This is a genomic window from Rathayibacter oskolensis (assembly GCF_900177245.1).
Classification (GTDB): domain Bacteria; phylum Actinomycetota; class Actinomycetes; order Actinomycetales; family Microbacteriaceae; genus Rathayibacter; species Rathayibacter oskolensis.
In genome coordinates, this window is sequence record NZ_FXBM01000002.1 from 902,527 (window position 1) to 1,129,893 (window position 227,367).

Sequence of the window (227,367 nt, forward strand, 5' to 3'; positions counted from 1 at the left end):
TTCCCCGACGTCCCCCACGTCGCGGTCTTCGACACCGCGTTCCACCACACCATCCCTGCGGAGGCGTCCGCCTACGCGATCCCGGCGGAGCTCGCCGACAAGCACCGCATCCGGCGCTACGGATTCCACGGCACGTCGCACAAGTTCGTCTCGGAGTCGGCCGCGGCCTACCTCGGACGTCGCCGTTCCGACCTCAAGACGATCGTGCTCCACCTCGGCAACGGCGCCTCCGCCTGCGCCGTCGACGGGGGCGCCTCGGTCGAGACCTCGATGGGCATGACCCCCCTCGAGGGCCTGGTCATGGGCACGCGCTCGGGCGACCTCGACCCGGCGGTCGTCTTCCATCTCGCCCGCAAGGCCGGCCTCTCGATCGACGAGCTCGACACCGTCCTCAACCGCAGGAGCGGCCTCCTCGGGCTCTCGGGCCGCGGCGACATGCGCGACGTCCAGGAGGCGGCCCAGGCCGGCGACGAGAAGGCCCGCGCGGCCCTCGAGGTCTACTACCACCGCCTCCGCCACTACATCGGCGCCTACTACGCGCAGCTCGGCCGCGTCGACGCGATCGTCTTCACCGCGGGAGTCGGCGAGAACGTCCCCGCGGTCCGCGCAGGCGCCCTCCGCGGCCTCGAGGGCCTCGGCATCGAACTCGACCCGGAGCGCAACGCCGCCCCCGACCGCGGCGCCCGCCGCATCTCGACGGACGCCTCCCGCGTCGCCGTCCTCGTCATCCCCACCAACGAAGAGCTCGAGATCGCGCGGCAGTCCTTATCGGTCGTGTAGCGGCTGCGCCGCTACACGACCCGCGGTCGGCTTCCGGGGGTGGTGCGATTCGTGGAGCGGGGTGCGTCGGGCTGCCCGGAATCGCTGGCACGCGATTCCGGGTCGCGCCCTCTTCGAGGGGCGGCGATCCGGGGACGGGCGGGCGAGCGCTGCGGGCGAGCGCTGCGGGCGAGCGCTGCGCGCTCGGCCCTCTTGCGCGGGTGGCGAGCGCTGCGCGCTCGGCCCCTCCTGCGCGGGTAGGCGCTGCGCGCTCGGGCCCTGCTGGCGGGTAGGCGAGCGCTGCGCGCTCGGGCCCTCCTGCGCGGGTAGGGGACAGGGGAGGGGTCAGGCGGTGGGGGTCGACCGTGAAGCCGTCACTGTGGCTGGAGCCGAGCAGCCGGAAGCGGCGCGCGAGGCTCAGGGCGCGCTCGAGCGGCGTCGTGCCGTCGTGAGGAGGAGCGGCTTCGCGACGCCTTCGAGCCGCCCGGCGCTGCCAGGATCACCGCGTCGTGCGCTCGGTCGTCCCTCTCGTCCGTCGTGCGTCAATCGCGGGGTCCGCCCGCGGCGGAACCCGAGTCGGGTGTCGGAGGTCGCGGCTACTCTTAGCGGGTGGTAGCAGCCCTGTATCGCCGGTACCGGCCCGAGACGTTCGCCGAGATGATCGGCCAGTCGCAGGTGACCGATCCGCTCATGACGGCCCTGCGCACCAACCGCGTCAACCACGCCTACCTCTTCAGCGGTCCGCGCGGCTGCGGCAAGACCACGTCCGCGCGCATCCTGGCGCGCTGCCTGAACTGCGCGACCGGCCCGACCGACACTCCGTGCGGCGTCTGCGACAGCTGCGTCGAGCTCAGCCGCGACGGTCAGGGCTCGCTCGACGTCGTCGAGATCGACGCGGCGAGCCACAACGGAGTCGACGACGCGCGCGACCTCCGCGAGCGCGCCATCTTCGCGCCCGCCCGCGATCGCTTCAAGATCTTCATCCTCGACGAGGCCCACATGGTCACGCCGCAGGGGTTCAACGCGCTGCTCAAGATCGTCGAGGAGCCGCCGGAGCACGTGAAGTTCATCTTCGCGACGACCGAGCCCGACAAGGTCATCGGCACCATCCGCTCGCGCACCCACCACTACCCGTTCCGGCTCGTGCCCCCGGCTCAGATGCTCGACTACACGCAGGAGCTCTGCGAGCGCGAGGGCGTCGGCGTCGCGGCGGGCGTCCTGCCGCTCGTCGTGCGCGCCGGCGGCGGCTCCGTCCGCGACACCCTCTCCCTCCTCGACCAGCTGATGGCCGGATCCGAGAACGAGGCCATCGAGTACGAGCGCGCCGTCGCCCTGCTGGGGTACACCCACGGCGCCCTCCTCGACGAGGTCATCGACGCGCTCGCCGAGCACGACTCGGCCGAGGCGTTCGGCGCGGTCGACCGCGTCATCCAGACCGGTCAGGATCCCCGTCGCTTCGTCGAGGACCTCCTCGAGCGGCTGCGCGACCTCATCGTCGTCGCCGCCACCGGAGGCGCCGCCTCCGCGGTCCTGCGCGGCGTCTCCCAGGACGAGCTCGACCGGATGGCGGGCCAGTCGCGCGCCCTCGGCCTGGCCGAGCTGTCGCGCGTCGCCGACATCGTCAACGACGCGCTCACCGAGATGACGGGCGCGACCTCGCCCCGCCTCCACCTCGAGCTGATGATCGCGCGCACGCTCGTCCAGGCGTCCGGAGCGGTCGTCGCGCCTGCCCCGATCGCGTCCGCTCCGAGCCGGGAGGCATCGCGGCAGCAGACGCGGCCCGAGGCGCGGGCCCCCGAGCAGCCGGCGGAGTCCCGGGTGGCCCCCGCGCCCGCCCCGTCGCGAGCTCCCTCGCCCGCCTCGGCTCCGGAGCCGCCGGCCGCCGCACCGCGCTCCGGGACCCCGGCCGCGCCGACCGCCGCGGCCGAGCCCGCTTCGGCCGAGCCCGCTGAGGTCCCCGAGCCCGTCGAGAGCGCGCCGTCCGTCCCCGCCGCTCCGGCGATCGCGGCCGACGAGGCCGGCGGCGTCACCCTCCAACGGATGAAGGACAGCTGGCCCGAGATCCTCGAGGTCGTGCAGAAGGCGCGGATGACGGCGTGGCTCGTCGCCTACACCGCTCAGGTCCGCGCTCTGAAGGACGACGTCCTGACGCTCTCCTTCCCGAGCCAGAACGACGTCGACTCGTTCAAGATGCCGGGGACGGCCGGCCAGCCCGGCGTCAGCGAGTACCTCAGGCAGGCGATCCAGCAGGTGCTCGGTCTCCGGGTGAAGTACATCGCCCGGGTCGAGCCGTCGGCCGTGGCCCCCGAGGCCGAGCGCGCCGCGGTCGAGGCCGCGCCCTCCGCTCCCGCGTCCGAGGCGCCGCCGTCGCAGGAGGCGTCGACCGGCTCCGACGGCTGGACGACCGTCGCCATCCCGGCCGATCCGGTCGCCGCTCCCGATCCCGCCGACGCCGACTCCGCCGCTCCCGAGCCCGCCACCGCTCGCGAGCCCGCCCGCCCCACCGCGCCCGCCGCTCCGGCACCGGCCCCGGCCGACGCGGATGCACCGCCGTTCGACGAGGAGCCGCCCGAGGAGGACATGCCGCCGGTCGAGCCCGCGATGCCCGACTCCTGGGCGACCGTCGCGCCTCCCGGCGAGCCCGCAGCGGCCCCCGAGCCCGCTCGCCCCGCTGCGGCGCCCGCCCCCGAGCGCCGCCCGCCGGTCGAGCGCCCCGCCACCCGCACCACGCGCGCCGCCACCGCCGACGGGCGGCAGCGCTACGGGGAGGCCGTCGTGCGCGAGATCCTCGGCGCCCAGTTCATCGAGGAGCAGCCGCACGTCCCGCGCGGCCCCCGCGTGACCGGCGCATGACCCGCACCATCGATCCCTCCCGAGAGGAGGCCACCGCGTGTACGAAGGCATCGTCCAGGAGCTGATCGACGAACTCGGCCGACTCCCCGGAATCGGACCCAAGTCGGCCCAGCGCATCGCGTTCCACATCCTGCAGACCGAGACGTTCGACGTGACCCGGCTCGCCGAGATCCTCCTCGAGCTGCGCACCCGGGTGCACTTCTGCGACATCTGCGGCAACGTCGCCGAGGAGGCGACCTGCGGCATCTGCCGCGACCCCCGCCGCAGCCGCGCCGTCATCTGCGTGGTCGAGGAGGCGAAGGACGTGCCCGCCATCGAGCGCACCCGCGAGTTCCGCGGTCTCTACCACGTGCTCGGCGGTGCCATCAGCCCGATCGACGGCATCGGCCCCGACCAGCTCCGCATCCGCCAGCTCCTCCAGCGGCTCGCCGACGGGGAGGTGCAGGAGGTCATCATCGCGACCGACCCCAACCTCGAGGGCGAGGCGACCGCGACCTACCTCTCCCGGATGCTCAGCACGCTCGGCATCCGCATCACCCGCCTCGCCTCGGGCCTGCCCGTCGGAGGCGACCTGGAGTACGCCGACGAGATCACCCTCGGGCGCGCGTTCGAGGGCCGCCGGCTCGTCGAGAACTGACCGGAGGCGTCCCGACGCATGACCCGTCCCGCATGCGCCCGCCGGTAGACTCGTCCGTCGGGTCGCGACGGCCCCTCAGCCACTGACCCGGGAGTAGCGCGTGAGCCTGATCGTCCAGAAGTTCGGCGGATCCTCCGTCGCCGACGCGGAGAGCATCAAGCGGGTCGCGAAGCGCATCGTCGCGACGAAGCAGGCCGGCAACGACGTCGTGGTCGCCGTCTCTGCGATGGGCGACACGACCGACGACCTGCTCGAGCTCGCCCACCAGGTCACCCCCCTCCCCGCACCCCGCGAGCTCGACATGCTGCTCTCCTCGGGAGAGCGCATCTCGATGGCGCTGCTGGCGATGGCGATCAAGAGCATGGGCTACGAGGCGCGGTCGTTCACCGGCAGCCAGGCCGGCATGATCACCGACGCGCGGCACGGAGCCGCTCGCATCGTCGACATCACCCCGGTGCGCCTGCGCGAGGCGCTCGACGAGAACGCGGTCGTGATCGTCGCCGGGTTCCAGGGCTTCAACCGCGACACGAAGGACATCACCACCCTCGGGCGTGGCGGGTCCGACACGACCGCCGTCGCCCTGGCGGCGGGCCTCGGGGCCGACACCTGCGAGATCTACACCGACGTCGACGGCGTCTTCACCGCCGATCCCCGCGTGGTGAAGCGGGCGCGCAAGCTCGACCGCATCTCGAGCGAGGAGATGCTCGAGCTCGCGGCCGCGGGCGCGAAGGTCCTGCACATCCGGGCGGTCGAGTTCGCGAGGCGCCACGGTGTCACGCTCCACGTGCGCTCCTCCTTCAGCCCCAACGAGGGCACCATCGTCTACAACGCCGCCACCGACACGCACGAGAATGGACAGACCGTGGAAGAGCCGATCATCGCCGGAGTCGCCGCCGACCTGAACGAGGCCAAGATCACGGTCGTCGGCGTCCCCGACATCCCCGGCAAGGCGGCCCAGATCTTCACGATCGTCGCCAAGACCGGTTCGAACATCGACATGATCGTGCAGAACGTCTCGGCCGCGGCCACCGGGCGCACCGACATCTCGTTCACCCTCCCCAAGGCCGACGGCCAGACGGTCCTCATGGCGCTCAACGCCGAGAAGGAGGAGGTCGGCTTCGAGTCGCTGCAGTACGACGACCAGATCGCCAAGCTCGCGCTCGTCGGCGCCGGAATGCGCACCAACGCCGGAGTCTCGGCGAAGCTCTTCCGCTCGCTGTTCGAGGCGGGGATCAACATCGAGATGATCTCCACCAGCGAGATCCGCATCTCGGTCGTCACCCGCGCCGACACCGTCGACGAGGCGCTGCGCGTCGTGCACACGGCCTTCGGACTCGACGGCGACGACGACGCGGTCGTCTACGCCGGCACCGGCCGCTGAGAGACAGCCTCCCGCGCGATCCTGCCGATCGCCGGACGACCGACCGGGTGCCGCGAGCGGCCCCGGTACCTTCTCCTGTGAGAGCGGCCATCGCGCCGCACGGACGAAAGAGCAGAGCATGAGCAGCACCCCCCTCCACGTGGGCGTCGTCGGCGCGACCGGTCAGGTCGGCACGGTGATGCGCCGCCTCCTCGAGGAGCGCGAGTTCCCTCTCGCGTCGATCCGCTTCTTCGCCACCGCCCGCTCGGCCGGCACGACGCTGCCGTTCCGCGGCGAGGACGTCGTGGTCGAGGACGTCGAGACGGCCGATCCCTCAGGGCTGGACATCGCCCTGTTCTCTGCCGGGGCGACCGGTTCGCGCGCGCAGGCCCCGCGCTTCGCCGCCGCCGGCGTGACGGTCATCGACAACTCGAGCGCCTGGCGGATGGACCCGGAGGTCCCGCTGGTCGTCAGCGAGGTCAACCCGGAGGCGATCGACGAGGCCGTCAAGGGCATCATCGCCAACCCGAACTGCACCACGATGGCCGCCATGCCGGTCCTCAAGGTGCTCGACACCGAGGCCGGTCTCACGAGGCTCATCGTCAGCACCTATCAGGCCGTGTCGGGCAGCGGGCTCGCCGGAGCGAACGAGCTCGCGCAGCAGGTCGTCGCGGCCGTGGCCGACGAGCACCTCCTCGACCTCGTGCACGACGGCTCCGCGGTGACGTTCCCCGCTCCCGAGAAGTACGTCGCACCGATCGCCTTCGACGTGATCCCTTTCGCCGGCAACCTGGTCGAGGACGGCTCGAACGAGACCGACGAGGAGAAGAAGCTCCGCAACGAGAGCCGGAAGATCCTCGGTCTGCCCGAGCTCCTGGTGTCGGGCACCTGCGTACGCGTCCCCGTCTTCACCGGCCACTCGCTGTCGATCAACGCCGAGTTCGCCTCCGCTCTCAGCCCCGACCGCGCGCGGGAGCTGCTCGCCGATGCTCCCGGCGTGGTGCTCCGCGAGGTCCCGACGCCGCTCGAGGCGGCGGGGAGCGACCCCAGCTACGTCGGCCGGATCCGGGCCGACGAGGGAGCCCCGCGCGGCCGCGGTCTCGCCCTCTTCATCAGCAACGACAACCTCCGCAAGGGAGCCGCGCTGAACGCCGTGCAGATCGCCGAGCTCATCGCCGCGCGCGAGCCCGTCGCCTGACCGGCGGTGCGGGCACAGCCCGGGAAAAACCGCGAATTTGATGGGGGAGCGGCGCCCTGACCCGCATCCACGGGACGTCGCGACGGTAAACTCGACTCTCGTGAACTCCTCGGAACCGGTCGACGTCGCCCTCATCGGAGGCGGGATCATGAGCGCCACGCTCGGTGCCCTCCTCACCAAGCTCCAGCCCGATTGGACCATCGCGGCCTACGAGCGCCTCGGCGACGTCGCGCAGGAGTCGTCGAACCCGTGGAACAACGCGGGCACCGGTCACGCGGCACTGTGCGAGCTCAACTACATGCCGGAGGCGGCCGACGGCTCGGTCGATCCGGCCAAGGCGATCCAGATCAACGAGCAGTTCCAGATCTCGCGGCAGTTCTGGTCGAGCCTCGTCGAGGCGGGCGACATCCGCGAGCCCTCGAGCTTCATCAATCCGGCCCCGCACATGACGTTCGTGCACGGCGAGGCCAACGTCGAGTACCTGCGCAAGCGCTACGAGGCGCTGAAGGACCAGCCCCTCTTCGCCGGCATGGAGTTCACCCAGAGCATCAAGACCATCCACGAGTGGGCGCCGCTGCTCATGGAGCAGCGCCCCGCCGGCGGAGGCCCCTACGCGGCGACGCGCATCCCGGCCGGGACGGACGTCGACTTCGGCGCACTGACCCACCAGCTCTTCGACCACGTCGTGGCGCACGGGGGCACCCTCGACACCGGCCACGAGGTCACGAACGTGACGCGTCAGAAGGACGGCACCTGGCGTCTCGACCTGAAGCAGGTCGTCGGAGGCACGCCGAAGCGGATCACCGCGCGCTTCGTCTTCGTCGGCGCGGGCGGCGGTGCACTGCACCTCCTGCAGAAGTCGGGCATCCCCGAGATCAAGGGCTTCGGAGGCTTCCCCATCTCGGGGCAGTTCCTCCGCACCGACAACCCCGAGCTGGTGGCGAAGCACCAGGCGAAGGTCTACGGCAAGGCGGCCGTCGGTGCTCCTCCGATGTCGGTGCCCCACCTCGACACCCGCGTGGTCGACGGCCAGGCGTCCCTCCTCTTCGGCCCCTACGCGGGCTTCACGCCCAAGTTCCTCAAGCGCGGCTCGTGGCTCGACCTGCCGCTCTCGATCCGGCCGCACAACATCGGCCCGATGCTGGCCGTCGCCCGCGACAACCTCGATCTGATGAAGTACCTCCTCGGCGAGGTGCTGGCCGGCCGCTCGAAGAAGCTGAAGGCGCTCCGCGAGTTCCTGCCGACCGCCCGCTCCGAGGACTGGTACCTGATCACCGCGGGTCAGCGCGTGCAGGTGATGAAGAAGGACGAGAAGAAGGGCGGCGTCCTCCAGTTCGGCACCGAGGTCATCACCGGCGCCGACGGCTCCATCGCGGGTCTCCTCGGGGCCTCGCCCGGGGCGTCCACCGCCGTGCCGATCATGCTCGACATCGTCAAGCGCTGCTTCCCCGACCGGATGAAGGCCTGGGAGCCGCGGATCCGCTCACTCGTGCCGAGCTACGGCTCCACCCTCAACGACGCGCCGGACGTCGCGGAGCGGACGGTCAGCGCCACCTCGGAGGTCCTCGCGCTCAGCGCCTCCGTCTGAATCCCGCCCATCGGGAGGCGCTGCGTTCGAACGTATGTTCTAATGGCTCCATGCGGTGGAGTGGACAGGCGATCGGAGCGGACGACTCGGCCGCGCTCCCCGGGCTGGTGAAGCTGACCGATCTGGTCAGAACGGTCCGCACCCCCGAGTTCGACGGGATCACCTTCTACGAGGTGCTCGCCAAGTCGGCCCTCAACCGCGTGCACGGATCGTCGAAGATGCCGTTCGGGTGGACCATCAATCCGATGCGGGGCTGCACGCACGCCTGCACCTACTGCTTCGCGCGGCCGACGCACGAGTACCTCGAGTTCGACGGCGGCCGCGACTTCGACTCGCAGATCGTCGTCAAGGTCAACGTGGCCGAGGTCCTCAGCCGCGAGCTCGCCCGGCCGAGCTGGGGTCGCCATCCCGTCGCCCTCGGGACGAACACCGATCCCTACCAGCGGGCGGAGGGGCGCTACCGGCTCATGCCCAGCATCATCGCCGCTCTCGCCGCGTCCGGGACGCCGCTCTCGATCCTGACGAAGGGGTCCCTCCTCCGGCGCGATCTGCCGCTGCTGAGGGAGGCGGCCGAGCACGTCCCCGTCGACCTCGGGGTGTCGATCGCGGTCTACGACGAGGATCTGCAGCGGTCGGTCGAGCCCGGCGCACCGACCGCGGCGGCTCGGCTGGCCACGGTGACGGCCGCACGCGAGGCGGGCTTCGAGTGCTCGGTGTTCCTGATGCCGATCCTGCCGTTCCTCACCGACACTCGGGCCCACCTCGATGCGTCTCTGCGCGCCTGCCGGGAGGCGGGGGCGAGCACCGTCATGTACTCGGCCCTCTATCTCAAGCCCGGGGTCAAGGAGTGGTTCCTGCAGTGGCTCGCGCAGGAGCATCCCGAGCTCCTCGACCGCTACCGCTCCCTCTATCCCGGCCGTTCCGCGTACGCGCCGCTCGAGTACCGCCGGTGGCTGTCGGACCGGATCCGCCCGCTGATGCGCGATCACGGGCTCGCCCGGGGCGAGGAGGATCCCGCGACCGGATCGGTCCGGTCGTCCGCGCTGAACTCGCTCGGCACGCTCCGGACGCTGGGCGGCGAGAGGCGCGCGCTCGAGCAGGACGGACTCCTCGCCGGGGAGCTCGGACCTCAGGGGGCGGCGATGCTGCCGGGCGTCGGACAGCCCACGCTCTTCTGACGGCGCTCCCGGCGCCTCCGGCGCGGTTAGGATCGACGCATGGTCACCCGCTCCGGTGAGCCCTCGTCCGGCTCCTCCACTCGGAGCGACGATGAAGCGGTCCGACCGGTCCGCCTCGGGATCCTCGACGATCACGAGCTGCTGCTCGACAGCATGAGCAGCTGGATCGCGGCCAACGCGCCCGACTTCGAGCTGGTCGTCAGCGCCGGCACCTGGATGGAGCTCGTCACGAGCACCGTCTTCCCCACCCAGCTCGTGATCATGGACTTCGAGCTCCGCGAGCCGATCTCGATCGAGGCGCGGATCCGCACCTGCCGGGCCGCGGGCGCGACCGTCATCGTCCTCTCCGAGCGCGACGACGACGAGGTCCGCGAGCGCTGCCTCCGTGCCGGAGCGGCGCGTCACCTGACGAAGTCGCGCCCGATGCAGGACGTGATGGAGAGCGCGCGCTCGGCGATGGAGATGCGCTCGAACGCGGGGTCGGCCACGCAGTGGCGACCACTGCCGATCGGTGTCGCCGCCCAGCAGCGCCCGCGTCTGAGCGCGGGGGAGCTCGAGGCGCTGCGCCTCTACGTCTCCGGCTCGAGCACCCCCGAGGTGGCGGCCAAGATGAACGTGCAGTTCGAGACGGCGAAGACGTATCTGCGGCGCGTGCGCCAGAAGTACGCGAAGGTCGGTCGTCCCGCGAGTCGGCGTGCCGAGCTCATCCGTCGAGCCGCCGAGGACGGGTACCTCGAGTGACGACGGGTCGCGGCACCCGGCGGGGGACCCGCCGCCCGAGCCCTGAGGAGACCTGATGGCCAAGCTGTACTTCCGGTACGGAGCGATGAACAGCGGCAAGAGCACCTCGCTGCTCCAGGCCGCGCACAACTACGAGGAGCGCGGACACCGCGTCCTGCTCGCGAAGCCGGCGGTCGACACGAAGGGCGACGCGCTGATCGTGTCGCGGCTCGGCGTGACCCGTCCGGTGGACATCCTCTTCCACCCGGAGGAGGATCCGGTGGCGGTGTTCTCGGCGGCGCGAGCTCGGGTGCTCGCCGAATCGGCGCGCGACGTGAGCGCCCTGCTCGTCGACGAGGCGCAGTTCCTCCCGGAGGCGCACGTCGACGATCTCCTGCGCATCGCCATCCTCGAGAACGTGCCGGTCCTCGCCTACGGCATCCGGACCGACTTCAGGACGGCCGCTTTCCCCGGAAGCAGGCGGCTCCTCGAGATCGCCCACAGCCTGGAGGAGCTCAAGACGATCTGCCGATGCGGCCGCAAGGCGATCTTCAACGGCCGGGTCGTCGACGGCCGGTTCGTGTTCGACGGCGACCAGGTCGCCATCGACGGTGCGGAGGTGACCTACGAGTCCCTCTGCGGATCCTGCTACCTGCAGGAGAGCAGGGGACGCCTGCGAGGATGACTCCGTGAGGATTCGTCGACGTCGCGACACCCACCCGAAACGAGGATGTGGGTAGCCTTGCGGGCGTGACATCACCGGAGACGGAAGTACGCCTTTCGCAGCAGCAGGAGAGGTCCGCGCAACAGGAGAGGCAAGGGGGATCGATGACGGCGCAGGGGATCACGCCGAAGCGCCGAGCGTCGTGGGAGCAGGACTACCGCCGCCGACTCCTCGTCACCGACGTCGTCGCCATCCTCGTCTCCGTGTTCGGCACCCAGCTCGTCTGGTTCGACCTCGATCTCAACTCCGACGTCGGCTTCAACAACCCCGTCGACATCGCGATCAACTACACCTGGGTCTCGGTCGTGCTGTCGGCCGCCTGGCTCCTCGCCCTGCAGGTCTTCGACACCCGCGACCGCCGGATCGTCGGCACGGGCTACGTCGAGTACCGCCGCATCGTCGACGGCTCGATCTGGCTCTTCGGGATCGTCGCGATCATCGCCTACCTGCTGCAGATCCTCCTGGCGCGCGGCTACATCATCACCGCGTTCCCGGCGGGCATCCTCCTGATCTGCGTCGGCCGGCTCTGCTGGCGCTCGTGGCTCACCCGCCAGCGGAGGGACGGCCGCTTCGCGAGCCAGGTGGTCCTCCTCGGCTCGCGCGCGAGCGTGCTGCACACGGCGCGCGAGCTGCGGCGCGGCACCGAGGCCGGCTACAAGCTCGTCGGCGCGGTGTCCACATCGCCCGGTGGAGCCGACGGACTCCGCTCCGATGAGGAGCTGGCGGGCCTCGCCCTGCACGAGTTCACCGGGATCGACGGCGTCCGGGCCGTCATGGACGCGACCGGTGCCGACACCGTCGTCGTCACCAGCTCGGACGAGCTCGCGCCCCAGCGGATCCGCGAGCTGAGCTGGACCCTGGAGCCGGGCCGGGAGCACCTCGTCGTGGCTCCGAGCCTCACCGACATCGGCGGCCCCCGCATCCACACCCGGCCGGTGGCCGGCCTTCCGCTGATCCACGTCGAGACCCCCCCGCTTCGACGGGCGTCAGCGGTTCGCCAAGCGCCTGTTCGACATCGCGGCCTCCACGATGCTGATCATCCTGAGCGCGCCGGTCCTCGTCGTGGTCGCCGTGCTGGTGAAGGCGACCAGTCCCGGGCCGATCCTCTTCCGTCAGGAGCGCATCGGGCTGAACGGCGCGACCTTCGAGATGCTCAAGTTCCGCTCGATGGTCGTCGACGCGGAGGCGCGGCTCGCCGAACTCGCGGCGCAGCAGCGCGACGAGGGCAACACCATCCTCTTCAAGATGGCCAAGGATCCGCGGGTCACGAAGGTCGGCACGGTCCTGCGCCGCTTCAGCCTCGACGAGCTGCCCCAGTTCCTCAACGTCTTCCGCGGCGACATGTCGCTCATCGGTCCGCGGCCCCCGCTCGCGCGCGAGGTCGAGCAGTACGAGGAGCACGTCCACCGGCGCTTCCTGATGAAGCCGGGCATCACCGGGCTCTGGCAGGTGAGCGGCCGCTCGAACCTCTCCTGGGAGGACACGGTTCGACTCGACCTCTACTACGTCGAGAACTGGTCGATGACCGGCGACCTGATCATCCTCTTCAAGACGGCACGCGCCGTGCTGGCGCGGGACGGCGCGTATTGACCGGCGGGAACCACGTGTCCTCGCGCCGGAGCATGTCGATCTCCGTCCTCGACGTCCCGTTCCGGGTGGACTTCGGGCCGGGGCTGGACGACGAGGACGTGTCGCGGATCAGCACGAGCTGGGCGTCGTGCGCGGTCCCGCCCGACGCGGAGGCGCGCGTCGTCGTCGCTGACGTCGCCACGGGCGGTGCCGCCCGGGCGTCCTCCGGCCTCCGCGTGCTCTCCGGGTCGGTCGCTCACCTCGAGGAGGTGCTCACCTCCACTCTGACGGTCGAGGCGATCGGGGAGCGGCGGAACGACCTGCTCATGCTCCACGCCTGCGGGATGGCGGCCGACGACGGCCGGGTCCTCGCCTTCGTGGCCGCCTCCGGGACCGGCAAGACGACCATCGCCCGCGCGCTCGGCACCCGCTTCGGCTACGTCACCGACGAGACGGTCGGCGTCGCGCACGACGGGCGCGTGCTCCCCTATCCCAAGCCTCTCTCGGTGAAGCCGCTGACCGGCTCGGCTCCGAAGGCGCAGCTCGCCCCGATGTCGATCGGCCTGCGCCCCCTTCCGGACGCTCCGCTCACCCTCGCCGGAGTCGTCCTGCTCGACCGACGCGAGCACATCGCGCAGCCCTACCTCGAGGCGGTGGAGCCCGTCGAGGCGATCGACCTGCTCGTCCCGCAGACGTCCTACCTCTCGGCGAGGCCCCGGCCGATCTCCGGCCTCGTGGCGACGCTGCGCGGGCTCGGCGGCGTCTCGCGCCTCGTCTACTCGGAGTCGGCGGGAGTCGTCGACCTCGTCGAGAGCGCGTTCACCGCGGCGGGGGCCGGTGCGCCACCCGCCTGGGGCGAGGTCGTGGCGCTGGATCTCGATCCGACCGGCGCGGCGGCGGGGGAGGACGTCCTGCGCGCGCCCGCCGACGACGCGATCCTCCTCCCGGGAGGCGAGATCGTGGTGTTCTGCGAGAACCGCCTCGTGCGCCTGTCGGGCATCGGCCCCGTCATCTGGCGCCTCGTCGGACACGGGATCTCGACCGACGCCCTCATCGGGGCCGTCCTCGCCGAGGTCGGTCGGCCGCCGGCGGGGGTCGACCCTCGGGAGGCGGTCACCGCGGCACTCTCGGAGCTCGCGGGCCTCGGAGTGATCGCGAGGGCGCCTGCATCGTCGACCACCCCCGACGGGGTGCACGCGTGATGTGCCGGGAAACAGCCCCGATACACGCCTGTGCAACAATTCCAGAGCTATCCGTCTACGACGTCCGAGCACCGATCCGAACCAGTGAAGGAACCTGACACTGTGGAACTTAGAGACGTCCTCCGGCTTCTCCGCGATCACTGGCTGGCGATCGTCGCTGCGATCCTCCTCGGCACCCTCGTCGCCTTCGGCTGGTCCCTGACCCAGAAGCCGCGCTACGTCGCCGACTCGCAGGGGATCGTCTCGGTCGCCCTCGCGGACTCCGAGCAGAGCCAGGCCGTCTACCAGCAGCAGATCGCAACGACCGTCGCGAACTCTGCGCTGAAGACCTATCTTCCGATCGCCACGTCGCGCGACGTGGCTCAGATCGCCATCGAGAACCTCGGCCTCGACGTCAGCGCGTCGACCCTCATCGGGGCCATCACCGTGCAGGCCGAGACGGACGCACCCGTGATGAAGGTCACCGCGAGTGCGTCGACGGCCGAGGGCGCGCAGAAGCTCGCCGACGCGTGGGTGTCGGCGATCGCCACGCGCATCCAGCAGGTCAACGCCGAGACCGGGGTCGGCGACACCGTCAGCCTCTCCGTCGTCCAGGCAGCGTCCCTCCCGAGCTCACCCGCCTACCCGAACCTTCGACTCGTCCTCGCCGTCGGCGCGCTCGTCGGCCTGGTGCTCGGGCTGGTCTACGCCTTCGTGCGCAACACGCTCGACCGCCGCATCCGCACGGCCGAGATGGTCGAGCGCCTGTTCGACCTGCCCGTCGTCGGCACGCTGCCCGTCGACAAGCGGCTCAGCGAGACCAACCGCATCGTCCCCGAGGCGGACACCACCGACTACGTGAAGTCCGACGGCAAGCACGCGCTCGCCGAGGCGCTGCGCGAGCTGCGGACGAACCTGCAGTTCATGAACGTCGACAGCCCGCCGCGCATCATCGTCGTGACCAGCCCGCTGCCCTCCGACGGCAAGTCCACCGTGACCGCCAACCTCGCGGTGACGCTCGCCGCCTCCGGTCAGCGCACGGTCGTCGTCGACGGCGACCTCCGCAAGCCCACCGTGGCGAAGTCCTTCGGCCTCGTGCCGGGCGTCGGCCTCACCGATCTCCTCATCGGCAAGGCCGAGCTGCAGGACGTCCTCCAGCCGTGGGGTCCGTCGGGCAACCTCTGGATCCTCGGCGCGGGCTCGATCCCGCCGAACCCGAGCGAGCTGCTGGGCTCCAACGGGATGGACATCCTCCTGCACGAGATCGCCCGCGAGGCCATCGTGATCGTCGACGCGCCGCCGCTCCTGCCGGTCACCGACGGCGCGATCCTGACCGCCCGCACCGACGGCGCGCTCGTCGTCATCTCGGCGGGCAAGACGACCACGGACGAGCTGGCGAAGGCGATCCAGAACCTCGAGCGGGTCAGCGGCCACACCCTCGGGGTCATCCTCAACCGCGTTCCGCCGCGCGGTCAGGTCGGTCGCGGCTACGGCTACTACTACACGAGCTACTACGGCTCCGAGCGCTCGGGCGCTCGGCCGGAGCCGGCGGCCGAGCCGACTCCGAGCGCCGTGTGATCGGCGGACGATGACGTTCCTCGGAGACGACGGGTCGCGTCGCTCCCGTCGTGGTCGGCGACCGTCCGAGCCGGTCCTCCGCTCCGATGCTCCCGTGTTCTCGGTGCTGTGCGTGTGCACCGGGAACATCTGCCGGTCACCCCTGGCCGAGCAGCTGCTCCGTGCCTCGCTCGGCGACGCGGAGTCGCCCAGGGGCGGACCGCTGTTCGCGTTCCGCAGCGCCGGCGTCGAGACCCGCGACGGGTATCCGATGGACCCGACATCCGCCCGGTTCTCCGCCCAGTACGGAGGCGACCCGTCGGGGCACACGAGCGCCCGCCTGACAGAGGAGGCCGTCGGGGAGGCCGACGTCATGCTCACCATGACCCGTGACCACCTCGTCGACGCCGCTCGCCGGTTCCCGTCGATCCTGCTCCGCGGCTTCACCCTGCTCGAGTTCGCGCGCGTGCTGCCGTTCGTGATCGCGGAGGTTCCCGTCCCCGCCGTCGAGGATCCCGCAGCGCGCCTGCGTGCGGTCGTCCGGCTCGCAGCCGCCAACCGCGGCCGGGCACCCGGCGCGGAACGGGGCGACGACATCGACGACCCGATCGGCCGCAGCGAGGCCACTCACGCGAGAGTCGCGGAGGAGATCTCCACGGCCGTCTCCAGCGTGTCGCGGGATCTGAGAGCATTGGCGCGGCGATGAGGGCGCGCTCGGTTCGGAGCGATCACTCGCCCCTGCCACCTCCCCTTACCGTCGCGACACCCTCACGCCCACGATTCGGAGAAACCCTGTGAAGTTCGGAGAGACTGTGAAGTTCGGAGAGACACTGTGAAGCTTTCTGTCATCGGATGCGGCTACCTCGGAGCCGTCCACGCTGCCGCGATGGCCGAGCTCGGCCACGACGTGATCGGGATCGACGTGGACCAGGCGAAGATCGACGCGCTGGCCGCCGGTTCGGCCCCCTTCTTCGAGCCCGGCCTTCCCGAGCTGCTGTCCTCGGGCGTCGCCTCGGGACGCCTGCGGTTCTCGACCGACGCAGCCGACGCGGCCGATGCCGAGGTGCACTTCGTTGCGGTCGGAACACCTCAGAAGGCGGGCGAGAACGCCGCCGACATGCGCTTCGTCGATGCCGCGATCGACGGACTCCTGCCCTTCCTCACCGCCGACTCGCTCGTGGTCGGCAAGTCGACCGTCCCGGTCGGCACGGCGGCGCGGCTGGCCGAGAAGGTCGCCTCGACCGGTGCGACCCTCGCCTGGAACCCGGAGTTCCTCCGCGAGGGTTTCGCCGTGCAGGACACGATCAGCCCCGATCGCCTCGTCTACGGCGTGCCTGCCGGTGAGGCGGGGGAGTCCGCCAAGGCCACCCTCGACGCGGTGTACGCGACGGCCCTCGCCGCCGACACTCCGCTCGTCGTGACCGACTACGCGACCGCCGAGCTCGTCAAGGTCTCCGCCAACGCGTTCCTCGCGACCAAGATCTCGTTCATCAACGCGATCGCCGAGATCGCGGAGGTCACCGGAGCCGACGTCACGCAGCTCGCCGACGCGATCGGCTACGACGCGCGCATCGGCCGCCGCTTCCTCAACGCCGGCATCGGCTTCGGGGGCGGCTGCCTGCCGAAGGATATCCGCGCGTTCTCGGCTCGCGCCGACGAGCTCGGCGTCGGCGACTCGGTCGCCTTCCTCAAGGAGGTCGACGCGATCAACCTGCGCCGCCGCCAGCGCGTCATCGACCTCGTGGTCGAGGGGCTCGGCGGTTCGGTCTCGGGCAAGAAGATCGCGGTGCTCGGTCTGGCCTTCAAGCCGGAGTCGGACGACATCCGCGACTCCCCGTCGCTCGACGTCGCCGCGCGGTTCCACGATCTCGGCGCGAACGTCGTCGCGACCGATCCCGAGGCGATCGAGAACGCGAAGCGCAAGTACCCCGACATCTCCTACACCTCCGACGTCGACGAGGCGCTCAGCGGTGCCGATGCGGTCGTGGTCGTGACGGAGTGGAAGCAGTTCCGCTCGCTCGACCCGGCCGCGGCGGCCGCCGCGGTCTCGAACCGCTTCATCGTCGACGGACGCAACTGCCTCGATCCGGCCGCCTGGCGCGCCGCGGGCTGGGAGTACCGGGGCCTGGGGCGCTGAGCCCGGCCTGACGACCCGATCCCCGAGGGATCATGGTCGCGGTCGTTGAGGTCTCCGACGACGCCGGAGGTGCCGCGGAGCGGGATGTACGCGAGAGCGAGATCCCGCTCCGCCGCCCTCCGGCGTCGTCGTGCCGTCGAGCGGTACGGGGCCGGACGCCCATGAGGCCGGGTCGACTTCGGCGCGAGACCAGGCGGTCGAGATCCGCTGAACCCTCTCTCGACGTGCGTCGGCACGAAGGCGTCGGTCGGGTGCGGGAGCGGCCGCCGAGTGCGGCGTGGAGACCGAGCCGCCTGCTCGCGGCTCGAGTCGCCCGCAGGACTGCGCGCGCTGACGGTCGCTCCCGACGCGCCGCGAGGTCGGTCTCACAGCCTGAGGTGCGCGGCACCGGGAACGACGAAGCCCGGCCGGATCGATGATCCTGGCCGGGCTTCTCACCGGTCGGGGTAGCGGGATTCGAACCCACGACCTCCTCGTCCCGAACGAGGCGCGCTACCAAGCTGCGCCACACCCCGGTGGACTCACGACGGCGAACCGCTCACGAGCCTCGTCAATGATAGCCGATTTCCGGAGACCCGGCGGACACGACGGGGCGGCTGTCAGGCCACGGGCTCGAGGGTCAGGAGCGTCGCTTCGGGCCGGCAGGCGAAGCGGACGGGCGCGTAGATCGACGTTCCGAGGCCCGCCGAGACGTTGAGGTGGGCACTGCGCAGCCCGTTGTCCCAGGTCGAGAATCCCGAGACCTTGTCGCGGGGGATGTCGCAGTTGGTGACCAGGGCGCCGAAGCCGGGTACGCAGACCTGGCCGCCGTGCGTGTGGCCGGCGAGGATGAGCTCGGCGCCCCGGGCGACGAAGTCGTCGAGGATCCGCTGGTAGGGCGCGTGCGCGACTCCGATGCTCACACCGGGCGCCTCGTCCTCCGAGGCGCGGAGCTCGTCCACGGCCCCGGCGACCAGGTCGACGCGATCGAGCCCGATGTGCGGGTCGTCGACGCCGAAGAGCTCGATGCGGGTCCCTCGCACGGTGAGAGTGCCGGCGCGGTTGTTCAGGTCGGTCCAGCCCAGGTCGTCGGTGAAGTAGCCCGTCAGTGCGTCGGTGTCGAGGTCGGGTCGGTTCGGCTTCGGGTTCGTCGAGGGCCCGCGGAAGTAGCGCAGCGGGTTCTTCACCCGCGGGCCGAAGTAGTCGTTGGAGCCGTTGACGAACACGCCGGGGACGCCCGCGAAGGGCTCGAGCGCGCGGCGGATCCCGAGGACGCCGTCCCGGTGGCCGAGGTTGTCGCCCGTGTCGACGATGAGATCGGGTGAGAGTGCCGCGAGGGAGCGGATCCACTCCTGCTTCTTCGACTGCCACGGTGCCATGTGCAGGTCGGAGAGGTGGAGGATGCGCAGCGGCACCGAGTCGGCGGGCAGGACCGCGACGGACACGTGGCGGACCGTGAAGAGCGTCCGCTCGACGGCGATGCCCCAGACGGCGGCAGCGGTTCCCGCGGCCGCGACCGTCGCGAGGGCGGTGGTGAGGGGGCGGCTGCTGCGTCCGGTCATGTGTCCTTCTCTCGACGGGTCGGGTCGCGGGCGCGACCGGGATCATTCTGCACGACCGCGCCGGACGGCGGCTCCGGGGGTCAGCCGCCCGGTGGCGGGGTGGACGGTCCGGCGCTGATCTGCAGGGTGATCGCCGAGCCGCGCGAGATCCGCGAGCCGGCCGGCGGGTTGGTCTGCGCCACGGAGCCGGCCGGCCGGTCGGACGGGATGCGGTTCGGGTCGACCGTCACCGTGAAGCCGAGTCCGCGCAGCCGTTCCGCCGCGGCCGCGGGGCTCTGACCGGTGACCTCGGGCACCGCCTCCTGAGGCGCCTCGACGAGCGAGCGGTCCGGCGCCGGGAAGGCCGATCCTCCGTACTTCTCGTCGGCGACGCGCATGATGCGCGGCCAGATCTGGTGCCGGACCTGACCGGCGTTGACCCGCTTGAGGCTGAAGCCGCGCATCGAGGTGAAGCCGGTGACGTTGCCCACCCAGGTGGCGGTGGCGACCTCGGTGCTCGCGCCGACCATCCAGGTGTGCACGGCGTCGTCGGTCGTGCCGGTCTTGCCGATGTGCGGGATCCCGGTGCCCGGGTTGGACGGACGGCCCGTGCCTCCGGTCATGACCTGCTGCAGCGCGAAGTCGGCGGTGGCCGCGACCTGCTCGGACATGCCCTGCGTGCAGTCGGAGGTGGGCGGCGGGACGTCGGCGCCCGAGCGGTCGACGATGCGGTCGATCGCGATCGGCGTGCAGACCGTGCCCTTATTGGCGAACCCCGCGAAGGCGGTGGCCATCGTCAGCGGAGCGATCTCGTTCGTGCCGAGGATGGTCGGCGCGAACTTCTGCAGCTCGGTGCCGTCGGCGCGGTGCACGCCCATCGCCAGCGCGGTGTTGCGGATGCCGCAGAGGTCGAGCTGGTTCGCCATCGCGGCGAACGACGTGTTGATCGAGCCGGTCGTGGCCTGGAGGGCGGTGGTGACGCCTCCGTTGCCGCCCTCGTCGTTCTTGGGGTCCCACGACTCGCCGTAGTAGACGCCGTCGGGCTCGCAGCTGTCGCGGAAGGTCGTGTAGGCGCGGCGGGTGCCGTCCACGCTCTCGCCCAGCGCGCGCCCCTCCTGGAGCCACTCGGCGAGCGTGAAGACCTTATAGGTCGACCCGACCTGGAAGCCGGACGAGCCGCCGTAGCCGAAGTCGGTGCTGTAGTTGACGCTCGTGTAGTTCGCCCCCGCGATGTCGGGATCGTTCGAGTAGTCCTTGTTCTGCGTCATCGCGAGGATGCGGCCCGTGCCGACCTCGACCGAGACGCTCGAGCTGCCGATGTTCACCGTGGGCATCGACTTCGGGATCCAGTCGTTCGTCGCCGAGACGGCGGCCTGCTGCAGGTCGGTGTCGAGGGAGGTGTAGATCTGGTACCCGCCGCGCTTGAAGGTCGCGTCGCGCTCGTCCTGACTCGACCCGAAGGCGTCGTCGTTCTTGATCACCCAGGTGACGTAGTCGCAGAAGAACGCCGCGATGCCGGCCGTCTGGCAGCCGGTGCTCGGCTCCGTGATCACCGGCTGGACGGGAGTGGCCCCCGCCTCGGCGATCTGCTCCGGGGTCGCCTTCTGCTCGGCGTTCATGCGGGTCAGGATGTAGTTGCGGCGCTTCAGCGTCTCGGGGTAGCCCTCGACGGCGAGGTTCGCGGGGTCCTCCTGCCGGTCGAAGCGGAACTTCTCGGGGTTGTTGACGATCGCGACGAGGGCGGCCGACTGCGCGAGCGAGAGATCGCGCGCGCTGATGCCGAAGTAGTAGTTCGCGGCCGCCTCGATGCCGTAGACGGTCCCTCCGAAGAGCGCGATGTTGAGGTAGCCGAGGAGGATGTCGTTCTTCGGGTACTCCTTCTCGAGGCCGATCGCCAGCCGCATCTCGGCGACCTTGCGCTCCGGGGTCGTCTCGGTCGCCTCGCGGTAGGCGGCGTCGCGCTCGATGGGGTCGGAGAGCGCCTCCGCCTTCTGGATGAGCACGTTCTTGACGTACTGCTGAGTGATCGACGAGCCTCCCTGCACGTCCCCGCCCATCGCGGTCGTGGCGGCGGCGCGGACGGTGCCGAGCAGGTCGATGCCGCCGTGCTCGTAGAAGCGGGGATCCTCGGAGGCGACGACGGCGTCCTTGACGAACGGCGAGATGTCGTCCCAGCCCACCTCGACGCGGTTCTGCGCGTAGAAGGAGGCGAGCAGCACGTCCGCGCCCGCGGCGTCCTTCGCGTAGACGTTGCTCTTCTCGGCGAGGGTGCCGATCTCGAGGTACTCGGGGAGGTTGTCGAACATCTCGACCGTGTTGTTGGCGGCCATGCCCCCGAGGGCGATCGCCGGAGTGATCGACGCCGACACGAGGACCCCCGCGATGACGCTCATGGCAACGATCCCGACGAGTCCGCCGACCGCGCCCCCGACCGACTTGACGACCCTGGTCCCGCGCGCCCCCGACATAGAATCAGCGTAGTCGCCGCGCTCCGACCAGTCGCGGCGCACCATCCGCCGGCGCCGCCGACGCCCGGCGCGCCCCGCACTCGAGGAGAGCCATGTCCGTCCCCCGCTGGGAGTACGTCACCACCCCGCTGATGATCCACAACACGACGGCGATCCTCAACACCTGGGGTTCGGAGGGGTGGGAGCTCGTCCAGATCGTGACCGGCCCCGAGGGCGGTCTCGTCGCCTACCTCAAGCGCCCCGTCGCCGAGGCCGGCGCATGATCGCCGACCGTCTCTCCGAGCTGGGGATCGTCCTCCCCGCCGTCGCCGCCCCGGCCGGCGCGTACGTCCCGGCCGTGGTGAACGGCTCGCTGGTGTTCACGGCGGGCCAGATCCCGTTCGTCGACGGCGCGCTTCCCGCGACCGGCAAGGTCGGCTCGGGGGAGGGACTCGTGTCCCCCGAGGTCGCGAAGGACCTGGCGCGCACCTGCGCGCTCAACGCGCTCGCGGCGGTGGCCGACGTGCTCGGCTCGCTCGACCGCGTGACGAGGATCGTGAAGCTGACCGGCTTCGTCGCCTCCTCTGCAGGTTTCAACGGTCAGCCCGGAGTGGTCAACGGCGCGTCGGAGGTGCTCGGCGACATCTTCGGCGACGCGGGCCGACACGCGCGATCGGCCGTGGGAGTCGCCGAGCTGCCGCTCGACGCTCCCGTCGAGGTCGAGCTGATCGTCGCCTTCGAGTAGCGGTCCCTCTCGCGGCGGTGCCGGTCGGCGGCGCCTGTCGGTCAGCGCCTGTCAGTCGGCACCGACCGCGGAGGCGATGACCGTCATCACCTGCGTGTCCGCGAGGGTCGTGGTGTCTCCGACCGCGCGCCCCTCGGCGACGTCGCGCAGCAGCCGCCGCATGATCTTGCCCGAGCGGGTCTTCGGCAGCTCCTGGACGACGAAGATCCGCTTGGGCCGGGCGATGGCTCCGATGTGCTCGGCGACGTGGGCCTTCAGGGTCGCCTCGAGCTCGTCGTGGCCCTCGGCGAGAGCGTCGGCCTGGCTGGCCTTCGCGATCACGAAGGCGACCACCGCCTGACCCGTCGTCTCGTCCGCCGCCCCGACCACGGCCGCCTCGGCGACGACGGGGTGCGAGACGAGGGCCGACTCGATCTCGGCCGTCGAGAGCCGGTGGCCCGAGACGTTCATCACGTCGTCCACGCGGCCGAGCAGCCAGAGGTCGCCGTCGCGATCGCGTCGCGCCCCGTCGCCGGCGAAGTAGCGATCGCCGAACTTCGACCAGTAGGTCTCGACGTAGCGCTCCGGGTCGCCCCAGATGCCGCGCAGCATCGACGGCCACGGCTCCGTGACCACGAGGAGCCCGCCCGAGTCGGCCCCGACCGAGCGGCCCTTCTCGTCGACGACGTCGATCGAGACGCCCGGGACGGGGACCTGGGCCGAGCCCGGCTTCAGCGTGGTGACCCCGGGCAGCGGGGAGACCATGATCGCGCCGGTCTCGGTCTGCCACCAGGTGTCGACGATCGGGGTGCGACCCCCGCCGATGACGTCGCGGTACCAGATCCACGCCTCCGGGTTGATCGGCTCGCCGACCGAGCCGAGCAGGCGCAGGCTCGAGAGGTCGAAGCGCTGGGGGATCTGGCGCCCGAGCTTCATGAACGAGCGGATCGCGGTGGGCGCCGCGTAGAGGATGGTGACGCCGTACTTCTCGATGATCTCCCACCAGCGCCCCGTGTGCGGGGTGTCGGGGGTGCCCTCGTACATGACCTGGGTCGCGCCGTTGCTCAGCGGTCCGTAGACGACGTAGCTGTGGCCGGTGATCCAGCCGACATCGGCGGTCGACCAGTAGACGTCGCTCTCGGGGCGGAGGTCGAAGACGGTCCGATGCGTGTAGGAGACCTGCGTGAGGTAGCCGCCGCTGGTGTGCAGGATGCCCTTCGGCTTGCCGGTCGTCCCGCTGGTGTACAGGATGAACAGCGGCTGCTCGGCGGGGAACGCCCGCGCGACGTGGTCCGCGTCGACCGCGGTGATCTCCTCGTCCCACCAGAGATCGCGGCCCTCGCTCCACTGCACGGTGTTGCCCCCTCGGCGCACCACGAGCACGTGCTCGACGCTCGACTCGCCGCCGCCCAGGGCGAGGGCGGCGTCGACGGCGGGCTTGAGGGGGAAGACCGAGCCCTTGCGCCAGCCGCCGTCGGCGGTGATGACGAGCTTCGCCTCCGCGTCGTCGATGCGCGCGCGCAGGCTCTCGGCGCTGAAGCCGCCGAAGACCACGGAGTGGACCGCCCCGAGGCGCGCGACCGCGAGCATCGAGATCACCGCCTCCGGAATCATCGGGAGGTAGATCGCGACACGATCGCCGGAGCGGACGCCGAGGCTGGTCAGGAGGTTGGCGGCGCGCTTCACCTCGGCCGTGAGCTGGGCGTAGGTGAGGGTGCGGCTGTCGCCGGGCTCGCCCTCCCAGTGGATCGCGACGCGGTCGCCGTTGCCGGTGAGCACGTGGCGGTCGAGGCAGTTGTAGGCGACGTTGAGCTCGCCGTCGTCGAACCACTTCGCGAAGGGCGGGTCGTTCCAGTCGAGGGTGCGGGTGAAGGGGCGGTGCCAGTGCAGGAGCTCTCGGCTGCGCTCGGCCCAGAAGCCGAGGCGATCGGCGGCGGCCTCCTCGTAGAGGGCGGCGGAGGCGACGGCGTCGGCCGCGAAATCGGCCGGGGGCGGGAAGCGCCGCTTCTCGTGCAGGAGGTTGTCGATGGCCGACGATCCCGGGGTGCCGGCGTCGTCGAGGGGAGAGGACATCTGCGATTCGCTCCTTCGCGAGTGCACCGTTCGCCGACCGGCGCGGTCGGCCTCGCACCACCGTAGCGCCAGGGTCCGATGCTGAGCAGGCGCGGGCCGAAGCTGGCAGTAGGGCGGGGTTTCGACAAGAGTTGGCCCAGACGGCTGTTCGGGCTTGGCGAATCGGGCGGCGTCACGTACTCTTTCATACGGCCGAATGAAAGTTCGGTCTCAGCGGCGCATGTGATTCCCCCCAATCCCGCGCCGCCGAGGCGGCACCTGTTCCCCCCAATGGGTGCCGCCCCCTTCTCTTCTCCCGTCGATCCGCTCGAGTTCCGCCGCTCGCGATCGCCGCTCTCCCGCCTCCACAGGGCGCGGATCGAGCGTGTCTGCACCGATGCGGCCGCTGCGTGCGGGCAGGTGCCGGTCGCGGCCTACCGTTCCGGCATGGTCGCCGACTTCGTCCCCCGTGTTCCCGCCGCCTACCGCCGGGAGGGCCCGGCGCCCGGTCCCGCGGCGTCGCCCGGCCCGCCGATCCGGCCAGGGGCAGCGGCGCTGGGGCTGCTCGCGCCGTTCGCCGCCGACCCCGACGTCACGGATCTGTTCGTGAACGGCGGCTCCGGTCTGTGGATCGACAGGGGCGCCGGTGCCGTCCGCGAACCGACCTGGACCCTCGACGCCGCGGGGGCCCGCCGCCTGGCCGTCTCGCTCGTCGCGGCGGGAGGCAGGCACGTCGACGAGGCGAGTCCGTGCGTCGACGTCCGCCTGCGACACGGCGTGCGCGTCCACGTCGTCCTGCCTCCCGTCGCCACCGGAGGGACCCTGATCTCGATCCGCATCCCCCGCGCCGACGCGTGGAGCCTGGATGAGCTGCACGCGTCGGGCATGTTCGACGAGGCGGAGCGGCTGCTCCTGCGCGGGGCGGTCGACGCCCGGTGGAACCTCCTCGTCTCGGGAGCCGGCGGATCGGGGAAGACCACCCTCCTGGGTGCGCTCCTCGGCTTCGCGCCTCCCGAGGAGCGGATCATCGCGATCGAGGACGTGGGGGAGCTGCGACCGGCGCACCCGCATTTCGTGGCGCTCGAGGCGCGGCAGCCGAATCTGGAGGGTGCGGGCGGCGTGGGCCTCGACCGCCTGGTCCGCGAGGCCCTGCGGATGCGGCCGGATCGCCTCGTGCTCGGGGAGTGCCGCGGAGTCGAGCTGCGCGACCTCCTGTCGGCGTTGAACACCGGGCACGACGGCGGCGCGGGCACGCTCCACGCCAACTCGCTCGCCGACGTGCCGGCGCGGCTGGAAGCCCTCGGGGCGCTCGCCGGGATGGGACCCGAGGCGATCGCCCGGCAGACCGTGAGCGCGATCGACCTGGTGCTCCACCTCGAGCGGAGCGACGGGCGCAGGCGGCTGGCGGCCTGGGGCCGGTTCGACCTCGATGCGAGGGGGCGCCTCCGGATCGACGAGGGGGCGCTGCCCCGGCGTTCGAGGGCGGACCGGTGAGAAGGAGCGACGGACTCGACGAGGTGGCGGCGATCGTGCACCGCCTCGCTGTCCTCCTCGCCGCGGGAGTCGCGCCGGGATCGGCGTTCGCGCACCTCGCGTCCTCCGCGGTCTCGAGCGCTCCCGGGGCGGCCCGCCGCCGTCGCCTCCTCCGCGCGGTGGCCGTCGAGGCGGGGAACGGCGGAGACGTGACGGAGGCGCTCCTCCGCGGCGCGCCGGCCTCGCGCGGTCGTCGGGAGCGGGAGGGGCGACGACCCGACCGGGGCGAGGCGACCGCGTGGGCGGCGCTCGCTGCGGCGTGGCGCGTCGCCGCCGACTCCGGGGCGCCGGTGGCTGCCGCACTCGCCGAGCTCGCGGAGTCGATGCGCGAGCTGGCGCGCGCCCGGCGCGACATCGACGTGGCGCTCGCCGGCCCTGCGGCGACCGGACGAGTGGTCGGAGCCCTCCCGCTGGTGGCACTGGGCTTCGGGACGCTCCTGGGCTTCGATGTCGCGGGCGTGCTCGTCGGCACCGCGCCGGGTCTGGCCTGCCTCGTCGCCGGTGCCGCCCTGATGCTCGGAGCGCAGCTGTGGACGAGGCGCCTGGTCAGGGGAGCGGACCCGGGCGACCCGGCCCCCGGGCTGGCGCTCGACCTGCTGGCGGTCGCGCTCGCGGGCGGAGGGTCGATCCAGCGCTCGCGCGAGCAGGTGCTCGCGGCGCTGGGGGAGTGCGGGCTCGCCTCGGGTGAGCGGGCGCTCGACGCGGCCGAGCCGGTGCTGGAGCTGTCCAGTGCCGCGGGAGTGCCGGCCGGCCGCCTCCTGCGCAGCGAGGCTGCGCTGACCCGGGTGCGGGCGGCCGGCGGGGCGAGGGAGCGTGCCGCACGGCTGGGCGTGACGCTGATGCTGCCTCTCGGTGTCTGCGTGCTGCCCGCGTTCCTCCTGCTCGGGGTGGCTCCGATGGTGATCTCGGTGCTGCTCTCGACCTTCGACAGCGGGGCGTGAGGAGCGGTGGTCGTCCTCCACAGGACGGCCGGCCGGAGCCTCTGCACGGTTCCGCCGGCGGCCGCCGCGGGGCCCGCCGATCTCGGCGATCCTCGGGAGGAGGGGCGGACCAGGCGGGGCAGGGACGGAGCGGACTCGGATGGACGGCAGCGGGATGGACGGCAGTGGGATGGACGGCGGCGGGATGAGGGCCGGCGGGATGGAGGCCCTCGGGATGGACGGCGGCGGTGGCATCGGCGGCATGACGCGGCTCCGCGGGGCGGGGATGCTCGCGCGGCTCGGGGAGGAGGACGGGTCCGCGACGGCCGAGTACGCCATCGCGACCATGGCCGCGGTGGGCTTCGCCGGGCTCCTGGTGGTGATCCTCAAGGGCGACGAGGTGCGGGGCATCCTCACCGACCTGGTGACCCGCGCGCTCACGTCCGGCGGATGAGGGGCGAGGGTCGCCTCCCTCGGCGATCGACCGGGGAGGAGGGGTCGGCGACAGCCGAGTTCGCCGTGGCGCTCCCGGCCGTCGTCGTCGTCCTCGCACTCTGCCTCGGCTCGGTCGCGGCGACGGCTCAGTACGTGCGACTCGTCGACGCGGCCGCCGACGGCGCGAGATCGGCCGCGCGCGGGGACGATGCCGCGAGGCCGGTCGCCCGGGTCGATGCCGGCGCGTCGGTCGCGGTCGCGGAGGAGGGGGACCTCGTCTGCGTGAGCGTGGGTGCGAGCCTCCGGCCGCTGCCCGCGGTCGCTCTCCCGGTGACGATCCGCTCCTGCGCACTCGGGGGAGGAGGGTGATCGGGGTAGGCACGCGGGAGAGCGAGCGCGGCTCCGCCTCGATCGTCGCCGTCGGCGTCGTCGCCGGGACCGTGCTCGTGACGGCGGCTGTGCTCTCCGGGTGCGGTGCGGTCGTCGGCCACCAGAGGGCGGTCGCGGCGGCGGATGCGGCGGCGCTCGCCGCGGCCGACACCGCGTCGGGCCTGGTCTCCGGGGAGCCGTGCGCCGCCGCCTCCGGGATCGCCACCGCGGGCGGCGCCGAGCTGACCGAGTGCGCACTGGACGCCGGGATCGCGACCGTGGAGGTCGTGGTCGCCCTCGGGCCGCTGGCGCTCCCGGCGCGGTCGCGGGCCGGCCCGCCGCCCGGAGAGGGGACGACGGCGCCCGCGGATCAGTCCGAGCTGAGCCGCTGGTAGCGGTAGGCGGCGGCGGTCGGGAGCGCGCCCGACCCCTCGTCGTGCTCGAGAGCACCCGAGAGGAGGTAGATGTAGCGGGAGCCGGCGCGGGCTCCCGGGATCTCGAGACGCGCCGCGGGTGCCGACTCGCCGCCGTAGGGGCGCCGGAGGGTCTTGCCCTCGAGGGGGCCGTCGACGAGTTTCGCGGTGTAGGCCGAGGTGGTGGGGGACGAGGTGGTGTGCGTCATTGCCATGCTCCTCATCATGCGCCGATCCGCGGTCGGCGTCATCAGCAGAGTGTCCGCGGCGCGACCGACGCCCGGCTTTCGAGGGCGCCGTTCCGCTGCTCCGCATCCGGTCCCGACCCGTGCCGCGTCCGCTCCGACGGAGTGGGACGCCCGGCAGCGGTGTGTATGGTGTGCCTGTCGGGCGCCCGAAGCCGACGTGAACGGTGGACCGTTCCTCTCTGCGGTCGCCGCCCACCGCCTCCCCGAAGAAGGGGACCCGTCGGACCCACCTGTCCGTCCGACCGACAGCATCAATCGAGGAGAACTGTGTCCGGCACGAAGAAGCTGGTGATCGTCGAGTCGCCGGCGAAGGCCAAGACCATCGCCCAGTACCTGGGCGACGGGTACGAGGTGCTCGCCTCCGTCGGGCACATCCGCGACCTCATCGAGCCGAAGAACCTGCCGCCGGAGCTCAAGAAGGGGCCGCTGGGCAAGTTCTCGGTCGACGTCGACAACGGCTTCGAGCCCTACTACGTGGTCTCGGACCAGAAGAAGAAGACGGTCGCCGACTTGAAGCGGGCGCTGAAGAACGCCGATGAGCTCTACCTCGCGACGGATGAGGACCGCGAGGGCGAGGCCATCGCGTGGCACCTCCTCGACGAGCTCAAGCCCAAGGTTCCCGTGCACCGCATGGTCTTCCACGAGATCACCAAGGACGCGATCCAGAAGGCCCGCGAGAACACCCGCGACATCGACACCTCGCTCGTCGACGCCCAGGAGACCCGCCGCATCCTCGACCGTCTCTACGGCTACGAGATCTCACCCGTGCTCTGGCGCAAGGTCGGCCCCGGTCTGTCCGCCGGCCGCGTGCAGTCGGCCGCGACCCGGCTCGTCGTCGACCGCGAGCGCGAGCGCCTCGCCTTCGTCTCGGCGAGCTACTGGGACCTCGCGACGGTGCTCGCCCCCGAGTCCGACGCCGAAGCGGGCTTCGACGCCCGGCTGGCCAGGCTCGACGGCAAGCGCATCGGAAGCGGCCGCGACTTCGACGACCGCGGACAGCTGAAGGGCGACGTCACGGTCCTCGACGAGGCGGCCGCCGCCTCCCTCGCCGACGCGCTCCGCGACCCCGCGACCACCGTGCGCGTCTCGAATCTCGAGTCGAAGCCCTACTCGCGCCGCCCGGCCGCGCCGTTCACGACGTCGACGCTGCAGCAGGAGGCGGCGCGCAAGCTCCGCTTCTCGGCGCGGCAGACGATGAGCGTCGCGCAGTCGCTCTACGAGAACGGCTTCATCACCTATATGAGGACCGACTCGCCCAACCTCTCGCAGCAGGCGCTCAACGCCGCCCGGTCGCAGGCGACCGCGCTCTACGGCGCCGAGACCGTCCCCGAGAAGCCCCGCCTGTACTCGGGCAAGAACAAGAGCGCCCAGGAGGCGCACGAGGCCATCCGCCCCGCCGGCGAGACCTTCCGCACTCCGGATCAGCTGTCGGGCACGCTGCGCGGCAACGATCTGCGCCTCTACGAGCTCATCTGGAAGCGCACCGTCGCCTCGCAGATGGCCGACGCCAAGGGCTCCACGGCCACCGTCACCCTGGAGGCGAACCCCGCGGGGGACACGGCGCGGGTCGCCGAGTTCACCGCCTCCGGAACCGTCATCACCTTCCGCGGTTTCCTGCTCGCCTACGAGGAGGGCCGCGACGAGGAGCGCCACGGCGCCCGCGACGAGAAGGACGCGAAGCTCCCGGTGCTCGAGGTGGGCCAGAGCCTGGTCGTCGCCGAGGTCGAGGCGAAGGGCCACGAGACCTCGCCGCCCCCGCGCTACACGGAGGCGAGCCTCGTCAAGTCGCTCGAGGAGCTCGGTATCGGGCGCCCCTCCACCTACGCCTCGATCATCTCGACGATCGTCGACCGCGGGTACGTCACTCCCCGCGGCACCGCCCTCGTGCCCAACTGGATCGCCTTCTCGGTGGTGCGCCTGCTCGAGGACTTCTTCTCGGACCTCGTGGAGTACGACTTCACCGCCGAGATGGAGGGCGACCTCGACAAGATCGCCGGCGGCGAGGAGGACCGGGTCGACTGGCTCAACCGCTTCTACTTCGGCGGCGGGACCCACCCGGGGCTCCGGCACGTGGTCGACAACCTGGGTGAGATCGACGCGAAGAGCATCAACTCCATCCGGATCACCGACGACATCACCCTCCGCATCGGCAAGTACGGCCCCTACCTCGAGGTCGCGGAGGAGGAGGGGCAGGAGACGCCCCGCCGCGTCAACCTGCCGCTCGAGCTCGCCCCCGACGAGCTCACCCCGGCGAAGGCCCAGGAGCTCATCGACGCCCCTGTGCAGACCGACCGGGTGCTCGGCAGCAACCCGGACACGGGCAAGATCGTCGTCGTGAAGGACGGTCGCTTCGGACCGTACGTGACCGAGACCGACCCCGAGCCCGACACGGTCGCCGACCCTGCGACGGGCGAGGTCGTCGAACCCGACAAGGCCCCTGCTGCCAAGCGCGGCGCGAAGAAGCCCGCGGTCGTCAAGCCGCGCACCTCCTCGCTGTTCAAGTCGATGGATGTCGCCTCGATCGACCTCGCCACCGCACTCCGCCTGCTCGACCTGCCGCGCACGGTCGGCGAGGACCCGGAGTCGGGCGAGCCGATCACCGCACAGAACGGGCGCTACGGCCCCTACCTGAAGAAGGGGACCGACAGCCGCTCGCTCACGAGCGAGGACCAGATCTTCGAGGTCGACCTGGCGACCGCTCTCGAGGTGTTCGCGGAGCCCAAGTACGGCGCGCGCAAGGCGTCGAGCGCCCTCAAGGAGTTCGACGCCGATCCCGTCAGCGGCAAGCCGATCCGCATCCGCGACGGTCGCTTCGGCGCGTACGTGACCGACGGCGAGACAAACGTCACGATCCCCAAGGGTCAGACGATCGAGGAGGTCGACTTCGAGCAGGCCGTCCAGATGCTCGCCGACAAGCGCGCGAAGGGGCCGGCCAAGAAGGCTCCCGCCAAGCGCGCCCCGGCCGCGAAGAAGCCGGCCGCGGCGAAGGCGACGGCGACGAAGACGGCCGCTGCGAAGGCGACGGCGTCGAAGACGACCGCGGCCAAGGCGACCGCCGCGAAGACCACCGCCTCCCGCTCGACCGCTGCGAAGACGACGGCAGCCAAGACGACGGCCGCCAAGGCGACCGCCGCGAAGACCACCGGGACGACGACGGCACGCACGCCGGCCGCGAAGAAGCCCGCGGGGGCGCCGGGCGCGACGGAGTCGTGACCGGGCTCTTCGTCACCCTCGAGGGCGGGGACGGCGCGGGCAAGACCACGCAGGCCCTGCTGCTCGAGGAGTGGCTGGTCGAGCGCGGCCGCACCGTCGTGCGCACCCGCGAACCGGGTGGCACCGAGGTGGGCGTCCAGATCCGCGAGATCGTCCTGCACCACCGCGGAGAGGTCGACCCCCGGGCCGAGGCGCTCCTCTATGCCGCCGATCGGGCGCAGCACATCGGCACCCTCGTGCGTCCGGCGCTCGAGCGGGGCGAGGTGGTGATCCAGGACCGCTACATCGACTCGTCCGTCGCCTACCAGGGTGCCGGGCGGGTGCTCGACGGCCGAGAGGTGCGCTCGCTCTCGGAGTGGGCGACCCACGACCTCCGACCCGACCTGACCGTGCTGCTCGACCTCGACCCGGCCGCGGCCCGGGCGCGGCTCGACGCCGCGCGCACCCGCTTCGACCGGCTCGAGGCCGAGAAGGCGGAGTTCCACGAGCGCGTGCGCCAGGGCTTCCTCGCCATCGCCGAGTCCGACCCCGAGCGCTTCCTGGTCGTCGACGCGAGCCTCGCGATCGACGGCATCGCCGCCACGGTCCGTGACCGCGTCGAGCAGCTCCTCGGTCGGGACCGGGCTGTCGGTGCTCGCGACTAGCGTGGACTCGTGACCGTCTGGAGCCAGCTCGTGGGGCAGGAGCACGCCATCGGCGCCCTGCAGGACGCCTCGACCCCGCGCGACGACCGCGGCCGCGAGTCGACGGCGATGACCCACTCCTGGCTGATCACCGGGCCTCCCGGATCGGGGCGCTCCAACCTCGCCTACGCGTTCGCCTCCGCCCTGCTCTGCCGCCGCGGCGGCTGCGGCGAGTGCCCCGACTGCCTGCAGGTCGCCGCCCGCTCGCACCCCGACCTCGCCGTCCTCTCGACCGAGCGGGTCATCATCTCGATCGACGAGGTGCGCCGGCTCGTCGCGAGCTCGCAGTACTCGCCCTCGGTCTCGCGCTACCGCGTGATGGTCATCGAGGACGCCGACCGCATGAGCGAGCGCACCTCGAACGTGCTGCTCAAGGCTCTCGAGGAGCCGCCGGAGCGCACCGTGTGGATCCTCTGCGCACCGAGCGAGGCCGATCTGCTGCCGACCATCCGCTCCCGCGTCCGCTCGGTCCGCCTCCGGGTGCCGAGCGTCGACGACGTCGCGGGACTTCTCGAGCGCCGGGACGGAGTCGACGCCGTGACCGCGGAGCGCGCCGCGCGCCAGGCCCAGAGCCACATCGGCATGGCGCACCGGCTCGCGACCGACGAGAACGCGCGCGAACGCCGCGAGGAGACCCTCCGGATCGCCCTCCGGCTGCGCGGGGTGTCCGACGCCGTCCTCGGCGCGGCCCGACTCGTCGAGGTCGCCACCGAGGACGCGCGGGCGATCACGCTCGAGCGTGACGAGATCGAGCGCCAGCAGGCCCTGCGCTCCCTCGGCGTCGAGCCGGGCGGGACGGTCCCGGCCCAGCTGAGATCGCAGCTGCGCGCCCTCGAGGAGGACCAGAAGCGGCGCGCGACCCGGAGCCTCCGCGACGGCCTCGACCGCATCCTCGTCGACCTCCTCTCGCTCTATCGCGACGTGGTCCGCCTCCAGCTCGGCGCCCCGGGCGGGGTCATCAACGAGGAGGTGCGCGCCGAGATGACGGCGCTGGCCGAGGCGACGGCGCCCGAGCGGACCCTGGCGGTGCTCGACGCCGTCTCGACGGCGCGCGAGCGCATCGATGCGAACGTCTCGCCGGTGCTCGCACTCGAGGCGATGCTCGTCGTCGCCGCCCGCCGAGCGGTGGCCGCGTGACCCGCGCCCGGCGTTCGCTCGCCGTCGCAGCGGTGCTCGCCGCCTCCGCCCTGCTCACCTCGTGCTTCGCGCCGGGCGGCGCGTCGGCCGAGAGGACCTCCACCCCCGCGCCGCAGGCGGTCGACGCCGACCTCGAGCGCTACTACGGGCAGGTGCTGGTCTGGGACGACTGCGGCGACGGCGCCCAGTGCACCGACGCGTCGGTCCCGCTCGACTGGAGCGACCCGGCCGGTGAGACGGCGTCGATCGCCCTCCTGCGGCGCCCCGCCACGAGCGGATCGGCGCTCGGCTCGCTGCTCGTGAACCCCGGCGGCCCCGGCAGCTCCGGAGTCGCCTTCATCCGCGACAGCGCCGACTACGCCGTCGACGACGAGCTCGCCGCCGAGTACGACGTGGTCGGCTTCGACCCCCGCGGCGTCGGGGAGTCGACGGCAGTCTCGTGCCTCGACGACGCCGACCTCGACTCCTACCTCTACGACATCACCCCGGGCGAGCGCGGCGGAGACGAGTGGATCGACGCCCAGCGCACGAGCTCGGCCGCCTTCGCCGCCGCCTGCCAGGAGCGCAGCGGCGCTCTGCTGGGCGAGGTCGGCACGACGAACGCGGCGCGCGACCTCGACGTGCTCCGAGCGGCCCTCGGCGACGAGACCCTCCACTACCTCGGCTACTCCTACGGCACCTTCCTCGGCGCGACCTACGCCGGGCTCTTCCCCGAGCGGGTGGGGCGGCTCGTCCTCGACGGCGCGATCGACCCGGCCGCGTCCTCGCTCGACGTCGTCCGCGAGCAGGCCGAGGGGTTCGAGAGCGCCCTGCGGGCCTACCTCGAGGACTGCCTCGGCTCCTCCGACTGCCCCTTCACCGGCTCCGTCGAGAACGGGATGACGCAGGTGCGCGAGCTGCTCGACGAGGTCGACGCCTCGCCGATCCGCGCCGCCGACGGCCGCGAGCTCGGGTCGAGCACCCTCTTCACCGCGATCGTCTACCCGCTCTACGACGCCTCCGGCTGGAGCGCGCTCAGCGAGATGCTCACCGACGTCCGGCGGGGCGGAGCCGAGATCGCGTTCCAGTACGCCGACGCCTACAACGGCCGCGACGCCGACGGACGCTACTCCGACAACGCGACGGAGGCGTTCCTCGCGATCAACTGCGTCGACTACGCCTACGACGGCGACGTCGCGGCGATGCGGGCCGACGCGGCCGAGCTCGAGGAGGCGGCCCCCACCATCGGGCGCTACATGGCCTACGGCGACATCCTCTGCAGCGAGTGGCCGGCCGCCTTCGAGGGCTCCCGGGAACCCATCGCGGCGGAGGGCTCGGCCCCGATCCTCGTGGTCGGCACCACCAACGACCCGGCCACGCCGTACGTGTGGGCAGAGGCTCTCGCGGGCCAGCTCGCCGAGGGGCACCTCGTCACCTACACCGGCGAGGGCCACACCGCCTACAACAAGTCGAACTCGTGCGTGAACGACGCGGTGGACGCGTTCCTGCTCGAGGGAGTCGTTCCTGAGGAGGATCCGCAATGCTGACCGAGCAGGGGCGCCGCGCCGCGCAGCCGAACGTCGAGGGAGTGTCGCGCGAGCAGCCGGGACTGCGGGAGCGCAAGCGCCTCGCGACCCGGCGCGCGATCGAGATCGCCGTCCTCCGGCTCGCCAGCGAGCGCGGGCCCGACCGCGTGACGATCGAGGACGTCTCTCGACTCGCCGACGTGTCGACCCGCACCTTCTTCAACTACTTCGCCTCGAAGGAGGACGCCCTCGTCGGCGGCCTCCCCGTCATCACCGACGAGACCGCGGCCGCGTTCCTCGCCGGGGCCGGCCCCGTCCTCGACGAGCTGCAGGACGTCTTCGTCGCCGCGATGGAGGAGCCGCTCGAGGAGGACCGCGAGCTGCATCTGCTCCGTCGCGCCCTGTTCCGCGACCACCCGCAGCTCGTCGGACTCAAGATCGCGGGGATGCGGGAGTTCGAGCTCGCCGTCGAGGGGCTCGTCGCCGAGCGGCTCGGTCGCGACGAGCCGGACCCCGAGCGGGTGAGCAGCAGGGCGAGGATGCTGACCCTCCTGGGTCTCGCCGCCATGCGGCACGCCTGGGCGGGCTGGGTCGACCTCGACGGCCGCGAGGCGCTCCCCGGCCGCGTCGCCCGCTCCTTCGACGAGCTCCGCTCCGCCCTCGCCTGAGCCGGGTGGTGGGCTCTCCTGCCCGTGCACGCGGCCGGGCACGGGCAGGCTATGCTGTGTAATCGTGTCCGGGGGAAGCCCCGCGTGCACGCCGCCTTAGCTCAGTCGGCAGAGCGTCTCACTCGTAATGAGAAGGTCGTGGGTTCGATTCCCACAGGCGGCTCCGTTTCCCCCTCCTCCCGGTCCTCAGGACTGCGCGGATCGACGCGGTTACCCTGGTACGGATGACCGACACGCCTCCCCGCCGCCGGCCGTGGCCGCTGGTGGTCGCGGGCGTCCTCGCCGCCTCCCTGCTCGGTGCCGGCGCCTTCGGTGCGGGCGCCGCCATCGGGGCGGGCTCGGCGCCGACCGCATCGCCGGCCGCAGCGGTCGCGACGGCGCCGCCGCCCGTCGAGAGCACGCCCACGCCGACCCCCCGCCCGACCGGCGCCGACACCACCCGCGCGCTGCGCACCTGCTCCGTCGCGGCCGCCGCGGCCGACCCGAGGCTCGGGTCGATGCAGGCCCGGGTGGTCGACGCCGCCACCGGCGATGTGCTCTTCGACCGCGGCGGCTCGACGGCGTCGCGGACCGCCTCGGCGCTCAAGATCCTCACCGCAGCCTCGGCCCTCGCCGTCCTCGGACCGGACACCCGGATCGCGACCACGGTCGTCCGGGGCACCGACCCGGGGAGCATCGTGCTGGTCGGCGGGGGAGACCTCACGCTCAGCCGGCTCCCGAGCGGGCAGGAGTCGTTCTACGACGGCGCCGCCCACCTCGACGACCTCGCGGCGCAGGTCGAGCGGGCCTGGGCGGCGAGCCCCGAGACCGCGGGGACGCCGATCACGTCCGTCGTCCTCGACGCCTCGCTCTACTCCGGCGACACCTGGCAGCCGAGCTGGAACCGCAAGGAGCAGACCGACGGCTACATGCCCGAGATCACCGCCCTGCAGGTCGACGGCGACCGCGCCGACCCGACCTCCTCCACGTCGACCCGCGGCACCGACCCCGTCGGCCGCGCGGGCGACGCCTTCGCGACGGAGCTCTCGGGATCGCCGACCGTCTCGACCGGCACGGCTCCGGCGGGCGCCGCCGTGCTCGGGACGGTCGAGTCGGCGCCGGTGCGCACCCTCGTCCAGCAGATGCTGCTCGTCTCGGACAACGCGATCGCCGAGATGCTCGCGCGCCTCGTCGCGATCCGCACGGGCTCGGGCAGCACCTTCGCTGCGGAGCAGGCGGGCGTGCTGCAGGGTCTCGCGGGCTACGGAGTCGACACCGCGGGTATCGCGATCGCCGACGGCTCGGGGCTGAGCGACGACAACGCGGTCGCGCCCGCCTACTTCACCGCCCTGCTGCGCAAGATCCAGGCCCGGGAGGGCGAGCTCGGCATCGTCCTCGACGGGCTCCCCGTCTCGGGACGCACCGGGTCGCTCGCCTACGCCGACCGCTTCGCCGGCGACAACGCCGTGGCCGACGGGGCCGTGCTCGCCAAGACCGGGTGGATCGACACCGGCTACACCCTGGCCGGAGTCGTGAACGCGCAGGACGGGACGTCGCTGACCTTCGCCGTCTACGCGCTCGGAGACGTCACCGACTCCGCGAAGGCGGCGATCGACACGCTCGTCACGGGCTTCTACCGGTGCGGCGCCTCGCTCTCCGACTCGTGACGGCTCCGGCCGTCGCCCGCAGACCCCGACGGCTCCGGCCGTCGCCCGCAGACCCCGACCCGAGAGGACTCCGATGACCACCGCACTCCTGATCGTCGACGTGCAGAACGACTTCACCGAGGAGGGGGCCCTCGCCGTCGCGGGCGGCTCCCGCGTCGCGTCGGGAGTGAGCGCGCACCTGCTCGCGCACGGCGACCGCTACGACACCGTGCTCGCGTCGCGCGACTGGCACGACGGCGACGGCTCCGACAACGGCGGGCACTTCGCCGAGACTCCGGACTTCGTCGACACCTGGCCGGTGCACTGCGTCGCGGGCAGCCCCGGTGCCGAGTACCACCCGAGCCTCGATCCCGGTCTGGTCGACGTGCACATCCGCAAGGGCCAGGGGCGACCGTCCTACTCCGCGTTCGAGGGCACGACGACCGAGGGTGAGCCCGTGCCCGAGCTGCTGCGCCGTCTCGGAGTGACCCGGCTCGACGTCGTCGGCCTCGCGACGGACTACTGCGTGCGCGCGTCGGCGCTCGACGCGCGACGGATCGGCATCGAGGTGCACGTGCTCGAGGACCTGGTCGCGGGTGTCTCGACGGAGGCGAGCGCCGCCGCTCTGCGCGAGCTCGCCGAGGCCGGCGTGGCCGTCGAGCCCTCGGCCTGACCGCGAGAGCGTCGCCGTAGACTGAACGGCGGAATCCCCCGCCGTGCACGTCCTGTGCGTGGTGATCCGCAGAGAAAGAGCGATCCCGTGACCGGTTCCGTCGAGGCCTCCGAGGCCGCCCTGCTCTCCCGCGTCCCGGCGCAGCTGTTCATCGGAGGCGCGTGGGTCGACGCCTCGGGCGGCGGCACGATCGACGTCGAGGACCCCTCGACCGGTGCGGTGCTGCGCACGATCGCCGACGCGACGCCGGAGGACGGCCTCCGGGCGCTCGACGCCGCGGTCGCCGCGGGGGAGGGGTGGGCCGCGACGCCGCCCCGGACGCGCGGGGAGATCCTCCGGCGCGCGTTCGACCTGCTGCAGGAGCGCAGGCACGAGTTCGCCCTCCTGATGACCCTCGAGATGGGCAAGCCCGTCTCGGAGGCGCTCGGCGAAGTGGCCTACGGGGGCGAGTTCCTCCGCTGGTTCAGCGAGGAGGCGGTGCGCATCTCGGGCCGGTACGGGGTCAACCCGGAGGGCACGGGGCGGATGATCGTCTCGCAGCACCCTGTGGGTCCGTGCTACCTGATCACCCCGTGGAACTTCCCGCTCGCCATGGCGACCCGCAAGATCGCGCCCGCGCTCGCGGCCGGATGCACCGTCGTGGTGAAGCCCGCCGAGCTGACTCCGCTCACGACCCTCGCCCTCGCGGCGCTGCTCGCCGAGGCGGGCGTGCCCGACGGAGTCGTCAACGTCGTGACGACGTCGGCCGCCGGGCCGCTGTCGGAGCCGATCCTCGCCGATCCGCGCCTGCGCAAGGTCTCGTTCACGGGATCGACCCCGGTCGGCCGGACGCTGCTGCAGCAGGCGGCGGGGAACGTTCTGCGCACGTCGATGGAGCTGGGCGGCAACGCCCCCTTCGTGGTCTTCGAGGACGCGGACCTCGACAGGGCGGTCGACGGCGCCATGCTGGCGAAGTTCCGCAACATCGGACAGGCCTGCACGGCGGCGAACCGCTTCTTCGTGCACGAGTCGATCGCCGAGGAGTTCGCGGCGCGCGTCACCGAGCGCGTCCGCGCCCTGCGCGTGGGCCGCGGCACCGAGGAGGGGGTGTCGATCGGCCCCCTCATCGACGACCGGGCGGTGGCCAAGGCCGCGGCGCTCGTCGAGGACGCGGTCGAGCGGGGCGCCGCCGTCCGCGTGGGAGGTCACGGCATCGAGGGCGACGGGCACTTCTACGAGCCGACCGTGCTCTCGGGCGTCACCGGCGGCAGCGAGATCCTCCGGACCGAGATCTTCGGCCCGGTGCTGGCGATCGTGCCGTTCCGTGACGAGGACGAGGCCGTCGCCCTCGCGAACGACACCGAGTTCGGCCTCGTCTCGTACGTCTTCACCCGCGATCTCGCCCGGGGTCAGCGGATGATCGAGCGCCTGGCGACCGGGATGATGGGCCTGAACGTGGGGGTCGTCTCGAACGCCGCCGCACCGTTCGGAGGCGTGAAGCAGTCGGGTCTCGGTCGCGAGGGCGGGCCCGAGGGCATCCACGAGTACCTGAGCACCAAGTACACGCTCACGCCCGACCCCTTCGCCTGAGCCGGTGCGGCTGATCGAGGTCGGGTCGCTCGCGGACCCGCGGCTGCGCGACTACGCCCACGCGACCGACGTCGCACTCAAGAACGGCCGCGGCCCGCACGGGATCTACATCGCCGAGTCGGCGCTCGTCCTCCGGCGCGCGCTCGCGGCCGGGCACACCCCGCGCTCCGTCCTGGCGCTCGGCGGCTCGGTGGCCGAGGCCGCTGAGCTGGTCGGCGACGTCGACGTCCCGGTCTTCACCGGCCCCGCCGACCTGCTGGCGGAGCTGACCGGCTACACCCTGCACCGCGGCCTGATCGCGGCGATGGAGCGGCCGGCTCTGCCGGATCCGGCAGAGCTCCTGGCGGGGGCGCGGCGCGTCATCGTGCTCGAGGACGTCGTCGATCCCACGAACGTCGGAGCGATCTTCCGCTCGGTCGGCGCGATCGGCGCCGACGCCGTCCTGGTCACGCCGCGGTGCTCCGACCCGTTCTACCGGCGCGCCATCCGCGTCAGCATGGGCACCGTGCTGCAGGTCCCGTGGACCCGGGTGGGCGAGTGGGAGAGCACGGCGCGCCTGCTGCACGACGCGGGCTTCAGCATCGCCGCGATGGCCCTGACTCCGGAGGCGGTCCCGCTGCGCGACTTCGCGGTCACGGCTCCCGAGCGGGTCGCCCTCGTCCTCGGGACGGAGGGAGACGGACTGACGCCCGAGGCGCTCGCCGTGGCCGACGCGGCGGTGAAGATCCCGATGCGGCACGGCATCGACTCCCTGAACGTCGCGGCGGCCGCCGCCGTCGCCATGTGGGCGCTCGCCGCCCCCTCCTGACGCGGGGTCCCCCGAAGCGCGCCGGGACGCGTCGGGCGTCACGGCCTGCGATACGCTCGCTGCCAATCCTGTCCGGCACCGTCTTCGATGCGAGGTCCGCCATGCCCGATCGACCTCGGCGCCTCCCGATCCGGGCGATGCTCCCGCCCGTCGTCCTCGTCCTCGCGCTGGCGCTGGCGGCCTGCGCCGCACCCTCCGCCGAGGTGCCCGACGACGCGATCCTCCGCTCGGGATCCGGCGAGCCGACCGCGGCGACGTCCCCGCCCGCTACGGAGACGGACGGTGACAGCGACGAGATCACCCGACTCATCACCCTGTGCCTCGCGCGCTACGGGCTGAGCGAGCGGCCCCGGGCCGCGGACGACGCGGCGACGGCGGACGAGCGCATGGCCGCTCAGCAGCTGATCGACACCTACGACGAGACCCTCACGAACTGCTCGGCCGAGGCGCTCGGCAGGAGCACCCCGACCGCGACCCCCACTCCCTGACCGTGCTGATCAGGGGGGCGTCCGCGCTGGTGGCCGGGGGCGCCTCCGGCCTCGGCGCAGCCACGGTCGAGGCGCTCGTCGACGCCGGCGCTCGGGTCACGGTGCTCGATCTGCCGGCGGCGATCGAGCGGGCGACGCTCCCCGCCTCGGTGCGAGCCGTGGCCGGAGACGTGCTCGACTCCGACGCCGTCGCTCGCGCGGTCGAGGTGTCGGGCGAGCTGCGTATCGCCGTGGTCTGCGCCGGTGTCGCGACACCCGGCCGGCTGCTCGGCCGCGACGGGCCCCTCCCGCTCGACGAGTTCGAGCGGGTGCTGCGCATCAACACCGTCGGCACGCTCAACGTCCTGCGCCTCGCGGCCGCAGCCGTCGCCGAGCGCGAGCCCGTCGACGGCGAGCGAGGCGTGCTCGTCACGACGTCCTCCGTCGCGGCCTTCGAGGGGCAGATCGGGCAGGCCGCCTACGCCGCGTCGAAGGGGGCGGTCGCCGCGCTGACGCTGCCGCTGGCGCGCGAGCTCGCCGCGTCGCTCATCCGCGTCGTCTCGATCGCACCGGGCACGTTCGACACCCCGCTGCTGGCCGGGCTCCCGGAGCGGGCGCGTGAGGCGCTCGGCTCGGCGACGCCGCATCCGGCCCGGCTGGGGCGTCCCGCTGAGTTCGCGGCGCTGGTGCGCCACGTCGTCGAGAACCCGATGCTCAACGGCGAGGTCGTGCGCCTCGACGGCGCACTGCGGCTCCCTCCCCGCTGAGCGGGCGCCTCAGACCAGCAGCTGGTGCTTCGCGAGATCGCGGTAGAGCGGGGTCGACTCGACCAGCTCCGAGTGGGTGCCGACTCCGACGACTTCGCCCTTCTGCAGAACGACGATGCGGTCGGAGTCGACCACCGTCGACAGCCGGTGGGCGATCACGAGGAGGGTGCGGTTCTCGGCGACGGCGTCGATCGCCAGGCGGAGGCGCTGCTCGTTGAGGCCGTCGAGGCTCGAGGTCGACTCGTCCAGGAGCAGGATGGGCGGGGCGGCGAGCAGCGCACGGCCGATCGCCAGGCGCTGGCGCTCGCCTCCCGAGAGCATCACGCCGCTCTCGCCGACGGGGGCGTCGAGCCCGAGCGGATTGCGCTCGAGGACCTCGGTGAGGTTCACGGCCTCGAGCACGCGGAGGCAGTCGGCGTCGTCGGCGTCGGGTCGGCCGAGCACGAGGTTCTCGCGGATCGTGCCGGCGAGCACGGGCGCGTCCTGCTCGACGTATCCGATCTGCGCCCGCAGAGCGTCGCGGTCGATCGCGGTGATGTCGACGCCGCCGAGCCGGACGACTCCGGCCTCGGGGTCGTAGAAGCGCTCGATGAGCGCGAGGATCGTGCTCTTGCCGGCGCCGGAGGGGCCGACCAGGGCGGTGCGCTTGCCACGCGGGACGGTGAAGGACACCCCGCGCAGCACGGTGCGGTCGCGCTCGCCGTCGGCGGGGTCCTCCCCGTCGCTCGATCCTTCCGCCCTCGGGTCGTACGAGAAGACCACATCCTCGAACGAGATCGCGTCGTCGGCGACCCCCGCGCCGAGGCCGCCCGCCGAGCGGTCGCCGTCGCCCTCGATCGGCAGGTCGATGATCTCCTGGATCCGGCCGAGAGCGCCGAGCGCCGAGTTCACCGAGGTGATCGCACCGATGAAGTTGCCCAGCGGCATCACCATCATGAAGAGGAACAGGATGAACGTGACCAGCTGCGAGATGTCGATCGATCCGGAGGCGACGCGGTAGCCGCCGACTCCCAGGACGGCGAGGAACGCGACCTGCATGGCGATGCCGGCGACGGGGACGACGAGGGCCGAGACGTGGGCGACGCGGAGGCCGAGGCGGTACGCCTCCGTGGCGTGCTCGTCGACGACGGCGATCTCGCGCTCCGTCGCCCCGGCGGCGCGGATGGTGCGGACGGCGCTGATGGCGCGCTCGACGGCGGCGGCGAGATCGCCGACCTTCTCCTGCGCCTGGCGGCTCGCCGTGCGGATGCCGCGCCCGAGCGTGAGGGCGAGGCCGAGCGCGACGGCGACGACCACGACGATGATGACCAGGAGCACCCAGTCGATGACCGCCATCGCGATGATGGCGCCCACGAAGATCAGCGAACCGGCGATCGAGTCGACGAGACCCTGGGTGAGAACGGCGCGCAGGAGCGTCGAGTCGGAGCCGACCCGCGAGACGAGGTCGCCGGTGCGCCGGGCGTCGAACTCCCGGATCGGCAGGCGCAGCAGGCGCGCGACGATGCGGCGGCGGCTCGAGAGGACGATGCCCTCTCCGGTGCGCTGGAGGAGGTAGTGCGCGAATCCCGAGATGAGGCCCGAGGCGACGACGAGGGCGACGAGCGCCCAGACGAGCGGTCCGAGGTCGAGGCCGTCCTGGACCCGGGTGATGACCTGGCCGACGACGAGGGGCTGAGCGAGACTCGCGGCGGCGCCGAACAGACTGAGGACGACGACCACCGAGAGGATGCCGCGGTGCTCGAGCAGGTAGGGGACGAGCTGCGAGAAGGAGGCGCGGGGGCCGTCGTCCTTCGTGCGGCCGGGCCGCCTCCCGCCGCGACTGGGGGTGGTGGTGCTCATCGCTCGTCCGTCCTCGCTCATGCCCTGCCGTACTTCTTGTGGACCGCCTGCCGGCTGACGCCGAGGCACAGGGCGATCAGCTGCCACGAGGCGTTCGCGTTCCGCGCCCGGCGGACGGCGAGCGCCTCGGTGCGGTCGAGCTCGGCGCGGAGGCGGTGGATCGCCCGCAGCGCCGTGATCGGGTCGTCGGCTCCGGCGTCGCCCGCCAGTGTCGCGATCGTGCCGTCGTCCATTCTGCCTCCCCGTTGCTGCGAGCCGGCCGTCCGTGGGCGGGGGCTGCTGTCAATTCGTGTTGACATCACGGTAGGGGTGCGCGGCGCGGGTGTCAACTGAAGTTGACGGTCTGAGGAGGGTGACGGTGCGGTTCGCAGGAGATGCGCCCGTTCTCGTCGGCGTCGTGCGGCAGAACGGGCGGATCGGGGGTGGGCTCGTGCAGATCGTGCGGTGACCTGCGGATCGTGCGAACACCTGCAGATCGCACCGCCTCCTGCAGATCGCACCGCCCCTCAATCGCCCGCCCCCCGAGACGCCGCCGGCCCGCCGGGATCACCGACGGGCCGGGGCCGAGGAGCGAGCTCCTACGACACGTTGTCGTGGTACGACAGGTGCTTCGTCTCCTTCGAGAGCAGCAGCGCGATCAGCGTCAGCACGCCGGCGCCACTGAGGTAGAGACCCACCAGCACGGGGCTTCCGCCGGCCGACTGCCACAGCGCGACCGCGATGATCGGCGCGAGCGCCGCTCCGAGGATCGACGCCAGGTTGTAGGCCATCGCCGAGCCGGTGTAGCGGACGTTGGTCGGGAACAGCTCGGGGAGCACCGCGCCCATCGGCCCGAAGGTCAGTCCCATCAGCGTGAAGCCGAGGATGAGGACGGCCATGACGCCGACGAAGCCTCCGCCGAACAGCGGCACGAACAGGAGGCCGAAGACGATGATCGCGGTGGTGACGACGAGCAGCGTCTTCCGGCGGCCGTACCTCTCGGCGAGCGGACCCGAGACCAGCGTGAAGACCCCGAAGAACACGACGCCGACGATCAGCATGATCAGGAAGTCGTTCCGGGTGTAGCCGAGCCCCGGGGTGGGGCCGTCGGCCGGAGTGGTGCCGTAGGTGAGCGTGAACGTGGTCATCAGGTAGAAGAGCACGTAGGTCGCCAGCATGATGAAGGTGCCCAGGATGAGCGGGCGCCAGCTGGTCACGAACACGCGCGCGAGCGGCAGCTTGGCGACCTCGCCGCTGTCGACGACCTTCTGGAACGCGGGGGTCTCGACGAGCTTGAAGCGCACGTAGAGGCCGATGATCACGAGCACGGCGCTCGCGAGGAACGGCACGCGCCAGCCCCAGGCGGCGAAGGTCTCGTCGCTCATCGTGCTGGCGAGCACGAGGAAGAGCACGTTGGCGACGATGAAGCCGATGGGCGCGCCGAGCTGGGGGAAGGTGCCGTAGATGGCGCGCTTGTTCGCCGGGGCGTTCTCGGTCGCGAGCAGCGCGGCTCCGGACCACTCGCCGCCGAGGCCGAGGCCCTGGCAGAAGCGCATGACCACGAGCAGGAACGGCGCGAGGAACTCCCAGCCGGGGGTGAGCGCCGTCGGCAGGCAGCCGATCAGGAAGGTCGCGACGCCCATCGTGAGCAGCGAGGCGACGAGGGTGCCCTTGCGGCCGACGCGGTCGCCGAAGTGGCCGAAGATGATCGACCCGATCGGGCGCGCGATGAACGCGACCCCGAAGACTGCGAAGGAGGCGAGGAGGGCGACGGCGGGATCCTCGTTCACGAAGAAGAGGGTCGGGAAGACCAGGACGGCGGCCGTCGCGTAGGCGTAGAAGTCGTAGAACTCGATCGAGGTGCCGATGAGGCTCGCGAGGATCACGCGGCCGCGTGAGTTCTGCGGAGCGGAGGGAGCGTCGGCGGTGGCGGGTGCAGAGGACATGGAAGGCAGGGTGCTCCGTTAGGCAGGGGATCCCGGAGCTCCGCGGGCGGGGCGTCGATCGGGCGCCGCGAGCCGCGAGGGCGAGGGGAGGAAGAGTAGAGCCGCTCGTGACGACCCGACCACTTTACTCCGTGTTCTCCCAGCTTGCGCGGTCGACGGCCCTACGAAGGGGGGCCGTCCGAGATACCGACCCCCCGCGCTCGTCAGCCCCGCAGCTCGCGGAGGAGGATCGCGGTCGCGACCGCCGCCTCCGCCGCCTCGCGACCCTTGTCCTCCTTCGAGCCGGGCAGACCCGCCCTGTCGATGCCCTGCTGCTCGGTGTCGAGGGTCAGCACGCCGAAGCCGACGGGCTTGCCCGTCTGGATCGTGACGTTCGTGAGGCCCGAGGTCGCCGCATCCGACACGTACTCGAAGTGCGGGGTGCCGCCGCGGATGATCACGCCGAGGGCGACCACGGCGTCGGCGCCCGCCTCCAGTGCCGCTTTCGACGCGACCGGGAGCTCGAACGAGCCCGGCACGCGCACGAGCGTCCAGGAGGCGCCGGTCTCGTCGAGAGCGCGGCTCGCGCCCGCGATCAGCCCGTCGCTGATCTGCTCGTGCCAGGTGCCCGCGATGACGACGACGCGGAGTCCCGAGCCGTCGAGCGTGTGTGCAGTGGTGGGTGCGCCGCTACCGGCCATGATTCCTACTCCTTCGTGGTGGCGCCGGCGATCCCGGCGTCGAGGTGGATGATCGCGTCGAGCCCGTCGAGGTCGTGGCCCATCCGGTCGCGCTTGGTCTCGAGGTAGCCCTCGTTGAACGCGCCGACGCCGACGACGAGCGGCACGCGCTCGGAGACGGTGATGCCGCGGTCGGTGAGCTGGCGCACCTTCTCGGGGTTGTTGGTGAGCAGGCGCACGTCCGAGACGCCGAGATCCTCGAGGATCCCGACGGCCGCCCCGTAGTCGCGGGAGTCGGCGGGCAGACCGAGGGCGAGGTTGGCATCGAGCGTGTCGAGACCGTCGTCCTGCAGCCGGTAGGCGCGGAGCTTGTTGATCAGCCCGATGCCGCGGCCCTCGTGCCCGCGGAGGTAGACGACGACTCCGCCGTCGCGCTGGATCGTGTCGAGCGCCGCATCCAGCTGGGGGCCGCACTCGCAGCGGAGCGAGCCGAACGCCTCGCCGGTGAGGCACTCGGAGTGCACGCGGACGAGGGGCGGCCGCCCACCGCTCACCTGACCCGCGACGATCGCGACGTGGTCGGCCCCGGTCTGCCGGTCGCGGTAGGCGCGCACGCGGAACGGGCCGTGCGTGGTCGGCACGGTCGTCTCGACCTCGAAGCTGACCCGGGCGGTCTCGGGGACGGGGACGGCCGCCGGCAGCTCGGTGTCGCCGTGGAACTCCTGCAGGTAGGCGATCAGCGCGGCGACCGTGGTCACGGGGACGCCCTCGCGCTCGCCGAGGGCGATCAGGCCCGGGAGGCGCATCATCTCGCCGTCCTCGGCCACGATCTCGGAGATGGCGCCGACCGGGTACAGGCCCGCGAGCTTCATCAGATCGACGGCCGCCTCGGTATGCCCGTCGCGCTCGCGGACGCCGCCCTCGACCGCACGCAGCGGGAGGATGTGGCCGGGGCGGTGCAGCCGCGAGGGCGTCGCCTCCGGGTCGGCGAGCACCCGCAGCGTGTGCGCCCGGTCGGAGGCGCTGATGCCGGTCGAGAGGCGGTCGGCGGCATCGACCGAGAGCGTGTAGGCGGTGCCGCGCGGATCCTCGTTGTCGACGACCATCAGCGGCAGCTCGAGGCGGTCGGCGATCTCGTTCGTCATCGGGGCGCAGATGAAGCCGGAGGAGTTGCGCACCATCCAGGCGATCGTCTCCTGGCTCGCGAGCTGCGCCGAGACGATCACGTCGCCCTCGTTCTCGCGGCCCTCGTCGTCGGCGACGATGACCGGCCGGCCGGCGCGCAGCGCGTCGACGGCCTCGGGGATGCTGGAGAGAGTCATTTCCCACCTCCGGGAAGGGTGACGGCGCCCAGGGCGAGCATCCGCTCGACGTGTCGCGCCAGGATGTCGGTCTCGATGTTGACCCGCTCGCCGACGGCACGGGCGCCGAGGGTCGTGGCCGCGAGGGTCTCGGGGATCAGCGAGACCTCGAACCACTGCTCCGGCTCCGCGGCGGGGCTGATCGCCGAGACGGTCAGCGAGACCCCGTCGACCGCGATCGAGCCCTTGTCGGTGACGAGGGGTGCGGCCTCGGGGGGCAGGGAGAAGCGCAGCACGCGCCACGCGTCGCCCGGCGTGATCGACAGCAGGGTCGCGGTGCCGTCGATGTGGCCCTGCACGATGTGACCGCCCAGGCGGTCGCCGACCAGCGCGGCGCGCTCAAGGTTGACCGGGTCGCCCACCGCGACGCCGTCGAGCGTCGACATCCGGAGGGTCTGCGCCATCACATCGGCGGTGAAGCCGTCGGCCGACTGGTCGACGACGGTGAGGCACACGCCCGACACCGCGATGGAGTCGCCGTGGCGCGCCCCCTGCACGGCCAGCGGACTGCGCACCGTGAGCCGGATCGCGTCGGCGCCGTTCTCGATCGCCGTGACGACGCCGATCTCCTCGATGATTCCGGTGAACATCAGTCGGTCTCCCTCTGCAGGACGTGCGGGTCGTGGGCCGGGGAGCCCGGTCGTGCGGTGACGAGGATGTCGTCGCCGAGGATCTCGACGGAGCGGACGCGGAGGCGGTGCGCGCCTCCGATGCTCTCGACGCCGATGTCGCCGAGCGCCAGGCGGGGGCCCCCGACGAGCGCGGGGGCGAGGTAGACGAGGTACTCGTCGACCAGCCCCTCGGCGACGAAGGCCGAGGCGAGCGTCGGACCGCCCTCGACGTAGACGCGGCGCACGTCGGCGTCGTAGAGCCGGTCGAGGACCTCGCCGAGGTCGTGGGTGCGCTCGAGGATGGCGGTGCGCGGGTGCTCGAGGACCCGCGCGCCGTCGGGCACGGCGCGCGTGCCGACGACCACGGGCACCGGCTGGTCGGCGAGCAGTCCGCCTCCGTCGCCGCGGGCGGTGAGACTCGGGTCGTCGGCGAGCACGGTGCCGGTGCCGACGAGGATCGCGTCGGCCGCGGCCCGCTGCTCGTGGACCCGCAGGCGGGCGGCGGTGCCCGTGATCCAGCGGCTGCTGCCGTCGGCGGCGGCGGTGCGCCCGTCGAGGGTCGACGCCCACTTGAGCGTCACGTAGGGGCGGCGTCGGCGGACGGCGGTCAGCCAGTCGTGGAGGAACTCCTCCGCCTCCTCTTCGAGGACGCCCTCGACGACCTCGACGCCCGCCGCGCGCAGCGTGTCGGCGCCCCCGGAGGAGCGGCCGCCGGGGTCGACGACCGCGAAGACGACGCGGGAGATCCCCGCGTCGACCAGCGCGCGGCTGCACGGACCGGTGCGCCCGGTGTGGTTGCAGGGTTCGAGTGAGACGACCGCGGTGGCTCCGGAGGCGGCGCCCGGGGCGAGCGAGGACAGCGCGTCGACCTCCGCGTGGGCGGTGCCGGCTCCGCGGTGCCAGCCCTGGGCCAGCACGGTGCCGTCGGGCGCGAGGATCACGCAGCCCACGCGCGGATTGACTCCGCGGGCGGGTCCGCGCTCGGCGAGGGCGAGCGCGGTGCGCATCGCGTTCTCGAAGTCGATCGTCATTCCCGGTCTTCCGTTCGTCGCCGAACTCCGGGGTGCGGTCGACGATGCGCGGGCACCGTCGATCAGCGCCGCGCTCGCGCGCGACGCTCGTGCTGCCTCCCATCCGGACTTTCACCGTCGGTCCCGGAATTCCACCGGATCAACAGCCCTCCACCGAAGTGGACGGCCGCTCGCGGACTGTCACCGCCGGTTCGGACTCTCACCGACCCCGGAGCACGTACTTTCTCGTTCAGCCTACTCAACGCGGCTGTGTGCACCGTATTCCCGCGTCATCCTCCGGGCGAAGGTCCCGCCCTGCGCCGGCAGCGCGGCCGGCCGACGCGTGTCCCCGCGGGCCGTGGCGCGCCTCCGGCTACCCTCGGCCAGGTGGATGACGACAGGTACGGGCAGGACGTGCTCGCCGGCGACTGGCGGGCGAAGAACAGGGTCGAGGTGGCGGTCGTCGCGGCCGAGCGCGATCTCGTCGTCGAGGAGGTCGCCTCCGGATTCGTCGGCGCCGTCGTCGGCGTGGAGCTGCGGATGGTGAAGCTCGAGGACCGCTTCGGCAAGGTCCGCGTGTTCCCGCTCGGCCCGGGGTTCCTCATCGACGGCAAGCCGGTGTCGCTCAAGGCGCCGGGCCTCAAGCGCGACGCGAACCTCGGTCGCGCCCGCTCCGCCTCCGGCTCGTTCCACGTGGCCGACGCGAGGGCCCGCGTCGCCCTGCCCAGCCGCATCTACGTCGAGGGCCGCCACGACGCCGAGCTGGTCGAGAAGGTCTGGGGCCACGATCTGCGCGTCGAGGGCGTCGTCGTCGAGTACATCGAGGGAGTCGACAACCTCGACGAGCTCGTGCGCGCGTTCCGCCCCGGTCCCGGCCGCCGCATCGGCGTTCTCGTCGACCACCTCGTGCGCGGGTCGAAGGAGTCGCGGATCGCCGACACGGTCGCCGCCGGCCCGCACGGGTCGCACGTCCTCGTGGTCGGCCACCCCTACGTCGACATCTGGCAGGCGGTGAAGCCCGCCCGCGTCGGCCTTGAGCGCTGGCCCGAGATCCCGCGCTCGATCGAGTGGAAGCACGGCATCTGCCAGGCGCTCGGCTGGCCGCACGACGAGCAGGCCGACATCGCCCGCGCCTGGCAGCGGATCCTCGGGCAGGTGCGCACCTTCCAGGACCTCGAGCCGGCGCTGCTGGGCAGGGTGGAGCAGCTGATCGACTTCGTGACGGAACCCGCGTGAGCCGCCGGGCGGTGGTCGGCTTCGCGATCGACGCGGTGCTCGTGCTCGTGTTCGTCCTGATCGGCCGCCGGAACCACGACGAGGGCTCCGAGCTGCTCGGACTGCTCACGACCCTCTGGCCGTTCCTGGTCGGCCTCGTGCTCGGCTGGCTGCTCTCGCGGTCATGGCGGGCTCCCGACCGGATCGTCTCCTCCGGGCTCGTCGTCTGGGGAACGACGGTGGTCGCCGGGATGCTGCTGCGCATCGCCTCCGGTCAGGGCGTGCAGTGGAGCTTCGTGCTCGTCACCGCGATCGTGCTCGCGGTGCTCCTGCTCGGCCGCCGGGCGCTGACGCGGCTCGTCGGCCGTCGCTAGCGCGTCAGCCCACGACCCGCACGCCGAAGTGCTGCGCGAACAGCGGCAGCATCAGGCTCAGCTGCAGCTCGGTGAGCGCCGCGGCCCGCAGCCCGTCGAGCCCGCCCAGCACGTGCAGCTCGGCCCCGCGCAGGTCGAGGTCGTCGATGCGGGCGCCCGGCAGCTCGAGCGAGCGGAGGTCGCAGTCGACGAAGGCCACCCGCGCTCCGCTCGCGCCGCCGAGGTCGAGCTCGTCGATGGTGCAGCGCTCGAACAGCACGTCGCGCAGCGACGCCCCGCGCAGATTCACGTAGCCGAGCTTGCAGTCGGCGATCCGCACCTGCTCGACGGTGCTCTCGTAGAGCTCGGCCGAGCCCAGGCGTGAGGCGAGCAGCTCGGTCGAGCGCCATCGGCTCCGGGGTGCCGAGAGCCCGGGCACGTCGAGCCGCTCGAGCCGCGACTGAGACCAGGAGGCGGCGCGAAGCTGAGTGCGGTCGAGTGCCACGCCGTCGAGCACGCACTCGTCGAAGGAGGCCGCGGTCAGGTCGCTCCCCGAGAGATCGACCCCGGTGAAGCGCAGCCCCTCGGCGTGCTCGCGGGCGCCGGTGTCGCCGGCGTACCCCTCCGCGAGGTCGTCGAGGCGGAGCGGATCGAGTCGGGGAGCGGGGAGGTCGGCGCGCACGCGGGGAGCCTACGCGCACACGCGGGCCCGCGGCGATGGCACCATGTGGGCATGCCCCGACTCCTCGCCGTCTGCCGCGTCGACCGCCTGCTCCCGGATCCGGGATCGGTGGGCGTGACCGCCATCGACAAGAGAGCGGTCGAGGGGCCCGTCGTCGTCCGCGACCTCGGGCTCTACGCCGACGTGCAGGCCGATCGCGCGCACCACGGCGGCGAGGCGAAGGCGCTCTACGCCTACTCGGCGGAGGATGCGCGGTGGTGGGGCGAGCGGCTGGGCCGGGCGACGCCTCCGGGTTTCTTCGGCGAGAACCTGCGCACCGAGGGACTCGACCTCTCGAACGCCGTCGTCGGCGAGCGCTGGCGCATCGGCTCGCGCGTCGAGGTCGAGGTGACGATGCCCAGGACTCCGTGCGCCACCTTCCAGCGGCACCTCGGCGAGCCGCAGTGGGTGAAGCGGTTCGCCGAGGAGGGGCGCACCGGCGCCTACCTGCGGGTGCTGCACCGCGGCTCCGTCGAGGCCGGCGACGCGATCGAGCTGCTGTCGCGCCCGTCGCGCAGCGTGCCCCTGCGCCGCTGGTTCGTCGAGCGCCGCTCCGACGACGCGCAGACCCTCCTCGACGCCGAGGCCGCGGGCGAGCTGCACCTCGCCGACTCCCTCCGCCCGTACCTCGAGCGCGCCCTCGCCTGAGTCCGATCCGTCGTGGACGGTCGTCCAGGGACAGTCGGGAGGACCGTTCGCGACGGATCGCCCGGAGCCGCGCCGCTGTGGAGAGCTGCGTGGGCTGTGGAGAACGGTTCGCGAGGGTCCCGCTGCGGCACGGTGTCGGGATGCAGAAGCCGTCCGTCCTCCCCGCTGGGCTCAGCAGGCGTCCGTTCACCGTCGCGGAGGCGTCGGTCGAGGGTGTCGCACGTGGCAGGCTGCGCAGCAGCGACCTCCGTTCGCCGTTCCACGGAGTCCGGACCGCCGCTCTCGACCTGGGCCTCGAGGTCCGCGCCGAGGCGCTCCTCGTGGTCCTCGGGCCCGGCGCCGTGCTCAGCCACCTCACGGCGGCGAGGCTCTGGCCGCTCGATCTTCCCCGGGAGCTCCCGGGCGAGGAGCTGCACGTCAGTGTGCGAGCACCCGCCAGAGCTCCGCGGCGCCCGGGGGTCGCGGGGCACGCGATCACGGACCCTCGGGTGCGGCGCATCCTCCGGCACGGTCTGCCGATGACCGACGGGGCGTCGCTGTTCTGCCACCTGGCCGGCCTGCTCGAGCTCGACGATCTCGTCGCCGTGGGCGACGCGCTGGTGCGCACTCCAGTGCGCGGTGATCCGGCCGACCCGCGCCCCTGGGTGCCGCTCGCCGACCTGCACGCCCGGGTCGCGGGCTTCCGGGGGCGCGGGTCCGCTCGGGCTCAGGAGGCGGTCGTGCTGGTCCGAGACGGTGCCGAGTCCCCGCAGGAGACGCGGTTCAGGCTGGCGTCGGTCCGCGCTGGGCTGCCGGAGCCGCTCCTCCAGGTGCCGCTGTTCACCCCCGCGGGAGTGTTCGTCGGACGTCCGGACGGCTGGTATCCGGGGGAGAGGGTCTCCTGGGAGTACGAGGGCGACGGGCACCGCACGAGCAACCGCCGGTTCGCCCGCGACGTCGGGCGGTACGACGACTTCCTCGCCATCGGCGTTCACCCCGTCCGCATCGTCGCCGCCGAGTTCCTCCCGCACCCCGAGCGCTCCGTCGAGCGGCTCCGCCGGGCCCTCGCCGCCCGATCCGTCACGATCGGCTCCCTCACCTGACCCCAGGCGACCACCCGTGACGAGTCGACTCCGCGTGATGAGCGCCCCGCGGTGCGTTCGCCGATCGACTCGTCACGAACGGCTCCCCGGACCGACCCGAGGCAGCCATTCGTGACGAGTCGACGTCGCGCGCGGGGCGGGGAACCCCCTCCGACTCGGAGCGCATCGTCGAATCGCGTGCCAAGCGATTCGACGGAGCGAACGCAACACGCTCTGCGGGACTCGGCCACCTCGACGAGCCGACAGCGGGAGGGGCGGCGGGGACGCCCCTCCAAGGCACACTGTACGGATGACCCCGACGCTGCTCGAACGCATGCCGACGCCCGACGCCGACGGGCGCGTCGACGACGACGCGGTGTATCTGGCGTTCGTCGAGTGGGCGGAGGAGCGCGGGCTGCCGCTGTATCCGGCGCAGGACGAGGCGATGATCGAGATCGCCTCGGGTGCGAACCTGATCCTGTCCACTCCGACCGGCACCGGCAAGTCGCTGGTCGCGATCGGGGCTCATGCGGCCGCCCTCGCGAGCGGTAGGCGCAGCTACTACACCGCTCCGATCAAGGCGCTCGTGTCCGAGAAGTTCTTCGCTCTGGTCGACGTGTTCGGGGCGTCCAACGTCGGGATGGTGACGGGCGACTCCTCCGTCAACGCCGATGCGCCGATCATCTGCTGCACCGCCGAGATCCTCGCCAATCTCGCGCTTCGGCACGGCGAGGACACCGACGTCGATCAGGTCGTGATGGACGAGTTCCACTTCTACGCCGACCCGTCGCGCGGCTGGGCGTGGCAGGTGCCGCTGCTGACCCTCCCGCACGTGCAGTTCGTGCTGATGTCGGCGACGCTCGGCGATGTGACGGCGCTCGCCGCCGACCTCACGAGGCGCACGGGTCGCGAGACCGCGCGCGTCACCGGGGTGGAGCGGCCTGTGCCGCTGCACTACTTCTACGAGATCGCGCCGATCCACGACTCCATCGAGGAGCTGCTGGCGACCAGTCAGTCGCCCGTCTACGTCGTGCACTTCTCGCAGGCCGCGGCGCTCGAGCGCGCGCAGGCCCTCACGAGCGCGAACATCGCCAGCCGCGAGCACCGCGACCGCATCGCCGAGGTGATCGGCGGCTTCCGCTTCACGACCGCGTTCGGCAAGACCCTCTCGCGGCTGCTGCGGCTGGGCATCGGCGTGCACCACGCCGGGATGCTGCCGAAGTACCGGCGCCTGGTCGAGCAGCTCGCCCAGCAGGGCATGCTGCGCGTCATCTGCGGGACCGACACCCTGGGCGTCGGCATCAACGTCCCCATCCGCACGGTGCTGCTCACCGCGCTGACCAAGTACGACGGCACGCGGATGCGGCAGCTCTCGGCCCGCGAGTTCCACCAGATCGCGGGGCGCGCGGGTCGTGCGGGCTACGACACCGCGGGCACGGTCGTCGTGCAGGCGCCCGAGCACGAGTCCGAGAACCGGAAGGCGCTCGACAAGATGGGCGACGACCCCAAGAAGCGGCGCAAGTGGGTCGCGAAGCGGGCGCCGCAGGGCTTCATCAGCTGGGGCGAGCCGAGCTTCCGCAAGCTCGTCGACGCCGAGCCCGAGACCCTCACCTCGCACATGACGATCACCTCGGCGATGCTCCTGAACGTGATCGCCCGCGGCGGCGACGCCTACGCCAACGTCCACTCCCTGATCTTCGACAACCACGAGCCGTGGCGGAGGCAGCTCACGCTCGCGCGCCGCGCGCTCGGCATCTACCGCACGCTGCGCGAGGCGGGAGTGGTCGAGCAGACCGTCGGCGACGACGGGGTGGTGCGCATCCGCCTCACGGTCGATCTGCAGCCCAACTTCGCGCTCAACCAGCCCCTCTCGCCGTTCGCGCTCGCGGTCTTCGACGTGCTCGACCCGGAGTCGCCGACCTTCGCGCTCGACGTGATCTCGGTCCTCGAGGCGACGCTCGACGATCCGCGGCCGATCCTCGGCGCCCAGCAGTTCCAGGCCCGCGGCGAGGCGGTCGCGGCGATGAAGGCCGAGGGCATCGAGTACGAGGAGCGGATGGAGCTGCTCGAGGGCGTCACCCACCCCAAGCCGCTCGAGGAGCTGCTGGAGGCGACCTTCGCCACCTACACCGAGGTCCAGCCCTGGGTCCGCGACTTCGAGCTCTCGCCGAAGTCGGTCGTGCGCGACATGTACGAGCGGGCGATGTCGTTCGGCGAGTACACCGCGTTCTACAAGCTCTCCCGATCGGAGGGGCTCGTCCTGCGCTATCTCTCCGACGCGTTCCGCGCAGCCCGGCAGACGATCCCCGACGAGCTCAAGAACGAGGAGCTGCACGATCTGATCGAGTGGCTCGGCGAGCTCGTGCGGCAGGTCGACTCGTCACTGGTCGACGAGTGGGAGGAGCTGATCAACCCGTCGCTGCACGCGGCCGACCAGTCGATCGTCCCGCCGGCGCCCCGCCGCCTGACCGCCAACCACCGCGCCTTCCGCGTCCTGGTGCGCAACGAGATGTTCCGTCGGGTGACGCTCGCCGCGCTCGACGACCACGAGGCGCTCGGCGAGCTCGACGCCGCGGCCGGCTTCGACGCCGACGCTTGGGGCGCCGCGCTCGACGACTACTACGACGAGCACGACAGCATCGGCACCGGCTCCGACGCCCGGGGCCCGTCGATGCTCCTGGTGACCGAGGAGGCGACGCAGTGGCGCGTCCGTCAGATCCTCGACGACCCGGCGGGGGACCACGACTGGGGCATCTCCGCGGTCGTCGACCTGGCGGAGTCGGATGAGGCGGGTGCCGCGGTCGTCCGCGTGTCGGCGGTCGGCCGGCTCGACGGCGGGAGCTGACAGAGGGTCTCCTCCACCCGGGCGGATTCGGACGGCTCGGCACCAGCCCGCATACTGGCAGCGTGGTCGGGGGGATGAGCAGGACGGCCGAGGTGCCGCGCGAGAGGTTGGCCTGGGCCGACACGACGCGGGGACTCGGCGTCCTCGCGGTCGTGCTCTTCCACGTGCTGATCTGGAACTACGCCGCGCTCGTCGACGGAACCTCCGCGGTCGCCTCCGCCTGGGATCAGGTCGGCAGCTCACTGGGGCGCATCCGCATGCCGATCCTCTTCGCGCTCTCGGGGCTCCTCGCCCAGCGCGGGCTGCTGCTGGGCTGGCGGGCGGGCTCGGCCCGGCTCCGCCTGGTGTCGAACGCCTACCTCTACGTGGTGTGGGTCGTGATCTACGGAGTCGTCTTCGCGCTGCTCGCGCGACCGGACTTCCCGCACTCGATCGACACACCCGCGCAGTTCCTGCTGCAGTTCGTGTTCCCGACGACGACCCTGTGGTTCATCTTCGCCCTGGCTCTCTACCCGGTCGTGCTGGTCGCCCTCCGGGCGCTCCGCATACCGTGGTGGGGCATCCTGGCACTCGGGACAGCGGCCTGGTTCGTCGCCGCGGACCTCCGCGTCATCCTCTTCGGCGACGCGCTCCTGCAGAACTTCGTGTTCTTCGCCCTGGGAGTGCTGGGCGCGGAGCGGCTGCGCCGGTTCTCGATCCCGGGAGCGGCGACACTGCTCGGGCCGTTCGCCGTCTTCCTCCTCGCGGTCCTCGGCGGACGCCTCGTCGACGGACCCGCCGACGAGGTCTTCGGATTCGTGGCGAGCACGAGCGCCGTCCCGCTCGCCGTCGTCTGCGCGGCGGTCCTGTGCCGGTGGGAGCCGGCCGCTCGCCTCGGCTCCGCGATCGGGCGGCGGACGCTGCCGATCTACCTCCTGCAGGTGCCGCTGCTCGGGCTGTGGTCGCTCGTCGCGCACCCCGATGCCGCCTGGCTCGTCACCCTGCTGCGGAATCCGGTCGTCGAGCTCGCCTACCCGCCGCTCGTGACCGCGGCGATCGTCGCGGTGTCGCTCGGGATCCGAGCGCTGCTCGGTCGCCTCCCGGCCGACCCGCTGTTCACGGTTCCCGCGCCGCTCGTCTCGCTCGCCCGGCCGACGCGCCGGGGACGGCACGCCGACTGACGGTCAGCTCCAGATCGAGGCGAGGTACTCGTCGGTCGCCTCGGGGCTGAGCCCGTGCACGTCGTCCGCTCCCCACTCGAGGATGGAGGGGTCGATCGTCCACTCGCCCTCGGCGGGGGCCGCGACGCTCTCGTAGCCGACGGTGGAGTCGGTGACCTCCGCCCACGTCGAGGCACCCATGGCTCCGATGAAGACCGAGTCGACGGCCGAGCAGCCCTGATCGGCGCCCGGGCCGTTCGAGGCGGCGAAGTTGCCTCCCGTGTCCGCTCCGTCGGGGAGGGGGAACACCCGTCGCACCACTTCGCCGCCGACGACGAGGCAGTGCTCGTAGCGCACGTTAGGAGCGGATCCGATCTGGAAGGCCGTGTTCGTCGAGGCGAAGTCGATGCAGTCGACGTTCGTGAAGTCGCCGTAGTAGTTGTTCCCCTGCCCCGAGAACTGCACCGTGTCGGTGTGGGCGTTCGAGCCCTTCTCCTTGTAGCCGGGTGCCGTGTAGCAGGCGACTCGGCGCACGTAGCGCAGGCCGCCGTCGCCCTTGGTGGGGGTGCGCAGGCTCGAGACGTCCTCGTTGCGCAGCTGCGGCTGCGGCACGACGATCTCGACGAGTTCGACGTTCTCGGTGAACGCCACTCCGTCGGCGCCGTGCACGTTGTAGGCCGCGTCGGCCCTGATGCGAGCGAAGGCGGAGCCGGAGCAGCCGGAGGCGAGGAACCCGCCGGTGGTCACGATCCCCGCGAGAGTGACGCCGTAGACGCGCAGCACGCGCCAGGAGTTGGCCGTCGTCACCGTTCCGTAGCCGTCCCTCGGATAGACGAGGATCCGGTTCTCGCGATCCAGCGAGCCGATGTCCTGCATGACCGGCGTGGCGCTCGCGCCGGCGCCCGCGCCCGTCAGCTCGCCCGGGGCGACCAGGATCCTGATGGTGTCGGCGGCACCGGCCGTGGTCAGCGCGGTGGTGATGGCCTCGGAGATCGCGAGCCAGGAGCACTCGACCTCGATCTCGGTGTCGATGTCACCCGTGATCCAGGGCGTGCCGGAGGGCCAGTGCGTGCCGTTCGGGCCGAAGGACTGCTCCGGGGTGGGCACGCCGGGGAGGAGGTCGAGCTCCTGGGCGGGTGCGTCGGGGTCGCCGGGCACACCCGGCACGTCGGGAGCGAAGGTGCGGTAGGCGGCGTAGCCGGCCCCGCCGAGCGCGGCGACTCCGAGTCCGGCGCCGACGGCCCCGAGGATCACGGCACGGCGGCTCGGTCGCCGCGGCGGCAGCTCGTGGAAGTCCGTCGCGTCGAAGGGGTGCCGGGAGGAGTCGGGGTGGTGCGAGGAGTCGGCCAAGGGTGTCCAAACCGTCAGGGGGCGGTGCCGGAAGCGGCACGCCGCAGGTCCGGCGCGCCACGCTGTGCCGTGAGCGCGGCCGTCGGGCTGTCGGAGCGCTCCAGGGGACCCTAGCAGCCGCGTCCGACGCGATCCCGAGAGGGTGCTCCTCGCGGCTCGGAGGGGCCGGTCAGCGGCCGCGCTGCTCGCGTCGGCGCATCTGAGCCGCGATCTCGGCCTCGGTGATGTCCTTCTTCGCCGGGCTCCAGATCGAGGCCGCGCGGCCGGCGACTCCGATGCCGACGCCGATCATCGGCCAGATCGGCCAGAAGTAGCCGGGAGCGCCGGTCGCGAACCAGATGACGGTGGTGAGGGCGGACACGCCGACCCAGCCGCCGACCGCTCCCGCGAAGTCCCGGCGGCGCTTGAGCTCCTTGACGGCCTGGGCCCGCTCGACGTCCTCGGGGCGGGCCGGTGTGCTCGACGCCCCGGTGGCGGGCTGCACGTCCGACGGAGGCGGGGGATCGCGTCGTGCCGACGGGTCCGGGGACCCCCACTGCTCGCTCATCCGGCGACCTCCTGACGTGACGTGCCCAGCCTACGCAGCCGCGCCCTCCCGGTCACTCGGGATTGCGGACGTGGGTGCGGTCCATGATCGCCGTGGTGAGCGCCTCCACCGGCTCGCGGGGCGCCGTCGAGTTCTCGAAGAGCCGGAACTCGATGTCCTCGAGCTCGGGCAGCCCGAAGCGGTTGCTCACGGTGACGAGATCGCCGGGGATGAGCGATCGGGGGAACACGGCGATGCCGATCCCCGCGCGGACGGCCGCGAGCACGCCGTTGACCTCGCGCGTGTTGCAGGTGATGCGCCAGGTGCGCCCCGCGGCCTCGAGGGCGTCGATGGCGATCTGCCTCGAGACGCTCGGACCCCGGTAGGCGATCAGGGGCACGGTCTCGTGACGCTCGACGACCGTCTTCTCGTGGGCGACCCAGACCATGGTGTCGCGGCGGACGAGGCGCCCGTCGACGGCGCCCGGCGCGGTCTTCACGAAGATGAGGTCGAGGTGCCCGGCGTCGAGCTTGCGGCGCAGCGGGGCGCTCTGGTCGACGGTCAGCTCGAGCTTCACCTGCGGGTGCAGCTGACGGAAGTGGCGGAGGATGCGGGGCAGCTGGGTGATCGCCAGGTCGTCGGCGGCGCCGAACCTCAGCCGGCCCTTCATGGCGGCCCCGCTGAAGTAGTTCTCGGCCGCGGCGTGCGCGGCGAGGATCGTCCGCGCGAATCCCGCCATCGCCACTCCGTTGTCGGTCAGCTCGACCTCACGGGTGTCGCGCACGACGAGGATCCGCCCCGCCGCCTCCTCCAGTCGGCGCACGTGCTGGCTGACCGTCGGCTGGCTGACGCCGAGCTGCTGGGCGGCCCGGGTGAATCCACGGGTGTCGGCGACCGCCAGGAAGGTGCGCAGCAGTGCGGGGTCGTACACGCGGATCTCCGTTCGTCATTGCGGGAGGTGATGGGAGTTATTGAGCCGATTGGCTTCGCTTATGTGCAGGTCGAGCGTACCGTCGGAGGCATCGGATAGCCCAGCGCTCGACTCGCGGGGCGCCTCCCGGCGGTTCTCGCCGGACGACCGCAGTCAGGAACCCTCCCCGTGTCCAGCACGAAAGCCGCCGCACCCGCCGCCTCGACCGCCTCGATCGCCGAGGCCGCCCCGACCGCCCCGATCGCCGTCGTCGACGGCCCGCCCGCCTGGCGCAACACGTTCCAGGCGCTCGAGGTGCCCAACTTCCGGATCTACACCGGGGCGCACTTCATCGGCTCGACGGCGATGTGGATCCAGCGGATCGCGCAGGACTGGCTCGTCCTGGAGCTGACCGGCAGCGTCGTCGCGGTCGGCATCACGGTCGCGCTCCAGTTCGCGCCGCTGCTCGTGTTCGGCCTCTACGGGGGAGTGCTGGCCGATCGGTACCCCAAGCGGATCCTCCTCATCACCGCTCAGTCGACAGCGGCGGTGCTGAGCGCGGTGCTCGGGGTGCTGACCGTCTCGGGAGCGGTCGAACCCTGGCACATCTTCACGATCGCCTTCCTCCTCGGCTTCGTGACCGTCATCGACAACCCGACCCGCCAGGCGTTCGTCACCGAGGTCGTCGGCCCGGTGCATCTGCGCAACGCGATCAGCATCAACGCGACCGTCTTCCAGCTCGGAGCGCTCATCGGCCCGGCGATCAGCGGCGTGCTCATCCTCGCGGTCGGCTCCGGTCCGGCGTTCCTGATCAACGCGTCCGCCGCGCTGGTGGCGGTGACGGGGCTGGCGAGCATGAACGCCCGGGCCCTGCACACGGTGCCGCGGCTGCCTCGGGCACGAGGGCAGCTGCGTGAGGGCGTCGCCTACGTGCTCGGCAAGCCCGCGATCGCGTGGTCGCTGCTGCTCGTCGCGGTGGCGTCGACCTTCGCGTTCAACACGGCCGTGGTCTTCGCCGACTACGCCGCGAACGAGTTCGACGCGGGAGCCGGCGGCTACGGACTGTTCTCGTCGATGGCCGCGGTGGGAGCTGTCCTCGGCGCCGTCGCCTCGACCCGTCGGGTGCGGCTCCGGCTGCGCACGGTCGTCGGCGGGGCGGTCGTGTACGGGGCGTTCGAGATGCTCGCCGCGGCGATGCCCACGCAGGGGATGTTCGCCGTGTCGCTGATCGGAGTGGGACTGGGCAACCTGCTGTTCGTCACCGCCGCGAACGCGCTGATCCAGTCGTCCTCGAACGTCTCGGTGCGGGGCCGCGTGATGTCGATCTACGTCCTGGTGCTGCTGGGCTTCCAGACGATCGGCGCGCCGCTGATCGGCGGGCTGAGCGAGCTGCTCGGACCCCGGGCGACGCTCGCGACGATGGGCGGCGTGCTGGTCCTCGGCGCCGCGGTGGTCGCGCTGATCGTGGCGACAAGGGCGCGGATGGGACTGCAGTTCTCGCCGCGGGGAGTGCGGATCGTCGACCACCCCTGATCCAGCAGCCTCACGCGGGTTCCGGCTGGCAGTGGGGGCACCACCAGGTGCGGCGCCGCTCGGGGTCGTCGGCGACCTCGGCCCGGACGAGCACCGTCGTGCCGCAGCGTCGGCAGGGGCGACCGGCGCGCCCGACGACCCAGTGTCGCTCGCCCCGGCGGGTGTCGCCGGTCGTCGTCTGGAACATCCCGGGGACGGTGACGGAGGCGCGGAGGGCGCGGGAGGCCGTCGCCACCAGGGCGCGGACGTCGAGCGATCCGACCGGCCGCCACGGCCAGGCGCCGCGGAGGAAGCAGACCTCGTTCGCCCAGAGGTTGCCGAGGCCGGCCATGGTGCGCTGATCGAGGAGGGCGGCGATCACGGGGCGCTCGGGGGCGCGGGAGAACCGCAGGATCGCCTCCTCGGCGTCCCAGTCGGCGCGGAGGGGATCGGGGCCGAGGTGTCCGGTCACGGTCCGCTCGTCGCGGGTCGGCAGCAGGTCGACGACGGGCAGGTCGATGCCCCAGACGGTCGATCGGTCGTCGAGCCGCAGACGCACGCGGACGTCCTTCTGCACGTGCCGGGGCACGGAGCGGCCCGGTGCCGTCACGGTCCACGAGCCCTGCATCCGCAGGTGCGTGTGCAGGGTCAGGCCGCCGCTGAGCCGGGTCAGCAGGTGCTTGCCGTGGGTGTCGTGCTCGAGGATGCGCAGCCCGCCCAGCTCGGTGCCCGCTGCGTCACCGGAGCGGAGCTCGCCCTCCTCGATCGTCCGCCCGTCCGCCGCCCGCCTGAGGCGGGCGGCGAGACGGTGGACGCTGTCTCCCTCGGGCACGACTGCACTCTAGGTGCCGTCGCTGCGGGGGAGTCAGGAGCCGCGGAGGCCTCAGCGAGCGCTGTAGGCCTGCTCGTAGCTCTTCTCGGAGCCGTCCTTCGCGGTCACGTCGATCGTCGCCACTCCGGCCTTGATCGGCCGCAGGAGCGTGAGGAACGTCACCGAGAACGACTGGCCGGGCTTCACCGAGCTCTTCGTCCGCGTTCCGTAGGGCGTCGAGATCTCGATCGCGACCGCCTCCGGGCCGTTGTTGACGGCCGTCACGGTGAGCGACCGCAGGAGCCCGAGGCGCTTGGTCTGCGCGCTCGTCGCGACGTCGATGGTCGAGACGACCGTCTCGGGCAGGTCGATCCCGACGACGACCGGGTCGTGGTCGCTCGAGCGGAAGGCCGACGTGTCGTAGAAGATCGTCGCGTTGTAGTCGTAGCGGCTGTACTCGAGGGCCACCGACTCCCCGCTGTTGATGTTCCACGTGTCGACGCCGGTCACCGTCGCGTCGGCGGCGGGGGAGGCGAAGACGTGGTCGAGGGAGCCGACGGCGCCGTCGAACGAGTAGGAGTACTTCCCGTCCTTCGAGCCCTGGTCGATGAACCCGGCGTCGGTGATGACCTGCACCGGGTCCTCCTTCGAGTAGGCGTTGAAGTCGCCGAGGAGGTAGACGAGATCGGTCGCCTTCTCGGTCTCGAGCCGCTCGGCGAACGCGACGAGCGCGGTCGCCTGCGCGACGCGCGAGGCGTTGGACGCTCCCTGGCCGTCGCCCTGGTCGGCGTCGGCGCCCTCTCCCGAGCCCTTCGACTTGAAGTGGTTCACGATCGCCACGAACTCGCTCTCGGCGTCCCCGATGAGGCGGAACTCCTGGGCCAGCGGCTTGCGCGCGTTCGAGAATGCGGTCGACTCGGTGAGGATGACCGACTCGCCGACGGGCTCGATGACGGCCTTCTTGTAGATGAAGGCCGTGCGGATCACGTCCTCCTCGGCGATCGGCGGGAGCGCGGCGGGCGAGGGCACGTACGCCCACACCTCCGAGCCGGCCGCCGTGTTCAGTGCGGCGGTCAGCGTGGCGAGCGCCTCGTCGCGGGGCTTGCCGAACTTGGCCGAGTTCTCGATCTCCTCGAGCGAGACGACTCCGGCGCCGAGGGTGTTGATGGCGGTGACGATCTTCGCCTGCTGGCGCTCGAGGTCATCGGCGTTCGCCGCGCCGCGGGCGTCGCAGCCGCTGTTCACCGTGACGGGGTCGCCGTCGCGGTCGGTGTAGAAGGTGCAGCCGGTGATCGAGTCGCCGGTGGTCGAGAAGTAGTTGAGGACGTTGAAGGAGGCGATCGAGAGGTCGCCGCCGACGGACTCGGGCTGCGCCTCGCGCGTGTTCTCGAACGTGGCGGGCTGCACCGTGGCGGCGTTCTCGACCGTCAGCTGCGTCGTGGGCTGGAAGGCCCAGGCGTTGTTGCGGTAGTCGAGGACGACGGGGCGGGTGAAGCTCACCGGTGCGCCGACGCGGATGGGCTCGGACGTGGTCAGGTAGGGCAGCGGGATCGCCTTGTTCGCGGCGGACCCGAGGAAGTTGATCGAGGCTCCGTCGTCGAGCGTGACGGCGCGCGCGGCGTTGTCGGCGACCACGGCGGCCAGCTCGGGGGTGCCCGGGCGGGCGACCTCGGTCGGCGTCAGCAGCGGCGAGTCGCCCGCGGCGAGGCCGATCGAGCCGTAGCTGTTGAGGTCGTAGGTGTCGGTGACGGTGTAGTCGCCCTGGGGTGCGATCAGCATGCTCTCGAGGACCTCGCGCTCCGCGGTCGTGCGCGGCAGCGCGACGGTCGCGGGCGTCGGGGCGAGCGCGGGAGTGTCGAGTCGCACCACGGTCTCCGCCGAGGTCGGGGTGAGCTCGGTGAGCCCGTTGAACTCGCTGACCGCGCCGGTGATCCGCAGGTTGTCGCCCACGGCGACCGAGCCGACCGAGGCCGAGGAGTAGACGAAGACGGCGTCGGAGGCGGTCGGCGCCTGCGCGCCGCCGGTGCCGGCGGTCTGGATGACGTAGCCGTTGTAGCCGCCGGAGGGGTAGCGGGCGGTGACGACGCCGGTGGTCGTGACGGTCTGCCCGACGAGCGGTGACGCGTCTCCGGTGCCCTGGATCTCGGCGATCGACACGGTCGGCGCCTCGGTCGGCGGGGTCGTCGGAGTGGGGGTCGGCGTGGCAGTGGCCGTCGCGGTCGGCGTCGGAGTGGGCGTCGGGCCCTCGCCGGACGCCTCGGGCGTCATGTCGCCGAGCGCGAAGTCGGAGGCGTTGACGTCGGTGTCGCCCGTGGGGGAGTCGGCGCGCGCGATCGACTGCGTGAGGGTCGGGACGGTCGCCGCCGCCGACTCGAAGGTGTTCGAGCTGCCGTAGCCGAGGAGGTCGAGGACCGCGTCGGGCTGCTCGGCGGCTCCGGTGGGGGGCGCGACGAGGGTCGTCGTCCCCTCGACGAGGAAGAGCGTGCCGCCCGCCGCGGCGATGTTGAGGCCGTTCGCGGTCTGATCAGCCGCGGGGAGCGGAGCGCCGTTGGTGCCGTTGCTCGCGCCCTGGATCAGGAAGTGCCCGTCGGCCGGCACCGTGCCGGTGAGGGCGACGGTCGTCGTCGGGTTCGCCGTGCCGGTCGCGGAGCGGTACTGCAGCGAGAGGCCCGAGAGCGCGACGTCGGCGTCGGTCGGGTTGTAGAGCTCGACGAAGCGGTTCGCGTAGGTCGCCCCGGCGGAGCCTCCGCGCGCGAAGACCTCGCTGATGACGAGCTCGTCACCGCTCGGTGCGGCCGACACCGGCGCGGCGACGAGGGGAGCGGCGACGAGCGACAGACCGGCGAGGGCCGCCAGGCCGAGCCCGCGCCTCCGTCGACGCTCGGGCAGCACGGGGGCCTCTGGCATGGGTGGTCCTCTCGATCGCCGTTCCGGGGAACGGGTCCCTCCGCGGGGGAGGGTGGGGTGCAGGTGTCCCAGAAAGGGGCACAGATGGTCACGCTATGCAGTGCGGGTGCCCGCGCTGTGAACCCGACGTTTCATGAACGTAAACTCACCCACCGACATCGGCGCGGCCCGGCCCCTCCTTGCGGCCGACACCCGGGAAAGCGCGCCAGACTCGCAGGATGATCTCCTTCGAACTGGCCAGGGCCCTGCGGACCGCGGGTGTGCGCTGGTCCCCGGTCACCGGCGACCGCTTCCGGATCGAGCGCGAGGGGTTCGACGGCGATGTCTTCACGGTCAGCGACATGACCATCGAGGCGCACGAGTACGCCAGCGGCACCGTGCTGGGCTTCAACGGCACGACGGAGTGGGCGCTCGACTCGGTCTCGCTCGAGGACTCCCTCTGGCTGCCCCGGGAGGATCAGCTGCGCGAGCTGCTCCGGGGCACCTTCCGCTCCCTCCGCCGCCTCGACGGCGGTCGCTACGCGGTCGAGGTGGAGCTCGGCGGGCGGCCGCAGGTGTTCGAGGACGACGCCGCCGAGAACGCCTACGCCGAGGCGCTGCTCGCCCTGGTCAGCTCGGTGGCCGTCGACCTCGACGACGTCGACGAGATCGCCTGATCAGGAGGCCTTCTCGACCGACGCGTCCTCGGTCTTCTTCGCGGCCGGCTTCTTGGCCGCGGGCTTCTTCGCGGCCGGTTTCTTCGCCGGAGCCGCCTTCTTCTTCGGCGCCTCCTCCTTCTCGTCGTCCGACGTGGAGGCGGCCGCCGTCTTCTTCGAGGCCGGCTTCGCGGGCGCGGTGTCGGCCGCTCCCGCCTTCGCCCCGCGGCTGCGCTCGACCGAGCGCTTGAGCGCCTCCATCAGGTCGAGCACCTCGCCGCCGCCCTCCTCCTCCGGCCTCTCGCCGAAGGTCGCCGCCGTGTCGAGGGCGTCGCCCTGCTCGATCTTCGCGTCGATGAGGGTGCGCAGCTGCACCTGGTAGGCGTCGGTGAACTTCGCCGCGTCGAAGTCCTCGGAGTAGGAGTCGACGAGGTGGGAGGACATCTCGAGCTCGCGCGCGGCGATCCTCGTCGTGCCCTCGAGGGAGGGGAACTCGACCTCGCGGACCTCGTCGGCCCACAAGAGCGTCTGCAGCATCAGCAGCTTGCCGCGCACCCGCAGCGCCGCCAACCGGGTCTTCTGCCGCAGGGCGAACTCGACGATGGCGGTGCGGTCGGTCTCCTCGAGGGTGCGCCTCAGCAGCACGTAGGCCTTCGGGGAGGAGGAGTCGGGCTCGAGGATGTACGCGCGGTCGAACATGATCGGGTCGACCTGGTCGCTCGGCACGAACTGCACGACGTCGATCTCGCGGTCGCGTTCCTCCGGCAGCGCCTTCAGCTCGTCCTTCGAGAGCACGACGGTGCGCTCGCCGTCGTCGTAGGCCTTGTCGATGTGATCGAAGCCGACGACCTCGCCGCAGATCTCGCACTTGCGCTGGTAGCGGATCCGCCCGCCGTCGGCGTCGTGCACCTGATGCAGCGCAATGTCGTGGTCCTCGGTCGCGCTGTAGATCTTCACCGGCACGTTGACCAGGCCGAAGGTGATCGCGCCCTTCCAGATGGCTCGCATGCGCCCAGTGAACACCGTCGGCCGTCGCGGCGGGAACCCCTGGTGCTGCGGTCCGCCGTGTCGGCCGGACGCGGCGGAGTCGGAGGAGCGGTCGAGCGAACTCGACGTCCTCCCGGCGGACGGGTGTCGAATGGGTGACCATGAGCGATGAGACCCGGCCCGCCGACAGGCTCCGAGCGGCGCTGCGAGCCCCCGATGCGTCGTCGAGACTGCAGGCCGCGATGACCGCGGGGACACGGCCCGCCGACGAGTACGCCGCCGTGCTCGTCGAGCAGTGCGCCGTCGAGACCGATTTCGGGGTGCGCGAGATGCTCACCTGGGCCCTCACCCGGCACGACCCGGCGATCACCGTCGAGCTGCTCCTGCCGGAGCTCGAGTCGGAGTCGCCCCGGGCGCGCAGCCAGTCGCTGCACACGCTGTCGAAGGTGGGCGATCCGCGGGCGTGGCCGGCGATCACTCCGGCGCTGCTGCACGACGAGCACCCCGAGGTCGCCCACGCGGCCTGGCGCACCGCCGCGCGCCTCGCGCCGGAGAGCGAGCGCCCCGCGCTCGCCCGGCAGCTCGCCGAGCACCTCGGCGAGGGCGACCGGCCGGAGCAGCGGAGTCTCACCCGCGCGCTGCTGATGCTCGGTGATGCTGCCGCGCCTGCGCTCGAGGCCGCCGCGCAGTCCCCGGAGCAGGCCCGGCGATTCCACGCCCTCGCGACCCTCCGCCTCCTCGCCGACCCCGAGGAGGACGTCGAGGAGGCCTTCGCCCGCGCCCGAACGGATCCCGGAACGCAGTGAGGCGTCCCGCCCGGTCGAGACGTTCCGATCGGCCGGGACGCCCCGACGGGAGCGGGACGTCTCGCAGTCGCCGGCGTCCGCACGCGACGGAGCCGCCCGGCCGTCGAGAGGATCGACGACCGGGCGGCTCCGGTGGGGTGACGCGGGATCAGCCGCGGTCGTGAGCCTCCGCGTGACGGCGGCGGAAGACGGCGAGCAGGAGCCCGCCGACACCGCCGGCGATCAGCAGGCCGCCGATGCCGAGCGGGAGGCCGGCGTCGGCTCCCGTCGCGGCGAGGGTGGCCTTCGAGGGCTTCGTCGGGGCGGCGTGACCCGCTCCGGCCGTCGGGGTGCTGCTCGGGGTGGGCTCGGCGGTCGGCGCCGTCGTGGGCTCCGAGGTCGGAGTCGTGGTCGGCTCCGTGGTCGGGACCGCGGTGGGCTCGGCCGTCGGAGTCGCGGTGGGCTCGGCGGTCGGGGTCGGCTCCGGCGTCGTCGGGTTCTTCTCGGCGTCGATCGCGGAGGTGTCCTCTGCGAACGAGGCGGTCACGAACGCGATCGCCTTCGAAGTGATGCCGAGCGCCTCCTGGTTGATGTTGGCGATGTCGTCACCGGCCGAGTGGTAGTTCGGGTCGTGCGTGATGCCGACGGTGCCGCCGAACAGCGCGGCCTCCTCCTCGGTCTTCACATCGTCCGCGCCGGTGAAGAGGCCGGAGGAGGGGATGCCGACCGAGATGAAGCCGTCGTAGTCGCTGCGTCCGTCGAACGCCGTGTCGATCCACGGCTGGTCGATCGAGTCGAAGTAGTCGGTGAACGCCTTCTCGGTGGCGATCGAGCCCGCGGGGACCTCGACCGGCGCCTCGTAGGTGGACTCGTTCGCGTCGTACACCGAGATCACGTAGTTGGGCGACGCGACCATGTCGAAGTTCATGTAGGTCGCGATCTTGTCCGCCTCCTCCTGCGTGAGCGAGTCGACGTAGTTGTAGGAGCCGACCAGGCCGACCTCCTCGGCGCCCCACCAGGCGAACCGCACCGCATTGGTGGTCTCGCCCGCCTCGGCGAGCTGCACGGCCGTCTCGAGCAGGGTCGCCGATCCGGAGCCGTTGTCGTTGAGGCCGGGGCCCTCGGGCACGCCGTCGAGGTGCGCGCCCAGCATGACCACGTTGTCGTGGTCGCCGCCCGCGGTCTCGGTGATGATGTTGAAGGTCTCGACGACGGTCGTCGTCTGCTCGATGGTCAGGCTTGCCGACGAGGGGAGACCCGCCAGCAGCGTCTCACCCTCGGCCTGCGTGATGCCGACACCGGGGATCGCGGCCTCGTCCTGCGCACCGTAGGTGCCGTTCAGGGCGTCGCTCGGAGCGTTGTCGTAGATCAGGATCGCCGAGGCGCCGGCCGCACCGGCGGCGATCGACTTGTCGAGGAAGGGGCAGACGCCGCGGCTGACCAGGGCGACCTTGCCGGTCGCGTCGACTCCGGCCCAGGCGTCGGCCGTGCAGCCCAGCGGGTCGACCGGCGTGACGAGCTCGCCGGTGACACCGCCCTCGGGGGTCGACGGAGTGAACTCCATCGGGGTGCCGACGACGGCCGGGGTCGTCGTCAGCGAGAAGGCGTCGATCGTCTGCGTGGAGGTCGAGAACTCCTGGCGCTCGGTCGTGTAGCCGGCGGCGGCGAGGACGGCCTCGACGTACTGCCCGCTGAGCTCGTAGCCCTCGGTGCCGATCGCGCGGTTGCCGTCGTTGGCGTCGGCGATCGCCTGGAAGGCCTCCAGGTGGGTCATGATGCCGTCGACCGTCACGGTCTCGGCGAAGTCGACCGGCTCGACGGCGCTCGCCGTCGGGGCGAAGGCGAAGCCGGCGACGATGGCGCCGGCTCCGATCATCGCGCTCGAGCCGATCAGTGAGCGTCGGCGCCGAGCGCCTCCGGCTCCGTGGGTGGTGTTCGCCACAGGTGGTCCCTTTCGTCGATGACAGGGGCCGTCGGATCGACGACCAGCGCCGCGCCGAATCCTGGGACTCCGCAACGCCTTCGTCGAGGCTATTCACAGGGTGCGGGCGAGCACACCCCTTCGGGGCAGATTTCACGGGCCGGAAACACCGCGGGGTGCGGGCGGCCGTCGCCGGCCGTCAGAGCGTGGCCGGGCTCTCGGCCCACTCGCGGAGCATCGCCGTGGTCTCGCGAGGACGGTCGCGGTGCGGGCTGTGGCCGGCGCCGGCGACCACCGCGTAGCGCACGCGCGGGTTGGCGCGGAGCACGTCGGCGGCGAGGCTCGGCGGGAAGAAGGTGAAGATCGCCGGGTCTCCGGCCAGGACGAGCACCGGTGCCGTGAGCGCTGGGACGTCGGCGAGCAGATCCCACGGGTCGTTCTCGTCCAGGGTCGCGGCGACCGCGGCGGGATCCGCGGCGCGGGCGGCGAGCAGCTTCTCGGCGCGGTCGCGCTCGTCCCACGCCGGTGTGTCGGCGGCGAGGTCCGCGGCGGACACCGTGAGGGCGGCGAGCTCGCCCTCGCGCACCTCCGCCCGCACGCCCTCGCCGAGTCGGAGGACCGGGTCGAGCAGCACCAGGCGCTCGGTCCAGCCGGAGTCGCGCGCCGCCGCCCGCACGGCGATCGCACCGCCGAGGGAGTGCCCCACGACCAGCCCCCAGGCTCCCCGGCCCGGGCGCTGGGCGAGTGCGTCGTCGGCGTAGTCGTCGTGGCGCGAGGAGCCGCCCCGCGCTCCTGCGCCGTGCCCGCGGAGGTCGGGAGCCGTGACCGTCCAGCCCGCCGCGCGCAGCTCCTCGGCGAGCCGCCACCAGGTGCCGGAGGCGCCGCCGAGGCCGTGCAGGAGGAGTGCGTCGCGGTTCGTCATGCGGCCAGGCTAGGCGCAGCGCGACGGCTCGAGACGCGGCTTCCTGCGCACTCTGCTGGTCGAGCAGCCGCCGGATGAGGGGTATCGAGATCGATATCCCCACGTGGTCCGCGGAGCGTGCTCAGTCGAACCGCGGGTCGCGGCCGGTGCGCTCGCCGGTCGCCAGGGCGCCGATGCCCGCCAGATCCTCGTCGTCGAGCGCGAAGCCGAAGACGTCGAGGTTCTCGGCGATCCGCGCGGGTGTCACCGACTTCGGGATCACGACGACGCCGAGCTGCACGTGCCAGCGGAGGACGACCTGCGCGGGCGAGACGCCGTGCTTCGCCGCGATCCGCGCGAGCACGGGCTCCTCGAGCAGGCGACCGCGCGCCAGCGGCGACCACGCCTCGGTCACGATGCCGTGAGCGGCGTCGAAGGCGCGCAGCTCGTCCTGCGGGAGTCGCGGATGCAGCTCGACCTGATTGATCGCGGGGACGACGTCGGTCTCGCCGAGGAGGCGCTCGAGGTGCTCGACGGCGAAGTTCGACACCCCGATCGACCGGGCGCGACCCTCCTGCTTGATGCGCTCCAGCGCGCGGTAGGTGTCGACGTAGCGGTCGCGGGAGGGGATCGGCCAGTGCACGAGGTAGAGGTCGACGTAGTCGGCGCCGAGCAGCTCGAGGCTGCGGTCGAAGGCCGCGAGGGTCTCGTCGAAGCCGTGGTCGTCGTTCCAGACCTTGGTGGTCACGAAGACCTGCTCGCGCGGCACTCCGCTCGCCCGGATCCCCTCGCCGACTCCGCGCTCGTTGCCGTAGAGCGTGGCCGTGTCGACGTGCCGATAGCCCGCCTCCAGTGCGGTCGCGACGGTGCGGGCCGCTTCGGCGTCGCCGATCTTGTAGACGCCGAGTCCGAGCTGGGGGATCGCGCGGCCGTCGTTCAGGGGGATGAGGGGAGTGGTCATGCCCTCCATGCTTCCACGGGGCCTCAGAGGGTCCAGTCGAGCTCGCCGTGCGGCCCGACCCGCACCGTGTCCTCGATCAAGGCGGCGAGCCCGGCGACCCCGAAGAGGAGGCGGCGATCGGCCTGCGCCTCGGGGCTGCGGTCGGCGAAGCGCCGCACCGCGAAGAAGTCGTCGTGACCCGGCTGGAGGCCCTCGATCAGGCCGTGGTCCCCGAGCGCCCGCAGTCCCCTGCCGGGCCGCCGGCCGGTCCCGGTGCCGAGCCAGAGCGAGCCCGTCTCGAGCACCACCGCGGTGGTCGACACCGAGGCTCCTGCCCGCTCGCGGTGGGCGGTGAGCTGCCAGCCGTACCCGAGGTGGTGCACGTGCACGGGGTGCGGACCCCTCCACGCGTGCGAGGGGTCCTCCGGTCGGTAGTACACGGGGCTCGGCCGGAACGATCCCTCCCACAGCCCTGCCGCTAGCTCGGCGCACCAGTCGGGCGTCTCGGGATCGGACCACGGCACCAGGACGTGCGCCTCGGCCGCGGCGCGCTGGTGGACCCGGACGAGGTCCTCGGCGTCGTCGCGCAGTCCCATCGCCGTCCCCTCCGAGTGCCCCGTTGTGGCGCCAACCCTAGGCGCGGCGCGCGGGCCCCAGCAACGGGCGAGCGGATCAGGTGGGCAGGTTCACGGGTTCGGTGTCGGGGAGCGGGCTCGCGTCGCGGCCGCGCAGATCGGGGTGGTAGCGCCGGCCGAGCGCGGGGACGACGAAGCCGACGAACGCGAACGCCGCGGCGACCGCGATCGCGGCGGTCGGCCCGGCCTGGTCGATCTGCACGCCGGCGATGGCGGAGCCCAGTGCCGCGCCGATGAGCTGACCGGTGCCGACCCAGCCGTAAGCCTCCGCCGTGTCCGAGAACCGCACACTCGCCGCGGTGATCGTGAAGAGGGCGGCGAGGGCGGGAGCGATGCCGACTCCGGCGAGGAAGAGCGTCGCCGAGAGCCACCAGAAGTCGGTCGAGAAGGCCGCGAGACCCATGCCGACCGTGACGATCAGCATCCGGCGCGCGGTCGCCCACCGGCTGATCGGGATGTGACCCAGCGTCAGACCGCCCACCAGCGAGCCGGCCGCGAAGATCGCGAGGACCACTCCCGACTCGACCCCGCCCTCGCCGAACACGGCGACGACTCCGGCCTCGACCGCCGCGCAGGCGCCGACGAGGAGGAAGCCGACCACGGTCGCCAGGAGCACCGGGGGCTTCGTGAGCACCACGCCGAGCTTGCGCTTGGAGCGCGGGATCCGCACGCGGCCCACCTCGGGCGAGGCGATGAACCAGATGCCGCCTCCGATCAGGAACGCGGCGGCCACGAGGATGCCCGCGACCGTCGAGATCTGGATCGAGACGAACGTGGTGAGCACCGGCCCGAGCACCCAGATGATCTCCTGCGCCGACGCGTCGAGCGAGAAGAGGGGGGTGAGCTGCGAGCTCGTCACCATCTTCGGGTAGATCGTGCGCACCGCGGGCTGGACGGGCGGCATGCTCAGGCCCGCGACCAGGGCGATCACCACGAACTGCCACACCTCGAGCTCGAGCAGGGCCATCGCGATGATCGCGGCGGCGCAGACGATGAGGGTGAGCGTGAGGACGAGGCGCATCCCGAGCCGGCCCATCAGCCGGCTCGTCAGCGGGCCGGCGATCGCCTGCCCGATCGACATCGAGCCGAGCACCAGACCCGCCGCGGCGTAGGAGTCGTGCACGCGCTCGACGTGCAGGAGGAACGCGAGCGACAGCATCCCGAACGGGAAGCGCGCGGTGAGCTGCGCGGCGATGATGCGCCCCACCCCCGGGGTTCTCAGGAGTTCGGTGTAGCTGCCCACCGGACGACACTAGCGGCCCGCGCGAGAGAACCCGAAACGCCCACGAGACCCGCCAGGGCGGGCTCCCTCGACGCTCGCTGCTCCCTCGGCGGAGGGCTTGCGATCAGCCCGCGAGCACCTTGCGGATCCGCTGCAGCGAGACGCTCTCGGCCGTGCCGAGGCCCTGCGCGAAGAAGCTCACCCGCAGCTCCTCGATCATCCAGCGGGCGCGGGCCAGGTTCTCCGGGGCGTGCGGGGGCAGCGGCGTGACGCCTCCCGCCGAGCGGTACAGCTCCTCGGCCGCCTGCACCTCGTTGAGCCAGACCCGGTCGCGACCGACGTTCTCGCCGATCTTGCCGAATCGCTCGGTGATCGCCGCGAGGTAGCGCGGCAGGTGCCGGAGGCGCTCCACTCCGGTCGCGGAGACGAATCCCGCGTAGACCAGGCCCGAGAGCTGCTGGCGCGCGTCGGTCAGGGCGGGCAGCAGGGCCATGCTCGTCGAGGCCTTCAGCGCCTTCTCGACCCCGCGGGCCGTCGTCAGGATCGTGGTCACCGTCTTCACGGTCTCGAACATCGAGTCCATCACGCTCGCCGACACCCGGTCGCGCACCGCGTCGAACTCGGCCCTGAGGAACAGCATCCCGTCGGGCTTCATCCGCCAGAGGACCGCGTCGACGCAGGCCAGCAGGCAGTCGGTGAACAGCGCCGTCGTGTTCTGGTAGGGGCTCTGCGCGAGCACGAGCTTCTCGTTCGAGGTGAGGTGCTGCTGCACGTAGGCCACCGGGCTCGGCGTCGCGAGCAGCAGGAGGCGCCGCACCCCGCGCGGGTGCTCCCTGGCCTGGTCCTCGGGAGTCGCGAGCAGGCGGATCGAGACGGAGTCGCCGTCGTCGATCAGTGCGGGGTAGGCCCGGATCGTGTTGCCGCCCTGCCGGGTGTCGGTGACGCGCGGCAGCTCGGGCATGTCCCACGTCTTCAGGCCCCGTCGCTCGAGTGCGTCGGGCACGCGGGCCTCGACGACCCGGGCGACCTCGTCGCGGACCCGGCCGCGCAGGCGCTCCGCGAGCGGCGCGAGCTCCTTGCCGGCCGCGAGGGTGCGCCCGCGCTCGTCGGCGATCGCGAAGGTCACCCGGAGGTGGCTCGGGATGCGCTCGAGGTCGAAGTCGGACGCCTGCACGACGACGCCGGCCTCCCGCCGGATGGCCGCCGCGAGGGTGGCGGCGAACGACTCCGTGGGCGGATTCGGGACGTCGTGGGGGAGGGTCGCGGTGAGCTTGCGCGCCCAGTCGTTCGCCGGGACGACGTTGCGCCGGAGGTGCTTGGGCAGCGCCTTGATCATGGCGGTCACCAGCTCGGCGCGGAGGCCCGGCACGAGCCAGTCGAAGCCGAGCGGCGTGACGCGCGGCAGGAGCGCGAGCGGCACGTGCACTGTGACGCCGTCCTCCTCCGTGCCCGGTTCGAAGCGGTACGAGAGGCGGAAGCGCTGGTCGGCCTGGCGCCACTGCGTCGGGAACGCGGTCTCGTCGATCTCCTCCGCGTCCTCGGGCAGCAGGGTCTGCTGCGTCATCGTGAGCAGGTCGGGCTCGTCGTGCTGGGCGGTCCGCCACCAGGAGTCGAACGAGCGCACCGAGTGGATGTCGCGGGGGAGTCGGCGGTCGTAGAAGTCGAAGACCGCCTCGTCGTCGACGAGCAGATCGCGGCGCCGCGTCCGCTCCTCGAGGCGCTCGAGCTCGGCGCGCAGGGCCCGGTTCTTCCGGTCGAACGCGTGGCGCGACTCCCACTCGCCCTCGACCAGGGCGTGCCGGATGAACAGCTCCCGGGCGTAGGCGGCATCGATCCGCGAGAACTGCACGCGGCGCCGCGCGATGATCGGCACGCCGTAGAGCGTGACCTTCTCGTAGGCGACCGCCGCGCCCTGCGACTTCTCCCAGTGCGGCTCGCTGAACTGCCGCTTGACGAGGTCGCCCGCGATCGCCTCCGCCCACGCCGGGTCGATCGCGGCGTTCGAGCGGGCGAAGAGCCGGCTGGTCTCGACGAGCTCGGCGCTCATCACGGCGTCGGGCAGCTTCTTGGCGAGCGCACTGCCGGGGAAGATCGAGAACTTGGCGTTGCGCGCGCCGACGTACTGCACGCTCTGGCGCTCGCGGTTCTTCGCCGCGCGCTGAGCCTGCTGCGACGTCGTGTCCTTGATGCCCAGGTGCGAGAGGAGGCCTGCGAGCAGCGAGCGGTGGATCCCGTCGGGGTCGACCTTCGGCTCGCCGAGCTCGAGCTTGAGCGGCCGGGCGAGCTGCCGGAGCTGGCGGAAGACGTCCTGCCACTCGCGCACCCGCAGGTAGTTGAGGTACTCGGCCTTGCAGAGCCGGCGGAAGGCACTGGAGGAGAGCTCCTGCTGCTTCTCCTCCAGATGGTTCCAGAGGTTCAGCAGGGTGAGGAAGTCGCTCGTCGGGTCGACGAAGCGCGCGTGCTGCTGGTCGGCCTGCGCGCGGCGCTCGAGCGGGCGCTCGCGGACGTCCTGGATCGTCAGCCCGGCGACGATGGCCATCACCTCGCGGCTGACCCCGTGCTTGCGCGACTCGATGACCATGCGCCCGAACCGCGGGTCGATCGGCAGCCTCGCCAGGTCGCGTCCGGTGCGGGTGAGCTGCGGCGCACTCGACCGGCCTCGTGGAGCGCCGGTCGTGCCCGCCTCGGCGTCGCCGCCGGGAGGGGCCCCTCGCCCGGCGTCGGAGGGAGCGCGGATCGCGCCGAGCTCGGTGAGCAGGTCGAGGCCGTCCTTGATGCCGCGCGAGTCGGGAGGCGTCAGGAAGGGGAAGGAGGCGATGTCGCCCAGGCCCAGCGAGATCATCTGCAGGATGACGGCGGCGAGGCCCGTGCGCAGGATCTCGGGGTCGGTGTACTCCGGGCGCCGGAGGTAGTCCTCCTCCGAGTAGAGCCGGATCGCGATGCCGGCGCTGGTGCGGCCGGAGCGGCCGGAGCGCTGATTCGCGGAGGCCTGCGAGACCGCCTCGATCGGGAGGCGCTGCACCTTGGAGCGCGCGCTGTAGCGCGAGATGCGGGCGGTGCCTCCGTCGATCACGTAGCGGATGCCCGGAACGGTGAGGCTCGTCTCGGCGACGTTCGTCGCCAGGACGACGCGCCTGCGCACCCCCGGGGTGCGCGTGCGCTCGAAGACCCGGTGCTGGTCGGCGGCCGAGAGGCGCCCGTAGAGGGGCAGGACCTCGGTGCCGGGCAGGTTCTGCCCGCGGATGGCGTCCTCCGCGTCGCGGATCTCGTTCTCGCCCGAGAGGAAGACGAGCACGTCGCCCGAGTCCTCGCGGGCGAGCTCGGCGAGCGCGTCGGTGATGCCGGTGAGGAGGTCGCGGCTGCCGGCGGTCGCGTCGGGCGTGTCGGTGTCGTCGTCCTCCTCCGGCTCCTCGGCGACGAGAGGGCGGTAGCGGATCTCGACCGGGTAGGTGCGGCCCGAGACCTCGATCACCGGCGCGGGCTTCCCGCCGGCGTCGGCGAAGTGCCGCGCGAAGCTCGCCGGATCGATGGTCGCCGAGGTGATGATGAGCTTCAGATCGGGCCGCTGCGGCAGCAGGCGGTGCAGGTAGCCGAGGAGGAAGTCGATGTTGAGGCTGCGCTCGTGCGCCTCGTCGATGATGATCGTGTCGTACCGGCTGAGCATCCGGTCGTGGTTCATCTCGTTCAGCAGGATGCCGTCGGTCATCAGCTTGATCCGCGTCGAGGCGCTCGCCCGGTCGGTGAACCGCACCTGGTAGCCGACGATCCCGCCGACCTCGTCGTCGAGCTCCTCCGCGATGCGCTCGGCGATCGTGCGCGCGGCGATGCGGCGCGGCTGGGTGTGCGCGATGCTCCCGCGCCCGAGCTCGAGGCAGATCTTCGGCAGCTGGGTGGTCTTGCCCGATCCGGTGGCTCCGGCGACGATCACGACCTGGTTGTCGCGGATCGCCGCAGCGATGTCGTCCCTCCGCGCCGAGACGGGGAGTTCTGGCGGGTAGCGGATGCTGAGGACCTCTGACATGAGCCCTCCATCCTACGGCCGCGTGCGACAATGCCCTGGCCCTCCTCCTCGCAGAATCCCGCGAGAGAGCGGGTCGCCGGACGCTCCTCCCGTCCGGGACGGCACATCCCGACCGGGATCCTCGATCGCGCGGACCGGTCACGGCAGAGAGCAGAGCGTGAACCCGCAGTCCCTCCTGGTGGTGCTCAACATCGTGCTGCTGCTCTTCGCGATCCAGGGCGTGCTCTCGAACCCGCGGCTGTCGAAGGTCGCGAAGGTCGGCTGGGTCGCGTTCATCGTCATCGCGCCGTTCCTCGGCAGCATCGCCTACCTCGTCGTCGGGAGGCGCCGCGGTCGCGGACCCGGCGCCTCCTCCGGAGCCGATCGGCCGAGCGGCTGGTTCTTCGAGCGCTGAGGATCGCGCGCCCGGCCGAGGGCGCGCACCGAGACACCCGCGGGCCCGAGACACCCGTGGGCCCGAGACACCCGTAGGAGACCCGTGCCCCGCACCCCGCGACCGTGGCTGATGCTCGCCCTCGGAGTCGCCGCGCAGGCCGCCACGACCGTCTTCGTGTCGGTCCCCCCGTTCCTCATCCCGCTGCTGCACACCGAGTACGGCTACTCGCTCGCCGAGGCGGGCCTGCTCGCCTCCGCGCCCAACGTCGGACTCGTGCTGACGCTCGTCGCGTGGGGTGCGCTGGCCGACCGCTACGGCGAGCGGATCGTGATCGCGATCGGAGTGGGCGCGACCGCCCTCAGCGCGGTCGCGGCGATGCTGACCGGCGATCTGATCGCGCTCGCCGTCTTCCTCCTCCTCGGCGGGATGGCGTCGGGCAGCGTCAACGCCGCGAGCGGGCGCGTGGTGATCGGCTGGTTCCCGCGCCACCGCCGCGGACTCGCGATGGGCATCCGTCAGATGAGTCAGCCCCTCGGAGTTGCCGCCGCCTCGCTCAGCATCCCGCCGATCGCCGCCGCCGCCGGCATTCCGGCCGCCCTCGCCGTGCCGGCCGTGCTGCTCGGGGTCCTCGCCGTCGCCTGCGGGATCGGGATCGTCGACCCGCCGCGGGCTCCCCGGGGCGCCGCGACCGCGGCCCGCAATCCCTACCGGGGGAGCGGCGCACTCTGGCGCATCCACGCGGTCTCGGCCCTGCTCGTCGTGCCGCAGTTCACCCTCTCGACCTTCGGGCTCGTCTGGCTGATCGTCGATCAGAGCTGGGAGCCGGCCGCCGCCGGCGTGCTCATCGCGGTCGCGCAGTTCGCGGGCGCGTTCGGCCGGATCGGCGTCGGCGTGCTCAGCGACAGGGTCGGCTCGCGCCTCCGGCCGCTGCGCTGGGTCGCGGTCGCGGGCGTCGTCGCCCTGCTGCTCCTCGCCGGCTCGAGCGCGGTGCACGCCGGAGTCGCCGTGGCCGCCGTCCTCTTCGTCGCGGCCACGACGATCTCGGTCGCCGACAACGGGCTCGCCTTCACCTCCGTCGCCGAGATCGCGGGGCCGTCGTGGTCGGGCCGGGCGCTCGGGGCGCAGAACACCGGGCAGTTCGCGACCGCGGCCGTGGCGGCTCCCGCGATCGGCGCCCTGATCGGCCTCGTCGGCTATCCGCTGGCCTTCGCGATCGTCGCCCTCGCGCCGGTGGCGGCCCTCCCGCTCGTGCCCTCGCCCCGCGGCGAGGAGGCGCTGCAGAACGTCGGCTGAGAACGGTCGTCGCGGTGGGTGAGTCGCCTCGGCGGGGGTCGTGCGCGCCCGGCAACCCCCTGGCACCCCCGCGGGCCCGGGATAGCGTGGGGGGATGGCCGAACGACTGCGCTCCAGTGTCAGCCCCTACCTCCGCTCGCACGCGGACAACCCCGTCGACTGGTTCCCCTGGGGCGAGGAGGCGTTCGCCGAGGCGGTCCGCCGCGACGTTCCCGTCCTCGTCTCGATCGGCTACGCGACCTGCCACTGGTGCCACGTGATGGCTCGCGAGTCCTTCTCCGACCCGGTCCTCGCCGCGCGCCTGAACGCGGGCTTCGTCGCCGTGAAGGTCGACCGCGAGGAGCACCCCGACGTCGACACCGCCTACCTCACCGCCGCCAGCGCCTTCACCCGCCACCTCGGCTGGCCGCTGACCGTCTTCACGACTCCCGGGGGCGAGGCCTTCTACGCGGGCACCTACTTCCCGCCCCGCGCGGTCGGCGGCTCGCCCGCCTTCTCGGACGTGCTCGACGCCGTGTCGGAGGCGTGGCGTCTGCGCCGCGACGAGGTGCACGCGACGGCGGGCTCGCTCGCGACCGCGCTGCGCGAGGCCACCGCAGCTCTGCCGCCTGCCGACGGGACTCCGGACGACGCCGAGCTCGACGCGGCGGTAGCCCTGCTGCTCGCGGAGGAGGACCGCGATCACGGCGGCTTCGGCGGCGCCCCGAAGTTCCCCGTCGCACCGGTCCTCGGATTCCTCGCCTCGCGCGAGACGGGGGCGGAGCTCGCCGAGCGCACACTCCTGGCGCTCGCCCGGTCACCCCTGCGCGACCGCGACGGCGGCTTCTTCCGCTACGCGACCCGAGCCGACTGGAGCGATCCCCACTACGAGCGGATGCTCTACGACAACGCTCTGCTCCTGGACGTCGCGGCGGTGCTGCTCGGCCGGGGCGGCACCGATGCGGCCGCGCTGACGGGGGTCGCGGAGGGCATCGCCTCCTTCCTCCTCGACACCCTGCAGCGACCAGGAGGCGGCTTCGCGAGCGCCCAGGACTCGGAGAGCATCGTCGACGGGACGCGCTCCGAGGGCGGTTACTACCTCGCTGAGGACCGGAGCGGTCTCGAACCGCCCGCGCTCGACGAGAAGGTGGTCACCGGCTGGAACGGCCTCGCCGTCCAGGCGCTGGCCCGCGCCGGGCGCGCGCTGGGGCGCGAGGAGTGGATCGACGCCGCTCGCCGGGCGGCCGACTTCCTCCTCGACCGCCACGTCGTCGACGGGACCCTCGCGGTCCGCGCCTCCCTCGGCGACGCGGTCTCTGCGGCCCGCCCCGCGCTGGAAGACCTCGGGATGCTCGCGGGAGGCCTGCTGCGCCTCGCCGTCGCCGAGGGGTCGCCCCGCTACGCGCTCGTCGCGCGGCGCCTGATCGACGGTGCCCTCGACGCCGCGGGTTCGGCGTGGCCGCCGTTCGCGCTCCCGGGCGGAGGCGATCCCGCCCTGACGGCGCGCGGCCTGCTGCTCGCCGCCGACCCCTCGGAGGGTGCCTACCCGTCGGGTCTCTCGGCCGCGGCCGACGCCGCGCACGAGCTCTTCCTGCTCACCGGCGACCGGCGCTACCGTGACGCGGCGGAGGCGGTGGTCGACGGGGTCGCCCCGAGCGCGCTCTCGCAGCCGATGGGGTTCGGTGCGGTGCTGTCCCTGGCCTCGCGGCTCGCGCGGCCGATCACGCAGCTGGTGCTGGTCGCGCCGAGCGGAGCGACCGGCCTGCTCGAGGGCGCTCGCTCCGCCGACCTCGGCGTGCTCGTCGCGGTCTCGGACGCCGGGGCCGTCGAGTGGACGGAGGCGGGGTTCGAGCTGTTCGAGGGGCGCACCTCGCGCGACGGGCTGCCGACCGCCTACGCCTGCGAGGCGTTCGTCTGCGCGCTGCCGACGACGGTCCTGCCCGGCAGCATCCTCATGCGGCCGTGACCACGAGCGGAGCGTCGGGGTCCGCCGCCCATTCGTTGAGCGACCCGTCGTAGATCACGACGTCGTCGTAGCCGAGGAGAGAGAGGGCGAGGGCGTCGGCCGCCGCGGCGATGCCGCCTCCGCAGTAGAGCACGATCCGCTCGGCGCCGAGCACGTCGGCGAAGAGCGCCCGGAGGCGATCGGCCGGCAGCAGCGTGTTCGCCTCCCTGTCGACGAGGCGGGCCGCGGGGACGCTCACTGAACCCGGGAGGTGACCCGGACGCGCGCGTCTGCCCGCCTCACCGGTGAACTCCTTCGGCGGGACAGCGCAGACGAGGGCGCCCGGCTCGTCGCCGGCCACGACGCGCTCGACGCCGGCCTTGTCGATCCACAGCGGGCGCTCCTGCCGCACCGTGATGCCGCGACCGGGAATCGGCGCGACGTGACCGGTCTCGAGCGGGCGCGCCTCCTGCCGCCACGCCGTCAGACCCCCGTCGAGCACGGCGACGGAGTCGTGCCCCGCGGCACGCAGGAGCCACCAGAGCCTCGATGCCCACTGCCCGACGGCGGAGTCGTAGACCACCACGACCGAGTCGTCGTCGATGCCGAGCTCGCCGACCGCGGCGGCGAAGCGCTCGGGGTCGAGGCGGGTGAAGGGGTGAACGGCTCCGGGATCGGAGAGCTGCTCGATCAGGTCGGCGAACACCGCGCCCGGCACGTGGCCGTCGACGAGGTACTGCTCCTCGCCGCTGAGGTAGCCGGGGCGGCCGTCGAAGCCGCTGACGACGAGCACGCTCGCATCGATCACGACCAGCCCGTCGCGGCCGAGCTGGTCGGCGAGCCACTGCGTCGAGACGATCGGCCGGGCGAGGTAGGGGCTGCTCATCCCTCCACGCTAGGCGGCACCTGCGACACCCGCACCCCGTCGCGTCACCCCACGTCACGCACCGCCCGCCCCTCCTCCCTCCTCCCTCGGCGGGGGAGGCGTCAGCACTCGATGACGTTGACGGCCAGGCCGCCCTCGCTCGTCTCCTTGTACTTCGAGGACATGTCGATCCCGGTCTGCCGCATCGTCTCGATGACGGTGTCGAGGGAGACGCGGTGGATGCCGTCCCCGTGCAGCGCCAGCCTCGCCGCACTGACCGCGGTCGATGCGGCGATGGCGTTGCGCTCGATGCAGGGGATCTGCACCAGGCCGCCGACCGGGTCGCAGGTGAGGCCGAGGTGGTGCTCCATCGCGATCTCGGCGGCGTTCTCGACCTGCCGCGGAGTGCCTCCGAGCACCGCGCAGAGCGCACCCGCGGCCATCGCGCAGGCCGAGCCGACCTCGCCCTGGCAGCCCGCCTCGGCTCCCGAGATCGAGGCGTTCGTCTTGCACAGCGAGCCGATCGCGGTCGCCGTCAGGAGGAACCGGCGGATCCCCGCCCGATCCGCACCCGGCACGAAGCGGAGGTAGTAGTGGGCGACAGCGGGGATGATCCCGGCGGCCCCGTTCGTCGGCGCCGTCACGACGCGCCCGCCCGCGGCGTTCTCCTCGTTCACCGCGAGGGCGAAGGCGTGGAGCCACTCGACCGATGTCGCCCGCGCCCGATCGAGCGGATCGACCTCGAACGCCTCGAGCCGCTCGCGCAGCACCGAGGCGCGCCGTCGCACCTCGAGGCCGCCGGGCAGCACTCCGTCGGTCGCCAGTCCACGGTCGACGCACGCGGCCATCGCGTCCCAGATGCCGTCGAGCCGGGCGTCGATGTCCTGGTCCGGATGCAGGGCGCGCTCGTTCGCGGCCGCGATCTCGTCGATGCTCGAGCGGGTCCGATCGCAGACGGAGAGCAGATCGGCGGCCGAGACGAAGGGGTACGGATGCGCCGCGAGCGCCGCGAGCTCGGCCCGCTCCCCGGCGCGACGGATGAAGCCGCCGCCGATCGAGTAGTAGGTCTCCTCCCACTCGGGGAGTGCCTCCTCGCCGAGCCAGACGCTGAAGGTGACCGCGTTGGGGTGCTCGGGGAGTCTCGTCCGCGGCTCGAAGGCGATGTCGTCGCGCGACATCGGGAGGCGCTGCTCGCCGGCGAGCAGGATCTCGCCGATCTCGTCGAGCCGCCGCCAGGCGCCGCGCACCTCGTCGGGGTCGCAGCTCTCGGGAGCGAGTCCGGACAGGCCGGCGACGACCGCGTCGGGCGTGCCGTGACCGATCCCGGTCGCCCCCAGCGACCCGTAGAGGGTGCAGCCCACGCGACTCACGGTGCCGAGAAGGCCGGCCGAGCGGAGGCGCTCCGCCAGTGCCAGCGCAGCCCGCATCGGGCCGACGGTGTGCGAGCTCGACGGACCGATCCCCACGCTGAACAGGTCGAGAACGGAGACGTAGGCGCTCATGTCCCGAGACTACGCCCCGCACGACGCAGGGGGCGGGCGCCCTGGTCAGGCGCCCGCCCCCTCCGGTCGGCGTGGTCAGAACTCGCAGTGCACGTGGTCGGAGTGACCCTCGTCGCCCGGGCCGAGCGTGAGCGTCGCCCCCATCTCGTCGCAGGCGTTCTGCACGGACTGGTGGTCGGCGCCGGCGGCCACGAAGGTGCCGTCGATGATCGGGATGTCGACCGCGTTGCCCGTGTAGTGGCGGGACGCCGACGTGTGGTCTTCGCCGGCGATCGACGACACCGACAGGGTGTGCCCGTACTGCGTGCTGAGCTTCAGCAGCGCGTCGAGCATCGCCGGGTCGAGGGACACCGACGTGACCCCCGCATCGCCGCCGGGGCTCGTCTTCGCGGGCTGGCCGGCGGCCGTGTCACGGATGTTCGCGAGGGCGGTCGATGCCGGGTCGTCGCCGGAGTCGTAGAGCTCGATCCCGGGGTTGTCGAGGATCGCCTGAGCGGTCGCCGCGGCGTCGCCGCTCGGAGGAGGCGTGGTGCCGCCTCCGGTCCCCGCGATGAGAGCCTTCCAGGTCGCCGGCCCGATGATCCCGTCGGCGGTCAGACCCGCCGAGCTCTGGAAGCTCTGCGTCGCAGAGGTCGTCGCGGCGCCGAACGCGCCGTCGACGGCGATCGACGCTCCGTTCGCGTTCAGCTGGGTCTGCGCAGCACTCACCGCATCGCCGGAGGAGCCGCTCTGGACGGTCACGGTCAGCGCGCCCCAGGTCGCCTCGCCGATCACGCCGTCGGCCGCGAGGCCGCTGCCCGACTGGAACGAGGTGACGGCGGCCTGGGTTCCGGGACCGAAGGCCCCGTCGACATCGAGCGACTGACCGGAGGAGCGCAGCAGGTACTGCGCCGTGGTCACGTCCTCCCCGCTCGATCCGGAGGAGAGCACCGGCCAGTCCGCGGCCTGCGCGGAAGTGGCGGTGCCGCCTGCGAAGCCGATCGCGAGGACCAGGGCTGTGAGGACGGCGAGAAGGCGGGCACGGATGCCCCGGCGCTCCGGTGCCTCCGTGATGGTGGTCGTGGTCATGGTCCTCATCCCTCGCTCTCGACTGCCTCGCGCGCCAGCGTCTCCCACTGCGCGTACGCGTCCGGGTAGGCCGATACCTGCACGGCCTGCGCCGCCTCCGTGACCGACATCGACTCCCAGCCCGCGATGTCCGTCAGGCCGGTGTTCGTGGTCGGGCTGTTCGCCGCTCCGTAGAACGCCCTGGAGGCGTAGACGGGATCGACGAGATCGGCCGCAGCACCCCAGCCGGCGGAGGGCCGCTGCTGGAAGAGCCCGACCGAGTCCCGGTCGCCGCCCGACAGGTTGCGGAGGCGCGACTCCTGCATCGCGGTCGCGATCGCCACGACCCAGCCGTACTCGGGCACCCCGGCGGTCTTCCCCTCCGCGATGATCGTCCGGACGTTGGCGAGCTGCTCGTCGCTGAGCGTGGCGAAGGTCTCACCCGGCTGACCGGGATCCGGCGTGGTGCCGGACCCGGAGCCCACGATCGACTGCCAGGTCTGGGGGCCGGCGATGCCGTCGACCGTGAGACCGGCCGACGACTGGAAGCTCTCTACGGCGGACTGCGTCGCCGGCCCGAAGGAGCCGTCGACGCTCAGCCCGGCGCCGGTCTTGTTCAGCTGGACCTGCAGGGCGGTGACCGTCTCGCCGGAGTCGCCCGACGAGACCGTCGTGATCAGGGCCGACCAGGTCTGCTCGCCGACGATCCCGTCGGCCGAGAGCCCGCGATCGGTCTGGAAGGAGGTCACCGCGGATGCGGTGGCCGGTCCGAAGACGCCGTCGGCGTCGACGGTGTAGCCGGCGGCGTTCAGCAGGTGCTGGACGGTGCGGGCGTTCGCGCTGTTCTCGCCCTCGGCGACGACGGGCCAGGCTGCGGCCGACGCCGCGACGGCGCTGACCGGCGCGTCGGCGGCGAGGGCGACGGGCGCCGTGGCGAGCGACCCGAAGGCGAGTGCGCCGCACGCGACTCCTGCGATCAGGAGGCGCCGGGGGCGCTGCGCGGGTGGAGTGGGACGGGGATTTCTCATCGTTTCGTACACCTCTTCGTGGCCGCTGAGCGGCCTGATTCGTTGTGACGATCAGCGGAGTTCGTTTCTCCCTTGCACGTCCTGCCTACTCCTGGGGCCGTGGCCCATCGACGATCCGGAGGTGTCGCCCAGAGACCGTGCACCCGATGCGGAGGGGTCTCCGACTCGCGGGGGACGCGCTCGCCCCGCGGGAGGAGGAGGATCGCCCGACGTCCTCGCTCCTCCGATCTAAGGCTGCCGGTCGCGGGCACCGTCGACTCGGAGAAACACGTTCGGCTCGCGGGAACGCGAGGTTCCTGCGAGCCGAGTGCGGTTCTGCGAGCCGGAGGTCGTCGCTCCGGGCCGCCGCGTCAGCGGATCGTCTTGCGCGAGGTGATCTGGCCGGTGTCGAAGCCGAGGAGGTGCAGTCCGCCGTGGAAGCGGGCGTGCTCGACCTTGATGCAGCGGTCCATCACGACCGTCAGTCCCTTCGACTCGCCGTACTCGGCCGCCTCCTGGTTCCAGATGCCGAGCTGCACCCAGACGGTCGGCGCGCCGATCGCCACGACGTCGTCGATGACCGAGGGGATGTCGCTCGCCTTGCGGAAGACGTCGACGATGTCGGGGACGACCGGCAGGTCTGCGAGGCTCCTGTAGACCGGCTGCCCGAGGATCTCGGTCGCGTTCGGGTTCACGAAGTAGAGCTCGTAGTCGCTCGACTGCTGGAGGTAGGTCGAGACGAAGTACGACGAGCGCGCGGGGTTGGGCGATGCTCCCACGATCGCGACGGTCTTCGCTCGGCGCAGGATGTCGAGCCGCTTCTTGGCGTCGGGACCCACCCAGGTGCGCTGCGACTTCAGCAGCTTCGCGAGAGGCGAGCTCGCGGGGACGGAGCAGCTGAGCCCGTTGGACAGCTGCGCGACGACGGTGGCGTCGGTGCTCATGGTCAGACCTCCACGGTGGGCGAGTCGATGGTCACCGAGACGTCGTCGGGCAGCTCGGTCGGCGCATCCGGAGTGCCGTGCTTCTCGACCGCGTGGGCGAGCGCCTGGTCGAGATCGTAGATGATGTCGTCCGCGTCCTCGATGCCGACCGAGAGGCGGACCAGCCCCGGCAGAACGCCGGCGTGGAGCAGCTGCTGCTCGGTGAGCTGCGCGTGCGTGGTGGAGGCGGGGTGGATCACCAGCGTCTTCGCGTCGCCGATGTTGGCCAGGTGGCTCGCGAGGTCGACCGACTCGATGAAGGTCTGACCGACCGCGCGACCGCCCTTGACGACGAAGCTGAAGACCGATCCCGGACCCTTCGGCAGGTACTTCTGCGCCCGCTCGAAGTGCGGGTGCTCGGGCAGCCCTGCCCAGTAGACCGCCTCGACCCGCGGGTCGGCGTCGAGCCACTCCGCGACGCGGCGGGCGTTGTCGACGTGCGCCTGGATCCGGTAGGGCAGCGTCTCGACGCCCTGCGCGAGCAGGAAGGCCGAGTGCGGAGCGAGGACCGGCCCGATGTCGCGCAGCTGCTCGGCGCGGAGGCGCGTGAGGAAGCCGTACTCGCCGAAGTTGCCGTCCCACGAGAGCCCGCCGTACGAGGCGACGGCGTCGTGCAGCAGCGGGAACTTCTCGTGCGAGTAGTGGAAGCGGCCCGATTCGACGACCACGCCGCCGAGCGTGGTGCCGTGCCCGCCGAGGAACTTGGTGGCCGAGTGGATGACGATGTCGGCGCCCCACTCGATCGGCCGGACGAGGTAGGGCGTCGCGACGGTCGAGTCGATGATGAGCGGGATCCCGGCGGCGTGGGCGACCTCGGCCAGCCCCTCGATGTCGGCGATCTCGCCGGAGGGGTTCGCGATCGTCTCGGCGTAGAGGACCTTGGTCTCGGGCGTGATCGCCGCCGCGTAGTCGGCCGGGTCGCTCGACTGCACGAAGGTGGTCTCGACTCCGAAGCGCCGCAGCGTCACGTCGAGCTGCGTGATCGAGCCGCCGTAGAGGTTGGCCGACGCCACCACGTGATCGCCCGCTCCGACGAGCGCCGCGAAGGTGATGAACTGCGCCGACAGACCGGAGGCGGTCGCCACGGCACCCAGGCCCCCCTCGAGGCTCGCGACCCGCTCCTCAAACGCGGCGACGGTGGGGTTCGACAGGCGGGAGTAGATGTTGCCGTACTTCTGCAGTGCGAAGCGGGCCGCCGCATCGGAGGTGTCGTCGAAGACGAACGCGCTCGTCTGGTAGATCGGCAGCGCTCGCGCGCCCGTCACCGGGTCGGGGATGTTGCCCGCGTGGATCGCACGCGTCTTGAAGCCGTACTCGCGATCTGCCATGCGATCGACGTTAGCCGCCGCCGCCGACATCGCCGGACCTCCCGCGACGCATCCCGTAACACTCACACCGAGGCGTGGACGGCCGCCAGCGCCATCCCCGCGATCGCGGCCCACGAGGCCAGCGCGACGACCAGCGCCCGCCACCCCGTCGTCAGCAGCGACCGCAGCCGCACTGCGCTGCCGAGCGCGAAGAGGGCAGCAGCGAGCAGCCAGGTCTGGGCCGTGTCCGCGGCGACGAGCACGCCCTCCGGCAGCGGGATCAGCGTCCGCACGAGCACCGCGGCGAGGAATCCGACCACGAACAGCGGCACGACGGCCGGCCGCGGTCCGCCCGCCGACCCCGTGCGTCGGGTCACCGCCGCGGCCACCGCCACCATCGGCGCGAGCATCACGACGCGCGTCAGCTTCACGACGACCGCGATCGCGAGCGCCGATGCCCCGGCCACCTGCGCCGTCGCGACGACCTGCCCGACGTCGTGCACCGAGGCACCCACCCAGTGCCCGAAGGACGCGTCCGAGAGGCCGAGCGGATGCTGAAGCGCCGGCAGCACGGCGATCGCGAGGGTCCCGCAGAGGGTCACCAGTGCGACCGGGGTGGCCTGCTCCTCCTCCTTCGCGCGGGTCGCCCCCGCCATCGCCCCGATCGCGGAGGCCCCGCAGATCGAGAACCCGGCGGCCAGCAGCAGCGGCTCCCTCCCCGGCAGGCGCAGCGCCCGCCCGAGCGCGTAGGTCAGTGCGAAGGTCGCCAGCACGATCCCGACGACGACGAGGATCGCGCCCCAGCCGAGCGCGGCGATGTCGATCAGCGAGAGCTTGAGGCCGAGCAGCACGATCCCCGCGCGCATCAGGGTCCGCGACGAGAACTTCAGGCCCGGACCGAGGCGCCCGAGAACCGGGCGCGCCGAGGGGATCTGCGCGACGAGGATCCCGAGCGCCACCGCCGCGGTGAGCATCGGCACGGCCGGGACCACGGCGTGCACACCGGCGGCGACGAGGGCGGCGAGGGCGCAGACGGCGACCCCAGGGCCGACCCGGCGGATCAGCTCCACGACCCGGCCGACCCCATCAGCAGGTCAGACCCACGACGGCAGCCACATGTGCGCCTGCCAGAACGCGAACGACGTCTGCTGCCCGGTCCACAGCGGGTAGAAGTACGCCGTGAGCGCGGCGGCCAGCACGACGAAGACGCCGACGATCAGGATCCCGCGGGTGCGCCTCCCGCGTTCGTCGCCGGGCGAGCCGAGGACGATCCCCGCCGTGAGCGCCAGCGCCAGCATCATGTAGGGCTCGAAGACGACGCAGTAGAACTGGAAGACCGTGCGGTCGAGGTAGAGCATCCACGGCAGGTAGCCCGCGACGATGCCCATCAGCACGAACCCCGCGCGCCACTCGCGGTAGCGGGCGAAGCGGTAGACGAGGTAGGCGAGTGCGAGCACTCCGACGTACCAGATCAGCGGATTCGCGACCGAGGTGATCGCCTCGTCGCAGCGGTCGGCGGTGCATCCGTCGACGCCCTGCGCCTGATCGACGAAGTACATGCTCGTCGGCCGCTGCATCAGGAGCCAGGTCAGCGGACTGGCCTGGTAGGGGTGCGTCGCGCGCAGATTGATCGAGTAGTCGTACATCTGGACGTGGTAGTGCCAGAGGCTCTGCGCCCAGTCGGGCACCCATGCGAGCGCGCCGGTCCAGGCGTTCCCCGGCGCCTCCGTCGCCCACTGCCGCGCCCAGCCGCCGGACGTGCGGAGCCAGCCGAGCCACGTCGAGAGGTAGGCGATCAGCGCGATCGGCACGACCAGGAGGAACGTCACCGGCCCCTGTTTGAGCACCGCGCCGCTCGCCCAGAACGGCACCCCCGCGCGGCGGCGCATCATCGCGTCGACCAGCACCGAGTAGATCCCGTAGGCGGCGAGGAAGTAGATGCCGGTCCACTTGACGCCGGCGGCCAGACCGAAGAAGAGGCCGGCGGTCAGGAGCCACGGACGCCACCAGAGCACGGGCCCCCAGCTCGGCAGCGCCCCGGCCGCGACCTTCTCGGCGAGCCGCTGCTCGGCCCAGCGCCGATCGAGCAGCACGGCCGCGACTCCGCAGAGGGCGACGAGCATGAGGATGCCGTCGAGCAGCGAGACCCGCGACATCACGATCGCGTGGCCGTCGAGGGCGAGGAAGAGGCCGGCGAGGGAGGCGATGAGGGTCGATCGGAAGAGCAGCCTGGCGATGACGATCACCAGGGCGACCGCGAGGATCCCCGCGAGGGCGGTCGAGATCCGCCAGCCGACGCTGTCGTCGGCGCCGAGCGCGCCCATCCCGAGCCCGATGATCCACTTGCCCAGCGGTGGGTGCACCACGAACGCCGGCGCCCCGGTGAAGGTGTCGACGGCTCCGGAGATGAATCCGGGGTCGGAGTCCTCGGGCCAGGCGCCCTCGAAGCCGAGGTTCCAGAGCGTCCAGGCGTCCTTCACATAGAAGGTCTCGTCGAAGACGAGCGAGCGCGGGTGGCCGAGGTTCCAGAGGCGGAGGAAGGCGGCGACCAGCACGACCAGCAGGGGCAGCCCGAGGTCGTACAGCCGACGACGCGCGGGAGTCGAGACGAGGCGCCCGAAGACGTCGTCGAACCAGGATCCCCGCGGCACGTCGGGGACGTCCGGCCGCGCCCGCGGCGCCCGGCCCGCAGCGGTCTCGAGCGGACTCGTCGATCCCGCGGAGTCCAGGAGCAGGTCGTCGAAGTCGCGCTGCGGTCGGTCCGTCACCCGGCCAGACTAACGGGGCGTCACGGAACGACGACGGCCCTACCGCGGATGTCCCCGTCGTGCAGTCGCCGGTACGCCTCCGGCGCGTCCTCGATCGAGAACCGCTCGGTGTGCACGCGCACGAGGCCGGCGCGGGCCAGATCGAGCACCTCCATCAGCTCGGTCCGCGATCCCCAGTAGGGAGCGCGCACAGAGGCTCCGAACGGCGACGAGAAAAATCCCGTCGGCAGGATCCCGCCGCCGATGCCCACGATCTGGATCTGCCCGTCGAGCGCGACCGACTGCCGTGCGATCTCGAGGGTCGGCTCCGCGCCGACGAAGTCGAACACCGCCTCCGCGCCCTCCCCGCCGGTGAGCTCGCGGATCCGGGCGACGACCTCGGCGTCGTCGGAGCGCAGCGTCTCGTCGGCGCCGACCTCGCGCGCCAGGGCGAGCTTCTCGTCCGAGAGGTCGAGCACGACGACCCGGGCGGGTGTGATCGCCTTGAGGATCTGGATGCCGATGTGCCCGAGGCCGCCGCTGCCGATCACGAGGGCGGTCGAGCCGGGCACGAGCACGGCGGCGCTCGAGCGGATCGCGTGGTACGGCGTGAGCCCGGCGTCCGTCAGCGAGACCGACTCGACGGGGTCGAGGTCGCCGAGCGGCACGAGGTGGCGGACGTCGTCGATCAGGACGTACTCGGCCATCGCACCCGGCGCTCCGAGACCCGGAGGGGTGATCCCCAGCTCCGCGGCGTGCGGGCAGTAGTTCTCGCGTCCCGCGGCGCAGGCGCGGCAGACGCCGCAGCCCCAGGGTCCGTAGACGGCGACGGAGTCGCCCACCTCGACGCCGGTCACGCCGTCGCCGAGCTCGGCGACGACTCCCGCGCCCTCGTGCCCGAGGGTGAGGGGCAGGCCGTAGGTGTACTGCTCCTCGGGGAGCCCCATCACGAAGGAGTCGGAGTGGCACAGGCCCGCCGCGGTGACCCGCAGGAGGACCTGACCCGGCCCGGGCGTCGGCTTGTCGACGTCGACGACGACCGGCTCTGCGCCGATCTCGCGGTACTGGACGGCTCTCATGGCACTCCTGCTCTCCCCGGCGGGCGGCGCCGGCGGTCCATCGTGGCTGTCCGACATGTGCCGGCCCCGTGAATCCGGAGACGCCTGCGACGGGCTGGGAGGATGGCCGCATGATCATCCTCGCCGGCACGCCCATCGGAAACCTCGGCGACGCCTCCCGGCGACTCGTGGAGGCGCTCTCGAGCGCGAGGCACATCGCGGCGGAGGACACCCGCGTGACGATCCAGCTCCTCCGGGCTCTGGGCATCGAGAACCGGCCGACGCTCTACGCGCTGCACGACCACAACGAGCGGGAGCGGTCGGCCGAGCTCGTCGAGCTCGCCCGCGAGGAGGATCTCCTGGTGCTGAGCGACGCCGGCATGCCCACGGTCTCCGACCCGGGGTACCACCTGGTCGAGACGGCGGTCGCCGCCGGAGTCGCCGTCACCGCGCTCCCCGGGCCGTCGGCCGTGCTGATGGCGCTCGCCGTGTCCGGTCTGCCGACCGACCGCTTCAGCTTCGAGGGCTTCCTGCCGCGCAAGCACGGCGAGCGCGTGTCGACCTTCCGCTCGCTCGTCGACGAGCGGCGCACCATGGTCTTCTTCGAGTCCCCGCACCGCATCGGCGACGCCCTCGCCGATCTGGTCGAGGTGATGGGGCCCGAGCGCCGCGTCGTCGTCTGCCGCGAGCTGACCAAGATGTTCGAGGAGGTGCGCCGCGGCCCCGCGGCCGAGCTGGCCGAGTGGGCGGCCGGCGGGCTCCGCGGCGAGATCTGCCTCGTCGTCGAGGGCGCGCCGGTCAGGGAGGCGTCGCTCGAGGACGCGCTCCTGGCCGTCCTCGAGCGGGTCGCGGCCGGGTCGCGGCTGAAGGGGGCATCGGCCGAGGTGGCCGAGCACACCGGCCTCTCGCGTCGCGCGCTCTACGAGGCCGCGCTCGCCTCCCGCCGCGCCTGACTCCGGGCGTCGTCACACACGAGGAGGCGCTCCGCGCGAACCATAGGATGGTCGCCATGTCCGACGGCGCCTCCTTCTATCTCACGACCCCGATCTTCTATGTGAACGACGTCCCGCACATCGGGCACGCCTACACCGAGGTCGCCGCCGACGTGCTCACCCGCTGGCACCGCCAGGCGGGCGACGACACCTGGCTGCTGACCGGCACCGACGAGCACGGGCAGAAGATCCTGCGCACCGCCACCGCGAACGGCACGACGCCCAAGGAGTGGGCCGACCGTCTCGTGCGGACGGCGTGGCAGCCGCTGCTCGAGACCATCGACATCGCCAACGACGACTTCATCCGCACGACCGACGAGCGGCACGAGGTCAACGTGCAGAAGTTCCTCCAGAAGCTCTACGACGCGGGCGCGATCTACACCGGCGAGTACGAGGGCTACTACTGCGTCGGCTGCGAGGAGTACAAGCAGCTCTCCGACCTCGAGGAGGGCACCGGCGACTACACCGGGCAGTACGTCTGCAAGATCCACTCGAAGCCGGTCGAGCTGCTGAAGGAGAAGAACTACTTCTTCACGATGAGCGACTACACCGAGCGCCTGCTCGCGCTCTACGAGGAGCGGCCCGACTTCGTGCAGCCCGAGTCGGCGCGCAACGAGGTGGTCAGCTTCGTGCGCCAGGGCCTCGCCGACCTCTCGATCTCGCGCTCCAGCTTCGACTGGGGCGTGAAGGTGCCGTGGGACGACTCGCACGTCGTCTACGTCTGGTTCGACGCGCTCCTGAACTACATCACCGCGGTCGGCTACGGCCAGGACGAGGCCGAGTTCGAGCGCCGCTGGCCGGCGACCCACATCGTCGGCAAGGACATCCTGCGGTTCCACGCGGTGATCTGGCCCGCGATGCTGATGGCCGCGGGGCTCGAGGTGCCCAAGCAGGTCTTCGGCCACGGCTGGCTGCTCGTCGGCGGCGAGAAGATGTCGAAGTCGAAGCTCACCGGCATCGCGCCCGAGCAGATCACCGACACCTTCGGCTCCGATGCGTTCCGCTACTACTTCATGCGCGCGATCACCTTCGGCCAGGACGGCTCGTTCTCGTGGGAGGACCTGTCGGCCCGCTACCAGGCCGAGCTCGCGAACGGCTTCGGCAACCTCGCCTCCCGGGTGATCGCGATGCTGCACCGCTACTACGACGGCGTCGTGCCCGAGGCGGGCGCGCCGACCGAGGCGGAGGAGCGCGTCCAGCGGACCGTCGCGGAGGCGGCCCTCACGGCCGACCGCGCGGTCGACGCCCTCGCGATCCACGACGCCATCACCGCGGTGTGGACCATCGTCGACGAGCTGAACGGCTACATCACCGAGCAGGAGCCGTGGGCCCTCGCGAAGGCGGGCGACCGCGAGCGCCTCGGCACCGTGCTCTACACGGCGTCGGAGGGGCTGCGCGCCCTGGCGGTGCTGCTCTCGCCGGTCGTGCCCCGCGCGACCACCTCGCTCTGGGAGGCGCTCGGCGTGGAGGCGTCGCTCGGGTCGCTCACGGAGCAGCGGATCCGCGAGGCGGGGGAGTGGGGCCGCCTGCCGGTCGGCACGACCGTCGGCACGCTGGCCCCGCTGTTCCCGCGCATCGAGGTGCCGGTCTCCTGATCGGCGCGCCGCGTCCGCAGGGAGGTCGGTCTCGATAGCCCCCGAGGCGTATCGAGACCCCGCCACCGGGCCCCGGGCCCTCCCGCAAGCCCTCCCGGTAGCCTGGAGCGCATGACCGACAGCCAGCACGTCCGCGCCCGCGAGAACACCTCCGGCCGCGACCTGACGTACCCGCCGCTGCCCGAAGCGCTCGTCGTCCCCGTCTACGACAACCACACCCACCTCGAGATCGCCGACGGACTCGAGCCCCTCGACTACCGCGAGCAGCTCGACCGCGCCTCGACCGTGGGCGTCCGCGGCGTCGTCCAGGTCGGCACCGACGTCGAGACGAGCCGCTGGTCGGCCGAGATGGCCGCCTCCGAGCCCCGCATGCTCGCCGCCGTGGCGATCCACCCCAACGAGGCCCCCGAGCTGGAGGCGCGCGGCGAGCTCGACGACGCGCTCGCCGTCATCGCCGAGCTCGCGACCCAGCCCAGGGTCCGCTCCGTCGGCGAGACCGGGCTCGACTTCTTCCGCACCGGCGAGAGCGGGCGCGGCGCGCAGTACCGCTCCTTCGAGGAGCACATCCGCATCGCCAAGGAGGCCGGAGTCGCGCTGCAGATCCACGACCGCGACGCCCACCGCGAGGTCATCGACACCCTGCGCAGGGCGGGCGCCCCCGAGCGCACCGTCTTCCACTGCTTCTCGGGCGACGCCGAGATGGCCCGCATGTGCGCGGACGAGGGCTGGTACCTCTCCTTCGCGGGCAACATCACGTTCAAGAACGCCGACTCGCTCCGTGAGGCGCTCGCCGCCACTCCGCGGCATCTGATCCTCGTCGAGACCGACGCGCCGTTCCTCACCCCGAGCCCGTTCCGCGGCCGGCCGAACGCGCCCTACCTGATCCCCCACACGGTGCGGGCGATGGCCGCGTACCTCGAGACCGACGTGGGGCACCTGGCCGCGACGATCGCCTCCAACACCGAGCAGGTCTACGGCGAGTGGGGCGGCGAGGTCGGCTCCGAGCCGTCGGAGCCGGTCGGACCGCTGGCATGACCGGTCGTCACGCGGCCGAGGCCGACGCGGTGGCGATCCCTCGGCTGCTCGGCCCTGCCGAGATCCGCGACCTCGCGCAGCTCCTCGACGTCACGCCGACCAAGAAGCTCGGTCAGAACTTCGTGCACGATGCCAACACGGTGCGCCGCATCGTCAAGCTCGCCGGGGTGCAGGCGGGCGAGACCGTGGTCGAGATCGGACCGGGGCTCGGCTCTCTCACGCTGGGGCTCCTCGAGGCGGGCGCCGCCGTCGTCGCGGTCGAGATCGACGGCCGCCTCGCCGAGCAGCTGCCCCGGACCGTCGGGCTGATGGCGCCCGGAGCCGACCTCGCGGTCGTGCACGCCGACGCGATGCGCGTCGTGGAGCTGCCGGGGGAGCCCGCGCGCCTCGTGGCGAACCTCCCCTACAACATCTCGGTCCCGGTGCTGCTGCACTTCCTCGAGTACTTCCCGAGCATCGCCTCGGGAGTCGTGATGGTCCAGTCCGAGGTGGGGCACCGGCTCGCCGCCGGCCCCGGCTCGAAGGTCTACGGCGGCCCGAGCGTCAAGGCCGCCTGGTTCGGCTCGTTCACGACGGGCGGCACCGTCTCGCGCCAGATATTCTGGCCCGTGCCCAACGTCGACAGCGTGCTGGTCGCGTTCGAGCGCGGAGAGGAGCCGGGCGACGAGACCCTGCGCCGCGCGGTGTTCGCCGTGGTCGACGCGGCCTTCGCCCAGCGGAGGAAGATGCTCCGCCAGTCGCTGTCGAGCCTGTTCGGCTCCAGCGCCGCGGCGGTCGTCGCACTGGAGGCGGCCGGGGTGCCGCAGACGGCCCGCGGCGAGGAGCTGGGCGTCGACGAGTTCGTCGCTCTGGGCCGCTCGCTCGACCCGGCTCGCGTGCCGGTCAGGGGTGGTCGGGTCCCCGCGGAGGCGCTCGACGAGGACGCCGTGGCGGGCCCCTCCGGCGAGGACGAGGGCCCCTCCGCCACCCTGTAGCTTGGAGGCATGGCCCACCTCGCGATGTCGACCCGGGTCCATGCGCGAGCGCCCGGCAAGATCAACGTCTTCCTCAAGGTGGGCGCGGTCCGCGACGACGGCTACCACGAGCTGGCGACCGCGTTCCAGTCGCTCTCGCTCTACGAGGACGTCTTCGCCTCCGACGCCCCCGACTTCTCGGTCGAGTTCTCGGGGTCGATCGACTCCCGCGGGCTCGCCGTCGACGGCTCGAACCTCGCGATCAAGGCGGCCAGGGCGCTCGCTCGCGCGACCGGCTACCGCGGAGGCGTCCACCTCGAGATCGAGAAGAACGTGCCGATCGCCGGGGGGATGGGAGGCGGCTCCGCCGACGCCGCTGCGACCCTCCTCGCCTGCGACGCGCTCTGGGGCACCGCCTGCACCAGGGAGCAGCTCCTCGGCATCGCGTCGAGCCTCGGCGCCGACGTGCCCTTCTCCTTCACCGGAGGCACCGCGATCGGAGTCGGCCGCGGTGACGAGCTGAGCCCCGCGCTGGCGAAGGGCCGCTTCGAGTGGGTGCTGGTGCTGTCGGAGGAGGGGCTCTCGACCCCCGAGGTCTACCGCGAGCTCGATCGCCACCGCGAGCGGCACCTGCACGACTTCCGCCCGATCGCCGCGACGCCGAGCATCGACCCGAACGTGCTGCAGGCTCTGCGCGCGGGCGACGCGGCGATGCTCGCCGATGCGATGCACAACGACCTCCAGGCGCCGGCGCTGCACCTGCAGCCCGGACTCGCCCGCATCCTCGAGCGAGGCGAGGAGAGCGGCGCGCTCGGCGGCCTGGTCTCGGGCTCCGGGCCGACCGTCGCCTTCCTGGCACCCGACGCCGACGCCGCGAGGGAGCTGCAGCTCGAGCTGAGCGGGGCGCGTCTGCGCGCGGTGAGGGTCACCGGTCCGGTGCACGGGGCGCGCATCCTCTCGAGCTGAGCCGCGCCGCCCGGGCCGCGCCGGAGCGACCCTGCGTGCACCCGCAGTCAAGACCCGACCTCGTGGCCTAGAGTGCCGCTCATGCCCCCCAGACGAGCCGCACTCCTCGCGATCCTCACGGGGATCATCGCCGCCGCCGTCTCCCTCGCAAGCGCCGAGCTCGTCGCGGTGTTCACCGGCGCGGGAGGCAGCCCGATCGTCGCGGTCGGCGGCTTCGTCATCGACATCGTCCCTCCGGGCGTCAAGGACGCCGTCATCGCCCTGTTCGGCACGGGCGACAAGCTCGTGCTCCTGGTCTCGGTCGCGATCGCGGTCGCCGTGCTCTCGGTCGCGGCGGGCCTGCTCGAGTACCGCAAGCCTCCGCTCGGCGTCCTCGTGCTCGCGGTCGTCGCGGGCCTCGGCGCTCTCGCAGCGGTCACGCGCGAGGGGGCGTCGGGGCTCGCAGCGGCTCCGAGCGTCGTCGGCATGATCGTCGGCGCGGCGTTCCTGCGCGGGGCGGCCGCTCGCCTCCGCGGCTGGGAGGAGGAGCCGGCGACCGGCACGACCGACCGGCGCTCCTTCCTCCGCCTCGTCGGCATCGCCGGTGCCGCGGCGGTCGTCGTCGGCGTGGGCGCGCGCATGGTGACCGCCGCCTCCTCCGCCGTCACGGCCGTGCGCGAGGCCGTGAAGCTGCCCGCCCCCGCCTCGACGGCTCCTGCCGTGCCCGCCGGCGCGGTCCTCGACGACATCGAGGGGATCACCCCGTTCCAGACCTCGAACGCCGACTTCTACCGCATCGACACGGCGCTGTCGGTCCCGTCCGTCGACCCGGCCGACTGGTCGCTCCGCATCACCGGCATGGTCGAGGAGGAGGTGACCATCACCTGGGACGAGCTCCTCGCGCTCCCGCTCGAGGAGCACCTCGTCACGCTGTCGTGCGTCTCGAACGAGGTCGGCGGCGACCTGATCGGCACGGCCCTGTGGCTCGGGTACCCGATCCGCGAGCTCCTCGCCCGCGCCCGCCCGACCGCCGGCGCCGACATGGTGCTCTCGCGCAGCGTCGACGGATTCACCGCCTCCAGCCCGCTCGAGGTCCTGCAGGACGAGGGGCGCGCGAGCATCGTCGCCGTCGGGATGAACGGCGAGCCGCTCCCGGTGGAGCACGGCTTCCCTGCGCGGCTGGTCGTCCCCGGTCTCTACGGCTACGTCTCGGCCACCAAGTGGGTGACCGAACTCAAGGTCACGACCTTCGCCGACGATCTCGCCTACTGGTCGACCCGCGGCTGGACCGAGCGCGGGCCGATCAAGATCGAGTCGCGGATCGACGTCCCGCGGCAGGGTCAGGCCGTCGCCGCCGGCACGGTCGCGGTCGCCGGAGTCGCCTGGGCGCCGCACACCGGCATCTCGGCGGTCGAGGTGCAGGTCGACGGAGGCGCGTGGCAGCCCGCGCGCCTCGCCGACGCCGTCACGGCCGACACCTGGATCCAGTGGGTGTACGAGTGGGAGGCGATCGCCGGCGACCACGTCCTCCTCGTACGGGCCACCGACTCCGAGGGCCAGGTGCAGACCTCGGAGGAGGCGCCCCCCGCCCCCGACGGCGCCTCCGGCTGGCACCTCCGCACCGTCACCGTGGCCTGAGCGGGCCGTCCCACCCCTCCTCGCGCTGTCGCGCCGCCGCTCTGCCGCGCCTCCACTCTGTCGCCCCTCGCTCTGTCGACCCTCCAAGAGTTGTCGTACTCGGGTATCGAGTGCGACAACTCCTGGACAGTCGCCGCATCCCCGTCTCCCCGCCCCGCGCCGAGACTCCAAGAGTTGTCGTCCTCGGGTATCGAGTACGACAACTTTTGGACAGTGCCGGCTTCTGGGCGGTGGCCGCGCTCGTCCCGGCGACCCGCGCCGAGACTCCAGGAGTTGTCGTAGTGGGCGTCGAGTACGACAACTCTTGGAGAGTGGGCGGGCGGAGCCGGGCTCCCGCGACCGGCCCTCGACGCGAGCGCCTAGGCTGGATCCCTATGGCACATCTCCTGGGCGCTGAGGCGCTGCGACTCGAGTACCCGACGCGGGTCATCTTCGACGACGTCTCGCTCGGGATCGAGGAGGGCGACCGGATCGGGATCGTCGGCCGCAACGGCGACGGCAAGTCGACCCTGCTCCGCCTGCTCGCCCAGCGGATCGAGCCCGATGCCGGGCGGGTCACCCACCGGCGCGGCGTGACGCTGGGCATGCTCGACCAGGCCGACACCGTCGACGAGGAGCTCACCGTCGCCCAGGCCGTCGTCGGCGGCCTCGAGGAGCACGAGTGGGCCGGAGACGCGCGCACCCGCGACGTCATCGCCGGGCTCCTGCGCGACGTCCCCTGGGACGGGATCGTCGGCTCCCTCTCGGGCGGTCAGCGCCGCCGGGTCGCCCTCGCGAAGCTGCTCGTCGGCGACTGGGACGTCGTGTTCCTCGACGAGCCCACCAACCACCTCGACGTCGAGGGCATCGCCTGGCTCGCCGAGCACCTCAAGCGCCGCTGGGCCGCCTCCTCCGGCGGGCTCGCGGTCGTCACCCACGATCGCTGGTTCCTCGACGAGATCTGCACCGCCACCTGGGAGGTGCACGACCGGATCGTCGAGCCCTTCGAGGGCGGCTACGCGGCGTACATCCTGCAGCGCGTCGAGCGCGACCGGATGGCGTCCACGATGGAGGCCAAGCGCCAGAACCTGATGAAGAAGGAGCTCGCCTGGCTCCGTCGCGGCGCCCCCGCCCGCACCGCGAAGCCGAAGTTCCGCATCGACGCGGCGAACCAGCTGATCGAGGACGAGCCTCCGGTGCGCGACTCGGTGTCGCTCTCGCAGCTCGCCGTCTCGCGCCTGGGCAAGGACGTCGTCGACCTGCTCGACGTCACCGTCCGCTACGGCGAGCGGACCGTGCTGAACCGCATCGAGTGGCGGATCGCGCCGGGGGAGCGGACCGGCATCCTGGGCGTCAACGGTGCGGGCAAGTCGACCCTCCTGGGCCTGGTCGCAGGCAGCGTCGAGCCGACGAGCGGCCGGGTCAAGCGCGGCACCACGGTGCGCGTGGCGATCCTCGATCAGCAGCTGCGCGAGCTCACGGAGGTGCAGCACCAGCCGGTGCGCGAGATCATCGCGGAGCAGCGCACCAGCTACTCCATCGGCGGCAAGGACATGACCCCGGGCCAGCTCCTCGAGCGCCTCGGCTTCTCGAGCGCGCAGCTCTCGACGCCGGTGAAGGACCTCTCCGGCGGTCAGCGCCGGCGCCTCCAGCTCCTCCTCATCCTGCTCAGCGAGCCGAACGTGCTGATCCTCGACGAGCCGACCAACGACCTCGACACCGACATGCTCGCCGCGATCGAGGATCTCCTCGACTCCTGGCCCGGCACGCTGCTGGTGGTCTCGCACGACCGCTACCTGCTCGAGCGGGTCACCGACCAGCAGTACGCGGTGATGGACGGTGCGTTCCGTCACCTGCCGGGCGGAGTCGAGCAGTACCTCGAGCTGCGCCGCGCCCTCGAGAAGGGCGCCCCGGCCGCGGCGTCGACGTCCACTCCCGCCGCTCCCGGTCTCGGTGGGGCGGAGCGGCGCACCGCCACGAAGGAGGTGTCGGCGATCGACCGCCGGCTCTCGAAGCTGACGCTGCTCGTCGCCGGGGTGCACGAGAAGATGGCGACGCACGACCAGGACGACTACGACGGCATCCTCGAGCTCAACGCGAAGCTGCGCTCCTACGAGGACGAGACCGCCGAGCTCGAGCTGCGCTGGCTCGAGCTCTCGGAGCAGCTCGAGGGCTGAGGCGAGTCAGGCGCTCATGCCCGTGAGAGCCGCGGAGGTCGCCCAGAGGCGATCGAGGCGCGCTGCGTCCGTCGTGTGCGCGGCGGTCTCCACCGGCGCTCGGTCGGCGAAGAACACGCCCGTCCTCCCAGCGAGCTCGGGCGCTGTCGCGACCCAGTAGGGCGTCTCCGCGCCGGTCTCCGCTTCGGTCTCATGCCCTGACGTCGCCCCGAGCATCGCCGCCACCTTGGCGTCGATTCCCGGGACGCCGCTCATGATGCCGGTCCGTCCGATGACTCCGGGGTGGACCCCGTTGACCGTGATGCCGGTCCCGGCGAGCCGGGCCGCGAGGGTGTAGGTGAGCATCACGTCCATGTTCTTGGAGTGGCCGTAGAGCGCGAAGGCCCTCAGATCGTCATCCGGGAACAGCAGGTCGGCGTCCGTGTACGACAGGTCGTCGACCTCGACCACGAGACCGGCCGAGCCTGCGGGTTCCGCGCCGACGATCACGAACCGGGAGGGGTGCGCAGGGAACGCTTCCGCGAGCCTGCGCAGCAGCACGTACACGGCCAGGTAGTTGACGACGACCGTCAGCGGTATGCCGGCGGCGTCGCGCTCGTCCACGGGGGCGATGAGCGCGGCGTTGCTGACGACGACGTCGGGGGCGTCCTGCGCGGCCAGGCGGTCCGCCAGCTGGTGCACCTGCGCGAGGTCGGCGAGATCGGCCTGCTCGGTCTCGATCCGCGCCGACGGGGCGGCGGCACGCAAGGCGTCCGCGGTGCTCGCCAGGCGCTCGACGCTGCGGCCGACCAGGACGACGTCGTTGCCGTCGAGGACGAAGCGGCGCGCGAGTGCCGCCCCGATTCCGCTGGTCGCGCCGGTGATGAGAGCCTTCATATCGAGTTCCTTCGTTTCGGGGACTGAGGTTGACAATGACAACCTCTTCAGAACCTAGCAGCTTGGTTGACGATGTCAACCTCCACGAGAGCGGAACCCATGAGCCCGATCGGTACGCGCCAGAAGCTGCTCGACGCAGCGGAGGATCTCCTCGACGACGGTGGACCCGCGGCGGTGACCCTGCGCGAAGTCGGGAGGCGGGGCGGTGTCTCGCACAACGCCCCCTACAAGCACTTCTCCAGCAAGGAGCGACTCCTGGCCGAGCTCGCGGCGCGGGAGATGACGCGCCTCCAGGAGAAGCTCGTCGAAGACCGTGCCGCCGGCCTCGACGCCGCCACCGCGGTGACCCGCTCTGTGCGGGAGCAGGTGACCCGTGCGGTGGCCCACCCGGAGCGGTACCGGCTCATCTACGGCCGCTGGGACTCCACCGACCTCGTCGACCGAGTGGCCGTGGAGTCGTCGGCGCTGTTCGCGCAGACGGTCGCGGACGCGCAGGCCGCGGGGGCGATCGCCGCCGGAGATCCGGAGCGGATCGCCGCGCTCCTCCGGGCCGTCGTCCGAGGAGCCGCCGAACTGCAGAGTGCCGGTCATCTCGCCGCGGACGGCAAGGGCCGCGCGGACGCGATCGACCTCGTGGACGACCTGCTGTCGCTCCTCCGGCTGTCGTAGCGGCGCTCAGCCGAAGTCGAGCGAGAGCTTGCGGAGGAGCTGTGCCAGCCGCTCCTGCTGCGCGTGGGTGAGCGCGCCGAGCAGCTCCTGCTCCGCGTCCACGAGCCGGGTGATGGCCGCGTCGACCCGCGAGAGCCCCGAGGGCGTCATCTGCACGAGCACGCCGCGGCCGTCGTTGGGATCGTCGAGGCGCTCGACGAGATCGCGCTCGACCAGGCGGTCGATGCGGTTCGTCATGGTCCCGCTGGTGACCATCGTGGCCTGCAGCAGCTGCTTCGGGCTCATCCGGTAGGGGGCTCCCGCGCGGCGGAGGGCCGAGAGCACGTCGAACTCCCACGTCTCGAGCTCGGAGCGGCTGAAGGCGCTGCTGCGCGCGCGCTCGAGCTGCTTGGCGAGCCTCCGCATGCGCGAGAAGACCTGGAGCGGAGTGAAGTCGAGGTCCGGTCGTTCGCGCACCCAGGCGTCGACGATGCCGTCGACCTCGTCATTCGCGCTCACCCGTCCATTGTGACGGGTGGGCGCCCTCCGAGCCGACGGCACCGGGTCGTTGACTTATCTGGCTATACGCCCTAGCTTGTAGCTATCCGCATTAGCCCACACTGGAGGACACCATGACCGAGTTCCTGACCCTTGACGAAGGCACCATCGCGTACGACCTGACCGGTGAGGGACCCCTCGTGGTGCTCGCCCACGGCATGGGCGACAGCCGCCACTCCTACCGCTTCATCGTCCCGGCGCTCGTCGCCGCGGGCTACCGCGTGGCCAACGCCGACCTGCGCGGCCACGGCGAGTCGAGCACCGACTGGAAGGGCTGGAGCCGCACCGACATCGCCGGCGACCTGGTCGCGCTCGTCCGCCACCTCGGCGGCCCCGCGGTCATCGTCGGTCAGTCGATCAGCGGTGGCGCGGCGACCATCGCCGCCGCGACGGCGCCCGACGTCATCGTCGGTATCGCCGAGCTGGCCCCCTTCACCCGGAAGCAGACCATGGACTTCGGCGGCCTCCTCCGGATCAAGAACCACCGGGCCGGCACGATCGAGCTGGCGAAGGTGATGATGACCGGGAGCCTCAAGGCGTGGCTGGCCTACCTCGAGCTGGCGATCCCCGCCAAGCCCGTCGACTGGAGCACCGAGCGCGCGCGGATCGAGTCGTCCCTGAGCCGACCGGAGCGGATGAAGGCCCTGCAGTCGATGACGAAGACCACGCCCGCCGACGCCGGAGCACAGCTCGGCAACGTGAGATGCCCCGTGCTCATCGTCGAGGGCGGCGCCGACCCCGACTGGGCCGATCCCCGCGCCGAGGGCGAGCGCATCCTCGCCGACCTGCCCACCGGCCTCGGTGAGCTCGCCGTCATCGAGGGCGCCGGCCACTACCCGCACGCCGAGACGCCCGATGCGCTGCTCCGGCTCCTGCTCCCGTTCCTCGGCAGGACGCTCACCCCCGCCGCACCCTCGAGCAATGCCTAGGGCGGGGCTCGACGCCGCGATCGTCACGGAGGCCGCGGCGGCCCTGGCGGACGAGCGCGGTCTCAGCCGGCTCAGCATGAGCGCCGTCGCCGAGCGGCTCGGCGTGAGGACCCCCTCGCTCTACAAGCACGTCGACGGCCTCGCCGCCCTCGAGCACCGCATCGCCGTCGGCGCGGCGACCGACGTCGGCGACACGGTCCGCGACGCGACCCAGGGGCGGGCGGGCGGGGAGGCGCTCCTCGCGGCGGCGCAGGCCCTGCGCGGCTACGTCAGGCAGCACCCCGGGCGCTACGCGGCGACGACCGGCGTGCGCGCCTGGGGAGCCGACGACCCGCTGACTCCCGCGCTCGAGAGGTCGCTCGACTCCCTCGCCGCGGTGCTGCGCGGCTACCGCCTCGACGCCGAGGACGAGACCCACGCCCTGCGCCTGCTCCGTAGCGTCCTGCACGGCTTCGTCACACTCGAGGAGGAGAGCGGCTTCCAGCGGACGACCGATGTCGAGGACAGCTTCCTCTGGATGATCGACCTCGTCGATCAGGGCCTGCGCGGCAGGCGGGCAGCGGGCGCGCCGCAGCCGCCCGCCCCGGACGACCGCCCGCCCGCCTCCCGCGCCCGGTGATCGGTCGGTGCGGCGCCGGCGCGATGTCGCGAGGTTCGGGCGGATGGCAGGATGGACGGCGCGCATGCGCGCGGTCCGCCATGGTGTAACGGCAGCACGGCAGCCTTTGGAGCTGTCCGGTCCAGGTTCGAATCCTGGTGGCGGAGCAGGGTCCGCCCGAGCGGGCAGGCCACGGAGGAGAACGCACACATGGTCGACAGCACGCTCGCGGTCGTGATCCTGGCCGCAGGCCAGGGCACCCGGATGAAGTCCCGCACCCCGAAGGTCCTGCACCGGCTCGCGGGCCGGCCGCTGCTCGGCCACGTCCTCGACACCGCCGCCTCCCTCGACGCGGGCCACGTCGTGACCGTCGTGCGCCACGAGCGCGAGCGGGTCGCGGAGGCGGTCCTCGAGCACACCCCGGCCGCCCTCGTGGTCGATCAGGACGAGGTCCCGGGCACCGGCCGCGCCGTCGAGCTCGGTCTCGCCGCCCTGCCCGACGACTTCGACGGCACCGTCGTCGTGCTCAGCGCCGACGTCCCCCTCCTCGACGCGCCGACCCTCCGGCGCCTCGTCGACGAGCACCTCGCGGCCGCGAACGCGCTGACGATGCTCTCGTGCGTGCTCGAGGACCCGACCGGATTCGGCCGCATCGTGCGCGCGGACGACGGCGGATTCGCCTCCATCGTCGAGCAGAAGGACGCGAGCGACGCCGAGCTCGCGCTCACCGAGACGAACGCCGGCGTCTACGCCTTCGACGCCGTCGCCCTCCGCTCGGTGATCGGCGCGATCGGCACCGACAACGCCCAGCGCGAGAAGTACCTGACGGATGCGGCGGCCGCGCTCAAGGCCGCCGGCCGCGCCATCGAGGCGGTCCCCGTGCAGGACCGCTGGCTCGTCGCCGGCATCAACGACCGCGCCCAGCTCGCCGACGCGGCGCTCGAGCTCAACGCCCGCATCGTCCGGCGCTGGCAGCTCGCGGGCGTCACCGTCCAGGACCCGGCGACCACGTGGATCGACGTGGACGCGGTGCTCTCGCCCGACGTCGAGATCCTCCCCGGCACGCAGATCAAGGGACCGACCGTGATCGCCTCAGGTGCCGTGATCGGCCCCGACACCACCCTCGACTCCTGCGAGATCGGCGAGGACGCCGTCGTCAAGCGCTCGGACGCCACGCTCGCCGTCATCGGTGCTCGCGCGCAGGTCGGACCCTTCTCGTACCTCCGCCCCGGCACCGTCCTCGGAGAGCGCGGCAAGATCGGCACCTACGTCGAGACCAAGAACGCGACGATCGGAGCGGGCTCGAAGGTGCCGCACCTCTCCTACGTGGGCGACGCCACCATCGGCGAGGAGTCGAACATCGGCGCCGGCTCGATCTTCGCCAACTACGACGGAGTGAACAAGGCGGCCTCGGTCGTGGGATCGCACGTGCGAGCGGGGTCGCACAACGTCTTCGTCGCCCCCGTTAGAATCGGGGACGGAGCGTACACGGGCGCCGGCACGGTCATCCGCAAGGACATCCCCGCCGGAGCCCTCGGGATCACCGTCGCTCCGCAGCGCAACATGGCCGGGTGGGTGCAGACCCACCGCCAGGGAACCGCGTCGGCCACCGCCGCCGAGGCAGCCCTGACGTCGGATCCCTCGGGAGCCGACCAGGCGACCGGAGGAAGCGGAGCACAGTGACGGGCATCACCGCCAGCAACAAGAAGAGCCTGGTCCTCGTCTCGGGGAGGGCGCATCCGGCACTGGCGGAGGCGGTCGCCGCCGAACTCGGCACCGAGCTCGTCAACACCGAGGGGCGCACCTTCGCCAACGGCGAGCTGTACGTCCGCTACGGCGACAGCGTCCGCGGAGGCGACGTCTTCGTCATGCAGTCGCACACGTCGCCGATCAACGAGTGGCTCATGGAGCAGCTGATCATGGTCGACGCGCTCAAGCGCGCCTCGGCCAAGCGCATCACCGTCGTCGCGCCGTTCTACCCCTACGCCCGCCAGGACAAGAAGGGCCGCGGACGCGAGCCGATCTCGGCCCGTCTCGTCGCCGACCTGTTCAAGGCGGCCGGAGCCGACCGCATCATGTCGGTCGACCTGCACGCCGCGCAGATCCAGGGCTTCTTCGACGGACCCGTCGACCACCTCTTCGCCATGCCGGTCCTCCTCGAGCACTTCCGCGAGAAGCTCGACCCCAAGACCCTCACCATCGTCTCGCCCGACATGGGCCGCGTCCGCGTCGCCGACATCTGGAGCGACAAGCTCGGCGTGCCGCTCGCGATCATCCACAAGCGCCGCGACCCCAAGGTCGCGAACCAGGTCTCGGTCCACGAGATCGTCGGAGAGGTCGCCGGCCGCGTCTGCCTCCTCGTCGACGACCTCATCGACACCGGCCGCACCATCGCCAAGGCCGCCGAAGCGCTCAAGAAGAACGGCGCGATCGGAGTCGTCGTCGCCGCCACGCACGCGGTCTTCTCCGACCCCGCCTGCGAACTCCTCAGCTCCGAGTTCATCGACTCGGTCGTCGTCACCGACACCCTCCCCCTCCCCGAGGAGAAGCGCTGGGACCGCCTCACCATCCTCCCGATCGCACCGCTGCTCGCGCGGGCGATCCACGAGGTGTTCGATGACGGATCCGTCACCTCCATGTTCGACGGCGACGCCTGAGCGCGCCTCGGCACGGCCATCCGCGGCGTTGTCGTCGGTCGCGATACCGCCGGTATCGCTCCCTCCTCCGCCTTGCGGCTGACGCCCCCGAGACGCGCTCAGGAACTCGAGAAGCGCGCGGCTGACTTCCTCAGCGCGCTGAAGCGGTGCCTGCTGGTCGAGTAGCCGGCGGCGGCGAAGTGAGACCCGGCGTCGCTCGGAGGGTGGACCTCAATACACCCTCTGCGTGGGGCTGCTCGGTCACCCCGTAGTTGTGGCGGCGTGCGGTGGAGCCGTCACCTGCCGCGGCAACGAGTCGGTAGCGCGGCAGTCGTGCGCGTGCCTCCGCGTGCTGGGTCGAGGAGGCGCCGGAGGCGGCGTGAGGAGAACGCTCCAGCGGGAATCGCGCGCCGCGGCGGCGGCCGCGGGCGGCGGGCGGACCTAGGGTGGGCGAGTGGCCCTACGACCGAATGAGACCCGGAGTGGGGGTCTGCTGCGCCTGCCGGGAGAGCCGGGATGGGCGATCGCGCTCGCGGGGGTGTTCGTCGTGTGGTCGCCCGCGGCGCTGGAGGCGGGCTGGTGGCTCCTGCTCGGGCTCGCGGTCGCCGCGGTGATGGCGGCGCTCGGCGTGCTCGCCGACGCGCGCGGCGAGGTGCACGACGGGCCGACGGCCGAGTGGCTCGGGGTCGCCGGCCGGTCGCTCGGTGCCTCCGCGATCGCGCTGACGGCCGCCGACTCGGTGGTCGACGCGAGCGCGCGGCCGGTCGCCGTCCTCCTCCTGGTGCTGATCACCCTCTTCGTCCTGCGCGGAGGCGTGCTCCGGCCGCGCTTCGCGGCCCTCCTCGGCGGTCTCGTCGTGCTCCTCCTCCTGGCCGCGGCGGTGATCGTCCTCCTCTCCCCGCCCGTCACCCCTGCATCGGAGGTGATCATCGGGGGACCCGAGGGGACCGCGACCGCGGCCGCGTTCCTCCTGTTCCTGTTCGCCCCGACGGTCTCGGGCGACACGCCGACGGTGGCCCGCGGCATCCTCGGCGTCGTCGTCACCGCGGTCACCGCCGCCCTGGTCGGCGCCGGTCTGCTGCTCCTGATCGGCCCGGGGGCGCTCGCGGAGGCGACCACTCCGCTCCGCGCGGCCGTGGCGGGCACCGCCGCGGGTCCCCTCGTCGCGATCGCCGCGGTCCTCGCCGGCGTCCTCGCGCTCGTCGCGCTCATCCGGCGCGACGCCTCAGCCCTGGTGCGTCTCGCCGACGCGGGCGAGATCCCGCACCCGATCGCCCGGCGCGACCGCCGGACGGGGGTCCCCGCGGCGGGTCAGCTCGTCGTGTGCCTGGTGTCGGTGCTCGCCGTGGTGATCCTCGACGCCGACGCGCTGCTCGCCTTCGCGGTCGGGGCCGCCCTGGTCGCGCTGATCGTGCGCCGCCTCGACGGGGGAGGGGCCGCCGCCCGCTGGCCGGCGATCGTCACGTCCACCGGCGCGCTGCTGCTCCTGCTGGCACTGCCGGCGGCGACGGCCGCGGCGGTCGCGATCCTCCTGGCGGGTCTCCTGATCGTCCGGGCCTTCCGGCGCTGAGCGCCGGGCGGTCTTCAGACCCCTGCGGCGACCCCGTCGACCGCGTGCCCCGAGAGCCGCAGTGCCAGCGGGTCGGCGCGGACCCTGTCGAGTCCCGAGCGGACGGCGCCCAGCGCGACGGCCTGGTCGCCGAGCGTGGAGGCGAGGATCCGCGGCGCCGGTGCGTGGACGCGGCCGACGAGGCGGCGCGCGACCTCGGCCAGCAGCGGCTCGACGGAGGCGGCCAGTGCGCCCCCGACGACGATCAGCGAGACGTCGAGCAGGTTCGCCAGAGTGGCGGCGACGGCGGTGAGCCGCTCGGCGAGGCGATCGACGATGGCCGCGGCCAGCGGGTCGCCGGCCTCCGCGGCCGCGAAGACCTGCTCGGCACCGGGGTTCTCGGTGCGGTCGAGGAGTGACGCGCTGCGGCGCGGTGCCGCGAGAGCCTCCCTCGCCCACAGGCGGGCCAGCGCGGCGATCCCCTCGGCCGACCCGACGCCCTCGACGAGGTCGAGGTAGCGCATCTCGCCGGTAAGCCCCCTCGAGCCTCTGAGCAGCCGGCCGCCGAGGACGACGCCGCCGCCGAGCCGCTCGCCCGAGAGCAGGGTGAGGTAGTCGTCGGAGTCGACGGCCGCTCCCCGCCACCCCTCCGCGAGCGCGGCGAGGTTGGCGTCGTTGTCGATCACGGCGGCCCAGCCTCGGGCGGCGAACCGATCGGACAGGCCGGGGTTCATCACGGTCCAGAAGTCGTTGTCGCCCTCGGGGGAGCGGCCCCGGGCGTCGACCGGTGCCGGCACGCCGAAGGTGATCGCGAGGACCTCGGAGTCGGCGACACCGGCCTGCGCGAGCGTGCGGTCGAGGATCCGCTCGATGTCGGCGAGTCGCCGCTCCGGCGGGACGTCCTCGACGTGCTCGTGGTCGACCGGCTCGACGTGCCGGGCGAGGGGGTCGCCGAGCAGATCGGCGACGAAGACCCCGACGCTGTGCTGTCCGGCGTCCACGCCGACCACCACTCCGGCCTCGCGCCGGAGTGCGTAGCGCCGCGCCGGGCGTCCCTTGATGTAGTCGCCCGCCGCGCGCTGGTTCGCCAGCTCCTCGATCCAGCCCAGCTCGATCAGGTCGTCGCAGACGGCGATGACCGTCGAGCGCGTGAGCCCGGTGCGCTCGATCAGATCGGAGGCGGTCATCGGCTCGCCGCTCCACGCGCAGCCGAGGACCTCGAGGGCGTTGCGTCGCCGCTGGAACGAGAACGTGCTGTCGGACATCCGCTCCACCTCCCTCTTGACCTCTGCCTGATCGGCTGCAACAGTACATCGCACACTAGATTTTCTCATTAGATTTAGTGAGCAGAGCAACTTATCCACGATCTCCGGGAGACGATGACGTGCCCCTCGCAAACCCCTCCGCCGGCGGACTCAGCCGGCGCACCCTCCTCGCGGCGGCCGGCACCGGCGCCGCCGCTCTCGGCCTCGCCGCCTGTGCCTCGCCCTCCGGCTCGGGAGGCGTGACCCAGATCACGTTCCACCAGTCCAAGCCCGAGGTCATCGGCTACTTCGGCGACGTCATCGAGCGCTTCCACCAGTCGCAGTCGCGGATCAGGGTCGTCCACGACTTCTCCTCGAACCTCTCGGCCGAGTTCGTCCGCAGCAGCCCGCCCGACCTCGGCTGCCTGAACTACAACTTCGAGGTGGCGCGCTTCGTCGAGCGCGGAGCGTTCAGCGATCTGTCCGACCTGCCGGAGGCGGCGCGGATCAACCCCGCGATCCAGCCGCTGATCGAGCAGACGGCGAGCTACCCCGACCGCACCAGCGTGATCCCGTACTCGCTGATGATGGCCGCCGTGCTCTACAACCGCGAGATCTTCGCCGCCCAGGGCCTCGAGGTGCCGACGACGTGGACCGAGTTCGTCGCGGTCTGCGACGCGCTGACCGCCGCGGGCGTCACTCCGATCTACAGCACCTACAAGGATCCGTGGACGGTCTCGCAGGGCCTGTTCGACTACTCCGTCGGCGGTACGGTCGATCTCGAGTCGTTCTTCTCACGCCTCGAGGAGCAGGGCGTCGACGTGGGCCCGGAGTCGCCGGTCTCGTTCGAGAAGGACTTCGCCGGCCCGATGGAGCAGATGCTGCAGATCGCCGCCTACTCCCAGCCGAACGCGGCGAGCCGCGCCTACGGAGACGGCAACCTCGCCTTCTCGAACGGCGAGGCGGCGATGCTGCTCCAGGGCCCGTGGGCGCTGAGCGAGATCGCCAAGACGGCTCCCGACCTCTCGATCGGCGCGTTCCCGCTGCCGATGACCGACGAGCCCGACGACCGGCGCGTGCGGGTGAACATCGACCTGGCCCTCTGGATCCCCGAGGCCTCCCAGAAGAAGGAGGCGGCGCGCGAGTTCCTCGCGTTCCTGATGCAGCCCGAGATCATCGACTCCTACAACTCCGACAACAACGCCTTCGGAGTCACGACCGATGCGCCCGCGGTCACCCAGCCCACCCTGGTCGAGCTCCAGGAGTTCTACGACCGGGCCGCGTTCAGCCTCGGCGCCTCGCAGCTCGTGCCGCAGAACATCCCGCTCCAGAACTACGTGCAGGGCATGGTCCTCGGCTCCGACCCCGTGTCGACCCTGCGCACCATCGACGCCGACTGGGCGCGCATCGCGTTCCGCTCCTGACCCCTTTTCCGACCCCTCTCAGAGACGAGACACCCATGGCCCTCTCGACACCCACCCGAGCGGAGGAGCGCACCGTCGAGGCTCCCCGCCCCGTCGCCCCGCAACGACGCGGGCAGCGCACGGACAGGACCTTCCTCCTGTTCCTGCTCCCCGCCCTCGTGCTCTTCACGCTCGCGATCACCCTGCCCGCGATGATGGGCGTCTTCTTCAGCTTCACCGACTCCATCGGCTTCGGCGAGTGGAGCTTCATCGGGTTCACGAACTACGTGGCCCTGTTCTCCGATCCGGCGATCGCCGCCTCCTACGGCTTCACGGTCGGGCTGGCGCTGGTCACGGTGCTGCTGGTGAACGTGATCGCCTTCCTGCTCGCCATCGCGCTGACGACGCAGATCCGCGGCAAGGTCGCCCTGCGCGCGATCTTCGTGCTGCCGATGGTCGTCTCGGGCATCATCATCGCGTTCGTCTTCAACTTCCTCTTCTCGAACTCGCTGCCCGACTTCGCCGCCTCGGTCGGAGCCACTCCGCTGGCGACGAGCATGCTGGCCGACCCGAACCTGGCGTGGCTCGCGATCGTGATCGTGACCGCGTGGCAGTCGGTCCCCTCCGCGCTGCTCATCTACATCGCGGGAGTGCTCTCGATCCCCGGAGACGTCTACGAGGCCGCCTCGCTCGACGGGGCCTCCAGCTGGGGCCAGCTGCGGTCGATCACCCTCCCGCTCGTCGCGGGCTACGTCGTGATCAACCTGGTCATCGGGTTCAAGAACTTCCTCAACTCCTACGACATCATCGTCGGCCTCACCAACGGAGGCCCCGGCACGTCGACCCGCAGCGTCGCGATGACGATCTTCTCGGGCTTCACCAGCGGCGACTACGCCTACCAGATGGCCAACGCCACGATCTTCTTCCTCATCGCGCTCGTGATCGCGCTCGTACAGCTGCGCATCTCGCGCGGAAAGGCGGCCTTCTGATGACCAGCCAGGTCCCCCTCTCGCCCGCCCTCCCGGGCAACCGCGCCGCCGCGAACGCGGACGCGTCCCGTGGCGCCCGCCGCCGCCGCTCCAACCTGATCCTCACGGTGATCCTCGCGGTCTGCGCGCTCTCGGTCATCGCCCCGCTCTGGGTCACCGTCACCATGGCGTTCAAGACCACGGCGCAGGCGGTCGACGGCAACGCCTTCTCGCTCCCGGCACCGTTCTCGGTCGACGGGTTCGTGCAGGCGTGGAACCTCACCGACTTCCCCCGCGGGTTCGCGATCTCGATCTTCGTCACCGCGATCACCGTCGGCGGCACGATCGTCCTCAGCGCCCTCGCCGCCTTCGCGATCTCGCGCAACTGGGACCGCCGGTTCTACCGCTGGTCGTTCTTCTACCTGCTGGCGGCGATGTTCCTGCCGTTCCCGGTGCTCGCCCTCTCGCAGGTCTCGCTGACCGGACTGGTCGGGCTCGACAACCCGCTGGGCGTCGCGATCCTGCACGTGATGTTCCAGCTGTCCTTCAGCGTCATGCTCTTCACGGCCTTCCTCCGCTCGCTGCCCGAGGAGCTCGAGGAGAGCGCTCGGCTCGACGGCGCGACGACCAACCAGGTCTTCTGGAGACTCGTCTTCCCGCTGCTCGCCCCGATGAGCGCAACGGTCGGCATCTTCGCCTTCCTCGCCTCCTGGAACGACTTCATGATGCCGTCGCTGATCACGTCCGACCCGTCGCTGCAGACGCTGCCGGTGCTGCAGAGCATCTTCCAGACGCAGTTCAGCAACAACTACAACGTGTCCTTCGCGTCCTACCTGATGGCGATGGCGCCGGCGATCATCGTGTACCTCTTCACCCAGCGCTGGGTGATGTCCGGCGTCACGCAAGGCGCGATCAAGTAGGGCTCGCGGGCCTCGGGGCGGCCATCTGCGGCGTTGTCGTCGGTCGCCGTAGCTCCGCTACGACTCCCTCCTCCGCCTTGCAGCTGACCACCCCGAGGCCCGCGGGCTCAGCTCCGGGGTGCGGTCCAGCAGGGGGCCGCGCTTCGCGCGAGCGGGAGCAGGGGCGGGGGCCGCTGATCGAGTAGCCCGCGCAGCGGGTACATCGAGATCCGCGTCCTCCAGAGGACCGATACGAACGAACAAGACCGACGATCGAGAGGAACACATGACCGAGACGGTGCTCACCAGGAGCGGGACGAAGGACGACGCGCTGTGGTGGCGTCAGGCGGCGGTCTACCAGATCTATCCGCGGAGCTTCGCGGACGCGAACGGGGACGGGATCGGCGATCTCGCCGGAGTCATCCAGCGCATCCCCTACCTGCGGGAACTGGGGATCGATGCGGTGTGGCTCAGCCCGTTCTACCCGTCCGCGCTGGCCGACGGCGGGTACGACGTGGCCGACTACCGCGACGTCGACCCGCGGATCGGCACGCTCGCCGAGTTCGACGAGCTGACGGCGCTCCTGCACGACGCGGGGATCCGCGTGATCGTCGACATCGTGCCGAACCACTCGTCCGACCTGCACCCGTGGTTCCAGGAGGCGCTCGCCGCGCCGAAGGGATCCCCCGAGCGGGAGCGCTACGTGTTCCGCGACGGCCGCGGCGACTCGGGCGAGCTGCCGCCGAGCGACTGGGAGTCGGTCTTCGGCGGGCCCGCCTGGGAGCCGGTCGGCGACGGCCAGTGGTACCTGCACCTGTTCGCGAAGGAGCAGCCCGACTGGAACTGGGCGAACCGCGAGATCCGGGACGACTTCCTCGAGACCCTCCGCTTCTGGTCGGATCGCGGAGTCGACGGGTTCCGCATCGACGTGGCTCACTCGCTGGTGAAGGATCTGACCGAGCCGCTCGCCGCCTCCGCCGACCTCGCCGAGCAGCGCCTCGACGGCTCGCACCCCTTCTGGGACCGCGACGAGGTGCACGAGGTGTACGCCGAGTGGCGCGCCCTCTTCGACTCCTACGACCCGCCGCGCACCGCCGTGGCGGAGGCGTGGGTCGACGCCTCCAGGCGCGCCCGCTACGCGAGCCCCGAGGGGCTCGGCCAGGCGTTCAACTTCGATCTGCTCGAGGCCGACCTCGACGCCGACACCTTCCACCGCCTGATCTCGTTCAACCTCGAACTGGCCGCCGAGTCGGGCTCGTCGACGACCTGGGTGCTCTCGAACCACGACGTCGTCCGGCACGCCACTCGCTACGGGCTGCCGTCGCAGGGTGATGCTCCGGTGGCTCCAGCCAAGGAGTGGCTGCTCAGCGGAGGAGTGGAGCCGGTCCTCGATCGTGAGAAGGGCCTGCGTCGCGCCCGCGCCGCGACCCTTCTGCTGCTCGCTCTGCCCGGATCGGCGTACCTCTACCAGGGCGAGGAGCTGGGCCTGCACGAGGTCGCCGGCATCCCCGACGCCGACCGCCAGGACCCGACGTTCTTCCGCAGCGGCGGGACCGACGTCGGCCGCGACGGCTGCCGGGTGCCGCTGCCGTGGGAGTCGGCGGGCACGTCCTTCGGGTTCGGACCGGGTGGCGCCCACCTGCCCCAGCCCGCCTGGTTCGCCGACGCCTCCGTCGAGGTCGAGGAGCTGCGGGAGGAGTCGACCCTGTCGCTCTACCGCCGCGCACTCGCCCTGCGGCACGCGCTGCAGACCGAGGAGCAGCTGGAGTGGCGGGAGAGCGAGGAGGGTGTGCTGCACTTCGCACGCCCGAACGGCTGGCGCTCGGTCACGAACCTCGGCGAGACGGACGCCGTCCTGCCCGCGGGGGAGATCCTGCTGGCGAGCGGACCGGTCGACGGCGTGCTTCCTCCGGACACCACGGTCTGGCTGCGCTGACGGGCTGAACGACGAAGGCGCTCCTGCACGCGTGTGCGGGAGCGCCTTCGTGGTTGCGGGTCAGTGCGTCGAGGGGTCCTGCTCGACCTCGGTGCGGTCGCCCGACCACAGCGTGTGGAAGGTGCCCTCCTTGTCGACGCGCTGGTAGGTGTGCGCCCCGAAGAAGTCGCGCTGACCCTGCACGAGCGCGGCCGGGAGGCGCTCGGAGGCGAGCGAGTCGTAGTACGACAGCGCGGCGCCGAAGCCCGGGATCGGCACGCCCGAGAGGGCGGCGGTCGAGACGATGCGGCGCCAGGCCGCCTCGCCGTTCGCGACGGCCTCGGCGAAGTACGGGTCCTCGAGGAGCGTGGTGATGCCCGCGTCCTCGGCGTAGGCGTCGACGATGCGGTTCAGGAACTGGGCGCGGATGATGCAGCCCGCGCGCCAGATCTTCGCGACAGCGCCCTTGTCGATCTCCCAGCCGTACTTCTCGGCGCCGGCGAGGATCGCATCGAAGCCCTGCGAGTAGGCGACGACCTTCGAGGCGTAGAGGGCCGCGCGGACGTCGTCCTCGAAGCCCTCGTACTTCTCGACCGGGGTCGGTCGCGAGGTGACGCGCTTCTGCACGGCCGCGCGCTGCTGCGGCTTGGAGGAGACGGCGCGGGCGAAGACGGCCTCGGCGATGCCTCCGACGGGCACGCCGAGGTCGAGCGCGTTCTGCACGGTCCACACCCCGGTGCCCTTCGAACCGGCCTGGTCGAGCACGATGTCGATGAAGGGCTTGCCGGTGTCGGCGTCGATCTGGCGGAGCACCTCGGCGGTGATCTCGATGAGGTACGACTCCAGGTCGCCCTTGTTCCAGGCGTCGAAGACCTCGGCGATCGCGGCGGGCTCGTGACCGCCGACGGTGCGGAGGAGGTCGTAGGCCTCGGCGATGAGCTGCATGTCGGCGTACTCGATGCCGTTGTGGATCATCTTGACGAAGTGGCCGGCGCCGTCGGTGCCGATGTGCGTGACGCAGGGCTCGCCCTCGGCGATCGCGGCGATCGACGAGAGGATCGGGCCGAGCGTCCTGTACGACTCCACCGAGCCGCCGGGCATGATCGACGGGCCCTTGAGCGCGCCCTCCTCGCCGCCCGAGATGCCGGTGCCGACGAAGTGGATGCCGGTCTCGCGGACCGTCTTCTCACGGCGGATGGTGTCGGTGAAGAGGGCGTTGCCTCCGTCGACGATGATGTCGCCGGGCTCGAAGACCTTCGTGAGCTGCTCGATCACGGCGTCGGTGCCGCGGCCGGCCTGGACCATGATGATCGCGGTGCGCGGGGTCTGCAGCGACGCGGCGAAGGCCTCGATCGTCTCCGAGGCGACGAAGCCGGCCTCGGGGTGCTCGGTGATGAGGGTCTCGGTGCGGCCGTAGGAGCGGTTGAAGACGGCGACGGTGTTGCCCTCGCGGCTGGCGAGGTTGCGGGCGAGGTTCGAGCCCATCACCGCCAGACCGACGACTCCGATGTTGGCGGTGGCGGTGGGGTTGTCAGACACGGTTCTCCTCGAGGTACGCGTTCAGGAACGGATCCCAGGCTATCGCCGGGCACCCTTTCCGACCCCGGCCCGACCGCGCACGTCCGTCGCCACCGCGACGCACGGCCGTGCGCCGAGGGAGCACCGGACCGTCGAGGCCGCCGGAGAGGGCCGGGCTCCTCCGAGGTCCGGGGCGCCCTCGGCCTCAGGCTCCGTGGCCGGCGGGCACGCGCTCCGACGGGATCGGAGGCGGCGGCGGGGTGCCGTCACCGAACGGGCGGCCGCCGAGCTCCTCCCGGCCCGAGCGGACGAGCCAGCCGGACAGGTCGGGGCCCTTCGGGACGACTCCGGTCGGATTGATGTCGCGCTGCACCTCGTAGTAGTGCGACTTGATGTGCACGAAGTCGATCGTGTCGCCGAACCCCGGAGTCGCGAACAGGTCGCGGGCGTAGCCCCAGAGGGCGGGCATCGCCGAGAGCAGGTTCCGGTTCGCCTTGAAGTGGCTGTAGTAGACCGCGTCGAAGCGGGCGAGGGTGGTGAACAGGCGCACATCCGCCTCGGTGATGGTGTCGCCGACCAGGTAGCGCCGCGTCGACAGGCGCTCCTCGAGCCAGTCCAGGCGCGCCCAGAGGCGGTCGTAGGCGCGGTCGTACGACCGCTGCGATCCCGCGAACCCGCACTTGTAGACGCCGTTGTTCACGTCGTGGAAGACGAGCTCGGCGACCTCGTCGATCTCGTCACGGTGCTTCTCGGGGTAGAGATCGGGGGCGCCCTCGCGGTGGAACCGCGTCCACTCCGTCGAGAAGTCGAGCGTCATCACCGGGTAGTCGTTGGTGACGACCTGACCGGTCGGGATGTCGACGATCGCGGGCACGGTGATGCCCCGCGGGTAGTCGGGGAAGCGCGCGAAGAACGCGTCCTGGAGCCGGGGGATCCCCAGGACCGGGTCGACGCCTCCGGGATCGAGGTCGAAGGTCCAGCTGCGCTTGTCGTGGGTCGGACCGCAGATCCCCATCGAGATCGCGTCCTCGAGGCCGAGCAGGCGGCGCACGATCACCGCGCGGTTCGCCCACGGGCAGGCGCGGGCCACCACGAGGCGGTACCGCCCCGCCTCGACCGGGTAGCCGTCGCGGCCGTCGGCGGTGATCCGCGTCGGGATGTAGTTGGTGTCGCGGTGGAAGCCGTTCTTCTCCACGTAGGAGCCGAAGTCGTCGTTCGTCATGCCCGCACGCTAGCCAGCCCGCCTGTGCGGACGGTCCGCTGCCGCCCGGGCGGTGGCGGGGGAGGGACATCCCCGGTAGGGTGGGCAGCTGAACTTCGGCGAGGGATGCGCGAGCATCCGTGATCGACGCGGTGGAAGCAGGCGATGCGCCCCGAGAGGGTCGCCCCGGACTTTTCCTCACGCTGACATGCGTTCGAGTCGAAACCCCGTCCGTGGCCGTCGGCCACGACCCGATCAGGCGGCGCGCTGCGCCGTCGAGGAGACACATCATGGCTGAACTGACCAACAAGGTCGTCGTCGAGGTCCGCACCTCGTTCGGCAAGGGAGCGGCCCGCAAGATCCGCGCCCAGAACAAGATCCCCGCCGTCCTCTACGGGCACGGCACCGAGCCGCAGCACGTCACCCTGCCCGGTCACCAGGTCCTCCTGCTGACCCGCAAGGCGAACGCGATCCTCGAGCTCGACATCGACGGCGTCGCGCAGACCACCCTGGTCAAGGACATCCAGCGCGACCCGGTCCGCCAGATCATCGAGCACATCGACCTCGTCGTCATCAAGCTCGGCGAGAAGGTCACGGTCGACATCCCCGTGCACGTCGAGGGAGACGCCGCTCCCGGCACCCTCGTCTCGCTCGAGGCCAACACCCTCTCGCTCGAGGTCGACGCGACCAAGATCCCGCAGAACATCGTGGTCTCGGTCGAGGGCCTCGAGGAGGGGACTCAGATCCTCGCGAAGGACATCGAGCTGCTCGACAACGCGACGCTGCTCACCGACCCCGACGCGCTCGTGGTCAACGTCACCGCCGAGGTCGAGCAGGACCTGGGCGAGGGCGAGGACGAGGAGCCCTCGACCGGCGACGTCGTCGACGAGTCCGCCGAGTAGTCCGCACGTCCCGCACGAACGGGCCCGCCGCGATCGCGAGCGGGCCCGTTCCGCGTCCGGAGGTCCGGGCGAGCACCCGCACCGAGCACCCGCACCGAGCGCCGCACCGAGCATCCGGGCGGACGAGAGGAACGACATGGGCGAGACCTGGCTGGTCGTCGGTCTGGGCAACCCGGGCGCGCAGTACGCCCGCAACCGGCACAACGTCGGTCAGATGGTGCTCGATGATCTCGCGAGCCGGATCGGCGGATCCTTCCGCCGGCACAATCGCGCGAACGCCGTGGTCGCCGAGGGCTTCCTCCGCCCGGGCGGGCCGAAGCTCGTGCTGGGCAAGCCCAACAGCTTCATGAACCTCTCGGGCGGCCCGACGGCGCAGCTGCTCGACTTCTACTCCCTCGAGCCCTCGCACCTGATCGTCGTGCACGACGAGCTCGACATCCCCTTCGACACCCTCCGGCTGAAGCTCGGCGGCGGCCACGGCGGCCACAACGGGATCCGCGACATCCTCGCCGCGACCGACGGAGCCGACTTCGTCCGTGTCCGCGTGGGCATCGGCCGCCCGCCGGGCCGCCAGAGCGCCGCCGACTTCGTGCTCAAGGACTTCGCCGGCCCCGAGCGCGAGACCCTGCCGATCCTGGTCGCCGACGCCGCGGACGCCGTCGAGCTCATCGTCGAGTCCGGCCTGTCCGCCGCCCAGCTGAAGTTCCACACGGCGCCGTAGGGAAGGACGCGGTCTCGATACTCGACCAGCAGGGCCTGCTGATCGAGTGGCCCGCGCAGCGGGCGCATCGAGATCCACGTCCCCCAGAAGCCTGCGTCGAGCGCCCCGACGGTACCGTGGAGCGACCGAGGCGAGGGGGCTTCCATGAGCGAGTCGTTCTTCCGAGACGTCGAGCCGCGTCCGTACGACGAGGACGACCATCTGCCCCCGTTCGACCTGCCGGCCTGGACCGGTCCGCCGTGGCACCGTGCACCGGGGCTCGTGCTCCTCGACCACGAGCTGGGCCGCTCCGCCACGACCGTCGTCGCGCTCGAGTCCGCGCGCTGCTATAACGAGGGCGTCCTGCTCCGGCTGACCGTGCGCGTCGCCGACACGGGTCGCCGCGCCCGGCAGCGCGTCTTCGAGTACCTCGAGCGAGCGCACGGCCGCGGACAGCTCGACGAGCGGTTCGCCCCCGACGGTCTGCGCTGGGGAGTCGCCTTCGTCGACGGACGCACCGTGACGACCCAGGACGAGTCTCCGTGGGCCGGTGCCGAGGACATCGTCGATGCGCGGCCCGCGGGACCGGTCCTCGAGGGCGGGGGCCGTCCCTCCGTCTTCATGGACACCTGGTCGCGCGACGTCTGGCTCTGGCCCCTGCCGCCCCTCCCGACCCTCCGCGTGGCCGTCGAGTGGCCCGCCCGCGGCATCCCCGAGACCGTCACCTCCCTCGACGCCGCCCCTCTCCTCGCTGCCTCCGCCCGCTCCCGCCCCCTCTGGCCGGCCCCACCCGCCTGACCCGCCCCTCCGACTCGTCACGAACGGTCCCCTCCCCTCCCTCGACTCGACCGTTCCGGACGGATGGAACGCTGCACTCCCCGGAGAGCACACGGACCCGGCGGAGCACGCGGGAGTGAGGGGCCGGCAGCCACGCGCGAGCGAACCGGACGGCCGCACGCGCGGGGCAGAGGCGCGACTCCGAATCGCGTGCCAAGCGATTCGGAGCAGCCGACGAGACCCGCTCTGCGGAACGCCCCACGTGACCGAGCCGACTGCGGATCCGCCGGGCGGGGACCGGCGAATCCGGACATCCGACACCGGCCCGACGGGCCGGTGTCGGATGTCCGCGGTAAAATCGCCTCCGTGCCCCTCAACGAGATCATCTCGGCGCTTTCGCGCGCCTCCGCGTTCGACGACGCTCTCGCGTACTCGGTGCGCGATGCCGACTTCTCCGTGGCCGACGGCCTCCGCGTGCCCCTCCTGGCCGGGCTCCTCGAGCGCCGTGCCGAGGCCGGTCGCCCGCAGGCGGCGCTCGTCGTCACCGCGACGGGGCGCGACTCCGAGAACATCCGGGCATCGCTCGGCTGCATGCTGCCCGGCGCCGACGTCGTCGAGTTCCCCGCGTGGGAGACCCTCCCGCATGAGCGGCTCAGCCCGAGCGCCGAGATCGTCGGCCGCCGTCTCGACGCGCTGCGCCGCATGAAGCAGTGGTCGGGCGAGCGGCCGCTCGTCGTCGTCGCCTCCGTGCGGGCCGCGCTGCAGCCGGTCGCCGACAACCTGGCCGACATCGAGCCGATCCGCCTCGTGAAGGGCGGACGCGGCTACGACCTCGGCCGGATCGCCGCCGAGCTGGTCGATCTCGCCTACGCCCGCGTCGACATGGTCACCCGTCGCGGCGAGTTCGCGGTGCGCGGTGGCATCCTCGACGTGTTCCCGGCGGTGGCCGAGCACCCGAGCCGCGTCGACTTCTTCGGCGACGAGGTCGACTCGATCCGCGGCTTCTCGGTCGCCGATCAGCGCTCGCTCCCCGGCGAGTCCGAGTCGGTCACCCTGCCGCCGAGCCGCGAGCTCCTGCTCGTCCCTGCCGTGCGCCAGCGCGCCCGCGAGATGCTGCACGAGTTCCCGAGCCTGTCGGCGATGCTGGCGAAGATCGCCGAGGGCATCCCCGTCGAGGGCATGGAGTCGCTCGCGCCGGCGCTGCTCGAGCGCCTCGTCCCGATCTCGCACTACCTCCCCGAGGGGGCGGCGGTCGCCGTGCTCGCGCCGGAGCGCGTGGCGACCCGCGCGATCAGCCTCGCCGAGACGAACCGCGAGTTCCTGCAGGCCGCCTGGAGCGCTGCCACCGCAGGGGCCGAGGCCCCGATCGACCTCGCGTCCGGCGAGTTCATCTCGCTCGGCGCCCTCCGCGACGCCGTGAAGTTCAGCGCCCCCGGCGCCGCGGCCCCCGACCACCCGTGGTGGACGATGAGCACCTTCCGCCAGGGGCCGGCCGCGGGCGAGGCCGAGGTCCTGCCGGAGGAGCTGGGCATCGACGAGATCCTCGCCGTGCGCGTCGACGGCGAGCCCGTCCCCGGGTTCGGGGCCAACGTCGAGGGCGCTCTCGCGCACGTCCGCTCCCGGCTGGCCGCCGGCTGGAGCGTCGTCCTCACCGCCCCCGGCCTCGGCACGGTCGAGCGCACCGATCAGGTCCTCGCCGAGCACGAGATCGCGGCGCGCATCGTCGCCGACCTCCCCGCGCAGCTCGAGCCGGGTCTCGCCTACGTGCTGCAGGCGTCCGTCGACCACGGCTTCGAGGTCGAGGAGGCGAAGCTCGCCCTGCTCACCGACACCGAGTTCTACGGGCGGACGGTCGGCTACGACTCCCGGGCCGTGAAGAAGCTCGCCTCGCGGCGCAAGAACGTCGTCGACCCCCTGCAGCTCGCGCCGGGCGACTACGTCGTCCACGCGACCCACGGCATCGGCAGGTTCGTCGAGCTGTCGCAGCGCGAGGTGTCCAGCGGCGGCCGCAACGCCGTCAAGACCCGCCGCGAGTACCTCGTGCTCGAGTACGCGCCCAGCAAGCGCGGCTTCCCGGGCGACAAGCTCCTCGTCCCGACCGACCAGCTCGACCTCCTCTCGCGCTACGTCGGAGGCGAGGCGCCGGCGCTCAGCAAGATGGGCGGCAGCGACTGGGCGCAGGCCAAGAGCAAGGCGCGGCGCGCGGTCCGCGACATCGCGGTCGAGCTGGTGAAGCTCTACTCCGCGCGGATGGCGTCGCCCGGGCACGCCTTCCCGCCGGACACCCCCTGGCAGCGCGAGCTGGAAGAGGCGTTCCCCTTCGCCGAGACTCCCGACCAGCTCACCGTCATCGACGAGGTGAAGGCCGACATGGAGCGGCCCATCCCGATGGACCGGCTCCTCTCGGGCGACGTCGGCTTCGGCAAGACCGAGGTCGCCGTGCGCGCCGCCTTCAAGGCGATCCAGGACGGCAAGCAGGTCGCGATGCTGGTGCCGACGACCCTGCTCGTGCGCCAGCACCTCGAGACCTTCCAGGAGCGCTTCGCCGGCTTCCCCGTGCACCTGCGCGCCCTCAGCCGCTTCCAGAGCGCGAAGGAGTCGAAGGAGACGATCGACGGCCTGGCCGACGGCACCGTCGACATGGTCATCGCGACGCACCGCCTCCTGAGCGACAACATCGTCTTCAAAGACCTGGGGCTCCTGGTGATCGACGAGGAGCAGCGCTTCGGCGTCGAGCACAAGGAGAAGCTGAAGGCGCTGAAGAAGAACGTCGACATCCTCGCGATGAGCGCGACGCCGATCCCGCGCACGCTCGAGATGGCGGTGACGGGCATCCGCGAGATGTCGACGCTGGCGACGCCTCCCGAGGAGCGGCACCCGATCCTCACCTTCGTCGGGCCGTACTCCGAGAAGCAGGTCTCGGCCGCGATCCGCCGCGAGCTGCTGCGCGAGGGGCAGGTCTTCTTCGTGCACAACCGCGTCTCGACCATCAACCGGGTCGCATCCCAGCTCGCCGAGCTCGTCCCGGAGGCGCGCATCGCGGTCGCTCACGGCAAGCTCAGCGAATCGCAGCTCGAGCGCATCATCGTCGACTTCTGGGAGCGCAAGTTCGACGTGCTCGTCTCGACGACCATCGTCGAGACCGGGCTCGACATCCCCAACGCCAACACGCTGATCGTCGATCGGGCCGACAAGTACGGGCTCTCGCAGCTGCACCAGCTGCGCGGCCGGGTCGGTCGCGGGCGCGAGCGCGCCTACGCCTACCTGCTCTACGACGAGATGAAGCCGCTCAGCGAGACGGCGCACGACCGGCTGCAGACCCTCGCCGCCAACTCCGATCTCGGCGGCGGCATGCAGATCGCCCTCAAGGACCTCGAGATCCGCGGAGCGGGCAACCTGCTGGGAGGCGAGCAGTCGGGTCACATCCAGGGCGTCGGCTTCGACCTCTACCTGCGGATGATCGGCGAGGCCGTCGACACGTTCCGCGGCGAGGTCGCCGAGGGCCAGACCGAGCTGCGCCTCGAGCTGCCCGTCGACGCCCGGATCCCGGAGGAGTACGTCGACAGCGAGCGGCTGCGCCTCGAGGCCTACCAGAAGCTGTCGGCCGCCTCGTCGCCGACCGCGAAGGAGGGGAGCATCGAGCTGGTCGTCGAGGAGCTCACCGACCGCTACGGCGAGCTCCCGGAGGCGGTCGAGAACCTCATCCTGGTCTCGCGCCTGCGCATGCGGGCTCAGAGCGCGGGCCTGAGCGACGTGGTCGCGATGGGCTCGAACGTGCGCGTCGCCCCCGCGCACCTCGCCGACTCGATCCAGGTGCGGTTGCGCCGCATGTACCCGACCGCGAAGTACCTGCAGCAGGCCAACGCGGTCGTCGTGCCGATGCCCGTGCTCGACGGCGTCCCCCTCGGCGACCGTGCGCTGATCGAGTGGGTGCGCGCGCTCCTCGAGGCACTCTTTCCCGAGCCCGCGGCCGTCGCGAGCTGAGCCCACGAACGAAGGATCCGCCATGACGACACCCGACGAGCACCCCGCCCCGCTCCGAGTCCCCGCCCCCGGCGAGTCGAGCATCCCCGAGCTCGAGGAGGACGAGACGGTCGCGCCCCGGCCCGAGGAGGAGGTCGCCGACGTCGCCCGGGCCGAGCCCGACGTCGACGACCACGCCCGGCCTCCGGCCTGAGCCCCGTGGGTCAGTGCCCGAAGTGCGCCCTGACCTCGGCCTTCCAGCGCTCGCGGTCGGCCTCTGAGATGAACGCCGCGTCGAACGAGTTCAGCGCGAGCTGCTCGAGCTGCGCGTCGTCCATGCCGAGCTCCTCGACGAGGGCGCGGTAGTTCGCGTCGACGTAGCCGCCGAAGTAGGGCGGGTCGTCGCTCGACACCGTGGCGATCAGCCCGGCCTCGAGCATCGCCGGCAGCGGATGGTCCTTCATGGTGTCCACGGCGCGGAGGGCCACGTTCGAGAGCGGGCAGACCGTGACCGGGATGCCCTCCGTCCGCAGCATCGCGACGACGGCGGGATCCTCCATCGCCCGGATGCCGTGGTCGATCCGCTCGACCCGGAGCAGCTCGACCGTCTGGGCGACCGTCTCGGGGCCGCCCTCCTCTCCGGCGTGCGCGACGAGCCGCAGACCCTCCGCCGCGGCGCGCGCGTAGACGTCGACGAAGAGCTCTGGCCCGAAGCCGACCTCGTTCGAGTCGAGGCCGACGCCGATGATGTGCTCGCGGTAGGGGAGGATCGCCGTCAGCATCTCGTCGGCCGCATCGGCGCCGAGGTCGCGCAGGAAGCACATGATGAGGTCGGTCGAGATCCCGTGGGTCTCCTCGCTGCGCTCCAGTGCGCGCGTCAGTCCGCCCATGATCACCTCCAGCGGGACTCCGTTGCCGAGGTGGGTCTGCGGGTCGAAGAAGATCTCGGCGCGGCGCACGTTCGCGGGCTTCGCCCGGTCGAGGTAGCCGGTGGCGAGCTCGAAGAAGTCCTGCTCGGTCTTCAGCACCGTCAGATTCGAGTAGTGCAGCTCGAGGAACGAGCCGAGGTCCGTGAACGAGTAGCGGGCGCGCAGGGCGTCGAGATCCTCGGTCGGCAGCGCGACGCCGTTGCGGCGGGCCATCTCGACGATGTGCTCGGGCTCGATGGTCCCCTCGATGTGGATGTGCAGTTCGGCGCTCGGGGGCGCGCCCCGGTCGAGGGCAGTGGTGTCGGGCACGGTGATCCTGTTCCTGGGTGCGCGGCGCACCCGTCGACACGCTAGCCGGGTCGTGTTTCGCGCCGATGACCGCGGGATGTGGACTCCGGGGCGCGGCACGGACGCAGCAGCGCCCCCTCGCGGCGATGGTCGAGGATGGGGAGATGGCCCCGCTCCTCGCCGTCCGCCGCACCCCGCCTCCTCCGCCCTGGAGCGGGCCGTCGGTCGATCTGCGCGGGGTGTCGGTGCGCACTCCGGAGGGAGTGCTCCTCGCCCCGGTCTCCCTCCGCGTCGAGCGGGGCGAGACCGTCGCGGTGACCGGGCCGAACGGCAGCGGCAAGACCACGCTGCTCCGCGTGGTCGCCGGGCTCCTCCGCCCGACTGCAGGCAGCGCCGTCGTCGCGGGGCACCCCGCCGACGAGCGGTCGGGCCGGCACCGGCGGGCGGTCGCCGCGCTCGTGCAGGCGCCTCCGTTCGAGCGCGATCTCACGCTCGAGGAGCACCTCGCGATGGTGGCGGTGTCGTGGGGCGAGGGAGTCGCGCAGGCGCGCGCACGCGCCGAGCAGGGGCTCGACGCCCTCGGTCTCACCCCGCTCGGCCGCCGCTTCCCCCACGAGCTGTCGTCGGGGCAGACGCAGCTCTTCTCGCTCGCGCTCGTGCTGGCCAGGCCGTCGGAGGTGCTGCTGCTCGACGAGCCGGAGCAGCGCCTCGACAGCGATCGGGTACCGCTCGTCGCCCGCGTGCTGCGGGAGGCGTCGGCGCACCGCGCGGTGCTCGTGGCGACCCACAGTCCCGTGATCGTCGAGGCGGTGGCGACCCGGGTGCTCGAGCTCGGGCGTCCGTGAACGCCTCCCGCGTGGCGGCCGTCCGCGCGGTCCACCGCTCTCGCGACGGGGCGGGGAGCGGGAGCGCCTACTCCGGTTATCTCGCCGCGATGACGCTGCTCGTCGTCGTGCTGCCGGTGCTCCGTGCGCTCGTGCTCGCCCTCGGCGACCCGCTGGTCAGCAGCGCGCTCGCGGGGGTCGACCTCGTCGGGCTCCTCGCGATCGCGGCCGGGGCGACCCTCCCCGCGGCGGTCCTCCTCGGTCGTGCGCGCGGGCCGGCGGTCGGCGCGCCCTACCCGACGGCGGTCCTCCTCGAGACCGACGTGCGCCGCTGGCTCGTGCTCCGGCGGTCCGTGATCGTGTCGGCGACCGGAGTCGTGCTCGCCGGTGCCGTCTCGGCGGTCGCGGTCGCCGTCGCGACGGGTTCGTCACCGGTGATCGCGGCGCTCGCCGGCGCGGCCTTCGCCGTGCTGGTCACCGTCGCCTGGCTCGCGGGGCAGTGCCTTCCGCCGTCGCGCGCCACGGCGCTCGCCGGGGTCCTCGCGCTGCCCGTGGTGGCCGTCGTCCTCCCCCCTGCGCTCGCTCCCGTCACACCGGGTGGTCTGCTCGCGGTCGCGGCGGCCCGGCCGTCGTCGGCTGCCGTCGGGGCGATGATCGCCTCCGTCGCCCTCGCCGCGCTCGCCGTCCCCGCGGCACCGCGCCTGCTCGATGCGGCCTCGGGCCCCGCTCTGCTGTCCCAGTCCCTGCGGTGGGAGTCGGCGCGGCGGAGCACGGCGACCGGTGATCTCGCGGAGTCGCTCACCGGCTACCGCGCCCTCCCTCGCCGGGGCAGGAGCCTCGCCGCTGTCCGGATCGCCCCCTTCCCGCTCGCGCTCGTGGTGCGCGACGCTGTCGGTGCGCTCCGGACGCCCGGACGCTCCGGAGCGGCCGCCCTCGCCCTCCTCGGTGCGGGAGTCGCCGTCGCGCTCGCATCCGTCGCGCCACCCTCGCTGCTCGCGATCCCCGCGACCGCCGCCGGGATCCTCGCCTACCTCGGCGCGGGAGTGTGGGCCGACGGATTCCGGCACGCCGCCGACACCGCCGGGCAGACCGCGTTCGTCGCGCCGCCTCCGTTCGAGCTGCTCCTGCTGCACGGGGTGCTGCCCGTGGTGCTGGCCGTCGTCCTCGCGGTGACGGGTGCGATCGCAGCCTCCGCCGCCCTCCCGGGAGCCGCCGCCCTGGCGCCCGCCGCGGCAGTGGCGGTCGTCGCGGTCGCCGCACGGGCGATGGACGCGACGCGGGGTGCACTGCCGCCCGCGCTCCTCTCGCCGGTGCCGCTCCCGATCGGCGACGGAGCCGGTGCGATGGTCGTGCTCTGGAACCTCGCCGGCGCACTGGTGAGCGCCGGCGCGGCGGTCGCGCTGCTCGCCTCGCCCCTCCTCCTCGCCGGCGTCCCGCTCGTGGCAGCGGCCTGCCTCCTCGTGGCCCGCGGCCGCCTGGCGCGGCCCTGACCGCGGGGAGCGGGTGCGAGGATGGCCCGGTGACCGCGCACCCCCGGCTCGACGAGCTCATCGCCACCGTCCACGTCCTCCGCGCCCCGGGCGGCTGCCCGTGGGACGCCGAGCAGACCCACGAGTCGCTCGTGCGCTACCTCATCGAGGAGTCGCACGAACTGGTCGACGCCATCGAGGCCGGCGACCGTGCCGATCTGGTCGAGGAGCTCGGCGACGTGCTCTACCAGGTGCTCTTCCACGCCGATCTCGCCGCCGACGGCCCCGAGCCGTTCACGATCGAGGACGTCGCGGCGCACATGAACGCCAAGATGGTCGGCCGGCACCCGCACGTCTTCGCGGACGCCACGGCCGAGACCGCCGACGACGTCATCGCCGTCTGGGACGAGCTGAAGAAGGTCGAGAAGCCGCATCGCACGAGCGTGCTCGACGGCATCCCCCAGGGCATGCCCGCACTCGCCCTCGCCGACAAGGTGATCGGCAAGGCGACCGCCCTCGGCATCGTCGACGCGGGGGAGGGCCCGCTGCCGATCGACTCCGAGGAGGATCTCGGCCCGCTCCTGCTCGCGATCGTCGCCTCCGCCCGCGCGCAGGGTCTCGACGCCGAGCGCGCCCTCCGCGTCGCGACCCGCGATCTGCAGGACGAGATCCGCGCCGTCGAGCAGGAGCGCCGCCCGGAGTAGCCGCCCTGGAGCCTCTTCCGCGAGCCGCGGTCGCGCAGCCCGCTCAGGCCACCCGGCGCCCGCGCGGCAGCCGCGCCGCGGGCGTCGCGGTCCGCCGGACCGCCCCGAGCAGGAGCCCGACCGCGAGCACGAGCTGCAGCCCGAGCCCCACGAACCACGACGGCACCGTCCGGTCGAAGACCTCGTCGACCGAGGTCGACGTGGGGTAGTTGATCGGATCCTCGCAGTCGACCTCGATCAGCAGATCGGGCGCGATCTGCGCCTGCCGCACCAGCAGCGAGATGCCGCCGAAGAGGTCGTTCGGCTGCCCGTACTCGCCGAACTCCGCAGGGACCGCGTCGGCGAGCACCACGAACGGGTTCAGCGCGAGGAGCCCCCAGTAGTAGTCGGGCCGGGCGACCTGCATCTCGTAGTCGTCCCCGCAGTAGTAGCCGTCGTCGCCCTCGCGCTCCGTCGAGTCGGAGTACACCGTCCGCTGGGTCGACGTGGTGACCGCAGTCAGCAGCCCGAACGAGATGAGCGATCCGATGCTCAGTGCGGCGACCACGAGGTAGGTGGTGACCACCGACATCAGCGGCCGGTCGAGGATGCCGCTCAGCCCGACTCCGACCGCCGCGACCACCCCGAGCTGCACGGCGAGCACGAGCACCGACACGGAGGCGGTGACGAGCGAGACCCCGCCCACCGCCACGGCGATCAGGAGGAACGGCACGGTGCTCACGAGGAACGCGAGCGCCACCAGCCAGGCCGAGGCGAACTTGCCCAGCACCAGCTGAGCCGTGGTCACCAGCGTGACCTGCGTCGTCGCGAGCGTGCCCGCGTCGCGATCGCCGTTGACGGCGGTCCCCGAGAGCGCGGGGGTGACGAGGCTCCCGAGCAGCAGCACGAAGTACACGAGGACCGAGAAGATCCAGCCGCCGACGACGGCGCCGCTGCCCGAGAGCACCCCGGTCGCGACGACCAGCAGACCGGTGACGGCGCCGACGAGCACGAAGAACAGCCCGAGCAGCACGAACGACGAAGTCCCCCTGACCCTCTGGGCCAGCTCCAGTTCGAGGACGATGCGCACTCCGCGCAGGAACGGCAGCGGTCGGGCCGCGGTGTCGGTGCTCATCGTGCGTCCCCTCCGTGCTCCGTCGCCGCGGACGGACGAGCCGAGCGGGTCAGATCCGAGAAGGTGTGCTCGAGCTCGCCGACGGCCGGGGCGAACCGGCTCACCGAGACTCCGGAGGCGACCAGCCGGCCGAGCAGGTGCGCCGCGGCCGCGTCGTCGGCCACCGGCACGAGCACGGCGTCGCGGTCGACGCGGACGCGCACTCCCGTCAGCTCCTCGACCGCGGCCGCCAGGGCGGCGCCGCGCGGCGCCACCGCATCGATCCGCCAGGCGCGCAGCGACCGGGCCGCCTTCGCGACCGCCTCGTTCGACGCCGTCGCACCGGCGTCGAGGTACACCGCCGCGGTCGCCATCTCGTCGAGCTCCGCGAGCACGTGGCTCGACACCAGCACGGTCCGCCCCTCGTCGGCGAGGCGGAGCACGAGGTCGCGCAGCGCGATCCGCGCTCCCGGGTCCAGGCCCGAGGCTGGCTCGTCGAGCACGAGCACCGACGGGTCGTGCACCAGCGCCCGGGCGAGGCTCAACCGCTGCTTCTGCCCGCGGGACAGCACGCGGGTCGGGCGGTCGGCGAACTCGACGAGGTCGACGTCGACGAGCAGCTGCCCCGCCCGCGACTGCGCGGCCTCGCGCGTCATCCCGTAGAGCATCCCGGTGGTGCGGAGGGTCGCCAGCGAGGTGAGGCTCGCCCACGACCCCAGGACGTCCGGCATCCAGCCCAGTGCGGCCCTGACGGCCGCCGGATCGTCGACCGGATCGTGACCGGCCACCCGCAGGACACCGGCGTCGGGGCGCAGCAGCGTCGCGAGCAGGAGCATCAGCGTCGTCTTCCCGGCCCCGTTCGGGCCGATCAGGGCCGTCACCTCGCCGGGACGCGCCTCGAAGCTCGCGTCCCGCACCGCGTGAACGGAGCCGAACGCGCGCGAGACCCCCTCTGCGACGATGCCCTCGCCGCTCTGCCGCCGGATGTCCATCGGTCCCCCCACTTGATCGTCGAGCCTCCCGCTCGCGCTTCCCCCGGTCGCGCGAGCGCGGCGAGCCTAGCCGACGCCTCCGACGCCGGGGCGTCGCACGACGGTCTGGGAGAATCGAGGCATGGCCTCACCGATCACCCCGCCCCGCGGCATGCGCGACTTCCTCCCCGCCGACAAGGCGAAGCGCGAGCACGCGCTGGGAGTCATCCGCCGCGTCTACGCCGCGCACGGCTTCGACGAGATCGAGACCCCGGTGGTCGAGGACTTCGACCGGCTGCACTCCGGCCTCGGCGGCGACAACGAGAAGCTGGCGTTCAGCGTGCTGCGCCGCGGACTCTCGCACGAGGATCTCGCCTCGGCCGCCGCCTCCGACGACGCCGCGCAGCTCGCCGACCTCGGCCTGCGCTTCGACCTCACCGTGCCGCTCGCGCGCTTCTACGCGACGCACCGCTCCGAGCTGCCGACCGTGTTCCGCTCCGTGCAGATCGCTCCGGTCTGGCGTGCCGAGCGGCCGCAGAAGGGCCGCTACCGCCAGTTCGTGCAGTGCGACATCGACATCATCGGCGAGCCGGGGCAGCTGGCCGAGGTCGAGCTGATCACGGCGACGGCGGCGGCGCTCGACACGCTGGGCCTGCGCGACTGCACGATCCGCATCAACGACCGCCGCATCCTCACCGGGATCCTCGAGTACTGCGGGTTCGCACCGGAGCGCTTCGGGCCGGCGCTGATCTCGATCGACAAGCTCGACAAGATCGGCGCCAGCGGCGTCGTCGGGGAGCTCGAGGCCGACGGCGCCGACGCGGCAGCCGTCCTCGGCGGCTACCTCGCCCGCATCGAGAGCGCCGTCGCCGCCGGGGGAGTGGAGCTCGACGAGTCGGCGATCCTCGGCATCCTGCCCGAGGGCATCGACCAGGAGGCGGTGCTCGCGCTCGAGACGCTCGCCCGCTCCCTGCGCTCCCTGCCGGCCGGGGTGAGCCTGCGGTTCGACCCCACTCTCGTGCGCGGCATGGGCTACTACACGGGGACGATCTTCGAGATCGCCCACCCCTCGTCCGGCTCCTCCGTCGGCGGCGGCGGGCGCTACGACGGGATGATCGGGCGCTTCCTCGGCCAGGACGTCCCGGCCTGCGGGTTCTCCATCGGGTTCGAGCGCATCGTCGAGCTGATCGACGTGCCCGCCGACGAGCGCCCCGACGCGGTCGTGCTGGTGCACGAGCGCGACGCGGCTCCCGAGCTGCTGCTCGCCCTGAAGCAGGAGCTGATCGCAGCAGGCTCGCGGGTGCGGCTCGAGCGCCGCTCGAAGAACCTCACTCCGCTGCTCGATCGCGCCGCCGCCGCCGGGTTCACGCGGTTCGCGGTGGTTCCCCGCGACGCCGACCGGGTCGATGGGCTCATGTTCAAGCCGCTCGGCTGACCGCCGACCCCGTGCCGGCGGGCTGAGAGTCGTCTCACCCGATCCGCCGGGGCGGCGCGGTCGGGCGGTCGGGATCCTGGCGGATCCGTGAGAGCCTTAATCCCCGCGAAATCTGCGGACACACCCGAGAAATCTCCCGAGGATAGCGTCGAGGCACCCGATCGGCGCGACTTGGCGCGCCTGAACGGGCACCCCGTCGCGACCCGCGCACTCCAGCCCCCGCATCACAGCAGCAGCTCAGCGTCACAGCAGCAGCGCTGACGCACCGACCCGAGGAGTCCTCTTGACCCTGTCGCCCTTCCGCACCGCGCCGAACTTCGACCGCCGCAGCCTGTTCCGCATGGCCGGAGTCGCAGGCCTCGCCATCGGCGGTGTCACCGTCCTCGCCTCCTGCGCCTCCGACGACTCGTCCGCGTCGGCCGGCGGATCCGCCGAGGGCGCCGACCTCGGCACCCTGAAGGTCCAGCTGTCCTGGATCAAGAACGAGGAGTTCTCGGGCGAGTTCTTCGCCGACTCCGAGGGCTACTACACCGACGCGGGCTTCTCGTCGGTCACGCTCACCGCCGGACCCTCGACCGGCACCGCCGAGCTGCTCTCCGGCTCGGCCGACGTCGCCCTCAGCGACGCGGTCTCGGTCGGCACCGTCGTCGCCCAGCAGGAGGCGCCGCTCAAGATCATCGGCGCGACCTACCAGAAGAACCCCTTCACGGTCCTCTCGATCGCGACCGCCGGCAACATCGCCACTCCCGCCGACCTCGCGGGCAAGAAGATCGGCGTGCAGGCCTCGAACACGTCGCTCTTCCAGGCCCTCCTGGCGGCGAACGACCTCTCCGAGTCCGACCTGACCGTCGTCCCCGTCGAGTACGACCCCTCCGTCCTCATCAACGGCACGGTCGACGGCTTCATCGCCTACCTGACGAATGAGGCGATCACCGTCGCGAACGAGGGCTACGAGGTCGTCAACCTGCCCTTCGCCGACAACGGCCTCCCCTTCGTGGCCGAGACCTTCACCGTCACCGACCAGTCGATCGCCGAGAAGCGCGACGCGCTCAAGGCGTTCCTCGTCGCCGAGATCAAGGGCTGGTCCGACGCCGTCAAGGACCCGGAGGCGGGCGCCATGCTCGCCATCGAGACCTACGGCGCCGACCTCGGCCTCGACGAGGCGGCCTCGAAGCAGGGCGCGACGATCCAGGCCGAGGAGCTCGTCGTCTCGGACGAGACCGCCTCCAACGGCCTCTTCACCATCTCGGACGAGCTCCAGTCCGAGACGATCGCCTCGCTCGCGGGCGCCGGCATCGACATCGAGGCCTCCGACCTGTTCGACATGAGCCTCCTCGCGGAGGTCTACGAGGAGAACCCCGATCTCGTCGACTACACGGCCTGATCCGCACGATCCACCTCCACGAAGGGCACCACTCGTGACCGAGACGACCGACGCCGGCACCCTGAGCGATCAGGGTGCCGGCGGCACCGGCATCCAGATCCACGGCCTGTCGAAGACGTTCCGGATGGGCGCCCGCAGTGTCACGGCACTGCAGGACACCGACCTGCACACCGACCAGGGCAGCTTCCTGGCGCTCCTCGGCCCCTCGGGCTGCGGCAAGTCGACGATCCTCCGCATCCTCGCGGGGCTGGAGGAGCCCACCTCGGGCTCCATCCGGGTCGACGGTCGCACCCCGAAGGAGCTGCGCCGCGACAACAAGCTCGGCATCGCGTTCCAGGACCACGCGCTGCTGCCCTGGCGGAGCGTGATGTCCAACATCCGCCTCCCGTTCGAGATCGCGGGCAAGCAGGTCGACCAGTCCTACATCGACGAGCTGATCGACCTGGTCGGCCTCCGCGGGTTCGAGAAGGCCAAGCCGGCGCAGCTCTCGGGAGGCATGCGCCAGCGCGTCTCGATCGCCCGCTGCCTCATCCTCAAGCCCGAGGTGCTCCTGCTCGACGAGCCGTTCGGCGCGCTCGACGACATGACCCGCCAGAAGCTCAACCTCGAGCTCCTGCGCATCTGGACCGAGAAGCCGGCGACGACCCTCCTCGTCACCCACGGCATCTCGGAGGCCATCTTCCTGTCGGACCGCGTCGCGGTGATGAGCCCCCGGCCCGGACGGGTCAAGGAGATCATCGAGATCGACCTGCCGCGTCCGCGCACGCCGGAGATGCAGCGCACCCCCGAGTTCCACGCCTACGTCGACCAGGCCTCCGAGCTGCTCTTCGGCTCCGGCGGCGCTGCCGCGGACGACCACTAGGCGTCGTCGTGGCCCTCGCAACCACCGCCAAGTCCACCGAGCGGCGCGCCTTCTCGATGCCGCCCTGGGCGTCGGGTCTGCTCGGCGTCGTCGGCATCGTCGTCGTCTGGTGGGTCATCGCACTCGTCACCGCGCCGTCGGCCGGCACGACCTACGCCGCCGTGCCCACGCCCGTCCAGGTCGTGCAGGTCGCGATCGACGACGGCTTCGGCTTCTACTGGCGCAACTTCTCCGTCACGATCGGCGAGGCCGCGGTCGGCTACTTCTGGGGCAACCTCATCGCCCTGGTGCTGTCGGCCCTCGTGCTCGTCGTGCCGTGGCTCGAGGGAGTCGTCTCGCAGCTCGCCGTCGTCACCTACTGCGTGCCGATCGTCGCCATCGGCACCCTCGTCCTCCTCATCCTCGGGGGCGCGGACGCGCCGGGGCAGCCGAGCGCGACGGCCGTGTTCCTCGCGGGTCTCTCGGTGTTCTTCACCACCGTCGTCGGCAGCCTCCTCGGTCTGAAGGCCGCCGACAAGGCGTCCCTCGACGTCGTCACGGTCTACGGAGGCACGCGCCTCACCCAGCTGCGCAAGGTGCGCCTCATCGCCGCCCTGCCGAACATCCTGTCGGCGCTGCAGATCGCGGTCCCCGCCGCGTTCCTCGGCGCGATCCTGGGGGAGTACTTCGGCAAGATCGAGACGGGCGTCGGCCCGATCCTCGTGGCGGCCCAGGTGTCGCTGAACTCGCCGCGGGTCTGGGCGCTGTTCCTGCTCTGCGCGGGCGTCGCGCTGCTCGGCTACGGGATCGTCGGACTCATCGGGCGCTTCGTCGCCCCCTGGTCCTCTGGCAAGGGAGCCTGACCATGACCACCACCAGCGACCGCACCGTCCAGTCGACCGAGACCTCGATCCTCGCGGTCGACGAGCTCCGCCGTCAGCTGCGCAACGCCGCCCTCGGGGCGACGCTGAAGAGCCTGCGCAAGAGCGCGCTCATCGCCCTGTCGACCGTCGTGATCGTGCTCGCCATCTGGATCGGGATCATCGTCTTCAGCGGCGTCTCGCCCTATGTGATCAAGGGGCCGTGGGACGTCTGGAACCACCTCGTGACCGACGAGGAGGCGGCGGCGCACCGCGCCGATCTCGGCGGCCTCTTCGCGGTGACGATGTGGGACTCCTTCATCGGCTTCGCCGCGGGTCTCGCGGCGGCGATCGTCGTCGCGATCCTGTTCCGTCTCTCGAAGGGGATCGAGCACGCGCTGATGCCCTTCGCGCTCCTGCTGCGCTCCGTCCCGCTCATCGCGATGGCGCCGCTGATCATCCTCGTCTTCGGGCAGGGCACCATCGCCTCGGTGGCCGTCGTCGGAGGCATCGTCGTGCTGTTCCCGGCGCTCGTGACGATCGCGTTCGGCCTGAGCAACGCCTCCCCACAGATGCTCGACGTCGTGTCGGTCTACGGAGGCTCGACCTTCACCGCCATCCGCAAGGTCGCGATCCCCGGAGCCCTGCCCTCGCTCTTCGCGGCGGTGCGCATCTCGGTCCCCGGAGCGATCACCGGTGCGCTGCTCGCGGAGTGGCTCTCGACCGGCAACGGCATCGGCGGAACGATCTCGGCCTGGTCGGCGCAGGCGCGGTTCGACGACGTCTGGTCGGCGGTCGTCCTGGTGACCGGCGTCTCGCTCGTCCTCTACATGGTGGTGCAGGTCATCGAGACCTTCGTGCTCTCGCGCATGTCGCTCTCCCTGTCCTGACGACCTGCCCTCTTCGGGGACGTCACGGAGCCGGGCGGAGGCGTCAGACGGTGACGATAGCGTCGATGCGGCGCCGGGCCAGCAGGTCGCGCCCGCCGAGGCCGTCGAGCTCCATCACCACGGCGATGCCCTCGAGGTGCCAGCCCGCCCGCTCGATCAGGCGGCAGCTCGCGTCGAGGGTGCCGCCGGTGGCCAGCACGTCGTCGACGAGCAGCAGGCGCGAGCCGGCGGGCATCGCGTCGCGGTGCACCTCGAGAGTCGTCGACGCGTACTCGAGCGTCGCCTGCTCGCGCAGCACCGCGCGCGGGAGCTTGCCGGGCTTGCGGATCGTCACGACGCCCAGTCCGGCCGAGTAGGCGGCCGCGGCGGCGAGCAGGAACCCGCGCGCCTCGACTCCGGCGATCGCGTCGATCCGGCCGCGGTAGGGCTCGATCAGCTCGTCGGCGACCGCTCGCAGTGCCGCGCCGTCACCGAAGACGGGAGTGAGATCGCGGAAGAGGATGCCGGGCTTGGGGAAGTCGGGCACGACCTCGGTGAGGCTCTCGACGAGGGCGGCGGCGGTCGTGGTCACGGTTCTCCTCCGGTCTCCGGGCGGTGCGGGCCCTGGGAGTCTATGGGCGCTCTGCGTTCCCGCGCCGTTCAAGGGCGGTCAGTAGACTCCTTCCCGACCGCTCCCGGTCCTCCTGGGAGCCCACCCGTCAAGAGGAGATAGTTGTGGCCCTTATCGAGGCAGTCGTCGCCCGAGAAATTCTGGACTCCCGTGGAAACCCCACGGTCGAGGTCGAGGTCCTGCTCGAGGACGGCGCGTCCTCGCGAGCGGCCGTCCCGTCCGGCGCGTCGACCGGCGCCTTCGAGGCCTACGAGCTGCGCGACGGCGACGCCGGCCGCTACCTCGGCAAGGGCGTGCAGAAGGCCGTCGACGCCGTCATCGACGAGATCGGCCCCGCGATCGAGGGCTTCGACGCCACCGACCAGCGTCTCGTCGACGCCGAGCTGATCGAGCTCGACGGCACCGAGAACAAGTCGCGCCTGGGCGCGAACGCGATCCTCGGCGTGAGCCTCGCGGTCGCCAAGGCCGCCGCGCAGTCGGCCGATCTCGACCTCTTCCGCTACGTCGGCGGCCCGAACGCGCACACCCTGCCCGTCCCGCTGATGAACATCATCAACGGAGGCGCGCACGCCGACACCGGCGTCGACATCCAGGAGTTCATGGCCGTGCCGCTCGGCGCCGAGTCGTTCTCGGAGGGTCTGCGCTGGGGCGTCGAGATCTACCACGCGCTCAAGTCGCAGCTGAAGAAGGCCGGCTTCGCCACCGGCCTCGGCGACGAGGGCGGCTTCGCCCCCGATCTGCCCACCAACCGCGAGGCGCTCGACTTCATCCTCAAGGCCGTCGAGTCGGCCGGCTTCACCCCCGGCGCCGACATCGGCCTGGCGCTCGACGTCGCCTCCTCGGAGTTCTTCGAGGACGGGGCCTACGCGTTCGAGGGCAAGAAGCTCTCGGCCGAGGAGCTCTCCGCCTACTACGCCGACCTCGTCGCCAACTACCCGCTCGTCTCGATCGAGGACCCGCTGGCCGAGGACGACTGGGCCGGCTGGACCCACCTCACCGCCGAGATCGGCGACAAGGTGCAGATCGTCGGCGACGACCTCTACGTCACCAACCCGATCCGCCTCGCCAAGGGGATCGCCGAGAAGGCCGGCAACTCGATCCTGGTGAAGGTCAACCAGATCGGCACGCTCACCGAGACCCTCGACGCCGTCGCCCTCGCGCAGCGCTCCGGCATGACCGCGATCCTGTCGCACCGCTCCGGTGAGACCGAGGACACGACCATCGCCGACCTGGCCGTCGCCACCGACGCGGGTCAGATCAAGACGGGTGCCCCCGCCCGCTCCGACCGCGTCGCGAAGTACAACCAGCTGCTGCGCATCGAGGAGATCCTGGGAGGCGCCGCGACGTACGCGGGTCGCTCCGCCTTCCCGCGCTTCACCGCGTAGTCTCTCCCCGCCGGACCGGCCCCGGAGCCCGCACCCAGGTGCCGGCACCGGGGCCGCTCCCGTTCCCGCCGGCGTCCGGCACCGCTGTTCCGCTCGAGGAGGCATCAGCCCATGGCCCGTCCGCCCCGTCGTCCCGCCGCTCCGGCGAACGCTCCGCGCCGGCCCTCGGAGCCGGGGAAGGCGTCGCCGTCGAAGGCCTCACCCTCGAAGGCCTCGGCCTCCACGTCCTCCTCCGCGAAGCCCTCGCCGGCGTCCGGCACCGCGCGGCCTCAGGCGACGCCGCCGCGCCGACCCGCGCCCGGTGGATCGCGGCCCGCGCGCCCGAAGCAGCCGCCCGCCGCGCCGTCCTCCGCGTGGATCGCGGGAGTGCGCGGCTCGGGCTTCACCCTCCTCGTGATGGGCATCATGATCCTGGCGGTCGTCGTCCTCGCGCCGAGCATCAAGAACTTCGTCGAGCAGCGCGCCGAGATCTCGGAGCTGCAGCGCTCGGTCGACGAGGCGAAGACGCAGTCGCAGGACCTCGACGAGGAGCGCACGCGCTGGTCCGACCCGGCGTACATCCGGGCTCAGGCGCGCGAGCGGCTGTACTTCGTGATGCCGGGCGAGGTCAGCTACCTCGTCCTCGACGACATCGCCGTCGCCCAGCAGGCCGAGCAGCCCGCGAGCGACTCGGTGCAGGAGACGGCGTCGGACTGGGCGGGCTCGCTGCTCGCCTCCCTCGCCGTCGCCGGCCTCGGCGACCCGAGCACCGACGAGCTCGCGCCGGACGCTGTGGAGTCCGTCCCCGCCCCCTGAGGCCGGTCGGGCCAGGATCGCCCGTACACTGGGTCGTTCCGCCCGGTCCGCACGTCCCCTGGAGCTCCCCGTGACCACGCCCCCCTTCGATCCGCCCACCGAGCGCGACATCGCCGTGGTCTCCGCCCAGCTGGGCCGCCCCGCCCGCGACGTCGTCGGGATCAGCGCGCGCTGCATCTGCGGCGACCCCACGGTGGTCTCCACGAGCCCGCGCCTGTCCGACGGCACCCCGTTCCCGACCTTCTACTACCTCACCCACCCCGCGGCGACCGCCGCGATCTCGCAGCTCGAGGCGACGCAGGTGATGGTCGAGTACAACGACCTGCTGGCCGAGGACGAGGAGCTCCGCGCCGCCTACGAGGCGGCCCACCGGGCGTTCCTCGCCGATCGCGAGAGCATCGGCGCGGTCCCCGAGATCGCCGGCATCTCCTCCGGAGGCATGCCTGTCCGGGTCAAGTGCCTGCACGCCCTCGCGGCGCACGCTCTGGCCGCAGGCCCCGGAGTGAACCCGATCGGCGACCTCGCCCTCGCCCGGGCCGCCTGGTCGCCCGAGCACTGCTCCTGCCGTCCGCTCGAGCAGTAGCCGCCCCTACCGCCGCCGGGAGGACCTGCCGATCGGCGCGCTCTTCGCTAAGCTGATTCCCAGTCGGGGTCAGTGCTGCCACCCGCGTCGAGAGTGGGCACTCGCCTTTGAGCAGGGTGTCTGCATTGTCCATCCCTCTGGAGAGTTCACAGTGCCCAAAATCCTGATCGTCGGAGGCGGCTACGCCGGTTTCTACACCGCGTGGAAGCTCGAGAAGTACCTGCGCCCCAACGAGGCCGAGGTCACGATCGTCGACCCGCTGCCCTACATGGCCTACCTGCCCTTCCTCCCCGAGGTCGCGGCCGGCTCGATCGAGCCGCGCCACGCGATCGTGTCGCTCCGCCGCCACCTCAAGAAGACCGCGATCCTCGCCGCGAAGGTCACCAAGATCGATCACGCGAGCAGGACCGCGACGATCACCCCGACCGTCGGCGAGCCGTACGACTTCGTCTACGACCAGATCGTCATCACCGCCGGCTCCGTGTCGCGCACGTTCCCGATCCCGGGCGTCGCCGACAACGCGATCGGCCTCAAGACGATCGAGGAGGCGACCGCGATCCGCGACCGCATCCTCACCAACTTCGACAAGGCGGCCTCGCTGCCCGCCGGTCCCGAGCGTGCACGCCTCCTGACCGTCACGGTCGTCGGCGGCGGCTTCGCCGGCATCGAGGTCTTCGCCGAGCTGCGCTCCTTCGCGAGCGCGCTGCTCAAGCGCTACCCCGAGATCGACTTCGAGGAGACGAAGTTCCACCTCGTCGAGGCGATGGGCCGGATCATGCCCGAGGTCGCGCTCGAGACGAGCCACTGGGTGCTGAAGAACCTCGACCAGCGCGGTGCGACCGTCCACCTCGACACCCAGCTGAAGTCCGCCGAGGGCGGCGTCATCGAGCTGTCGACCGGCGAGACCTTCGAGTCCGACCTGATCATCTGGACCGCCGGCGTCATGGCGAACCCGTCGATCAAGAACTCCGACCTCCCGATCGAGGAGCGCGGTCGCCTGCGCGTGCGCGCCGACCTCCGCGTCGGCCACGACGACGTCCTGGTCGAGGGCGCCTGGGGTGCCGGCGACGCGACCGCCGTCCCCGACCTCACCGGAGGCGGAGTCGGCGGCTTCTGCGTCCCGAACGCCCAGCACGCGGTGCGCCAGGGCAAGCTCCTGGCGAAGAACATCGTCGCGGTCCTCCGCGGCGAGACCCCGAAGGACTACTTCCACAAGAACGTGGGAGCGGTCGCCGGTCTCGGCATCGGCATCGGCGTCTTCCAGTCCGGCAAGATCGCGATCAAGGGCTTCCCGGCCTGGGTCATGCACCGGGGCTACCACGGTCTCGCCATGCCGTCGTGGGAGCGCAAGCTCCGCGTCGTCAGCGGCTGGGTCGGCAACCTGGTCCTCGACCGCGACATCGCCTCGATCGAGGCCCGCGAGAACCCGCGCGGCTCGTTCGAGACCTACGCGTCGCGCCCCCGCCCCGCGGCTCCGGCTGCAGCTGCGGCTCCGGCCGAGACCCCCGGCCCCGCAGGCGCCCCGGTCCCCGTGGGCGGCGAGCCGGCCAAGTCCTGACATCACCGGTGGAGGCGCGCTCAGTCGCGCCTCCACCGGCCGCCCCCATAGCCCAACGGCAGAGGCAGACGACTTAAAATCGTTTCAGTCTGGGTTCGAGTCCCAGTGGGGGCACTCTTCCTCCCTGTCGCGGACTGCGACCCGCGTCGGTACCGAGCTTCCGACGCCCGCGTCCGGGCTGCTCCTCAGTGCTCAGGCGTCGCACGCTCCTCCGTGCCCAGGCGTCGCACGCTCCGGCTCGAGGCGGCGAGGAGCGTGGCGACGAGGATCGCGGCCGCGCAGCCGACGAGGGTGCTCCGGGTGCCGACGAGCTCGGAGAGCGGGCCGACCAGGGCCTCGCCCAGCGGGACGGCGAGGAACGAGCCGACCATGTCGTAGGAGTAGACGCGGGCCAGTGCCTCCCGGGGGACGTGCGTCTGCAGCGACTGGTCCCAGGCGATCGCGAAGACCTCGAGGGCGATGCCGCCGAGCGCGAAGGCGATGAGCAGCGCCGGCAGAGCGGGGGCCAGCCCGAGGGTCGCGACAGGGACCGCCGTGAGCGCCATCAGCGCCACGCCGATGCCGAGTGCTCTGCGCGGGCGCCAGCGCAGGGCGGGCAGGGCGCCGAGAGCGAGGCCGAGGGTCTGCGCGGCGATCACCAGACCCCAGGCCGCCCGGCCGAAGGACTCATCGGCGATCACCGGGCCCAGCACGGTCGTCGCGCCGACGAACGCGGCGTTGAGGACGGTGAACTGCGCGACGACGATCCACACCCAGCGCCGGCTCGAGAACTCCCGCCATCCGTCGCGGAGGTCGGCGAGCACCCCTCCGCGGGGCGCAGCGGATCGGGCGCCGCCGGGCAGGCCCATCCGGGAGAACAGCGCGCCGGCGAGGGCGAACCCCGCGGCATCGACGGCGAGCCCCCATCCGGGCCCGACGACGGCGACGAGCGCCGCTCCGCCGGACGCGCCGATGATGCTCCCTCCGTTCAGCCCGAGGCGCAGCAGCGCGTTCGCCGGCCGGAGGAGCCGTTGCGGCACGGTCTCGGGGACCATCGCCGCGGCCGCGGGCAGGCTCACCGCGGCGACCGCGCCGTTGAGCACGCTCAGGACGACGAGGCTCCCGAGCGTCGCTGTGCCGCTGATGACCAGGGCGGCGACGAGGCCCTGCGTCGCGGCAGCGGCGAGCGAGGCGCCGACGAGGACGATCGTGCGGGGGAGGCGATCCGCGATCACTCCGCCGAGCAGCAGGACCGCCACGTTGGCGAGCGAGCGCGCGGCGACGACCAGGCCGAGGTCCACGGCGGATCCCGTCAGATCCAGGACGGCGAAGGCGAGGGCGATGGGGGCGAGCGCGTTCCCGAGGATGCTGGTCGACCGCGCCGCGAGCAGCCATCGGAACGGGCGGTGGGCGAGCGGTCCCGCGCTGTCCGAGCCGGGGGAGGGATGCGGCGCCGTCGCGCCGATCACGGGCGTCGAAGGGGGAACAGCGCGGCCGACATGGACACGGGCCTGGTGCCCGGCGACCGCGGCGTGCGCGCGGCGGCGTGCAGGAGGGCGGAGGCCTCGCCGACGTGGCGGACCACTCGTCGCCAGGTCTCCGGGTCGACCCAGAGCTCGGCGTCCGTCGACAGCTGGGGGCCGTCGACCCGTCGGCCCGCGCGTCGCCGCAGCTCCTCGATCAGCGCGTCGAGGTACGCGTCCCGGTCCTCCTGCGGGATCGCCTCGCGCGGCTGGTCGACGTCGAAGGGCAGGGCGGAGGTCTCGTGCCGGTACCGCTTGGCCTCGCCGCCGCGCACGCGCACCGTCTCGACGACCCGGACGAGACCGGCGCGCTCGAGGACCCGCAGGTGGTAGCTCGCGGTCGCCTGCGAGAGCCCGAGCTCACGAGCGGCCTCGGCCGCGCTGAGGGCGGCGCCGGTGACCAGCGAGAGCAGCCGGAGGCGGAGCGGATGTGCGGTGGCGCGCAGTTCGTCGAGAGAGGACATGCGGTCATCGTCACCCGCCGCCCGCTGACCGTCAAACAGGTCTTTGGGGGTCGGTCGCTGTCCGTCCGCGCGGCCGCGGTGACGGCGCCGCTACGCCGCTCTGGCGTGCGCGCTCCTCTCGAGCGGCACCGCCTCGACCAGGACCACCCCGTCGAGCAGTGCGGCCTCGAGCGCGCCGGTGAGCTCGCCGGGGGCGCACTCGGCGCACAGCACGACGAGGTCGTCGGCGTCACCCGCTCCGGAGCGGTCGAGGACGAGGGCATCGGTTCCGCAGCTTCCGCATTCGATCATGCGGGTACCGTACGTCCGACCGCCGACATCGCCGGGAGGCGGCTCCGGCGGGTCGCCTCCGGCTACCGCCAGGTCTCGATACGGTCAATCCCCCGCTCATGCCGGGCGGCTCCCCTAGAGTCGTCACCAGGCGGTTCTCGCGCCCGTGTGGAGCGCGCGCGCTTCCGTCGCGGGGGTCGGCACCGCTCCGGTTCATCGGGGGTCGTGCTCACCGCGCCGCCCCCCTCTCGTGCCCGCGGGCACCGTCATGCACCGCCCGGCGACGGGCGGCCAGGAGGCCTCCATGGGGAAGCTGCTCTACGGCGCCTCGGGCGTCGAGATCGAGTTCGACGACCGAACGCTCACGCACGTCCAGATCGTGATCGCGAACAAGCTGCGCCGGCGCGAGAGCTTCTTCTTCTCGTGGCGCGACGACCCCGCGGTGGGCGACGGGCGCTCGAGCATCTGGCTGGACCCCTCCGTGCCCCTCTACTTCAAGTACTTCGGCGGGCGGGTGCCCTCGATCAACCGCACCTGGATCGACCTGCTGACCGTCTCGGCGAACTCCTCGGGCGGGCTCCAGCTCGTCCAGGAGCCGGACGCCGCGCCGACCCCGCCGCCGAAGGGCGAGCAGGTCACCTGACGCGCCGGGGACCGTCCGTCCCGCACCGCCCATCCCCTGCACCGCCCGACCCCTGCACCGGAGAGCGACCATGAAGCGCGATGTCTCGGCCCACCTGACCCTCGACGTCGCGCAGCCGGCGACGCTCGTCTTCTCGATCGCGGTCGCGGCCGTCTACTCGGCTCCGGAGTCGCTCGCGATGTCGATCGACGACCGCCCGGTGACGCCGCGCGAGGTGATCGATCAGCACGGCACCCGCCTGCATGTGCTCGAGGCGGGTCGCGGCCGCCTGGTCGTCGACTACACCGCCGGCGTCGACGGCCGTCTCGAGCCCCTCGCCGGGGAGGAGGTCGACCGCCTCCGCTACCTCCGGCCGAGCCGCTACGCCGAGTCGGACATCCTGTGGGCGACCGCGCGTGCCGAGTTCTCGGGACTGCGCGGGCAGGACCTGCTCGCCGCAGTGAGCTCCTGGGTCGGCACGCGGCTCGCCTACGTCCCCGGCTCGAGCCTCCCGACGGACGGCGCCGAGCGGACCTTCCTCGCCCGCCGAGGGGTCTGCCGCGACTTCGCCCACCTGGTGGTGGCGCTCCTGCGCGCCCTCGACGTGCCCGCGCGCCTCGTCGCGGTCTACGCTCCCGGCCTCCAGCCGATGGACTTCCACGCCGTCGCCGAGGCGTGGGTCGACGGCGAGTGGCACGTCGTCGACGCGACCACCCTCGCACCCCGTCCGAGCCTGGTGCGGATCGCGACCGGCCGGGACGCGGCCGACACCGCGTTCCTCAGCGTCTACGACGGCATCGCGACGCTGGGGGAGTTCACGGTCGGCGCCGTCGTCGATGTGCTGCCCGACGACGACGTGCGCGAGCTCGTCACCATCGGCTGAGCCGCGGCCCGCTCCGGCCGGCGGTCCGGTCCTGCAGGCGGTCTCTCTCCGCCGGCGGTCTACTCCGGTTCGACGAACCGGCGCCACGCCCAGATCGACGTGCAGACCGCGCTGAAGGCGACGACCGCGAACACCGCGGGGGCCGCGCCTCCGTCGGTCGACCACGCGGTGATGGTCGGCGAGAGCAGTAGGAACAGCAGAGTCGTCGACAGCAGGGTCAGCCCGAGCCAGAGCGCGGGCGACCAGCGCAGGATGGTCTGACCGGCGGGCCGGCCGACGGGGAACAGCAGGACGACGCTCGAGCCGACGGAGAGCAGCGTGGTCGCGCTCAGGACCTCCGCGAGGAGGACCGCGGCGAACGATCCGTCGGTCGGCACGAGGGCGGAGGCGCCCCAGGCGAGCCCCGCCAGGGCGAGCAGCGACACGACCCGCGCCGTCGCGAGCTTCGCGCGGTCGAGGGCGGTCGATCCCTCCGGCAGCAGCAGGCCGATCACCACTCCGAACAGGAACGCAGGATCCAGGCCCGCGAACCGCGAGAGCAGAGCGGCGCCCGCGACGAGCACGAGTGCTCGAGGAGCGGCGACCACCCTGATCGCGGGGAGGCCGAGCCTGCGCCCGAGCACCGCGGGCACTCCGGCGGCGACGGCGTTGACGAGCGCGACGGAGAGGATCACCGCGAGCAGGAGCCGCAGGTAGGCCGGCTGACTGTCGACCCGGCCCGAGAGGAGGACGAGGCCGGCCGCGCAGCCGATCATCCCGACCACCATGGTGCGCGGCGAGACGGGGGCCGCCTCGGGCCTGTCGTCGAACTCGACGCGGGCGCGATTGCGCCCCGTGAGCTGCCAGGTGCGCTGCGGACCGGGCGTGCGCCCTGCGACCGCGAGTCGCGCGGGCACGATGACGAGAGCGAGCGAGACCAGAGCCAGGGCGAGCGAGCGCACCCAGTCGGCGATGGTCCCGAGGGGGGCGCCGGAGGAGAGGGCCGTGGTCATCCCCGTCGCAGCGCTCCAGCCTCCGGGCGCCGACCCGCCGTCGGGGGCGGGGGCTGCGACAGCGGGCGGTTCGCCGGAGCCGGCGTCGGGGGCCGGGGCGGGTGCGGGGGTCGCCGTGGCGGTCGCGCCGGGTCTCGGAGTCGCCGTCGCCTGCCCGGGCCGCGTCGGGGTCGCCGTGGGGCGGGGCGACGTGGCGCCGGGGGTGGGAGTCGCGCCCTCCGGCGTGCGCGAGGGCGTCGCCCCCGGAGTGGTGGCGCTGGCACTCGGGGTCGGCTCGGTGGGAGTGGCCGAAGGCGTCGTCGCCGCGGCGAAGGTCACGTCGATCCACGGGCTCGGCGAGCTGTAGTTGCCCGCGGCGTCGCCGGCGATGGCCGAGACGCGGTGCGCCCCCGCGGTCACCGTGCCGCCGACGCAGCTCCAGACGCCGCCGGTGACCGGGGCGTCGCAGGTGTTGACGCGGTCGACGTAGACGTAGGCACGGGTGCCGTCCGTCCCGGTCCCCGAGTAGGCGGCTCCCGTGAGCGGGAGCGCGGTCCCGGAGCTCGGCGAGCCGAGCACGGGCGCATCCGGTTCCGCGGTGTCGACGACGAGCGTCACGGCACTGCTCGGAGGCGACACGGTGCTGCCGGCGAAGGAGGCGGTCTGGGTCGCCGTCACGCGGTGGCTGCCGGGCGCAGGAGTCGGGGCGAGCTGGCAGAACCACCGGCCCGACGAGTCCGCGGTGGCCAGGCACGAGGCGCCGCCGTCCGAGGTAGCGGCGACACGCGCACCGGGGTAGGCGGTTCCGCTGAGGGAGCCGGCCGAGGTCGCCGATCCGTCGACCGACTCGATGACGGGTGCGCTGAGCACCGCCACCCCGATGCCGCTCGACGTCGTCCCGCCCGAGGCGAGCAGTTCGACGGCCGTGAGGGCCCAGCGCCCGTCGGCGAGGGTCAGGTCGCAGCTCCAGGTGTCGTCCGCCGCGACCCTCGTGATGCAGACCGGGTCGCCTCCGCCCTGGGTGCTGATCTGGATCTCGTCGCCGGCCGTCCCCGTGCCCGTCGCGGTCACGCTCCCGCTCGGCAGCACGGTGCCGGAGGCGGGGGAGGTGAAGGCGAGCGGGGCGGCTGCCTGGGCGGTGGGTGCGAGGAGGCCGGCGGCGGCGCCGAGCGTGGCGAGGAGGACGGCGAGGAACGCGCCCGGGCGGCGGAGCGACCGACGCGGCGGCGTCGGACCGTCCGGCATCCGACCGCTCGGCGTCGGAAGGTTCCGGGTTCGACGGAGTCGACCCATCGGGACGCCCGATGAACCCCCCGGCCCTGCCACGTCGACGCTCGCTATCACGTTGCGTCCATTGCACGGTGGCACGGGAGAAGAGTCAAGCGCGCCGCGCCAGTCGTTGCCGGATGTACACCGACGGGAGGAGCGGGGCTCCTCCTCGAGGGGGAGCGCTGGTCCGAGCAGGAGAGCGCTTCCGCGAGAATATACCCATCGACGACGGCTCGGAGGAACCATGAGCGAGGACGAGGCACGCGGGCGCGATCGGCGGCAGGTGCGCGCCGAGGCCCTGCGCTTCGACGACCCGCGCGAGCTCGGGCGGCTGCTGCCGACGGGGATGCGCATCGGTCTCGCCCAGAGCGCCTTCCAGACGGAGGGGTCGCTCGAGGCCGGCGGCCGCGGCCGCTCGGTCTGGGACGACTTCGCTCTGCGGCGCGGCACCATCGCCCACGAGGCGACGCCCGAGATCGCGACCGACTTCTTCCTCCGGTGGCGGGACGATGTGGCCCTCCTCGTCGACCTCGGGATCGACGAGCTGCGCCTCTCCCTCGCGTGGACCCGTCTGCAGCCGGAGGGCCGCGGCCCGGTCGACCACGGCGGTCTCGGCTTCTACGACCGCGTCCTCGACGCTCTCGCCGAGGCCGGCGTCCGCGTCGCGCTGACCCTGCACCACCGCGACACGCCGTCGGCGCTCGGCGGAGGCTGGATGGACCGCGACACCGCGTTCCGCTTCGGCGACGTCGCGTTCGAGATCGGCTCGCGCCTGGGCGACCGGGTGGCCGACTGGATCACCCTCGACCAGCCGTCGACCGTCATGCTCGAGGGGTACGCGCTCACCCGGCAGGCTCCCGGCGCCGGCCGTCTCTTCAACGCCCTGCCGGCGCTGCACCACCAGCTCCTCGGCCACGGCGTCGCCGTGGAGGCGCTGCGCGCCGCCGAGGTCACCGGGCGCATCGGCCTCGTCGACGCTCTCGCGCTCGTCGAGCCGGCGACGGAGTCGGACGAGGACCGCGCGTGGGCGTCGCTCGCCGACATCCTCCGCAACCGGCTCGTCGCCGACGCCGTCCTGACCGGGGTCTATCCGGAGGGACCGGGGGAGCTGCCCGCGTTCCTCGAGCGGCTCGAGAGGGTCGACCCGCGCGATCTCGAGCGGATCAGCGCCCCGCTCGACTTCTACGGCGTCGCTGCCCTCGCGCCCCAGCGCATCGCCGCCGGGCGCGATCCCGCCGCACCGACCGGGGTCGGCGCTCCGCCCGCACTCCCGTTCCACGAGAGGCCGTGGCCCGAGCTCGACCAGACGGGGGACGGCTCGCCGATCGCCCCCTGGGCGCCCGTGGCGGTGCTGCGCGGTCTCGTCGAGCGCTACGGCGACCGGCTGCCTCCGCTCGTCCTCACCGCGCTCGGTGTGAGCTATCCCGACTCCGTCGACCGCAACGGCGACATCGTCGACACCGAGCGCATCCGCTGGCTGGGCGCCCACCTCGGCGCACTCGCCGAGGCGGTGCACGAGGGCCTGCCGCTCGAGTCCGTCCAGCTCTGGACCCTGGTGGACGCCTTCGAGTGGCAGCACGGCTACACGCGCCCGCACGGGCTGGTCGCCCTCGACGCGCACGGCGCCGACCGCGTCCCGAAGGCCTCCTTCGACTGGCTGCGGCGGGTCCTCGACGCCCGCTCCTGACGGAGCTGCCGCGCGGCCGTGCGAGACTGCCGCGATGCAGAGCCTCCTCGCCCTCGCCTCGATCCTCCACGCCGAGCCCGAGCCGGTGCTCGCGGCGCTCGCCGACGTGCTCGCCGCCGAGGAGGGCGGCGCCTTCGCGCTCCGGGGCGGGGAGCTGCACCGACGGCTGCCGGTCGCCGGCGTCGAGCAGTGGCGGGTGCTCGCCGACGAGGAGGGCTCGCGCATCGAGTGCGAGATCGTGGCGACGGCCGCGGCGTCGGCCCTCGCCGGCGTGCTCGCGCGGCGGCGGATCCGCTCGGCTCCCGAGCGCTTCCGCGCGGTCGTGACGGCGGTGGCCGACCGGGTCGAGCCCCGCTGAGCCGGGCCGTCGACGCACCCCGAACGGGGAATGACTGAGAGGTTCTCGCTGTTGTCTACCGATGACGGTACGGGGCCCGTGGTCCCGTCGACAGGACCGCTCGGAGGAGCACGAGGCATATGGCAGGAACAGGGATCAACAAGGGACGCAGCACGCGCAGCACCGACGAGGAGATCGTCTACCGACGCCACGCGAACGGGCGCGGCATGGTCGCCCCCGGCTCGCGCGTCTCGGCGTCCGCGTACGTCGAGACGGGCGCCTACGTGGAGCCCGGCGCGAACGTCGGCGAGCGCGCGTGGATCGGCGCGGGCAGCTGGATCGACCGCGACGCGATGATCGGGCACAGCGCCTTCATCGGCGCCAACGTGCACGTCGGCCCCGAGGCGATCGTCGGCCCGGGAGCGCGCATCGGCAGCTACTCGCGCATCGGCGACTCCGCCGTCATCGCGACCGGCGCGCGCGTCGACCGCGACACGGTGGTGCCGGCCGGCAGCCGGTTCGGCCTCGACGAGAGCGCCCGTGAGACCGGGAGCCGCGCCGCCTGAGCGCCCGGCTCCCCACGACCCTGTTCGGCCGCCCTCCAGAGGCGGCCGAATAGGGTCGTTCCATGTTCGAACTCCACCACCTCAGCGCCCAGGAGCAGTGGGACTGGCTGCAGCGCGGAGAGGTCACCCCTCTCGAGCTCGTCGACCACTACCTCGCCCGGATCGAGCGGTGGAACGGCGAGCTCGGAGCCTTCACGACCGTGACTCCGGAGCTCGCTCGGGCGCGGGCTGCATCGCTCGCCGCCGGCGCCGTGCCGCGCACCGCCGCGCTCTGGGGGCTGCCCAGCGGCGACAAGGACCTGTGGCGGCGGGCCGGAGTGCGCACCACCTCCGGGTCGCTGCTGCGCGCCGACTTCGTGCCCGACGCCTCCGACGAGATCGTCGACGTGCTCGATGCCGCCGGCGCCGTGAGCCTCGGCAAGACGGCGGCTCCCGAGTTCGGCATGCCGTCGTACACCGAGAGCCGGGTCGGGCCGCCGGCCGTGACGCCGTGGGACACGAGCCGCGGCGCCGGAGGATCCAGCGGAGGCGCCGCTGTGGCCGTCGCCGCAGGGCTGCTGCCGTTCGCGCCCGCCTCCGACGGGGGCGGGTCGATCCGCATCCCCGCCGCGGCCTGCGGGCTCGTCGGTCTGAAGCCGTCGCGGGGTCGCGTGCCGGCCGCCTCCGGAGTGGGCGGTGTCGGCGGGCTCACGGTGGCCGGGCCGATCACCCGGTCGGTCGCCGACGCCGGGCTCCTGCTCGAGGGGATGCTCGAGCGCCGCAGCGGAGCGATCCCGCAGCGCTACGCTCTCGCGGCACCGGGCGACGGAGACGGCTCGTTCCTCGGGGCGGCGGTCCGCGGGGAGGGACGGTTCCAGATCGGCGTGCTGACCGCCTCCCCGTGGGACGACGCCTACGAGATCGGCCTGGCTCCCGAGGCGCGCGCCGCACTCGACGAGGGCATCGCCGCTCTCGACGCGCTCGGGCACGGCCTCGAGGAGGCGGAGCTGCCGCCGAGCGCCGCGTACCCCGCCGCCTTCCGCGCGCTCTGGCAGAGCAGCGCGGCCGCCCTCCCAATCGAGGGCGCCGACCTCGACCTGCTGCAGCCGCTGACCCGATGGCTGGTCACCGAGGGTCGACGCCGCTCCGCGCGCGACCTCATGGAGGCGGCCGCGACGCTCTCGGCGTTCGAGCGGAGTGTCATCGCCGCCTTCTCGGCCTTCGACGCGGTCCTCACCCCGTCGCTCACGATGACTCCCCGCCCCGTCGGCTGGTACGACCCGGAGGATGCGGAGCACGACTTCGCCCAGCAGGTCCAGTACACCCCCTACACCTCGTTCGTGAACGTGAGCGGCCTGCCGGCGATCACGCTCCCGCTGAGCCGGACCGCCGACGGGCTGCCGATGGGGATCCAGCTCATCGGGCGGCCGGGCGGCGAGGCCGTCCTGCTCTCGATCGGCGCTCAGCTGGAGCGGCGGGCGCGGTGGCAGCGGAGGCACCCGCCGCAGTGGTGAGACCGGGCGGATCGTCAGCTTCCGCCTCTTGGCCCTTAGGTTAGGCATGCCTATACTGACAACGATGTGCATGTTCGAGGGACGCGACGGCTCGGAGCCGATCGACGTCAAGCAGTTCCTGATCGCGGGTGACGAGACCGTCGTTCCGTGGATCCAGAGCCTCCTCGACGCGCTCCCCGCGAACGCCCGCGGCCAGGTCTTCATCGAGGTCGACGACGTGCACGGGATCCCGCCGCTCGCCGCGCCGGGGCGGGTCAGCGTCACCTGGCTCGGCCGATCGACCCGGTCGGGCGCACCCGGCACGGGGGAGCGCTGCGGACACGGCGTCGCCCTCGACCGCGCGGTGCGCGCCTGGGTGGGCGAGATGTCCGTCGTCGACCGGGACTACCCGTGGGCCGACGACCGCCACGACTTCTGCGCCTGGATCGGCGGAGCCGGGCCGCTCATCGGCGAGCTCGCCTCGGACGTGGACACGCGCCTGCGCGCCTCGTCCGAGCACGCGTCTCGCTGAGTCGTCCCCGTGTGGGTTAGGTGAGCCTAACCTCTCGTGTGATACTGAGGCGATGCCTCCGATGACCGACGCCCCCGCCCGCCCGGCCTACCGGCCGTTCCTCGCGACCGTCGCCCGCGCGACCCGGATCGCCCCGCACTTCATCCGCGTGACCCTCACCGGCGACGACCTCGGTGCCGTCGGCTGCACAGGACCCGATCAGCGGATCAAGCTCGTGGTGCCCACTCCCACGTCCGACGCCGACGACTTCATGCTCTCGGTCGCCGACGAGGACGGCCCCGACGGCCTCGCACCCGACTGGTACACCCGATGGCGGGAGCTGCCCGACGCGCAGCGGAACCCGCTGCGCACCTACACGATCCGAGCGACCCGCCCCGAGCTCTCCGAGGTCGACGTGGACTTCGTCGCGCACGGCGACACCGGCCCGGCCTCGGCCTGGGTCGAATCGGCCTCGCCCGGTGACCGCGTCGTGATCGTCGCCCCCGACTCGCGATCCGAGCTCCCCGGCGGAGGCGTCGAGTGGCACCCGGGCGCCGCCACCACGCTGCTCCTCGCCGGCGACGAGACCGCGGTGCCCGCGATCAGCGCCATCCTCGAGAGCCTGGGAGACGAGGCCACCGGAGCGGCGTTCCTCGAGGTGCCGACGGCGGAGGACCTGCTGCCGCTGCGCCACCCCGTCGGAGTGAGCGTCACCTGGCTCGTCCGCGACGGCGGTGCGGCACCCGGCGCCGCGCTGGGCACCTCCGTCCGCGCCTGGGCCACCCGATTCCTCACCGCCCACCACCGCGGCGTCGAGGTGTCCGACGTCGACGTCGACAGCGAGATCCTGTGGGAGGTGCCGGAGGAGAGGACCGACCCCGGCCTCTACGCCTGGATCGCCGGCGAAGCAGGGGCGATCAAGCTCATCCGCCGCTGCCTGGTCACCGAACTCGGCCTCGACCGCACTCGGGTCGCGTTCATGGGCTACTGGCGCACCGGCCGCTCCGAAGCCAACTAGTCTGCGAGCGCCGCGGTGCCGTCATCTGCGGCGTTGTCGTCGGTTGCGATACCTCCGGCATCGTGCCCTCCTCCGCCTTGCAGCTGGCTGCGAGCGCCGCGGTGCCGTCATCTGCGGCGTTGTCGTCGGTTGCGATACCTCCGGTATCGCGCCCTCCTCCGCCTTGCAGCTGACGGCACCGCGACGCTCGCAGAGGTTGGAGGGGGCGCGGCGCGCGGCGCGCGCGCGGCCGGGGTGCTGAGATGCGCGGGCGGTGGAGCGGACCGGAGAGGGTCAGAGGGTGGGCGGGACGCCCACGAGGCGGCTCGAGAGGGTCCAGAGGTCGCGGCCGAGCTGGCGGTCGGTCGCCTGGGAGGCGACGGCGCCGCCGGGCTTGAGGCCGTCGAAGTAGGTGCCGCTCGCGGCGCTGACGTCGGGCTCGGAGCAGAGGGTGATCAGCGGAACCGCACCGGCCTCGGCGGTGATGCCGTAGGAGCCGCCGGTGAGCGCGGACATCGCCTTCATCAGGCGGGAGTCGCCGCCGAAGCCGGTCGCGACGAAACCGGGATGGAACGAGAACGCGTCCACCGGAGTCGGAAGCAGGCGCTCCGCCAGCTCGCGGATGAAGAGGATCGTCGCGAGCTTCGAGGTGCCGTAGGCGCGCCACCCGCCCAGCCACGGGCCCTTCCGGCGGTCGAGGTCCTGCAGCGAGAGCCTCCCGAACCGGTTCGCGACACTCGCGGTCGACACGACGCGTGCACCGGGGCGCTCGCGGCCGGTCTCGATGAGCCTCGGGAGCAGGAGCCTGGTCAGCAGGAAGGGCGCCAAGTGGTTGCTCTGGATCGTGCGCTCGTGCCCGTCCGCCGTCTCGGCGCGCTGTGACACGAGGCCGCCGGCGTTGTTGGCGAGCACGTCGATGCCGTCGAACCGAGCGAGGAGCGCGTCGGCGAGCGAGCGCACGTCGTCGAGCCGATCGAAGTCGGCGACGAACGGCTCACCCCCGACAGCGGCGGCGACCGAGCGGGTCCGCTCCGGGTTCCGCCCGACGACGGCGACGGTGGCGCCCGCCCCGGCCAGCTCCTCCGCCGCGACCTTCCCGATGCCGGAGCTCGCCCCGGTGAGCACGACGACGCGCCCCTTCATGTCAGCGACCACGGAGGTATCCGCCCTTCTCGAGACCGGCTTCGATCTCGAATCGATTGCGCAGCGGATCGCGACCCGCGACGAGGTACGCGAACGGGAACCACATCCCGAACCGCTGCCACTGCTGCTTGTGAACGGCCTCGTGCTCGAGGACGCGGTCCGACACGTTCGTGTCGGTGAGATAGCTCGTGCCGACGCAGGAGCCGCCGCGGCCGAACGCCCACGAGGGCATGCCCGTGAAGACGACCAGGCCGTTCCGGCGCTCGATCGGCCCGGTGCTCCAGAGCGCCCCCCAGGCCAGCCCCACCGCGCAGGCGAAGAGGTAGCCGGGCCGGGTGATCGCGGGGTCGAGGGCGACGACCGAGACCGCTCTGCCGAGAGCGCTCACGCGCTCTCGCGCCCGTAGGTCTCGAGAAGGCGGAGCCACACCTCGCTGATCGTCGGGTAGGAGGGGACGGCGTGCCAGAGCCGCGACAGCGGCACCTCGCCGACGACCGCGATCGTCGCCGAGTGGACGAGCTCGCCGACCTCCTTGCCGACGAAGGTGACGCCGAGGACGACCGAGCGGTCCTCGTCGACGACCATCCGCGCGGTTCCCGTGTAGCCCACGGCCGCGAGCGTGGCTCCGGCGACCGAGCCGATCTCGTAGTCGACCACCCGCGTGCGGTAGCCGGCCTTCTCAGCCGCTGCGGCCGTGAGACCCACGGAGGCGACCTCCGGGTCGGTGAAGACGACCTGCGGCACCGCCTCGTGGTCGGCGGTCGCGACGTGCGCCCCCCAGGGCGCATCGTGGACTGCTGCGCCTGCGCTCCGTGCGACGATCACGTCGCCGGCGGCGCGCGCCTGGTACTTGCCCTGGTGGGTCAGCAGGGCGCGGTGGTTCACGTCGCCGACCCCGTAGAGCCAGGGCGCGTCGCCGCCGATCGGGGCGCCGTCGTCGCCGAGCACGAGCATCGTGTCGTCCACGGTCAGCGACGAGCCGGGCTCCAGCCCGACCGTCTCGAGTCCGAGATCGCGGGTGTGCGGGGCCCGGCCCGTGGCGGCGAGGATCTCGTCGGCCTCGAGCACCTCCCCGCTCTCGAGCGTCACGGCGACGGTGCCGTCGGCACGTCGCTCGACCGAGGCGGGGGACCCGCCGAGGCGGACGTCGACCCCGAGCGAGCGGAGCGAGTCGCCGACGAGGTCGCCGGCGAACGGCTCGAAGGGGGCGAGCAGCCCGCTGCGGGCGAGAAGGGTCACGGAGGAGCCCAGACCCGCGTAGGCGGTCGCCATCTCGCAGGCGACGACGCCGCCTCCGACGATGACCAGGCGGGTCGGCACGACCTCGGCGCTGGTCGCCTCGCGACTCGTCCACGGCGCCGCGGCGCGGAGACCGGGGACGTCGGGGACCACGGCCGTCGTGCCGGTCGCGACGGCGACGGCGGCGCGGGCGCGGAGGACGCGGACGGAGCCGTCCGGCGCCGTCACGCTGACCTCGCGCTCACCGCTGAGCCGGCCGTGGCCGCGCACGAGGGTGATGCCCGCACCCTCGAGCCACTGCACCTGCCCGTGGTCGTCCCAGCCGCTGGTGACGGAGTCGCGGTGCGCGAGGAGGGCGGCAACGTCGATGCCGCCGGTCACCGCCTGCGCCGCTCCCGGCAGATCGCGAGCGGCTCTGATCGCCATCGGCGCGCGCAGCAGCGCCTTGGAGGGCATGCACGCCCAGTAGGAGCACTCTCCGCCGACGAGCTCGCTCTCGACGACGGCGGCGGTGAGGCCGCCCTGCACGGCGCGGTCGGCGATGTTCTCGCCGACCGGTCCGGCGCCGATGACGACGAGGTCGAACTCGTCGACGGTGCCGTGAGGGGCGTCGGAGGTGGGCTGCGGTGTGTCGCTCGTCATGGTCTCTCCCGGTGGTTCGCGGAGGCGGTCGGCCTCTCGGTGGATGGGCGTGTCGAGCGCCGAGCGCTCGTCAGGGAACCCGATGCGTCGTCAGTGGGCGGGGACGATCTCGGCCCGCCAGCCGTCGTAGCGACCGCCCTCGCGCTCGACGGCCTCGATCACCTGGCGGAGGAACACGGTCGTTGCCGCCTCGTCGACCGCGGCGTGGTGGCTCGCCACCAGCACGTGCCGCAGGCGGAGGCGCGAGATCGCGATCTCGTACCCCGAGGCGACGAGCGTGCGCGCGGCGCGCCGGGCGCGACTGCGGAAGAGGAAGACGGCGAAGTGGTCGACCTCTCGCAGCTCCCAGACCTGGTCGCCGTAGCGGAGCCGGATCTCGAGCTGCTGGGCCGCGCGCTCCCGCTGCGCGTCGAGGGCGGAGGAGCCGCCGGCGGGTGCGGTGGTCAGGGTGTCGTCGCTCATCGTCCGGTGAACTCCGCGGTCGTACGGGCCAGGAAGGCCTCCAAGCCGATGCGCGCGTCGTCGGACGCTGCGAGGCGTGCGAGGTCGCCGGGGAGCGCGGCCGCCGCCCGCGCATCGCCCTCGGCGACGGCGAGGCGCGCGTTCGCGAGGGCCGCCTGCACCGCGAGCGGCGCCTGGGCGGCGATGCGCGCCGCGAGGGCGTGCGCGGCCGTGGCGACGGTTCCGTCGGCCACCACCTCCTGAACGAGGCCGATGCGGTGCGCCTCCGCGGCGTCGAAGGTGTCGCCGGTCAGGATCCAGCGGAGCGCATCGCCCCAGCCGGCGGCGCGGGGGAAGCGGAGGGTCGCGCCTCCGAACGGGAGGATGCCGCGGGACACCTCGATCTGGCCGAAGCAGGTCGACTGCTCGGCCAGCACCACGTCCGCGGCGAGCGCCAGCTCGATGCCGAGAGTGAGGCAGACTCCCTTGACGCCGATGACGACCGGCTTCGAGACGGGACGGGTGCGGAGCCCCCACGGGTCCAGACCTCCGTCAGGCACGAAGTCGAGGCCGCCGGAGCCGATGCGCGGTCCGATGTCGGCGAGGTCGAGGCCCGCCGTGAAGTGCTCGCCCTCGGCCAGCACGACGCCCGCCCGCAGCTCGGGATCGCGGTCGAGCTCGCCGTAGGCGGCAGCGAGACCGGAGAGCAGTGCGAGATCGGCGGCGTTGCGCTTCTCGGGGCGGTCGAGCACGATCTCGAGGACGTGACCGCGGCGATGCGTACGGACGCGATCCGTGCCCGCGCTCGGTCGGGTCTCGGTCATCGGTCCTCCGCTCGGTCGCGTCCGTCCATCTTGCCCGGTGCCTCCGACACAGGGGCTCCTGCGACCGGGGATTGACGGGGGTCGCTCAGGCCCCGGGGCGCAGTGCACGCCCGGCGGCTCACGCTCCGCGCGTCAGCGCGCCGACGATCCGGAGGATCGTGGGCAGATCGTCGACCGCCGCGGTCGGGGAGGCGGGGGCGAAGGAGGTGAGGCCCGCGCCCGCGAGCGGGAACCGCGCCCTGAGCGCCTCCAGGGAGGCGACCAGACGCGCCGCGGGAACGCCGAAGGGGACCGGGTCGAACAGCCCGGCGAGATCGGCCGGGTCGAGGACGTCGAGGTCGATGTGCACGTACACCGATCCGGCGCCGGTGGCCTCGACGGCCGCGACGAGGGCGTCCGGATCGAGCTCGTCGACCGAGAGCCGGCGGGCGCCGCGCTCGAGCAGGCCCTCGAGCTCACCGGGGTCGGTCGAGCGGACCCCGGCCAGCACGACCCGGTCGGCGGGGACGCGCTCGTCGGCGGGAGCGCTCAGGAGGCCCACCCCGTCGCCGAGAACGGCCGAGAGCACCATGCCGCAGAAGGCTCCGCTCGGAGAGGTCGAGGGAGTGTTCGCGTCGGGGTGCGCGTCGAACCAGACGACCGCGACCGGTGCGGACGCCTGCCTGATCGCGTGCCCGACCGCGGCGAACTCGACCCCGCAGTCGCCGCCGATGGTCACGACGGGGCCGACCCGGCCGAGGAGGGCCTCGCGCATCCGCTCGGCGGTCGTCGCAACCGATGCGTAGCGGCGGATCCCGGTGTCCTGGGCGTCGCCGGCCTCGGCCGGGACGTCGACGACGATCGTCGCGGAGGAGGGCAGATCGCCACGGATCGCCTCCGCTCCGTCGACGAGGCGCATGGCCCGCGTCGACGCGGAGCCCTGCCACTGCGGGACAACGAGGAAGGACGCCATGGGACTCACTATGGCACGCACGATCCGGCCCCCGCGGGCGCGGTGCACCCCTGTCCGGCCCGTCGGCTCAGACGGTCGGCAGCGGGTCGAGGGCGGGAGCACCGCCGGGAGCTCCCGCGGCCGGCGGAGGCGCCGCCGACGGCCCGTCGAGGTCGAGCAGCGCCTCGTCGAGAGCCGAGCGACCGCGGTCGACCGCCGCGCGCGCCTGCTCGAGGGCCGCGTCGGGTTCGGAGGCGGCGAGCCGGCCGGCCGCCTCGAGCTGGGCCCGGGTCTCCTCGGCGAGGATGCGGGGTGCCGCCGTCACGCCGTCGCCGTGGACCGCGGCGAGCAGCGCGGCCGCGTCGGCCCCGAGCCCCGCGGCGGTGCGGGCGGCCTCGAGGAGCATGAGCTGCCGCCGAGCCTGGGCGAGAGGCTCCCTGTAGCCGGCGACGACGGAGTCCAGCGCGGCGTCGGCCTCGAGAAGGAGGGCGAGGATCGCGGCGGGGTCGTGCCGGGCACCGGCGGCCCGCGCCTCGTCCGCATCCAGCAGCAGTGCGCTGGCGGCGCTGCAGGCCGTCGCCACGTCGGTCGCGGAGGCGAGCTGCGCAGACGTGCGGACGCCGGTCAGGGTGGCGGCGCTCGCCAGGTCGTCCCGGACCGAGCGCTCCAGCCCGCTGACCTGGGCCTCGGCGCGGGCGAGAAGAGCACTCAGACCCTCGACGGCGTCGAGCAGATCGGATCCGCCCTCGGGCGCCAGCGCCACGCGCTCGATCGCCTCCCTGAGCGGTCGCACCTGGCGCTCGGAGGAGGTGCCCGCGAGAACGGAGACGTCTGCCCGCGCACGCTGCAGCCGCTCGGGGAGGGGCGGGGGCTGCGTGCTCACTCCGCGATCGTACGGCCCGTGTGTTACGGCGAGTGTCGCCTCCGCTCGCCCGCCCCCGGCGGCCGCCTCAGGATGGAGGCATGCCACGCACGCTCGCCATCGTCGAGGTCGCCCGGGACCGACCCGGCCGCGACGAGTACCACGCGTACGTGCAGATCCTCAACGCGCGCCTGCTCGAGACGGCCCGCGAGCTCGGCTGGCAGGCGCGGCGCTTCGCCGCCGAGGATCTCGGCACCGAGGCGCTCCTCGAGCAGACCGCGGGGGCCGACGCGATCCTGCTGGCGGGCGGCGAGGACATCGCGCCCGAGCGCTACGGCGTCGAGCGCGGCTACCCCGGCGAGGGCCCGCACGCCGAGCGCGCCGACTCGGCGCAGATCGCGCTCGTGCAGCGCGCCGTCGCCGTGGGGACGCCGCTGCTCGGGATCTGCCGCGGCCTCCAGATCGTCAACGTCGCCCTCGGCGGCACCCTCGTGCCCGACCTCGGCGCCGACGCCGTGCACGTCAACGCGTCAGCGCCGGCCCACCAGCGCATGCACCGCCACGGCGTCGTGCTCGCGCCGGCGACCGCGCTCGGCGGCCTGTTCGGAGGCGACGTCCTCGCCGTCCAGAGTGCCCACCACCAGGCGGTCGACGTGCTCGCGCCGGGTCTGCGCGTCGCCGCCCGTGCCGACGACGGCGTCGTCGAGGCGATCGAGCACTGCACCGCTCCCGTCGTGGGCGTGCAGTGGCACCCGGAGGATCCCGCCGCGCCGGCCGGCCAGCTCACGACCCTGCTCGAGGGCCTCGCGCTGGCGGCCGCGCACGGCTCGTTCGCTCCGGAGTCGCTCGCCGCTGCTGCCTGATCCCGCGGCTGCAGCCCGAGCCCGCCGCTGCGGACCGCGCACGGCGGACCGGCGCTCAGCGCTCCAGTCGCTCCATCCACGCCTCGATGTCGTCGGCCGTGCGCGGGATGCCGACCGAGAGGTTCTCGGCGCCGTCGGCCGTCACGAGCACGTCGTCCTCGATCCGCACGCCGATGCCGCGCAGCTCCTCCGGAACGGTGAGGTCGTCGGGCTGGAAGTAGAGGCCGGGCTCGATCGTGAAGACCATGCCCTCCTCGACGACTCCGTCGATGTACATCTCGCGGCGCGCCTTGGCGCAGTCGTGGACGTCGAGACCGAGGTGGTGGCTGGTGCCGTGGACCATGTAGCGGCGGTGCTGCTGGTTGTCGGACTCGAGGGCCTCCTCGGCGCTCACGGGGAGCAGACCCCACTCGGCGGTGCGACGGGCGATCACCGCCATCGCGGCGGCGTGGACCTCGCGGAAGCGGATGCCGGGCCGGACGATCGCGAACGCCGCGTCGGCCGCCTCCCTGACCGTCTCGTGCACCCGGCGCTGGGCCTCGCTGTAGCGACCGTCGACGGGGAAGGTGCGGGTGATGTCGGCGGTGTAGTAGCTCTCCTGCTCGACGCCGGCATCGAGCAGGACGAGATCGCCGGGGCGCACCGGGCCGTCGTTCCGCGTCCAGTGCAGGATGCACGCGTGGGCACCGGCGGCGGCGATCGTGTCGTAGCCGACGGTGTTGCCGTCTGCGCGGGCGCGCCCGTTGAAGACGCCCTCGATCAGCCGCTCGCCGCGCGCGTGGGCGACGATGCGCGGGAGGTCGGCGACGACGTCCTCGAAGCCGCGGGCCGTGGCGGCGACCGCGGCGCGGAGCTCCGCGATCTCGTACGCGTCCTTCACGAGGCGCAGCTCAGAGAGGTCGCGCTCGAGGGCGGTGTCGCGCGCGGTGTCGTCGCGGGAGGCGAGGCGCCCGGTGACGAGCGGGTCGGCCTCGCGCAGCACGGCGACCGGCACGTCGCCTCCGGCGTCGAGCACGGCGTCGAGCTCGTCGATGCCCCGCGCCTCGAGACCCAGATCGCTCGAGACCTGCGCGAGCGAGGGGCGCGGCCCGATCCAGAACTCGCCGATCTCGGAGTTGGCGTAGAACTCGTCGGAGTCGCGCCCGGCGCGCTCGCGGAAGTACAGCGTCGCGGTGTGGCCGGCGCCCGAGGGCTCGAGCACCAGGACCGCGCCCGGCTCGGAGTCGGCGCCCCAGCCGGTGAGCCAGGTGAAGGCGGAGTGCGCGCGGAAGGGGTAGTCGGTGTCGTTCGCGCGCTGCTTCAGGCGCCCTGCCGGCACGACGACGCGGACGCCGGTGTGCAGGGCGGAGAGGCGCTCGCGACGGGCGGCGGCGAAGGAGGCCTGCTCGCGAGGAGCGGGGAGGGGCTCGGCGCGGTCGGCCCAGCCGGAGGCGATGAAGTCGCGGAACCGGTCGGAGGCGGGGGTCGTCGAGCGGTTCGCGCTCGCGCGGGGTGTCGGTGCGGCACCGGGATCGGGCGTCGGGGTGGCGGTCTGCTCGTCCGTGTTCGTCATGGCGTCCATTCTCCTCCTCCGTGACCGGAGCACCCCGGCCTCTCGGGTCGGCGGGGGAGAACTCGCGAGGACGGCGCCCTAGGAGGAGTCCTTGACCATCCCGCGCACCGAGAGCTGGGCGAGGACGGGACGGTGATCGCTCCCGTCGTCGTCGTGCCCGTCGAGGACGACGTAGCCCGAGACGTCCCAGCGACCGGAGTAGAGGACGTGGTCGATCGTGGCGCCGAGGACCGTGGGGAGGGACGTCGGCCAGGTTCCCACCGCGGCGCCGCCCGCGACCGCACCCGCGTCGGAGCAGGCCCCCAGATCGGCGGTGCCCGGGATCCCCGTCCAGTGGTCGAGGGTCGAGTTGAGGTCGCCGAGGACAACGATGTCGTCCTCGGTGCTGCACAGGGCCGCGAGTCGCGTGAGGTCGCTGCTCCAGTCGTCCATCCGCGCGGGGACCGGCGGCATCGCGTGCACGGCGGCGATGACGGGGCGCTCGGACGTGTCCGGGCGGGCGACCAGCGAGGGCAGCAGGCCGGTGGGGGTCGTCTCGGCGTCGACGGCGTAGGTGCCGAGGGACGTGGCGAGCAGGAGGGCCGTTCCGGCGCTCCCCTCCGCTCCCGAGACGAAGTGCAGCGTCATCGGCCGGCCCGCGGCGCCGAGCGCGTCCGCCACCTGCTGAGCCGGACCCTGCGACACCTCGACGAGAGCCAGTGCGTCGACGGCGTTCTCGGTCGCGACCGCCGCGATCGTGTCGACGGGGACCGAGTCGAGCACGTTCCAGCTGAGCACGCGCAGGTCGGCCAGACGGTGGGCGCGGGGCGGGGAGGAGTCGAAGCCCCGCACCGCCTGCAGGCCCGCGAGGACGAGGGCGAATGCGACTCCGAGAGCGGCGATGCCCAGGGCGAGTCGCCGGATCGGCCGCACCAGGACGGCGATGACCAGGAGGACCACGGCGACGGCGACGGCGCCGAGGCCGCCCGCCAGGCGGAACGAGACCAGCTGCGCGAAGGGCGCCTCCCTGACGATCCCGAAGAAGCCGGGGGCCGCCGCCACGATCAGCACGACCGCCACCGCGGCCGCCACCGCGAACTTCACCAGTCTCGTGCCCATCCCGGCTCAGGCTAGGGCATGCGCCCGCGAGGGCCCGCAGGACGCGCGTCTACGATGGAGCGCATGCATGTCGCGGGAGGCGGGTTCGACCTCCACACCCACTCCCTCGTCTCCGACGGCACCGAGACCCCCGACGTGCTCGTGCGCGCGGCCGCGGCGGCGGGCCTGAGTGGGGTCGCCCTCACCGATCACGACTCCACCGGCGGCTGGGCGGCCGCCCGCGTCGCCGCCGAGGAGGCGGGGATCGAGCTCCTCCCGGGCATGGAGCTGTCGTCCCGAGCCGGGTGGGCGAGCGTGCACGTGCTGGCGTACCTGGTGGATCCGACCGACGCGGGCCTGCTCGCCGAGACCGCCAGGATCAGGACGGAGCGGATGCACCGCGCGGAGGCGATCGTCACCGCGATCGGCGCCGACTACGACCTCACCTGGGACGACGTCCTCGCGCAGACGAGCCCCGGGTCCACCATCGGGCGTCCGCACATCGCGGACGCGCTGGTCGCGCGGGGGCTCGCCACCGACCGCTCGGCCGCGTTCGCCGGGATCCTCGACTGGCGCGGGGGCTACTACCGCCCGCACTACGCGCCCGATCCGGTCGACGCCGTCCGCCTCGTGCGAGCGGCCGGCGGAGTACCCGTGATCGCGCACCCCGCTGCGAGCTCGCGCGGGATCGCGGTCGAGTCGATGCTCCCGGACCTCGTCGACGCGGGGCTCTTCGGGCTCGAGGTCGAGCATCGCGAGAACACCCGCGACGGCAAGCGGAGGCTCCGCGAGCTCGCCGCCCGCTACTCCCTCGTCACGACGGGATCGAGCGACTACCACGGCACGGGCAAGCCGAACCGCCTGGGCGAGAACACGACCGACCGCGCGACGGTCGACGCGATCCGCGCCTCCGCCCGCGGCTGACCCGGGCCGCTCGGGCTGCCGGGCCCCCGCGGGCGGACCGGAGCCTAGGCCTGGCCGTCCGGGCGCGGGGCGCGGTTGCGCGAGCGGGTGCGGCGGCGCGGGGCGCTGTTGCCGTCGTGGTGCTCCTTGCTCTCGCTCGAGGGAGCCGGGCCCGTCTGGGGAGCGGCGACCTCGGCGTGCTCGGACCGGGTGCGACGACGCGGCTCTCGCGGCTCGCGCTGACGCGTCGAGCGCTCGGGGCGCGCGTCGGCCTTCGCCTCCGCGGGGATCGGGGTGGGCTTCAGGCGGCCCTTCGTCCCGACGGGGATGTCGAGGTCGGTGTAGAGGTGCGGCGACGAGGAGTAGGTCTCGACCGGGTCCGGCTGCCCGAACTCGAGCGCGCGGTTGATCAGGGCCCACTTGTGCAGGTCCTCCCAGTCGACGAACGTGACCGCGATGCCCGTCTTTCCCGCGCGGCCGGTGCGGCCCACGCGGTGCAGGTAGGTCTGGTCGTCGTCGGGGATCGTGTGGTTGATCACGTGGGTGACGTCGTTGACGTCGATGCCTCGCGCGGCGACGTCGGTCGCGATCAGGATGTCCTTCTTGCCGGCCTTGAACGCCGCCATCGCCCGCTCGCGCTGCTCCTGGTTGAGGTCGCCGTGCACCGCGGCCGCGTTGAAGCCGCGATCGTTCAGCTCCTCGACGATGCGGGCCGCCGCGCGCTTGGTCCGCGTGAAGATGACCGTCTTGCCGCGACCCTCCGACTGCAGGATGCGGGCGATCACCTCGTCCTTGTCGAGCGAGTGCGCGCGGTAGACGATGTGCTTGATGTTGGCCTGCGTGATGCCCTCGTCGGGGTCCGTCGCGCGGATGTGGATCGGCTTGTTCATGAAGCGGCGCGCGAGCGCCACGATCGCGCCCGGCATCGTCGCCGAGAAGAGCATGGTGTGCCGGTTGGCGGGAGTCTGGGCGAAGAGCTTCTCGATGTCCGAGAGGAAGCCGAGATCGAGCATCTTGTCGGCCTCGTCGAGCACCATCACCTGCACGTTCGCGAGCGACAGCAGGCGCTGGCCGGCGAGGTCGAGCAGTCGGCCGGGCGTGCCGACGACGATCTGCGCGCCCGCCTTGAGCTGCTCGATCTGGCCCTCGTAGGCCTTGCCGCCGTAGATCGAGACGATCTTGGTCGGCCGGTTCGAGGCGGCCAGCTCGATGTCCTCGGTGACCTGGACGGCGAGCTCGCGCGTCGGGACGACGATGAGCGCCTTGACCCCGGGCTCCGGGTCGGTGCCCAGAGCCTGGATCAGGGGGAGCCCGAAGCCGAAGGTCTTGCCGGTGCCGGTCTTGGCCTGGCCGATGATGTCCTGCTTCTGCAGGGCCAGGGGGATCGTCTGCTCCTGGATGGGGAACGGCTCGAGGATGCCCTTGGACGCGAGTGCGGCGACGATGTCGTCGTCGATGTTCAGATCGGAGAAAGTCACGGGAGGGAAGCGCCTTACGTCTTGTACGGTCCACGCCCTGTACGACTCCGGGCGCTTAGGTCACCGATCCAGCGCCGGTGACGTCCCGGCGAGTCTACCGGCACCCGCCTCTCGGGGCCCGTAGGCGGCCAGGGGCTCGCTCTATGCTGATCGGATGGCAGCCTGGTTCCGACGTCGACGTCCCCTGGGTGACACGCCTCGCCTGACCCCGCGCGGGGAGTCCTCGACGAAGCGGGACCGCGTCGATCTGGCGGACCTCACTCCGGAGCTGCTGCCCTACCTCGGCCAGGTCGCCTACCTGCAGCTCGCCGTGTTCGAGGCGCTCGCCCGCGCCGTCGCGTCGACCGACGACCTCGCCGACAAGGAGGCGATCTCGGCCGCTGCGGGCACGGCGCTCGCGAAGCACCACGCCGTCGTCGCCGAGCTCCGCCGCCGCGACGTCGAGCCGGGGGAGGCGATGGCACCGTTCCGCCCGGCGATCGACACCTTCGAGCGGCTCACGCGGGGAGCCGATCTGCACGAGACGCTCCTGTCGGCCTACATCACCGCGGGGCTCCTCGACGACTTCTTCATCCGTCTGACCGGCGGGCTGCCCAACGACGTGGGGCCGCGCATCGCGCAGACCCTCGGAGCCGACACCGGCGTCGACGGCCTGGTCGCGATCCTCCGCCGCGAGATCGCGGCCGATCAGAAGCTCGGGTCGCGGCTGGCGGTCTGGGGGCGTCGCCTGGTCGGCGACACGCTGCTGGTGGCCCGGTCGGCCCTGATGGGCTCCGGAAATCACGACTCCGACGAGTCGCGCATCGAGCCGGTCTTCACCGAGCTCATCGCCTCGCACACGCGGAGGATGGACGCGCTCGGACTGACCGCCTAGGGCCGAGCGGGCCGGCTAGGGAGCGACCCTGCCGGCCAGCATGGCCTCGAGGGCGGTGTGATCGCGACGCGACCGGGCGCGACCGAGACGGAGGTCGACCACGAGGACGACGACCGCGGCGAGCGCCAGGGTGATCACCCAGATCAGGCCGCCGTCCCAGGCCAGCCCCGCCCAGGTCAGAACGACCCAGACGACGGCCGCGACGATGCCGCCGAGCGCCGGCACCAGCACCGACCCGTGCAGGTCGCGGTGCGGGAGGCCGTAGCGCGCGGCGAGCCCGAGGAGGACGCCGCCGAGAGTGACGAAGAGGAGTTCCATGCCGGTCTCGACGAGCGGGGGATCAGGCGACGAAGCCGACGCGGCGGGACTCCTCGGAGCCGACCTCGACGAAGGCGATGGTCTCGGTCGGGATGATGTAGATCTTGCCCTTCTCATCGCGCAGGCGGAGGACCTTGGTGCCGGCCTCGAGAGCGCCGGTCACCGTCTTCTCGACCTCGGTCACGGACATCGAGGACTCGAAGTTGAGCTCGCGCGGGGTGTTGACGATTCCGATACGGATTTCCACCAGCAGTGCCTTTCGGGAGGGGACGTGTCCGTCACGATACGGCACCGCACGAGGGCGCCGACGCCGGTTTCGCGCTGAGCGGACCGCCCGCCGAGCGCGACCTCGCGGGGCGGCGGAGGAGTGTCGGACGTGTTCGTTAGCGTGGTCGCGTGAGCGCTCCCGGATCCCCAGCAGCCCCCTCCGCCGCGACGGCCGAGGGCTCGGCGGAGCCTGCCGGCGCGACGCTCGACGCCTCCCAGCGCGCAGTGCTCGAGCTGCCGGACGGGCGGAGCGCCGCCGTGCTCGGCGCTCCGGGCTCCGGCAAGACGACGACGATCGTCGAGCTCGTCGCCGAGCGCGTGCTCGAGCGCGGCTACCCGCCGGAGTCGGTGGTCGTCCTGGCGGCGAGCCGCACCGCCGCGACGGCCCTGCGCGACGTGCTCGCGCTCCGGCTCGACGTGCCGACCCTCGGCCCCCTGGCGCGCACCGCGACGTCGCTGGCGTTCGAGGCGGTGACCGCCTCCGCGAAGGAGCTGGGTCTCCAGCGCCCGACCCTGCTCACGGGGGGCGAGCAGGACGCGATCCTGTCGGAGCTGATCGAGGGGCACCTCGAGGAGGGGACCGGCCCGCGCTGGCCGGAGGAGTTCGCTCCCGAGGTGCTCCGGCTCCGCGCCTTCCGCACCGAGCTGCGCGAGTTCGGCATGCGGGCGACCGAGCACGGGCTCGACTCCACGGCGGTGCGCGCTCTGGCGATCGACGCCGACCGCGGCGAGTGGGCGGCCGCGGCCGCGGTGCTCGACGAGTTCCGCGACGTCGTCGACTGGATGGCCCCCGAGACCGGCACCCGCCTCGACGCCGCCGAGTTCGCCGCCTTCGCCGCAGAGGCCGTCCGCGGCGGCGGGGGAGGCGAGCGCATCGCGGGGCTCCGCCTCGTGGTGGTCGACGACATGCAGGAGGCGAGCGAGTCGACCGTCGTGCTGTTGCGCGCCCTCGCCGAACGCGGGGTGAGCGTCATCGCGTTCGGTGATCCCGACGTGGCGACGAGCGCCTACCGCGGCGCCGCCTCCGACACTCTCGGCCGCTTCGCGAGCAGCATCGGCGTGGCCGACGCCCTGACGCTCGTCCTCGGCCGCGTCCACCGGCACGACGCGGGGCTGCGCGCGCTCGTGGCCGCGGCGACGCAGCGCATCGGCACGGCGGCGGCCGGCCGGCAGCGCGCCGTCGCGACCGAGCCCGACGCCGAGGGGGCGCCCGAGCCGGTGCTCGTCCTGCACGCCCCCACCCCGGCGCGCGAGGCGGCGACCATCGCGCGGCTCCTGCGCGAGCGTCGGCTGCGCGACGGGGTGCCGTGGCGGCGGATGGCGGTCGTGGTCCGCTCCGGTGCGGCGGTGCAGCCGCTCGTCAAGGCGCTCGCGGTCGCCGAGGTCCCCACGCGGTCGGTGCTCGCCGGCCGGGCGCTGCGCGACGACCACGCCGCTCGCGCGCTGCTCGTCCTGGTGGGCGCGGCCATCGGCGAGCGGCCGCTCGACGCCGAGCTGGCGGCGGAGCTGCTGCTCGGTCCGTTCGGCGGCGTCGACCGGCTCGGCCTCCGGCGGCTCCGGCTGGCGCTGCGAGCGGAGGAGCTCGCCGCCGGCGGCATCCGCGCGAGCAATCCGCTGCTCGTCGAAGCGCTGGCGGCTCCCGGCCGCTTCGCCACCATCGACTCGGCACCGGCCAGGCAGGCCGAGCGGCTCGCGCTCGCCCTCGACCGGGTGCGCCGCCTGCACGACGAGAACGGCTCGATCGAGGAGCTGCTCTGGTCGGCGTGGGAGTCGAGCCGGGTGGCCGCCTCCTGGAGGGAGCTCTCGTTCGGCACCGGTCTCACGGCGGCCGAGGCGAACCGCAATCTCGACGGTGTCGTCGCCCTCTTCAGCGCGGCTCGCCGCTTCGTCGAGCGCGCCACCGGCGAGTCGGCCGGCGGGTTCGTCACCGAGATCCTCGAGGCCGAGGTCCCCGAGGACTCGCTCGCCCCGCGCTCCGTCGAGGACGCGGTGCTCATCGGCACGCCGTCGTCGGTGGTGGGGCTCGAGTTCGACGTGGTGGTGATCGCCCGCCTGCAGGACGGCGTGTGGCCGAACCTCCGCCAGCGCGGGTCGCTGCTGGATCCCGACGGCCTCGTCCGCGCGGCGAGGGGCGAGGGTGCTCTGCCCCTCGACGCCCGCAAGGCGACCCTCGACGACGAGCTGCGGATGTTCGCGCTCGCGGCCTCGCGCGCCCGACGACAGCTCGTGCTCAGCGCCGTCGCGGGCGACGACGAGACGCCGTCCCTCTTCTTCCGGTTGAGTCCGCCCGATGCCCCGCGCCTCGATGCCGCCTCGGCCGTGCCGCTCACCCTGCGCGGCGCCGTGGCCGGGCTCCGGCGCACGGCGACGACGCCGGGTTCGCCGGAGGCACCCGCGGCGATCCGCGCACTCCGCGCTCTGACCCTCGCCGAGGTCGCCGGGGCCGATCCCTCCTCGTGGTACGGCGTGCTCGAGCCCTCGACGACCGAGCCGCTCGTCGACCTCGACGACCCCGAGCGCCCGGTCTCGGTGTCGCCGAGCCGGCTCGAGGCGTTCGAGAAGTCGCCGCTGGACTGGTTCGTCGATGCGGTCTCCGGGTCGACGACGAGCACGGCGATGGGGGTCGGCACGCTCGTGCACTGGGTGCTCGAGAACGCCGCAGACCCCGATGCCGAAGCGCTCTGGTCGGCTCTCGAGTCGCGCTGGCCCGAGCTCGTCTTCGAGTCCCCCTGGCTCGGCGAGCGGCAGCGGCGCACCACGCGCCGCCTCGTGGAGGGGCTCGCCGAGTACCTCGCCGACTTCGAGCGGGCGGGGAGCGTGGTGCTCGGCCGCGAGCAGCAGTTCGAGATCGAGGTGCCTCCTGCGCGGGTCCGCGGCTCGATCGACAGGGTCGAGCGCGCCTCCGACGGCTCGGTGACCATCGTCGATCTCAAGACCGGGAGGAGCACCCCGCGCCAGGCCGACATCGCCGACCACGCGCAGCTCGGCAGCTATCAGCTGGCGGTCGCCAGCGGGGCGATCGAGGCCGCGGGCTCGGCGGCCGAGGGGGGAGCGAAGCTGCTCTTCGTCGCCCGAGGGGTCCGCGGCCGGCTCTACCGCGAGGTCGAGCAGCCGCGGTTCGGCGAGGACGAGCTCGAGCGGCTGCGGGAGCGCGTGCGCGCGGCGGCGGCGGGGATGGCGGCGGCCGAGTTCTCCGGACTCCTCGACGCGGTGCCCTTCTCGCCGGGCGACGCGCTGCGCTACCGGATCCACGCCGTCCCGGAGGTGTCGGGCGACGGCCTCCTGAGGCTCGACGACCCCGACGCTCCTGACGACGACGACGAACCCGCTGCCGCCGATGAGGAGGCCTCCCCGTGATCGACGCCCTGACCATCGCCGAGCGCCTCGAGCTGCGCCCGCCCACGGCCGAGCAGCGCGCCGTGATCGAAGCCCCGCTCGCCCCCGCGCTCGTGGTCGCGGGGGCCGGCAGCGGCAAGACCGAGACGATGGCGAACCGCGTGCTGTGGCTGCTCGCCAACGGGCTCGCCGCACCGTCCGAGGTGCTCGGGCTGACGTTCACCCGCAAGGCCGCCGCCGAGCTCGGCGAGCGGATCGGGCGCCGCATCGACCAGCTCGGCGCCGCCGGGCTGCTGCCCCTCGCGGAGGGCCAGACCGAGCCCGACCCGTTCGAGGCCGCGACCGTCTCCACCTACAACGCCTTCGCCAACACGATCTTCCGCGACAACGCGGCGCTCATCGGCCGCGAGGGCGACGCGACCGTCCTCTCGGAGGCGTCCGCCTGGCATCTCGCGCGAGGAGTCGTCGCCGACACCGCCGACCCGCGGATCCTCGAGGTCGAGGCGGGCATCGACCGACTGACCGACCTCACCGTCTCGCTCGCGCACGACCTCGCCGACAACCTCGCCGACCCGGCGGAGGTCTCGGCCTTCGCCGAGGACTTCCTCCGGCTCGGCGAACTGCCGCGCGGTTCGAGCGGCTCCGGGATGTACCGCGACCTCGAGAAGGCGCTGCAGTCGGTCGGCGCGCTGCCGGTGCTGACGGCGCTCGCCGAGCGGTTCCAGGAGGCGAAGGCCGAGCGCGGCTTCGTCGAGTTCTCGGACCAGGTCGCCCTCGCGCTGAGCATCCTCGAGCGCGTCCCGCGGATCGTCGACGAGCACCGCGCCCGCTACCGCGTCGTCCTGCTGGACGAGTACCAGGACACCTCGGTGCTGCAGACCCGCCTGCTCGCCCGGCTCTTCGAGGGTCAGGGAGTGATGGCCGTCGGCGATCCGCATCAGTCCATCTACGGCTGGCGGGGGGCCAGCGCCGAGGGCCTCGGTCGGTTCGCCGTCGACTTCGGCTCCGCGTCGCGCTTCTCGCTCTCGACGAGCTGGCGCAACGGCCACGGGATCCTCGCCGCGGCGAACGCCGTCGTCGCTCCGCTCGCGGTGGGCGGTGCCGTGCCGGTCGACCGGCTCGCCGCCGGACCGGGAGCGAGCGGGCACCCCGTCGAGCTGACCTTCCCCGAGACCATCGACGAGGAGGCCGACGACGTCGCCCGCTGGTTCGCCGGCCGCATCGCCGAGAGCGAGGAGCCCCCGTCGGCCGCGGCGCTGTTCCGGGTGCGCGCGCACATGGACCGCTTCGCCGCCGCCCTCTCCCGGCACGGCGTCCGCTACCACATCCTGGGCATCGGCGGCCTGCTGCGTCAGCCCGAGATCGCCGATCTCGTCGCGGCGCTCACCGTCGTCGAGGACCCGGCGGCGGGCAGCGAGCTCGTCCGCCTCCTGGCCGGCGCGCGCTGGCGGATCGGCGTGCGCGACCTGCGCGCGCTGCGCGACCTCTCCTCCTGGCTCGCCTCGCGCGACCACGCCCACCGGCTGCTGCCCGAGGAGGTCCGCGAGCGGATGCGCGCCTCCGTCACCGAGGGCGAGGGCGGGTCGATCGTCGAGGCTCTCGACTTCATCGCCTCGCGGAGGCCGGGGGAGGACGGCCGGATCGACCACTCGGCCCTCTCCGGTTTCAGCGACGAGGGGCTCCGGCGCCTCCGCGACGCGGGTGACCTGTTCGCGCGCCTCCGGGCCCGCGCCGGCCTCGATCTGCTCGACTTCGTCACCCTCGTCGAGCAGGAGCTCGGCCTCGACATCGAGGTGGAGGCGAACGAGACTCGAGGCGACGGCCGCGCGAACCTCGAGGCGTTCCGCGAGGCGGTGGCCGGCTATCTGCAGACCGACGACCGCGGCGCCGGGACGGGGTCGTCCCTGCGCGGTTTCCTCCGGTGGCTGGTCCTGGCCGACAAGCGCGACGGTCTCGCCCCCCGACCGGAGGATCCCGAGCCCGGTACCGTCCAGCTGCTCACCATCCACGGTTCGAAGGGACTCGAATGGGATCTCGTGGCGGTTCCGCGCCTGGTCGACGGAGAGCTCCCCGGTACTCCGATCGAGGGCTTCCGCGGCTGGGTCCGCCTCGGCGCCATGCCCTACGCGTTCCGCGGCGACGCCGCTGAGCTGCCCGACCTCGCCTGGCGGTCGTGCGAGACGCAGAAGGAGTTCGTCGACGCGATGGTCGACTTCGGCGACACCCTCCGCGAGCGCAACGAGTCGGAGGAGCGCCGGCTCGCCTACGTCGCCGTCACCCGCGCCCGTCACCGCCTGCTCCTGAGCGGCTCGTGGTGGGCGGGCCAGACGAAGCCGAGGGGGCCGGGGGTGTTCCTCCGCGACCTCGCCGAGGCCGGAACGATCCCGGAGCTCCCGGCGGAGCCGCAGAACCTCGAGAACCCCCTCGAGCAGGCTCCCCGCACCTTCCGCTGGCCGCACGACCCCCTCGGCACCCGGGGCGACCGCGTGCGAGCGGCGGCCGAGCGCGTCGCGGTCGCCGAGCCCGCCCTCCTCGGCGCCCGCGGCGACGACATCCGCCTCCTGCTGGCCGAGCGGGCGGTGCGGATGAGCGGCGGCGAGCGCGTCGCCCTCCCGACCAGGATCCCCGCCTCGCGGTTCAAGGACATCGTGAGCAGCCCGGCCGAAGTGACCGCGCAGCTGCGCCGGCCGATGCCCGAGCGGCCCTACCGGCAGACCCGCCTCGGCACGACCTTCCACTCCTGGGTAGAGAACCGGTTCGGCGTCCAGGGCGCGACCGAAGCGGTCGACACCTTCCCCGATGAGCTCGACGACGCGGGCGACTCCGCCCCCGAGCAGGAGGCTCTCGCGCGCCTGATCGAGACCTTCGAGCGCTCGGAGTGGGCCGATCGGCGCCCGGAGGCCGTCGAGATCGAGATCCACCTGCAGCTCGCCGGTCACGTCGTCGTCTGCAAGCTCGACGCCGTCTACCCGGCGGGCGACGGCTACCAGATCGTGGACTGGAAGACCGGGCGCGTGCCGAAGGACGCGGCCGACCTCGAGCTGAAGCAGTTCCAGCTCGCGCTCTACCGCCTGGCCTTCTCGCACTGGAGGGGCGTCCCGCTCGAGAGCGTCGACGCCGTCTTCTACTTCGTCGCCGACGACCTCGTGCTGCGCCCGGAGCGGTTCTACTCCGAGCGGGAGCTCTCGGAGTCGCTGTCCTCGGCGACGGGAGCGAGCCCGCGGCCGTGAGCGGAGGAGCCGGTGCGAGCACCGGGGGTGCGGTTCAGCAGCTCCTCCACCTCCGAGACCTCGAGCACGGGGCCGGTGTCGGTCGACAGCGGGGCCGACAGATCGCCCAGAACGCTGTCGACGAGGGTGTCGAGCATGCCGACGGCGTCGTCGACGATCGAGGAGTCGTCCGTCTCGGTGCCGTGCAGGAGCCAGCGCGCGAGCTCGAGCTCGGCGTAGAGCTGAGCGCGCTGACGGATCGTGCGGTCGACGGCGCCCGCCCGCATCCGGGAGTAGGCCGACAGAGCCGTCCCGGAGCCCGGCGCGCTGAGGAGCCAGTGCAGATCGCGGGCGGGATCGCCCACGCGCAGGGCCGCCCAGCCGAGCACGGCGGTGACCACCTCTCCCGAGCGGAGGAAGGAGTCGGAGGTCATCGAGCCGTTCACGACCGTCGGGTCGAACTGCCACAGCGACTCGTCCGACGAGGCCGACTCCCAGCGCGCGACGAGCGCGGCCGGCACGTGACCGGTGTCGGCGGCGCGCTCGATGACGGCGACCGTCTCGTTCACGCTGTCGCGGGCCGACGAGACGGGGAGTCCCGCCTCCTGGACGAACGAGGCCGGCAGGGAGTGGATAGCGCCGATCGCCCGCCCGACGGAGTCGGCGAGCCCGCTCGAGGCGGCCACATCGTCGATCAGCACGCGGTCGCCGTCGAGGTACTCGTAGACGACGGCGCGAGTGCCGTCGAAGGGCGCCTGGCCGACGCTGGCCTGCAGGTCGAACGGCAGGCGGCTGCGGATCCCGGCGGTCAGTGCGCGCAGCGCGACCAGATCACCGAGCTGCTCCTGCTCGGCGAGCGGCGAGGTGGGCACCCTCACGATCAACCGGGCCCCCTCGCGCGTCGTCAGGAGCGCCGAGTCGAAGTCGCCGTGCGTCGAGTGGGTGAACGGGCGCGCGGTGCGGACGTCGAGGCCTTCGACGGCCGAAGTGGCCAGCGCGGCTAGAGTGAGATGGGATCTGGCCATGGGTTCTAGGTTAGGTCGCCCGGTGCCCGACCGGCCCGATCGCCACGCGCTGTCCCGCCGATGCCGGCCGACCGCGTGCCGTGGTCGAAAGAGGCGGATCCCGCCGACGCACCCCGAAAAGAGCCACGCATGTCCCTGCCCTTCGCCGACCGACTCCCGCTCTCGCGTCAGGCCGTCGACCGCGACTACCTGTCCCGGGCGCGCCCCGCGCTCTACGACGAGCTCCTCGGCGAGGAGACGACCCGGGTCCTGCCGCTCTGGAAGGACAGGGCGCTCGTCGACGGCGACCGCCTCGCTCTCCGCGGCGTCGAGGACGTGACGGCGGGGACCCTCCGGATCTACCTCGGGCGCACCACCGTGGACGCCGAGGGCGAGCCGGCGGGGACGCCGGTGATCGCCACCGTCCTCACCGACGCGGCCGCCGCCGAGCTCGAGCCCGATGAGGAGCGGTGGAGCGGCCTGCGCCCGATCGCCGAGAAGCTCAGCGACCGCGACGCCGGCCTCTTCACCGAGGCGCTCGCGATGGTCAACTGGCACGCCTCGCACGCGTACTCCCCGCGCAACGGCGACCCCACGGTCGTCGAGCAGGGCGGCTGGGTGCGCCGATCGCCCACCGACGGCAGCCAGGTCTTCCCCCGGACCGATCCCGCGATCATCGTCTGCGTCCTCGACGACGACGACCGCCTGCTGCTGGGCTCCAACGCGATGTGGGGGAACGACCGCTTCTCGCTCCTGGCCGGTTTCGTCGAACCCGGCGAGTCGCTCGAGGCGGCCGTGGTCCGCGAGATCTTCGAGGAGTCGGGGATGCGCGTCGTCGACCCGGTCTACCTCGGCTCCCAGCCCTGGCCCTTCCCCGCGTCGCTCATGGTCGGCTTCACCGCCCGCCTCGCCGCCGGCCAGGCGCCCGCGGCGCTCAAGCCCGACGGCGAGGAGATCGTCGAGCTGCGCTGGTTCACCCGGCAGCAGCTGCACGACTCGCTGGAGTCGGTGCTGCTGCCCGGCCGCTCCTCCATCGCCCGCGCGATGATCGAGGACTGGTACGGGGGCGAGCTGGAGAACGGTCCGATCCTCGCGTGAGCCTCCTCGACGGTCTCGACGAGGGGCAGCGCGAGGCGGCGGAGGCGCTCCTCGGGCCGGTCTGCATCCTCGCGGGCGCGGGCACCGGCAAGACCCGCACGATCACGCACCGGATCGCGCACGGAGTCGCGACGGGCGTCTACACCCCGGGCCGGGTGATGGCGCTCACCTTCACCAGCCGCTCGGCCGCCGAGCTGCGCACCCGGCTGCGCGTGCTCGGTGCGGGAGGCGTGCAGGCCCGCACCTTCCATGCCGCGGCGCTCTCGCAGCTGAGCTACTTCTGGCCGCAGCTCGTCGGCGGCACGATGCCGCAGCTGCTCGACAACAAGGCGCGGCTGCTCGGGCACGCCGCCGAGCGCCTCCGGCTGAAGCTCGACACCGCGACGCTGCGCGACCTCTCGGCCGAGATCGAGTGGCGGAAGGTCTCTGCGCTCTCGCTCGAGCAGTACGCCGTGGTCGCGAGGACCCGCGCTCTTCCCGGCCGGCTCACCCTCGAGCAGACCCTCGCGCTCGTCGACGAGTACGAGGGGCTGAAGGACCAGCGCCGCCAGATCGACTTCGAGGACGTCCTCCTGGTCGCGGCGGGGATGCTCGAGTCGGAGCCCGCGATGGCGATGCAGGTCCGCGAGCAGTACCGCTTCTTCGTCGTCGACGAGTACCAGGACGTGTCGCCGCTGCAGCAGCGGCTCCTCGAGCTGTGGCTGGGCGACCGGAGCGACCTCTGCGTGGTCGGCGACGCCAGCCAGACCATCTACTCCTTCGCCGGGGCCCGAGCCGACTACCTCCTCGAGTTCCCGTCCCGCTGGCCGGCGGCGACGGTGGTCCGTCTCGAGGAGAACCACCGCTCGGCGCCTCCGATCGTGCAGACCGCCAACCGCCTGATGCGCGGCCGTCCCGGGGCGCTCTCGCTGCGCTCGGTCGTGACCGCCGACGCCCCCGAGCCCGCGATCGACGGCTACCCCGACGACATCGCGGAGGCGCGGGGGATCGCCGCGCGCGTCGCCGCCGACATCGAGGCGGGCATCCGCCCCTCGGACATCGCGATCCTCTTCCGCACGAACGCGCAGTCGGCGGTCATCGAGCACGCCCTCGGCGAGCGGGGGGTCAGCGCGCACATGCGGGGAGGCAAGCGCTTCTTCGACCTGCCGGAGGTGAAGCAGGCGGTCATGCAGCTGCGCGCGGCCTCCGTCTCGATCTCGGGGGAGCCGCTCTTCAAGTCGGTCAGCGACGTGCTCCGCTCGCTCGGCTGGAGCGCCGAGCCCCCCTCGGCGGCCGGTGCGGTGCGCGACCGGTGGGAGTCGCTCGACACGCTCGCCCGCCTCGTCGACGAGGCGCCGGCCGAGTGGACCTTCAAGCAGTTCACCGACGACCTCCTGGTCCGTCAGCAGGGCCATCACGAGCCCGATCGCGCCGCGGTGACCCTCGCGACCCTCCACTCGGCGAAGGGACTCGAGTGGGACTCGGTCCACCTGATGGGACTCGCCGAGGGCCTGCTCCCTCTCTCCTACGCGACCGGGCTCGAGGCGATCGACGAGGAGCGCCGCCTCCTCTACGTCGGCATCACCCGCGCGCGGCGGCGCCTGCGGCTGTCGTGGTCGGGCTCGACCGTCGGCCGGGCCGCGCGGAGGGAGCCGTCCCGCTTCCTCAGCGAGATCGATCGGGGAGACCTCGGCACGCGCAGTCGCGGTGCGGCTCCAGCGGCCGCTCGGTGAACGCTCCGGAGGCGTCGGCGTAGGTGCGCACGGCGCGGCTCAGTCCGGTCCAGCCCGCGAGCAGCCGGCGGAGCGCCGCGTCGGCTGCGGCGACCGCCATCGCCGCGCTCGCGAGCGGCGTCCGCGTCGAGGCGGTGGCGCCGAGCACCTGGATCACCAGTCGCGGCCAGTCGGGATCGAGATCGATTCGGTCGCGGTCGGCGCAGTGCAGGCAGGGGCCGTCGCCGGGCTCGACGAGCGGCCCCAGGCGCACGGCCTCGTCACCGAAGACCACCGGCAGGTGCGGCACGTCGGCCGCCAGCCAGTGCGCCGCGCGGGCGGGCGCGATCGCGAAGTCGGCGATGAGCACGGCGAGGTCCGGGAGGGAGTCGTCCGGCACCACCTCGCAGCCCTCGCCGCGCAGCAGCGTGCGCAGCGCGTCGGCGGTGGCTCCGACTCCCTCGACCGCGATTCGCGGCGGCACGGGAGGGGCGGGGTCGACGTTCCGCAGCAGCACGGGGCGCAGCGCCGCCAGCAGGTCGTCGACGCGGGAGTCGGAGGCGCCCGCCCTGGTCGCGATCAGCCGCGCCGTCCCGGCGCTCGTCCCCGCCCGCAGGGCGTGCAGCAGCAGCTCCTCCGCGTAGCCGACTCCGTCGATGACCACGTGGGGATGGTCGAGGCCGACCTGCATCGCCGTCGCCGAGCGCCAGAGGAGGGGGAAGCGGGGATCGAGCCGGAGGACCATCGGACGATCATGGCCCCGGCGGTCCGAGGGCCGTCGGAGTTGTCCACAGGCCCCGGATCAGACCGGGCGGTCGCCCGTCGGCTCGGGCCCGCGATCGTCGCCGGGCTCGTCCGAGGACGGCGCGTCGGGCGTCGTGCCGTTCAGCAGCTCCTCGAGCGCGAGGTCCATCTCGTCGGGCTCCGGAGTCTCGCCGCGCGACTCGGCGCTCAGGCGCGCGACCAGTCGGCTCGGGTCGTCGAGGTCGTCCGACCCGGGGAGCAGGTCGGGGTGCGACCACAGGCTGTCGCGCGCCTCCGGGCCGACCGCGTCGGTGACGGCCTGCCACATGGCGGCGGCGTCGCGGAGGCGTCGCGGCCGGAGCTCCAGGCCGACGAGCGTCGCGAACGCCGATTCGGCCGGGCCGCCCGAGGCACGGCGGCGCCGCACCGTCTCGGCGATGGCGCCCGCGCTCGGGAGGCGGGTCGTCGCGGCCGCCGTCACGACATCGACCCAGCCCTCGATCAGTGCGAGCACCGTCTCGAGTCGTCCGTGCGCCGCGAGCTGCTCCTCGGTCTTCGGCGGGATCAGCGCGCCGGAGGTCATCGCGTCGCGCAGCTCCTCGGGGTTCGCCGGGTCGAAGGTCTCGGCCAGCTCCTCGAGTCGCGCCGTGTCGATGCTGATCCCGCGCGCGAAGTCGGTGATCTGCGAGATGAGGGCGAGGCGCAGCCACTTGCCGTGCCGGAAGAGGCGCGCGTGGGCGAGCTCGCGCACGGCGAGGTAGATCTGCACCTGGTCGATCGGGATGTCGAGGCCCTCGCCGAACGCCGCGACGTTCTGGGGGAGGATCGCCGCGTCGTTCTCCTCGAGCAGCGGGATGCCGATGTCGCCCCCCGAGACGACCTCGGCCGCGAGCTGTCCCACGACCTGGCCGAGCTGGAGCGCGAAGAGGGTGCCGCCGATGCCGCGCATCATGTTCTCGGCACCCGCGATCATCGCCTGCATCTCCTCCGGTGCCTGGTCGCGCATCACGCCCGTGAGCGCGTCCGAGATGCTGAGGGCGACGGGCTCCGCGAGCTGCGTCCACACCGGCATCGTCAGGGCGATCCACTCGAGGCGGCTGATCGAGCGGGGCGGACGGCTCAGCTCCGAGACGTAGGCGACCTCGTCGAGCCAGAGGGCGGCGACGCCGAAGGCTCCGTCGAGGGGAGCGCGGACGCTGTCGGACACGGGCACCGAGTCGGCGCGGGCCAGCTGCTTGGCCTGCTCGAGCGCGAGGGTCCAGTTGATCCCGTCGCCGCTCTGCTGCATCGCGCTCTGCAGCTGCGAGAGCAGGTTCTGCAGGGCGACGGGGTCGTTCGGCAGGCCGGCGGCACCGGCGAGCTGCGCCGGGTCGATCGGTCCGTTCCCCGAGAGGAACTGCCGGAGCATCTCGCGGAACTCGTCCTCCGAGCCGCCGCCCGGTCGGTCCGCGTTGTCGCCATCGGCCATGGGGATCAGCCCTCCGTCGTTCGGATCCGGTCGCCCGGTGGACGCCCGCGCCGGGCGTCCGATTGTGGCGCGACTCCCAGTCGTGCAAGCTACGTTAGCCCGGGCGCCCTGGGCGACGGCGTGAAGACGGCCGTCCCCGCCCACGCCGCTTCCGCCCGCCGCGAACAACCCGGCGGAGCCGCTCCCGTCCGCTGTCAGGAAGGCCCCCGTGACGCTGTTCTCCGACGATCCGCGCCCCTCCGCTCCCCGCGGTCGGCGGGCCTGGGTCGGTCCGGTGGTCCTCTTCTCGGGCGTCGCGCTGGTCGTCGCCCTCGGAGTCGCGCCCGCTCCCTACGTCATCGAGCAGCCGGGACCCGTGTTCGACACCCTGGGCACGAGCGGCGAGGACGTGCCGCTGATCTCCATCCCCGACCGGACCACGTACCCCACGACGGGCAGCCTCGACATGCTGACCGTCTCGGTGGTGGGCAACCCCGAGAGCCTCCCCAACTGGGTCGAGATCGCGAGCGCCTGGTTCGATCGGAGCAAGGCCGTCGTCCCGGTGGAGCAGATCTTCCCGGCCTCGACCACGGTGCAGGAGCGCGACGAGGTCAACCAGGCCGAGATGACCGACTCCCAGCAGGAGGCGATCGCCGCCGCGCTCACCGAGCTCGGCTACCCCGTCACGCAGCGGGTCTCGGTCGCGCAGATCCCCGACGGCTCGCCCTCCGACGGAGTGCTGGAGGCGGGCGACGAGGTCCTCGCCGTCGACGGCTCGCCCGTGGCCGACGTGGCCGCGCTCCGCGACGCCGTGCAGGCGGCCGGCACCGACGGACCCGTCTCCCTGACGATCGAGCGCGACGGCGCCGAGCAGGAGGCGGAGGTCACACCCGAGGACAGCGACGGCTCAGCGGTCATCGGCATCGTGGCCGGGGCGGCGTTCGACTTCCCGTTCGAGGTCGAGATCCAGCTCGACGACGTCGGCGGCCCCAGCGCCGGGATGATGTTCGCGCTCGGCATCATCGACAAGCTCACCGAGGGCTCCCTCAACGGAGGCGAGGACGTCGCCGGGACGGGCACGATCGACGCCGAGGGCGAGGTCGGCGCGATCGGCGGCATCCGCCAGAAGATGTTCGGCGCCGTCGATGCCGGGGCGTCCTACTTCCTCGCTCCCGCCGACAACTGCGGCGAGGTCGTCGGGCACGTCCCCGACGGTCTCGAGGTGCTGAGCGTCTCGACGCTCGACGAGGCGCTCGCCGCACTGCAGGGGATCGCGGCCGGCGACACGGCCGATCTGCCGGACTGCGACGACGCGACTCCGATCAGCTGAGCCGGCGATCCGGGTCGACGCTCAGGTGGGGCTCCGACCGGTCGCCTAGCATAGGAGGCCCCCCTCACATCTCGACAGCAGAGGCGCATCCGTGAGTTCCACAGCAACCGAAACCCCCCCGCGGAAGAGACGGAGCGTTCTCGCCGTCACGGTCGTGGTGGTGGCCGTTCTGGTGGTGGCGTTCTTCGTCTTCGCCGGTCTCTACACCGACATCCTCTGGTACGACCAGCTCGGCTTCCTCTCCGTCCTCACGACGCAGTGGGCGGCGGCCGGCGGGCTCTTCGCCGTCGGCTTCCTCGCGATGGCGGTGCCGGTCTTCATCAGCCTGACGCTGGCCTACCGCCTCCGGCCGGTCTACGCGAAGCTCAACTCGCAGATCGACCGCTACCAGCAGGTCGTCGAGCCGCTGCGCCGCCTGGCCACCTTCGGGATCCCCGCGGTGCTCGGACTGTTCGCGGGCGTCTCCTCGGCGACCCGGTGGCAGACGAGCCTCACCTTCTGGAACCGCACGCCGTCGGGCGTCGCCGACCCGCAGTTCGGCCTGGACACCTCGTTCTACCTGTTCGAGCTGCCCTTCTACCAGAGCGTCGTCGGCTTCGCCTCGGCGGTCCTGCTCATCTCGGGTCTGGCCGCGCTGGCCACGGGCTACCTCTACGGCGCGATCCGCGTGAACGGCCGCGAGGTGCGCATCTCGAAGTCCTCGCGCATCCAGCTCGCGATCATCGCCGCGCTCTACCTGCTCGTCCAGGCGGTGAGCCTCTGGCTCGACCAGTACGCGACCCTCACCGATCAGGGCTCCCGCATCACCGGAGCTACCTACTCCACGGTCAACGCGACCATCCCCGGCCTGCAGATCCTCGCCGGCGTCGCGGCGCTCGTGGCGGTGCTGTTCGTGGTCACCGCGTTCATCGGGCGCTGGCGCCTGCCGGTGATCGGCACCGCGCTGCTCATCGTCTCCAGCCTGCTGGTCGGCTCGCTCTACCCCTGGGTCGTGCAGACGTTCCAGGTCGTGCCGAACGAGCGCACGCTCGAGGAGCCGTACATCCAGCGCAACATCGACATGACCCGCCAGGCCTACGGGGTCGACGACGTCGAGGTCATCCCCTATGACGCGACCACCGACGCCGAGCCGGGCGCGCTGCGCTCCGACGCCGAGACCACGGCGAACATCCGCATCCTCGACCCCGCGGTCGTGACCGACGCGTTCTCGCAGCTGCAGCAGTTCCGCCAGTACTACTCGTTCGGCGACGAGCAGAACGCGCTCGACGTCGACCGCTACTCGATCGAGGGGTCCACGCAGGACGCCGTCGTCGGCGTCCGCGAGCTGAACCTCGACGGCCTCGGCACCAACCAGACCTGGTACAACCAGACCCTCGTCTACACGCACGGCTACGGCCTCGTCGCCGCGTACGGCAACCAGCGCTCCGCCGACGGCGAGCCGGTGTTCATCGAGTCGGGCGTGCCGACGACCGGCGACCTGGGCGACTACGAGCCGCGGATCTACTTCGGCGAGAGCTCGCCCGCCTACTCGATCGTGGGCGGCGAGGACGACCGGAACATCGAGCTCGACTACCCCTCGGGCACCGAGGGCGAGCAGCAGACCTACACGACCTTCGACGGCGACGGCGGGCCCACGCTCGACAACGTCTTCAAGAAGCTCGTCTACGCGATCAAGTTCCAGTCCGAGCAGATCTTCCTCTCGGACGGGGTCAACAACGAGTCGCAGATCCTCTACGACCGCAACCCCGTCGAGCGCGTCCAGAAGGTCGCGCCCTACCTGACCCTCGACTCCGACGCCTATCCGACCGTCGTCGACGGCCGGGTGGTCTGGGTGGTCGACGGCTACACGACGTCGGCCGAGTACCCCTACTCGGAGGTGCAGAGCCTCTCGCAGGCGATCGCCGACACGAACACGCAGCAGCAGTTCCCGACCGACGACGTGAACTACATCCGCAACAGCGTGAAGGCCACGGTCGACGCCTACGACGGCAAGGTCACGCTCTACGCCTGGGACACCGAGGACCCGGTGCTGCAGACCTGGCAGAAGATCTTCCCGAGCACCGTCGAGTCGATCAGCGAGATGTCGGCCGACCTGCTCAGCCACGTCCGCTACCCGGAGGACCTCTTCAAGGTGCAGCGGGCCGTGCTCGGCACCTACCACGTGACCGACGCGGGGTCCTTCTACTCGCGCGAGGCCGCCTGGGAGACGCCCAACGACCCGACGAGCGGCAACGCGACGACCTCCGCCGTCGGCGGCGACTCGCTCCAGCCGCCGTACTACCTGACCCTGCAGACCCCCGACGTCGAGGAGCCGTCGTACTCGCTCTATTCGACGTACATCCCGGCGAGCACGCCGGGGAGCTCGGCGAGCCGCAACGTGCTGACCGGCTACCTGGTGGCCGACTCCGACGCCGGCTCGACGGACGGATCGGTCGCCGACGGCTACGGCACGCTGAGGCTGCTCGAGCTGCCGAACGAGGACACGGTGCCCGGCCCCGGTCAGGTGCAGAACGCGTTCAACACCGACCCGACCGTCGCGAACCAGCTGGCGCTCCTCCAGCGTGGCGACACGACGGTGACCCGCGGCAACCTGCTGACCCTCCCGGTCGGCGGCGGCCTGCTCTACGTGCAGCCGATCTACGTCAGCTCGACCGGCGACACGAGCTTCCCGCTCCTTCAGAAGGTGCTCGTCGCGTTCGGCGACGACATCGCCTTCGAGGACACACTCGACGCCGCCCTCGACAGTCTCTTCGGTGGCGACTCCGGCGCGGATGCGGGCGACACCGGGACACCGGTCGATCCGGCGACCGGCGACGGCACCACCGACCCGGGAACGGACACCGGGACGGATACCGGCACCGATCCGGGAACCGGCACGGACGCGGGTTCGACGGATCAGACGGCGCTGCAGCAGGCGCTGAGCGACGCGAGCGCCGCTCTCGCCGAGCGTGAGGCGGCCTTCGCCGCCGGCGACCTGACCGCCTTCGCCGCGGCCGACGAGAAGCTCACGGAGGCGCTCCAGCGGGCCCTCGAGGCCGAGGGGGCGCAGTAGCGCGATGGTTCAGGTCGACCGCGGCGAGCACCTCCGCTCGGGGGAGTGGCTCGACCTGAACCGCGCCTACTGGGAGGCGCAGGACGCGGAGGGACCGGGGGAGCGGGCGGGCGAACCGCTCGCCCCCGGCTCCCGGCTCCTCCACCTGCAGTGCGGCGGAGGCGAGCGGACGCTCGCCCTCGCCGGCCCCGATGTGCAGGTGATCGGCGTCGACTTCTCGATGCAGGCCGTGCGCCGCGCTCGGGCTCGGGCGATCGAGCGCGGTCTGACCGACCGCTCGCGCTTCCTCTGCGCGAACGTCTACGACCTCCGGCACATGCTGCCGGAGCCCGACTCCTTCGACCGCGTGCTGACGTCGCGGAGTGCGCTGACCTGGCTCCCGGATCTGGAGGAGTGGGCGCGCATCGTCGAGTGGTTCCTCGCGCCTCTGGGCTCGCTGCGGGTCGACCCCGACGCGGGCCGTCCCGTCGTCGACGCCGACGTGCGCCGCTGGTCGCCCAGCGCGGAGGACGTCATCGAGGCGCTCCGGGCCACCGGGCTGACCGTCGCCGACCCCGGTGACGGCAGCGTCGGGATCACCGCGTCGAAGACCCCCTGACGGCCCCGCCTGCTCCGAGGTCCCCCGATGTGCACTGCCCTCGATTTGCACTGGTCCTGATTTGCACTGGTCCTGATCCGCGTGTAGTGTTTTCTCTTGTGCCGCGGGGTGGAGCAGTTCGGTAGCTCGCTGGGCTCATAACCCAGAGGTCGTAGGTTCAAATCCTGCCCCCGCAACAAGAAGACGGAATCCGGTCTCGTGAGAGGCCGGATTTCGTCGTTAAACGTCGGGTGGTCACCCGGCGTCGATCACGCTCAGCACGTTGCCCGCCGGGTCGCGGAACCACGCGATCGTGGGCCCGTGGCCCCGCATCACGCCCGTCTCATCGGTCGGCAGCTCGGAGTCGTCGTAGATCTTCGTCACGACGCCCGCGCGGTTGAGCTCCGCGACCGCGGCGTCGACGTCGGCGACCGCGAGGTTCAGGATCGTGAAGGTCGCGGGCACATGGTCCGGCTTCGGGTAGGCGATCGCGCTGCCTCCTCCCGGCAGGCGGATGTCGAGGATCCCCATCTCGTTCGTCGTGACGTCGAAGCCGAGGGTCTCGCCGTAGAAGCGCTCCGCCGCACCGATGTCGTCGACGCTGAACCCGCTGAAGACCCGCTCGCTCGTGACCATGACAGCACCCTCCTCCTCGCGCGGCTCCGTCGCCGACGCGTCGCGCCAGACGCTACTCTGGTCGGCTGCCCCCGTCACGGGGCGGGAGGGGGAACGGGCGTGCGACTCTCCGTTCCGCGCGCCCTCCGCCCGTTCGAGACCCGGGCCTACCGGTTCCTCGCGCTCTCGCTGGCGGTGTCCCTGCTCTCCAGCGGTGTCTGGATCGTCGCTCTCGTCTGGCAGGTGATCGCGCTCGGCGGAGGGCCGAGCGACGTCTCCGTCGTGGCCGCCGCGTCCGCGCTCGGCCTCGTCCTGGCCGTCCTGCTCGGGGGAGTGGCCGCCGACCGGGTGCCGCAGCGGCGCCTCCTGCTCTCGGTCGAGGCCGGTCGGGTGCTCGTCGTGCTCACGGCGGTCGGGCTCGATGCGGCCGGCGTGCTGAGCCTCTGGCAGCTGACGCTGATCGCCTTCGTCCTCGGGATCGGCGAGGCGTTCTTCTTCCCCGCCTACTCGGCGATCCTCCCGCGTCTCCTGCCGAGCGCTCAGCTCCTCGCCGCGAACGGGGTGGAGGGGGCGCTGCGTCCCGTCGCCCAGAGCGCCGCGGGCCCGGCGATCGCGGGCGCGGTCATCGCGGTCGCCGCTCCGTCCACCGCCTTCGCCGTCGCGGCCGGCGGCTACGCTCTGGCGCTGGTCGCACTGCTGGTGATGGGGCCGGTGCCGTTCGAGCGCGCAGCGGAGGCGGACACGGGCGCGCTGCGGTCGGCCCTGCGCGATCTGGGTGAGGGCTTCGGCTACATGGTCCGCACCCGTTGGCTGCTGGCGACGCTGCTGTTCGCGGTCGTCCTCGTGTTCCTCGTGATGGGGCCGATCGAGGTGCTCGTCCCCTTCGCCGTCCGCGACCAGACCGGAGCGGGCGCCTCGGGGTACGCGCTGGCCCTCACGGCCTACGGCTGCGGCGGAGTGATCGGCTCGATCCTGATCTCGTCGCGGCCGATCCCGCGCCGCTACCTCAGCACGATGGTCCTGCTGTGGGGCTTCGGCTGCCTGCCCTTCGTGCTCCTCGGAGTCGTCGACCAGCTCTGGATGATCGCGGCGATCCTCTTCGTCGACGGGGTCACGGGGTCCGCTGCGCAGGTGCTCTGGGGGACGCTCCTGCAGCAGCGGGTACCGCCGGCGCTGCTCGGACGGGTCTCGAGCCTCGACTTCTTCGTCTCGCTGGCGCTGATGCCGGTGTCGATGGCGGTCGCGGGCCCGGTGGGGGAGGCGTTCGGCCTGGCGCCGACCTTCGCGATCGTCGGCCTGCTCGCGGCGGCGGCCGCGGTGCTGACGCTGCTCCTGGCCCGCCTCGGTCCGGACGAGCTCGCTCACCCGCTCCGGGCGTCGTGAGCCGGCCTCGCGCGACGTCTCGTCGGCGGTGTGTCGATGCGAGCGGCACGGTATCCTCGTCCGGGATGCGAAGGGTGCAGGCGTGACGGACGAACAGGTGGGCGAGAACCCGACATCGACCCCGGAGGGGTCGGACGGGGCGACGGTCCACCTCACCCGGCGCAGTCGCCGGAACGCCGAGACCGCCTCCCTCGCCGTCGTGACGCCCGTGACCGTGGTCAGGCCCGCGCCGGCGCCGGTGAAGGCTCCCGTCCTCGCCGCCGTGCCCCCGGTCCGACGCCGTTCCGGCCGCGCGCTCCGCACCGCGCTCAGCACCGTCGCCGTCGCGGCCGTCGCCGGCATGGTCGCCGTCATGGCGCTGCCCGCCTACTCGTTCGACCCCGCTCCCGACTCCCAGGCCGCCGTCGAGGCGGCGGCGCGCGTGCAGGCGCTCGGCAACCAGAAGCTGACCGTCTCGTCCGCCGCCGAGCAGGAGCAGGTCATCCGCGACTCCTTCACCGCGCCCACCCAGGCGCAGCTCGACGAGGCCGCGGCGCAGGCCCGTGCCCTCGCCGCGGCGGCCGAGCAGGCGGCGCGGGAGGCGCAGGAGGCGGCCGACGCCGCGGAGGCCGCGAGTGCGGCCGAGGCGTCGGGCACCTCCGTCCCCGGCACGACCGGTTCGAGCACCTCGGTCACTCCGCGCGAGGAGGGCGACGACTACCCCTGGCGCGACGCTCTCACGGACGACCAGGGCGGCGGTCTCTCGCCGCTGCGCTACTACTACCGCGAGTGCGTCGACTTCGTCGCCTGGCGGCTCAACCGCGACCAGGGCTCCACGAGTGCGCCGTTCAAGTGGACCTGGGGCAATCTGACGCCCGGCGGTGGCAGCGCCTACGCCTGGGCGGGTCAGTGGGCGTCGCACGGCTGGGTGACCAGCAGCACGCCCGTCCCCGGCAGCGTCGCCTGGTTCACCGGCAACCACGTCGCCTACGTGCAGTCGGTCAACTCCGACGGCACCGTCTCGCTCGAGGAGTACAACTGGGGCAACGATCACGCGTACCACACGCGGACCGTCCCCGCCTCGAGCGTCCCGCTCTTCCTGTACCCGCCGAGCTGATGGCGGTCGGATTCGCGGTCGCGCAGTTCGCCCCGACCGCCGATCGCGAGGCGAACCTCGCGAGCATCCGCCGGCTGGCAGCCCTCGCCTCCGAGCGGGGTGCGGGCGTCGTCGTCTTCCCCGAGTACAGCTCCTTCTTCACCGACCCCCTCGGCCCCGAGCTGGTCGCCGCCGGTGAGGCTCTCGACGGGCCCTTCGCGCGCGGGCTCGGAGGCGTCGCGCGCGACCTGGGCGTGCACCTCGTCGCGGGCATGGTCGAGTCGGTCGACGACGGCCGCATCGCGAACACCCTCATCGCCGTCGACCCCGCGGGCTCCCTGGTCGCGCACTACCGCAAGCTCCATCTCTACGACGCCTTCGGTCAGAAGGAGTCGGAGTGGGTCGCCGCCGGCGAGATCGCGGCGCCGCAGACCTTCCGCGTCGGCGAGCTCGTCGTGGGGCTCCAGACCTGCTACGACCTGCGCTTCCCCGAGGTGACCCGCTGGCTGGTCGACGCCGGGGCCGACGTCGTGGCGGCTCCGGCCGAGTGGGTCCGCGGCCCCCTCAAGGAGGCGCACTGGCGCACGCTCGTCACGGCGCGCGCCCTCGAGAACACGATCTACCTCGTGGCGGCCGATCAGACGCCTCCGATCGGAGTCGGATCGAGCATGATCGTCGACCCGATGGGGGTCGAGATCGCCACCCTCGGCGAGGCGGAGGACGTCGCGGTGGCGTGGCTCTCGCGCGAGCGGATCGACGCGTCGCGCGCGAAGAACCCGGCGCTCTCGCTCCGGCGCTTCCGGGTGCAGCCGCTCTGAGCCCCGGCGGCCTCAGGCCGACAGGCGCATCCCCGCGAGCCGCTCGGCGGCGGTGTCGAGCACCTCGAACCTCTTGCAGAACGCGAATCTGACGAGCGAGCGGTAGGGAGCCGCGTCCTCGGCCGAGCAGAACGCCGAGACCGGCACCGCGACCACGCCGGCGAGCGAGGGCAGCGAGCGGCAGAAGGCCACTCCGTCCTCGAAGCCGAGCGGAGCGGCGTCGGCCACGACGAAGTAGCTGCCGGCCGACGGCGAGACGCCGAAGCCCGCCGCGGAGAGGCCCGCGGAGAGGATGTCGCGCTTGCGCTCGAGGGTCGCGGCGATCCCGGTGAAGAAGGAGTCGTCCATCCCGAGGCCGAGCGCGACGGCTCCCTGGAACGGAGAGCCGCTCACATAGGTCAGGAACTGCTTGACGGCCAGGATCGCGGTCACCAGGTCGCGCGGTCCGCTCAGCCAGCCGATCTTCCACCCGGTGGTGCTGAAGGTCTTCCCCGCCGAGGAGATCGTGACGGTGCGCTCGCGGGCACCCGGCAGGGTGGCGATCGGCACGTGCGCGCCGTCGAAGCGCAGGTGCTCGTAGACCTCGTCGGTCACGATCACCGCACCGTGGCGCTCGGCGAGGCGCACGATCAGCTCGCGGGTCTCGGCGGGCAGGACGGAACCGGTCGGGTTGTGGGGGTCGTTGACCAGGATGACCCGGGTGCGGTCCGTCACCGCCCGCTCGAGGTCGTCGTGGTCGGCGACGAAGGAGGGGCCGCGCAGCGGCACGGTGCGGTGCACGCCTCCGGCGAGGGCGATGAGGGCACCGTACGCGTCGTAGTGCGGGGTGAAGGTGACGACCTCGTCGCCCGGCTCGAGCAGCGCGAGGAGGGTCGCGGCGAGGGCCTCGGTCGCGCCCGTGGTGACGAGGACCTCGCCGTCGGGGTCGACCTCGAGGCCGTAGAAGCGCTCCTGGTGCGCCGAGACCGCCTCGCGCAGGACCGGGAAGCCGGGGCCCGGCGGGTACTGGTTCAGGCCGGAGGAGATCGCCTCCCGAGCGGCGTCGAGCACCGCGCGGGGGCCGTCCTCGTCGGGGAAGCCCTGGCCGAGGTTGATCGCCCCGGTGCGGGTGGCGAGGGCGCTCATCTCGCTGAAGACGGTGGCGGCGACCTCGCCGCCGGGGCTGAGAAGACCGGCTCCCGCGGCGGCGCGGGTCCAGGATCCGTGGATGCTCACGCTCCCAGTCTGCACTGCGCTCGCCGATCCGAACTGCGCTCCCCCTCGGCGCTGCGCTCCTGATCTCACTGGTCGAGGGTGCTTCGCGAGCCGTCGGGCATTGAGGTCCGGCTCGCAGGCCCGTCATAAGAAACGCCCAGGTTCGATGGTCAAGCTATCCCCGCTTGGAAGGAGCAGCACCCATGACCGAGAGTCACGAGGGTCCTCGTCAGCCGGAGGAACCCACCACGCCGACGCCGTCCGGCGCACCCGAGGCGGCCGATCGCCCGTCCGCCGAGAGCTCCGCACCGCAGCCCCCCTACACTCCGAACTCCTCGACCGGCAACGAGCCGCAGCCCGTCGCTCCGGCCCCGCGCTACGGCCAGTTCGCCCCGCCCGCTCCCCACACCGTGCACAGCTCCGAGCCGGCCCCCGGCACCAGCGCGTTCGGCCCCGCCGGCGAGCAGCCCCCTGCCCAGGGCCCCGCGCCCACCGCCACCAAGCGCCGAGCGGGTGTCAGCGTCGTCGCCGCACTCGCGATCGGCGCGGTCGTCGGCGGAGTCGCGGGAGCCGGAGTGTTCGGCCTCTGGTCGGCCTCCAACGGCTCGGCCACCCGCGTCGTCTCCTCCGGCGGCTCGCAGACCATCACCGTGAACAACGCCGACGACGCCACGACCGCCACCGCTGTCGCCGCCAAGGCGACTCCGAGCGTCGTCACGATCTCGGTCAGCGGCGGCTCGTCGGCGGGCACCGGCTCGGGGATCGTCCTCACCGACGACGGCTACGTGCTCACCAACACGCACGTCGTGACGCTGGACGGCGGCGTCTCGGACGCTGCGGTCACGGTCACCACCGATGACGGCAGGATCTTCGACGCCACGATCGTCGGCACCGACCCGACACTCGACCTCGCGGTGATCAAGCTGACGGACGCGACCGACCTGACGCCGATCACCTTCGCCGACTCGACCAAGGTCAACGTCGGCGACACGGCCGTCGCGATCGGCGCGCCTCTCGGTCTCTCCGGGACCGTCACCGACGGCATCGTCAGCGCGCTGAACCGGAGCATCCAGGTCGCCTCCTCGGCCGCCCCCGACGACTCGGGGGACAGCTCGAGCGGGAGCACCGACAGCCCCTTCAACTTCGACATCCCGGGTCAGAACGAGCAGACCCAGGCCACGAGCACGATCTCGCTGCCGGTCATCCAGACCGACGCCGCGATCAACCCGGGCAACTCCGGTGGCGCCCTCCTCGACAGCGAGGGCGAGCTCATCGGCGTCAACGTCGCGATCGCCAGTGCGGGCTCGAGCTCGGGCTCGAGCGACCAGTCGGGCAACATCGGCGTCGGCTTCGCCATCCCGAGCGCGGTCGCCGAGCGCGTCGCGCAGGAGATCATCGAGAGCGGATCCGCGACCCACGGACTCCTCGGGGCCAGTGTCACGGACTCGACCGAGGACGTGCTCGGGGCCGCGATCCAGGAGGTCACCAGCGGCGGAGCGGCCCAGGCCGCCGGGCTCCAGGCCGGCGACATCGTCACCGACGTGTCCGGCACCCCGATCACCAGCGCCTCCGATCTCACGGCCCAGGTGCGGGCGCAGGCCGCGGGCGCCGACGTCGAGATCACCTACGTGCGTGGCGGCGAGAGCTACCAGGTCGACGTGACGCTGGGCACCATGGCGACCAGCTGACGCCGCCCTTCCGAGCCGACAGCAGCCCCCGAGGACACGTCCTCGGGGGCTGCTAGGGTTGTGCTCCCGCCACACGAACTGGACCCATGCAGCCCGAGACACCGACGGACGACCTCTCCGGCCTGCCCGGCGTCTCCTATGTGATGCCGGTGCTGAACGAGGTGACCCACGTGCGGGCGGCCGTCGCGTCGCTGCTCGCTCAGGACTACTCCGGGCCCTTCGACATCGTGCTGGCCCTCGCGCCGAGCATCGACGGCACGGAGGAGCTCGTCGCCCAGCTGAGCGCGGCCGATCCGCGGATCCACGTGGTGCCGAACCCGGTGGGGTCGACGCCGGCGGGGCTCAACGCCGCCATCCGCGCGTCTCGCCACCCCGTGGTCGTGCGGGTCGACGCGCACTCCGTGCTCCCCGCCGAGTACGCCCGCATCGCCGTCGAGGCGCTGCAGCGCTCGGGGGCCGACAACGTCGGCGGGGTGATGGCCGCCCAGGGCCTCACCGCGTTCCAGCGCGCCGTCGCCCGCGCCTACGGTTCCCGCATCGGCCTGGGCGGGACGCCGCACCACATCGGCGGCGAGGAGGGTCCGGCCGAGACCGTCTACCTCGGCGTCTTCCGCCGCGCCGCCCTCGACCGCGCCGGCCTGTTCGACGAGCGATTCAAGCGCGGCCAGGACTGGGAGCTCAACCGCCGCATCCGCGAGCAGGGCGGCCTCGTCTGGTTCACCCCGCGCCTCACCGTCACCTACCGCCCGCGCCCCTCGCTGCGGGCGCTGCTCCGGCAGTTCCTGTCGACCGGCATGTGGCGGGGGGAGCTGACCCGCCTGTTCCCGGCGTCGCGGTCGCTGCGCTACTTCGCCCCGCCCGTCCTCGTCGCGCTCCTGGCGCTCGGGCTGCTCGCGGGAGCGGCGGGCGCAGTGCAGGCGCTCGTCGGCGTCGCACCGTGGCTCCTGCTCGGCCTGGCCGTGCCGGCCGGCTACCTCCTCCTGGTCGCGGTGGCGACCCTGGTGGTCGCGCGAGAGGACGGCCCGCGCGCGATGCTCTGGTTCTGCGTCGTGATCCCCGCGATCCACGTGGCCTGGGGCACCGGTTTCGTGCTGGGCTTCGCCGGGCTGACCAGCAACATCGCCGCCCACCGCCACCAGCCGAAAGCCGATACCGCGAGGGGCGCATGACCACCACGACGAGACCCCGATCGATCGCCGAGCTGCGCGCCGTCGCACAGCCCCCCGAGGTCAGGGGGCGCCGGAACGCCGAGCACTGGACCGCCTCGCTCTACCTGCGGAGGTTCTCGCCGTACCTCACCTGGCTCCTGCTGCGCACCTCGATCTCGGCCAACGGCGTGACCGGGCTGATGATCCTGGTCGGCTGGAGCGCCGCCGCAGCGCTGCTGATCCCCGGGATCGCGGGGGCGGCTCTCGCGCTCCTGCTCGGCCAGCTGCAGATGCTGGTCGACTGCTGCGACGGAGAGGTCGCGCGCTGGCGGCGCACCTCGTCTCCGGCGGGCGTGTTCCTCGACAAGGTCGGGCACTACACCACCGAGGCGCTCATCCCGATCGCGCTCGGCCTGCGTGCGGCCGGGCTCCCCTTCGACGCCCCCGCCGACTTCCTCTGGACGACCATCGGGCTGGCGCTCGCCCTCGTCATCGTCCTGAACAAGGCGCTGAACGACATGGTGCACGTCGCCCGCGCCAACGCCGGGCTGACGAAGCTGGCCGACACGAAGGGGGAGGCTGTCCCGTCCTCCTCCGGTCTCGCCCGCCTCCGCCGCGCCGCGCGCTTCGTGCCGTTCCACCGCCTCTACCACTCGGTCGAGCTGACGATGCTCGCCTTCGCGACCGCCGTCGTCGGGCTCTTCGTCGGCGAGGGCGTCGCCGACCGGGTGCTGGTCTCGGCACTCCTGCCGCTCGCCCTCCTCGCCCTCGTCGGGCACTTCGTCGCGATCATGGCGTCCAAGCGTGTCCGCGCCTGAGACCGTTCCCGGCTCCGCGACCGAGCCGCGCGTCGGTGTCGTCGTCCTCACCCAGGGCACCCGTGCCGACGATCTCGCCGCCGGCCTCTCGAGCGTCCTCGCTCAGGAGGGCGTCGTGCTCGACGTCGTCTGCGTCGGCAACGGCTGGGTTCCGGAGTCGCTGCCGGAGGGCGTCCGCGCGCTCGCCCTGCCCGAGAACCGCGGCATCCCCGCCGGCAGGAACGCCGGCGTCCCCGCGGTCGCGGGGGAGTACCTCTTCTTCCTCGACGACGACGCGCGGGTGCCCTCGCCCGGCTTCCTCCGCGACGCGGTCGCTCTGCTGTCGTCACCGCGTCGGATCGGGCTCGTCCAGCCCCGTGTCGACAGCACCGACGGCACCCCCGCGCCGCGCCGCTGGATCCCGCGGATCCTCAAGGGCGACCGGCGCCGCTCCGGTCCGGTCTTCTCGGTCTGGGAGGGGGCGGTCGTCATCCGGCGCGACACCTTCGAGCAGGCGGGCGGCTGGGCCGACCCCTTCTTCTACGCTCACGAGGGCATCGAGCTGGCGTGGCGGGTCTGGGACACCGGGCGGACGACCTGGTACGCCGGCGAGCTGGTGGCCGAGCACCCGGTGATCCAGCAGACCCGGCACGCGGACTACTACCGGCTGAACGCGCGCAACCGGGTGTGGCTGGCGCGGCGCAATCTGCCCTGGCCACTCGCTCTCGCCTACGTGGGCTCGTGGACGGGGATCCAGTGCCTCCGGTGGGCGCGGGACGTGCCGACGCTGCGCGCCTGGTTCGCCGGGTGGCGCGAGGGCTGGCGGTCGGATCCCGGGGAGCGGCGCGTCCTGACCTGGCGCACAGTGCTGCGCATGGCGTTCGCCGGTCGTCCCCCGATCGTCTAGCATCGGGGCATCCGCCCCCCCGGTGAGGGCGGAAGGCTCCCGAAAGGACGACGGTGTTCGATTCGACGCAGCTCCTCTCCAGCGCGCTCCTCTCGACGGTGCGCGAGCGGATCGACGCGGCAGGAGGTGTCGCCTCCGATCCCGAGTTCCAGGCCCGGCTCGACGCGCACCTCCCGCGGCTCGTGGAGCTGCTCTCGTCGGTGTACGCCGACCGCGACGACCTGGCCGACCAGCTGGTCGCGCTCGTCGAACTCGCCGCCGGCTCGTGGGAGGCCCGCCCCGACGAGTTGCGGGCGCTCGACCGCGCTCGCGAGCTGCACCCCGACTGGTTCCTCTCGAACAAGGCGCTCGGAGGCGTCTGCTACGTCGACCGGTTCGCCGGCCACCTCGAGGGCCTGCGTGCCGAGATCCCGTACTTCCGCGAGATCGGGCTCAACTACCTGCATCTCATGCCGATCTTCGACGCCCCGGAGGGCGAGTCCGACGGCGGCTACGCGGTGTCGAGCTACCGGCGCGTGCGTCCCGATCTCGGCGACATGGAGCAGCTGCGCCTGCTCGCCTCCGAGCTGCGCGAGCAGGGCATCGCCCTCGTCGTCGACTTCGTCTTCAACCACACCTCGAACGAGCACGAGTGGGCGCGTCGGGCTCTCGCCGGCGAGACGCGCTACGAGGACTACTACTGGATCTTCCCCGACCGGGAGCAGCCCGACGCGTTCGAGCGGACCACCCGCGAGATCTTCCCCGACGACCACCCCGGCTCCTTCGTCCCGCTCGAGGACGGACGCTGGGTGTGGGCGACCTTCCACTCCTACCAGTGGGATCTGAACTACTCGAACCCCGAGGTGTTCCGGGCGATGGCGGGCGAGATGCTGTTCCTGGCGAATCAGGGCGTCGACGCGCTCCGGATGGACGCCGTCGCGTTCATCTGGAAGGAGCTGGGCACCACCTCGGAGTCGCAGCCCGAGGCGCACCTGCTGCTGCGCGCGTTCAACGAGGTCTGCCGGCTCGCCGCTCCGTCGCTCCTGTTCAAGTCCGAGGCGATCGTGCACCCGGACGAGGTCGTCGAGTACATCGACGTCGAGGAGTGCCAGCTCTCCTACAACCCGCTGCAGATGGCCCTCACCTGGGAGGCGCTCGCCACCCGCGACGTCCGCCTCCTCTCGCAGGCGCTCGAGCGCCGGCACGCCCTGCCCGCAGGGACGGCGTGGGTCAACTACGTGCGCGGGCACGACGACATCGGCTGGACCTTCGCCGACGAGGACGCCGCAGAGCTCGGCATCGACGCGGCCGGGCACCGCCGCTTCTTGAACGACTTCTACACCGACCGCTTCGAGGGCAGCTTCGCGCGCGGGGTCCCCTTCCAGGAGAACCCGCGCACCGGCGACCGGCGGGTGTCGGGCACGACGGCGTCCCTCGCCGGAGTCGAGGCCGGCGACCCGTACGGGATCGAGCGGGTCCTGCTGGCCCACTCCATCGCCCTGAGCACGGGCGGGCTGCCGCTGCTCTACCTCGGCGACGAGGTCGGGCAGCTCAACGACTACGGCTACGCCGAGGATCCGACCACGGCCGGTGACTCCCGCTGGGTGAACCGGCCGCGCCGGCCCACCGAGCGCTACGCAGAGCGCGAGACTCCCGGGACCGACGCGGGAGAGATCTTCGGCGGCCTCCTGCACCTGATCGCCATCCGCAAGGCCGTCCCGCTGTTCGCGGGGACGGAGCTCACCGTCTTCGACCCCGTGAACCACCATGTGCTCGGCTATCAGCGCCCCGGAGAGGGCGAGTCCCTGCTCGTCCTGGCGAACGTGTCCGACGAGGTGCAGGAGATCGCCCCCGAGCGCTTCGGCGCTGTCGAGCCGTGGGCGCTCGACCTCGTGACCGAGATCACCGTCGACCTCCGGGAGGGCTTCCGGCTCGCGCCTCTCCAGTTCGTCTGGCTCCGGGTGACGCCCGTCTGAGCCGCCCCGGTAGCCTGATCCGATGGCTGGCTTCCGCGACGTCCTCGATCGACTGCTGGTCGACGCCGGCCTGGCGCGCAAGGTTGGCCTCGATCTGCTCGCGGCGCGGCGTGCCCGCCAGGCGGTCTCCCGGCTCCTCGCCGCTCGCGGGCCGCTCCCGCTCGGGCGCTTCGAGATCGGCGTGTACTTCGCCGACGGCGACATCAACCTCTACCAGGTGCGGCAGTGGTACCGGCCGCTCGAGGAGCTCGCGCGGACGCACCCGGTCGTGCTGCTCAGCCGCAACGCGACCGCTGCGGAGGTGATGCTGCGCGAGAGCCCCGTGCCCGTCGCCTACGTGCGGTCGGTCGCCGACCTCGAGACCACGATCGCCGAGCAGCCGCTGCGCATCGTCCTCTACGTGAACCAGAACTCGCGCAACTTCCAGATGATGCGGTACGGGCGGAGGTGGCACGTCTTCGTCAATCACGGCGAGAGCGACAAGATGTACATGACCACCAACCAGTTCAAGGCCTACGACTACAGCCTCATCGCGGGCGATGCAGCGCTGGCACGGCTGCACCGGGTGCTCTGGGACTTCGACTTCGACAAGCGCGCCCTGCCGATCGGGCGCCCGCAGGCCGACCACTTCGCCGGCCGCACGCCGTTCCCGCCGGACGAGCGGCAGGTCGTGCTCTACGCGCCGACCTGGGAGGGCGACCGGCCGGCTGCCGGCTACGGGTCGATCCGGAGCCACGGCGTCGCGCTGGTCGGTGCGCTCCTGGCCGACCCGCGCTACCGCCTGGTCTACCGCCCGCACCCCCGCAGCGGCGCGGTCGACCCCGACTACGGAGCCGCCGACCGCCGGATCGCGGACATGATCGCCGCGGCGAACGCCGCCGACCCGACCGCCAGGCACGTGCACGACACGGGTGCCGAGCTCGGCTGGCAGCTGGCGGCCGCCGACCTCGCCGTCCTCGACGTCTCGGCCATGGTCTACGACCGCCTCGCGACCGGACGGCCGCTGATGGTGACGCGGCCCACGAGTCCCGACGCCGAGGTCGACGAGACCGGCTATCTCGGCGACGCGGAGTGGCTCCTCGCCGAGGACGCCTCGACGCTCCCGAGCAGGATCGCCGGCCCCGAGCACGACGAGGCCGCGGTCGAGCGCCTCGAGCGCTGGGTCGGGCACTACTTCGGCGACACGAGCCCGGGGGCATCCACCCGCCGGTTCCACGCCGCGATCGAGCACCTGCTCGCCCAGTGGGAGCACCACGCCGCCCTGCACCACGACGACCCGGAGGTCGACGAGCGCGATCCGGAGCGCTGAACGCCCCCTCGCCGCCGCGGCGTCAAGGCCCGGTCCGGTGCGGATCGCGCCCGCGCGCCTGCTACTACGCTCGACGCATGATCACCCCGCGCGGTTTCGCCCGCTCCCGCCGGCGCAGGGCCGTGGCGACGCCTCCCCCCATCGAGCCCGACATCGTCGTGTCGACCGACGCCGAGAAGCCGGTCTTCACCATCCGCTCGTTCCGCATCGGGCTGTTCGGTGGTCTCGGCGTGCTGGTCGCCCTGGTGCTCGGGGGCCTCGTCGTCTCGCTGAGCACGGTGCTCACCTACATCTTCGTGGCGCTGTTCTTCGCCCTGGGCCTTGACCCGCTGGTCTCGTGGCTCGAGCGCAAGCGGATCCCGCGGGCCCTGGCCATCACCATGGTCTTCGCGGTGGTCGTGCTCCTCTTCGCGAGCCTGCTGCTCTACATCATCCCGATCCTCGTCGAGCAGCTGACCCTGTTCGTGACGAGCGCGCCGAGGATCGTGACCGACATCGCCTCGCAGCAGTGGGTGCTCGATCTCGAGCAGCAGCTGCGCGGAGTCATCGACGTCGACGAGCTGATCCAGACCGTGCAGAGCTTCATCGGGGACCCGGGCAATCTGCTGTCCCTCGGCGGCGGGCTCCTCGCTGTCGGGACCGGAATCGCGAGCGGAGTGACCGGCGCGATCATCGTGCTGATCCTGATGCTGTACTTCCTCGCCTCCCTGCGGTCGATGAAGGCCGTCGCCTACCGGTTCGCGCCGGCGTCGCACCGCGCCAAGGCGCACGAGGTCGGTGACGAGATCACCGGTGCCGTCGGCCGCTACGTCGTGGGGCAGGTCTCCCTGGCGGGAGTCAACGGAGTCCTGACCTTCATCCTGATGCTCTCGATCGGCGGTCCGTTCCCCGCGCTCCTGGCCTGCGTCGCCTTCCTCTGCTCGCTGATCCCGCTCGTCGGCACGATCACGGGAGCGATCATCATCTCGCTCGCGTGCCTGCTCGCCTCCCCGGTGACGGCACTGGTGGCCGCGATCTACTACCTGGTCTACATGCAGGTCGAGGCCTACTTCCTCAGCCCGCGCATCATGAACCGCGCGGTGTCGGTGCCCGGAGCGGTCGTCGTCATCGCGGCGGTCGCGGGAGGCACGCTCGCGGGCGTGCTCGGCGCACTCGTCGCGATCCCGGTCGCCGCATCGGTGATCATCGTCGTGCAGAAGGTGGTCTTCCCGAGGCAGGACGCCAAGTAGCGGCGATCAGCGGAACGGCGGGACTGCGCCGTCCACCGCGGCGGTGAACGCCGCGACCGACGACGGGAACCGCGGGTCGGAGCCCGCCGCGGCCACAGGCGGGAGGGTCCGCGTGACCAGCGGGACGACTCCGGCCCAGACGCCCTCCTCCTGCGCGTCGTCGTCGGAAGGGCCTGCCGCCCGCACCTTCACGCTCGCCTCGGTGAGCGGCAGGCGCAGCACGAGGGTCGCGGCGATCTCGCGGGACGTGCTCGGGCGCACCTCCTCGTCGCGACCGGGGAGCAGGCGGGCGACGAGCAGCTCGAGTGCGCGGGCCTTCTCCTCGCCCTCGAGCGCCTCCGGAGTGCCGAGGATCATCGCGGACCGGTAGTTCATCGAGCTGTCGAAGGTCGAGCGGGCGACGACGAGTCCGTCGACCAGGGTGACGGCGACCGTGAGAGAGGCACCGCGGGCGGCGGCGCGCAGGAGTCCGCCGCCGCTCGAGCCGTGCAGGAGGAGCGAGTCCCCGTCGCGCGCGAACAGGATCGGCAGGACGATCGCGGCGCCGTCCCTGACGAGGGCGACGTGCGCGACGAGCGCCTCGTCGAGGATCTCGTCGAGCGCGGCGCGGTCGGTGCTCTGGCGGTCGCGGAGTCGGGTGATCCGGGTGCGGTCGGTGACGGTGAGGGTGTCCATCCGCTCAGGGTGCCGTCCTGTCTGGATCTGCCAGAATGCCAACGGACCGACGAACGAGTGGTCCAGTTCGGAGGAGGACATGGCCTCGGCGGAGATCGAGATCCCGCTCCTGCTCGCGCCGTCCGCACGCGGCTCCGTCCGGGCGTCGCTCGCGGAGGCGCTGCGAGCGGCGGTGCTCGACGGACGCTACCGAGCCGGCGACGCGATCCCGTCCAGCCGCGTGCTCGCCGAGCAGCTGGGCGTCTCGCGCGGGACCGTCGTCGCGGCCGTCGACCAGCTCGTGGGGGAGGGCTACCTCGTCGCGCGCCCGCGTGCGGCCGTGACGGTCGCCTCCGACGGGATCGTCGTTCCCTCCTCCGCAGAGGCGTCGCCGCGCCGGGATCCCGTCGAGCCGGTTCCGGCGCGGCTCGACCTGCGGCCGGGACGGCCGGACACCCGCGGCCTCGACACTCCGGAGTGGCGGGCGGCGTGGCGGCCGGCCCTCTCCGCGCCCCCCTCCGACCTCCCGGTCGCGACCGGTGATCCCGGTCTGCGCGAGAGCATCGCCGAGCAGCTCCGGCGTTCCCGCGGCCTCGATGTCGGGGCCGAGGACATCGTCGTGACGAGCGGAACAGCCGACGCCGTCGCCCTGCTCGCGCGAGCGGCCGCGAGCGCGCTCGGCCGTCCGGTCCGCGTGGCCGTGGAGGACCCCGGCTACCCGGCCGTGCGGCGTCGGCTGCGCGCCGAGGGCCACGAGATCGTCGGCGTCCCGGTCGTCGGCGACGGCATCGACCTCGGAGCGCTGGCTGCATCCGGGGCCGACATCGTCGTGGTGACGCCCTCGCACCAGTACCCCACCGGCGGGCGCCTCGCCCTCGCCGCCCGCCTGGAGCTGGTCCGTCGGTCGGCCGGCGAGCGGCTCCTCGTGATCGAGGACGACTACGACAGCGAGTTCCGCTACGTGGGAGCCCCGCTGCCCGCTCTCGCCTCTCTCGACACGGGCGGGGGAGTGGCGCACATCGGCTCGTTCTCGAAGACGGTCTCGCCGTGGCTGAGGGTGGCCTACCTGGCGCTACCCGCGTCGTCGTGGCTGCGCGCGGCACTCGCCGAGATCGACGCCGAGCGGGACGCGTCCGTCTCGGGGCCGACGCAGGAGGCGCTCGCCGCGTTCATGGCGAGCGGCGCGTTCCGGCGCCACCTGACGCGGTCTCGGCGACGCTACGTGCACCGGCGCGAGCTGGTGAGGCGCTTCTCCGAGGCCGTCGACTGGGGCACGGCGAGCGGGCTCGACGGCGGGCTGCACGTGGTGCTGTCGCTGCCGCTCGACGCCTCGGTGGTCGCGGCCGCCCTCCACGCGGAGGGGCTCCTCGTCGCGACCCTCGACGAGTACGCGGTCTCGGGCCGGGCGACCGAGGACGCGCTCGTGCTCGGCTACGGCAGCACCGGCGATCTGGAGCTCGCGGAGGCGCTGACGATCATCGATCGCACCGTGCGGCGGCTCGTCCGTGATATCCGGCTCGTCCGTGATATCCCTGGAGGATGACTGCCGACGCCGCACTGCACATCACCGACGACCCCGAGGCCGACGCGCTCCTCACCCGGGATCCGCTCGCCCTGCTGATCGGCATGCTGCTCGACCAGCAGGTCGCGATGGAGACGGCGTTCTCGGGTCCGCTCAAGATCGAGCAGCGCCTGGCGGAGGCGGGGGCCGCGTTCGATGCCGCGTCGATCGCCTCCTTCGACGAGGACGACTTCTCGGAGCTGTGCCGGACGCCGCCGGCGATCCACCGCTACCCGGCGAACATGGCCGGGCGGGTGCAGGTGCTCTGCCGGGCGCTGGTCGACGACTGGGGAGCGGACGCCTCCGCGATCTGGACCCGCGACGAGCCCGACGGCCGCACGGTGCTGGCCCGCCTGAAGGCGCTGCCCGGTTTCGGTGACCAGAAGGCGCAGATCTTCGTGGCGCTGCTCGGCAAGCGGCGCGGCTTCACCGGGGCGGGATGGCGTGAGGCGGCCGGGGCCTACGGCGAGGAGGACTCGTTCCGCTCGGTGGCCGACATCGTGTCGCCGGAGTCGCTGGCGAAGGTGCGGGCGACGAAGCAGGCGGCCAAGGCCGCGGCGCGGGAGTCGAAGAAGTAGACCTCGCGTCCGGCTCCGGCCCGTCAGATCCGGTCGTCGAGCTCCGCGATCAGCGCGGCCCGGTCCTCGCGCAGGATCGACGCCCCGCTCCCAGGGATCCCGCGGACCTCGACACCGCGCGCGGTGAGCACCGTCGCGAGGGACGGGTGGCCCAGCGGGTCCTCCGGCAGCACCGCGAGGGTCGGAACGGTGAAGCCCGCGGGAGCCTCCGCCGCGCCCTTCGCCGTCAGACCGCTCGCCGAGGACGGATCCCAGAGGCGGTGCGCCGAGACGTCGAGCTCGATCTGCTCGTCGGTCCAGATCGGGTGCCGGCGACGCACCTCGTCGGCGTCGCCCTTCTCGACCTGCGCGAGAGCGCCGGTCCGGCGCAGGGTGCCGGTCAGACCCCGCGCGTCCGAGAAGGCGGGGTCGAGCAGGATCAGGCGCTCGGGCCGGTAGCCGTCGACGAGCTCGGCCGCGACCAGCGCGCCGAGGCCGTGGCCGATGATGAGGTCGGGAGTCTGCAGCACCGACGCGCGCACGTCGCCCGCCCAGCGCTCCGGCGAGTACGACGGCGACTTCGGAGACCCGCCGTGACCGGCCAGGTCGGGCGCGATCACGCGGTAGCCGTGCTCGTGGAGGGTCGGCACGAGGGCGTACCAGACCCTCGAGTCCGAGGCGAGGCCGTGCAGCAGCAGCGCCACCCGCTCACCCGCCCCGCCGTAGTCGCGGACGTACAGCTCGAGGGGCTCCGCCGGACCGGCCGACAGCGCCTTCCGCTCGGCGTGCGTGGGCTCGAGCACCAGGGAGTTGGCGAAGACCTGGGGAGCCGGGCCGAACGCGTCGCGGGCGCTGCGCACGACCGCGCGTCCGAGCATCGCGTTGCCGGCGCCTCCGATCGCGGCACCGATGCCGAACGGCAGGGCCCGCCCGACGAGACCCGCGCCCTGCTGGGCGAGGAAGTGGTGGGTGAAGGAGCGCTTGGCCCGATCGGCGATCTCGCCTACCAGGAACGACGGCAGCCCCTTCGTGACCACGGAACCCCAGTACTGGTTCATGCCGTTCCCGCCGCCGGTGGCCTGGCTCGCGACCTGGCGCACGAGGTCGCTCCCGGAGGAGCCCATCATCAGCGTCAGCACGAGGGCGCGGGCGCGCTCCGGGTCCTCGAGGCGGATGCCGTGCACCTCCGTCACCGACTGCGCGAAGAGGGCGCTGGCCTCGAGGAACCCCGCCGCCCCGGCGCCCGACAGGGCGAGGGAGGTGATGGTGCCGATCCCGGGGACGACGGCGGTCGCTCCGATGGCCGCGCCGCCCGCGGCGACGCTGGCGAGGTACTGCCGCTCGAGCGACGTGATGAGCTGGTCGGGAGTCGCGTTCGGCCGACGGCGTCGCAGCGCGCGGATGTTCGCGAGCACCGCGGGGCGCTGGACGGCCAGCAGCCGATCGAGGATGCGCGCGAGCTGCGCGTTCTCGACCTGCGCCTCCGAACCCGACGTGTCGTCGATCCGCTTCTCGAGATCGCGCTTGCGCTTGCGGTCGGCCATGTCCTGCACTCCTGCGTCGTCTGCCGGCCGCGGATGGCCCGGCGCGTTCGTCACTCGGCGGCGGCCTGCGGTTTCGGCGCGTAGTCCTCAGCGTAACGGGCGAGCACCTCGTCGATCGGCCCGTCCAGAACGAGCGCGCCCTTGTCGAGGTAGAGCCCGCGCGTGCAGAACCGACGCAGGTCGCGCTCGTTGTGCGAGACGAAGAACAGCGTCCGGCCGGCGGCGAGGAGCTCCTCGATCCGCGCGTAGCACTTCTCGCGGAAGGCCTTGTCGCCGACGGCGAGCACCTCGTCGACGAGGATGATCGGCTCCTCGAGGCGCGAGACCACCGAGAAGGCGATGCGCACCTTCATCCCGCTCGAGAGGTGCTTGTAGGGGGTGTCGAGGAAGTCGCCGATCTCGGCGAACTCGATGATCGAGTCGAACCGGGCGTCGACCTCGCGTCGCGACATGCCGTGCAGGCCGGCGGTGAGGTAGACGTTCTCGCGGACGCTGAGGTCGGCGACGAACCCGCCGGTGATCTCGATCAGCGGAGCGACGCCTCCGCGCACCTCGACGACGCCCTCGTCGGGCAGGACCACGCCCGCGACCAGCTTGAGGAGGGTCGACTTGCCCTGACCGTTGCGCCCGACGACACCGATCGCCTCGCCGGCCCGTACCTCGACATCGAGGCCGCGCAGCGCCCAGAACTCTCCCGGTCGCGAGCGCCGGGCACCGCCCGAGAACAGGTCCTTGAAGGAGCGGCGGCCGCGGCGGTTGCGGCGGAAGCGGATGCCGAGGCCGCGGCAGGCGATGACGACGGGGGCCTCGGCGGGGGTCGACGCGGAGGTCGACGCGGGGGGAGGCGTCATCACAGCTCCTTCAGGACCGCGCGCTCCGAACGGCGGAAGACGATCAGCCCGAGACCGAGCACGAGGACCGAGATCAGCGCGGAGGAGAGGATCAGCGGCAGGTCGAGCTCGCTCGCGAAGAACGTCGAGCGGTAGAGGGCGAAGATCCCGCTGAGCGGATTGAGGGCGGCGAGCGGCCGGATCGCCTCGGGGAGGTTCGCGGTCGAGTAGATGATCGGCGACGCGTAGAAGAGGAAGCGCAGGACCAGCTTGATGGCCCGCTCGAGATCGCGGAAGAAGACGACCAGCGGAGCGACCAGGAGGCCGACCCCCAGGGTGAGGACCGCCTGCAGGAGGATCGCCACGGGGAAGAGCAGGATCGCCGGAGTGACGCTCGCGCCCGCGATCACCGCGAAGAGCACGAGGACCGGCAGGCTCGCCACGAACTCGATGCCCTTCGACAGCACGATCCGGCCGACCCAGATCGTGCGCGGGATCGACGTGGAGCGGACCAGCTTCGTCTCGCGGAGGAACGCCCGGGTCGCGTCGGACGTGGCCTGGTTGAACCACATCCACGGGAGGAGCCCGGCGAGCAGGAAGACGATGTAGGGGTCCTCGCCCACCGACCGGTCGAAGACCACGGTGAAGACGAAGTAGTAGATGCCCGACATCACGAGCGGGTCGAGCACCGACCAGAAGTAGCCGAGCGCGCTGGTCGCGTAGCGCACCGTCAGGTCGCGCTTCGTCAGGAGCCAGAGCGAGTGCCGGTAGCGCCACGCTCGCGAGCGGCGGTGACGGACGGCGGTGTCGGACTCGGCGTCGCCGACGCGTGCGGACGTGCTCACTGCGCGCGACTCCTCCCGGCCGACTCCGTTCGAGCCGATTGCGGTCGAGCCGGGGGAGGCTCCGCGGGCGTCAGACGAAGAGGTTCGCGCGCTCGAGGTCCTCGGCGAAATCCACCTCGACCGCATAGAGGTCGGAGATGTCCATCGGCTCGACGAGCAGCCTGTCCTGCTCGATCGCCAACTCTATGCCACGCTCGAAGTAGTCCTGGGCGTCGACCCGGGCCAGCTGGCGGATGAGCGCCGGCTTGTCGGCCGCCGAGACGTAGTTGATGCCCACGGCCTCGCCGAGACCGCCGCGCACCGTCTTCGAGAGCTCGTCGATGTAGCCCTCGGCGCTCGTCGTGTACTTGACCTCCTCGTCGGACACCTTGGCGGTGTTGACGGTGACGAAGGAGGTGTCCTTCGCGACGAGCACGGCGGCCCGGTCGAGGATGCGGGGGTCGAACACGACGTCGCCGTTCATCCAGAGGACCCCGCCCTGGCCGGAGGCCTGGAGCGCACGCAGGAGGCTCTTCGACGTGTTGGTCTGGTCGTACTGCTCGTTGTAGACGAACGACGCCGACGGGAACGCCTCGATGATGTGCTCGAGCTTGTAGCCGACGACGATGCTCACCGGCACCTTCGTACCGAAGGCGTGGTGGATGTTGTCGAACTGCTGCTGCATGATCGTGCGGCCGTCGCTGAGGGGGGTCAGCGGCTTCGGGAGGGAGCGGCCGAGACGGCTGCCCATGCCCGCGGCGAGGATGACGACGGTGGCGGGGATGCTGCTCGAACCGGAGCCGGTGCTCGTCCGGCCGGTGCCGACGGCGTCGGCGCCTCGAGTGTCATCGCCGCCTCGAGTGTCTCTGTGTGCCATCGTGTCGTCTCCTCGATTTAACCGCTGTGTATCGATCTCGGTGCTCCCTGGGTGAACTCTTAGTGTACAGTTCCCGCTCTCGAAGACCAGGGTGGTTGACCGGCCGTGTCGGAGCCCGCTCCCCGCCTCCGGCGCGCCCCCGTCGGCGTCGGAGCGACTTGGTACCGTAGCCGGATGACGTCCGCGACGAACGCCGAGGGTTTCCGACAGGAGTCGGCAGCAGAGCCCGCGATCGCTCCGGACGCCGCCTCTCCCGACCTCACCGCTCTCGAGGACGCCGCCGCGGCCGGAGCCGCCGCTCCGGAGGCCGCTGCTCCCGGCGCCGCTCCGGACGTCACCGCTCCCGACGCCGCCGCCGCCACTCCCGTCGTCTTCGAGCTCCACGCCCTCACGCGGACGTTCGGCCGCACGGTCGCCGTCGATCGCATCGACCTCGAGGTCCGCGCCGGCACCTTCTACGGGATCATCGGCCCCAACGGCGCCGGCAAGACGACGACCCTGTCGATGATGACGGGCCTCCTGCGCCCCGACACGGGCAGTGTCCGCGTGCACGGGGTCGACGTCTGGAAGGACCCGGCCGCGGCGAAGAAGCTCATCGGGGTCCTGCCCGACCGGCTGCGGCTCTTCGACCGCTTGACCGGCGCCCAGTTCCTCTACTACGCGGCGGCACTGCGCGGCATCGACCGGCCGACGGCCAAGCGGCGCATCGTCGAGCTCGCCGATGCGCTCGGGCTGACCGACGCGCTCGGTCGCCTGATCTCCGACTACTCCGCGGGGATGGCGAAGAAGGTCGCCCTCGCCGGCGCCATGATCCACGCGCCCCGCGTCCTCGTGCTCGACGAGCCGTTCGAGTCCGTCGACCCGGTCTCCTCCGCGGCCGTGATCACCGTGCTGCGCCGGTTCGTCGCCGGGGGAGGCACGGTCGTGCTCTCGAGCCACGGTCTCGACTTCATCGAGCGCGTCTGCGACGACGTGGCGGTGATCGTCGGCGGCAGGGTGCTCGCCTCCGGATCGGTGGAGGACGTCGCCGGGACCGCGACCCTCGAGGAGCGCTTCCTCGAGCTCGCGGGAGGCAAGCAGATCGCCGAGGGGCTGCAGTGGTTGCACGACTTCTCCGGCTGAGGCTCGACGTCCTGCTCGGGGCCTTCCGCTCGGGAGCCGCGCAGTCCGGCGGGGCCGTCCTCGGGCTCCTCGTCGTCGTCGGTGCTACCGCGGCGCTGCTGCTCGGGGTGGGCTCCCTCGAGGCGTCGTCGGAGTCGGCGGCAGACGCCGTGGTCGTCGCCGGCGCGCTCCTGACCCTCGGCTTCCTCGTGCTCCCGTTCCTGCTCGGACCGGTCGACCCGATGGACCCCCGGTCGTTCCGGCTCTTCGGCATCCCCGCCGCGCGGCTCGCCGCGGCGCTCGCCCTGGCCGGTCTCGTCTCGGCGCCGGTGCTCGCCCTGGCCGTCGTCGCCGCGGCGCTGGTGCCCCTGTTCCCGGGTGCCGGCGGCTTCGCGGTGCTCGGACCGCTCCTCGGGGTCCTCACGACGGCGCTCTGCGCGCGGATCGGTCTCGCCGCCTCCGCCGCGCTCGTCCCGTCGCGCACCGCGAGGGAGCTGCTCGCAGTCCTCGGCCTCGTGCTCCTGCTGGCGGTGCCCGCCGCACTGGTCGTCGTGACCGGCCTCGACTGGGGAGGGACGGGCTCTCGGGCCCTCGACACGGTCGCCTCCGCGCTCGAGGCGTCGCCCTTCGGCGCGGCGTGGGCCCTCGCCGCCGACGCCGAGTCGGGCGACCCCCTGCCGTCGCTCGCCGTCGCGCTGGTCACTCTCGCGGCCGCGGCCGGACTGTGGTGGCTGATGGTGCGGCTGCTGATCACCCGTCCGGAGCGGACGCACCGGCCGGCGAGGGGACTGCGCCTGGGCTGGTTCGACGCGCTCCCCGCCTCGCCCGCCGGCGCGATCGCCGCGCGGAGCGTCACCTACTGGCTCCGCGACCCCCGCTACCAGGCGTCGCTCGTCGCCGTCCCGCTCCTCCCGGTGGTCGCGCTCGTGCTGCTCGCCGTCGTCGGGGTGCCCTTCCCGCTCCTGTCGCTGCTCCCGGTCCCGCTGGTCGTCCTCTTCCTCGGCTGGTTCCTGCACAACGACACCGCCTACGACGGCTCGGCGTTCTGGCTGCACGTCGCCGCGGGCGTCCGCGGGCGCGCCGACCGGATCGGCCGGGCGTTCCCCACGCTCCTGCTCGGCCTGCCGATCGTGCTGCTCGGCTCGCTCGTGAGCAGCGCGACCTCGGGCCTGGAGCGGTCGTTCCCGGTCCTGCTGGCCGCGAACACCTGCCTCCTCCTCGTGCCGGCCGGAGTCGCCAGCGCGCTCTCGGCGCGGCTCGCCTACCCGGCACCGCGCCCCGGCGACAGCGCGTTCGTGCAGCCGCAGGCACCGGGTGCGAGCGGCGCGGGGCCGCAGGCGCTCGCCTTCGGGCTCGGGCTGCTGCTCTCGGCGCCGACCGTGGTGCTGGCCGTCCGAGCGCTCTTCGTCGACCAGGAGGCGGTGCAGACCGCGCTGCTCACCGGTTTCGGCAGCGCGCTCGTGGTCTTCGTGCTGGGGGTGCTGATCGGCGGGGCGCTCTTCGACCGGCGGGCCGCGGAGCTCGTCTCGTTCACCAGCCGGTACTGACGCCGGTCCTCGCGGCCGGCCCCGCCCGCCCCCGGGGTGCGAGCGTAGGATCGAGGGCATGACGACCCGCCCCGAGAACAGCAGCACCGACCCCCTCGAGGGAGGCGGTGGAACCGCCACGCTCGATCGCGAACTCGAGGAGCTCCTCAACCAGGAGACCATCGAACCCGGTGATCACGAGCGCTTCTCGCACTACGTGCCGAAGGACAAGATCCTCGAGAGCGCTCTGACCGGAAAGCCGGTCAGAGCCCTCTGCGGCAAGAAGTGGCTGCCCGGCCGCGATCCCGAGAAGTTCCCGGTCTGCCCCGCCTGCAAGGAGATCTACTCCCGCATGAAGTAGCGGGCGCGCCTCACGCGTAGCGCGTCGGCAGCACCGGGTCGCCCCGGCCGAGCCGGAGCGCGTCCTGGGGGAGCTCCAGCACCGCGTTGGCGTGGTGCTCCCGAGCCGCCTCGACGCTGGCAGCACCGAGGTGCTCCGAGCGGATCGTGCCCGCCTCGACGAGGGGGACGAGCAGCGCGCGCTCGCCGTCGCCGACCGCACCCTCCGGCCCGGCGCCGACGTGCACGACCTCCTCGAGCGCGATCCCGTCCTCCGAGAGGAGGCGTCCGGCAGCCTTGCGCCCGCCGATCGACTCCTTCGAGACCGACTTCTTGGCGACGGCCACCCACTCGCCCGCGTCGTCCTCGTGCGCGACGAGCTTGTAGACCATCCCGGCTGTCGGATGACCGGATCCCGTGGCGACCGAGGTGCCCACTCCGTAGGAGTCGACGGGGGAGGCGGCCAGTGCCGCGATGCCGAACTCGTCGAGGTCGTTCGTGACGGTGATCCTGGTCGCTGTGGCGCCGAGCGCATCGAGCTGGGCGCGCACCGCCGCCACCTGCTGGGGCAGGTCGCCGGAGTCGATGCGCACGGCGCCGAGACCCGTGCCGGCGACCCGCACGGCCAGGTCGACGGCGGCGGTCACGTCGTAGGTGTCGACGAGGAGCGTCGTGCCCGGTCCGAGCGCGGCGACCTGCGCGCGGAACGCCTCCTCCTCGGAGTCGTGGAGCAGTGTGAAGGCGTGGGCGGAGGTGCCCATCGTCGGAACTCCCCAGCTGCGGCCGGCCTCGAGGTTCGAGGTCGCTCCGAAGCCCGCGATGTAGGCGGCGCGCGCGGCGGCGACGGCCGAGCGCTCCCCGGCCCGCCTCGAGCCCATCTCGGCGAGCGGCCGGCCGTCGGCGGCCGACACCATGCGCGCCGCGGCGCTCGCGACCGCGCTGTCGTGGTTGAGGACGCTCAGCACCAGCGTCTCGAGCAGCACGCCCTCGGCGAAGGGCGCCTCGACGATCAGCACGGGGGAGCCGGGGAGGTAGACCTCGCCCTCGCGGTAGCCCCACACGTCGCCGCGGAAGCGGTAGTCGGCCAGCCAGTCGAGGGTCCTGGAGTCGACGACGCGGTTCGCGCGCAGCCAGTCGAGCTCGGGGTCGCCGAAGCGGAACCGGGAGACGAGTTCGAGGAGCCGGCCGGTGCCGGCGAGCACGCCGTAGCGGCGACCGGGGGGAAGGCTCCTGGCGAAGACCTCGAACATGCAGCGGCGATCGGCGGTCCCGCTGCCGAGAGCGCCCTCGACCATCGTGAGCTCGTAGCGGTCGGTGAGGAAGGACGTGGCATCCATGGGCTCAGTGTTCCACGAGCCCGCCGGTAGGCTCGTCTCCCGTGACGGACGCACCCATCGGCATCTTCGACTCCGGGGTCGGCGGGCTCACCGTCGCCCGCTCCGTCATCGACCAGCTCCAGAACGAGTCGATCGTCTACCTCGGCGACACCGCGCACTCCCCGTACGGGCCCAAGCCGCTCGCCGACGTCCGCGCCTATGCGCTCGACACGCTCGACACGCTCGTCGATCAGGGGGCGAAGCTGCTCGTGATCGCCTGCAACACGGCGTCGGCCGCGATGATGCGGGACGCGCGCGAGCGCTACACGATCGGCCGCGGCATCCCCGTCGTCGAGGTGATCCACCCCGCGGTGCGCAGCGCCGTGCGCGACACCCGCAACCGCCGCGTCGGCGTCATCGGGACCGTCGGCACGATCCGCTCCCGCGCCTACGACGACGCGTTCGTCGCCGCACCCGATCTCGAGCTCGTCACCGCCGCCTGCCCCCGCTTCGTGGAGTTCGTGGAGGCCGGGATCACCTGGAGCGACGAGCTGCTCGCCGTCGCCGAGGAGTACCTCGCCCCGCTCAAGGCCGCCGGAGTCGACACCCTCGTCCTCGGCTGCACGCACTACCCGCTGCTGCGCGGCGCCATCGCCTACGTGATGGGCCCCGAGGTGAGGCTGGTGTCGAGCGCCGAGGAGACCGCGCTCGACGTCTACCGCACCCTCGTCGCGCACGGACTGCAGCGGACGGCCTCAGCCCCGCCGAGCTACCGCTGGGAGGAGACCGGATCGAGCGACTTCGTCCGCCTCGCCCGCCGGTTCCTCGGCCCCGAGGTCTCGAGCGTCGATCTCGTCGAGACCGGAACCATCAATCTGCGCGAGCTCGATCGGGCCGCGCCGCAGACAGGGAGCCCCCAGTGACCGACAGCACCGCCAGCACTGCCGTGAAGCGCAAGGACGGCCGCGCGGCCGACGAGCTGCGCACCGTGACCATCGAGCGCGGCTGGAGCACGCAGGCCGAGGGGTCGGCCCTCGTCTCGTTCGGCGACACGAAGGTGCTCTGCACCGCCTCCTTCACCAACGGCGTCCCGCGCTGGCTCCAGGGCAAGGGCAAGGGCTGGGTCACCGCCGAGTACGCGATGCTGCCGCGCTCGACCAACTCGCGGATGGACCGCGAGGCGGTCAAGGGCAAGGTCGGCGGGCGCACCCACGAGATCTCGCGGCTGATCGGCCGCAGCCTCCGCGCCGTCGTCGACATGAAGGCGCTCGGCGAGAACACGATCGTCGTCGACTGCGACGTGCTGCAGGCCGACGGCGGCACCAGGACCGCCGCGATCACCGGGGCCTACGTCGCGCTGGTCGACGCGATCGAGTGGGCGCGCGGCAAGAAGTACGTCGGGCAGAGGGCCACCCCGCTGATCGACAGCCTCTCGGCCGTCTCGGTGGGCATCATCGACGGCGTGCCCATGCTCGACCTCGCCTACGTCGAGGACGTGCGCGCCGAGACCGACATGAACGTCGTCGTCACCGGCCGAGGCCTTTTCGTCGAGGTCCAGGGCACGGCCGAGGGCGCTCCGTTCGACCGCCGCGAACTCGACGCCCTGCTCGACCTCGCGGTCGCGGGAGCCGCCGATCTCGCGCGCATCCAGGCGGAGGCGCTCGCCGCGGAGCCGGGCGCGTGAGCCTGGATCTCGTGCTCGCGACGCACAACGCGGGCAAGGTCGAGGAGTTCCGCGCGATGCTCGCCGGCGCGCTGCCGGAGGTCGGCGTCCGCGCGTACGACGGCCCGGAGCCCGTCGAGGACGGCGTCTCGTTCGCCGAGAACGCCCTGATCAAGGCGCGGGCCGCCGCGGCGCACATGGGTCTCGTGGCGCTGGCCGACGACTCCGGCATCTGCGTCGACGTGCTCGGAGGCGCGCCGGGCATCTTCTCGGCGCGCTGGTCCGGCAGGGCGCACGACGCCGCCGCGAACCTCGAGCTGCTGCTCGCCCAGCTCGCCGATGTGAAGGCCGAGCACCGCGGCGCCCACTTCAGCTGCACGATCGCCCTCGTCGTGCCCGACTCCGTCCTGCCGGGCGGTCAGGAGATCGTCGTCGAGGGGCGCTGGGACGGCTCGATCGCGCTCGCTGCGCGCGGGACGAACGGGCACGGCTACGACCCGGTCTTCGTCCCGGATTCGGGAGCCCTCACCGCGGCGGAGCTCGCACCCGAGCAGAAGAACGCCCGGAGCCACCGCGCCCGGGCGTTCACCGCGCTGCGCTCGGAGCTCGTCGCCCTCGAGGCGCGCCTGGCCTGATCCGCGCCTGGCCTGATCCGCGCCTGGCCTGATCCGCGTCTGGCCTGATCCGTGCCTGGCCTGATCCGCCCGTCGGCGGGCGCCGCTCAGTGCTCGCGGCGCTTGCGGTCGAGGGCGTCCGCGTCGAGGACGTAGGCGGCCGACTCGGTCGAGTCCGTCTCCTTGTCGGTCGCGAGGCGGGCCTTGCGTCGCTGCTGGAAGAAGTGGAACAGCGTCGGCACGATCGCCAGGAGCACCGCTCCGATGAGGATCACGTCGATGTAGTGCGAGACGAAGTCCGCGACCGGCGGGATGAAGGCGAGCAGCCACCCCAGGAGGGTCACGCCGCTGCCCCAGATCAGGGCGCCGATCAGGTTGTAGAAGCTGTACTTGCGGTAGTTCATGTGCGCGACGCCTGCGGCGATCGGCGCGAAGGTGCGCACGATCGGCACGAATCGCGCGAGGATCACCGCGAAGCCGCCGAAGCGCTCGAAGAAGGCGTTCGTGCGCTTCACGTTCTCGATGCTGAAGAAGCCCGACTCCTTGCGCTCGAAGATGCGCGGACCGGCTTTGTGCCCGATCAGGTAGCCGACCTCTCCGCCGAGGAACGCGGCGAAGCCGATGGACAGGCAGATCAGCCAGATCGGGACGCCGAGCCCGCCGTTGGCCGCGTCCTCGTGGGCGAGGAGACCGGTGATGATCAGGAGCGTGTCGCCGGGGAAGAGGAAGCCGATCAGCAGACCGGTCTCGGCGAAGACGATGAGGCACACGACGAGGACGCCCCACGGCCCGAACGACGTGAGGATCGTCTCCGGGTCGAGCCAGGGGATGAGGGCGGCGTGAGTCAACGGTTCTCCAGACATCGGCGGCGCCGTCCGGCCGACAGGCACGGCGAAGGCGTGACGGGGCTCAGCGTAGCGGCCCACCCGGCGATGCGTCCGAGGATCTCGCCGACCGCTCCCTCAGACCGGCGCGTCCGGGTCACACCGCCTGGCGCCGGAGGAAGGAGAGCGCCGTCTGCGCGACCTCCTGCCAGCCGTGGTCGATCGTGAGGGAGTGGCCGCGGTCCGGCAGCTCGACGAGCTCCGTCACGCCGCGATTCCGGCTCTGACGGCGGTGGCTCTCCCGGCTGATCGCGAGAGGCACCGTCGTGTCCTTCTCGCCGCCGATGATGAGGAGCGGCCCGCGGTCCGGATTGCCGGAGTCGACCTTCGTCTCCGAGAACGGGTTCAGGTTCGCCGTGACCGCCTGGAACAGCGGCACGCCCGAGGCAGGGACGTGGAACTCCTCGTACAGGGCACGGCCCTCCGCCTCGTCGAGAGCGTTGACCCAGCCGAAGGCGAACTGCTCGTAGGTGAGGGAGACCGCGCGGGACAGGATGGCCGGGTTGCCGACGACCGGTGCCGCCGACTTCAGCGAGCTCAGGGGAACGGAGAGGACCCCCTGGAACGGAGCGTTGTCGATCGCGACCGTCGCTGCGGCGACCCCCTCCCCGGCGAGCTTGAGGGCGATGAGGCCGCCGAACGAGTGCCCGATCACGGCGGGGCGACGCTCGAGTCGCGCCACCGCCTCGAGGTAGTGGTCGGTGACCTGCTGCACCATCTTCTTCGCGAAGACCTCGGGGTCGCGCCGGGCCTCGGCGACCGACTCGGGATCGTCCGGCCAGCGCGGGGCGAGGCCGGTGTAGCCGTTCTCCTCGAAGAAGGTCCGCCAGCGGTCCCAGCTGCTCGAGAGGAGCCAGAGACCGTGGACGAAGAGGACGGGCCGGCGACCGGACGCGTTCGCGCGGTCGATCTCGGCGAGCTCGGTGTCCGTGAGGGTGGAGGGTCGTGCGGTGGTCATCATGCGCTCCTCTGGGTCGGAGAGAGGGTCCGATGGCGATCGTCCTGCTCCGGGCGCCGAGCGGTCTAGAACGAGAGCGCACGCGGATGGCTCAGCACTGCACGCGGAGCGCGCGGAGGACTAGCATCCCGGCCAGGGGAGGGCGACTGTGGCGACGATCGATCTCGAGGGGCTGCTCCTCACCGACCGCATCGACCTGCTCCGCGAGCACGTGCGAGCGGGCCGCGTCCCGCTGACGCTGGAGCCGCATCCGGGTGCCGAGGTGACCGCGCGGTCCCGTGCTGCGCAGCTGGGCGGCATACACCTCCTCTGCACGGAGGGCCGGGGCGCCGACGTCGTCCGGACCCCGCGACAGTCCCGCGACGGCACTCCGCCGAGCGTGATGGTGAGCGTGCTCGAGTCGGGTGCGACCCGGCTCGAGCAGGACGGCACGGTCGCCGATCTCCGCGCGGGCGACATCGTGCTGGCCACGACGACCCGGCCGTACCGGATCCGGTTCGCCCCCGGAACGAACCGCTCCACGTTCCAGATCCCCGTGTCCCTCCTCGAGCTGCCGGTCGGCCTGGTGGACTCCCGGGTCGCGACGGTCTTCCGGCCGACCGACCCGGTGGTGGCAGCGGTCTCGGGCTTCCTGCGCGCGGCGGCGCAGGCGGCGACCCTCACCTCCGCCCCTCTGCCCGACGCTCCCGCGCTCGAACGGCCGACCCTCGCGATGGTGGCCACCCTGCTGACCCTCCCCGTCGCCGAGGAGGCCGTCGGTCGCGCGGCTCGGGCGCAGTCGCTGGGCATCCGGATCCTGACCCACGTGCAGACCCGCCTCGCCGACCCCGACCTGTCGGCGCGGACGGTGGCTGCGGCCCTGGGCGTCTCGGAGCGCTCCGTCTACGCCGCCCTCGCGCGCTCGGGCGTCGGGCTGGGCGATCGCATCCGCGAGGGCCGGCTCGCCCTGGCGACGCGTGCGCTCGCCGACGACCCCCTCGCGAGCATCTCCGCGATCGCCCACGAGTGCGGATTCGCCGATCACTCGCACTTCACGCGGGTGTTCCGGGCCCGGTACGGGATCACGCCGTCTGACTGGCGCCGCGGTGCGGCCGGAGCGCCGGACGATCGTGCGGAAGGTGGGACTCGAACCCACACGCCTCTCGGCACAGGAACCTAAATCCTGCGTGTCTGCCATTCCACCACTCCCGCGAGTGCGGGATCCAGTCTAGGAGGGGCCTCAGGACGAGGAGGCGCCTCAGGACGAGGAGGCGGCACCGCCCGGCCCCCGGTGCGGGACGTACCGCGGGATCCAGCGCGAGAGCGCCGCGGCGCCGGCCAGCCCCAGCACGCCCATCGCCCCCGCGGCGAACGGCAGCGACACGGCCGCCGTCAGCGCCGAGACGATGATCGGAGCGGCCGCGTTGCCCGCATCGCCGGTGAAGCGGAACGCGCCGAGGAAGGGCGCGGGATCGTCGGGGGGCGCCAGATCCGCTCCGATCGTCATCAGGATGCCCGAGCCGATCCCGTTCGCGGCGGCCAGGACGCAGGCGACCGCGACGAACCAGGGGACGGGATCGATCGCCGCGAGAGTGAGCGCCAGGACGAGGTGCCCGACGCCGAGCCCGATCATCGACGGGATCGCGGAGGCGCCCCGGCCGAACCGGTCCATGATCTGCCCGCCCGCGTAGAACAGGGCGAAGTCGATGCCGCCCGCGATCCCGATGACGATGGCCGTCTCGGTCTCGGCCATGCCGATGCTGATCGCCCAGAGCGGGAGGATCACCGTCCGGCTCGCCCGAAGGGCGCCGATCACCGCCGCCCCCGTGCCCATCCGCGCGAGGACGCCGCGGTGCTGCCGGAGGACGCGGACGAGTCCGTCGGACGGCTCCCGTGCGGGCGCCGGCGCGGCCGCACCCGGCGCGGCGGCGGCGGCGCGGCGGAGGACGGTCGCGGGATCGGGGACGAGCAGGAGCACGACCACCGCGGCCACGCAGCAGACGATGTGCACCCAGAAGACGGACTCGACGGAGCCGCTGAGGTGGACGACTCCCGCCGCCAGGAACGGACCGATCAGCCACCCCGCCCGGAACGCCCCCGCGAGCGCGCTCAATGCCCGCGCGCGGTGGCTGATCGGCACGAACGAGGTCATGAACGCGTGCCGCGCGAGCGCGAAGACCGCCGTCGCGAGGCCGATGAGGAACACTCCGACCGTCAGCCCCACCCAGGACGTGGACAGCAGGCAGATCACGAGGCCGACGATCGACAGGCCGGAGGCGCTCAGCATTGCGCCGCGCTCGCCGATCCGCGAGACGATCCAGCCGCTCGGGATGTCGCCCGCGAGCTCGCCGATCATGATCATCCCGGCGACGAGGCCCGCGAGGGCGAGGGTCGCACCGAGATCCCCCGCCGCAGCAGGGAGGAGGGGGATGATCGCGCCCTCGCCGATCGAGAAGAGCAGCGTCGGCAGGAAGGTCGACAGCAGGAGCGGGCCGACGGGGAACGGGCGCTCTGCGGTGTCGGTCATCTCCTCCATGCTAGGTCTGCGCGGGGCGGGCTCCGCGCGGGCCGCCGGTAGTCTGAGGGCACCATGCTGGACAACGACTTCACCGAGCAGATCACTGCTCTCCGCTCCACCTTCACCGACATCCGCGCCGTGATCGACGTCGACGCCCTCCGCGAGAAGATCGCCGAGCTCAGAGAGCAGGCGGGCGCTCCCGACCTGTGGGACGACACCGACGCCGCGCAGAAGATCACGAGCGCCCTGAGCCACCGGCAGTCCGAGCTGGCTCGCATCACGTCGATCGAGCGCCGCCTCGACGACCTCGAGGTGCTGGTCGAGATGGCCAACGAGGCCGAGGACGCCGAGTCCGAGCAGGAGGCGATCGCCGAGCTCACCGCCCTGCAGAAGACGATGGGCGAGCTCGAGGTGCAGACGCTGCTCGACGGCGAGTACGACGACCGCCCGGCGGTCGTGACGATCCGCGCCGGCGCCGGGGGAGTGGACGCCTCCGACTTCGCCGAGATGCTGATGCGCATGTACCTGCGCTGGGCCGAGAAGCACAAGTACACCGCGACCGTCATGGACGCGAGCTACGCGGAGGAGGCCGGCATCAAGTCGGCGACCTTCGAGATCGACGCGCCCTACGCCTTCGGCACGCTCTCGGTCGAGGCGGGCACGCACCGGCTGGTCCGGATGAGCCCCTTCGGCGCCGCGGGCAAGCGCCAGACCTCGTTCGCCGCGGTCGAGGTCATCCCCCTGATGGAGGAGGCCGGCGCGGTCGAGATCCCCGACAACGACATCCGGGTCGACGTCTTCCGCTCCTCCGGGCCGGGCGGCCAGTCGGTCAACACCACCGACTCGGCGGTGCGCATCACCCACCTCCCCACGGGGACGGTCGTGTCGATGCAGAACGAGAAGAGCCAGATCCAGAACCGGGCGGCGGCCATGCGGGTCCTGCAGTCGCGGCTCCTGCTGATCCAGAAGGAGCAGGAGGCGGCGACCAAGAAGGAGCTGGCCGGGAACATCACGGCGAGCTGGGGCGATCAGATGCGCAGCTACGTGCTCGCGCCGTACCAGATGGTCAAGGACCTCCGCACCGACCACGAGGTCGGCAACCCGGCGCACGTCTTCGACGGCGACATCGACGGGTTCATCGCCGCGGGGATCCGCTGGCGCAAGTCGGCGTGACCCGCCGGCGGTCCGCCGCTCCCTGAGAGCGGTGATCGACTCGCCGCGCGCTCGCTCGGCGGTCTCGCCGACTTCGTCGCTTACCCTCGGTACGACATGATTCGCTTCGACAACGTCTCCAAGCAGTACCGGGGTGGCACGAGACCCGCCCTCAACGCCATCGATCTCGAGATCCTCCGGGGCGAGTTCGTCTTCCTCGTCGGCGCCTCCGGCTCCGGCAAGTCGAGCTGCCTCCGGCTGATCCTCAAGGAGGAGCGGCCGTCCTCGGGCTCGATCCACGTGCTGGGGCAGAACCTCGGCAAGATCTCCAGCCGCAAGGTCCCCTACTTCCGCCGCAACATGGGCGTGGTGTTCCAGGACTTCCGGCTGCTGCCGAACAAGTCGGTGTTCGACAACGTCGCCTTCAGCCTCCAGGTGATCGGCAAGTCGAAGGGCTTCATCCAGGAGGCGGTGCCCGACACCCTGAAGATGGTCGGCCTCGCCGGCAAGGCCGCCCGCCTGCCGCACGAGCTCTCCGGAGGCGAGCAGCAGCGCGTCGCCATCGCCCGCGCCGTCGTCAACAAGCCGGCCGTGCTCCTCGCCGACGAGCCGACGGGCAACCTCGACCCCACCACCAGCGCCGGCATCATGGCGCTGCTCGAGCGGATCAACGCCGGCGGGACCACCGTCATCATGGCGACCCACGAGGCCGGCATCGTCGACCAGATGAAGCGCCGCGTGATCGAGCTCTCGGCGGGCAGCATCGTGCGCGACGAGAGCCGGGGCGGCTACGGCCAGACCGAGAGCATCACCGTCGTGCACGACGGGGTCGTCGTCGTCGCGGCCGACGACCACGCCGTCGCCGAGCCCACGGCCGCCGTTCCCACGGCCGCCGCGGTGCCCGCTCTGATCGACGGGGAGCTCGCGCCCGTCGAGGTGCCGGAGTACGACCTCCGCCGCGCCGCCCCTCCGCTGCCGACCGCCGCCGAGGCCGCGCCCGTGAACGGAGACTCCTTCGCGCGCCCGCCCCTGCCGCAGACGTCGCCGCAGCCGCGGATCCGCGAGGGGCGCCGCTCCGCCCCTGCACCCGAGACCCACGTCGTCCCCGCTCACCCCGCCGCGCCCGAGCCGGAGGCACCCGCCGCGCCGCGCCTCGTCGAGCTGCAGAGCCAGACCGGTCCGATCTACCTCCCCGCCGACACCGGCGCGCTCCCCGAGGAGTCGCTCGCCGCCCGTCTGGGTCTGCGCGCCCCGAAGGGCGACGGCGACGAGCCCGATGACGACCAGCAGAACGTAGGACCGGTCAAGTGAGATTCGCACTCATCTGGTCGGAGGTCTCGAGCGGCCTCCGACGCAACGTCTCGATGGTCGTCTCGGTGATCCTCGTGACCTTCATCTCGCTCACCTTCGTCGGCACGGCGATCCTGCTGCAGATGCAGATCGGCCAGATGAAGAACTTCTGGTACGACAAGGCGCAGGTCGCGGTCTACATGTGCACCGCCACCTCGGGCGGTTCGAACTGCAGCGGCACCGATGCGACCCAGGAGCAGATCGACGCGGTCGAGACGCAGCTGAGCGGAGCCACGCTCGCCCCGTACATCGACGAGTCCTACTTCGAGGACCACGACCAGGCGTACGCGAACTTCCAGCAGCAGTTCGCGGGCAACCCGGTGGCCGAGTACGTGACCCCGGATCTGCTGAACCAGACCTTCTGGATCAACCTCGAGGACCCGACGCAGTCCGACGTCATCGTCGAGAGCCTGTCGAGCGTCTCGGGGGTCGAGAGCGTCACCGATCAGCGCCAGTACCTCGACCAGATCTTCTCGATCCTGAACGCGGCGAGCTACACCGCGATCGGCATCGCGGTGCTCATGCTCGTGGCGGCCGTGCTCCTGATCGCCACGACGATCCGATTGTCGGCGTTCTCGAGACGACGGGAGCTGGGCATCATGCGGCTCGTGGGAGCGTCGAACCGCTTCATCCAGACCCCGTTCATCCTCGAGGGCGTCTTCGCGGCGCTGCTCGGCTCGATCCTCGCCGGGGTCGCGGTGGTCGCGATCGTCCAGTTCTTCGTGCAGGGCTTCCTGGCCTACCGGATCCCGCTGACCTCGTTCGTGGGACTCGACGACGCGCTGATCGTCTTCCCGATCCTCGTCGTGGTCGGCATCGTGCTGGCGGCCGTCTCGGCGAACGTCGCGATCGCGAGATACCTGCGGGTCTGATCCCCGAGCATCCGGCGGCTCCTCCGCCGCGAGCGGTCGTATACTGGTGGGCTGCCCCGGATCGGGGCGGCCCACCATCGCTCTCGGAGAGGAGCCGCCGTGCCCAGGGAACAGGGACAGAAGGTCGTCGCGACCAACCGCAAGGCGCGCCACGACTACCTCATCGAGGACACCTACGAGGCGGGTCTCGTGCTGACGGGGACCGAGGTCAAGTCGCTCCGCGCGGGCCGTGCCTCGCTGGTCGACGGCTACGCGTTCGTCGACGGCGGCGAGGCCTGGCTCGACGCCGTGCACATCAACGAGTGGGCCCAGGGCACGTGGACGAACCACCCGCCGCGCCGCAAGCGCAAGCTCCTCCTCCACAAGGCCCAGATCCTGAAGATCCACAACAAGGTGAAGGAGGGCGGGTACACCCTCATCCCGCTCTCGCTCTACTTCAGCGACGGCAAGGCCAAGGTCGAGCTCGCGGTGGCGAAGGGCAAGAAGGACTACGACAAGCGCCAGGTGCTCCGCGAGCGCCAGGATCGCCGCGAGGCCGATCGCGCGATGGCGACCCGCCGCCGACTCGGCGACTAGCGGCTGCCAGACTGGACGGCGTGACGCCCCCCGAGATGCCCACCGCCGCACCGCGAACCGCCGCCGAGGAGAAGACCCGCTGGCGCGCCTTCGCCGTCGCGGTCGGAGTCGCCGCGATCACGATCCTCGATCTCTCGAAGGTCAACGTGGGCCTCCCCTCGATCGAGAAGTCGCTGTCGGCCGATCCGAGCCAGCTGCAGCTGATCGTCGCGGGCTACGCGCTCGCCTTCGGCCTCGCCCTCGTCCCCTCGGGGAGGCTGGGCGACATCCGCTCGCGGAGGCTGCTGTTCCTGATCGGCCTCTCGGCGTTCACGCTCACGAGCCTCCTCTGCGCCGTCGCGCCCAGCATCGAGCTGCTGGTGGTCGCGCGGTTCCTCCAGGGGGTCGCCGCCGGCATCCAGATGCCGCAGGTCCTCGGTCTGGTGCAGCAGATGTTCACCGGGGCGGAGCGGGCCCGCGCGTTCGGGGTGTTCGGAGCGGTGATCGGCCTCTCGACCGCGTTCGGGCCGACCCTGGGCGGGCTGCTGATCGCGATCGGCGGCGACGTGGACGGCTGGCGCCTCCTGTTCTGGATGAACATCCCGCTCGGTATCGCGGCGCTGGTCTTCGCCTGGCGGCTCCTCCCTCGCACGACGCGCGAGCCCGGTGCCGACACCTCGCTCGATCCGGTCGGCCTGCTCCTCCTCGGCGTCGCGATCTTCGCGTTCATGCTGCCGTTCCTGCTGACGACCGGCAGCTCGTCGGACTCGCCGTTCCGCTGGTTCTGGCTGCTGCTGGCGGTGGCCGCCGCCGTTGTCTTCGTGCGCTGGGAAGCGCGCTACGCGGGCGAGGGCCGCACTCCCGTCATCGACTTCCGCATCTTCCGCACCAGCTCCTACCGCAACGGGATCCTGGTGGCCACGTCGTACTTCGCGGCCATCCCGGCCACCTTCCTGCTCACGACCCTCTTCCTCCAGCAGGGTCTCGGCCTGGCCCCCGTCTTCGCGGGCATGGTGAGCATCCCGTTCGCACTGACCTCGGCCGTGACCGCCTGGTACGGCGGCAAGCTCGTCCAGACCTACGGGCGTGCGCTGGTGGTGCTGGGCATCGTGCTCGTCGTGATCGGCTTCACCCTGGTGCTCCTGGCCGCCGAGCTCCTCCCGGCCGAGACGGCCGCCTACGGCATGGGGGCGGCGATGCTCGTCGCGGGCGCGGGCGGCGGCTTCGTCGTCTCGCCCAACCAGACCCTGACGCTCGCCGAGATCTCGCCCGAGCAGGGCGGAGTCGCGGGCTCGGTCGGACAGCTCGGCCAGCGAGTCGGGACGGCCGTCGGGACGGCGTGCGCCTCCGCCGTCTTCTTCGCCACGCTCGCGAGCGAGCAGGGGATGGCCGAGGGGCTCGACAGCTACCACGACGCGTTCCGCAACGGCTACTTCGTGACCCTCGGGCTGATCGCGCTGGCCCTGGTGCTCGGACTGCTCGACCTGCGCAAGCGGAAGGCCGCGGAGGCGCTAAACTAGCGGGACAACTCCACAGTGTGCGACGACGACCCACTCCTGCCGACCTGAGATCCTCGAGATCGAGATCGGCGAGTGCTCGCGGGGATGATCGGTTTCGACATTGCCTGCGAAACTGCGAGAAGCGGGTCGAGGATCCAGGGTTATCTCGTTAACGATCTCTGGAAAACACAGGTGCCGAACAGAAGCGCACCGACTTCGCTCTCGCTGCCTAAGCCAGAGTAGATAGTCCGTCAGCCCGTGGGTGCGTCCTCGCCCCGGATCCTGGCGTCATCTAGAGGACTTGCTGCGTCGTTACGCCTGAGGGCGACGCGGGACTTGCACTCGGGCTGGGCCCGTCGACCGATGCGCCGGTGGTAACGGTCGGGGCCGAGTAGAACGCATTCATCGGCTACACCCGTAGAAGGCGCAGAATCACAGCGATGGACGGGGGTTCGATTCCCCCCATCTCCACCATCGGTCGTCGTCGCACACCTGGAGCTCCTGCCCTCACACCGCTCGCACGTCGAGCTGGCGCACGCGCCCGTACAGGATCATGAGGGCGACGCGGTCCTCCTCGCTCGTGGCCGGCCCGGTGAGCGCCGCGGCCGGTGCCCACGACCGGTAGAGGACGTCCTCGGTGAGCACCGCCGCCGCGGCGATCGCCGGATAGTGCGCGTGCGGGTGGACCGGCAGCTCGATGAAGGCGTCCGGCAGGAGCCGGGAGAGCACCGTCACGACGGCGCGGAGGCGCTCCGATCGCTCGACGTCCACCGTCAGCGTCACCGCGTTCATCGCCGCGAGCGCCGCAGCGAGGTTCTCGACCGCGTGCTCGTCGTCGCACTCCTCCGTGACGAGGAGGGAGACGATCCCCCGGGGCTTCAGCCAGCCGAGGGTCGCCGCCTCGGCGTCGCCGTCGACCGAGAGCACCCGGTCGGAGGCGATCGCGTAGTCGCGGAGCAGGCGCGACCAGCGGGCGGGGGAGTCGTCGCCCTGGGGCGCGGACTCGCGGGCCAGCTCGTCCGCCGCGGCGAGCAGCGCGGTCTGGTGCCGGATGCGCGCGAACAGCGTGTCCGCAGGAGCGAAGACCCGCTCAGCGGTGGTCGGCCGTGCGTGGTCCGCCCGGCGGACGTCTGCGGGGTGCTGCTCGTGCATCTACGACTCCTGCGTCGCTCTCTCGCGGCGCCCCCCGGGGCCGTTCGTGGTTCGTCGGTGGACACACTGTGCGCTCTGGTCCTGCGGGCTGTCAACGCCATGGATCCGTCGATTCACGACGGGCGGGGTCGTCAGCGGGCGGCGCCGAAGAGGCTCCCCGCGGCCGCACCGGTCGTCGGATCGAAGACCGCGCAGAAGATCGTGCGATCGCCGTTCCTCCAGCTCACCTCGGAGGGGACGAAGCTGCGGTACTCCAGAGCGGAGTCCCCGTAGGCGATGCCGATGGTCGGCGGGAACTCGGGCTCGCACGACGCCTCCGCCTGGGCGAGGAGCGTGTTCTCGCTCGTGTAGTCCTCACCAGGCTGGGCGAAGGCGTGGAAGATCTCGAGGTCGTGCGCCTCGGCGCAGGGGACGAGGTCGACATCGGCGACGCGGTCGTCGTCGGGCTCGAGGAAGCAGTCGCCCTTGCGGACCGAGAACGGGTCTCCGGTGCCCGCCGTGACGACCGCGCCGCTCTCGTCGCGGACCGCCTCGGGAGCGTCGGAGCCGACGACGGAGGAGCAGGCGGCGAGGGGCAGCGCGAGGGCGACGGCGGCGAGGATCGCGCCTCGCCGCCTCATCGTGCCGCCACGATCGCCAGCACGTCGTCGTGCAGGACGCCGTTGGTGGCGAGGGCGCTGCCGTGCCAGGGGCCCGATTCACCGTCGACGGAGGTGAACCGGCCGCCCGCCTCCTCGATGATCGGCACCAGCGCGGCGAGGTCGTAGGGCTTCACGTCGAACTCGCCCGCGCCGTCGATCAGCCCCTCGGCGACCAGCATGTAGGCCCAGGCGTCGCCGTACGCGCGATCGCGGAAGACCGTGCGGGCTAGGTCGAGGAGCTGGTCGAGACGGCCCGCTCCGTCCCACTGCTGGATGCTGTTGTAGCTGAAGGTCGCGTCGGTGAGGTCGGCGACCTGCGAGACGCGGATGCGGCGCGGCTCCTCGCCGGCGGGCGCGGCCAGGACGCCGCGCAGCTCCTCCGGCAGCTCGATGCGGCCGACGGCGCCGGCGCTCTCGTCGACCCAGGCGCCGAAGCCCTTCGCGGCCCACCAGCGCTTGCCGAGCGCGGGCGCCGAGACCACGCCGACGACCGGCACCCCGTCGACGGCGAGCGCGATCAGGGTGGCCCAGATCGGGACTCCGCGCAGGAAGTGCGCGGTGCCGTCGATCGGGTCGAGGATCCACTGCCGCGACGAGTCGCCGGAGGTCCCGAGCTCCTCGCCGAGGATCGAGTCTCCCGGCCGCTCCGAGGCGAGGATGCCGCGGATCGCCTCCTCGACCGCGCGGTCGGCGTCGGTGACCGGCGTCCGATCGGGCTTCGTCGTGACGACGAGGTCGATCGCGAGGAACCGCTCGCGCGAGATCCCGTCGGCGGCGTCGGCGAGGCGGAGGGCGAGGCGGAGGTCGTCGTCGAGGCTCGGGGTCACGGCTCCACGATACTGAGGGACCTCGGTCGGCGCCGATTTGACGAGCGGGGGGTCGTGACTGCTAGTGTGATCCCTCGGTTCGGCACGCACGATTCGCCGTCCACGGTGCTCAGAGCACCATGCACCTCTAGCTCAATCGGCAGAGCAACTGACTCTTAATCAGTGGGTTCTCGGTTCAAGTCCGAGGGGGTGCACCCTCCGAAACGCTCGCCCCGGCATCATCGCCGAGACGAGCGTTTCGTCGTTCAGCGTCGAGCAGCCCGCTGAACGACCTGCAACGAAAGGCTCTCCGTGCCAGAAGACGCCCTCTCCGAGATCGGCTCGATCGCCCTCGCCGTGCTCATCGCGATCGTCGTCGCGGTCGTGGTCACCGCCGTCGTCGCCCTCGTCGTCCGCTCGATCGGCAAGCGCAAGACCTGGGCGCGCCTGCTGATCCGACGGGTGCGCATCCCCTTCAGGGTGCTCCTGATCACCATCGCCGTCTGGGTGGCGCTGGCCGCCACGGTGTCCGGCGAGGTCTGGCCGGGTCTGGTCGACCGGATCTTCCAGATCGCCACCATCGGCGCGGCCGCCTGGCTGGTCGGCGCGCTCTTCGTCTTCCTCGAGGACCTCGGTGCCGAGCGCTACCGGACCGACACGGCCGACAACCGGCGTGCGCGCCGCCTCCGGACCCAGATGACGATCATCAGGCGGGTGGCCGTCGCCGCCGTCGTGGTGGTCGCACTCGGGGCCTCGCTCCTGACCTTCCCCGAGGCGCGGACCGCGGGCGCGAGCGTCCTCGCCTCGGCCGGGGTGCTCTCGATCGTCGCCGGCCTCGCCGTGCAGTCGAGCCTCACGAACATCTTCGCGGGCATGCAGCTCGCCTTCTCCGACGCGATCCGGCTCGACGACGTCGTCATCGTCGAGAACGAGTGGGGGCGGATCGAGGAGATCACGCTCACCTACGTCGTCGTGCACCTCTGGGACGACCGGCGCCTGGTGCTCCCGACGAACTACTTCACGACCCAGCCGTTCCAGAACTGGACGCGGACCGGGTCGGAGCTGCTCGGAGCGGTGGAGCTCGACCTCGACTGGCGCGTGCGCCCCGAGGAGATGCGCGAGGAGCTGCACCGCATCCTCGAGGAGACGGACCTCTGGGACAAGCGCGTCAGCGTCCTCCAGGTGACGGACGCGGTCGGCGGCTTCGTCCGCATCCGGGTGCTCGTCACGGCGACCGACGCGCCGACGCTGTTCGATCTCCGCTGCTACGTCCGCGAGCGCCTCGTCACCTGGCTGCACGAGAGCGACCCGATCGCCCTCCCGCGTCAGCGGGTCGAGCTGCAGCAGGAGGAGGCGCGCGGCACGGACGCCGTTCCGCGCAGCCACGCCGCCTCCTCGCCCGACAACCTGTTCTCGGGCGACCGGGCCTCGAAGGAGCGGGGTGCGCTCTTCACCGGGCTGATCGACCTGCGCGAGTCGCCGAAGCGCGACTAGCGCAGGCCGATCGAGGCCGGCGCCCTCTAGCGCCCGATCGAGGACATGTCGGCGTACCGGTCGCCGACGGGCGGCTCGACGGCCGACAGCGCAGTGAGCTGGTCCGCGGTGAGGACGAGGGAGTCGGCGGCCGCGTTCTCCTCGATCCGCGAGACCCGCTTGGTGCCCGGGATCGGCGCGATGTCGTCGCCCTGCGCGAGGAGCCAGGCCAGAGCCACCTGCGCGGGCGTGGCGTCCGCCTCCGCCGCGACCCGGTCGACCTCCTCCACGATCCGGAGGTTCGACTCGAGCGCGCCGTCGGCGAACCGCGGGTTGCTGCGCCGGAAGTCGTCGGAGCCGAGCGCGTCGACGGAGCGGATGGTCCCCGTCAGGAACCCGCGGCCGAGCGGCGAGTAGGGCACGAAGCCGATGCCGAGCTCGCGCAGCAGCGGGAGCACCTCGGCCTCGGGGTCGCGGGTCCAGAGCGAGTACTCCGACTGGACGGCAGTGACCGGGTGGACGGCGTTCGCACGTCGGATCGTCTCGGGTGCCGCCTCCGACAGCCCGTAACCGCGGATCTTGCCCTGCTCGATCAGCTCGGCGAAGGCTCCGGCCGTCTCCTCGACGGGGACGGCGGGATCCATCCGGTGCTGGTAGTAGAGGTCGATGCGGTCGGTGCCGAGCCGGCGGAGCGAGCCCTCGACGGCGATCCGGAGGTTCTCGGGGGAGCCGTCGAGACCGCGCTCGCCGGTGGTGCGGTGCAGCATCATGCCGAACTTGCTGGCCAGCACGACCTCGTCGCGGCGGCCGACCAGCGCGCGGCCGACCAGCTCCTCGTTCGTGTACGGGCCGTAGATCTCGGCGGTGTCGAGGAAGGTGACGCCGAGATCGAGCGCGCGGTGGATGGTGCGGATCGACTCGGAGTCGTCGGTGCCGGCTCCGGTGTAGAAGGCGGACATGCCCATGGCGCCGAGGCCGAGGCGGGAGACGTCGAGAGCGGTCGCGGCGCGACCGGGTCCGGTGCCGACTCCGAGGGTGATGGTCTTCACGGTGTGGTGTTCCTCTCGTGGTACGCCGCGATCTTGATGTCGATCGCGGCGAGGCTGGTGCGAGTGCGAGCGAGCTGCTCCTCGACGTCGGCGCGGTGCGCCCGGAGGAGCGCGAGGCGCTCGGGTTCGCTGTCCGGTCCGATCCGGACCAGCTCGGCGTACTCCCGGATGCGCGCGATGGGCATCCCGGTCGAGCGCAGCTTGGTCAGGAAGTCGACCCAGCCCACATCCGCGGGCCGGTAACGGCGGTGGCTCGACGAGGCCCGCTCGACGGCGTCGAGCATCAGCCCCGCCTGCTCGTAGTAGCGCAGCGTGTGCACCGTCAGCCCGGTGACGGCGGCGGCCTCCGAGATGGAGAGCCCTCCGTCGCGCGCGGCCGGGAGCCCGGGGGCGGTTCGGATCGTGGACATGGCGTCAACCTACGACTTCGAGTGCGCTCGAAGTCAAGCGGCGTCGGCGAGGAACGGCTCGAGCGCCTCGATGATCAGACTGTCCGCCTCCTCGTGGCCGATGGTCGACTCCCCGTCGCCCGGCTGGGGGCCGTACCAGCCGAAGTCCGCGTGGTTCGCGCCGTCGATCTCGACCGATCGGGCGGAGTCGGGGAGCAGACCGCGGGCGGCGTCGACCTTCTCCGGGGTGCTCAGGCCGTCCTCCGAGCCGCTGATGCTCAGGACGGGGAGGGCGGAGCCGGACAGGTCGTTCGCGCAGTAGCTCCCGAGCAGGACGAGCCCCGAGACCGCGGGGTCGTCGGCCCACTGGCAGGCCTTGACCCCGCCGAGGGAGTGGCCGCCGACGAGCCACTCGTCGACTCCTCCCGCCTGAGCGGTGAAGCTCTCGAGCGAGCGGAGGTCGAAGAAGGCGAGATTCAGGATCGGACGGGTGATGACGACCGTCGCACCGTCGGCGACGAGCGGCGCGAGCGTGGCCTCGTACGACTCCGCGTCGACCTTCGCCCCGGGCACGAAGACCAGACCGGTGCCGGCGATGGTGCTCGCCGCCCCCGCGGCCGGTGTCATCACGATCGCGGAGTCGGTGCGCTCGACGGCGATCGCGGGATCGGCGCGCACCCGGGCGAGCGCCTCCTCGTCGGGTCCCCTGACGATCGAGCTCCAGATCAGGAAGCCGACGACGGCGACGGCGACGAGGCCGCCGAGGCAGAGGAGGACGATCCTGACGACGCGCCTGCGCTCGCCGGGCCGGGTGCTCACCGGTTCGCCGCGATCGCGTCGGCCGCCTGCACGAGCGCGAGGTGGGAGAGCGCCTGGGGCGTGTTGCCCGCGTGACGGCCCTGCCCGACGTCGTACTCCTCCGAGAGCAGGCCGACGTCGTTGCAGAGACCGACCAGCCTGGTCATCAGGGTCTCGGCGTCGCCGAGCCGCCCGGAGTACGCGTACTGGCGCACGAGCCAGAACGAGCACGCCACGAACGGGTGCTCGCCGCCTGCCAGGCCGTCGACCGAGGACTCGGTGCGGTAGCGGTGCAGCAGGCCGTCCTGCAGCAGGACGCGCTCGAGCTCGGCGACCGTTCCGAGCATCCGAGGGTCGTCGGCGTCGACGTAGCCGACCATCGGCAGGACCAGCAGCGAGGCGTCGACCTCGCTCGAGCCGTAGGACTGGACGAAGTGGCCGCGCTCGGCGTCGAAGCCCTGCGCGTCGATCTCGGCCCGCACCTGCTCGCGCAGCGCCTCCCAGGTCTCGACCGGCCCGTCGAGCCCGCACTCGCGGGCCGCCCGCACCCCGCGGTCCAGCGCCGCCCAGATCATCACCCGCGAGTGCGTGAAGTGGCGCGGCTCGCCTCTGATCTCCCAGATGCCGTTGTCGGGGCGCTGCCAGTTCTGCTCGACGTAGCCGAGCAGGGCGCGCTGGAGCGGCCACGAGAACTCCGTCTCGTCCACTCCCGCGAGCCGCGCCTCGTGCAGGGCGACCATCACCTCGCCGATCACGTCGGCCTGGTACTGGTCGACGGCCGCGTTACCGATCCGCACCGGAGCCGCGCCGCCGTAGCCGGGCAGGCTCGGCATCGTGCGCTCGAGCAGGTCGCGCTCGCCGGCGAGCCCGTACATGATCTGCACGTCCTCGGGAGCGCCGGCGACCGCGCGCAGCAGCCAGGCCCGCCACTTCTCGGCCTCCTGCTCGAATCCGTGCGCGAGCAGCGCCTGGAGTGTGAGCGAGGCGTCGCGCAGCCACACGTAGCGGTAGTCCCAGTTGCGGCTCCCGCCGAACTGCTCGGGCAGGGAGGTGGTCGCCGCCGCGACGATGCCGCCGGTCTCGTCGTCGGTCAGCGCGCGCAGCGTCAGCAGCGAGCGGACCACCGCGTCGCGGTGCGGGCCGTCGTAGCTGATCGACTCGGCCCAGCCGCTCCACCAGGCGATCGTCCGCTCCAGCGCGCGATCGACGTCGAGCTCTCTCGGCGCCTTCCGGTGCGAGGGGAACCAGGCCATCGACAGGTCGACCGTCGCCCCGCTGGCCACGTCGAACTCGGCCGAGTGC

General features: G+C 72.3%; 202 protein-coding genes, 7 tRNA genes, 1 other RNA gene and 1 riboswitch (2 of these 211 cut by a window edge). Of the genes, 127 read left to right on the forward strand and 83 right to left on the reverse strand.

Annotation, left to right across the window (positions count from 1 at the left end; translation table 11 throughout):
* The 9 genes from B9Y99_RS13275 to B9Y99_RS13315 form a co-directional block, all read left to right on the forward strand.
* Positions 1-780 carry the 3' portion of an acetate/propionate family kinase gene (locus tag B9Y99_RS13275; RefSeq protein WP_085477035.1) on the forward strand. The gene continues 405 nt to the left of window position 1, outside the view, so the window shows 780 of its 1,185 coding nt (coding positions 406-1,185); the start codon falls outside the window, past its left edge; its stop codon occupies positions 778-780.
* Positions 781-1,368: 588 nt separating this feature from the next.
* Positions 1,369-3,612 (forward strand): DNA polymerase III subunit gamma and tau, encoded by a 2,244-nt coding sequence (locus B9Y99_RS13280; RefSeq protein ID WP_085477036.1) that lies wholly within the window; start codon positions 1,369-1,371, stop codon positions 3,610-3,612.
* A 37-nt stretch (positions 3,613-3,649) separates the two neighbouring features.
* On the forward strand, positions 3,650-4,249 hold the full coding sequence (gene recR, locus B9Y99_RS13285; RefSeq protein WP_085477037.1) for a recombination mediator RecR: 600 nt from the start codon (positions 3,650-3,652) through the stop codon (positions 4,247-4,249).
* 100 nt (positions 4,250-4,349) lie between these two features.
* Positions 4,350-5,630 (forward strand): aspartate kinase, encoded by a 1,281-nt coding sequence (locus B9Y99_RS13290; RefSeq protein ID WP_085477038.1) that lies wholly within the window; start codon positions 4,350-4,352, stop codon positions 5,628-5,630.
* A 118-nt stretch (positions 5,631-5,748) separates the two neighbouring features.
* Positions 5,749-6,807 (forward strand): aspartate-semialdehyde dehydrogenase, encoded by a 1,059-nt coding sequence (locus tag B9Y99_RS13295; RefSeq protein ID WP_085477039.1) that lies wholly within the window; start codon positions 5,749-5,751, stop codon positions 6,805-6,807.
* Between the two features lie 40 nt (positions 6,808-6,847).
* Positions 6,848-8,395, forward strand: coding sequence for a malate:quinone oxidoreductase (locus tag B9Y99_RS13300; protein WP_085477040.1), 1,548 nt, complete (start codon positions 6,848-6,850; stop codon positions 8,393-8,395).
* Positions 8,396-8,445: 50 nt separating this feature from the next.
* On the forward strand, positions 8,446-9,573 hold the full coding sequence (locus tag B9Y99_RS13305) for an Rv2578c family radical SAM protein (protein WP_085477041.1): 1,128 nt from the start codon (positions 8,446-8,448) through the stop codon (positions 9,571-9,573).
* A gap of 39 nt (positions 9,574-9,612) precedes the next feature.
* Positions 9,613-10,314, forward strand: a complete 702-nt coding sequence (locus B9Y99_RS13310) for a helix-turn-helix domain-containing protein (RefSeq protein ID WP_085477042.1) — start codon at positions 9,613-9,615, stop codon at positions 10,312-10,314.
* A gap of 55 nt (positions 10,315-10,369) precedes the next feature.
* Entirely contained in the window at positions 10,370-10,978 is a 609-nt protein-coding gene (locus tag B9Y99_RS13315) for a thymidine kinase (protein ID WP_085477043.1), read from the forward strand.
* 71 nt (positions 10,979-11,049) lie between these two features.
* Here B9Y99_RS13315 and B9Y99_RS19475 read toward each other — a convergent pair whose 3' ends face one another.
* Positions 11,050-11,976, reverse strand: coding sequence for a hypothetical protein (locus B9Y99_RS19475; RefSeq protein ID WP_425298484.1), 927 nt, complete (start codon positions 11,974-11,976; stop codon positions 11,050-11,052).
* Between the two features lie 70 nt (positions 11,977-12,046).
* Here B9Y99_RS19475 and B9Y99_RS19275 point away from each other — a divergent pair, with 70 nt between their 5' ends.
* The 5 genes from B9Y99_RS19275 to B9Y99_RS13340 all read left to right on the forward strand — a co-directional run bounded on the left by B9Y99_RS19275 (position 12,047) and on the right by B9Y99_RS13340 (position 17,461).
* On the forward strand, positions 12,047-12,607 hold the full coding sequence (locus B9Y99_RS19275; protein ID WP_244274975.1) for an exopolysaccharide biosynthesis polyprenyl glycosylphosphotransferase: 561 nt from the start codon (positions 12,047-12,049) through the stop codon (positions 12,605-12,607).
* Positions 12,608-12,639: 32 nt separating this feature from the next.
* Complete coding sequence (locus tag B9Y99_RS13325) at positions 12,640-13,788, forward strand: hypothetical protein (RefSeq protein ID WP_085477044.1); 1,149 nt, start codon at positions 12,640-12,642, stop codon at positions 13,786-13,788.
* 102 nt (positions 13,789-13,890) lie between these two features.
* Positions 13,891-15,345 carry a tyrosine-protein kinase domain-containing protein gene (locus B9Y99_RS13330; RefSeq protein WP_165759624.1) on the forward strand — a complete coding sequence of 485 codons (1,455 nt, stop codon included), beginning with the start codon at positions 13,891-13,893 and terminating at the stop codon, positions 15,343-15,345.
* 10 nt (positions 15,346-15,355) lie between these two features.
* Positions 15,356-16,030: an arsenate reductase/protein-tyrosine-phosphatase family protein gene (locus B9Y99_RS13335; protein ID WP_085477046.1), complete on the forward strand. Its 675-nt coding sequence runs from the start codon at positions 15,356-15,358 to the stop codon at positions 16,028-16,030.
* Between the two features lie 126 nt (positions 16,031-16,156).
* On the forward strand, positions 16,157-17,461 hold the full coding sequence (locus tag B9Y99_RS13340; protein ID WP_085477047.1) for a UDP-glucose dehydrogenase family protein: 1,305 nt from the start codon (positions 16,157-16,159) through the stop codon (positions 17,459-17,461).
* Between the two features lie 441 nt (positions 17,462-17,902).
* Here the strand turns inward: B9Y99_RS13340 and B9Y99_RS13345 are convergent.
* The 3 genes from B9Y99_RS13345 to B9Y99_RS13355 all read right to left on the reverse strand — a co-directional run bounded on the left by B9Y99_RS13345 (position 17,903) and on the right by B9Y99_RS13355 (position 21,449).
* Positions 17,903-17,976: transfer RNA gene (locus B9Y99_RS13345), tRNA-Pro, on the reverse strand.
* Positions 17,977-18,060: 84 nt separating this feature from the next.
* Positions 18,061-19,002: a metallophosphoesterase gene (locus tag B9Y99_RS13350; RefSeq protein WP_085477048.1), complete on the reverse strand. Its 942-nt coding sequence runs from the start codon at positions 19,000-19,002 to the stop codon at positions 18,061-18,063.
* 80 nt (positions 19,003-19,082) lie between these two features.
* A complete protein-coding gene (locus B9Y99_RS13355; RefSeq protein WP_165759625.1) occupies positions 19,083-21,449 on the reverse strand; it encodes a penicillin-binding protein in 2,367 nt (788 codons plus the stop codon).
* 92 nt (positions 21,450-21,541) lie between these two features.
* On the opposite strand from B9Y99_RS13355, the gene sp36 reads away from it, so the two are divergent.
* Together sp36 and B9Y99_RS13360 are read left to right on the forward strand one after the other, a co-directional pair.
* Positions 21,542-21,712 carry a Sp36 family protein gene (gene sp36 / locus B9Y99_RS18845; RefSeq protein WP_165759626.1) on the forward strand — a complete coding sequence of 57 codons (171 nt, stop codon included), beginning with the start codon at positions 21,542-21,544 and terminating at the stop codon, positions 21,710-21,712.
* Positions 21,709-22,173 (forward strand): RidA family protein, encoded by a 465-nt coding sequence (locus B9Y99_RS13360; RefSeq protein WP_085477050.1) that lies wholly within the window; start codon positions 21,709-21,711, stop codon positions 22,171-22,173. Before sp36 ends, B9Y99_RS13360 begins: the two co-directional genes overlap by 4 nt.
* A gap of 51 nt (positions 22,174-22,224) precedes the next feature.
* Here B9Y99_RS13360 and acs read toward each other — a convergent pair whose 3' ends face one another.
* Complete coding sequence (acs, locus tag B9Y99_RS13365) at positions 22,225-24,225, reverse strand: acetate--CoA ligase (protein WP_085477051.1); 2,001 nt, start codon at positions 24,223-24,225, stop codon at positions 22,225-22,227.
* Between the two features lie 426 nt (positions 24,226-24,651).
* Between acs and B9Y99_RS13370 the strand changes: the two genes are divergently transcribed.
* The 5 genes from B9Y99_RS13370 to B9Y99_RS13390 all read left to right on the forward strand — a co-directional run bounded on the left by B9Y99_RS13370 (position 24,652) and on the right by B9Y99_RS13390 (position 27,856).
* Positions 24,652-25,698 carry a TadA family conjugal transfer-associated ATPase gene (locus tag B9Y99_RS13370; protein WP_085477412.1) on the forward strand — a complete coding sequence of 349 codons (1,047 nt, stop codon included), beginning with the start codon at positions 24,652-24,654 and terminating at the stop codon, positions 25,696-25,698.
* Positions 25,695-26,678: a type II secretion system F family protein gene (locus B9Y99_RS13375; RefSeq protein WP_244274906.1), complete on the forward strand. Its 984-nt coding sequence runs from the start codon at positions 25,695-25,697 to the stop codon at positions 26,676-26,678. The genes B9Y99_RS13370 and B9Y99_RS13375 overlap by 4 nt, the downstream gene beginning before the upstream one ends.
* A 241-nt stretch (positions 26,679-26,919) precedes the next feature.
* Positions 26,920-27,111 (forward strand): DUF4244 domain-containing protein, encoded by a 192-nt coding sequence (locus B9Y99_RS13380; RefSeq protein WP_342097156.1) that lies wholly within the window; start codon positions 26,920-26,922, stop codon positions 27,109-27,111.
* Between the two features lie 65 nt (positions 27,112-27,176).
* Positions 27,177-27,461: a TadE family type IV pilus minor pilin gene (locus B9Y99_RS13385; protein ID WP_244274908.1), complete on the forward strand. Its 285-nt coding sequence runs from the start codon at positions 27,177-27,179 to the stop codon at positions 27,459-27,461.
* On the forward strand, positions 27,458-27,856 hold the full coding sequence (locus tag B9Y99_RS13390; RefSeq protein WP_244274909.1) for an Rv3654c family TadE-like protein: 399 nt from the start codon (positions 27,458-27,460) through the stop codon (positions 27,854-27,856). Before B9Y99_RS13385 ends, B9Y99_RS13390 begins: the two co-directional genes overlap by 4 nt.
* Here B9Y99_RS13390 and B9Y99_RS13395 read toward each other — a convergent pair.
* Complete coding sequence (locus B9Y99_RS13395; RefSeq protein WP_085477053.1) at positions 27,832-28,083, reverse strand: hypothetical protein; 252 nt, start codon at positions 28,081-28,083, stop codon at positions 27,832-27,834. The two genes, B9Y99_RS13390 and B9Y99_RS13395, sit on opposite strands and share 25 nt — an antisense overlap.
* A gap of 306 nt (positions 28,084-28,389) precedes the next feature.
* On the opposite strand from B9Y99_RS13395, the gene topA reads away from it, so the two are divergent.
* The 12 genes from topA to B9Y99_RS13455 all read left to right on the forward strand — a co-directional run bounded on the left by topA (position 28,390) and on the right by B9Y99_RS13455 (position 41,237).
* Positions 28,390-31,335 (forward strand): type I DNA topoisomerase, encoded by a 2,946-nt coding sequence (topA, locus tag B9Y99_RS13400; protein WP_129588032.1) that lies wholly within the window; start codon positions 28,390-28,392, stop codon positions 31,333-31,335.
* A complete protein-coding gene (gene tmk / locus B9Y99_RS13405) occupies positions 31,332-31,979 on the forward strand; it encodes a dTMP kinase (protein WP_085477055.1) in 648 nt (215 codons plus the stop codon). Before topA ends, tmk begins: the two co-directional genes overlap by 4 nt.
* Positions 31,980-31,988: 9 nt before the next feature.
* A complete protein-coding gene (locus B9Y99_RS13410) occupies positions 31,989-33,155 on the forward strand; it encodes a DNA polymerase III subunit delta' (RefSeq protein ID WP_085477056.1) in 1,167 nt (388 codons plus the stop codon).
* The gene (locus B9Y99_RS13415; protein ID WP_085477057.1) at positions 33,152-34,681 is read left to right on the forward strand and encodes an alpha/beta hydrolase; all 1,530 of its coding nucleotides are present in this window, start codon (positions 33,152-33,154) and stop codon (positions 34,679-34,681) included. The genes B9Y99_RS13410 and B9Y99_RS13415 overlap by 4 nt, the downstream gene beginning before the upstream one ends.
* Positions 34,675-35,328: a TetR/AcrR family transcriptional regulator gene (locus B9Y99_RS13420; protein WP_085477058.1), complete on the forward strand. Its 654-nt coding sequence runs from the start codon at positions 34,675-34,677 to the stop codon at positions 35,326-35,328. The genes B9Y99_RS13415 and B9Y99_RS13420 overlap by 7 nt, the downstream gene beginning before the upstream one ends.
* Positions 35,329-35,418: 90 nt before the next feature.
* Positions 35,419-35,491: transfer RNA gene (locus tag B9Y99_RS13425), tRNA-Thr, on the forward strand.
* Positions 35,492-35,552: 61 nt separating this feature from the next.
* Positions 35,553-36,974: a D-alanyl-D-alanine carboxypeptidase/D-alanyl-D-alanine endopeptidase gene (gene dacB, locus B9Y99_RS13430; RefSeq protein WP_085477059.1), complete on the forward strand. Its 1,422-nt coding sequence runs from the start codon at positions 35,553-35,555 to the stop codon at positions 36,972-36,974.
* Between the two features lie 73 nt (positions 36,975-37,047).
* Positions 37,048-37,626, forward strand: a complete 579-nt coding sequence (locus tag B9Y99_RS13435) for an isochorismatase family protein (RefSeq protein ID WP_085477060.1) — start codon at positions 37,048-37,050, stop codon at positions 37,624-37,626.
* Positions 37,627-37,713: 87 nt separating this feature from the next.
* Positions 37,714-39,195, forward strand: a complete 1,482-nt coding sequence (locus tag B9Y99_RS13440; protein ID WP_085477061.1) for an NAD-dependent succinate-semialdehyde dehydrogenase — start codon at positions 37,714-37,716, stop codon at positions 39,193-39,195.
* A gap of 4 nt (positions 39,196-39,199) precedes the next feature.
* A complete protein-coding gene (locus B9Y99_RS13445; RefSeq protein WP_085477062.1) occupies positions 39,200-40,003 on the forward strand; it encodes a TrmH family RNA methyltransferase in 804 nt (267 codons plus the stop codon).
* 101 nt (positions 40,004-40,104) lie between these two features.
* Positions 40,105-40,491, forward strand: a complete 387-nt coding sequence (locus tag B9Y99_RS13450; protein WP_085477063.1) for a hypothetical protein — start codon at positions 40,105-40,107, stop codon at positions 40,489-40,491.
* A gap of 2 nt (positions 40,492-40,493) precedes the next feature.
* A complete protein-coding gene (locus B9Y99_RS13455) occupies positions 40,494-41,237 on the forward strand; it encodes an SDR family NAD(P)-dependent oxidoreductase (protein ID WP_085477064.1) in 744 nt (247 codons plus the stop codon).
* A 9-nt stretch (positions 41,238-41,246) separates the two neighbouring features.
* On the opposite strand, the gene B9Y99_RS13460 is transcribed toward B9Y99_RS13455, so the two are convergent.
* From B9Y99_RS13460 to ribD, 7 genes are all read right to left on the reverse strand, one after another.
* Positions 41,247-43,076, reverse strand: a complete 1,830-nt coding sequence (locus B9Y99_RS13460; RefSeq protein ID WP_085477065.1) for an ABC transporter ATP-binding protein — start codon at positions 43,074-43,076, stop codon at positions 41,247-41,249.
* Between the two features lie 17 nt (positions 43,077-43,093).
* On the reverse strand, positions 43,094-43,309 hold the full coding sequence (locus tag B9Y99_RS13465) for a hypothetical protein (RefSeq protein ID WP_085477066.1): 216 nt from the start codon (positions 43,307-43,309) through the stop codon (positions 43,094-43,096).
* 345 nt (positions 43,310-43,654) lie between these two features.
* Positions 43,655-45,001 (reverse strand): MFS transporter, encoded by a 1,347-nt coding sequence (locus tag B9Y99_RS13470; protein WP_085477067.1) that lies wholly within the window; start codon positions 44,999-45,001, stop codon positions 43,655-43,657.
* 203 nt (positions 45,002-45,204) lie between these two features.
* Entirely contained in the window at positions 45,205-45,681 is a 477-nt protein-coding gene (ribH, locus tag B9Y99_RS13475; protein WP_085477068.1) for a 6,7-dimethyl-8-ribityllumazine synthase, read from the reverse strand.
* A 5-nt stretch (positions 45,682-45,686) separates the two neighbouring features.
* Positions 45,687-46,982, reverse strand: a complete 1,296-nt coding sequence (ribA, locus tag B9Y99_RS13480) for a GTP cyclohydrolase II (protein ID WP_085477069.1) — start codon at positions 46,980-46,982, stop codon at positions 45,687-45,689.
* On the reverse strand, positions 46,979-47,611 hold the full coding sequence (locus B9Y99_RS13485) for a riboflavin synthase (RefSeq protein ID WP_085477070.1): 633 nt from the start codon (positions 47,609-47,611) through the stop codon (positions 46,979-46,981). Before B9Y99_RS13485 ends, ribA begins: the two co-directional genes overlap by 4 nt.
* Positions 47,611-48,663, reverse strand: a complete 1,053-nt coding sequence (gene ribD, locus B9Y99_RS13490) for a bifunctional diaminohydroxyphosphoribosylaminopyrimidine deaminase/5-amino-6-(5-phosphoribosylamino)uracil reductase RibD (RefSeq protein ID WP_244274910.1) — start codon at positions 48,661-48,663, stop codon at positions 47,611-47,613. The genes B9Y99_RS13485 and ribD overlap by 1 nt, the downstream gene beginning before the upstream one ends.
* 86 nt (positions 48,664-48,749) lie before the next feature.
* A riboswitch (FMN riboswitch) is annotated at positions 48,750-48,883 on the reverse strand.
* Between the two features lie 146 nt (positions 48,884-49,029).
* Between ribD and B9Y99_RS13495 the strand changes: the two genes are divergently transcribed.
* Both B9Y99_RS13495 and B9Y99_RS13500 read left to right on the forward strand, forming a co-directional pair.
* On the forward strand, positions 49,030-49,878 hold the full coding sequence (locus B9Y99_RS13495; protein ID WP_085477071.1) for a DUF3097 domain-containing protein: 849 nt from the start codon (positions 49,030-49,032) through the stop codon (positions 49,876-49,878).
* On the forward strand, positions 49,875-50,231 hold the full coding sequence (locus B9Y99_RS13500; RefSeq protein ID WP_085477072.1) for a DUF3054 domain-containing protein: 357 nt from the start codon (positions 49,875-49,877) through the stop codon (positions 50,229-50,231). The genes B9Y99_RS13495 and B9Y99_RS13500 overlap by 4 nt, the downstream gene beginning before the upstream one ends.
* 4 nt (positions 50,232-50,235) lie before the next feature.
* Here B9Y99_RS13500 and B9Y99_RS13505 read toward each other — a convergent pair whose 3' ends face one another.
* Entirely contained in the window at positions 50,236-50,892 is a 657-nt protein-coding gene (locus B9Y99_RS13505; RefSeq protein ID WP_085477073.1) for a pentapeptide repeat-containing protein, read from the reverse strand.
* A 51-nt stretch (positions 50,893-50,943) separates the two neighbouring features.
* On the opposite strand from B9Y99_RS13505, the gene B9Y99_RS13510 reads away from it, so the two are divergent.
* The 4 genes from B9Y99_RS13510 to B9Y99_RS13525 all read left to right on the forward strand — a co-directional run bounded on the left by B9Y99_RS13510 (position 50,944) and on the right by B9Y99_RS13525 (position 56,645).
* The gene (locus B9Y99_RS13510; RefSeq protein ID WP_085477417.1) at positions 50,944-51,579 is read left to right on the forward strand and encodes an MOSC domain-containing protein; all 636 of its coding nucleotides are present in this window, start codon (positions 50,944-50,946) and stop codon (positions 51,577-51,579) included.
* Between the two features lie 140 nt (positions 51,580-51,719).
* Positions 51,720-52,661 carry a hypothetical protein gene (locus tag B9Y99_RS13515; RefSeq protein WP_129588033.1) on the forward strand — a complete coding sequence of 314 codons (942 nt, stop codon included), beginning with the start codon at positions 51,720-51,722 and terminating at the stop codon, positions 52,659-52,661.
* Positions 52,662-52,950: 289 nt separating this feature from the next.
* Positions 52,951-55,485, forward strand: a complete 2,535-nt coding sequence (locus tag B9Y99_RS13520; RefSeq protein ID WP_085477074.1) for a DEAD/DEAH box helicase — start codon at positions 52,951-52,953, stop codon at positions 55,483-55,485.
* A 74-nt stretch (positions 55,486-55,559) separates the two neighbouring features.
* Positions 55,560-56,645, forward strand: coding sequence for an acyltransferase family protein (locus B9Y99_RS13525; RefSeq protein WP_085477075.1), 1,086 nt, complete (start codon positions 55,560-55,562; stop codon positions 56,643-56,645).
* A 3-nt stretch (positions 56,646-56,648) separates the two neighbouring features.
* Here B9Y99_RS13525 and B9Y99_RS13530 read toward each other — a convergent pair whose 3' ends face one another.
* The 3 genes from B9Y99_RS13530 to B9Y99_RS13540 form a co-directional block, all read right to left on the reverse strand.
* Complete coding sequence (locus B9Y99_RS13530) at positions 56,649-57,974, reverse strand: hypothetical protein (RefSeq protein ID WP_085477076.1); 1,326 nt, start codon at positions 57,972-57,974, stop codon at positions 56,649-56,651.
* A 169-nt stretch (positions 57,975-58,143) separates the two neighbouring features.
* Complete coding sequence (locus tag B9Y99_RS13535; RefSeq protein WP_085477077.1) at positions 58,144-58,521, reverse strand: 2TM domain-containing protein; 378 nt, start codon at positions 58,519-58,521, stop codon at positions 58,144-58,146.
* Between the two features lie 52 nt (positions 58,522-58,573).
* The gene (locus B9Y99_RS13540; protein ID WP_085477078.1) at positions 58,574-59,431 is read right to left on the reverse strand and encodes a LysR substrate-binding domain-containing protein; all 858 of its coding nucleotides are present in this window, start codon (positions 59,429-59,431) and stop codon (positions 58,574-58,576) included.
* A gap of 168 nt (positions 59,432-59,599) precedes the next feature.
* On the opposite strand from B9Y99_RS13540, the gene B9Y99_RS13545 reads away from it, so the two are divergent.
* Positions 59,600-60,943 carry an MFS transporter gene (locus tag B9Y99_RS13545; RefSeq protein ID WP_244274911.1) on the forward strand — a complete coding sequence of 448 codons (1,344 nt, stop codon included), beginning with the start codon at positions 59,600-59,602 and terminating at the stop codon, positions 60,941-60,943.
* Between the two features lie 10 nt (positions 60,944-60,953).
* On the opposite strand, the gene B9Y99_RS13550 is transcribed toward B9Y99_RS13545, so the two are convergent.
* Positions 60,954-61,754 (reverse strand): DNA-formamidopyrimidine glycosylase family protein, encoded by an 801-nt coding sequence (locus B9Y99_RS13550; protein ID WP_085477079.1) that lies wholly within the window; start codon positions 61,752-61,754, stop codon positions 60,954-60,956.
* 51 nt (positions 61,755-61,805) lie between these two features.
* Positions 61,806-64,640: an ExeM/NucH family extracellular endonuclease gene (locus tag B9Y99_RS13555; RefSeq protein ID WP_085477080.1), complete on the reverse strand. Its 2,835-nt coding sequence runs from the start codon at positions 64,638-64,640 to the stop codon at positions 61,806-61,808.
* A 218-nt stretch (positions 64,641-64,858) separates the two neighbouring features.
* Here B9Y99_RS13555 and B9Y99_RS13560 point away from each other — a divergent pair, with 218 nt between their 5' ends.
* A complete protein-coding gene (locus B9Y99_RS13560; protein ID WP_085477081.1) occupies positions 64,859-65,296 on the forward strand; it encodes a pilus assembly protein CpaE in 438 nt (145 codons plus the stop codon).
* Here the strand turns inward: B9Y99_RS13560 and ku are convergent, their stop codons facing one another.
* The gene (gene ku, locus B9Y99_RS13565; RefSeq protein WP_085477082.1) at positions 65,297-66,283 is read right to left on the reverse strand and encodes a non-homologous end joining protein Ku; all 987 of its coding nucleotides are present in this window, start codon (positions 66,281-66,283) and stop codon (positions 65,297-65,299) included.
* Between the two features lie 140 nt (positions 66,284-66,423).
* Here ku and B9Y99_RS13570 point away from each other — a divergent pair, with 140 nt between their 5' ends.
* Positions 66,424-67,068, forward strand: coding sequence for a HEAT repeat domain-containing protein (locus tag B9Y99_RS13570; RefSeq protein WP_085477083.1), 645 nt, complete (start codon positions 66,424-66,426; stop codon positions 67,066-67,068).
* Positions 67,069-67,216: 148 nt separating this feature from the next.
* On the opposite strand, the gene B9Y99_RS13575 is transcribed toward B9Y99_RS13570, so the two are convergent.
* The 6 genes from B9Y99_RS13575 to hrpA form a co-directional block, all read right to left on the reverse strand.
* Positions 67,217-68,989 carry a M28 family peptidase gene (locus B9Y99_RS13575; protein ID WP_244274912.1) on the reverse strand — a complete coding sequence of 591 codons (1,773 nt, stop codon included), beginning with the start codon at positions 68,987-68,989 and terminating at the stop codon, positions 67,217-67,219.
* Between the two features lie 178 nt (positions 68,990-69,167).
* Positions 69,168-69,890, reverse strand: a complete 723-nt coding sequence (locus B9Y99_RS13580; RefSeq protein ID WP_085477084.1) for an alpha/beta fold hydrolase — start codon at positions 69,888-69,890, stop codon at positions 69,168-69,170.
* Between the two features lie 121 nt (positions 69,891-70,011).
* The gene (locus tag B9Y99_RS13585) at positions 70,012-70,830 is read right to left on the reverse strand and encodes an aldo/keto reductase (protein WP_085477421.1); all 819 of its coding nucleotides are present in this window, start codon (positions 70,828-70,830) and stop codon (positions 70,012-70,014) included.
* 23 nt (positions 70,831-70,853) lie between these two features.
* Positions 70,854-71,405 (reverse strand): hypothetical protein, encoded by a 552-nt coding sequence (locus tag B9Y99_RS13590; protein WP_085477085.1) that lies wholly within the window; start codon positions 71,403-71,405, stop codon positions 70,854-70,856.
* 76 nt (positions 71,406-71,481) lie between these two features.
* Positions 71,482-72,687: an MFS transporter gene (locus B9Y99_RS13595; protein WP_085477086.1), complete on the reverse strand. Its 1,206-nt coding sequence runs from the start codon at positions 72,685-72,687 to the stop codon at positions 71,482-71,484.
* A gap of 103 nt (positions 72,688-72,790) precedes the next feature.
* Positions 72,791-76,687 (reverse strand): ATP-dependent RNA helicase HrpA, encoded by a 3,897-nt coding sequence (gene hrpA, locus B9Y99_RS13600; RefSeq protein WP_085477087.1) that lies wholly within the window; start codon positions 76,685-76,687, stop codon positions 72,791-72,793.
* 157 nt (positions 76,688-76,844) lie between these two features.
* On the opposite strand from hrpA, the gene B9Y99_RS18850 reads away from it, so the two are divergent.
* The 3 genes from B9Y99_RS18850 to B9Y99_RS13615 all read left to right on the forward strand — a co-directional run bounded on the left by B9Y99_RS18850 (position 76,845) and on the right by B9Y99_RS13615 (position 80,301).
* The gene (locus tag B9Y99_RS18850; protein WP_165759627.1) at positions 76,845-77,081 is read left to right on the forward strand and encodes a PLDc N-terminal domain-containing protein; all 237 of its coding nucleotides are present in this window, start codon (positions 76,845-76,847) and stop codon (positions 77,079-77,081) included.
* 111 nt (positions 77,082-77,192) lie between these two features.
* On the forward strand, positions 77,193-78,356 hold the full coding sequence (locus tag B9Y99_RS13610; protein WP_085477088.1) for an MFS transporter: 1,164 nt from the start codon (positions 77,193-77,195) through the stop codon (positions 78,354-78,356).
* A gap of 94 nt (positions 78,357-78,450) precedes the next feature.
* A complete protein-coding gene (locus B9Y99_RS13615) occupies positions 78,451-80,301 on the forward strand; it encodes a thioredoxin domain-containing protein (protein ID WP_085477089.1) in 1,851 nt (616 codons plus the stop codon).
* Here the strand turns inward: B9Y99_RS13615 and B9Y99_RS13620 are convergent.
* From B9Y99_RS13620 to B9Y99_RS13660, 9 genes are all read right to left on the reverse strand, one after another.
* Positions 80,288-81,166, reverse strand: coding sequence for a sulfurtransferase (locus tag B9Y99_RS13620; RefSeq protein ID WP_085477090.1), 879 nt, complete (start codon positions 81,164-81,166; stop codon positions 80,288-80,290). The two genes, B9Y99_RS13615 and B9Y99_RS13620, sit on opposite strands and share 14 nt — an antisense overlap.
* A 101-nt stretch (positions 81,167-81,267) precedes the next feature.
* On the reverse strand, positions 81,268-82,647 hold the full coding sequence (locus B9Y99_RS13625; protein ID WP_085477091.1) for an L-serine ammonia-lyase: 1,380 nt from the start codon (positions 82,645-82,647) through the stop codon (positions 81,268-81,270).
* A gap of 75 nt (positions 82,648-82,722) precedes the next feature.
* The gene (locus B9Y99_RS13630; RefSeq protein WP_165759628.1) at positions 82,723-83,715 is read right to left on the reverse strand and encodes a peptidoglycan-binding domain-containing protein; all 993 of its coding nucleotides are present in this window, start codon (positions 83,713-83,715) and stop codon (positions 82,723-82,725) included.
* A gap of 5 nt (positions 83,716-83,720) precedes the next feature.
* On the reverse strand, positions 83,721-84,722 hold the full coding sequence (locus tag B9Y99_RS13635) for a peptidoglycan-binding domain-containing protein (protein ID WP_085477093.1): 1,002 nt from the start codon (positions 84,720-84,722) through the stop codon (positions 83,721-83,723).
* 350 nt (positions 84,723-85,072) lie between these two features.
* Positions 85,073-85,645 carry a CoA-binding protein gene (locus B9Y99_RS13640; RefSeq protein ID WP_085477094.1) on the reverse strand — a complete coding sequence of 191 codons (573 nt, stop codon included), beginning with the start codon at positions 85,643-85,645 and terminating at the stop codon, positions 85,073-85,075.
* 2 nt (positions 85,646-85,647) lie between these two features.
* The gene (locus tag B9Y99_RS13645) at positions 85,648-87,012 is read right to left on the reverse strand and encodes an O-acetylhomoserine aminocarboxypropyltransferase/cysteine synthase family protein (RefSeq protein WP_085477095.1); all 1,365 of its coding nucleotides are present in this window, start codon (positions 87,010-87,012) and stop codon (positions 85,648-85,650) included.
* A 62-nt stretch (positions 87,013-87,074) separates the two neighbouring features.
* On the reverse strand, positions 87,075-88,061 hold the full coding sequence (locus B9Y99_RS13650; protein WP_085477096.1) for a YeiH family protein: 987 nt from the start codon (positions 88,059-88,061) through the stop codon (positions 87,075-87,077).
* Positions 88,062-88,085: 24 nt separating this feature from the next.
* Positions 88,086-89,759, reverse strand: coding sequence for a dolichyl-phosphate-mannose--protein mannosyltransferase (locus tag B9Y99_RS13655; RefSeq protein ID WP_244274913.1), 1,674 nt, complete (start codon positions 89,757-89,759; stop codon positions 88,086-88,088).
* A gap of 20 nt (positions 89,760-89,779) precedes the next feature.
* Positions 89,780-90,817, reverse strand: coding sequence for an NAD(P)-dependent alcohol dehydrogenase (locus tag B9Y99_RS13660; protein WP_085477097.1), 1,038 nt, complete (start codon positions 90,815-90,817; stop codon positions 89,780-89,782).
* Between the two features lie 110 nt (positions 90,818-90,927).
* Here B9Y99_RS13660 and rsmI point away from each other — a divergent pair, with 110 nt between their 5' ends.
* The 7 genes from rsmI to B9Y99_RS13695 all read left to right on the forward strand — a co-directional run bounded on the left by rsmI (position 90,928) and on the right by B9Y99_RS13695 (position 100,110).
* Entirely contained in the window at positions 90,928-91,749 is an 822-nt protein-coding gene (rsmI, locus tag B9Y99_RS13665; protein WP_085477098.1) for a 16S rRNA (cytidine(1402)-2'-O)-methyltransferase, read from the forward strand.
* A gap of 56 nt (positions 91,750-91,805) precedes the next feature.
* The gene (gene metG / locus B9Y99_RS13670) at positions 91,806-93,383 is read left to right on the forward strand and encodes a methionine--tRNA ligase (protein ID WP_085477099.1); all 1,578 of its coding nucleotides are present in this window, start codon (positions 91,806-91,808) and stop codon (positions 93,381-93,383) included.
* 111 nt (positions 93,384-93,494) lie between these two features.
* Positions 93,495-94,418, forward strand: a complete 924-nt coding sequence (locus B9Y99_RS13675) for a TatD family hydrolase (protein WP_085477100.1) — start codon at positions 93,495-93,497, stop codon at positions 94,416-94,418.
* The gene (gene rsmA / locus B9Y99_RS13680; RefSeq protein ID WP_085477101.1) at positions 94,415-95,392 is read left to right on the forward strand and encodes a 16S rRNA (adenine(1518)-N(6)/adenine(1519)-N(6))-dimethyltransferase RsmA; all 978 of its coding nucleotides are present in this window, start codon (positions 94,415-94,417) and stop codon (positions 95,390-95,392) included. The genes B9Y99_RS13675 and rsmA overlap by 4 nt, the downstream gene beginning before the upstream one ends.
* Before the next feature lie 9 nt (positions 95,393-95,401).
* Positions 95,402-96,337, forward strand: a complete 936-nt coding sequence (locus B9Y99_RS13685) for a 4-(cytidine 5'-diphospho)-2-C-methyl-D-erythritol kinase (protein WP_085477102.1) — start codon at positions 95,402-95,404, stop codon at positions 96,335-96,337.
* 81 nt (positions 96,338-96,418) lie between these two features.
* Positions 96,419-97,954 carry a molybdopterin-dependent oxidoreductase gene (locus B9Y99_RS13690; RefSeq protein ID WP_085477103.1) on the forward strand — a complete coding sequence of 512 codons (1,536 nt, stop codon included), beginning with the start codon at positions 96,419-96,421 and terminating at the stop codon, positions 97,952-97,954.
* 374 nt (positions 97,955-98,328) lie between these two features.
* Positions 98,329-100,110, forward strand: a complete 1,782-nt coding sequence (locus B9Y99_RS13695; protein WP_085477104.1) for an ABC-F family ATP-binding cassette domain-containing protein — start codon at positions 98,329-98,331, stop codon at positions 100,108-100,110.
* Between the two features lie 6 nt (positions 100,111-100,116).
* Here B9Y99_RS13695 and B9Y99_RS13700 read toward each other — a convergent pair whose 3' ends face one another.
* Entirely contained in the window at positions 100,117-100,986 is an 870-nt protein-coding gene (locus tag B9Y99_RS13700; RefSeq protein WP_085477105.1) for an SDR family NAD(P)-dependent oxidoreductase, read from the reverse strand.
* A 99-nt stretch (positions 100,987-101,085) separates the two neighbouring features.
* Here B9Y99_RS13700 and B9Y99_RS13705 point away from each other — a divergent pair, with 99 nt between their 5' ends.
* Positions 101,086-101,655: a TetR/AcrR family transcriptional regulator gene (locus tag B9Y99_RS13705; RefSeq protein WP_085477106.1), complete on the forward strand. Its 570-nt coding sequence runs from the start codon at positions 101,086-101,088 to the stop codon at positions 101,653-101,655.
* A gap of 6 nt (positions 101,656-101,661) precedes the next feature.
* Here the strand turns inward: B9Y99_RS13705 and B9Y99_RS13710 are convergent, their stop codons facing one another.
* Positions 101,662-102,153, reverse strand: a complete 492-nt coding sequence (locus B9Y99_RS13710; RefSeq protein ID WP_129588034.1) for a MarR family winged helix-turn-helix transcriptional regulator — start codon at positions 102,151-102,153, stop codon at positions 101,662-101,664.
* A gap of 113 nt (positions 102,154-102,266) precedes the next feature.
* Between B9Y99_RS13710 and B9Y99_RS13715 the strand changes: the two genes are divergently transcribed.
* The 6 genes from B9Y99_RS13715 to B9Y99_RS13740 all read left to right on the forward strand — a co-directional run bounded on the left by B9Y99_RS13715 (position 102,267) and on the right by B9Y99_RS13740 (position 107,925).
* Positions 102,267-103,121 (forward strand): alpha/beta fold hydrolase, encoded by an 855-nt coding sequence (locus B9Y99_RS13715; RefSeq protein WP_085477107.1) that lies wholly within the window; start codon positions 102,267-102,269, stop codon positions 103,119-103,121.
* Positions 103,114-103,740 carry a TetR/AcrR family transcriptional regulator gene (locus B9Y99_RS13720; RefSeq protein WP_085477108.1) on the forward strand — a complete coding sequence of 209 codons (627 nt, stop codon included), beginning with the start codon at positions 103,114-103,116 and terminating at the stop codon, positions 103,738-103,740. The genes B9Y99_RS13715 and B9Y99_RS13720 overlap by 8 nt, the downstream gene beginning before the upstream one ends.
* A gap of 74 nt (positions 103,741-103,814) precedes the next feature.
* Positions 103,815-103,886 (forward strand) — tRNA-Gln (locus tag B9Y99_RS13725).
* Between the two features lie 43 nt (positions 103,887-103,929).
* Positions 103,930-105,402, forward strand: coding sequence for a bifunctional UDP-N-acetylglucosamine diphosphorylase/glucosamine-1-phosphate N-acetyltransferase GlmU (glmU, locus tag B9Y99_RS13730; protein ID WP_085477109.1), 1,473 nt, complete (start codon positions 103,930-103,932; stop codon positions 105,400-105,402).
* The gene (locus tag B9Y99_RS13735; protein ID WP_085477110.1) at positions 105,399-106,376 is read left to right on the forward strand and encodes a ribose-phosphate diphosphokinase; all 978 of its coding nucleotides are present in this window, start codon (positions 105,399-105,401) and stop codon (positions 106,374-106,376) included. Before glmU ends, B9Y99_RS13735 begins: the two co-directional genes overlap by 4 nt.
* A 433-nt stretch (positions 106,377-106,809) precedes the next feature.
* The gene (locus tag B9Y99_RS13740; RefSeq protein WP_129588035.1) at positions 106,810-107,925 is read left to right on the forward strand and encodes a hypothetical protein; all 1,116 of its coding nucleotides are present in this window, start codon (positions 106,810-106,812) and stop codon (positions 107,923-107,925) included.
* 14 nt (positions 107,926-107,939) lie between these two features.
* Here B9Y99_RS13740 and B9Y99_RS13745 read toward each other — a convergent pair whose 3' ends face one another.
* Positions 107,940-109,169 (reverse strand): ROK family transcriptional regulator, encoded by a 1,230-nt coding sequence (locus B9Y99_RS13745; RefSeq protein ID WP_165759629.1) that lies wholly within the window; start codon positions 109,167-109,169, stop codon positions 107,940-107,942.
* A gap of 119 nt (positions 109,170-109,288) precedes the next feature.
* Between B9Y99_RS13745 and B9Y99_RS13750 the strand changes: the two genes are divergently transcribed.
* From B9Y99_RS13750 to B9Y99_RS13765, 4 genes are all read left to right on the forward strand, one after another.
* Complete coding sequence (locus B9Y99_RS13750; RefSeq protein WP_085477113.1) at positions 109,289-110,572, forward strand: ABC transporter substrate-binding protein; 1,284 nt, start codon at positions 109,289-109,291, stop codon at positions 110,570-110,572.
* A 35-nt stretch (positions 110,573-110,607) separates the two neighbouring features.
* Positions 110,608-111,540, forward strand: coding sequence for a carbohydrate ABC transporter permease (locus B9Y99_RS13755; protein WP_085477114.1), 933 nt, complete (start codon positions 110,608-110,610; stop codon positions 111,538-111,540).
* On the forward strand, positions 111,540-112,439 hold the full coding sequence (locus tag B9Y99_RS13760; protein WP_085477115.1) for a carbohydrate ABC transporter permease: 900 nt from the start codon (positions 111,540-111,542) through the stop codon (positions 112,437-112,439). Before B9Y99_RS13755 ends, B9Y99_RS13760 begins: the two co-directional genes overlap by 1 nt.
* A 265-nt stretch (positions 112,440-112,704) precedes the next feature.
* The gene (locus B9Y99_RS13765; protein ID WP_085477116.1) at positions 112,705-114,354 is read left to right on the forward strand and encodes a glycoside hydrolase family 13 protein; all 1,650 of its coding nucleotides are present in this window, start codon (positions 112,705-112,707) and stop codon (positions 114,352-114,354) included.
* A 60-nt stretch (positions 114,355-114,414) separates the two neighbouring features.
* On the opposite strand, the gene gndA is transcribed toward B9Y99_RS13765, so the two are convergent.
* Both gndA and B9Y99_RS13775 read right to left on the reverse strand, forming a co-directional pair.
* Complete coding sequence (gndA, locus tag B9Y99_RS13770) at positions 114,415-115,872, reverse strand: NADP-dependent phosphogluconate dehydrogenase (protein WP_085477117.1); 1,458 nt, start codon at positions 115,870-115,872, stop codon at positions 114,415-114,417.
* Positions 115,873-116,056: 184 nt separating this feature from the next.
* Positions 116,057-117,073, reverse strand: coding sequence for a glutathione S-transferase family protein (locus B9Y99_RS13775; protein ID WP_085477118.1), 1,017 nt, complete (start codon positions 117,071-117,073; stop codon positions 116,057-116,059).
* Between the two features lie 269 nt (positions 117,074-117,342).
* On the opposite strand from B9Y99_RS13775, the gene B9Y99_RS13780 reads away from it, so the two are divergent.
* From B9Y99_RS13780 to B9Y99_RS18855, 5 genes are all read left to right on the forward strand, one after another.
* The gene (locus B9Y99_RS13780; RefSeq protein WP_085477119.1) at positions 117,343-117,954 is read left to right on the forward strand and encodes a 50S ribosomal protein L25/general stress protein Ctc; all 612 of its coding nucleotides are present in this window, start codon (positions 117,343-117,345) and stop codon (positions 117,952-117,954) included.
* A gap of 136 nt (positions 117,955-118,090) precedes the next feature.
* The gene (gene pth / locus B9Y99_RS13785) at positions 118,091-118,675 is read left to right on the forward strand and encodes an aminoacyl-tRNA hydrolase (RefSeq protein WP_085477120.1); all 585 of its coding nucleotides are present in this window, start codon (positions 118,091-118,093) and stop codon (positions 118,673-118,675) included.
* 144 nt (positions 118,676-118,819) lie between these two features.
* On the forward strand, positions 118,820-119,452 hold the full coding sequence (locus B9Y99_RS13790; protein WP_085477121.1) for a hypothetical protein: 633 nt from the start codon (positions 118,820-118,822) through the stop codon (positions 119,450-119,452).
* Between the two features lie 345 nt (positions 119,453-119,797).
* Complete coding sequence (gene mfd, locus B9Y99_RS13795) at positions 119,798-123,415, forward strand: transcription-repair coupling factor (RefSeq protein WP_085477122.1); 3,618 nt, start codon at positions 119,798-119,800, stop codon at positions 123,413-123,415.
* Positions 123,416-123,437: 22 nt separating this feature from the next.
* Entirely contained in the window at positions 123,438-123,608 is a 171-nt protein-coding gene (locus tag B9Y99_RS18855) for a hypothetical protein (protein WP_165759630.1), read from the forward strand.
* Between the two features lie 10 nt (positions 123,609-123,618).
* Here B9Y99_RS18855 and B9Y99_RS13800 read toward each other — a convergent pair whose 3' ends face one another.
* Complete coding sequence (locus tag B9Y99_RS13800) at positions 123,619-124,632, reverse strand: adenosine deaminase (protein WP_085477123.1); 1,014 nt, start codon at positions 124,630-124,632, stop codon at positions 123,619-123,621.
* Between the two features lie 143 nt (positions 124,633-124,775).
* Here B9Y99_RS13800 and B9Y99_RS13805 point away from each other — a divergent pair, with 143 nt between their 5' ends.
* Genes B9Y99_RS13805 through B9Y99_RS13815 form a run of 3 tightly spaced genes read left to right on the forward strand, consistent with a single transcriptional unit; the run spans position 124,776 to position 127,608 of the window.
* Positions 124,776-125,456: an ABC transporter ATP-binding protein gene (locus B9Y99_RS13805; protein ID WP_085477124.1), complete on the forward strand. Its 681-nt coding sequence runs from the start codon at positions 124,776-124,778 to the stop codon at positions 125,454-125,456.
* Positions 125,453-126,925 carry a hypothetical protein gene (locus B9Y99_RS13810; protein ID WP_085477125.1) on the forward strand — a complete coding sequence of 491 codons (1,473 nt, stop codon included), beginning with the start codon at positions 125,453-125,455 and terminating at the stop codon, positions 126,923-126,925. The genes B9Y99_RS13805 and B9Y99_RS13810 overlap by 4 nt, the downstream gene beginning before the upstream one ends.
* Positions 126,926-126,954: 29 nt before the next feature.
* Positions 126,955-127,608: a nucleoside triphosphate pyrophosphohydrolase gene (locus tag B9Y99_RS13815; protein WP_208856955.1), complete on the forward strand. Its 654-nt coding sequence runs from the start codon at positions 126,955-126,957 to the stop codon at positions 127,606-127,608.
* A 43-nt stretch (positions 127,609-127,651) separates the two neighbouring features.
* On the opposite strand, the gene B9Y99_RS13820 is transcribed toward B9Y99_RS13815, so the two are convergent.
* Both B9Y99_RS13820 and B9Y99_RS13825 read right to left on the reverse strand, forming a co-directional pair.
* On the reverse strand, positions 127,652-128,722 hold the full coding sequence (locus B9Y99_RS13820) for an ABC transporter permease (protein ID WP_085477126.1): 1,071 nt from the start codon (positions 128,720-128,722) through the stop codon (positions 127,652-127,654).
* Entirely contained in the window at positions 128,719-129,693 is a 975-nt protein-coding gene (locus B9Y99_RS13825; RefSeq protein WP_085477127.1) for an ABC transporter ATP-binding protein, read from the reverse strand. Before B9Y99_RS13825 ends, B9Y99_RS13820 begins: the two co-directional genes overlap by 4 nt.
* A gap of 121 nt (positions 129,694-129,814) precedes the next feature.
* Between B9Y99_RS13825 and hisS the strand changes: the two genes are divergently transcribed.
* The 5 genes from hisS (at position 129,815) to B9Y99_RS13850 (ending at position 135,082) form a co-directional block, all read left to right on the forward strand.
* Entirely contained in the window at positions 129,815-131,107 is a 1,293-nt protein-coding gene (hisS, locus tag B9Y99_RS13830; protein ID WP_085477128.1) for a histidine--tRNA ligase, read from the forward strand.
* Between the two features lie 283 nt (positions 131,108-131,390).
* On the forward strand, positions 131,391-132,491 hold the full coding sequence (locus B9Y99_RS13835; RefSeq protein WP_244274914.1) for an ABC transporter substrate-binding protein: 1,101 nt from the start codon (positions 131,391-131,393) through the stop codon (positions 132,489-132,491).
* Positions 132,492-132,615: 124 nt separating this feature from the next.
* Positions 132,616-133,353 (forward strand): ABC transporter ATP-binding protein, encoded by a 738-nt coding sequence (locus tag B9Y99_RS13840; RefSeq protein WP_085477427.1) that lies wholly within the window; start codon positions 132,616-132,618, stop codon positions 133,351-133,353.
* Positions 133,354-133,361: 8 nt separating this feature from the next.
* Complete coding sequence (locus B9Y99_RS13845) at positions 133,362-134,195, forward strand: ABC transporter permease (RefSeq protein ID WP_244274916.1); 834 nt, start codon at positions 133,362-133,364, stop codon at positions 134,193-134,195.
* A gap of 2 nt (positions 134,196-134,197) precedes the next feature.
* Entirely contained in the window at positions 134,198-135,082 is an 885-nt protein-coding gene (locus B9Y99_RS13850) for an ABC transporter permease (protein ID WP_208856956.1), read from the forward strand.
* Between the two features lie 43 nt (positions 135,083-135,125).
* On the opposite strand, the gene B9Y99_RS13855 is transcribed toward B9Y99_RS13850, so the two are convergent.
* Positions 135,126-135,653, reverse strand: a complete 528-nt coding sequence (locus B9Y99_RS13855) for an adenine phosphoribosyltransferase (RefSeq protein ID WP_085477129.1) — start codon at positions 135,651-135,653, stop codon at positions 135,126-135,128.
* Positions 135,654-135,796: 143 nt separating this feature from the next.
* Here B9Y99_RS13855 and eno point away from each other — a divergent pair, with 143 nt between their 5' ends.
* A complete protein-coding gene (gene eno / locus B9Y99_RS13860; protein WP_085477130.1) occupies positions 135,797-137,077 on the forward strand; it encodes a phosphopyruvate hydratase in 1,281 nt (426 codons plus the stop codon).
* A gap of 104 nt (positions 137,078-137,181) precedes the next feature.
* Here eno and B9Y99_RS18860 read toward each other — a convergent pair whose 3' ends face one another.
* Positions 137,182-137,337, reverse strand: a complete 156-nt coding sequence (locus B9Y99_RS18860) for a hypothetical protein (protein ID WP_165759631.1) — start codon at positions 137,335-137,337, stop codon at positions 137,182-137,184.
* A 106-nt stretch (positions 137,338-137,443) separates the two neighbouring features.
* Here B9Y99_RS18860 and B9Y99_RS18865 point away from each other — a divergent pair, with 106 nt between their 5' ends.
* From B9Y99_RS18865 to B9Y99_RS13880, 4 genes are all read left to right on the forward strand, one after another.
* Positions 137,444-137,872, forward strand: coding sequence for an FtsB family cell division protein (locus B9Y99_RS18865; RefSeq protein WP_165759632.1), 429 nt, complete (start codon positions 137,444-137,446; stop codon positions 137,870-137,872).
* A 70-nt stretch (positions 137,873-137,942) separates the two neighbouring features.
* The gene (locus B9Y99_RS13870) at positions 137,943-138,455 is read left to right on the forward strand and encodes a DUF501 domain-containing protein (protein WP_085477132.1); all 513 of its coding nucleotides are present in this window, start codon (positions 137,943-137,945) and stop codon (positions 138,453-138,455) included.
* 151 nt (positions 138,456-138,606) lie between these two features.
* Entirely contained in the window at positions 138,607-140,013 is a 1,407-nt protein-coding gene (locus tag B9Y99_RS13875; RefSeq protein WP_085477133.1) for an NAD(P)/FAD-dependent oxidoreductase, read from the forward strand.
* 41 nt (positions 140,014-140,054) lie between these two features.
* Positions 140,055-140,127: transfer RNA gene (locus tag B9Y99_RS13880), tRNA-Leu, on the forward strand.
* Positions 140,128-140,198: 71 nt separating this feature from the next.
* Here the strand turns inward: B9Y99_RS13880 and B9Y99_RS13885 are convergent.
* The 3 genes from B9Y99_RS13885 to B9Y99_RS13895 all read right to left on the reverse strand — a co-directional run bounded on the left by B9Y99_RS13885 (position 140,199) and on the right by B9Y99_RS13895 (position 142,270).
* A complete protein-coding gene (locus B9Y99_RS13885) occupies positions 140,199-141,461 on the reverse strand; it encodes an MFS transporter (RefSeq protein WP_244274918.1) in 1,263 nt (420 codons plus the stop codon).
* Positions 141,458-141,979 carry an ArsR/SmtB family transcription factor gene (locus tag B9Y99_RS13890; RefSeq protein WP_085477134.1) on the reverse strand — a complete coding sequence of 174 codons (522 nt, stop codon included), beginning with the start codon at positions 141,977-141,979 and terminating at the stop codon, positions 141,458-141,460. Before B9Y99_RS13890 ends, B9Y99_RS13885 begins: the two co-directional genes overlap by 4 nt.
* Before the next feature lie 90 nt (positions 141,980-142,069).
* Positions 142,070-142,270 carry a hypothetical protein gene (locus tag B9Y99_RS13895; RefSeq protein WP_085477135.1) on the reverse strand — a complete coding sequence of 67 codons (201 nt, stop codon included), beginning with the start codon at positions 142,268-142,270 and terminating at the stop codon, positions 142,070-142,072.
* A 283-nt stretch (positions 142,271-142,553) separates the two neighbouring features.
* On the opposite strand from B9Y99_RS13895, the gene B9Y99_RS13900 reads away from it, so the two are divergent.
* Together B9Y99_RS13900 and B9Y99_RS13905 are read left to right on the forward strand one after the other, a co-directional pair.
* Positions 142,554-142,892 (forward strand): DUF7882 family protein, encoded by a 339-nt coding sequence (locus B9Y99_RS13900; protein WP_085477136.1) that lies wholly within the window; start codon positions 142,554-142,556, stop codon positions 142,890-142,892.
* Positions 142,893-142,962: 70 nt separating this feature from the next.
* Entirely contained in the window at positions 142,963-143,754 is a 792-nt protein-coding gene (locus B9Y99_RS13905) for a transglutaminase-like domain-containing protein (RefSeq protein ID WP_085477137.1), read from the forward strand.
* A gap of 59 nt (positions 143,755-143,813) precedes the next feature.
* On the opposite strand, the gene B9Y99_RS13910 is transcribed toward B9Y99_RS13905, so the two are convergent.
* Positions 143,814-145,970 carry a hypothetical protein gene (locus tag B9Y99_RS13910; RefSeq protein ID WP_085477138.1) on the reverse strand — a complete coding sequence of 719 codons (2,157 nt, stop codon included), beginning with the start codon at positions 145,968-145,970 and terminating at the stop codon, positions 143,814-143,816.
* 268 nt (positions 145,971-146,238) lie between these two features.
* Between B9Y99_RS13910 and B9Y99_RS13915 the strand changes: the two genes are divergently transcribed.
* The 6 genes from B9Y99_RS13915 to B9Y99_RS13940 all read left to right on the forward strand — a co-directional run bounded on the left by B9Y99_RS13915 (position 146,239) and on the right by B9Y99_RS13940 (position 151,585).
* Positions 146,239-147,681 (forward strand): glycoside hydrolase family 1 protein, encoded by a 1,443-nt coding sequence (locus tag B9Y99_RS13915; RefSeq protein WP_085477139.1) that lies wholly within the window; start codon positions 146,239-146,241, stop codon positions 147,679-147,681.
* A gap of 34 nt (positions 147,682-147,715) precedes the next feature.
* The gene (locus B9Y99_RS13920) at positions 147,716-148,039 is read left to right on the forward strand and encodes a hypothetical protein (protein WP_085477140.1); all 324 of its coding nucleotides are present in this window, start codon (positions 147,716-147,718) and stop codon (positions 148,037-148,039) included.
* Positions 148,040-148,158: 119 nt separating this feature from the next.
* On the forward strand, positions 148,159-148,584 hold the full coding sequence (locus B9Y99_RS13925; protein ID WP_085477141.1) for a hypothetical protein: 426 nt from the start codon (positions 148,159-148,161) through the stop codon (positions 148,582-148,584).
* A gap of 62 nt (positions 148,585-148,646) precedes the next feature.
* On the forward strand, positions 148,647-150,077 hold the full coding sequence (locus tag B9Y99_RS13930; RefSeq protein ID WP_085477142.1) for an amidase: 1,431 nt from the start codon (positions 148,647-148,649) through the stop codon (positions 150,075-150,077).
* A gap of 64 nt (positions 150,078-150,141) precedes the next feature.
* A complete protein-coding gene (locus B9Y99_RS13935; RefSeq protein WP_208856957.1) occupies positions 150,142-150,588 on the forward strand; it encodes an SIP domain-containing protein in 447 nt (148 codons plus the stop codon).
* 52 nt (positions 150,589-150,640) lie between these two features.
* Entirely contained in the window at positions 150,641-151,585 is a 945-nt protein-coding gene (locus B9Y99_RS13940) for a siderophore-interacting protein (protein ID WP_244274920.1), read from the forward strand.
* A 273-nt stretch (positions 151,586-151,858) separates the two neighbouring features.
* Here the strand turns inward: B9Y99_RS13940 and B9Y99_RS13945 are convergent, their stop codons facing one another.
* The 7 genes from B9Y99_RS13945 to B9Y99_RS13975 all read right to left on the reverse strand — a co-directional run bounded on the left by B9Y99_RS13945 (position 151,859) and on the right by B9Y99_RS13975 (position 157,667).
* The gene (locus tag B9Y99_RS13945; protein ID WP_208856958.1) at positions 151,859-152,719 is read right to left on the reverse strand and encodes an SDR family NAD(P)-dependent oxidoreductase; all 861 of its coding nucleotides are present in this window, start codon (positions 152,717-152,719) and stop codon (positions 151,859-151,861) included.
* Positions 152,709-153,095, reverse strand: a complete 387-nt coding sequence (locus tag B9Y99_RS13950) for a Fe-S oxidoreductase (RefSeq protein WP_085477146.1) — start codon at positions 153,093-153,095, stop codon at positions 152,709-152,711. Before B9Y99_RS13950 ends, B9Y99_RS13945 begins: the two co-directional genes overlap by 11 nt.
* On the reverse strand, positions 153,092-154,588 hold the full coding sequence (locus tag B9Y99_RS13955) for a dihydrolipoyl dehydrogenase family protein (protein ID WP_085477147.1): 1,497 nt from the start codon (positions 154,586-154,588) through the stop codon (positions 153,092-153,094). Before B9Y99_RS13955 ends, B9Y99_RS13950 begins: the two co-directional genes overlap by 4 nt.
* 90 nt (positions 154,589-154,678) lie before the next feature.
* Positions 154,679-155,050 carry a ribonuclease E inhibitor RraB gene (locus B9Y99_RS13960; protein ID WP_085477148.1) on the reverse strand — a complete coding sequence of 124 codons (372 nt, stop codon included), beginning with the start codon at positions 155,048-155,050 and terminating at the stop codon, positions 154,679-154,681.
* Positions 155,047-155,853 carry a crotonase/enoyl-CoA hydratase family protein gene (locus tag B9Y99_RS13965; RefSeq protein ID WP_085477149.1) on the reverse strand — a complete coding sequence of 269 codons (807 nt, stop codon included), beginning with the start codon at positions 155,851-155,853 and terminating at the stop codon, positions 155,047-155,049. The genes B9Y99_RS13960 and B9Y99_RS13965 overlap by 4 nt, the downstream gene beginning before the upstream one ends.
* Positions 155,854-155,971: 118 nt before the next feature.
* Complete coding sequence (locus tag B9Y99_RS13970; RefSeq protein WP_085477150.1) at positions 155,972-156,805, reverse strand: arginase family protein; 834 nt, start codon at positions 156,803-156,805, stop codon at positions 155,972-155,974.
* A gap of 67 nt (positions 156,806-156,872) precedes the next feature.
* Positions 156,873-157,667 (reverse strand): hypothetical protein, encoded by a 795-nt coding sequence (locus B9Y99_RS13975; protein ID WP_085477151.1) that lies wholly within the window; start codon positions 157,665-157,667, stop codon positions 156,873-156,875.
* 80 nt (positions 157,668-157,747) lie between these two features.
* Between B9Y99_RS13975 and B9Y99_RS13980 the strand changes: the two genes are divergently transcribed.
* Complete coding sequence (locus B9Y99_RS13980) at positions 157,748-158,509, forward strand: gamma-glutamyl-gamma-aminobutyrate hydrolase family protein (RefSeq protein WP_085477152.1); 762 nt, start codon at positions 157,748-157,750, stop codon at positions 158,507-158,509.
* A 55-nt stretch (positions 158,510-158,564) separates the two neighbouring features.
* On the opposite strand, the gene B9Y99_RS13985 is transcribed toward B9Y99_RS13980, so the two are convergent.
* Both B9Y99_RS13985 and B9Y99_RS13990 read right to left on the reverse strand, forming a co-directional pair.
* Positions 158,565-160,061 carry an aminopeptidase P family protein gene (locus B9Y99_RS13985; RefSeq protein WP_244274922.1) on the reverse strand — a complete coding sequence of 499 codons (1,497 nt, stop codon included), beginning with the start codon at positions 160,059-160,061 and terminating at the stop codon, positions 158,565-158,567.
* Between the two features lie 78 nt (positions 160,062-160,139).
* Positions 160,140-161,159 carry an endonuclease/exonuclease/phosphatase family protein gene (locus B9Y99_RS13990; protein ID WP_085477154.1) on the reverse strand — a complete coding sequence of 340 codons (1,020 nt, stop codon included), beginning with the start codon at positions 161,157-161,159 and terminating at the stop codon, positions 160,140-160,142.
* 63 nt (positions 161,160-161,222) lie between these two features.
* Here B9Y99_RS13990 and B9Y99_RS13995 point away from each other — a divergent pair, with 63 nt between their 5' ends.
* Positions 161,223-162,062, forward strand: a complete 840-nt coding sequence (locus tag B9Y99_RS13995) for a PHP domain-containing protein (protein WP_085477431.1) — start codon at positions 161,223-161,225, stop codon at positions 162,060-162,062.
* Between the two features lie 44 nt (positions 162,063-162,106).
* Here B9Y99_RS13995 and B9Y99_RS14000 read toward each other — a convergent pair whose 3' ends face one another.
* A complete protein-coding gene (locus B9Y99_RS14000) occupies positions 162,107-163,519 on the reverse strand; it encodes a DEAD/DEAH box helicase (RefSeq protein WP_085477155.1) in 1,413 nt (470 codons plus the stop codon).
* Between the two features lie 154 nt (positions 163,520-163,673).
* Here B9Y99_RS14000 and B9Y99_RS14005 point away from each other — a divergent pair, with 154 nt between their 5' ends.
* The gene (locus tag B9Y99_RS14005; protein WP_085477156.1) at positions 163,674-164,393 is read left to right on the forward strand and encodes a ferritin-like fold-containing protein; all 720 of its coding nucleotides are present in this window, start codon (positions 163,674-163,676) and stop codon (positions 164,391-164,393) included.
* Positions 164,394-164,408: 15 nt separating this feature from the next.
* Here the strand turns inward: B9Y99_RS14005 and B9Y99_RS14010 are convergent, their stop codons facing one another.
* Positions 164,409-164,711, reverse strand: coding sequence for a hypothetical protein (locus B9Y99_RS14010; protein WP_085477157.1), 303 nt, complete (start codon positions 164,709-164,711; stop codon positions 164,409-164,411).
* 22 nt (positions 164,712-164,733) lie between these two features.
* Positions 164,734-164,958 (reverse strand): DUF3107 domain-containing protein, encoded by a 225-nt coding sequence (locus tag B9Y99_RS14015; protein ID WP_085477158.1) that lies wholly within the window; start codon positions 164,956-164,958, stop codon positions 164,734-164,736.
* Positions 164,959-165,107: 149 nt separating this feature from the next.
* Here B9Y99_RS14015 and B9Y99_RS14020 point away from each other — a divergent pair, with 149 nt between their 5' ends.
* Both B9Y99_RS14020 and B9Y99_RS14025 read left to right on the forward strand, forming a co-directional pair.
* Entirely contained in the window at positions 165,108-168,335 is a 3,228-nt protein-coding gene (locus B9Y99_RS14020) for an ATP-dependent DNA helicase (RefSeq protein ID WP_085477159.1), read from the forward strand.
* The gene (locus B9Y99_RS14025; protein WP_085477160.1) at positions 168,332-171,544 is read left to right on the forward strand and encodes an ATP-dependent helicase; all 3,213 of its coding nucleotides are present in this window, start codon (positions 168,332-168,334) and stop codon (positions 171,542-171,544) included. The genes B9Y99_RS14020 and B9Y99_RS14025 overlap by 4 nt, the downstream gene beginning before the upstream one ends.
* On the opposite strand, the gene B9Y99_RS14030 is transcribed toward B9Y99_RS14025, so the two are convergent.
* Positions 171,481-172,548 carry a phosphotransferase gene (locus tag B9Y99_RS14030; RefSeq protein WP_085477161.1) on the reverse strand — a complete coding sequence of 356 codons (1,068 nt, stop codon included), beginning with the start codon at positions 172,546-172,548 and terminating at the stop codon, positions 171,481-171,483. The genes B9Y99_RS14025 and B9Y99_RS14030 overlap by 64 nt on opposite strands.
* 129 nt (positions 172,549-172,677) lie before the next feature.
* On the opposite strand from B9Y99_RS14030, the gene nudC reads away from it, so the two are divergent.
* A complete protein-coding gene (gene nudC / locus B9Y99_RS14035) occupies positions 172,678-173,625 on the forward strand; it encodes an NAD(+) diphosphatase (RefSeq protein WP_085477162.1) in 948 nt (315 codons plus the stop codon).
* Positions 173,622-175,337 (forward strand): ATP-dependent helicase, encoded by a 1,716-nt coding sequence (locus B9Y99_RS14040; protein ID WP_085477163.1) that lies wholly within the window; start codon positions 173,622-173,624, stop codon positions 175,335-175,337. The genes nudC and B9Y99_RS14040 overlap by 4 nt, the downstream gene beginning before the upstream one ends.
* Here B9Y99_RS14040 and B9Y99_RS14045 read toward each other — a convergent pair.
* Both B9Y99_RS14045 and B9Y99_RS14050 read right to left on the reverse strand, forming a co-directional pair.
* A complete protein-coding gene (locus tag B9Y99_RS14045; RefSeq protein ID WP_085477164.1) occupies positions 175,270-176,061 on the reverse strand; it encodes a hypothetical protein in 792 nt (263 codons plus the stop codon). The genes B9Y99_RS14040 and B9Y99_RS14045 overlap by 68 nt on opposite strands.
* 57 nt (positions 176,062-176,118) lie before the next feature.
* Entirely contained in the window at positions 176,119-177,528 is a 1,410-nt protein-coding gene (locus B9Y99_RS14050) for a zinc-dependent metalloprotease (protein ID WP_085477165.1), read from the reverse strand.
* Between the two features lie 208 nt (positions 177,529-177,736).
* On the opposite strand from B9Y99_RS14050, the gene B9Y99_RS14055 reads away from it, so the two are divergent.
* From B9Y99_RS14055 to B9Y99_RS14070, 4 genes are all read left to right on the forward strand, one after another.
* Entirely contained in the window at positions 177,737-178,837 is a 1,101-nt protein-coding gene (locus B9Y99_RS14055; protein ID WP_085477166.1) for a YlbL family protein, read from the forward strand.
* A 91-nt stretch (positions 178,838-178,928) separates the two neighbouring features.
* Positions 178,929-181,889 carry a UPF0182 family membrane protein gene (locus B9Y99_RS14060; RefSeq protein WP_208856959.1) on the forward strand — a complete coding sequence of 987 codons (2,961 nt, stop codon included), beginning with the start codon at positions 178,929-178,931 and terminating at the stop codon, positions 181,887-181,889.
* Between the two features lie 4 nt (positions 181,890-181,893).
* Positions 181,894-182,487, forward strand: coding sequence for a class I SAM-dependent methyltransferase (locus tag B9Y99_RS14065; protein ID WP_085477167.1), 594 nt, complete (start codon positions 181,894-181,896; stop codon positions 182,485-182,487).
* Between the two features lie 102 nt (positions 182,488-182,589).
* Positions 182,590-182,663: transfer RNA gene (locus B9Y99_RS14070), tRNA-Met, on the forward strand.
* 58 nt (positions 182,664-182,721) lie between these two features.
* Here the strand turns inward: B9Y99_RS14070 and B9Y99_RS14075 are convergent.
* Positions 182,722-183,102 (reverse strand): VOC family protein, encoded by a 381-nt coding sequence (locus B9Y99_RS14075; RefSeq protein WP_085477168.1) that lies wholly within the window; start codon positions 183,100-183,102, stop codon positions 182,722-182,724.
* A gap of 99 nt (positions 183,103-183,201) precedes the next feature.
* Here B9Y99_RS14075 and B9Y99_RS14080 point away from each other — a divergent pair, with 99 nt between their 5' ends.
* The 3 genes from B9Y99_RS14080 (at position 183,202) to B9Y99_RS14090 (ending at position 186,357) form a co-directional block, all read left to right on the forward strand.
* Positions 183,202-184,464: an MFS transporter gene (locus B9Y99_RS14080; RefSeq protein ID WP_085477169.1), complete on the forward strand. Its 1,263-nt coding sequence runs from the start codon at positions 183,202-183,204 to the stop codon at positions 184,462-184,464.
* Between the two features lie 82 nt (positions 184,465-184,546).
* Positions 184,547-185,560, forward strand: a complete 1,014-nt coding sequence (locus tag B9Y99_RS14085) for a CHAP domain-containing protein (RefSeq protein ID WP_085477170.1) — start codon at positions 184,547-184,549, stop codon at positions 185,558-185,560.
* Positions 185,560-186,357: a carbon-nitrogen hydrolase family protein gene (locus tag B9Y99_RS14090; protein WP_085477171.1), complete on the forward strand. Its 798-nt coding sequence runs from the start codon at positions 185,560-185,562 to the stop codon at positions 186,355-186,357. Before B9Y99_RS14085 ends, B9Y99_RS14090 begins: the two co-directional genes overlap by 1 nt.
* 12 nt (positions 186,358-186,369) lie before the next feature.
* On the opposite strand, the gene B9Y99_RS14095 is transcribed toward B9Y99_RS14090, so the two are convergent.
* Complete coding sequence (locus B9Y99_RS14095) at positions 186,370-187,572, reverse strand: aminotransferase class I/II-fold pyridoxal phosphate-dependent enzyme (RefSeq protein WP_085477172.1); 1,203 nt, start codon at positions 187,570-187,572, stop codon at positions 186,370-186,372.
* A gap of 182 nt (positions 187,573-187,754) precedes the next feature.
* Here B9Y99_RS14095 and B9Y99_RS14100 point away from each other — a divergent pair, with 182 nt between their 5' ends.
* The 7 genes from B9Y99_RS14100 (at position 187,755) to B9Y99_RS14130 (ending at position 196,584) form a co-directional block, all read left to right on the forward strand.
* Positions 187,755-189,239 (forward strand): S1C family serine protease, encoded by a 1,485-nt coding sequence (locus tag B9Y99_RS14100; protein ID WP_085477173.1) that lies wholly within the window; start codon positions 187,755-187,757, stop codon positions 189,237-189,239.
* Between the two features lie 86 nt (positions 189,240-189,325).
* Positions 189,326-190,408 (forward strand): glycosyltransferase family 2 protein, encoded by a 1,083-nt coding sequence (locus tag B9Y99_RS14105; protein ID WP_085477174.1) that lies wholly within the window; start codon positions 189,326-189,328, stop codon positions 190,406-190,408.
* Entirely contained in the window at positions 190,405-191,205 is an 801-nt protein-coding gene (locus tag B9Y99_RS14110; RefSeq protein ID WP_085477175.1) for a CDP-alcohol phosphatidyltransferase family protein, read from the forward strand. Before B9Y99_RS14105 ends, B9Y99_RS14110 begins: the two co-directional genes overlap by 4 nt.
* A complete protein-coding gene (locus B9Y99_RS14115; protein WP_085477176.1) occupies positions 191,192-192,091 on the forward strand; it encodes a glycosyltransferase family 2 protein in 900 nt (299 codons plus the stop codon). The genes B9Y99_RS14110 and B9Y99_RS14115 overlap by 14 nt, the downstream gene beginning before the upstream one ends.
* Positions 192,092-192,144: 53 nt before the next feature.
* Positions 192,145-194,046, forward strand: a complete 1,902-nt coding sequence (locus tag B9Y99_RS14120; RefSeq protein ID WP_085477177.1) for an alpha-amylase family protein — start codon at positions 192,145-192,147, stop codon at positions 194,044-194,046.
* Between the two features lie 22 nt (positions 194,047-194,068).
* On the forward strand, positions 194,069-195,355 hold the full coding sequence (locus tag B9Y99_RS14125) for a hypothetical protein (RefSeq protein ID WP_085477178.1): 1,287 nt from the start codon (positions 194,069-194,071) through the stop codon (positions 195,353-195,355).
* Between the two features lie 77 nt (positions 195,356-195,432).
* The gene (locus tag B9Y99_RS14130; protein WP_085477179.1) at positions 195,433-196,584 is read left to right on the forward strand and encodes an AI-2E family transporter; all 1,152 of its coding nucleotides are present in this window, start codon (positions 195,433-195,435) and stop codon (positions 196,582-196,584) included.
* A 6-nt stretch (positions 196,585-196,590) separates the two neighbouring features.
* Here B9Y99_RS14130 and B9Y99_RS14135 read toward each other — a convergent pair whose 3' ends face one another.
* Positions 196,591-197,259, reverse strand: coding sequence for a pyridoxamine 5'-phosphate oxidase family protein (locus B9Y99_RS14135; RefSeq protein WP_085477180.1), 669 nt, complete (start codon positions 197,257-197,259; stop codon positions 196,591-196,593).
* Between the two features lie 79 nt (positions 197,260-197,338).
* Between B9Y99_RS14135 and pdxR the strand changes: the two genes are divergently transcribed.
* Together pdxR and B9Y99_RS14145 are read left to right on the forward strand one after the other, a co-directional pair.
* Positions 197,339-198,781: a MocR-like pyridoxine biosynthesis transcription factor PdxR gene (gene pdxR / locus B9Y99_RS14140; RefSeq protein WP_085477181.1), complete on the forward strand. Its 1,443-nt coding sequence runs from the start codon at positions 197,339-197,341 to the stop codon at positions 198,779-198,781.
* Positions 198,778-199,377, forward strand: coding sequence for an HhH-GPD-type base excision DNA repair protein (locus B9Y99_RS14145; protein WP_085477182.1), 600 nt, complete (start codon positions 198,778-198,780; stop codon positions 199,375-199,377). Before pdxR ends, B9Y99_RS14145 begins: the two co-directional genes overlap by 4 nt.
* Before the next feature lie 23 nt (positions 199,378-199,400).
* Here B9Y99_RS14145 and B9Y99_RS14150 read toward each other — a convergent pair whose 3' ends face one another.
* The 4 genes from B9Y99_RS14150 to B9Y99_RS14165 form a co-directional block, all read right to left on the reverse strand.
* Positions 199,401-200,900 carry an alpha/beta fold hydrolase gene (locus tag B9Y99_RS14150; protein ID WP_085477183.1) on the reverse strand — a complete coding sequence of 500 codons (1,500 nt, stop codon included), beginning with the start codon at positions 200,898-200,900 and terminating at the stop codon, positions 199,401-199,403.
* A gap of 50 nt (positions 200,901-200,950) precedes the next feature.
* On the reverse strand, positions 200,951-201,751 hold the full coding sequence (locus tag B9Y99_RS14155; RefSeq protein ID WP_085477184.1) for an ABC transporter ATP-binding protein: 801 nt from the start codon (positions 201,749-201,751) through the stop codon (positions 200,951-200,953).
* Entirely contained in the window at positions 201,751-202,575 is an 825-nt protein-coding gene (locus B9Y99_RS14160; protein ID WP_244274924.1) for an ABC transporter permease, read from the reverse strand. Before B9Y99_RS14160 ends, B9Y99_RS14155 begins: the two co-directional genes overlap by 1 nt.
* A 70-nt stretch (positions 202,576-202,645) precedes the next feature.
* Complete coding sequence (locus B9Y99_RS14165) at positions 202,646-203,338, reverse strand: phosphocholine cytidylyltransferase family protein (protein WP_129588065.1); 693 nt, start codon at positions 203,336-203,338, stop codon at positions 202,646-202,648.
* Between the two features lie 267 nt (positions 203,339-203,605).
* On the opposite strand from B9Y99_RS14165, the gene B9Y99_RS14170 reads away from it, so the two are divergent.
* The 3 genes from B9Y99_RS14170 to B9Y99_RS14180 are packed head-to-tail and all read left to right on the forward strand — an operon-like array spanning position 203,606 to position 206,419.
* Positions 203,606-204,553, forward strand: a complete 948-nt coding sequence (locus B9Y99_RS14170) for an ABC transporter ATP-binding protein (RefSeq protein WP_085477187.1) — start codon at positions 203,606-203,608, stop codon at positions 204,551-204,553.
* Positions 204,529-206,079, forward strand: a complete 1,551-nt coding sequence (locus B9Y99_RS14175; protein ID WP_085477188.1) for a hypothetical protein — start codon at positions 204,529-204,531, stop codon at positions 206,077-206,079. Before B9Y99_RS14170 ends, B9Y99_RS14175 begins: the two co-directional genes overlap by 25 nt.
* Positions 206,080-206,137: 58 nt before the next feature.
* Positions 206,138-206,419 carry a DUF3039 domain-containing protein gene (locus B9Y99_RS14180; RefSeq protein WP_085477189.1) on the forward strand — a complete coding sequence of 94 codons (282 nt, stop codon included), beginning with the start codon at positions 206,138-206,140 and terminating at the stop codon, positions 206,417-206,419.
* Positions 206,420-206,429: 10 nt separating this feature from the next.
* On the opposite strand, the gene B9Y99_RS14185 is transcribed toward B9Y99_RS14180, so the two are convergent.
* Positions 206,430-207,734 carry a nicotinate phosphoribosyltransferase gene (locus tag B9Y99_RS14185; protein WP_085477190.1) on the reverse strand — a complete coding sequence of 435 codons (1,305 nt, stop codon included), beginning with the start codon at positions 207,732-207,734 and terminating at the stop codon, positions 206,430-206,432.
* 41 nt (positions 207,735-207,775) lie between these two features.
* On the opposite strand from B9Y99_RS14185, the gene murI reads away from it, so the two are divergent.
* Genes murI through rdgB form a run of 3 tightly spaced genes read left to right on the forward strand, consistent with a single transcriptional unit; the run spans position 207,776 to position 210,011 of the window.
* Positions 207,776-208,636 (forward strand): glutamate racemase, encoded by an 861-nt coding sequence (gene murI / locus B9Y99_RS14190; protein WP_085477191.1) that lies wholly within the window; start codon positions 207,776-207,778, stop codon positions 208,634-208,636.
* Positions 208,633-209,397 (forward strand): ribonuclease PH, encoded by a 765-nt coding sequence (rph, locus tag B9Y99_RS14195; protein ID WP_085477192.1) that lies wholly within the window; start codon positions 208,633-208,635, stop codon positions 209,395-209,397. The genes murI and rph overlap by 4 nt, the downstream gene beginning before the upstream one ends.
* Positions 209,394-210,011 carry an RdgB/HAM1 family non-canonical purine NTP pyrophosphatase gene (rdgB, locus tag B9Y99_RS14200; protein ID WP_085477193.1) on the forward strand — a complete coding sequence of 206 codons (618 nt, stop codon included), beginning with the start codon at positions 209,394-209,396 and terminating at the stop codon, positions 210,009-210,011. Before rph ends, rdgB begins: the two co-directional genes overlap by 4 nt.
* An 86-nt stretch (positions 210,012-210,097) precedes the next feature.
* Here rdgB and B9Y99_RS14205 read toward each other — a convergent pair whose 3' ends face one another.
* The gene (locus B9Y99_RS14205; protein ID WP_085477194.1) at positions 210,098-210,853 is read right to left on the reverse strand and encodes a DedA family protein; all 756 of its coding nucleotides are present in this window, start codon (positions 210,851-210,853) and stop codon (positions 210,098-210,100) included.
* Between the two features lie 118 nt (positions 210,854-210,971).
* A complete protein-coding gene (locus B9Y99_RS14210) occupies positions 210,972-211,832 on the reverse strand; it encodes an alpha/beta hydrolase (protein ID WP_085477195.1) in 861 nt (286 codons plus the stop codon).
* Positions 211,833-212,043: 211 nt separating this feature from the next.
* On the opposite strand from B9Y99_RS14210, the gene B9Y99_RS19480 reads away from it, so the two are divergent.
* On the forward strand, positions 212,044-212,991 hold the full coding sequence (locus B9Y99_RS19480) for a helix-turn-helix domain-containing protein (RefSeq protein ID WP_425298487.1): 948 nt from the start codon (positions 212,044-212,046) through the stop codon (positions 212,989-212,991).
* On the opposite strand, the gene B9Y99_RS14220 is transcribed toward B9Y99_RS19480, so the two are convergent.
* Positions 212,943-213,023, reverse strand: a tRNA-Leu gene (locus B9Y99_RS14220). The two genes, B9Y99_RS19480 and B9Y99_RS14220, sit on opposite strands and share 49 nt — an antisense overlap.
* Positions 213,024-213,069: 46 nt before the next feature.
* Positions 213,070-214,338 carry an MFS transporter gene (locus B9Y99_RS14225; protein ID WP_085477433.1) on the reverse strand — a complete coding sequence of 423 codons (1,269 nt, stop codon included), beginning with the start codon at positions 214,336-214,338 and terminating at the stop codon, positions 213,070-213,072.
* A 63-nt stretch (positions 214,339-214,401) separates the two neighbouring features.
* Here B9Y99_RS14225 and prfB point away from each other — a divergent pair, with 63 nt between their 5' ends.
* From prfB to ssrA, 6 genes are all read left to right on the forward strand, one after another.
* Complete coding sequence (gene prfB, locus B9Y99_RS14230) at positions 214,402-215,502, forward strand: peptide chain release factor 2 (RefSeq protein WP_085477196.1); 1,101 nt, start codon at positions 214,402-214,404, stop codon at positions 215,500-215,502.
* 96 nt (positions 215,503-215,598) lie between these two features.
* Complete coding sequence (gene ftsE, locus B9Y99_RS14235; RefSeq protein WP_085477197.1) at positions 215,599-216,792, forward strand: cell division ATP-binding protein FtsE; 1,194 nt, start codon at positions 215,599-215,601, stop codon at positions 216,790-216,792.
* A complete protein-coding gene (ftsX, locus tag B9Y99_RS14240; RefSeq protein ID WP_085477198.1) occupies positions 216,789-217,703 on the forward strand; it encodes a permease-like cell division protein FtsX in 915 nt (304 codons plus the stop codon). Before ftsE ends, ftsX begins: the two co-directional genes overlap by 4 nt.
* A 99-nt stretch (positions 217,704-217,802) precedes the next feature.
* Positions 217,803-218,279 carry an SsrA-binding protein SmpB gene (gene smpB, locus B9Y99_RS14245; RefSeq protein ID WP_068252130.1) on the forward strand — a complete coding sequence of 159 codons (477 nt, stop codon included), beginning with the start codon at positions 217,803-217,805 and terminating at the stop codon, positions 218,277-218,279.
* A 35-nt stretch (positions 218,280-218,314) separates the two neighbouring features.
* The gene (locus tag B9Y99_RS14250; protein WP_085477434.1) at positions 218,315-219,778 is read left to right on the forward strand and encodes an MFS transporter; all 1,464 of its coding nucleotides are present in this window, start codon (positions 218,315-218,317) and stop codon (positions 219,776-219,778) included.
* Positions 219,779-219,858: 80 nt separating this feature from the next.
* Positions 219,859-220,231, forward strand: a transfer-messenger RNA (tmRNA) gene (gene ssrA, locus B9Y99_RS14255).
* Positions 220,232-220,264: 33 nt separating this feature from the next.
* Here the strand turns inward: ssrA and B9Y99_RS14260 are convergent.
* The 3 genes from B9Y99_RS14260 to B9Y99_RS14270 all read right to left on the reverse strand — a co-directional run bounded on the left by B9Y99_RS14260 (position 220,265) and on the right by B9Y99_RS14270 (position 222,377).
* Entirely contained in the window at positions 220,265-220,909 is a 645-nt protein-coding gene (locus B9Y99_RS14260; protein ID WP_085477199.1) for a hypothetical protein, read from the reverse strand.
* 131 nt (positions 220,910-221,040) lie between these two features.
* The gene (locus tag B9Y99_RS14265; protein ID WP_085477200.1) at positions 221,041-221,529 is read right to left on the reverse strand and encodes a septum formation family protein; all 489 of its coding nucleotides are present in this window, start codon (positions 221,527-221,529) and stop codon (positions 221,041-221,043) included.
* The gene (locus B9Y99_RS14270) at positions 221,526-222,377 is read right to left on the reverse strand and encodes an inositol monophosphatase family protein (RefSeq protein WP_085477201.1); all 852 of its coding nucleotides are present in this window, start codon (positions 222,375-222,377) and stop codon (positions 221,526-221,528) included. Before B9Y99_RS14270 ends, B9Y99_RS14265 begins: the two co-directional genes overlap by 4 nt.
* Before the next feature lie 121 nt (positions 222,378-222,498).
* Between B9Y99_RS14270 and B9Y99_RS14275 the strand changes: the two genes are divergently transcribed.
* Positions 222,499-222,571 (forward strand) — tRNA-Lys (locus B9Y99_RS14275).
* A 97-nt stretch (positions 222,572-222,668) separates the two neighbouring features.
* The gene (locus B9Y99_RS14280) at positions 222,669-223,850 is read left to right on the forward strand and encodes a mechanosensitive ion channel family protein (RefSeq protein WP_244274925.1); all 1,182 of its coding nucleotides are present in this window, start codon (positions 222,669-222,671) and stop codon (positions 223,848-223,850) included.
* Between the two features lie 26 nt (positions 223,851-223,876).
* Here the strand turns inward: B9Y99_RS14280 and B9Y99_RS14285 are convergent, their stop codons facing one another.
* The 4 genes in view from B9Y99_RS14285 to B9Y99_RS14300 are tightly spaced (at most 33 nt apart) and all read right to left on the reverse strand, a layout consistent with a single transcriptional unit that may run on beyond the window.
* Complete coding sequence (locus B9Y99_RS14285; RefSeq protein WP_085477202.1) at positions 223,877-224,878, reverse strand: aldo/keto reductase; 1,002 nt, start codon at positions 224,876-224,878, stop codon at positions 223,877-223,879.
* On the reverse strand, positions 224,875-225,288 hold the full coding sequence (locus B9Y99_RS14290) for a MerR family transcriptional regulator (RefSeq protein ID WP_085477203.1): 414 nt from the start codon (positions 225,286-225,288) through the stop codon (positions 224,875-224,877). Before B9Y99_RS14290 ends, B9Y99_RS14285 begins: the two co-directional genes overlap by 4 nt.
* A 33-nt stretch (positions 225,289-225,321) precedes the next feature.
* Positions 225,322-226,086, reverse strand: coding sequence for an alpha/beta hydrolase (locus B9Y99_RS14295; protein WP_085477204.1), 765 nt, complete (start codon positions 226,084-226,086; stop codon positions 225,322-225,324).
* Positions 226,083-227,367, reverse strand: partial view of a glycoside hydrolase family 15 protein gene (locus tag B9Y99_RS14300; RefSeq protein WP_085477205.1) — the 3' portion only. It continues 488 nt past the right edge of the window; 1,285 of the gene's 1,773 nt are visible here — the last part of the coding sequence; its start codon lies off the right edge, out of view — the gene reads right to left on this strand; its stop codon occupies positions 226,083-226,085. Before B9Y99_RS14300 ends, B9Y99_RS14295 begins: the two co-directional genes overlap by 4 nt.

Coding starts and splice junctions, on each gene's coding strand:
- B9Y99_RS13915 (WP_085477139.1), top strand. CDS start 146,239: ATGAGCGAGGACGAGGCACGCGGGCGCGATCGGCGGCAGGTGCGCGCC.
- B9Y99_RS14105 (WP_085477174.1), top strand. CDS start 189,326: ATGCAGCCCGAGACACCGACGGACGACCTCTCCGGCCTGCCCGGCGTC.
- B9Y99_RS13935 (WP_208856957.1), top strand. CDS start 150,142: ATGTGCATGTTCGAGGGACGCGACGGCTCGGAGCCGATCGACGTCAAG.
- B9Y99_RS13625 (WP_085477091.1), bottom strand. CDS start 82,647: ATGAGCGCCTACGTCTCCGTTCTCGACCTGTTCAGCGTGGGGATCGGT.
- B9Y99_RS14125 (WP_085477178.1), top strand. CDS start 194,069: ATGGCTGGCTTCCGCGACGTCCTCGATCGACTGCTGGTCGACGCCGGC.
- B9Y99_RS14100 (WP_085477173.1), top strand. CDS start 187,755: ATGACCGAGAGTCACGAGGGTCCTCGTCAGCCGGAGGAACCCACCACG.
- B9Y99_RS13360 (WP_085477050.1), top strand. CDS start 21,709: ATGATCGCCGACCGTCTCTCCGAGCTGGGGATCGTCCTCCCCGCCGTC.
- glmU (WP_085477109.1), top strand. CDS start 103,930: ATGGTCGACAGCACGCTCGCGGTCGTGATCCTGGCCGCAGGCCAGGGC.
- B9Y99_RS14225 (WP_085477433.1), bottom strand. CDS start 214,338: ATGACCGACACCGCAGAGCGCCCGTTCCCCGTCGGCCCGCTCCTGCTG.
- B9Y99_RS13895 (WP_085477135.1), bottom strand. CDS start 142,270: ATGATCGAATGCGGAAGCTGCGGAACCGATGCCCTCGTCCTCGACCGC.
- B9Y99_RS13805 (WP_085477124.1), top strand. CDS start 124,776: ATGGCCCCGCTCCTCGCCGTCCGCCGCACCCCGCCTCCTCCGCCCTGG.
- B9Y99_RS13780 (WP_085477119.1), top strand. CDS start 117,343: ATGGCTGAACTGACCAACAAGGTCGTCGTCGAGGTCCGCACCTCGTTC.
- B9Y99_RS14145 (WP_085477182.1), top strand. CDS start 198,778: ATGACTGCCGACGCCGCACTGCACATCACCGACGACCCCGAGGCCGAC.
- B9Y99_RS13925 (WP_085477141.1), top strand. CDS start 148,159: ATGGCAGGAACAGGGATCAACAAGGGACGCAGCACGCGCAGCACCGAC.
- B9Y99_RS13755 (WP_085477114.1), top strand. CDS start 110,608: ATGGCCCTCTCGACACCCACCCGAGCGGAGGAGCGCACCGTCGAGGCT.
- B9Y99_RS13580 (WP_085477084.1), bottom strand. CDS start 69,890: ATGACGAACCGCGACGCACTCCTCCTGCACGGCCTCGGCGGCGCCTCC.
- B9Y99_RS13585 (WP_085477421.1), bottom strand. CDS start 70,830: ATGACCACTCCCCTCATCCCCCTGAACGACGGCCGCGCGATCCCCCAG.
- B9Y99_RS14090 (WP_085477171.1), top strand. CDS start 185,560: ATGGCGGTCGGATTCGCGGTCGCGCAGTTCGCCCCGACCGCCGATCGC.
- B9Y99_RS13310 (WP_085477042.1), top strand. CDS start 9,613: ATGGTCACCCGCTCCGGTGAGCCCTCGTCCGGCTCCTCCACTCGGAGC.
- B9Y99_RS14075 (WP_085477168.1), bottom strand. CDS start 183,102: ATGGTCACGAGCGAGCGGGTCTTCAGCGGGTTCAGCGTCGACGACATC.
- B9Y99_RS13905 (WP_085477137.1), top strand. CDS start 142,963: ATGAAGCGCGATGTCTCGGCCCACCTGACCCTCGACGTCGCGCAGCCG.
- ftsE (WP_085477197.1), top strand. CDS start 215,599: ATGATTCGCTTCGACAACGTCTCCAAGCAGTACCGGGGTGGCACGAGA.
- B9Y99_RS13300 (WP_085477040.1), top strand. CDS start 6,848: ATGGGGGAGCGGCGCCCTGACCCGCATCCACGGGACGTCGCGACGGTA.
- B9Y99_RS19275 (WP_244274975.1), top strand. CDS start 12,047: ATGCTGATCATCCTGAGCGCGCCGGTCCTCGTCGTGGTCGCCGTGCTG.
- B9Y99_RS13485 (WP_085477070.1), bottom strand. CDS start 47,611: ATGTTCACCGGAATCATCGAGGAGATCGGCGTCGTCACGGCGATCGAG.
- B9Y99_RS14265 (WP_085477200.1), bottom strand. CDS start 221,529: ATGAGGCGGCGAGGCGCGATCCTCGCCGCCGTCGCCCTCGCGCTGCCC.
- B9Y99_RS14135 (WP_085477180.1), bottom strand. CDS start 197,259: ATGGACACCCTCACCGTCACCGACCGCACCCGGATCACCCGACTCCGC.
- B9Y99_RS13965 (WP_085477149.1), bottom strand. CDS start 155,853: ATGACCGAGACCCGACCGAGCGCGGGCACGGATCGCGTCCGTACGCAT.
- B9Y99_RS13920 (WP_085477140.1), top strand. CDS start 147,716: ATGCAGAGCCTCCTCGCCCTCGCCTCGATCCTCCACGCCGAGCCCGAG.
- B9Y99_RS13520 (WP_085477074.1), top strand. CDS start 52,951: ATGACCCCGACGCTGCTCGAACGCATGCCGACGCCCGACGCCGACGGG.
- B9Y99_RS13960 (WP_085477148.1), bottom strand. CDS start 155,050: ATGAGCGACGACACCCTGACCACCGCACCCGCCGGCGGCTCCTCCGCC.
- B9Y99_RS13535 (WP_085477077.1), bottom strand. CDS start 58,521: ATGAGCGAGCAGTGGGGGTCCCCGGACCCGTCGGCACGACGCGATCCC.
- B9Y99_RS14205 (WP_085477194.1), bottom strand. CDS start 210,853: ATGTCTGGAGAACCGTTGACTCACGCCGCCCTCATCCCCTGGCTCGAC.
- B9Y99_RS13705 (WP_085477106.1), top strand. CDS start 101,086: ATGAGCCCGATCGGTACGCGCCAGAAGCTGCTCGACGCAGCGGAGGAT.
- B9Y99_RS13825 (WP_085477127.1), bottom strand. CDS start 129,693: ATGGACATCCGGCGGCAGAGCGGCGAGGGCATCGTCGCAGAGGGGGTC.
- B9Y99_RS13395 (WP_085477053.1), bottom strand. CDS start 28,083: ATGACGCACACCACCTCGTCCCCCACCACCTCGGCCTACACCGCGAAA.
- B9Y99_RS13890 (WP_085477134.1), bottom strand. CDS start 141,979: ATGTCCTCTCTCGACGAACTGCGCGCCACCGCACATCCGCTCCGCCTC.
- B9Y99_RS13635 (WP_085477093.1), bottom strand. CDS start 84,722: ATGAGAAATCCCCGTCCCACTCCACCCGCGCAGCGCCCCCGGCGCCTC.
- B9Y99_RS14250 (WP_085477434.1), top strand. CDS start 218,315: ATGCCCACCGCCGCACCGCGAACCGCCGCCGAGGAGAAGACCCGCTGG.
- B9Y99_RS13470 (WP_085477067.1), bottom strand. CDS start 45,001: ATGTCCTCTGCACCCGCCACCGCCGACGCTCCCTCCGCTCCGCAGAAC.
- prfB (WP_085477196.1), top strand. CDS start 214,402: ATGCTGGACAACGACTTCACCGAGCAGATCACTGCTCTCCGCTCCACC.
- ribA (WP_085477069.1), bottom strand. CDS start 46,982: ATGACTCTCTCCAGCATCCCCGAGGCCGTCGACGCGCTGCGCGCCGGC.
- B9Y99_RS13720 (WP_085477108.1), top strand. CDS start 103,114: ATGCCTAGGGCGGGGCTCGACGCCGCGATCGTCACGGAGGCCGCGGCG.
- B9Y99_RS13450 (WP_085477063.1), top strand. CDS start 40,105: ATGCCCGATCGACCTCGGCGCCTCCCGATCCGGGCGATGCTCCCGCCC.
- B9Y99_RS14045 (WP_085477164.1), bottom strand. CDS start 176,061: ATGGTCCTCCGGCTCGATCCCCGCTTCCCCCTCCTCTGGCGCTCGGCG.
- B9Y99_RS13570 (WP_085477083.1), top strand. CDS start 66,424: ATGAGCGATGAGACCCGGCCCGCCGACAGGCTCCGAGCGGCGCTGCGA.
- ku (WP_085477082.1), bottom strand. CDS start 66,283: ATGCGAGCCATCTGGAAGGGCGCGATCACCTTCGGCCTGGTCAACGTG.
- B9Y99_RS13560 (WP_085477081.1), top strand. CDS start 64,859: ATGATCTCCTTCGAACTGGCCAGGGCCCTGCGGACCGCGGGTGTGCGC.
- B9Y99_RS13590 (WP_085477085.1), bottom strand. CDS start 71,405: ATGGGACTGCGCGACGACGCCGAGGACCTCGTCCGGGTCCACCAGCGC.
- B9Y99_RS13995 (WP_085477431.1), top strand. CDS start 161,223: ATGCATGTCGCGGGAGGCGGGTTCGACCTCCACACCCACTCCCTCGTC.
- B9Y99_RS13355 (WP_165759625.1), bottom strand. CDS start 21,449: ATGTCGGGGGCGCGCGGGACCAGGGTCGTCAAGTCGGTCGGGGGCGCG.
- B9Y99_RS13840 (WP_085477427.1), top strand. CDS start 132,616: ATGGGCGCCCGCAGTGTCACGGCACTGCAGGACACCGACCTGCACACC.
- B9Y99_RS14005 (WP_085477156.1), top strand. CDS start 163,674: ATGGCAGCCTGGTTCCGACGTCGACGTCCCCTGGGTGACACGCCTCGC.
- B9Y99_RS13620 (WP_085477090.1), bottom strand. CDS start 81,166: ATGAGCAGCCCCTACCTCGCCCGGCCGATCGTCTCGACGCAGTGGCTC.
- B9Y99_RS13305 (WP_085477041.1), top strand. CDS start 8,446: ATGCGGTGGAGTGGACAGGCGATCGGAGCGGACGACTCGGCCGCGCTC.
- B9Y99_RS13985 (WP_244274922.1), bottom strand. CDS start 160,061: ATGACGAACACGGACGAGCAGACCGCCACCCCGACGCCCGATCCCGGT.
- B9Y99_RS13760 (WP_085477115.1), top strand. CDS start 111,540: ATGACCAGCCAGGTCCCCCTCTCGCCCGCCCTCCCGGGCAACCGCGCC.
- B9Y99_RS14110 (WP_085477175.1), top strand. CDS start 190,405: ATGACCACCACGACGAGACCCCGATCGATCGCCGAGCTGCGCGCCGTC.
- B9Y99_RS13380 (WP_342097156.1), top strand. CDS start 26,920: ATGACGCGGCTCCGCGGGGCGGGGATGCTCGCGCGGCTCGGGGAGGAG.
- B9Y99_RS13745 (WP_165759629.1), bottom strand. CDS start 109,169: ATGTCCGACAGCACGTTCTCGTTCCAGCGGCGACGCAACGCCCTCGAG.
- B9Y99_RS14210 (WP_085477195.1), bottom strand. CDS start 211,832: ATGACCACCGCACGACCCTCCACCCTCACGGACACCGAGCTCGCCGAG.
- B9Y99_RS14130 (WP_085477179.1), top strand. CDS start 195,433: ATGATCACCCCGCGCGGTTTCGCCCGCTCCCGCCGGCGCAGGGCCGTG.
- pdxR (WP_085477181.1), top strand. CDS start 197,339: ATGGCCTCGGCGGAGATCGAGATCCCGCTCCTGCTCGCGCCGTCCGCA.
- B9Y99_RS13955 (WP_085477147.1), bottom strand. CDS start 154,588: ATGACGAGCGACACACCGCAGCCCACCTCCGACGCCCCTCACGGCACC.
- B9Y99_RS13690 (WP_085477103.1), top strand. CDS start 96,419: ATGCCCCCCAGACGAGCCGCACTCCTCGCGATCCTCACGGGGATCATC.
- ribH (WP_085477068.1), bottom strand. CDS start 45,681: ATGGCCGGTAGCGGCGCACCCACCACTGCACACACGCTCGACGGCTCG.
- B9Y99_RS13615 (WP_085477089.1), top strand. CDS start 78,451: ATGGCCGAACGACTGCGCTCCAGTGTCAGCCCCTACCTCCGCTCGCAC.
- B9Y99_RS13715 (WP_085477107.1), top strand. CDS start 102,267: ATGACCGAGTTCCTGACCCTTGACGAAGGCACCATCGCGTACGACCTG.
- B9Y99_RS13900 (WP_085477136.1), top strand. CDS start 142,554: ATGGGGAAGCTGCTCTACGGCGCCTCGGGCGTCGAGATCGAGTTCGAC.
- B9Y99_RS13910 (WP_085477138.1), bottom strand. CDS start 145,970: ATGCCGGACGGTCCGACGCCGCCGCGTCGGTCGCTCCGCCGCCCGGGC.
- pth (WP_085477120.1), top strand. CDS start 118,091: ATGGGCGAGACCTGGCTGGTCGTCGGTCTGGGCAACCCGGGCGCGCAG.
- B9Y99_RS14155 (WP_085477184.1), bottom strand. CDS start 201,751: ATGACGCCTCCCCCCGCGTCGACCTCCGCGTCGACCCCCGCCGAGGCC.
- B9Y99_RS13525 (WP_085477075.1), top strand. CDS start 55,560: ATGAGCAGGACGGCCGAGGTGCCGCGCGAGAGGTTGGCCTGGGCCGAC.
- hrpA (WP_085477087.1), bottom strand. CDS start 76,687: ATGTCAGAGGTCCTCAGCATCCGCTACCCGCCAGAACTCCCCGTCTCG.
- B9Y99_RS14050 (WP_085477165.1), bottom strand. CDS start 177,528: ATGGCCGATGGCGACAACGCGGACCGACCGGGCGGCGGCTCGGAGGAC.
- B9Y99_RS13930 (WP_085477142.1), top strand. CDS start 148,647: ATGTTCGAACTCCACCACCTCAGCGCCCAGGAGCAGTGGGACTGGCTG.
- sp36 (WP_165759626.1), top strand. CDS start 21,542: ATGTCCGTCCCCCGCTGGGAGTACGTCACCACCCCGCTGATGATCCAC.
- B9Y99_RS13640 (WP_085477094.1), bottom strand. CDS start 85,645: ATGAGCACCGACGCCACCGTCGTCGCGCAGCTGTCCAACGGGCTCAGC.
- B9Y99_RS13990 (WP_085477154.1), bottom strand. CDS start 161,159: ATGGGCACGAGACTGGTGAAGTTCGCGGTGGCGGCCGCGGTGGCGGTC.
- B9Y99_RS13435 (WP_085477060.1), top strand. CDS start 37,048: ATGACCACCGCACTCCTGATCGTCGACGTGCAGAACGACTTCACCGAG.
- B9Y99_RS14150 (WP_085477183.1), bottom strand. CDS start 200,900: ATGGCCGACCGCAAGCGCAAGCGCGATCTCGAGAAGCGGATCGACGAC.
- B9Y99_RS14170 (WP_085477187.1), top strand. CDS start 203,606: ATGACGTCCGCGACGAACGCCGAGGGTTTCCGACAGGAGTCGGCAGCA.
- B9Y99_RS13700 (WP_085477105.1), bottom strand. CDS start 100,986: ATGAAGGCTCTCATCACCGGCGCGACCAGCGGAATCGGGGCGGCACTC.
- B9Y99_RS13970 (WP_085477150.1), bottom strand. CDS start 156,805: ATGGCGTCCTTCCTCGTTGTCCCGCAGTGGCAGGGCTCCGCGTCGACG.
- B9Y99_RS13695 (WP_085477104.1), top strand. CDS start 98,329: ATGGCACATCTCCTGGGCGCTGAGGCGCTGCGACTCGAGTACCCGACG.
- B9Y99_RS13940 (WP_244274920.1), top strand. CDS start 150,641: ATGCCTCCGATGACCGACGCCCCCGCCCGCCCGGCCTACCGGCCGTTC.
- B9Y99_RS13660 (WP_085477097.1), bottom strand. CDS start 90,817: ATGAGAGCCGTCCAGTACCGCGAGATCGGCGCAGAGCCGGTCGTCGTC.
- B9Y99_RS13515 (WP_129588033.1), top strand. CDS start 51,720: ATGCAGAAGCCGTCCGTCCTCCCCGCTGGGCTCAGCAGGCGTCCGTTC.
- B9Y99_RS14185 (WP_085477190.1), bottom strand. CDS start 207,734: ATGGATGCCACGTCCTTCCTCACCGACCGCTACGAGCTCACGATGGTC.
- B9Y99_RS13685 (WP_085477102.1), top strand. CDS start 95,402: ATGGCCCACCTCGCGATGTCGACCCGGGTCCATGCGCGAGCGCCCGGC.
- rsmA (WP_085477101.1), top strand. CDS start 94,415: ATGACCGGTCGTCACGCGGCCGAGGCCGACGCGGTGGCGATCCCTCGG.
- B9Y99_RS13675 (WP_085477100.1), top strand. CDS start 93,495: ATGACCGACAGCCAGCACGTCCGCGCCCGCGAGAACACCTCCGGCCGC.
- B9Y99_RS13420 (WP_085477058.1), top strand. CDS start 34,675: ATGCTGACCGAGCAGGGGCGCCGCGCCGCGCAGCCGAACGTCGAGGGA.
- B9Y99_RS18855 (WP_165759630.1), top strand. CDS start 123,438: ATGACGACACCCGACGAGCACCCCGCCCCGCTCCGAGTCCCCGCCCCC.
- B9Y99_RS13645 (WP_085477095.1), bottom strand. CDS start 87,012: ATGGCAGATCGCGAGTACGGCTTCAAGACGCGTGCGATCCACGCGGGC.
- B9Y99_RS13510 (WP_085477417.1), top strand. CDS start 50,944: ATGCCCCGACTCCTCGCCGTCTGCCGCGTCGACCGCCTGCTCCCGGAT.
- B9Y99_RS13790 (WP_085477121.1), top strand. CDS start 118,820: ATGAGCGAGTCGTTCTTCCGAGACGTCGAGCCGCGTCCGTACGACGAG.
- B9Y99_RS13315 (WP_085477043.1), top strand. CDS start 10,370: ATGGCCAAGCTGTACTTCCGGTACGGAGCGATGAACAGCGGCAAGAGC.
- B9Y99_RS13555 (WP_085477080.1), bottom strand. CDS start 64,640: ATGCCAGAGGCCCCCGTGCTGCCCGAGCGTCGACGGAGGCGCGGGCTC.
- B9Y99_RS13370 (WP_085477412.1), top strand. CDS start 24,652: ATGGTCGCCGACTTCGTCCCCCGTGTTCCCGCCGCCTACCGCCGGGAG.
- B9Y99_RS13350 (WP_085477048.1), bottom strand. CDS start 19,002: ATGACCGGACGCAGCAGCCGCCCCCTCACCACCGCCCTCGCGACGGTC.
- B9Y99_RS13850 (WP_208856956.1), top strand. CDS start 134,198: ATGACCACCACCAGCGACCGCACCGTCCAGTCGACCGAGACCTCGATC.
- B9Y99_RS13325 (WP_085477044.1), top strand. CDS start 12,640: ATGTCGATCTCCGTCCTCGACGTCCCGTTCCGGGTGGACTTCGGGCCG.
- nudC (WP_085477162.1), top strand. CDS start 172,678: ATGTCCCTGCCCTTCGCCGACCGACTCCCGCTCTCGCGTCAGGCCGTC.
- ribD (WP_244274910.1), bottom strand. CDS start 48,663: ATGACGATCGACTTCGAGAACGCGATGCGCACCGCGCTCGCCCTCGCC.
- B9Y99_RS14030 (WP_085477161.1), bottom strand. CDS start 172,548: ATGGCCAGATCCCATCTCACTCTAGCCGCGCTGGCCACTTCGGCCGTC.
- B9Y99_RS13610 (WP_085477088.1), top strand. CDS start 77,193: ATGCTCGCCCTCGGAGTCGCCGCGCAGGCCGCCACGACCGTCTTCGTG.
- rsmI (WP_085477098.1), top strand. CDS start 90,928: ATGATCATCCTCGCCGGCACGCCCATCGGAAACCTCGGCGACGCCTCC.
- B9Y99_RS13980 (WP_085477152.1), top strand. CDS start 157,748: ATGCCACGCACGCTCGCCATCGTCGAGGTCGCCCGGGACCGACCCGGC.
- acs (WP_085477051.1), bottom strand. CDS start 24,225: ATGTCCTCTCCCCTCGACGACGCCGGCACCCCGGGATCGTCGGCCATC.
- B9Y99_RS13295 (WP_085477039.1), top strand. CDS start 5,749: ATGAGCAGCACCCCCCTCCACGTGGGCGTCGTCGGCGCGACCGGTCAG.
- B9Y99_RS13820 (WP_085477126.1), bottom strand. CDS start 128,722: ATGAGCACCGACACCGCGGCCCGACCGCTGCCGTTCCTGCGCGGAGTG.
- B9Y99_RS14010 (WP_085477157.1), bottom strand. CDS start 164,711: ATGGAACTCCTCTTCGTCACTCTCGGCGGCGTCCTCCTCGGGCTCGCC.
- B9Y99_RS14065 (WP_085477167.1), top strand. CDS start 181,894: ATGGTTCAGGTCGACCGCGGCGAGCACCTCCGCTCGGGGGAGTGGCTC.
- B9Y99_RS14290 (WP_085477203.1), bottom strand. CDS start 225,288: ATGTCCACGATCCGAACCGCCCCCGGGCTCCCGGCCGCGCGCGACGGA.
- dacB (WP_085477059.1), top strand. CDS start 35,553: ATGACCGACACGCCTCCCCGCCGCCGGCCGTGGCCGCTGGTGGTCGCG.
- B9Y99_RS14180 (WP_085477189.1), top strand. CDS start 206,138: ATGACGACCCGCCCCGAGAACAGCAGCACCGACCCCCTCGAGGGAGGC.
- B9Y99_RS13630 (WP_165759628.1), bottom strand. CDS start 83,715: ATGACCACGACCACCATCACGGAGGCACCGGAGCGCCGGGGCATCCGT.
- B9Y99_RS14260 (WP_085477199.1), bottom strand. CDS start 220,909: ATGCACGAGCAGCACCCCGCAGACGTCCGCCGGGCGGACCACGCACGG.
- hisS (WP_085477128.1), top strand. CDS start 129,815: ATGGCCTCACCGATCACCCCGCCCCGCGGCATGCGCGACTTCCTCCCC.
- B9Y99_RS13465 (WP_085477066.1), bottom strand. CDS start 43,309: ATGGACGACGGCACGATCGCGACACTGGCGGGCGACGCCGGAGCCGAC.
- B9Y99_RS13460 (WP_085477065.1), bottom strand. CDS start 43,076: ATGAGCACCACCACCCCCAGTCGCGGCGGGAGGCGGCCCGGCCGCACG.
- B9Y99_RS13765 (WP_085477116.1), top strand. CDS start 112,705: ATGACCGAGACGGTGCTCACCAGGAGCGGGACGAAGGACGACGCGCTG.
- metG (WP_085477099.1), top strand. CDS start 91,806: ATGTCCGACGGCGCCTCCTTCTATCTCACGACCCCGATCTTCTATGTG.
- B9Y99_RS13775 (WP_085477118.1), bottom strand. CDS start 117,073: ATGACGAACGACGACTTCGGCTCCTACGTGGAGAAGAACGGCTTCCAC.
- B9Y99_RS13335 (WP_085477046.1), top strand. CDS start 15,356: ATGACGTTCCTCGGAGACGACGGGTCGCGTCGCTCCCGTCGTGGTCGG.